Here is a 222,734-nt window from a genome sequence, read left to right as displayed (position 1 = left end):
ACCTCCGCAGCGGCACCCGCTCCACGAAACGCGGTACCGGCAGCATGCCGCGCTCCCCGATCAGCGCGCGGAACTGCAGCGCCGCCGTCAGGAACGCGACCAGATACAGCCCGGCCAGCGCCCGCTGGAAGACCAGCCGGCCCGTCCAGTACTCGGATGCGGTGAACCACTCCACGGCCGTGCTCCCTCCGCCTCGTCCCGCCGGGACCCGTGCGACTCCCCGTATACCACCGGGCGGACCGCGCGACCCGCGGGCGTAAGGCGCCCAGCGGTCGAAGAATCGCGTGAATCCTGGCAAGGTGGGCCCATGGCTGATCGGGGAGCGAGCCCCCTGTCTCTCCCGGACGACTGGCCGGACCACCCGGACCCGATCCTGGCGCTCAACCGCATGGGCGGTTTCGACTGGGACCTGGACGCCGGGGTGATGCAGATGGACGCCCAGGCGCACGAGATCTTCGACGTGCGCCCCGACGAATACGACGACAGGCCCGAGTCCCTGGGGAGCCGGGTCCCGTCCGGCGAGGCCCTGCGCCTGGACACCGTCGTGTCGCAGGCGCTGAAGGACGGCAGCGAGAACTACGGCGCCTACTTCCGCGTCCGCCGCCGCGACGGCTCCCTGCGCTGGACCCACACCCAGGGCTACATCCGCCGGGACGAGAGCGGCCGGCCCCGCCGCATCATCGGCATCGTCCGGGACGCCACCCAGGAGCTCGGCGACAGCGAGGCCAGGCGCGAGCAGGCCGCCCAGGAGGACGACCGCCGCCGGCAGACCAACGTCGTCCAGCTCACCACCGCCGCCCTCGCCCACGCGCGCACCGTGCAGGACGTCATCGACGTCCTCAAGGACACCCACGGCCTCACCCATCTGGGTGCGACCAGCCTCGTGATCGGTCTGCTCGAGGCGGGCAGGATCCGGATCATCGCGGAGGGACCCGAGGGCAGCCTCATACCGGGCACCGAGGTCACCGGGATCGACGAGCCGTACCCGATGAGCGAGGCGGTGCGCACCCTCAGCCCGTGCTTCATCGATTCACCGGAGGATTTCGCCGAGCGCTATCCGCAGCTGTGGCGGGGACTCACCGGCCTGGACATCACCTCGGCGGCCTATCTGCCGCTGATCGTCCAGGCCCGTCCCATCGGCGCGATGGGGCTGCTCTACAGCGACCGGCACGGTTTCTCCGCGGAGGAGCGCAACATCCTCGTCGCCCTGGGCAGCAGCATCTCCCAGAGCATGCAGCGCGCGATGTTCTACGAGCAGGAGAGGGACCTCGCCCAGGGGCTGCAGCAGGCCATGCTGCCGCGCACCATCCCCAGCGTGCCCGGCGCGGACCTCGCCGTGCGCTACCGCGCCGCCACCATCGGCGGCTCCCTCGGCCGCGACATCGGCGGCGACTGGTACGACCTGATCCCGCTGCCGGGAGGCCGGGTGGGCGCCGTCATCGGCGACGTCCAGGGGCACGACACGCACGCCGCCGCCGTCATGGGCCAGCTGCGCATCGTGCTGCGCGCCTACGCGGCCGAGGGCCACCCGCCGGCCACCGTGGTGGCCCGTGCCTCCGTCTTCCTGGACGAGCTCGACACCGACCGCTTCGCGACCTGCCTCTACGCCGAGGCCGACCTGGCCACCGGCGTGCTCCAGGTGGTCCGGGCCGGCCACCTCGACCCGCTGGTGCGCCGCACCGACGGCTCCTGCCGACGCGTTCCCGTCCCCGGCGGGCTGCCGCTCGGCCTGTCCGCGGAGTTCGGGCGGCTCGACTACCCGGTCGGCACGATGGAGCTCGACCCCGGCGACACCCTGCTGCTGTGCACCGACGGCCTGATCGAGCAGCCCGGCGCCGACCTCGACGACGGCATGGAGACCCTCTCGGCGCTGATCGCCGTCGGCCCCGACGACGTGCGCGACCTCGCCGACCGGCTCATCGACGTGGCCGAGGAACGCGGCGGCGGCGACGACGCGGCGCTGCTCCTGCTGCGCCGCCGCGCCCTGGACAGGGCGCGGCCCGGCGGCCGGCTCAAGCAGCGGGTGACGCCCGGCGATCCGGAGGCGCTCGCCGAGACCCGGCGCGTGATCCGCACGGCGGTGGGCGCCTGGGACGCGGGGGACCGGGCCGACGAGATCGAGCTGGTCGCCGACGAGATGATCACCAACGTGCTGATGCACACCGAGGGCTCCGCGGTCGTCACCCTCCGGGTCCTCACCGGCAGCGAGCGGCGCGTGCGGGTGGAGGTCGAGGACTCCTCCAGCGCCCTGCCGCGCCGCCGGGAGGCGGGCGAGTCGGGTGTCTCCGGGCGGGGCCTGCTCCTGATCGAGACGCTCACGGACGTATGGGGCGTGGAGGCGCGCGGTGGCGGCAAGTGCGTGTGGAGCGAGTTCGTGGTGGCGAAGGGCCTCGAGCCGGCCTGAGCGCGCGAGGGGGCCGCACCGTGGGGAGGGCGCGCCGTCCCGGGAGCCGGCCGGGCCCGGGGCGGCGCCGGAGCGGCACGGCCGCGCCGTCCGTGACCCCTCACCGGGGCTTCAGCGTCACCAGGTTCTCGTCCCTCGCCGTGCGCACCTCGTAGCGGGCGATGTCCTCGGGGCGCATGGCGGAGCCGCCGAGGACCGTGTGGGGGCGGGCGTCGAGACGGGGCACGCTCCAGCTGGTCACCGTCTCCTCGGAGCCGTCCCGGCCGATCACCACCAGACGGCAGACGCGAGGGCCGGCACCGTCCTTGACCTCGATCTCCATGGCGCTGCCCCAGGCCTCGTCCTCCGTGGTCACCTGCGCCCACACCCCGGACCGCTCGTCGGTCGCCGCGATGCGCACGGCGCCCCCGCCGTCGGCCCGCGCCATGAGCGCGACCGCCGGCGCGGACACCGCGAGCACCACCGAGGCGGCCAGCGCCAGCAGCAGCCGGCGACGCCCCGCGCGGTTGCGGGCCGCCACCTGCGACAGCAGCCGGCCCAGCATCCTCGGGCCGGGCTCGGCCAGCGGGTGCACCAGCCGCGGGGTGGAACTCCGGTACAGCATCAACTGGCGTGCCGCGGGGCCGAATTCCGTCACCTGGACAGCGCACCGGGGGCATTCCACGAGGTGGTCCTCGAAACGGAACGCGTCCGCCTCGTCCAGCACGCCGAGCGCGTAGGCGCCGACGTCGCGATGCCTCTCCAGGGACCTCATGCCGAATCCTCGTGCCGTTGGGTGCGGGTGGGGTTACTCCTTGCTCCCACCGGTACGCACCAGGCGGCCGAATCACTCAAGCGACGTGCCGAATCGTGACCAAGGGATTCGGAGCCGACCGGCCCGTGGATCGGCCGGATCGACGAGGAGGCTAAAAAAGATGGATGGCGAGGTGACCGAGCGGCAGTCCGAGCTGCCACGCCGGCGTCCACACCTTGGGTCCCTCGTCCTCACCGGTCACCGCACCGCCGCCGGGCACCGCGTTCAGATCGGGCGCCAGCAGCTCCGTCTCCCGCAGCCAGCGCCAGGCCTCCCGGGCCAGCTCCAGGTCCGGGTCCGGCACGTTCCGGGCGGCCGCGGACAGGTCCCGCAGGCGCCCCTGCACCCACTCCTGCCACGGCTGGTCGTACGCGGTCAGCGACAGCCAGGTCTCCAGCTGGGTGACCACCCGGATGCCGGACAGCTCGCCGTCGGTGTCGGACAGGAACACGGTCAGCGCCAGCGCGTCCCGTCCCGCGCGGAACTCGAAGGACGTCGGCGGCATCAGATCGCCGCTGCGCAGCAGTTCGTCGGCGATGTACTCGGCGTACAACCAGGCCATGGGGACGGTCAGTTCACCGTCGCCGGTGCCGTCCGTGCTCTCTCGACCTCTGTGCAGCATCCCTTCCTGCCTTCCTCCGGTGCGTGCGCGTCGCCCGACCCCGGGCCCCCGGTCCGGAACACGGATGAGGACAGCCGATTACCCAACCGGGGTGGTCGGCAAGGCGCTTTACGGAGGTTTGACTCGACGGCCGGTTTCACCGCACGTCGGAGGCGTACCCGGGGAGCACCCGGCGCAAGGCGCGCAGCGCGTAGTACGCGCGGGACTTCACGGTACCGGGTGGGATCCCGAGGGCCGTCGCGGCTTCCGCCACACTCGCCCCCTGGAAGTACACGAGCACCAGGACTTCACGGTGCTCCGGAGTGAGTGTCTTCACAGCCTCGCGGACGTCGAGCGCGGCCGCGGCCCGCTCGGCGTGGTCGGAGATCACCCGGGCGTTCTCCAGCACGGCGTCCCCGACCTCGGCCGGCCGGGCCTGCCGGGCCCGTCGCGCGTCGATGGCGAGCCGCCGCCCCACGGTGAGCAGCCAGGGGCGCACGGAATCGAAGTTCTCGGCGCGCAGGGCCTCGGGGTGCTGCCAGGCGCGCACCAGGGTCTCCTGGACCAGATCCTCCGCACGCTGCCGGTCCCCGTCGCAGAGCCGGAGCAGCAGCGCGAAGAGGGGCCGGCCGTGCTCGCGCTGCAGTGCGGCGAGCTCGTGCTCGGCGGTCGTCCCGTTCATGAGTGTGGTTCCGGCCGTCATGGCCGTATGGCAGCGCACGGCGCGACGCGGGGACAGGGCGCGCACAGGGGCGTGCGGCGGACGGTCGATCGCGTCGACGAACGGTTCGACGAACGGTCGTGACGGCCGTTCGCGCATGCCGGACGGCCTGAAGGGCGTGTCGGAACGGCCTCGGGAGCAATGAGGATTTTTATCTGTCCATCCATAAATGTGACTACAGCGAGGTGCAATGATGATCACGCGAAGCCGGCAGGTGGCCCTGGTCCTGACCGTCGTCCTCGCCGCGGGCGCCGCTTGCCAGGCCCGTGACCACCGGCCGCCCGAACCGGGGCGTCCGGCCCCTTCCGCCGCCGGGCCCCGCGGCTTCACCCTGGTCGCCTCGGGGGACGTGACGACCCACGGCTCGATCATCGAACGCGCCCACTACGACGCGGGCGGCACCGGGTACGACTTCCGGCCGATGCTCTCCGGTGTCCGCTCCGTCGTCGACTCCGCCGATGTGGCGCTGTGCCATATGGGGACCGCGTACGGCACGGGCGGTGACCACACCGGCCACCCCCTCTTCGCCTCCCTGCACGAGGTGGCCCGCGGTCTCGCCGCCACCGGCTACGACAGCTGCTCCACCGCCTCCGGCCACTCCCTGGACGACGGCGCCGAGGGCATCCGCCGCACCCTGGACGCCCTCGACCGGGCCGGCGTGCGCCACACCGGCTCGGCGCGCACCGAGCGGGAGGCCCGCACGGTGACCGTGCTGCGCGCGGGCCCGGCGCGGGTCGCCCACCTCGCCTACACCCACGCCCCCGACGGCCTTCCGCTGCCGCCGGACGAGCCCTGGGCCGTCAACCTCGTCGACGAGGCGCGGATCGTCGACGACGCACGGGCCGCCCGGGAGGCAGGGGCCGATGTCGTCGTGGTCTCGCTGCGCTGGGGCGTCGAAGGGCAGGAGGCCCCCGACGAGCGGCAGACCGCCCTCGCCCGCTCACTCACCGCCTCGACCACCGGGGGCCGCCCCGACGTCGACCTGCTCCTCGGCGCCCACGCCCATGTCCCGCAGGCCTACGAGAAGGTCAACGGCACCTGGGTGGTCTACGGCATGGGCGACCAGATCGCCGACGGGACGACCGGCCGCGAGGGTGTCCGGGACCCGCGCGGCCACCAGTCCACCCTGGGCCGCTTCACCTTCGCCCCGCCGGAGCGTCCCGGCGGGCGCTGGGAGGTGGCCCGGGCCGAGTTCGTCCCGCAGTTCTTCGACGTGGACGCCGGCCGGGTCGTCAACCTCAACCGGGCGCTCGCCCGGGGCGCCGAGGTGCGGTCGGTGCGCGACCGGATCCGGGACGTGGTGCTGAGCCGGGGCGCCGCACAGGACGGGCTCGTGATGGGGGAGTGAGGACCGTCAGCCGAGGTCGACGTGGTCGAGCGCCGTCAGCAGTCCGCCCAGCACCCGCAGACAGGCCGTCACGTCGGCGTCCGTGAGGCCGCCGCCGACCTCCCGCAGGAGCAGGTGTTCACGCTCCAGGACGGCGGAGATCGCCGCGGAGCCCTTCGCGGTCGGACGGATGAGCGACGACCGCCGGTGGGCGGGGTTCGGGACGGCCTCCACCAGGTCCTGGGCCGCGGCGTCGTTCACCATGCGCTGCACGAACTGCCGGCTGAGCGCCTGCGCCCTGCCCATCTGCGGCACGGTCATCGGCCCGTTGCGGTGCAGCAGCGTCAGCACGGCGCGTACGCCCACGGACAGACCGTCGGCGGTCAGGCCCTGCTCCACGCTGCGCTGGGCGCGCCGGTAGAGGGGGCCGACCAGGTCGTACACCTCGGTGAGGCGACGGCCGAGCTCGTCCGGGGGGAGGGGGGCGTCCATGTCCTTCATCCCGCCATCATGACACCCCGGTTGTCAAGCGGGAGTCGATATGACACCTTGGTTGTCATGACTGCTCCTTCGGATCTGCGCTTCTTCCCCTCCGCCGACGGCGATCTCGCCTACCTCGACACCGGAACCGGCGACCCGGTGGTCCTGCTGCACTCCGGCTTCGCCGACCACCGGGTCTTCGACGCCCAGATCCCGGCCCTGGCCGCCGAGTACCGGGTGATCGCACCGGACGTCCGCGGCCACGGCGCCTCGGCCAACGCCACCGGGCCGTTCCGCTGGGCGGACGACCTCGCCGGGCTGCTGCGCCACCTGGACGCCGGTCCGGCCGTGCTCGTCGGTGTGTCGATGGGCGGCGCCATCGCCACCGACACCGTGCTGGAGTACCCGGAACTGGTGCGCGCGGTGGTGGTGTGCGGTGCGGCCACCAGCGACTTCCAGTACACCGACCCCTGGGTCCGCCAGGTGCTCGCCGAGCAGGCCGCGGCCCTGGGCGCGGGCGACGTGGAGGGCTGGCTCACCGCGTTCCTGCGCTACGTGCCCGGCGAGCACCGCACCGCCGCGGACATCGACCCGGACATCCTGGGCCGGCTGCGCGAGGCGGCCCTGAACACCCTCGCCAAGCACACCCCGAACGAGGAGGACCACCACGTGCCCGTGACCGACCCCTGGGCCCGCGTCCCCGGGATCGACGTCCCGGTGCTCGCCGTCAACGGCGCCCTCGACGCCCCCGACCTGATCGCCGAGGCGGAACGGCTCGCCGGCACCGTCCGCGACGGCCGTTCCGTGATCATCGACGGGACCGCGCACTACCCCAACCTGGAGCGGCCCGAGGAGCTGAACAAGATCCTGCTGGACTTCCTCCGTTCCCTGCGGTCCCGCTGACGGCGCGCCGGCTTTGAACGCCGGCAGGAGCACCCGGGGCGGACCGCCGCGCGCCCGCACGTGCGGGCCGGGGCGCGGCGGGGGATCCCCTCGCCCGCCCGGAGCCCGGCCGCGCGCCTCACCTCCTCGCGATCCGCACACGGCTGACGGCCGGTCACGATCGCCTCCGGGCCGTCCGTGCCCCGTTCGAACCGACGGGACCGCTCTTCCGCCACGGCAGCGAGGCTGTCGGAGTCCGGCGCCCCGGCCCCCGGCACGTCCGTCGAGGCCCGTCGTCCGCACTGCGCCGGCCGGGTGAAGTCGTGCCGCCACACCGGTGTCGTCGAGGTGCGTCGGGCCCTTGCCGGGCGACTGATGAGACATGCAGAAGGATCATTTGCTGACCCGGCGCCGGGCGCTGCTCGCCGGCGCCGTCTCCCTGGGCGCCGCCGGTGTGGCCGCGGCGTTCGTGCCGGGCACCGGAAAGCGGACCGCGCCCGCGCCAGCTGCCGGCGCCCGGGCGGCCCGCCGCCCGCTCAGGCCCTCCGAGTACCGTCTGAGGCCCCTGACCGGCTACGGCCCGCCGCACACTTCGCACGGCAGGACGCCGGTGCGGCGCGAACCGCTGCTGCGCGTGCCCGGACACGGCCGCACCATGGTGCTGAGCTTCGACGACGGACCCGACCCCCGCTACACCCCGCACATCCTCGACACCCTGGCCCGGTACGAGGTGCGGGCGATGTTCTTCGTGTGCGGGGAGATGGCGGCCCACCACCAGGACCTGCTGGCCAGGATGGCCGACGAGGGACACGTGGTCGGCAACCACACCTGGACCCACCCCCTGCTCACCCGGCTGCGGCGGGCCCGGATCCGCTCCGAGATGGAACGCACCAGCGACATCGTCGAGAAGGCCTGCGGCGAGCGCCCCGCATGGTTCCGCGCACCCTACGGCGCCTGGAACCGCGCCGCCTTCCAGCTCGGCGCCGAACTGGGCATGGAACCGCTGGCCTGGACGGTGGACACCCTCGACTGGACCGAGCCCGGCACCCGCACCATCGTCGAGAGGGTGGCGGACGGCGCCGCCCCCGGCGTCGTGGTGCTCTCGCACGACGCCGGGGGCGACCGCTCGCAGAGCGTACGGGCCCTGCGCACCTATCTGCCCGGACTGCTGGACTCCGGGTACCACCTCACCGTGCCCCGCCGGCAGTACGTCTGAGCCGGTCCCGCCCGGCCGCGGAACCGCTCAGCGGACCTCGGCCAGGCGGGCGAAGACGACCACGTTCCCGTCGTAGCCGCTCTGCGGGGAGAAACCGCCGCCGCAGGTGATGACCCGCAGTTCCGCGGTCCCCTTGGAGGCGTAGACCCGGTCGCCGGGGAAGTCGTCCTTCGCGAAGACCTCGACGCCGTAGATCTCGAACACGACGGTCCTCCCGTCCTCGCGGGTGATCTCGACGCGGTTTCCCTTCTGCAGCGCCCCGAGCCCGTAGAACACGGCCGGTCCCTGCGCGTTGTCGACATGGCCGACGACGACCGCCGTGCCCTTCTCGCCCGGTGAGACGGCGCCGGTGAACCAGCCCGCCAGATTCGGGTCCTGGGGCGGCGGCGCGTCCACCCAGCCCTCCGCGTCCAGGCCCACCGGAACGACGGGCGCGTCCACCTGGATCGCCGGGATCACGACCCGGTCCGGGACCGCGTAGGGCAGCGGTCGCACCGCGTCGGCCGTGATGCCGCCGGGCGGCCGGCTGCCGGCTGCGGCCGCGGCGGCCGGCTGCGGCGGGCCCTCGTCGAACTCTCCCGAGCCGTTCCGGATGAGCGCGAGGCCGGTGAGCAGGACCAGTGCTATCACTCCCCACGGGGCGCGCCTTTTCCGCCGCACCTCCCATTCGGCTTCGGTCGGCTCGAAAGCAGACATTCGCCTTCCCCTCTCGACACGGCCGTCGCCGTACCACTCGCGCATGACGAAAACGCTAAACGCCGCATGCGCAACCGGCGACGGGTCGGCGGCGAACGGGTGGCCCCGGCGCGGCCGGGTGCGCCATCCGGGGCGGTACCGGACGAAGATTTTCTGACGGTCCGTGACCTGCGGCGATATCCCCTCTCGGGGTTTTCCGCGCGGGGTTCGTCTCACCGGTACGGACCATTCCCGAAATGCGGTCGTGCGCAGGGCAACTGAGGGTCTTTCCGGGAGGCGCTTTCTCGCCGATCGACCGGGAACGGGACCCGGGGCGTCTTCCGCGGAGGATCACATGCGCAATTCACGTGCCCTGGCGGTCGCCGGTGCCGCGGTCGCCGTCCTCGGGGTCGCCGCCCCGGCGGCCGTCGCGGACTCCGGCCGGGTGCCCAACCCGTCCAACATCGTCGCCCTGCCCGGCGTCATCGCCCGCGGCGGCCAGTTGACCATCACGGTCGACGGCTGCCCCAACGGCGGCACGGCGACCTCCAACGCCTTCCCCCGGACGAATCTGACGCCCATCAGCGGCGCCAACGACACCTCGAGGGGCACCGCCACCATCGACGACGACGCCCGTCCCGGTCCTTACGACATCACGGTCCACTGCTCCGGCCGGAGCCTGACCCGGCCGGCCGCCTTCACCGTCATCGGCGGTGTCCGCGGCGGCATCGGCGGCAGCAGCACCAGCGGGGCGACCCCGACGGACGTGGCCATCGGCGGGGCCCTGGTGGCCGCCGCGGTCGTCGGCAGCGGGGTCTTCTGGACGCGCCGCCGCGCCGAGAAGCGGATCTGAACCGCTGTTCCCCCGGTCCGCCGTTTCGCACGAGTTCGCCACGCCGCTCGCCCCGGATCCCGCGGGATCCGGGGCTCCGCTCCCCGCGGGCGGTGTCAGCCCTCGATGTGCGGGAAGAGCCGCAGGAACGGGTCCGCCGACGCGGCGAGGCCCCGGCTGTAGGGGGCGTCGAAGTCCCAGATGAGGAAGAGCAGGAAGGCGATCAGAGCCGAGAACAGCCCGGCGAGGACCATTTCCCGGGTGGTGCGCCGGATCTGCAGCGCGAAGATCATCCCGATGGTGATGACGGCCCCGGAGATCAGCCCGAACCACACCACGCCCGGCATGGTCTCCCCGGTCGACTCGGCCCGTGCGCTGCGCGCCTGGTCGGCGGCGGCCACCTGGTCCACGAGCGGCTGGTAGGCCTGCGCCTCGAAGTCCGTCCGCGGCTGGTAGTCGGTGACGTCCCGGCGGACGCGGTCGAGGAGTTCGGCACCGCGTCCGGTGACCCGTCCGTCGTCGGCCATGGTCCGCCACTCGGTGGTGACGACGTGTCCGACATAGGCGTTGACATCGTCCCGGATGCGGTCACGCACCTCGGTGGGGTAGACCCGGACCCGCTCCGAGATCTCGTGCAGTGCCACCGCCTCCGCCCGTACGTGCTCCTGGGCGGCGCTGCGTCCCTCCCAGACGCCGGCGATGGCGAGACCCAGGACGATGGCGTACACCACGCCGATCCACATCGTCATGTACTCGATGACGTCCGGGGTCTCGCTGGGGTCCTCGTCATCGGCCGCCCTGCGGTGCCGTACGAGGGTGATGACCACCACGACGACACAGGCGGCGAGCATCGCGAGGGTGAGAACAAGCCATTCCGGCAAGAGGTGCCTCCAGAAAGGGTCGGGCGGGTCCGGGCCTCAGCGCGGACGCAGCGCGGCGACGGCGACGACGGCGGGCGTCGTGATGAGCAGGACGAAGGTGAGCGGTGACGTGGCGCCGCCGGAGCGCCGCCGGGCCGGGGCCGTGCGGTAGCGCGGGTAGTGCACGGGCGTCACGGACGGCCGCGGCTTCGGCGTGGCCGACGGCGTCGGGGCCGGTGAGGGCGGTGGTGAGGGGCGCGGGCGCGCCGGGGCGGGAGCCGGCGTCGGACGGGCGACGGGCGGTGCCGGACGGGCGGCCGGCGGGGGCGGCGGTTCGGGGGGCGGGGTCGGACGGGGCTTCGGCGGCGGTGGCGGTGCGGTCGGCGGGGGCTCGGGCGGGGGTGGTGTCGGTGTGGGTGTCGGTGTGGGCGTCGGTGTGGGCGTCGGTGTCGGTGTCGGTGTGGGGGACGGCGGCGGTGAGCAGAACGGGGGGTCGGTCCAGGTGACGTGTCCCGCGACCGCCACCGCCTCCGTGCCGCCCGGCCCCGTCGAGGCGTACGCGCAGGCGTCGGCCGCGGCCGTGCCGGGTGCGCCGACGATCGTCCAGATCAGCGTCGCCACGGCCAACGCGCGCGCGGTGGCGTGGGATTGGGTCGGTACGAGTGCTTGCACGACGGAGATCATGAGTCGTGTGCCGCCGGGCCACGCCCGGGATCCCGGGGATTGCCCCGAAGGAGTTAACGAAAGAAATCCGGGCCACCGTTGAACACGACCCGTGCCTCCGTGCGTACCCATCGTCGAGCGGCGGCACAGCAGGGCGCTGCACGACCCTTGCGATGATGTGGAGTTGACGATGAAGACCTCCTGGCGGACCGCCTCACTGGTGGCGAGCGCCGCGGCGGTGCTGGCCCTGACCACGGCGTGCGGGCAGGAGAGCCCGCCGCCCGCCTCCAGCCAGAACGTCGGCGCCACGGCCGGGGCCGGGGACGTCGGCAGCATCGGCGCGGGCCAGGCGGGAGGCGGCGGCGCACAGGCGCCGGCGAACCCCTCCGACACGGCGGGCGAGCTGAACGTCTCCACCGACGCCGAGCTCGGCAAGGTGGTGACCGACAGCCTCGGTCTGACCCTGTACCGCTTCGACCAGGACACCGCCGAGCCGCCCGCCTCCAACTGCGAGGACGACTGCGCCGAGACCTGGCCGCCGGTGCCCGCCGACGACGCCACGGCCGGCGAGGGGATCGACGAGTCGCTGCTCGGGGAGGTCGCCCGGGCCGACGGCACCAAGCAGCTCACCGTCGCCGGCTGGCCGGCCTACCGCTACGTCAAGGACGTCAACGCCGGTGACGTCAAGGGCCAGGGCCTGGGCGGCAAGTGGTACGCGCTGAACCCCGAGGGCAAGAAGGCGCAGGCGGCCGACCGGCCCGGGCTGTCCACCCGTGAGGACCCGAAGCTGGGCGAGATCGTCGTCGACGGGAACGGCATGACCGTCTACCGCTTCATGAAGGACGAGGCCTGGCCGAAACCCGTCTCGGCCTGCACCGGCGCCTGCCTGGAGAAGTGGCCGGTGGTGTCGCCGGTCGACTTCGACGACACCAAGGGCATCCAGGAGAAGGGCTACATGACCTTCACCCGCCCGGACGGCGCCGAGCAGCAGACGATCAACTGCTGGCCCCTCTACACCTTCGCCGGTGACAAGGCCCCCGGCGACACCAGCGGTCAGGGCGTCGGCGGCACCTGGTACGCCGTGCGGCCCGACGGAAAGCCGGTCGGCGCGCCGGAGAAGTAACGACCTTTCCGGGGTGTCGTCCACTCCGGACGCCGCCGACCCCGTGTCCGCCCCTCCGCACGTCGCGGAGGGGCGGACCGTTTTGCCGTGATTCACCGGCACCCGTGGAATTATCGGCACCCTTCTCCGCGTACTTCTCGGCGTGTCGGAACTCTCCGGAATGCCGTGGACACATGTCGTCACGCTTTCCCGGGGGATGTCGAATAGGCACGTGCCCCTGGCAGTGACCGGGAACGGACGGTCAATTTCCGTTTGGGCTCGCCCCTTTGGCGGGCGATCAGTAGCCTCTGCTCGAACACCGGATCGCCTACGCCTGGAGAGATACATGGAGCGTCCCGCCTGGGCCCCGCGGAGCATCGACATATCGGTGCCCAGCGTCTCCCGGATGTACGACTACTACCTGGGCGGTTCGCACAACTTCGAGGTCGACCGGGAAGCGGCCCGCAGGGCCATGGAGTTCATGCCGGGCCTGCCCAAGATCATGCAGGCGAACCGTGCCTTCATGCGGCGGGCGGTGCGTTTCGCGGCCGGTGAGGGCATCACCCAGTTCCTGGACATCGGTTCCGGCATCCCGACGTTCGGCAACGTCCACGAGGTGGCGCAGGCCGCCGCAGCGGACGCACGGGTGGTGTACGTCGACCACGACCCGGTGGCCGTGGCGCACAGCCAGGCCATTCTGGAGGGCAACGAGGGCGCGGGCGTCGTCGCCGCGGACCTCCGCAAGCCGCGGGAGATCCTCGACAGCCCCGAAGTGCTGCGGATGATCGACCTGAATCGGCCGGTGGCGCTGCTCCTCGTTGCCATACTGCACTTCGTGGAAGACGCGGACGACCCGTACGCGGCGGTGGCCGAACTGCGCCGGGCCCTCGCGCCCGGCAGCATGCTCGTGCTCACCCACGCCTCGTACGAGGGAATCCCGCTGCCGGCGGAGCGGGCCGAGGGGGCGGTGGACGTGTATCAGGACATTCGCAACCCGCTGATCATGCGCACGCGCGACGAGATCGCGCGGTTCTTCGAGGGGTACGACATGGTGGAACCCGGACTGGTGCCGATGCCGCAGTGGCGGCCGGACACCGCACCGGAGGACGAGGATCCCTACGCGTTCTCCGGTTTCGCGGGCGTGGGGCGTACGGCGTGAGCGCGGAGCCGGACGGGCCGGAGGACAGACTGCGCCGGTTCGCGACGATCTGGAGCCGGGCGGTCTTCCCGGTGACCTCGACGTCGGCGACCCGCCCGGAGTTCGAGGAGCGGCTGCTGCCGCTGGCCCGGCTGCTGAGCGAGGCGCTGCGGGCCCGGTCGTTCGACCCGGACGCGGGCCGGACGGCCGGCGCCGCGCTGGTGGAGGCCCACTGCACCGACCCGGAGGCGCTCAGCCGGACCCTGGACTGCGTGGACGCCTATCTCGTCCTGTACTGCGGCGGGGACGGCGACCGGGAGGACCTGCGGGCACGCTCCGGCAGGCTCCAGCACGCCATGGCCGCCGGGTTCGCGCAGGCGCTGCGCGAGCGGACGCTGGCCGAGCAGGAGGCCGTCGCGCAGGCCGCGCTGGAGGCCCAGGGCGTGGTGGCGCAGGCGCTGCACGCCACCGAGGCCCGGTTCCGGGCGGTGTTCGAGGGCGCGGCCATAGGGATCGGCATCGCCGACCTGGAGGGCAACGTCCTCCAGGTCAACGGCGCGCTGCGGCGCATGTTCGGCCTGTCCGAGCAGGGCCTGCGCGTCCGCAACGTCAAGGAGTGGGTCCACCCCGACGACGCCCCGCAGACCTGGCGGCTCTACGAGGAGCTGGTGAGCGGCGAGCGCGAGCACTACCACCTCGAGAAGGCGTTCTACCGCCCTGACGGAACGGTCCTGTGGACCAATCTGACGGTGTCCCTGCTGCGCGACGCCGACGGCGACCCGCAGTACCAGCTCGCCCTCATGGAGGACACCACCGAGCGGCGGCTGCTCAACCTCCGGCTGCGCTACGAGGCCACCCACGACGCGCTCACCGGGCTGCCCAACCGGACGTTCTTCTTCGAGCGGCTGGAGAAGGCGCTGGGCGCCGGCGAGGGCCAGCGGTTCGGACTGTGCTACCTCGACCTGGACGGCTTCAAGACCGTCAACGACAGCCTCGGGCACGCGGCCGGCGACCGGCTGCTCGTCGAGGTCGCCGACCGGCTGCAGGCCTGCGCCACCGCGTCCGGCGAGATGGTGGCCCGGCTCGGCGGCGACGAGTTCGTGGCGCTGACCACCGGCCCCGACACCGAGCGCACCGTCGACGAGCTGGCCGCGCGCATCATGAACGCGCTGCTCGCACCGATCAGCGTGGACGGCCGGGAGCTGACCGTGCGCGGCAGCATCGGCATCGTCGAGGGACCCGCCGGGGAACGCAGCGCGGCGGAGGTGCTGCGCAGCGCCGACATCACCATGTACCGGGCCAAGTCGGCGGGCGGCAACCGGTTCGAGCTCGCCGACCCGGAGGCCGACGCCCGCGCCATCACCCGGCACGGGCTCACCACGGCGCTGCCGACGGCCCTGGACCGGGGGGAGTTCTTCATCGAGTACCAGCCGCTGGTGCACCTCGGCGACGGCAGCGTCCGGGGCGCGGAGGCGCTGGTGCGCTGGCTGCACCCGCAGCACGGGGTGCTGTCCCCGGACCGGTTCATCCCGCTCGCCGAGCACACGGGACTGATCGTCCCGCTGGGCCGCTGGGTGCTGGAGCAGTCGGTGCGGCAGGCCCGTGAGTGGCGGGACCGGCACGGCGGCGAGGCGCTCGGGCCGCTGCGCATCAACGTGAACCTGTCGCCCTGCCAGCTCGCGCATCCCGGGCTGGTCCAGGACACGGTGGAGATCCTGGAGCGCACGGGTGTGGAGCCGGACGCCCTGTGCCTGGAGGTGACGGAGTCGGCGCTGATCGGCGCGGACGACGATCTGCTGAAGCCGCTGCGGCGGCTGGCGGAGATGGGCGTCGACATCGCGCTGGACGACTTCGGCACCGGCTACTCCAACCTGGCCAACCTGCGCCGGCTCCCGGTGAGCGTCCTGAAGCTGGACCGCTCCTTCACCCAGAGCATGCAGCGGTTCCCGGCCGACCCCGTCGATTTGAAGATCGTCGAGGGGATCGTCTCCCTGGCCCACAGCCTCGACCTGGCGGTGACGGTGGAGGGCGTGGAGACGGGAGCCCAGGCCGAGCAGCTCCGCATCCTCGGCTGCGACACGGCCCAGGGCTGGTACTACGCCCGCCCGGGCCCGCCCGACCGCCTGCACGAGCTGGCCCTCGTCGACGCGACGGGCTAGCCGCCCGAGGGGCGGCTCTCACGGACGGAGAGGGACCAGGTGGGGACGGACCGGGACAGGGACGCGGTGAGGGCGGCGATCGAGGGGGAGCTGCGGCTCATGGAACCGGCCGTGCGCTCCTCGCGTGCCGAGGTGGTGCGCCTGCTGGACCCGGAGTTCACCGAGGTGGGCGCCTCGGGCCGGCGCTACACGTACGAGGAGATGCTCGCCGAGCTGCACGACCACCCGGGCGGCTCGGCGGGCGGCCCGGTGTACGAACCGTCGGAGATCACCGGCGTCCTCCTCGCACCCGGCCTGGTGCACCTCACGTACGAGACCCGCTGCGGCGGCCACCGAGCCCGCCGCAGCTCCCTGTGGCGCAAGCACGACGACCGGACGGGCTGGCGCATGTACTACCACCAGGGCACCCCGGTCCCCTGAAGGGACGCGCGGCCGTACCGGCACGCGGCTCCGCCGCGTGGGCGCGAAGGGGGGGCCCGGGGACGGGAAGGGGCGGCGGGGGCGAGGAAACCCCCGCGCCCACCCGCCTCAGCGTTCCAGCAGCATCCGCTGCAGCTCCCGCGCGGCCCGAGGCGGAGCCACGTCACTGCGGTGGGCCAGCGCGATGGTCCGGTACAGCCCCGGCCGCGCCAGCGGAGTCACCCGCAGCCCGTGCCCCGACCGCGCGGCCACCATCCGCGGCACCACCGCCACCCCCAGCCCCGCCCGTACGAAGCCCAGCACCGCGTCCATCTCGCCCCCCTCCACCGCGAATCCGGGCTCGAAGCCCTCCGCCCGGCACGCCGCCACGGTCAGCTCGCGCAGGTCGTAGCCGTGCCGGAACATCACCAGGCGTTCGCCCTCCAGGTCGGCGACGCGCACGGTGCGCCGGCCCCGTCCCGGCCGCGGGGCGTCCGGGGAGGAGACGACCACCAGGTCCTCGCGCAGCAGTTCCACCGTGGTGAGCGCGGGGGAGGGCGTCGGCAGCGGCAGGACCACCAGGGCGAGGTCGAGGGCGCCGCGGGCCAGCTCCCGCACCAGGTCGTGCGAGCCGCCCTCCTCGATCAGCAGCCGGACGCCCGGGTAGCGGTCGTGGAAGGCGCGCAGCACGTCCGGCAGCAGTCCGGTGCACAGGCTCGGCGTCGCGCCCAGCCGCACCCGCCCGCTGCGCAGCTGCGCCACCTCCTGCACCTCGTGCCGGGCGGTGTCCGTGTCGGCGAGGATCCGCCGGGCCAGCGGCAGCAGCGCCTCGCCCGCGTCGGTCAGCGTGATGTTGCCGCGCGCCCGCCGGAACAGATCCGCCCCCAGCTCCCGCTCCAGCGCCTTGATCTGCTGGGACAGCGACGGCTGCGCGACGTGGACCAGCTCCGCGGCCCGGGTGAAGTGCCGGGTCTCGGCGACGGCCACGAAGTACTGGAGCTGCTGGAACTGCATGCACCCAGCATAGGGTTTCCCTATCGAAACGAGCCGGACCATGTCTTGGACCGATGGGGCCTTCCGGCCCTAGCGTCTGATGGCATGGCTCTGGCAACGCGGACGGACCGACGGCCGTCCCTGGCACGCACCGTGTGGGACTCGACCGTCGGCAAGAAGACAGTGATGGCGGTCAGCGGCCTCATCATGCTGCTCTACCTGGTCGCCCACATGATCGGGAACCTGAAGATCTTCTTCGGGGCGGGCGAGTTCAACCACTACGCCCACTGGCTGCGCACGGTCGGCGAGCCGTTCATGCACGAGGAGTGGACGCTGTGGATCGTCCGGTTCGTCCTCGTCGTCGCCGTGGTCGCCCACGCCGTCTCCGCCTACCAGCTCAGCCGCCGCGACATCAGGGCGCGCCCCACCGCGTACGTGCACAAGAAGGCACGGACGAGCTACGCCACGCGCACCATGCGCTGGGGCGGCGTCATCCTCGCCCTGTTCATCGTCTGGCACCTGCTCGACCTGACCACCGGCACCGTGCACTCCGGCGGCTTCGAGACCGGCAAGCCCTACCAGAACGTCGTGGACACCTTCTCCACCTGGTACGGCAACGTCATCTACATCGTCGCGATGCTCGCCGTCGGCCTGCACGTCCGGCACGGCTTCTGGAGCGCGGCCCAGACCCTCGGCGCCGGCAGCCGCACCCGCGACCGCGCCCTCAGGACCATCGCCAATGCCCTCGCGCTGCTGCTCACGGCCGGCTTCCTCGCCGTCCCCGTGGGCGTCATGACCGGAGTGGTGAGCTGACCATGACTTCCTACACCGAGTACACGACCGGCGAGCCGGTCGCCGACACCAAGGCCCCCGCGGGACCGGTCCACGAACGCTGGGACAAGCGCCGTTTCGAGGCCAAGCTGGTCAACCCCGCCAACCGGCGCGGCAAGACCGTCATCGTCGTCGGCACCGGCCTCGCGGGCGGTTCGGCCGGTGCCACGCTCGCCGAACAGGGCTACCGCGTGATCCAGTTCTGCTACCAGGACTCCCCGCGCCGCGCCCACTCCATCGCCGCGCAGGGCGGCATCAACGCGGCGAAGAACTACCGCAACGACGGCGACTCGGTCCACCGCCTGTTCTACGACACCGTCAAGGGCGGCGACTTCCGCTCCCGCGAGTCCAACGTCCACCGCCTCGCGCAGATCTCCGTCGAGATCATCGACCAGTGCGTCGCCCAGGGCGTGCCCTTCGCCCGCGAGTACGGCGGGCTGCTCGACACCCGTTCCTTCGGCGGCGTCCAGGTCTCCCGCACCTTCTACGCCCGCGGCCAGACGGGCCAGCAGCTCCTCCTCGGCGCCTACCAGGCGCTCAGCCGGCAGATCGCGGCCGGCAACGTCGAGATGCACCCGCGCACCGAGATGCTCGACCTGATCGTCGTCGGCGGACGGGCCCGCGGCATCGTCGCCCGGGACCTGATCACCGGGAGGATCGACACGTACTTCGCGGACGCCGTCGTCCTCGCCAGCGGCGGCTACGGCAACGTCTTCTACCTGTCGACGAACGCCATGAACTCCAACGCCACCGCGATCTGGCGGGCGCACCGGCGCGGCGCGTACTTCGCCAACCCCTGCTTCACCCAGATCCACCCCACCTGCATCCCGCGCACCGGCGACCACCAGTCCAAGCTGACGCTGATGAGCGAGTCGCTGCGCAACGACGGCCGGATCTGGGTGCCGAAGGCCAAGGGCGACACCCGCCCGGCCGACCGGATCCCCGAGGACGAGCGCGACTACTACCTGGAGCGCATCTACCCCTCCTTCGGCAACCTGGTGCCCCGCGACATCGCCTCCCGCGCCGCCAAGAACGTCTGCGACGAGGGCCGGGGCGTCGGTCCCGGCGGGCAGGGGGTCTACCTCGACTTCGCGGACGCGATCAGGCGGATGGGCCGCGAGGCGGTCGAGGCGAAGTACGGCAACCTCTTCGACATGTACCAGCGGATCACCGACGAGGACCCGTACCGGGTGCCGATGCGGATCTACCCCGCCGTGCACTACACGATGGGCGGCCTGTGGGTCGACTACGACCTGCAGACGACGATCCCGGGCCTGTTCGCGATCGGCGAGGCCAACTTCTCCGACCACGGGGCGAACCGCCTCGGCGCCTCCGCGCTGATGCAGGGCCTGGCCGACGGCTACTTCGTCCTCCCGGCCACCGTCAACGACTACCTGGCCCGCAACCCGCACCAGGACGAGGTCACCGACGAGCACCCGGTGGTGCAGGAGGTGCTGGTCGAGACCGAGGACCGGCTCAACCTGCTGCTGGCCGTGGACGGCGACCGCACCCCGGACTCCTTCCACCGCGAACTGGGCGAGCTGATGTGGGAGTTCTGCGGCATGGCCCGCACCGACTCCGGGCTGCGCAAGGCCCTGGAGCGGATCCCGCAGATCCGCGAGGAGTTCTGGCGGCGCATCAAGGTCCCGGGCACCGGTGAGGAGTTCAACCAGTCGCTGGAGAAGGCCAACCGCGTCGTCGACTACCTGGAACTCGCCGAGCTGATGTGCCTCGACGCGCTGCACCGGTCCGAGTCCTGCGGCGGCCACTTCCGCGAGGAGTCCCAGACCCCCGACGGCGAGGCCGCGCGCCGGGACGACGCGTTCTCCTACGCCGCCGCCTGGGAGTTCACCGACACCGGCCAGGCTCCCGTTTTGCACAAGGAAGACCTGGTCTTCGAGTACGTCCACCCCACCCAGCGGAGCTACGCATGAAGCTCACCCTGCGCGTCTGGCGGCAGAAGAACGCCGACGCCGACGGCGCCATGTCCACGTACGAGGTGGACGGCGTCTCACCCGACATGTCCTTCCTGGAGATGCTCGACACCCTCAACGAGGAGCTCATCCTCAAGGGCGAGGACCCGGTCGCCTTCGACCACGACTGCCGCGAGGGCATCTGCGGCGCCTGCTCGCTCGTCATCAACGGCGACGCCCACGGGCCCGAGCGCACCACCACCTGTCAGCTGCACATGCGGTCCTTCGAGGACGGCGACACCATCGACGTCGAGCCGTGGCGGGCCTCCGCCTTCCCGGTCGTGAAGGACCTGGTGGTCGACCGGTCCGCCTTCGACCGGATCATCCAGGCCGGCGGCTACATCACGGCGCCGACGGGCTCCGCGCCGGAGGCCCATGCGACGGCGGTGCCGAAGCCGGACGCGGACTTCGCCTTCGAGCACGCGGAGTGCATCGGCTGCGGCGCGTGCGTGGCGGCGTGTCCCAACGGGGCGGCGATGCTGTTCACTTCCGCGAAGGTCAATCACCTCAACGTGCTGCCGCAGGGAGCGCCCGAGCGGGAGACCCGGGTGCTGGACATGGTGGCGCAGATGGACGAGGAGGGGTTCGGGGGGTGCACCCTCGCGGGGGAGTGCGCGACGGCATGCCCCAAGGGCATCCCGCTCACCTCCATCACGGGGATGAACAAGGAGTGGCTGCGGGCGGCGCGGAAGGCCTCCAAGCGGTAGCGCCGTCGCACGGACGGTCGTCGACGGACTGCGGGCGGTCAGCGGCCGGCCGCGCCCGCCCGGCCGCACGACGCCACGCCCCGCGCCCCCTTCGGGGCGCTTCACCGGACGTTCGCCGAAAGGTGCGGACGGACGGGGCCGGGGGAGGTGCTCCTCCCGGCCCCGTCTCGCTTCTCGCTCCTGGCATTCAGCATCTCCACATCCGTGCTCCCGGCCCCGGTCAGGTACACGCCGACCCGGATCGGAAGGACAGGAGCGTCCCCACTCCCGCTCCGGTGCGTGACCAGGAGGGGGCCATGACCGGCGTACTGGCCGTCGACCGCCCTCCGGCGGCCCGCCGCCCGCTGCACCGTCCTCCTCGCCCGCGACGAGCCCGCGACGAGCCCGCGACGAGGAGGACATGTGTGCCGCTCGGCGGCTGCGGTACGAGGTCTTCGCGGGGGAGACGGGCGCTCCGCCGGCCATCCCGCAGCCGGGGCCGGACGTCGGCCCCTTCGTCGCGTACTGCGACCACCTGCTCGTGCGGGAGGAGGCCGGCGGCCAGGTCGTCGGCACCTGCCGCCGACCACGTCTCCCGGCGGGACGTGCCGCTGCCCGCCGCGGTCCGTCCGGCCAGGGTGCCGGCCAGGACGGGGATACGGCGCCGGCCCGTGGCGGGAGCGCCGGCGGCGCGCGGTGACGTGCCGCTCGTCGACCGTGACCGGCTGCGCGCCCTGCCGGGCACGGTCGCCGCGCTCGCCGGGGCGTGCGCGGAACCCCGGCCACCGCACCGGCCTTCGTGGGCGACGGCGCACTCCTCGCCTCGCCGTGGCGCACGGCCCCGGCCCCGTGGAGTGGTCGCCGAGGCCGAGGTGCGGGCTCGCCTCCCGCCGGGGAGCCACCTCGACCGCCGCTCCCCGGCGTGCGCGGCGCAGCCGGAGACGGTGGCGGGGCACCAGGGACACCACGAGTGAGGGCTGCGGAAAATTAAGTACTTTTTATCGCTTTCGTACCGTTTCCGGTGGGTGATCCGGGAGAACCAGTGAGAGGCGACCTTCGGAAGGAGGGTGATGGAAGATGATCACCCGCGAAGAGATCTCGACCCTGCTGGATCATCCCGTCTACGACGGGGACGGGAACAAGGTGGGCGACGCGAAGCACGTATTCCTCGACGACGCCAGCGGACGCCCGGAGTGGGTGACCGTCAAGACGGGCATGTTCGGCTCCAACGAGTCGTTCGTCCCCATGCGTGACGCCGCCCTGGTGGAGGACCACCTCGAGGTCCCCTACCCCAAGGAGAAGATCAAGGGCGCGCCCAACGTCGACATCGACGCGGGAGGCCACCTGTCGGTGGAAGAGGAAAGCCGCCTGTACGACTACTACGGCATCGACTGGGACTCCGTGCTGGCCGAACCCGGCGAACGCGACCGGTCCTCCGGCACGGGCACGGCCGGTACGGCCGGTACGGCGGGAGCCGCCGGAGCCGCCGGTGCGGCGGGCACGGCCGGCCGTCGGGGTGAGGCCTCCCGGACGGCGCCGGACACCACCGGGACCGCGGGTACCGCGGGTCACCGCGGTGAGGCCCGGTCCCGGGGACACGGCGACGACGCCATGACCCGCTCCGAGGAGCACATGCGCGTCGGCGTCGAACGGCACGAGACCGGACGGGCCAGGCTGCGCAAGTACGTGGTCACGGAGGAGGTCCAGCAGACCGTGCCGGTGCGCCACGAGGAGGTCCGCGTGGAGCGCGAGCCGATCACGGACGCCAACCGCGACGAGGCCATGTCGGGTCCGGCCTTCAAGGAGGACGAGCACGACGTCACGCTGTACGAGGAGCGCCCGGTCGTGGAGACCGAGGCGGTGCCGGTCGAGCGGGTCCGGATGACCACGGAGGAGAAGACCGCCGACGAGACCGTCCGCGGCCAGGTCCGCAAGGAACGCATCGAGGCCGAGACGGAGCTGGACGAGGAGTCCGGCCGCCGTGGCCGTGACGTCCCCGGGCGGGGCCGCGAGTAGGACCGCCCCCCAGCGCGCGCCGGTGTCGCCTCACCGGCGCGTCGCCGCGTCGCCGTCCAGCCCGGCGACCGCGGCGAGCCGCCGGTAGGAGTCCAGCAGCGCCTCCCGGTCGTGGGTGCTGGTGGTGACGAGCACCTCCTGCGCGCCGGTCTCCTCCAGCAGCGCCTCCAGCCGCTGCGCCACCTCCTCCTCGGTGCCGGCCAGTTGACCGCTGAGCCCCGACTCGTAGAAGTCGCGCTCCTTGGCGCCCATGGAGAGCGCCTCGACGCGCTCGGCGGGCGGCAGCGGAGGAAAGCTGCCGTAGGTCCGGGAGTACGCCATCGACCAGGCCTCCGGGATCAGCAGCCGCCGGGCCTCCTCGGAGGTGCCGGCCACCGCGACCGTGCCGGAGACGACCACGTACGGCTCGCTCGCCCACTCCGAGGGGCGGAACCGCTCGCGGTAGCGGTCGATGCCGCGCCGCATCCTGTCCCGGTCGCGGAGGTCGCCGATGACCATCGGCAGGCCCGCGCGGGCCGCGATCGTGGCGCCCTCGCCCATGGCGAGCACGAACGGCGGCACGGTCAGCCCTTCGGCGGGCCGGGCGCGCACTCCGGTGGGAGAGGCGCCCCGGAACCAGCCGAGCAGCTCGTCGAGCTGGGCCGCGAAGTCCTCCGCGTCGTCCTTGCCGCGCCCCAGCGCCCTGCGGACCCCGTCGGTGAAGCCGACCGACCGGCCCAGGCCCATGTCGACGCGCCCCGGGAACAGCGACTCCAGCACCCCGAACTGCTCGGCCACCACCAGCGGCCGGTGGTTGGGCAGCATGACCCCGCCGGTGCCGACGCGGATGGTGCGGGTCGCCCCGGCGACGGCGGCGGCCAGTACGGTCGGCGCCGAACCCGCGACCCCCGGCACCCCGTGGTGCTCGGCGACCCAGAAGCGGTGGTACCCGAGCCGCTCCGCCTCCCGCGCCAGGCCGACGGTGTCCCGCAGCGCCTCGGGGCCGGTGTGCCCCTCACGGATGCGGGAACGGTCGAGCACGGAGAAGCGGGCCGAGGAGATCACGGAACTCATACCCGGTTCAACACCCGGCGGCGCTCAGGATTCCGCACGCACCGCGTCTACGCTGGGCGGTGTGACCGACCGCGACGAGCGGCCGCTGGCCGTGTTCGACCTCGACAACACCCTCGCCGACACGGCGCACCGGCAGCGCTTCCTGGAGCGCAGGCCGCGCGACTGGGACGCCTTCTTCGCCGCCGCGCCGCAGGATCCGCCGCTCGCCGAGGGCGTCGCACTGGCCCGCGAGAGCGCGCGGGAGTGCGAGATCGTCTACCTCACCGGGCGGCCCGAGCGCTGCCGGCGCGACACGCTGGACTGGCTCGAAGCCCAGGAGCTGCCCGAGGGGGACCTGTACATGCGCGGCGACGCCGACCGGCGGCCGGCCCGCCACACCAAGCTGGCGGTCCTGCGCCGCCTCGCCCGCACCCGGGACGTCCGCGTGCTCGTGGACGACGACGAACTGGTCTGCCGGGACGCCCGGCGGGCCGGCTTCACCGTCGTCCAGGCCCGCTGGACGGCCCCGTCCGGGGAGCTGGAGGACGCGCAGGAGCGCGAGGGACGGACCTGACCCCGCGCCGGATCAGCCCGACTCCTCCAGCCGGAAGCCGACCTTCAGTCCCACCTGCCAGTGCGCGACCCGCCCCTCCTCGATCTGGCCGCGCACCTGGGTCACCTCGAACCAGTCCAGATTGCGCAGGGTCTGCGAAGCACGTTCGATGCCGTTGCGTACGGCCTGGTCGACGCCGTCGGGCGAGGTGCCGACGATCTCCGTGACCCGGTAGGTGTGATTCGACATGCGGCTGCTCCTCTCACGTCATTCCACCGTGCCCCACACCGCGGCGGAGCGCGAGGCGTCGGCCCTGTTCGCCCGGCGGCCTTGACCTGTGCATTGGTCCATACCAAGATGCTGGGCACCCGCCCGAGCACCGCTCGCCCCCCACGCCGGGCCCCGCCCTGTCCGTCAGACAGAAACAGGACCCCCGTGAAACGCCGTCTGCTCGCCCTCGTCTGTGTGTCCGCCTCCCTGCTCAGCGGCTGTGGGCTGATGCCCGGCGACGCCGAACGGAGCACGGTCACCGTGTGGTTGATGCGGCACAGCGCCTCGCAGGAGTACCTGGACCGCTTCACCGAGGAGTTCGAGCGCGAACACCCCGCACTCGCCCTCGACATCCGCGTCCAGGAATGGACCGGCATCGGCGGGAAGGTGCAGAAGGCGCTGGAGACGGACGAGGAGGACGGCCCCGACGTCATCGAGGTCGGCAACACCCAGGTCGCCACCTACGCGGAGGGCGACGGACTGCTCGATCTCACCCTGGAGTCCATGCGCGACTGGGGCCGCGACGACTGGCTGCCCGGCCTCGCCGAACCCGGCCGGTGGGGATCCCAGCAGTACGGCATCCCCTGGTACGCGGCCAACCGCGTCGTCATCTACCGCAAGGATCTCTTCCGGCGGGCCGGTGTCACCGCCCCGCCGAAGACCCGCGACGAGTGGCTCGCCCTCACCGAGAAGCTCGACACCGGCGGCAACCAGGGCGTCTACCTCGCCGGACAGGACTGGTACACGCTCGCCGGCTTCATCTGGGAGGAGGGCGGAGACCTCGCCGAGGAACGGGACGGGGTCTGGCGGGGCACGCTGGACGGCCCGGCGGCGCTGCGCGGCATGGACTTCTACCGCCGGCTCCAGGCGCTCGGCGACGGACCGGTCGACGCCGACGAGGAACACCCGCCGCAGGCGGACGTGTTCGCGCGGGGCGAGGTCGCGCAGATCGTGGCCGTACCGGGACTGGCGCGCGCCATCGTCCGGCAGAACCCGGGCCTGGCCGACGAGTTGGGCTACTTCCCCGTCCCCGGCAGGACCGCCGGCGAGCCCGGCGCCGTCTTCACCGGCGGATCCGACCTCGTGGTCCCGGCCAAGACGGACACCAGGGAGGGCGCGGTCGAGGTCGTCGCCGCGCTCACCGGCGCCCGGTGGAACACCGACCTGGCCCGCACGATGAACTACGTCCCCAACAAGACCGCACTCGCCGAGTCGGTGGCGGGGGAGGAGGGGGTCGCGGCCATGGCGGCCGGAGCCGCACGGGGCCGGGCGACCCCCGCCACTCCCCGGTGGGCCGAGGTCGAGGCGGACAACCCGATCAAGGAGTACATGACCGAGGTGCTCACCGGGGCCGACCCGGCCCCCGCGGCCGAGCGCGCCGCGCGCCGCATCACCGAGGTCCTGGCCTTCGACTGAGGCGACGCTCCCGTCGGCACGCGGCGCTCCCGTCAGCGTGCGACGCTCAGCGACAGCGCGAACCGCCCTTCCCCGTCCGTCCACCACCGGGCCGGTTCCAGCCCCGCGGCCGTCAGTTCCGCACGCACCCCGTCCCGGCGGAACTTCGCCGACACCTCGGTGCGCAGCTCCTCGCCCGCCGCGAAGTCCACGGCGAGCCCCAGGGAGGGGATCTTCACCGTCTGCGCGGTACGGGAGCGCAGCCGCATCTCGATCCACTCGTGCCCGGCGTCCCACAGCGCCACGTGGTCGAAGGCGTCCGGGTCGAAGTCGGCGCCCAGCTCCCGGTTGACGACGGCCAGGACGTTCCTGTTGAACGCGGCCGTCACCCCGGCCGCGTCGTCGTACGCCCGGACCAGCACCCGTTCGTCCTTCACCAGGTCCGTGCCCAGCAGCAGGGCGTCGCCCGGGGCGAGCAGGGCGCGGACGGAGGCGAGGAACGCGGCGCGCTCGGCCGGCAGCAGGTTGCCGATGGTGCCGCCGAGGAACGCCACCAGCCGCGGCCCCGGCGCGGCGGGCAGGGCCGGCAGGGCGGTGAAGTCGGCGATCAGCGCGTGCACCTCCAGTCCCGGCCGCTCGGCGGCCAGCGCCCGCCCCGCCTGGGTGAGGGCGCTCTCGCTCACGTCGACCGGGACATAGGTGTGCAGCCCGGTCAGGGCGTCGATCAGGTGCCGTGTCTTCTCCGAGGAGCCGGAGCCCAGTTCGACCAGGGTGCGGGCGCCGGACGCCGCGGCGATCTCACCGGCGCGGGTGCGCAGGATCTCGCGTTCGGCGCGGGTCGGGTAGTACTCGGGCAGCGCGGTGATCTCCTCGAACAGCTCGCTGCCCCGGGCGTCGTAGAACCACTTGGGCGGCAGCGTCCTGGGGCTGCCGGTCAGGCCCTCGCGGACGTCGGCGCGCAGGGCGGCGCCGGTGGCGTCCTCGGGCAGGGTGCGGGTGAGACGGAACGGACTCACGTGCGGGGCTCCCTCGAAGGTGCGGGTGCGTCGGCCGGCGTCGGGGCGTCGCCGGGCTCCTTGAGCGGGGTCAGCAGGACGTCGGTGCGGCTCGCGGCGAGCAGGGTGCGGTCGGGGACCTCGCGCCAGTGCGGATCGTCGTCGTAGGGCTCGGAGGCCACGACGGTGCCGCCACCGGTCCGGACGAGGTACCACAGCGTGTCGCCCCAGGCGGTCGCGGTGACGGTGTCGCCGTCGGTGAGCAGCAGGTTGAGCCGGGCCCCGGGGGCCGCCGCGGCGACCTCCAGGACCGTGTCGGCCAGCGCCTGCCCCTCCTCGTCACCGGCCCGCAGCCGGGCGAGCACCAGCGCCCACACGAACGCGGAGTCGTTGCGGGCCTCCAGCGACAGCACGTCCTCGGCGGACAGGGACGCCACCAGCGGCGCGAGCGAGCCCGGCCAGCCCGGCACCGCCCCGTTGTGGCTGAACAGCCAGGTCCCGGCGGCGAACGGCGCCGCCGCGGCCTCCGCGTCGGCCCCCGACAGGGTCGCGTCCCGTACGGCCGCGAGCAGCGCCCGGGTCCGCACGACACGGGCGAGGTCCGCGAACGACAGGTCGGCCCAGACCGGCCCGGCCCGCCGGTACCGGGCCGGCACCGGGTCGCCCCCCGCGTACCAGCCCACCCCGAAGCCGTCGGCGTTGACCGTGCCGTACCGCTGCCACCGGGGCGCCCACGACTGGCGGTACAGGCCGTGCGGCGGCCGCGCGAGCAGCTCGCCCAGCGGCTCCTCGGGCCCCACGTACGCCACGTGACGGCACATCAGGCCTCCTCCGAGCGCGCCGTGCGGAACCCGGAGAAGATCTGCCGCCGGACGGGCAGGTCCCAGTTGCGGAACGTGCCCCGGCAGGCCACCGGGTCCACGGCGAACGAGCCGCCGCGCAGCACCTTGTACTCCGGCCCGAAGAACACCTCCGAGTACTCCTTGTACGGGAACGCCCTGAACCCCGGGTACGGCAGGAAGTCGCTCGCCGTCCACTCCCACACGTCGCCGATCAGCTGCCGCACGCCCAGCGGCGACTCACCGGCCGGACAGCTCCCGGCGGGCGCCGGACGCAGGTGCCGCTGGCCGAGGTTGGCGTGCTCGGGGCCGGGGTCGGCGTCGCCCCACGGGTAGCGCATCGAGCGGTCGCCGGCCGGGTCGTACCGCGCCGCCTTCTCCCACTCGGCCTCGGTGGGCAGCCGGCGCCCGGCCCAGCGGGCGTAGGCGTCGGCCTCGTACCAGCACACGTGCAGCACCGGCTCGTCCGGCGGCACCACCTCGGTGACGCCGAACCGGCGCCGCAGCCACTGCCGGCCGTCCCGGCGCCAGAACAGCGGCGCGGTGAGGGAGTTGCGGCGGACGTGGGCCCAGCCCTCGGCGGTCCACCAGCGGGGCTCGTCGTAGCCGCCGTCCTCGATGAACGCCTGGTACGCGGCGTTCGTCACCGGAGTGGTGTCGATGCGGAAGGGCGGCACCTCGCGCCGGTGCGCGGGGCGTTCGTTGTCCAGTGCCCACGGCTCGTCCGAGGTGCCCATGGTGAACGGGCCGCCCGGGACCAGGACCTCGGACGGGCCCGTGAACAGGGGCACCGGCTCCGGGTCCGGGGCGGTCAGTGCCCGCGGCCCCCTCCGGAGCTGGTGGGTGATCAGCATGGTCTCGTCGTGCTGCTGCTCGTGCTGCGCGATCATCCCGAAGGCGAAGCCCGCCTCGGTCAGCCGGGTCCCGTGGAACGCGACGCCCTCCAGCACGTCCAGGGCCCGGCCGCGCACGTCGGCCGCGTACCGGCGGGCCTCCTCCGGCGGCAGCAGCGGCAGGCTCGGGCGTTCGGCGCGCGGGTGCTCGAAGGCGTCGTACAGGGTGTCGATCTCGGGCCGTATCGCCTCGTGGCCGGCGACGGCCCGCAGCAGCCACTGCTCCTCCTGGTTGCCGATGTGGGCGAGGTCCCACACCAGCGGCGACATCAGCGGCGAGTGCTGGGCGGTCAGCTCGGGACCGTCGACACAGCTGGTGAGCAGGGTGGTGCGGTTCCGCGCGGTGATCAACGAGACGACCGCGCGCTCGCGCAGGGCCTCGGCGTCGAGGGCGGGGTCGGTCATGAGGGGGTGTCCTTCCCGTGCGGGTGCGCGGGGCGGGGGCGTGTGCCGCCGGCCGTCGCGCGCAGCTCGTCGAGCAGGTCGTCGGCCGGGCAGCGGCCGCGGGCGACATAGCGGTCCCGGTACGTCCCGACCGCGTCGACCACCTCGGTGGTGGCGCCGAGCCGGGGCAGGGCGCGCAGCGCCGCCGCGAAACAGCCGGCGGCCACCTCGCGCAGCTCCGGGTCGGCGAATCCGACGCGGGCCGCGTCCCGCCAGAGCGGATTGTGCGGGGCCGGCATGCCGTGGGCCCGCTCGGCCAGCGGCTTCACCGCCCGGTAGGCGGTCTCGGCGGCCTCCGGGTCGTCGAACAGCGCCGCGACCACGGCCAGCGGCACGATCCAGCCGTCCTCACCGGGCTGCGCGTCGATCATGCGCAGCTCCAGGTGGCCGCGCGGCCGCACCGGCGGGAACAGGGTCGTGGTGTGGTAGTCGAGGTCGTCCCGGCTCGGCGGCCCGGGCGTGCCGGACCTGATCCACTCCCGGAAGGTGAGCCCCCGGGGCACGTCCCACGGCCCACCGTCACGCCGTACGCACATCACGGGCGCGTCCAGGACGTGCCGGGCCCAGGCGCCGCGCGGGTCGGCGTCCAGCACGGGGGCGCCCGCCCGGCCGGTGCCGATCTGCGCCCAGCGCAGCTGGCGGGTGGACAGCCAGCCGGTCGGCCGGTCCCCGGCGATCGGGGAGTTGGCGAACACGGCGACCAGGACCGCGCCCAGCTGGTGCGCCAGCCACCAGCGCCGTACCTGGCCGAGCGGACCGGGCTCCTCGTACCCGGCGTCCACGCACACCTGTACGGAGGCGGAGGCGCACATCATGGCCCGGCCGGCGGGCCCGGTGCGGTCGAGGCAGGCCTCCATGGCGTCGTAACGCGGTTCGCGCAGGAACCTGCGGGGGCGCTGCCAGGGGTCGTGGCCGAGGCCGGCGAGGACCAGACCGTCCTCGCGCAGCACCGCGCGGACGGCGTCCAGGTCGGCGGAGACGGTGCCGACGCACTCCGTCAGGGAGGCGGCGGGCGGCGAGCTCAGCTCCAGCTGGCCGCCGGGCTCGACGGTGAGCGCCGATTCCAGGGGCACGGTCCGCAGAGCGGCGTAGGCCGCTTCGAGTCGTTCGGGTGACACGGGGAGCCGCGGGTCCCGCAGCTCGTGGACGAGCCATTCCACCTCGACACCGAGGAGGCGCGGCGGTCCGGTCTTGAAGCAGATGCCCCGGACCAGGGCCTCCGCCTCGGCTTCCGTGACGATGGTGAGCGGCTCGGCACAGCCGCCCGTCGGATCGGACATGCAGGCATCCTCCTGAGATTCCGTCATGTCACCGGCCCGGAGCCTTCGCGGTCCCGGCCGGCACCAACCCGTCCACCCAAAACCCTCGCGTCGGCGGGCACAAGGGCGCCTGATGGGGGACCCGGTTCGGCCGCCCTTTCGTCCGGCCTGTTCCCGGGCGGTCCTCCGCCCGTCTCCCGGGCCTTCCGGGGAGGCGGAAACTCCGTTGCAGCGCGTCACCAGCATCGCTCAGGATGCCTGCATGAGCACGACGAACGAGGCCGCGCAGCGCGTGGTCACGGCGGCTACGGGGGTGGCGCCGTGAGCGCGCGCCTGCGCGGCATCGCCCGCGAGACCGAGCGGATCGTGGCGGCGGGCGCCTACCGCGCACCCGGTGGCCACGAGGTGTCCGTCGCGGCGGCGGTCGAGGCCGCGGCCCGCGGAACGCGGACGTACGGGCCGGAGCCGGTCCCGGTTCCGGCGTTCCGGCCGGCCGGGACCCGGTTCGAGGTCACCGGCGAGAGCAGCCTGGAGGCCGCCCGGCGGCTCGGGGACGGCACGGCCGTGCTGAACTTCGCCTCCGCCCGCAATCCCGGCGGGGGATACCTGAACGGGGCGCAGGCGCAGGAGGAGGCCCTGTGCCGCGCCTCCGCGCTGTACACCTGTCTGCTGCGGGCCGCCGGCTTCTACGACCACCACCGCGCCCACCGCGACCCGTTCTACACCGACCGGGTGATCCACTCACCCGCCGTGCCCGTCTTCCGCGACGACCGCGGACGCCTCCTGGACGAGCCGTTCACGGCCGGTTTCCTCACCTCTCCCGCGCCCAACGCGGGAGTGATCCTGCGGACGGCGCCGGAGCGGGCGGCCGAGGTGCCGCACGCCCTGGCGGTACGGGCCGAGCGCGTCCTGGAGACCGCCGCCGCCCACGGCTACCGACGGCTCGTCCTGGGCGCCTGGGGCTGCGGGGTGTTCCGCAACGACCCCGCCCACGTGGCGGCGGCGTTCCGGTCGCACCTGGAGCCGGGCGGGCGCTTCGCGGGCGCCTTCGCCCACGTGGTGTTCGGCATCCTGGACCGCACCCGCGACAGCGCGGTCCGCACCGCGTTCGAGCGGACCTTCGCGGACCTGCCGGCCGGGCCCGCGGCGATCAGCTCCAGCCGTACCGCTCCCGCAGCCGCTGACGCACGAGGTTGAACCGCATCCGGTCCAGCGCGCACGCCTCCCGGCGCATGCCCTCCTCGTGCAGCCGCAGCACCCGGTCCACGGCCACCCACGAATCGCGGCCCGACCGGTCCCACGGCCCGCTGCCGATCGGCACCCACTCCCGGTGACCGTCGCGCCCCTTGCTGGACAACTGCACGGCGAGGAACGTCCCGCCCGCCTCACGGGCGACGACCAGCACCGGACGGTCCTTGCCCCGGCCGTCGTTCTCCTCGTAGGGCACCCAGGTCCAGACGATCTCCCCGGGATCGGGGTCGCCGTCGTGCGCGGGCGAGTACTCGGTGCGCACCCGGCCCACCTCACGGGGCGCGGCCTCGACGGTGGCGGAAGGGCCGTGGCGGCCCGGGGCGTTCTCAGGGCTGAAGACGGTCACAGGCGTACCGTACGGCACCCCGGAAGGCGCCTCCCACGCGGCCGGTGAGCCCCGACCGACCGTACGCGGGGGCCCCGCGCTCGGCGGGACGTGATTCCCCCCTCCGCGGGCGGAAGGTACCCTCCCCCCCGGCGTGGATGCCGGGGCCTCCTCGCGGGGACACAGCCTCGCCGCCCGCGACCGCTGGCGCGAGGTGGCGGTGCCGGGCGGAACCGCTGAGGCGCTGCTGCCGCCCGCCGGCCTCGCGGGCCTGCCGGCCCGCATGGACCCGGTGCCGGCCGTGGGCGAGCACACGGAGGCGATCCTCGCGGAACTGGGCCGTTCCCCCGGGGAGATCGCGGCACTGCGCGCGGACGGGGTCGTCTGACCGCGGCCAGGGCCCGTCCGGCACGTATCCGCCGGACAGGCCCTACGCCTGCCGCTGGTGCAGCGCGTCCAGCACGTCCTCGTCCGTCAGCTGGCCGAACTCCTCGTACCACTGGCCCACGGCCATGAACGCGGCCGGCTCGTACGGGCAGACCACCTCGTCGGCCTCGGCGCGCATCAGCGTGACGCCCTCCCTCGCGCCGACCGGAACGGCCAGCACGAGGTGTCCGGGGTCCTGCGCCCGCAGGGCGCGCAGCGCGGCGCGGGCGGTGGAGCCGGTCGCCAGTCCGTCGTCGACGACGATCACGGTCCGTCCGCGCAGTTCGGGAGCGGGGCGGCCCCGGCGGTAGCGCTCCTCGCGGCGGCGCAGCTCGGCGCGCTCGCGCTCGACGACGGGCGCCAGGTCGGCCTCATCGAGGCCCAGCCGCGTCAGGGCGTCCTCGTCGAAGAGCGGCACCCCGTCGCCGGCCATCGCGCCGACGCCGAACTCCTCGTGGAAGGGGGCGCCGATCTTCCGTACGACGAGGACGTCGAGCGGGGCGTCCAGCGCCCGGGCGACCTCGACGGCCACGGCCGCGCCGCCGCGGGGCAGCGCCAGCACGACGGGGTCGGGCAGGGCTCCCTCGTCCTGCCTCTCCCGCAGCCGTGCGGCCAGTTCGCGGCCGGCCTGCCGACGATCACGGAACCGCATGGCGGATGCCCTCCCTCCGTACCGGAGACGGCACCTGAAGCACCTGATCCGCACCCGTGTACCCCGCTCTGCGGCACGCGAAGCGCCCGGCGCCCGCATGGGTGCGCGGTCGTCGGGCAGGCGGGTTCCATGGTCGGTGACACGAGCGACTACGGGCAGGCGCGGCGGCCGGAGGAGAGCGGGCACCGGGCGGTGGCGCGGGAGGACGAGTTCCGGATCGAGGTGTGGGCGGCGAGCCGGGAGAACTGTCTGGCGGAGGCGGTGGCGGCGATGGTGGAGTGCTTCGCCGACGTCTCCGGGGTGCGGCCGACGGGCGCGGGGCGCGTCCGGCTGGCCGGGGCCAGTGACGACGATCTGCTGGCGGCGCTGCTGGACGAGGTCCTGTACCGGCTGGAGGAGTACGGCCAGGTACCGGTCGACGTGGAGGCGGACGGGACCGAGGACGGTCTCGACGTACGCCTGGCGGTCGCCGCCCTGACGGACGTACGGGTCACCGGCCGGATGCCGACGGCCGTGGGCCGGGAGGAACTGCGGATCCGCCCGGGCCCGTACGGCTGGACGTGCGCGCTCACGGTCGACGGATGACGGCGGCTCCGCGGCAGCCCCTCCGGGGGACCCCGGGGGACGGGGCCCGGGGGCGGCGCCCCCGGGCACGGACGGACAGGGGCGGCGGGGGCGGGAGACCGGCCCGCAGGCAAGGAGTCCCCCGGCGCCGGAGGGACCCGCGCTCAGTGCGTGGGGGCCGCCGCGCTGATGTCCGCCAGGGCGGAGTGCGGGTCCTCCGCCGCGGCGAGGTCCCCGAGGCTCACCACTCCCACCGGACAGCCGCCGCGTTCCACCACCGGGAGCCGTCGCACGGCGTGCCGCCGCATCAGCTCCACGGCGTACTCGGTGGTGTCCTCGGGGCCGAGTGTCACCAGGGGAGGGCGCGTGCACAGGGAACCGACCGTCGTGGCCTCCGGGTCGCGCCCCTCCGCCACGCCCCTCAGCACGATGTCACGGTCGGTGAGCACACCGAACAGATCACAGTCGTACGCGACGAGGACGTCGCCGACGTCCTGCTCGCGCATCAGGCGCGCCGCCCGCGCCACCGTCGTCATGGGCTCGACGGACGCGGTGTCCGCGGACATCACGTCCCGTATCCGTGTGGTCATGGGCACCTCCCGGTACGTGTCCGGTCCGGACTCCCCGTGTCCGCCGCGTAGCCCGTTGCGGGGGGCGTAAACCGGCCGGGCGGGGGCGGGCGCGGAGCACGCCCGCCCCCGCCCGGCTACACGGCTCCGGGGACCTCCTCGGTGACGCCGTTCAGCGGTGAGGCCGGGTCGGCGCCGTACGGGCGGGTGATGACCTCGAGGCCGTGGCCCGCCGGGTCCCGGAAGTAGACGCCGCGACCGCCGTCGTTGCGGTTGATGCGGCGGGGGTGCCTGCCGTGCGGATCGGCCTGGACGGGGACCCCGGCGTCCACCAGCCGGGTGAGGATCGCGTCGAACTCGTCCTCGGAGACGAGGAACGCGTAGTGCTGCGCCGGGATGTCGATGTCGACGGTCGCGAAGTCCAGGGTGACTCCGTTGGCGGTCGTCACCGGCAGGAACGCTCCGGCCGGCTCCCCGACCCGCAGGCCCAGGATCCGGGCGAGGAAACGGGCGGACTTCTCCCGGTCACGGGTGAGGACGATGGTGTGGTTGAACTCGACTGACACGGTGTCAATGCCTCCACGGGCATCCGCGGCGCCTCCATGCCTCACCCGACCGGTGACCGGCACGCGATGCCGCGCCGGAGAGCCTAGAGGGCGGGGCCGACGGCTGTCGAGCCGGTTTCCGGGCGCACGGCCCGCCCGGAGGCGTCCGTCAGGACAGGGCGCCGTCCCCGCCCTCCGCCTCGACGGCCTCGTCCACACGCCGGGCCGCCCAGGCCAGGAACTCCCGCACCGCCGTTCCGGGCAGCGCCGACGCGGACTCACGGGGGCGTTCGAAGCTGCGCAGCGCGTCCGCGATCAGTGGCCGGAAGCCCGCCTCCGAGGCGGCGACGATCCCGGCCGCCCCGCGCTTGGCGAACCAGCGGCCGGTGCGGCAGTACACCACGGAACGGCAGCCGTTGAGCACCCGGTTGTCGGCCGCGTGCCCCTCGCCCTCGGCGTGTTCCCGCACGGAGGCGCGGAGCGCGCTGAGCACGGCGGCCCGCTCCGGTGCGGCGATCACGTCCCGTACCGGCCCGCCGAACAGCGGGAGGCCCGCCTGGTGGGCGACGGAACGGTCGAGGACGTACCAGAACGAGGGCGCCTCCCCGGGGTCGTGGCTGACCCGCTCGGGCAAGGACGGTCCGGTGTTGAGGTCCATGAGGTACCCGGCCCCGCCGGACGGGCGGCCGGCGAAATCGGCCGGGTACACGACCAGTTCCAGTCCGGCCGCGGGACAGGGCAGGGCGGGGTGGGCCAGCACCCCGGCCAGTTCGGGCAGGGCACGCCGGGGCAGCGAGCGGTCCACCACGACGGTCACGTCGACGTCGCTGCGTCCGTGCCGGTAGTCGCCGAGCGCGAGGGAGCCGACGGCGAGGACGCTCACCAGGTGGGGGCCGCAGACGGCGCGCGTGCGGTGGACCAGTTCGTCGAGGTAGGGGCGGACCTCGCGGGGCGGTACGGGAGTACGGCTCATGGGGCCAGTGTCGGCCCGCGGGCCCGCGTCGCGGTGCGTCAGTTCCAGAGTTCACCGCTGTCGCACACCCGTGCGCCCATGTTGCGTTCCATCATCCGCAGGGCGGCGTCCGCGAGGTCGGCGTGGATGTGGGCGACGGCGTCGCGGGGGACGGTCACGTCGAAGTGGCGGATGTGCGCGTCGAGCGACGAGTAGAGGACGCACTGCTCCGTGACCTGGCCGCACAGCACGAGCCGGTCGATGCCCTGCTGGTTGAGCAGATAGCCCAGGGGGGTCTCGAAGAAGACCGAGTGCCGTGCCTTGACGACGAAGAGCGAGGAGTCGTCCGGCACCAGTGGCTCCACGAGGCGCGCGTACGGTCCCGACAGGGCCTTGTCGAGCAGTTCCCCGTGGTGGGAGCGCCACTCGCCGAAGTTGTCGTTGACGTAGATCACCGGCACGTCCCGGCTCCGCGCCCGCTCCAGCAGGGCGGAGACGACCGGTACGACCGCCTCGGCGGAGGGGATCAGGTGCTCGGCGTCCGGATGGTCGTAGGTGTTGATCATGTCGATGACGATCAGCGCGCTCTTGCCCATGTTCCCCGGGTTCCACCGGCGGAGGCGAGTCAGACATGTCGACTCGCACACAGGTGACCGCGGCGTCCTCCAGGCCAGGACCGTCCGGCCCTGGCCCCGGCGGGATCCGCCGACGACGATGGAGGAATGATCCACAGCGATGGCTTCCGGTCGCTCGACCGCCAGGAGTGCCTGCGCCTGCTGGCCAAGGTGCCGGTCGGTCGCGTCGTCTACACCCGGCAGGCGCTGCCCGCTGTCCTGCCCGTCGACTTCTTCCTGGACACGGACTCCTCCGTGGTGCTGTGCACCGCCGCCGCCTCCGGTCCGGTCCGGGCGGCCGACGGCGTCGTGGTCGCCTTCGAGGCCGACGGCTTCGACGCCGGGAGCCGGTCCGGCTGGAGCGCGGTGGTCACGAGCCGGGCGGCCGTGGTGGCCGACCCGGCCGAGCACGGCCGCCTGCTGCGGAGCGGGCCCCGCTCGTGGATGCCGATGCGCGACGGGGTGTTCGTCCGGATCGAGGCCGAGATGGTCACGGGCCGGGAGCTCACGGGACTGCCCGGGTCCGGCTGAACCGGCGCCCGCTTCGGGGCGGCGTCCCGCCGCCCCGCTGAGGTCACCCGTCCGGCGGGCACGTCGTTTCCGGAGCCGCCCGGACGACGTCGGGCCGTGCCGCGGGCCCGGCGGGGACCGCCGGTGCGTCGGCCGCCGGATACCGGCCGTCGCCGTCGCGGCGGACCGGTGCCGCCGCGCCCGGCGGTGGCCGCCGTCCCGCGGGAACCACGCGAGCCGCCGTGGCGTCGGCGGCCGGCCGGCGCCGTGACGCCCGCGCGGGGGCGGAGTCGACGGGCGGTCCGTCCACCGGCGGGCCGGACGGTGCGCTACCGTTTCGGCGCCCCGGCCCGCAGACCGTCCATGACCAGGTCCAGCAGCCAGGTGGCGCGCGGCTGCCAGTCCTCGGCGGGGTCGAGCTGCCAGAGGCCGCCGATGGCGAGGACGAGGTCGTCCGCGGTCACGCCGGGACGAATGGATCCGGCCTCCTCGCAGCTGCGCAGCAGGAGCTCCGCCGCCTCGGTCACCGGGCTGTGCCCCGGCTTCGCCGGGCTCCCCGGTCCGCTGGTGGCCTGCCGGATGGCGTCGGCCAGTCCGGCCTTGGCCATGGCGAAGCGGGCGAGCCCGTCCATCCACTCGCGCAGCGCGCGGTCGGGCTCCCGCGTGCTCAGCAACTGCGCCGCGCTGTCCGCCACCTGCTGCATCTCGTACCGGTAGATCTCCATGACGAGCGCCTCACGGCTGGGGAAGTTCCGGTAGAGCGTGCCCTGCCCGACGCCCGCCTTCCTGGCGATCACGCTCAGCGGGGTGTCCGCCGCGCGCGTGAGTTCGACGAGGGCCACCTCCAGGATGCGCTCGCGGTTGCGCTGCGCGTCCGAGCGCAGGGGCGGCGCGGTGCTCCGCGGTGCCCGCGCGCACGGGGATGCGTCCTTCTCGTGCCCCACTCGTCCTCCTCCCGGGCCGTGACCGAAACCCGTCCTTGATAACCGGACAGCTGTCCACTACGTTTTCAGGGGTAACGGACAGCTGTCCGCTTCGGGTCCATCGTATCGGCGGACACGGACGGCGCGGGACGCCCGGTGACATGCCCCCGACGACCGGCGCCCCTCCCTCTTCCGCATGGTCCCGAACGCCCCCACGTTCCTCACGGCCCGCCCCCGAGTCATCGACCCGTCCGCCTTCCAGATCCCTGAAAGAAGGCTGCCCATGGCCCCCACGACGTCCAGCAGCGTCACCCTGAACATCAACGGCGAGAAGCACACCCTGTCCGTCGACCACCGCACCACCCTGCTCGACGCCCTGCGTGAGCGCCTCGACCTGACCGGCACCAAGAAGGGCTGCGACCAGGGGCAGTGCGGCGCCTGCACGGTCCTGGTCGACGGCCGTCGCACCGTGTCCTGCCTGCAACTGGCCGTCGCGTCCGACGGGCGCGAGATCACCACCGTGGAGGGCCTGGCCGAAGGGGACCGGCTGCACCCGGTGCAGCAGGCCTTCCTCGACCTGGACGGCTTCCAGTGCGGCTACTGCACCCCCGGCCAGATCTGTTCGGCCGTCGCCGTCATCGAGGAGCACGCGGCGGGCTGGCCCAGCGCCGTCACCGGGGACGTGCGCCCCGAAGCGGGACCGCCGCCCCTGACCCCCGAGGAGATCAGGGAACGCATGAGCGGCAACCTGTGCCGCTGCAGCGCGTACGTGCAGATCGTCGAGGCGGTCGCCCGCGCCGCCGCGGAGCACCGCGGCGCGGCCGAGGGGGCCGCGGCATGAGGGAGTTCGACTACCGGCGCGCCGACGACGTCCCCGGCGCGGTGGCGCTGCTCGACGCCGACCCCGACGCCCGCTACCTCGGCGGCGGCACCAACCTCGTCGACCTGATGAAGAGCGGTGTCGAGCGCCCGGCCCGCCTCGTCGACGTCCGCACCCTCCCGCTGGACCGGATCGAGCCGACCGACGACGGCGGGCTGCGCGTCGGCGCCACCGTCACCAACAGCGACCTCGCCGCACACCCCGGGATCCGCCGGAACTACCCCGCCCTCGCCCAGGCCGTGCTCGCCGGCGCCTCCGGGCAGTTGCGCAACATGGCCACCGTCGGCGGCAATCTGCTCCAGCGCACCCGCTGCGGCTACTTCACCGATGTGACCAAGCCCTGCAACAAGCGTGTCCCCGGCAGCGGTTGCCCCGCCGTCGAGGGCGAGCACCACAACCACGCCGTCCTGGGCGCCTCCGACCACTGCGTGGCCGTCCACCCCTCCGACATGGGGGTGGCGCTGACCGCGTTCGACGCGGTCGTCTCCTACGAGACCGCCGACGGGCCGGGACAGTCGCCGCTGACCGACTTCTACCTCCCGGTGGGCGACACCCCGCACCGGGAGACCGTCCTGCCGCCCGGGGCGCTCATCACCCACGTCACCCTGCCGCCCGCGCCGGCCGCCGCCCGCTCGCGCTACCGCAAGGTCCGCGGACGCGCCTCGTACGCCTTCGCGATCGGCTCGGTCGCCGCCGCCCTCGACGTCAGCGGGGGAGTCGTGCGCGAGTCGCGCCTCGCCTTCGGGGCCGTGGCGTCCCGGCCCTGGCGGGCCCGCGCCGCCGAACGCGTGCTGAACGGCGCCCCGGCCGCCGCGGAGTACTTCGCGGCGGCGGCGGACGCCGAGCTCGCGGCCGCCAGGCCGCTGTCCGACAACGGATACAAGGTGACCCTCATGCGCAACCTCGTGGTGGCCGTGCTGTCCGAACTGGCCGAGGAGGCCGCCCGATGACCACCGCCACGACGACAGGCGCCGTCGGCGCCGCGCACACCCGCGTCGAGGGCCGCGACAAGGTCACCGGAGCCGCCCGGTACGCCGGCGAGATCCCCTTCGCCGGCCTCGCCCACGGCTGGCTGGTGCTGTCCACCGTCGCCCGCGGCCGGATCCTGTCCGTGGAGACCGGGCCGGTGCTCGGCATGCCGGGCGTGCTCACCGTCCTGCACCACGGGAACGCCCCGCGCCTCGACACCGACTACATCGGCATGCTGGGTGTTCCGCCGGACCCGACGGCCGCGGTCTTCCAGAACGACCGGGTCCCGCACGCCGGCTGGCCCGTCGCGCTCGTCGTCGCCGAGACGTCGGAGCAGGCCCGGGAGGCCGCCGAGGCGCTCGTCGTCACCTACGAGCGGGAGCCGCACGACATCGGGCTCTTCGCCGGCCGTCCGGACGCCTACGCGGCGGACGGGCACATGCCCGCGGTGACGGAGAAGGGCGACCTGGAGGCCGAACTCGCCTCCTGCGCCCACGTGGTGGACGTGGAGTACACCACGCCCGAAGAGCACCACGCCATGATGGAGCCGCACGCGGCGACCGCCCTGTGGGACGGCGGCCGGCTCGAGGTCGTCGACTCCAACCAGGGCACCACCTGGGTCGCCGACGAGCTCGCGCGGATGTTCTCACTGGACGCGTCCGCGGTACGGGTGCGCTCCGAGCACATCGGCGGCGGCTTCGGCAGCAAGGGCCTGCGGGCGCACCAGGTGTCCGCGGTGATGGCCGCGACCGTCTTGCGGCGGCCGGTCCGCGTCGTCCTGACGAGGCGTCAGATGTTCTCGCTCACCGGCTACCGCAGCCCCACCGTCCAGCGGGTCCGGCTCGGCGCCGACCCCGACGGCCGGCTGCGCGCCCTCGAGCACCGTTCGCTGAACCAGACGTCGACGGTCTGGGAATTCGTCGAGCCGAGCGCCGGTGCGGCACGCGTGATGTACGACGCCGACGCCCACCGCACCTCGAACGAGGTCGTACGGCTGGACGTGCCGTCCCCGACGTGGATGCGCGGGCCGGGCGAGGCGCCCGGGTCGTTCGCGCTGGAGGCGGCGCTCGACGAACTGGCCGAGCGGTGCGGCATCGACCCGGTCGAGCTGCGGCTGCGCAACGATCCCGAGCGCGGCCCGGTCTCCGGACTGCCGTTCGCCGGCCGCAACCTCGCCGCCTGCTTCCGTGAGGGCGCCCGCCGTTTCGGCTGGGCCGGCCGCGACCCGCGCCCGGGGACGCGCCGCGAAGGGCGCTGGCTGCTGGGCACCGGCACGGCCGCCGCCTCCTTCCCCTCCGGCGCCCTTCCGTCGACGGCCGCGGTGACCGCGGAGGCGGACGGCACCTACACCGTGCGGATCGCCGCGGCCGACATCGGCACCGGGGCGCGTACGGCGCTCACCCTGGTGGCCGCCGACGCGCTCCGGGTGGCGCCCGACCGGGTCCGGGTGCGCATCGGCGACAGCGACTTCGGCCCGGCGGGGATCGCGGGCGGCTCCACGGGCACCCGCTCCTGGGCCTGGGCGGTCACGACCGCCGCCGAGGAACTGCGCGGCCGTCTCGTCCCCGCAGGCGCCGTGCCGCCGGAGGGAATCACCGTACGGTCCGACACCACCGCCGCCCTCGGCGCCCTCGCCCAGAAGGAACGGCACTCCTTCGGGGCGCAGTTCGCCGAGGTGGCCGTGGACGTCGCCACCGGCGAGGTGCGGGTGCGCCGGATGCTCGGCGTCTTCGCCGCGGGCCGCATCGTCAACCCGCTCACCGCGCGCGGTCAGCTGGTGGGCGGCATGATCTGGGGCATCTCGATGGCCCTGCACGAGGAGGCGGTCCGGGACCGCGCCTTCGGCAGTCTTTACGGCGCCGATCTGGCCGGCTACCACGTCGCCACCCACGCCGACGTGCCGAAGGTCGAGGCGGACTGGGTCGACGACCCGGACCCCGACGACCCCGTCGGCATCAAGGGCATCGGCGAGGTCGGCATCGTGGGCGCGGCGGCGGCCGTCGCCAACGCGGTCTGGCACGCGACCGGCGTACGCCACCGGAACCTGCCCATCCGTCCGGACCGGGTGCTGCGGGCGGGAGGAGCGGGTGTTTGACATCGCCGACGAGCTGCACCGCTGGCTGACCGAGGGCCGGGAGTTCGCCGTGGCCACGGTGGTGTCCGTGGGCGGCAGCGCGCCGCGCGGCCCCGGCGCCGCCCTCGCCGTCGACCGCGGGGGCACGGCGGTCGGCTCGGTGTCCGGCGGGTGCGTGGAGGGCGCGGTGTACGACCTGTGCGCCCAGGCGCTCGCGGACGGCGAGACCCGTGTCGAACGGTTCGGCCACAGCGACGAGGACGCCTTCGCCACCGGCCTGACCTGCGGCGGGGTCATCGACGTCATGGTGACCCCGATCGGCGTGCGGGCGCCCGCCCGGCCGGTGCTGGAGGCGGCGCTGTCGACCGTCCTCCGGGGCCGGCCGGGGGCGCTGGCCCGGGTCGTCGGGGGGCCGGCGGAACTCCTCGGCAATGCCCTGTTCGTCCATCCGGACGGGTCGTACGAGGGTGGTCTCGGCGGCGTTCCCGGGCTGGACCGGACGGCGGCCGGGGAGGCCGGGGCGCTGCTGGAGGCCGGCCGTGCCGGCACGGTCGCCGTGGGGGAGGACGGGACGCACTGCCCCGGTGGTCTCACCCTGTTCGTGGAGTCCTCGGTGCCGCCGCCCCGCATGATCGTCTTCGGGGCGGTCGATTTCGCGGCGGCGCTGGTGCGGGTGGGCAAGTTCCTCGGCTACCACGTCACGGTGTGCGACGCGCGGCCCGTGTTCGCGACCGGGGCCCGCTTCCCGGAGGCCGACGAGGTCGTGGCCGACTGGCCGCACCGCTATCTGCGGAGCACCGGGACCGACGCGCGCACGGTGCTGTGCGTCCTCACCCACGACGCGAAGTTCGACGTGCCGCTGCTGAAGGCGGCCCTGGGCCTGCCGGTGGCGTTCGTCGGCGCGATGGGTTCCCGGCGCACCCACGCCGACCGCGAGCGCCGTCTGCGCGAGGCGGGCGTGGGGGAGCGGGAGCTGGCCCGCCTCCGTTCCCCGATCGGCCTCGACCTCGGCGCCCGCACCCCCGAGGAGACGGCCCTGTCGATCGCGGCGGAGATCGTCGCCACCCGCCGGGGCGGCACGGGCGCCCCTCTGACGGGCTCGGACACCCCGATCCACCACGAGGACCGGAGCGCGTCGGCAGCCGCCTGAGTCCGTGCGGAGGGGGGCCGGAGCCGATGCGGACGCTGTTGGCTTAATCCCCGGCTCTGATGCTTCGCCCCGTCGTTATGCGGCGGGGCGAAGTGCTGTCAGGGGGCTGGTCCGGGTGCGGGCGCGGGGCTTGTCGCCGAGCCAGGCGTTGATGCGGATGAGGTTGATCGCGGCGCCGGTGAGTTGATGCTGGAGGCTGGTCTTGGCGAGCCCGCGGTAGCGGGATCTGCGCAGGCCGCAGGCTTGCACTCCCTGGGAGATGGTCCCTTCGACCCCGGCACGGACCTTGTAGCGGTCCTTCCACTCGTCGGTCGTCTGGAGCTGCCGTGCCTGGTGGAGGGCTTCGTATTCGTGGCGGGGCCGCAGGGTGATCTCCCGGCGCTGGGCTTTCGGCGAGCTGACACAGTCCCGGAGCCTGGGGCAGGTGCGGCAGTCGGCCGGTGAGAAGCGGACCCGGATCACGGGCAGCTGTTCTTCCGAGCGGCGGTGGTGCCACTGGGTGCTGGTGATCCCGTTCGGGCAGGTCACGTGCTGGTTGTCCCAGTCGATGGTGAAGGCGTCCTGTCCGTAGGTGCTCTCACCACGGGCTTGGGCGACGGTCACCGGCCGCAGCGGCCCATGCAGGGCGACACCGTGGTCGATGCGGGCGGCGGCCAGGGCGCTGGAGTTGGCATACCCGGCGTCGACCCAGTGTTCGCCCGGGAGCAGGCCCCGTGCAGCGAGGCCGGTGTGGACGACGGAGGCCATCCGGTCGTCGGGGACGGTGGCGACAGTGGTGGTCACGTTCGTCACCAGGTGCACCGTGTCGGCTTCGCACGTCTCGGTGAGGTGGACCTTGTAGCCGTCCCACATCGTGTCGCGTTTGACGCTGCCGCGTGCCTGGACGTCATACGGGGTGACCAGGCGTTTCGCCCCCGGCGGGCGGTCTTTTGGGTCCCGCCGTTCCACCTCGCTTCCCACCAGATGGAACTGCTGGACCCACATCTGCCGCAAGACCTCCACCTGCGGCAGCACCCGCAGTGCGGCAGGCGCGTCGTCCGTCCAGATCATGCGCAGCAGGCGCATCCCGTCCGCTCCGATCCGGCGCCCGACCTCGACCCGCTTGGTGCGGGCTCTGGGGAAGCGGGAGTCCTCGATCCGGGTCGCGTAGTGCGTGAACCATTCCGGTAGGGCACGGGCGCTGAGCCAGTCCGGCTCCGCTTGGGCCACCGCGTTCAGTGCCGTCCGCAAGGTCTCGCCGACCATCTCCAGCCAGTTCAGTTCACGCGCTGAGGAGAGCACATGTGTGGAGTCCGTCCGCGCCTTTCCGCCGGCTGTGACCAGCCCCCGTTTCTTGGCCGCGACCAGGATCGCGTCCAGGACACACCGTCCGGCATCCTCGCCGACCAGACGGTCCCTGAACTCCGAGAGCACTGAGAAGTCGAACCCGGGATCGGTCAGCTCCAGCCCCAGCGCGAACTTCCAGTCGATCCGGGCCCGCACCGCCTCAGCGGCCTGCCGGTCGGTCAGCCCTTCGACGAACTGCAGCACCAGCACCATCGCCAGACGTCCCGGCGACCAAGCAGGCTTCCCCCGTACCGCGAACAGACCCGCGAACTGCTCGTCCGTGAACAGCGCACCCAGCTCATCACGGACCCGGATCGCCAGGCTCCCCCTGGGGAAGGCCGCGCGCGCCACCCGCACGGTCTCCAGCGGAACTTCCCACGCCTCCTGCGGCTGCATCGACACCGACACCCTCCCCAAACACCAACGTCGGCCCTCAAGACCACAACCGGGTCTTGAAGGCCGACGTCACGCCGGAAACCGGATTAGCCAACAGCGTCCGATGCGGCTCCGGCCCCCCTCGCCGTACGTGTCCGGCCGGGGCCAAAGGCGGTGCTCCGGCCTTTCGCGGCGGGGCGGGTCAGGCGGCCGCAGGCTCGTCGACGAGGGCGTGGAGGCGGGTGATGACCTCGGTCAGCTGGCCGACGACCTCGCTGTCGTCGGCCGGGTGGGTCTCGGCGAAGCGGGTCACCGAACCGGGGATCGAGAGCTTGATGTCCTCGATCACCTTGCCGCCGGCGATGCCGACGGCCTTGCGGGCCTCGTCCTGCGCCCAGACGCCGCCGTACTGGCCGAAGGCGGTGCCGATCACGACGACCGGCTTGCCGCCGATGGCGCCGGCGCCGAAGGGGCGGGACAGCCAGTCGATGGCGTTCTTCAGGACGGCGGGGATCGTGCCGTTGTACTCGGGCGTGAAGAGCAGCAGGGCGTCGGCGCCCGCGGCGGCCTCGCGCAGCGCGGCGGCGGCGGCCGGAACGCCGCCCTCGACGTCGATGTCCTCGTTGTAGAAGGGGATCTCCGCGAGCCCTTCGTAGAGCGCCACCTCGGCGCCCGCGGGAGCGAGCTTGACCGCGGCCTCGGCGAGCTGGCGGTTGTGCGAGCCGGCGCGGAGGCTGCCGACCAGGGCGAGGATGCGAACAGACATGGGGGAACTCCAAAGGGGATGCCGAAGTAGTGCCGGAATAATCCGGACCGAGGTCCGTTTCTCTGTTGTAGCATCCCAACCGGACCGCGGTCCAGTTTCTTCCCGATGCTTTACGCTGGCTTCATGTCCGCCGCGCCACCGCCCGCCCCGGTACCCCAGGAGCCCGTGCAGCCGCAGGAGTTGCTGCAACTCGGCACCGGCCTCGACGAGCCCTGCCTGCGCGCCGACGCCGCGCGCAACCGGGCCCGCCTGCTGGAGGCCGCAGCGCTGCTCGTGGCCGAGCGCGGGGCCGACAGCATCACCATGGAGGAGGTCGCGGCGGCGGCCCGCGTGGGCAAGGGGACGGTCTTCCGCCGCTTCGGTGACCGCACCGGTCTGCTCACCGCCCTCCTCGACCACTCCGAGAAGAAGTTCCAGGCCGCCTTCCTCAGCGGACCCCCGCCGCTCGGGCCGGGCGCGCCCCCGGCCGAGCGGCTGCGCGCCTTCGGCCTCGCGATGCTCCGCCGCACGGCCGAGGAGCTGGAACTGCAGCTGGCGGCCGAGCCGGGAGCGGGCCGCCGCTTCACCAGTCCGCCCCGCCGCGTGCTGCGCCACCACGTGACCCTGCTGCTGCGCGAGACGGTCCCTGACGCGGACTGCGAAGTCCTCGCCCACACGCTGATGGCCCAGCTCGATCCCGCCCTGATCCATCATCTGATACGGCAGTGCGGCATGCCGCCGGAGCGGCTGGAGTCCGCGTGGCTGGACCTGGTCGACCGGGTGACGGGCTCGGCTCCCGCCTGCTGACGGGGTATCAACTCCCCCGGATGACCAGCCGGTTGCGGCTTCTGCGAGGATGCCGTACGTCATGGTGCAGATAACGAACACGTCCGCGTCCCCCGCACCGACGCGCTCCGTACCCACGAGCGCCGATGTGGCCCGCCTGGCCGGCGTCTCTCGCGCGACCGTCTCCTACGTCCTGAACAACGCCGGTGCCGTCCGGATCAGCGAACCCACCCGGCGCCGGGTCCGCGAGGCCGCGAAGGAACTCGGGTACGTGCCGCACGCGGCGGCCCGCAGCCTGCGCGCCGGGCACAGCCGCACGGTCCTGATGCCGGCGCCCGCCTTCCCCGTCGGGCCGCTCTACAGCCGGTTCATCAACGATCTCCTGTCCTGCCTCGCCCGCCTCGACTACACGGTCGTGCAGTACGGCACCGTCGGCCCGCACGACGACGAGGCCGCCCGCGCCTGGGCCGAGCTGAGGCCCGTGGCGGTCCTGGTGCCCGGCTCCGGGCTCGGCCCGCGCGGTGTCGAGGTGCTCAAGCGCTCCGGGGCGCGGGCCGTCGTCACCCTCGGCCCCGAGCCCGTCGAGGGCGCGCACGCCCTGCTCCTGGACCACGACGTCGTCGGGCACAGCGCCGGCGCCCACCTCTTCGACCGGGGCCGCCGCCGGATCGGCGTGGTCGTTCCCGGGGAGCCCGGCCTGGAGGCGTTCTCCGCGCCCCGCCTGGCCGGGGTGCGAGCCGCCCTGCGCGGCACCGGCGCCACGGTCACCGAGCTGCCGCTCGCGCACGACGAGGGCGCCGCCGCCCGGCTGGCCGCCCGCTGGCGCGAGCTCGGCCTGGACGCCGTGTTCACCTACAACGACGAGTACGCGATGCTGCTGATGCGCGCGCTCCAGGACGAGGGCGTCCGCATCCCGGAGGAGACGGCGGTGCTGGGCGCCGACGACCTGATGCTGGGCCGGCTGCTGCGGCCCCGGCTGAGCACCGTCCACCTCGAACTGCCGGCCGGCCGCGAGCTGGCCGAACTGGTCGACCGTGCGGTGCGCGACCCGGCCGCGGCGCCCGAGGCCCACAAGGTGCTGGGGGCCTCGGTGATACGACGCGAGTCGAGCTGACCTTCGGGTGCGGGCCCGTCATGGCTGATCGCGCGGTTCCCCACACCCCTGAAGGGGGCGGGGAACCGCGCGAGGGGGTCCGGGGCGCGGTCCCGGGGACGGGACGGGAAGGGGCGGCGGGGGCGACCCCACCCCACCTCAGCCCCCGCGCCGCGGCCGTCTCAGGCGTCCGGCGTCTCGCCCTGCTGCGCCTGCTGTTCGGCGATCTGCTTGCGGACGTCGTCCATGTCCAGCTCGCGGGCCTGCCCGATGACGTCCGTCAGAGCGGCCTCGGGCAGCGCACCCGGCTGGGCGAACACGGCGACCTGGTCGCGCACGATCATCAGCGTCGGGATCGACTGGATGCCGAAGGCCGCGGCCAGCTCCGGCTGCGCCTCGGTGTCCACCTTGCCGAACACCAGGTCGGGGTTCTCCTCCGCCGCCTTCTCGTACACCGGCGCGAACTGGCGGCACGGACCGCACCAGGCCGCCCAGAAGTCGATCAGTACGAACTCGTTGTCCGTGACCGTCCGGTCGAAGTTCTCCTTGGTGAGCTCCACGGTGCTGCTCATCGCGCGTTCCCTCTTCCTGGGGTCGGGTCGGGCCGTCGGCACAACACGGCCGGCCGGTCACGTATTCCGCGCCCCTACCCATGTGGCCCCGGGGCACACCACCCACCAGACTGGCGCCATGACGGAAACGCAATCGACGCAACCGGAATCGACCGCCTACGACGTCGTGGTGCTCGGCGCCGGGCCCGTGGGGGAGAACGTCGCCGACCGCACCCGTGCCGCCGGACTGACCACCGCGGTCGTGGAGAGCGAGCTGGTCGGCGGCGAGTGCTCCTACTGGGCGTGCATGCCCAGCAAGGCCCTGCTGCGTCCGGTCGTGGCCCGGGCCGACGCCCTCCGCGTCCCCGGCCTGAGCCGGTCCGTCCAGGGGCCCCTGGACACCGCGGCCGTACTCGCCCGCCGGAACTCCTTCACCTCCGACTGGAAGGACGACGGCCAGGTCCGGTGGCTGGAGGGCACCGGAGCCGACCTGTACCGCGGTCAGGGCCGGCTCACCGGTCCGCGGACCGTCACCGTCACCGGCGCCGACGGCGGCCGGCGGGTCCTCACCGCCCGGCACGCCGTCGCCGTCTGCACCGGCAGCCGCGCCCGGCTGCCCGACCTGCCCGGACTCGACGGGGTGCGGCCCTGGACCAGCCGCGAGGCCACCGGAGCGCAGTCCGTGCCCGGCCGGCTGGTCGTGGTCGGCGGCGGGGTCGTCGCCACCGAGATGGCCTGCGCCTGGCAGGCTCTCGGCTCGCGGGTCACCGTTCTCGTCCGCGGCGAGAGCCTGCTGAACCGCATGGAGCCGTTCGCCGGCGAGATGGTCGCCGAGGCGCTCACCGAGGCCGGCGCACAGATCCGCACCGGTACCTCCGTGAAGTCGGTGACCAGGGAGGACGGCACCGTCCTGGTCACCACCGACGGCGGTGACCGGATCGAGGCCGACGAGATCCTCTTCGCCACCGGACGCGCCCCGCGCACCGACGACATCGGCCTGGAGACGGTCGGTCTGGAGCCCGGCTCCTGGCTCGCCGTGGACGACAGCCTCCGCGTCACCGGCCACGACTGGCTGTACGCCGTCGGCGACGTCAACCACCGGGCCCTCCTCACCCACCAGGGCAAGTACCAGGCCCGGATCGCGGGCGCCGCCATCGTCGCCCGGGCCGCCGGGGAGCCCGTGCGGGCGGAGGACTGGGGCGCGCACGCCGCCACCGCCGACCACGCCGCCGTCCCCCAGGTCGTCTTCACCGACCCGGAGGCGGCCTCCGTCGGCCTCTCCCTGGCCGAGGCGGAACGGGCGGGCCACCGGGTCCGCGCCGTCGACGTCGACCTGGCCTCGGTCGCGGGCGCCGGTCTGTACGCCGACGGCTACAAGGGCCGGGCCCGCATGGTCGTCGACCTCGAGGAGGAGATCCTGCGCGGCCTCACCCTCGTCGGCCCCGGCGTCGGCGAACTCATCCACTCCGCGACCGTCGCCGTGGCCGCCCGGGTTCCGGTCGCCCGCCTGTGGCACGCGGTCCCGTCCTACCCGACGATCAGCGAGATCTGGCTACGCCTTCTGGAGGCGTACCGGGACGCCTGAGCTCCCTCCGGAGCCCGTCCGGCGTTCGAGGACGAGGCCCGTTCAGGGCCGAAGGGAGGTCCGGGCGCAGCCCCGGGGGCGGGACGGCAAGGGGCGGCGGGGGCGGACCACCCCCGGGGAACGACGGCCGGCGGCCCGGTTCGGCGGTGGACGACGGTCAAGGCGTCCGGCGCCGGACGCCTTGACCGTCGTCCGGCCGCCTCCGCCCGCCGGACGAGGGACCGGGGCGAGGTCACGGCAGCTCGAAGCCCAGTTCCCGGGCCGCCCGCTCCGGTGCCGGCTGCGACCAGCGCTCCGCCACGGCCTGGTGGGACGACAGCGAGCGCGGCTCGGCCCGGTCGAGGTACAGCGTGCCGTCGAGGTGGTCCGTCTCGTGCTGCACGATCCGCGCGGGCCAGCCGCCGAACACCTCGTCCAGCGCCCGCCCGTGCTCGTCCTGCCCGGTCAGCCGCACCTCGACGGGCCGCGCCACCACCGCCTGGTACCCCGGCACGCTCAGGCATCCCTCGAAGAAACCGGCCCGCCGGGCCCCGACCGGCTCGTACGCCGGATTGACCAGCACCCGGAACGGCTGCGGCACCCGTCCGCGCGCCAGGCGCACCTCCTCCGGGACCGGCGCCGGATCCTCGATCACCGCGATCCGCAGCCCCACCCCGACCTGCGGCGCGGCCAGCCCGACACCCGGCGCCGCGCGCATGGTGACCCGCAGCGCCGCCACGAACCGGGCCAGCAGAGCGGGCCCCAACTGCCCGTCGTACGGCTCGGCGCCGCGGCGCAGCACCGGGTCACCGGCCGTGACGAGGGTCAACGGACCTTTCACGGCGAGCAGTTGCTCGACCCGCTCGGCCAAGGGCGCGCGATCGTCCGGAGTTCCCATCCCGCCAGCATCGCACGCCCGTCATATGTGGCGCAGGTCACAGGTGATGTCCGGGAACCGGGCGCCCCGCCGTCCCGACTACTGCACCACCACCCCGCCCGCCAAGACGTCCCCGGGAGAACCCCACCGATGACCACCGCCCCCTCGACCGCCCCGGACGAGGCAACGAAACCCCCCGCCTCCGCCCCCGCGAAGAGCGCCTGGGCCGGCCTGCGCCCCCTCGTCCTGCGCCTGCACTTCTACGCGGGGGTCCTGGTCGCGCCGTTCCTCCTCGTCGCCGCCCTCACCGGCCTGCTGTACGCCGCGTCCTTCCAGGCCGAGAAGATCGTCTACGACCACGAGCTGACCGTCCCCGTCGGCGACCGCAAGCTGCCCGTCTCCGAGCAGGTGGCCGCCGCCCGCGAGGCCCACCCCGAGGGGGCCGTCTCCGCCGTGCGCCCCTCGCCCGGGGCGGACGCCACCACGAGGGTGATGCTGTCCGGCGTACCGGGCGTGGACCCCGATCACACCCTGGCCGTGTTCGTCGACCCGTACACCGCGAAGGTGCGCGGCGCACTGGAACAGTACGGTTCCACCGGCGCGCTGCCCCTGCGCACCTGGATCGACGAGTTCCACCGCGATCTGCACCTGGGCGAACCGGGCCGTCTCTACAGCGAGTTCGCCGCCAGCTGGCTGTGGGTGATCGCGGGCGGGGGACTGGTGCTGTGGTTCTCCCGGCGCCGCGCCCTGCGCAAGCTGCGCGGCACCGGTGGACGGCGCCGCACCCTGGCCCTGCACGGCGGCGTGGGCGTATGGGCCGCGGCCGGCTTCGTCTTCCTCTCGGCTACCGGCCTGACCTGGTCCACCTACGCCGGCGCGAACATCGGCGAACTGCGCGCCTCCCTCGGCCAGGAGACCCCCTCGGTGTCGGCCGAGGCGGCCGGTGAGCACGCGGGCCACGACGCGGCCGGCGGCGCGTCGGGCGACGCGGCGCACGGTGCCGGCCTGGACAAGGTGCTCTCGGCGGCACGGGCCGAGGGTCTGGGCGACCCGGTGGAGATCGTGCCGCCGGCCGACGAGAAGTCCGCGTACGTCGTACGGCAGATCCAGCGCAGCTGGCCCGAGAAACAGGACTCGGTCGCCGTCGACCCCGCCTCCGGCGAGGTCACCGACGTCCTGCGCTTCGACGACTACCCGGTCCTCGCGAAACTCACCCGCTGGGGCATCGACCTGCACACCGGCAACCTGTTCGGCCTGGTGAACCAGATCGCCCTGATGGCCCTGGCCCTCACCCTGATCCTGCTGATCCTGTGGGGTTACCGCATGTGGTGGCAGCGGGGCCGCGGCTCCGCCTTCGGCCGGCCGGTCCCGCGCGGGGCCTGGCAGCAGGTGCCGCCGTACGTGCTCGTCCCCCTGCTGGCGGCGATCGCCGTCCTGGGCTACTTCGTCCCGCTGCTCGGCATCCCCCTGGCGGCGTTCCTCGTCGTCGACGTCGTGCTCGGGGAGGTGGCCCACCGCCGGGGACGGCGGACGTACGCGGGCGACCCGGCGGCGCGATGACGCGCGGCGCCCGGTTCCCCGCCGCGGGGAACCGGGCGCCGGCCCGTCCTCACTTCTCGTCGAAGGAGCCGCCCAGCGCGGCGGCGATCCGCAGGTGCGGCCGGGCCTCGTCGTCCCGACCCTGCCGCTGGAGGGTGCGCCCGAGCATCAGCCGGGCGTAGTGCTCCACCGGGTCGCGTTCCACGATGACCCTCAACTCCTCCTCCGCGCGCCGCAGTTGCGCCGAGTGGTAGTAGGAGCGCGCCAGCAGCAGCCGTGGCCCGGTCTGCTCCGGCACCTCCTCGACCAGCCCGCCGAGGACGCGCGCGGCGGCGGCGTAGTCCTTGGCGTCGAAGAACATCCCGGCGCGCTCCCAGCGTTCGGCCGGCGTTCCGTGGTCGTAGTACGTGGTGTCCACTTCTGACCTCCTCCGAGGCCGACAACGGACCCGGCCGCCGCGGTATTCCGCCCCCTCGCGGTCAGGCCGTCAGGCCCTGGCGGTAGGCGTAGATGACCGCCTGGACGCGGTCGCGCAGGCCGAGTTTGGTGAGGATGCGGGAGACGAAGGTCTTCACGGTCTCCTGGCTGATCAGCAGGGCCGCGGCGATCTCGCGGTTGGTCAGGCCGTCCGCGATGAGGCGGAGGACCTCCAGTTCGCGGGGGGTCAGGGGGAGGTCCCGCGGCGCCCTCTCCTCGGCGGGGCGGATCCGGGCGGCGTACCGCCCCACGAGCTGCCGCGTCACCTCGGGGTCGAGCAGCGCCGCGCCGTTGGCCACCGTCCGGATCCCGTGGAGCAGCCGGTCCGGCGGCGCGTCCTTGAGCAGGAACCCGCTCGCCCCCGCGCGCAGCGCCTCGTAGACGTACTCGTCCAGGTTGAACGTCGTCACCACGAGCACCTTCACCGGATGCGGCGACCCCGGACCGGCCAGCAGACGGGTGGCCTCGATGCCGTCGAGCACCGGCATGCGCACGTCCATCACCACGACGTCCGGACGGAGCCGGCCGGCGAGGTCGACGGCGGCCTGCCCGTCGCCGCACTCGCCGGCCACCTCCAGGTCGGGCTGGGCGTCGATGATGGTCACCAGGCCGGTGCGGACCAGCATCTGGTCGTCGCAGACCAGGACCCGGATCGGTGCGGTCATGCGGTGCTCCCCGACGGTATGCGGGCCCGTACGACGAAGCCGCCGCCCGCCTCCGGGCCCGCGCTGAAGTCGCCGCCCAGGACGTCGACCCGCTCCCGCAGGCCCGCCAGGCCCCGGCCGCTCCCGCCGGGGGAGGCCACCGGTGTGCCGGAACCGTCGGTGCCGACCTCCACGGTGATCTGCCGTTCGCCGTGCCGCACCCGGACCCTGGTGGCGCCGCCGTGGGCGTACTTGAGGGCGTTCGTCAGGGCCTCCTGCACGATCCGGTAGGCGACGAGGTCGGCGCTGCCGGTCGACGGCGCCGGCGTGCCCTCCTCGGTGAACTCCACCGGCTGCCCTGCCCGGCGGGTCTGCTCCACGAGGGTGAGGAGCCGGCCGACGGTCGGTGTCCTGGCGCCGGGGCCGTGGTCGGGGTTGAGCAGGTCGAGCAGGTGCCGCAGATCGGTGATGGCCCGTCGGCCGGTGTCGGTGACGGCGGTCAGTGTCCGGTCCAGCCGGTCGGGCGCGGCGGTCAGATAGCGGGCCGCCTCGGCCTGCACGACCATCGCCGTCACATGATGGGTCACGACGTCGTGCAACTCGCGGGCGATCCGGGCGCGTTCGGCGGCCCGGGAGTCCTCGGCGACGCGGTGCCGACGCTCGGCCTCCGCGACCCGGGTGGAGCGCAGCCACGCCCCGATGCCCCAGGCGAGGCAGATCGCCAGGTAGAACGTCACGAACTCGCTCACCGGCTCGCCCGGCCCGAGCCGGTGGAACGCGACCGTCAGCGCCACGTAGGCGACGGTGCACAGGGCCATGGCGGTGCGCCGGTACCGCTCCAGGTACGCCCCGGCGCTCAGCAGCGCGAGGGGCAGCGCGGCGCCCGCGGGGGAGTGGTAGCCGCGGAGCTGGTCGAGGGCGAACCCGGCCGCCACCAGGGCGAGGCAGACGGCCGGCCACCGCCGGCGCACGGCGAGCGGAAGGGCCTGGAGGGCCACCGCCACGAGGGCGAGCCTGTCGAAGGGCCTCTCGGGCACGCCGCCGACGAGCGTCCCGTGGTTCTGGAAGGCCGGCAGCAGCGACAGGGCGAGGACGAGCAGCCCGAGCAGGAGGTCCCTGACGGTGACGTCCAGTCGGCGCCACAGTTCCCGGAGCCGGTGAGGGGCGATCACCGGGACAGTCTAGCGGTGGCGTCGGCCCGGTCGGCGCGCCGGCGGCGGGGCACCAGACGGCCGCGCCGGTGGGCCAGCCACAGGAACACGATCGTCAGCAGCACACCGAACAGCACCGAGTACACGCTTCCCTCCGGCCCGAAGTCGCCGCCGCTGATCCACTCGTTGCCCGACGTGCTGGCGTCCAGCAGCCCCTGCTCGGTGTCGTTGCCCGAGACCACCGTGCTGAAGATGCCGCCCGCGGCGAAGTTCCAGCCGAAGTGCACGCCGATCGGCACCCACAGGTTGCGGGTGGCGACGTACGCGGCGGCGAGCATGCCGCCGGCCTCGATCGCGATGGCGAAGGCGCCCCACACCGTGGCGTCCGGGTTGGGCAGGTGCGCCAGGCCGAACAGCAGCGCGGTCAGCGCCAGCGCGATCCAGGTGCCCAGGTACTCCTCGACGATCCGGAACAGCACCCCGCGGAACAGCAGTTCCTCCGTGACGGCGGCGGCGGCCATGAAGCCGAACAGCCCGACGGCGCCGCTCGGCGAACCCAGGCCGTGCACCTCGTAGTTCCCGGAGGTGAAGAGGTTCGTGATCACCATGCCGAACATCACGACGCCGATCAGCGTCCCCCGGCCGAGCGCCGGAGTGGCACCGCCCGGGTCCAGCTCCGTGACCGGCCGGCGCTCGGTCCGCCCCACCACCCACCGGTAGACCAGCACCGCGAGCACGGTGGTCAGCGCTCCGATGACGAGCGTGAGCCACGGGCTGTCCCGCACCGCGTTCACGCTCTGTCCGCCTATGGCGGAGATCGCCACCACGGCCAGGATCTGCCAGACCACTCTCATCGAGGACTCCTTCGTCGGATCCGCGGCCGAGCGCCGCGTGTCGCAATGGACGCTACGGATCCGGTGGCCGGAAAACGTCACCGCACGGTGGACACTTGCCCGTAGCTCGCTCGGGGGACAGGACGCGTCCGGAGGCCGACTCCCGTGCGGGCGAAGGGTGTTCAGGATCACATTCCGGGGAATGAGTCGTGGGTGCGGGAGAAGCCGTATCCACGGGCGGCCGGTCGGCCCGGATACGACGACGAGGGGCCATGACTGCTGGACGGGGTGCTCGCACGGGGCGGGCCGCGGTGTTCGCGGTCGTCTGCGTCGTGCTCGCCGCCCTGGGGCACGTCATGATGTCCGGCGACCACGTCCCCCTCCGGACGCTGGCGGCCGGCTGGGCCGTGACCGGCGCCCTGGGCTGGGGCCTCGCGGGGCGCGAGCGCGGACTGCCGCTGATCACCGCCGTCGCCGTCGCCGCCCAGACGGTTCTGCACTCGGCCTTCTCCCTGACGGCCCCCGCCGGCGCCGGTCCCACGGGCACGGGCGCGATGCCGCACGGCACGCACTCCGTGCCCGTGCCCACCCCGACGGGCGCGGACGCGCAGGGGCACATGGCGTCCTCCGGCCACTCCTCGGCCGGCATGCTCGCCGCCCACCTGTCGGCCGCGCTGCTGTGCGGTCTGTGGCTCGGGTACGGCGAGCGGGCGGTGTTCCGGGTGCTGCGGGCCGTCGGCGGATGGCTGGCCGCCCCGGTGCGGCCGCTGTTCCTCGCGCCCGTGCCGCCGCGCAGACCGTCCCTCCGCGTCCGCCGGCGCCGCCGCTCGCGCCGCGTGCCGCGTCTCCTCCTCCTCGTCCACGCGATCACCTCACGCGGTCCGCCCGCCGGGGTCGCTGCCGTCTGACGGCAGCCGGTGACACCCCGGGCCGCCCCCGTGCGCCCCGGGCCCCGGTCGTGTGCCCGTACGCCCCCGCGCGTCGTACCGCCCGCGGCCGTACCCCCCCGCCGACCGGTCCGCGCACGCCCGCGGTTCCCGGTTCCTCCGCGAAGGACCTCAGGTGATCACTTCCACCCTGCCCACTTCCCCCGGGAGACCCACCGACGACGCGGCGACCGCCTGGGCGCTGGCCGCGCGCGGCGGTGACTCCGACGCCGTCGACCGCTTCGTCCGCGCCCTGCACCGTGACGTCATCCGCTACGTCGCCCACCTGTGCGCCGACCCGCAGGCGGTGGACGACCTGGCCCAGGACACGTTCCTGCGGGCACTCGGCAGTCTGCACCGGTTCGAGGGCCGCTCATCGGCCCGCACCTGGCTGCTGGCCATCGCCCGCCGCGCGGTGGCCGACAGCCACCGGTACACGGCCGTACGGCCCCGGACGGCCGATGTGCCCGACTGGCAGCTGACCGTGGAACGGGCGCAGCCGCGCGGGCTGCCCGGATTCGACGACGGGATCGTGCTGCTCGATCTGCTGGACCGGCTGCCGGAGGAGCGGCGCGAGGCGTTCGTCCTCACCCAGCTGCTCGGACTGCCGTACACCGAGGCGGCGGCCCTCGGCGACTGCCCGGTCGGCACGGTCCGCTCCCGCGTCGCCCGCGCGCGGACGGCCCTCGCCGCCCTCGTCACCGAGGCGGAGGAGGCGAGCACGGCCGTACGGGGACCGGTTCCGGACCGAGCACCCGGAGAGGGGGCGTAGGGCCCGGGGAGGCGGGTGAAGCGGGCGGGAGGCGTGCTCATGACGGCCGCACAGGACCGGGACGCGGAGCGGCGCCACCCCGCCCGCCGCACTGCTCACCGGCCGCGCGGGCCCGCTCCCGCCCCGCGTCGGCCTGATCCTGTCCGGCGGCGACATCGGCGCCGGCCGCTTCGCCCGGCTCTGCGGTCCGGACGACTGACGCACCGGCCTCACCCGAAGGGCGGCCCCGAGCGGACGGACGACGGACCGGCGGGGCCCGGCCCCCGCCGGCGCCGTACGGGACGCCCGGAGACCGGACCGGGCCGTCCTGTCACGCGGCCGGCGCGACCGCCCGCACCGCCGGCGTGCGCAGCACCCGCCGGGTCGTGACCAGACTCGTCCCGAGCGTCGCCGCTGCGCCGACCGACGCCACCGCGGCCCAGACGCCGAACAGCTGATCCGGCAGCACCGCGTCACCGCGGACCACGGTGAACGGCACGATCCCGGCCAGCGCCGCCAGTGTGCCGAGCAGCAGCCCGACGATCGTGAGGACCAGTCCTTCGGCCCCCACCACGCCCAGCACCTGTCCGGGCGTCGCCCCGGCGAGACGCTGGCGGCCGAACTCCCCGCTCCGGTAGGTCGTCGCCGCGTACAGCGAGTTGACCAGCATCACGCAGACGAAGACCACGACGATGCCCACCACCGTGAAGTTCAGCGTCTCCAGGTTCTTGGCGTCGACCGACTTCACCAGGCCCGACGCCTCGACGGCGTCGCTCTCCACCGCCTGCATGGTCAGCGTCGCCGTGGACACCGCCGTGAACAGGATCAGCGACATCAGGATCCCGGCGAGTTCCCCGGCCCGCCGCCGGAGGTTCCGCACGGCCAGCCACCCGCTCGCCCCGCCCGGCGACAGCCGGTCCAGCACGCCCTTCAGCAGCCGCGGCGCCATCAGCGCCAGCCCCACCGACAGCAGGATCGCCCCCTGCGCGGGCGGCGCCATCAGCGCGCTGTCCGTCGCCGATAAGGCGAACGTGGAGCACACCGCCACCGCACCGGCCGCCAGCGCCCCGTAGGCGAGGAACGACCGCGCCCTGCCGTGCCGCCTCCGCCCCCGCGTCACCCGGCGCACCGCGAGGAAGGCCGCGCCCGCCGACGCGAGCAGCGTGATGCCGACGCCGGACACCAGTGCGATGACCCCGAAGGAGTGGTCCACGGACCCGGCGACCTGCCCGCTGTCCTGGAACACGTCCAGGAGCAGCCGCCCGGCCGGCACCGCCGGGCCGATCGCCAGTGCCGCGCCCGCCAGGGCCACGACCGCCGCCTCACCCACGACCATCCGCTTGATCTGCGCCGGGGTGGCTCCCGAGCAGCGCAGCAGTTCCAGCTCGGCCGTCCGCTGCCGCACGTTCACCGTCAGCGTCGAGGCGACGGCGAAGAACACCAGCAGCGTGCCGTATGCGCCGACCACCCCGGCCGCCGTTTCCAGGGTCCCGGAGCTCACCGCGTCCACGCCCGGCCGGCCGGCCGTGTCGTGCATCGAGTGGAACGTCATGATGATCGCCGCGCCCAGGAAGGCGGACAGCAGCGTCGCGAGGAACCGTCCGGGGCGTCGCCGGATCGACCGCAGGGCCAGTGCGAACACGGCTCACACCCCCGCCGTCATGTCGTCGCCCAGGTGTGCCAGCCGCTCGGCCACCGCGTCCGCCGTCGGCGCGTCCATCCGGCCGGCGAGACGGCCGTCCGCGAGGAACAGCACGCTGTCGGCGCAGGAGGCGGCGACCGGGTCGTGCGTCACCATCACCACGGTCCGCCCGTGCGCCCGCACCGCCTGCCGGAGCAGCGCCAGCACCTGCCGCGCGCTGCGCGTGTCCAGGGCGCCGGTCGGCTCGTCCGCGAAGATCACCCGGGGCTCGGTGACCAGTGCCCGCGCGATGGCGGCCCGCTGCCGCTGCCCGCCGGACAACTGGTCGGGACGGTGCCCGAGCCGGTCGCCCAGACCGACGGCGGTCAGAATCTCCCGGGCCCGCTTCCGGTCCACGCGCCTGCCGGCCAGCTTCAGCGGCAGCACCGTGTTCTGCGCGACGGTCAGCGTCTCCAGCAGGTTGTACTGCTGGAACACGAACCCGATCCGTCCGCGCCGGAACTTCGTCAGCTCCGTCTCGCTGCCGCCCGTCAGCTCGGTCCCGTCGACCCGCACGATCCCGCCGTCCGGCCGGTCCAGACCCGCCGCACACTGCAGCAGCGTCGACTTGCCCGAGCCGGACGGCCCCATCACGGCGGTGAACGTGCCCCTCGCCAGGCCGAACGTCACCCCGTCCAGGGCGGTCACCGCGCCGGCCGCCGTACCGTACGACTTGCTGACCTTGACCAGGCGCAGTGCCTCGGGGGAGGGCCCCGGGTCGTGGTCGTGTCGTGCCCCGTTGCGCAACATCGTCGTCTCCTCCGTCCGGCACGTCCTGTGCCATGCCGACGACGCTACGGAGGAGACGACCGCGCCGCATTGGGCGCAGAACCCGTATCGGGGGGTGTGGTCAGGGACACCCCGGAAGGGGGCTCACCCGACCAGCACGACCTCCAGCGTGCGCGGGCCGTGCACGCCCTCCACCCGGTCGAGTTCGATGTCGCTGGTCGCCGACGGGCCGGAGATCCAGGTGAGCGGACGGGCCGGGTCGAGGCGCTCGAGGGCCTGCGGGACGGAGGAGACGACCTGGTCCGGGACGCGGACCACGCAGATGTGGTGGTCGGGGACGAGGGTGATCCGGCGCCGGCCCTGGTCGGGGGAGCCGTCCAGCACGATCGTGCCCGTCTCGGCGACGGCGACCGCGCAGGCGGTGACCACGCTGTCGACCCGGTCCAGTTCGTGCGGGGTGCTCTCCGCCCGGTCCGCCACCCGCGTCGCCTCCGACCCGGCGAGCCACTCCTCGTCCAGGCCGGGCGGCACGAGCACCGACGACGCGCCGCGCGCCGCGAGCAGCCCGGCGATCACCCCGGCCAGCCCGGCCGCGTCCGTGCGGTGCACGATCGCCCGGTAGTCGGCCAGGTTCTCCGCGAGGAGGTCCACCGTCTCCTGGACGGTGCGCTCACCGTGCTCGCGCAGGTAGCCGCGGGCGACCGCCCGTTCGTACGGGGCGTCGTCCCCGGGCACGTCGGCCAGGGCGCGCCGCACCCGGCCCAGGATCCGTTCCCTGCTGCTCACTTCGCCGCTCCCTTCCCGCTCCGCGTACGCTGCCACCAGTCCCGGAACGGCTCCGCCGGCACCGGCGGCAGATCCCGGGTGCCGCTCCACGCCCGGCCGGGCCCCGGCAGGGTGCGCGGATGGAGGCGGCGGGTGCGCGAGGCGAGGCGCTGGCCGGTGCGCAGGGCCCCGGGGCGGGCGAACGCCCAGCGGGCGGCGCGCATCGCGGCGCGCTCGGCGGCGTGCCCCTTGGCCGGCTTGAGCACCACCTTGTTGCCGCCCCGGACCACCTCCCCGCCCTGGGCCACCCGCTCCCGCAGGTGCACCAGCACCTCGGGGATGTCGATGGCGACCGGGCACACCTCGTAACAGGCCCCGCACAGGGAGGAGGCGTACGGCAGGGAGGCGTCGATCCCGCTCCCGGTGCCCCGCAGTTGGGGGCTGAGGATGGCGCCGATCGGCCCCGGATAGACCGAGCCGTAGGCATGGCCGCCGGCCCGCTCGTACACCGGGCACACGTTCAGGCAGGCCGAGCAGCGGATGCAGCGCAGCGCCTGCCGGCCCACCTCGTCGGCGAGGGTGTCGGTGCGGCCGTTGTCCAGCAGGACCAGGTGGAAGCTGCGCGGCCCGTCCTCGTCGGTGGTGCCGGTCCAGGTGCTCGTGTACGGGTTCATCCGCTCGGCGGTCGAGGAGCGGGGCAGGGTCTGCAGGAACACCTCCAGGTCCTGCCAGGTCGGCACGATCTTCTCGATGCCGACGACCGAGATCAGCGTCTCGGGCAGGGTCAGGCACATCCGCCCGTTGCCCTCGGACTCCACCACCACCAGCGTGCCGGTCTCGGCGACCATGAAGTTGGCGCCGGAGACGCCGACCTTGGCGCGCAGGAACTTCTCCCGCAGGTGCAGCCGCGCCGCCTCGGCGAGTTCGGCGGGCGTGTCCGTCAGCCCCTCGGGGGCGGGACGGCCCCACTCGCCCATCTCGCGGGCGAAGATCTCCCGGATTTCCCCGCGGTTGCGGTGGATCGCGGGCACCAGGATGTGCGAGGGCCGGTCCTTGCCCAACTGCACGATCAGCTCGGCCAGATCGGTCTCGTAGGCGGCGATGCCCTCCGCCTCCAGGGCCTCGTTGAGCCCGATCTCCTGCGTGGCCATCGACTTGACCTTGACGACCTCCGACTCACCGGTCGCCTTCACCAGTTCGGTGACGATCCGGTTGGCCTCGTCGGCGTCGACGGCCCAGTGCACGGTGCCGCCCGCCGCAGTCACCGACTCCTCCAGCTGTTCGAGGTAGCGGTCGAGGTGACGGAGCGTGTGGTCCTTGATCCGCTTGCCGGCCTCGCGCAGCTCGGCCCAGTCGGATACCTCGGCGACCGCGGCGGCGCGCTTGGCGCGGATGGTGTGCGTGGCGTGCCGCAGATTGCCCCGCAGCGTCGCGTTGCCGACCGCCTCGTGGGCGGCCCTGGGAAACGCCGGCATTCCGACGAACGTCCCGCTCATACGGTCGGCTCCTCCTCGGTGCTCGCCAGGATCTCCGCGATGTGCACCGGCCGCATGCCGGTCCGCAGCCTGGTCATCGTTCCGCCGATGTGCATCAGACAGGAGTTGTCCGCCGCGCACAGCACCTCGGCGCCCGTCGACTCGGCGTTGCGCACCTTGTCGGCGCCCATCGCCGCCGAGACGTCGGAGTTCTTCAGGGCGAAGGTGCCGCCGAAGCCGCAGCACTCCTCGGCGCCCGGCAGCTCGACCAGCTCCAGCCCCTTCACCGCCCGCAGCAGACGCAGCGGCCGCTCACCGAGACCGAGACCGCGCAGTCCGTGACAGGTAGGGTGGTAGGTCACCTTGTGCGGGTAGTACGCCCCGACGTCCGTCACCCCCAGCACGTCCACCAGGAACTCCGTGAGTTCGTACGTCTTCGGTACCACCGGCGCCAGCGTCGCCGCGAGGGTGTCCCCGAGGCCCTCCGCCCTGGCCCGCTCGCCCATCCGCGGATACAGCTCCCGCACCATCGCCCCGCACGACCCGGACGGCGTCACGATCGCCTCGTAGTCCTTGAAAACGTCGGAGAAATGCCGGGCGAGCGGCTCGGCCTCGTGCCGGTAGCCCGTGTTGTAGTGCGCCTGGCCGCAACAGGTCTGTGCCATCGGGAAGTCGACGTCGACGCCCAGCCTGGTCAGGAGTTTCACCACGGCGCGGCCGGTGTCCGGATAGAGCGTGTCGTTGACACAGGTCAGGAACAGTGCGACACGCATCGCGGCTCCTAGTGAATCGATCATCGGGTGAATGCAGGGTAGTGGGGGAGCGGGGGCCCGGGGGAGACCGCGTCAGCCCCGGGCGAGCCGGGCCTGCGCCGCCTGCCACCGCTGCGTACCGCCGCGCGGTTCGTACCGCGTCAGCGGCTGGGTGCGGGTGAGCAGCCGCCGCATCCCGGCCAGGTCGCCGACCAGGCCGTGGGCACGGGCCTGCACCAGCACGTTGCCCAGTGCCGCCGCCTCCGTCGGCCCGGACACCACCGGCAGCCCGCAGGCGTCGGCGGTCAGCTGGCACAGCAGGGCGTTGCGGGTGCCGCCGCCCACGATGTGCACGACGTCGACCGGCTGCCCGGCGAGCCGCTGCGCGTCGGTGACGGCCCTGCGGTGGGCCAGGGCCAGCGAGTCGAGGATGCACCGGGTGATCTCGGCGGGCGTGGCCGGCACGGGCTGTCCCGAGGCCCGGCAGGCCTCGGCGATCCGCTCCGGCATCCGTCCGGGCGCGAGGAACGCCGCGTCCCCGGCGTCCACCACCGACCGCAGCGCCGGCACCTTGCCCGCGTCGAGGAGCAGCGCGCCCAGGTCCGGCTGCCCCCAGGCCCGCAGGCACTCCTGGAGCAGCCACAGGCCCATGATGTTGCGCAGGTAGCGGACCGTGCCGTCCAGCCCCAGCTCGTTGGTGAAGTTGGCGGCCCGGCTCTCCTCGGTGAGCACCGGCGCGTCCAGCTCCAGGCCGGCCAGCGACCAGGTGCCGGTGCAGATGTACGCGAACCGCTCGCCGCCCGCCGGTACGGCGGCCACCGCGGACGCGGTGTCGTGCGAACCGACCGCCGTCACCGGGACCGGCCCGGCCAGCCCGGTCTCCTCCAGCACCTCGGGCCGCAGCACCCCGGCCGCGTCCCCCGGCCGGCGCAGCGGCGCGAACAGCGAGAGGTCGATGCCCAGGCGCTCCGCGAGGCCGTGCGCCCAGTCGCGGGTGCGCGGGTCGATCAGCTGGGTGGTCGAGGCGTTGGTCAGCTCCGTGCCCTGCTCACCGGTCAGCCAGTACGTCAGCAGATCCGGGATGAGCAACAGCCGCCGGGCATGAGCCAGTTGGGCCGAACCGCGGGCTGCCGTCAGCTGGTACAGCGTGTTGAACGGCGCGTACTGCAGACCGGTCGTCGCGTACAGCTCCTCGGCGGGCACGGTCGCCCACACCTTCTCCGCGATCCCGTCGGTACGGCTGTCGCGGTAGTGCACCGGGTTGCCGAGCAGCGCCCCGTCCGCGTCCAGCAGCCCGTAGTCCACGGCCCAGCTGTCGATGCCGACGGAGTCCACCGCGCCGGCCGCCTTCAGCCCGTCCAGCACACCGGCGTACAGCCCCAGGACGTCCCAGCGCAGTCCCTCGGGCACGCGCACCGGCCGGTTGGGGAAGCGGTGGACCTCGGTCAGCTCCAGGCTGTCGGGGCCGACGCGGCCGACCATGACGCGCCCGCTGGACGCGCCGAGGTCGACCGCGGCGTAGGACTTCACGGCGCTCATCGCAGGAACGCGGCGGCGACGCCGGCGTCGACCGGGACGTGCAGTCCGGTGGTGTGGGTGAGGTCGCCGCCGGTCAGCGCGAACACGGCGTTCGCCACGTGCTCGGGCAGCACCTCGCGCTTGAGGATGGTCCGCTGGGCGTAGAACTCGCCGAGCTTCTCCTCCTCGATGCCGTAGGTCGCCGCGCGCTGGGCGCCCCAGCCGCCCGCGAAGATCCCGGAACCGCGCACCACACCGTCCGGGTTGACGCCGTTGACCCGGATGCCGTGCTCACCCAGCTCGGCGGCGAGCAGGCGCACCTGGTGGGCCTGGTCGGCCTTGGTGGCGGAGTAGGCGATGTTGTTGGGGCCGGCGAACACGGCGTTCTTCGACGCGATGTAGACGATGTCCCCGCCCAGCTCCTGCGCGGTCATCACCCGGGCCGCCTCGCGCGAGACGAGGAAGGAACCGCGGGCCATGATGTCGTGCTGGAGGTCCCAGTCCTTCGCGGACGTCTCGAGGAGCGGCTTGGAGATCGAGATGCCGGCGTTGTTCACCACCAGGTCGACCCCGCCGAAGGCGAGCACGGCGGCCTTGAAGGCGTCCGCGATCTGTTCCTCGGACGTCACGTCGACGGTCACGGCGACGGCCTTGTCGGACCCGCCGAGCTCCTCGGCGACCCGCTCGGCGTTCTCCCCGTTGAGGTCGGCCACGACGACACACGCGCCCTCGGCCACCAGCCGCCGGGCGATCGCCCTGCCGATCCCGCTGCCGGCACCGGTGACGAGCGCGACCCGTGTCGCGAGCGGCTTGGGCTTCGGCATCCGCTGGAGCTTGGCCTCCTCCAGCGCCCAGTACTCGATGCGGAACTTCTCCGACTCCTCGATCGGTGCGTACGTGGACACCGCCTCGGCCCCGCGCATCACGTTGATCGCGTTGATGTAGAACTCGCCGGCCACGCGCGCGGTCTGCTTGTCCTTGCCGAAGCTGAACATGCCCACGCCCGGCACCAGCACGATCGCCGGGTCGGCGCCGCGCATCGCGGGGGAGTCGGCCTCCGCGTGCCGCGCGTAGTAGGCGGCGTACTCCTCGCGGTAGGCGGCGTGCAGCTCCTTCAGCCGGGCGACCGCCTCGTCGAGCGGGGCGGACGGCGGCAGGTCGAGGACGAGCGGCCGGACCTTGGTGCGCAGGAAGTGGTCGGGGCAGGAGGTGCCCAGCGCGGCCAGTCGCGGGTGCTCGGCGCGGGCCAGGAAGTCCAGTACGGCGTCGGAGTCGTCGAAGTGCCCGACCTGCGGCCGGTCCTGCGAGGCGACGGCACGGACGTACGGCGCGAGGGCGGCGGCCCGCTCCCGCCGCTCCTCCTCGGACAGCGCCTCGTACCCCTCGATCACCGGGCCGAACGGCTCCGGCCGGCCGCGCTCGGCGAGGAACTCCTCGGCGGTGCGGATGATGTGCAGCGAGTTGCGCTCGCACTCCTCGGAGGTGTCGCCCCACGCGGTGATGCCGTGCCCGCCGAGCACACACCCGATGGCCTGCGGGTTGGCCTCCTTCACGGCGGCGATGTCCAGCCCGAGCTGGAAACCGGGCCGCCGCCAGGGCACCCACACCACGGTGTCGCCGAAGCACTCCGCGGTCAGCTTCTCCCCGTCGGCCGCGCAGGCGAGCGCGATCCCGGAGTCGGGGTGGAGGTGGTCCACGTGCGCGGCGTCGACGAGCCCGTGCATCGCGGTGTCGATCGACGGGGCGGCGCCGCCCTTGCCGTGCAGGCAGTAGTCGAACGCGGCGACCATCTCGTCCTCGCGTTCGACGCCCGGGTAGACGCCCTTCAGCGCCCGCAGCCGGTCCAGCCGCAGCGCGGCCAGCCCCGCCTCGGTCAGCGTCCCGAGGTCGCCCCCGGACCCCTTGACCCACATCAGTTCCACGTCACCCCCGGTGACGGGGTCGGTGTCGGTGCCCTTGGCGGAGGTGTTGCCGCCGGCGTAGTTGGTGTTGCGGGGATCGGCGCCGAGCCGGTGCGAGCGGGCGAGCAGGGCGGCGGCTTCGGGATGGGTTGCCATGAACGTCCAGTCCTTACGTGAGAGAGGGTGAGTGCACGTCCCCGGGGACGCGGGGCCGTGTCGAATCTGCGGCTGTCGCCGCGCGGGCGCGACCGCCCACGAACGGCCGGCGGCCCGCGACGAACAGGACCCGGCGGACGCTCACGCGCCCCAGCCGGCCTGCTCCCCGCCGACCCGCTCGGCGACGATCCGCTCGGCCCACCCGGACCGCCGGTAGGCGGCGACGGGCTCGGGGTCCAGCCCCATCTCCTCCCGCACCTCGCGCAGCAGCCCGCGCACGTCCGTGTTGTACGCGTCCATCAGCACGGCGTTGGCCTCGAGCACGTCCCCCGAGCGCTGGGCGGCGGAGAGCGCGTCCCGGTCGACCAGCAGCGCCTTGGCCGTGGCCTCCTGGACGTTCATGACGGAACGGATGATCGCCGGGATCTTCGCCTCGACGTTGTGGCACTGGTCGAGCATGAACGCCACGTCGGGAGTGAACCCGCCCCCGCGGATCACCTCGTACATGATCCGGAACAGCTGGAACGGGTCGGCGGCGCCGACCATCAGGTCGTCGTCGGCGTAGAACCGCGAGTTGAAGTCGAACCCGCCGAGCTTGTCCTCCCGCAGCAGCGTCGCCACGATGAACTCGATGTTGGTCCCCGGGGCGTGGTGACCGGTGTCGACGACCACCTGCGCCTTCCCGCCCAGCTTCAGGCAGTGCGCGTAGGCGGTGCCCCAGTCCGGCACGTCCGTCGTGTAGAACGCCGGCTCGAAGAACTTGTACTCCAGCAGCATCCGCTGGTCGTCCCCGAGCCGCTCGTACACCTCGGCGAGCCCTTCGGCCAGCCGGTCCTGCCGTGCCCGGATGTCGTCCTGGCCGGGGTAGTTCGTCCCGTCGGCGAACCACAGCTTCAGGTCCTTGGAGCCGGTCGCGTCCATGATGTCGACGCACTCCAGCAGGTGGTCGACGGCCTTCCTGCGCACCGCCGGGTCCGGGGCGCAGATGCTGCCGAGCCGGTAGTCGTCGTCCTGGAAGGTGTTGGAGTTGATCGCCCCGAGCCTCACCCCGCGGTCCTCGGCGTGCTTGGCCAGCGCCGCGTAGTCCTCGACCCTGTCCCACGGGATGTGCAGCGCCACGGTCGGCGCGACGCCCGTGAACGCGTGCACTTGGGCGGCGTCGTCCAGTTTCTCCTGCGGGGTGCGGGGGACGCCCTGTTGCGCGAACACCTTGAACCGGGTCCCCGAGTTCCCGTACGCCCAGGACGGCGTCTCCACGGCCTGTGTCTTGAGAGCGGCTTTCACCGCGGCGAGCTCGGTCACGTCAGGGCTCCTGTGACATCGGGTCGTGACGACCACTGAATGAAACGATTCAGAACGGGAAGCTATGGGGCTCCCGCAGGGGTGTCAACCCCTGCGGCGAAGACCGTCCTCCGTGACCAGGCCGAGACCTGAAGGTGTCGAAAGTTTTTCGACCGGGACCCATTGACGTGACATGCGTCGCGCGCCTAACGTCCCGGCAACCCAGTTGAAACCTTTCACGACGTCGCGAGGGCCTCCCGCCGGCGTCGTCGAGGAGCCCTCATGACCCACCCGTCCGACACGGGTCCGGCCCCGGTTCTCGCGCTGAAGGACATCTCCAAGTCCTTCGGTGCGGTCCGCGCACTGCGGGGCGTCTCCCTGGAGCTGTTCCCCGGGGAGGTGCACGCCCTCGCCGGCGAGAACGGAGCCGGCAAGTCGACCCTCATCAAGACGCTCGCCGGGGTGCACCGCCCGGACACCGGCCAGGTGCTGCTCGACGGCGCCCCCGTCGTCTTCCACGGCCCCGGTGACGCCCGCGACGCCGGCATCGCCGTGATCTACCAGGAGCCCACGCTCTTCCCCGACCTGTCGATCGCCGAGAACATCTTCATGGGCCGGCAGCCCCGGCGGGCGCTCGGCCGGATCGACCACCGGGCCACCCACGGCGCGACCGCCGCCCTGATGAAGCGGCTCGGCGTCGAGCTCGACCCCGACCGCCCGGCCCGCGGCCTGTCCATCGCCGACCAGCAGATCGTCGAGATCGCCAAGGCGCTCTCCTTCGACGCCCGCGTCCTGATCATGGACGAGCCCACCGCCGCCCTCACCGGCAGCGAGGTCGCCCGCCTCTTCGGCGTCGTGCGCACCCTGCGCGACCAGGGCGCCGCGGTGCTGTTCATCTCCCACCGCCTGGAGGAGATCTTCGAGATCTGCCAGAAGGTCACCACGCTGCGCGACGGCGCCTGGGTCGCCGGCGAGCCGCTGGCCGGCATGACCGAGGACGACCTGGTCCGCCGCATGGTCGGCCGCGACCTCGAGGAGCTCTACCCCAAGCAGGACGTGACACCGGGCGAGACCGTCCTGAGCGTGCGCCGGCTGACCCGCGAGGGCGTCTTCACCGACGTCTCCTTCGACGTGCGGCGCGGCGAGATCGTCGGCCTGGCCGGACTCGTCGGCGCCGGACGCACCGAGGTCGCCCGCGCCGTGTTCGGCATCGACCGCTGGGACGCCGGCGAGGTGGAGGTCGACGGGCGCAGGCTCACCAACGGCGCCCCGTCCACCGCCATGGCCGCGGGCCTCGCCCTGGTCCCCGAGGACCGGCGCGCCCAGGGCCTGGTGATGGACATGTCCATCGAGCGCAACATCGGCCTCACCGGGCTCCGTACCACCGTGCGGGCCGGCCTGATGGACCGCGGCGCCGAACGCAGCCGCTCCCTCGACTGGGCCGTCAGGCTCCAGGTCAAGTACGCCCGGATCGCCGACACGGTGAACACCCTGTCCGGCGGCAACCAGCAGAAGGTCGTCCTCGCCAAGTGGCTCGCCACCGGGCCGAAGGTGCTGATCGTCGACGAGCCCACCCGCGGCATCGACGTCGGCACCAAGGCCGAGGTGCACCGGCTGCTGTCCCAGCTCGCCGCCGACGGCGTCGCCGTCCTGATGATCTCCTCCGACCTGCCCGAGATCCTCGGCATGGCCGACCGCGTGCTGGTGATGCACGAGGGCCGGCTCACCGCCGAGATCCCCCGCACCGACGCCACCGAGGAAACCGTGATGGCCGCAGCCACGGGGAGGGCCGCCGCATGACGGTCGCCGCTCCCGGAGAAGCCCCCGTCGCCGAGGCGCCGAAGGCCGGCGCCACCCGGCTGGTGGACCGCGTCTTCAAGATGCGCGAACTCGCCATCCTCGTCGTCTTCCTGGTGATGATCGCCGTCACCCAGGCCGGCAACAGCGAGTTCCTGTCCGAACAGGGCGTCAAGGACCTGCTGCTGAACGCGACCATCCTGGTCCTGGTCGCCACCGGCCAGTCCCTGGTCGTCATCACCCGCAACGTCGACCTGTCCGTCGGCTCCACCCTCGGCATCAGCGCCTTCGCCGCCGGTGTCCACCTCCAGGACGGCGGGAACCCGGTCGTCGCCGTCGCCCTCGCCGTCCTGCTCGGCATCGGCTTCGGACTGCTCAACGGCCTGCTCGTCAGCCTCGGCCAGGTGCCCGCCCTCGTGGTCACCCTCGGCACGCTCTACATCATCCGCGGCATCGACTCCGTCTGGGTCGGCTCCCGCCAGATCACCGCCGCCGATCTCCCCGGCGGATTCGTCGACTTCGGTTCGGGCGGCATCTCGGCCGTGCCGTATCTGGCGCTGATCGCGCTCGCGGTGCTCGTGGCGACGGCGTACTACCTCAAGCACTTCGGCGGCGGACGCGAGCTGTACGCGCTCGGCTCCAACCCGGAGGCCGCCCGGCTCGCCGGCATCCCCGTCCGCAAGCGGATCCTCGCCGCGTACACCTTCTGCGGCGCCCTCGCCGGCCTCGCCGGCGCCCTGTACCTGGCCCGGTTCGGCAACGTCGACTCCGGCACCGGCAACGGCTACGAACTCACCGTCGTCAGCGCGGTCGTGGTCGGCGGCGTGATCTTCACCGGCGGCTCCGGCAGCGTCTACGGCGCCGCGCTCGGCGCGCTGCTGCTCACCTCCGTCAACAGTGTGCTGCCCGCCCTCGGCGTCAGCTCCGTGTGGGTGCTCGCCATCAACGGCCTCCTGCTCATCCTCGCCATCGCGGTCGACCGGGTCGTCGCGCTGCGCGTGGCCTCGGCCCTGAAGAAGAGGAACGCCCGCCATGCCTGAGTCCGCATTCCTGGCGAACCGCGCCGTCCGCTGGGACACGGTCGTCGGCGCCCTGCTCGTCGTGGTCCTGCTGCTGTCCTTCACCACCGTCGACGGCTTCGGCAACGCGCTCAACCTGTCGTTCCTCATCGGCAACACCCTGCCGATCGCGCTGATCGCCCTGCCCATGACCCTGCTCGTGGTCTCCGGCGAGATCGACCTGTCCGTGGCCTCCACGGCCGGCCTGTCCGGCGCGGTGATGGGCGCCCTGTGGAACCAGGGCATGGCCATCGAGACGATCATCCCGATCTGCCTGGTGATCGGCGTCGTCTGCGGCCTGGTCAACGGCCTGCTGGTGACCCGCCTCGGGCTGCCGTCCCTCGCCGTCACCATCGGTACGCTGGCCGCCTACCGGGGCGTCGCCCAGATCGTGCTCGGCTCCGACGCGGTGACCGACTTCCCCGCCCAGTACCTGGACTTCGCCTCCGGACGCATCGGCGACACGTTCGTCCCGTACGCCCTCCCGCCCTTCCTGGCGCTGCTCGCCATCGCCGTCGTCGCCCTGCACGCCACCCCGTTCGGCCGGTCGCTGTTCGCGATCGGCGCGAGCGAGGAGGCGGCCCGGTTCGCCGGCATCCGCGTCAGGCGGCAGAAGCTGGTCCTGTTCACCCTGACCGGTCTGATGGCCTCCCTCACCGGCGTCTTCTGGGCGCTGCACTACGCCAGCGCCCGCTACGACAACGCCACCGGTCTCGAACTCTCCGTCGTGGCGGCCGTACTGCTCGGCGGCATCGACTTCGACGGCGGCAAGGGCACCCTGGGCGGCGCGATCGCCGGTGTGTTCCTGCTCGGCGCGCTGCAGAACGTGATGAGCCTCCAGGACGTCTCCGCGCAGTCGCAGATCGTCGTCACGGGCGTGCTGCTGGTGCTGTCCGTGCTCGGACCGCGTGTCGCCCGGCAGATCGCCGTCGCGAGGGCCGCACGCCGGGCAGCCGCGTCACCACCGGTCCCCGAAACCCCCGCTCCCACGCCCTGAACCCTCCTCGCCCGCTAAGGAACCCACCATGCGCAAGGCATCCGTCCGCCGCACCTGCGCGGCCCTCGCCGCCGTCACCTCCCTCGCCCTGGCCGCCACCGCCTGCGGCGGCACCACCAAGGAGGACGTCAAGAAGGAGGGCGGCGCGGCCGCCTCGGCCGGCAAGGCCGACCCGAACGCGCCCACCAAGAAGGGCCTGACCGTCGGCTTCCTGCCCAAGCAGGTCAACAACCCCTACTTCACCACCGCCGACAAGGGCGGCGAGAAGGCCGTCGAGGAACTGGGCTCCACCTACAAGGAGGTCGGCCCCTCCAGCGCCACCGACACCGCCGGCCAGGTCTCCTACGTCAACACCCTGACCCAGCAGCAGGTCGACGCCATGGCCGTCTCCGCGCAGGACCCCGGCGCCCTGTGCACCGCGCTCAAGCAGGCCATGAAGAACGGCATCAAGGTCGTCACCTACGACTCGGACACCACCGCCGACTGCCGCAACGCCTTCATCTCGCAGGCCAGCGGCGAGGACCTGGGCCGCACGGAGGTGCAGCTGCTCGCCGAGCAGATCGACTACCAGGGCGAGATCGCGATCCTGTCCGCCGCGCAGACCGCGACGAACCAGAACGCCTGGATCGAGTTCATGAAGGACGAGCTCGAGGACCCCAAGTACAAGGACATCAAGCTGGTCGAGGTCGCCTACGGCAACGACGACGCCCAGCAGTCCTTCCAGCAGACCCAGGGTCTGCTCCAGGAGTACCCGAACCTGAAGGGGATCATCTCCCCGACCACCGTCGGCATCAAGGCCGCCGCCCAGTACCTGTCCGGCTCCAAGTACAAGGGCAAGGTCAAGCTGACCGGCCTCGGCACCCCCAACGACATGCGCAAGTACGTCAAGAACGGCACCGTCGAGGCGTTCGAGCTCTGGGACCCGGCCAAGCTCGGCGAGCTGGCCGCCCGCACCGCCATCGCCCTGTCCTCCGGCCAGATCACAGGCAAGGAGGGCGAGACCTTCACGGCCGGCGCGCTGGGCGAGTACACCATCGGCAAGGACGGCGTGATCAACCTCGGCAAGCCCACCGTCTTCAACGCCGAGAACATCGACCAGTTCGACTTCTGATCCCGTTCTGGTCCCGACCACCCCTGGAGGAGCGGTACTTCATGCAACGCGTCTGTTTCCTGCTCAAGGTCCGACAGGACCGGATCGCCGAGTACCGCGAACGCCACGCCGCCGTGTGGCCCGAGATGCGCGAGGCGCTCTCGGCCACCGGCTGGCACAACTACTCCCTCTTCCTGCGCGACGACGGCCTCCTCGTCGGCTACCTGGAGACCGAGGACTTCGAGGCGGCCAAGGCCGGCATGGAGGCCACCGAGGTCAACGCCCGCTGGCAGGCCGAGATGTCCCCCTTCTTCGAGTCCCTCGACGGCTCCCGGCCCGACGAGGCGATGAAACCGCTGACCGAGGTCTTCCACCTCGCCTGACGACGGAGCCCGCGATGAGACGACGCACTCTTCCGGCCGGCGCACTCCTCGGCACCGCGGCGGCCCCCGCCCTGGCCTCCGGCACCGCCCGGGCCGCCGCGCCCGGGCCGTCGGTCACCCGCACCGGCAGCGCCACGCTCGACAGCCGGGCCGTCTTCTTCGTGTCCTACGACGGCCTGGTCGACAACAACGTGTTCCAGAAGAACGGCCTGCTCACCCACAAGAGCCACCAGTACGCGGCCTGGTACACCGCCGACCGGAGCGCGGTCGTCGGCCGCCGCGCCCTCGGCGCGAGCACCTGGCGGACCGTGCAGACCTTCCACGTCCGCCGCACCGCCGCCGGCACCCGGCGGAAGACCGGGATCCCCGTCCCGCTCGGCTCCAGCCAGCGCACCAAGCTGGTCCTGGACCGGTACGACAACGCCTCCGCGGCCTTTGGGCACACCGACTGGAAGCCGCTGCGCGACGGCTCCGGCCTGAACGCCTTCGGCGAGGTGGTGACCGACGAGACCCGCGTCGCCCAGGACGGGGTGCTGTCGGTCATGCACCAGGAGAAGTCCACCGGTACGACACCTTCGCCCCTGCACGTGGTCGACTTCCGCCTGCCCGCCTGACCGTGACCGCTCAGGGGCGGCGCTGCCGGTAGTGTGATGGCCCGCCGCGCCCCCCCTTCTCCCCGGAGGTCCCTGCCCGATGGCCCAGTCGGTGGGTATCAAGGACGTCGCCCGCGTCGCCGGAGTGTCCGTCGGCACGGTCTCCAACGTCATCAACCGCCCGGACACGGTCGCCGCCGAGACCCGGGCGCGGGTGTTGTCCGCCATAGACCGGCTCGGCTACGTCCGCAGCGAGTCCGCCCGTCAGCTGCGGGCCGGCCGCAGCCGCATCATGGGCCTGCTCGTCCTCGACATGGGCAACCCCTTCTTCGTCGACGTCGCACGCGGCGCCGAACGCGCCGCGCGCGAGGCCGGGCTCGGCGTGATGGTCTGCAACAGCGCCCAGAACCCGGCCGAGGAGGCCGAGTACCTCTCCCTCTTCGCCGAGCAGCGGGTACGGGGCGTGCTGCTCACCCCGGCGGACGCCACCGGCCGCAACATCGAGGCGTTCCGCCGGCACGGCATCCCCTTCGTGCTGGTCGACCGGGTCGCCGAGGGCACCACCGAGTGCTCGGTCTCCGTGGACGACGTGGCGGGCGGCGCGCTGGCCGTGCGGCACCTCGTCGACGCCGGACACCGTTCCATCGCGTACGTCTGCGGCCCGCCCGGACTGAACCAGGTCCGGGACCGCCGCACCGGCGCCCTGAACGCCCTTGCCGAGGCCGGACTGGGCCCCGACCGCCTGCGCGAACTGCCCACCGAGCGGCTCGACGTCGCCGCCGGACGCGACGCGGGCGCCCGCCTCCTCGGACTCGCCGACCGGCCCACCGCCGTCTTCTGCGCCAACGACCTGCTCGCCCTCGGCGTGCTCCAGGCGATGTACGCGGCCGGCGTCGGCGTCCCCGACGACCTCGCGATCGTCGGCTACGACGACATCGAGTTCGCCGCCGCGGCGGCCGTGCCGCTCACCTCGGTGCGGCAGCCCGCGGTCACCATGGGCGCCCTGGCGGCCGAACTGCTGCTGGAGGAGACCGGGAGCGGGAACACCGCCGAGCCGCACGAGCACCGCCGGGTCGTCCTGCGCCCGGAACTGGTGGTCCGGCGCTCCAGCCTGGCGGCCCGCTGACGGGCGGTCGGCAAGAATTCCATGATCCCGGGATCGTTGGCCGGACGAGCATGTGCTGAACTGGGTCACGGTCCGACAATCCGTTCGTCCCTGGAGCCCCGTTGTCCGTCAGCTACCGCCAGCCCGGAGTGGTCCTCACCGACCGCCGGTTCACCGTGCCCCTCGATCACGACGACCCCTCGGGGGAGACGATCGAGCTGTACGCGCGTGAGGTCGTCGCCGGGGACAAGGCCGGCCGGGACCTGCCCTGGCTGCTCTACCTCCAGGGCGGCCCCGGGTTCGGGGCGAACCGTTTCGTCGGGAAGCCCGCCTGGCTCGGCCGCGCCCTCGAGGAGTACCGCGTCCTCCTCCTCGACCAGCGCGGCACCGGCCACTCCACCCCCGCCAACCGGCAGACGCTCCCGCTGCGCGGCGGCCCCGCCGCGCAGGCCGACTACCTCACCCGCTTCCGCGCCGACTCGATCGTGCGGGACTGCGAGGCCATCCGCCCCGAGGTGACCGGCGGCGCCCCCTGGACCGTGCTCGGCCAGAGCTTCGGCGGCTTCTGCGCCGTCGCCTACCTGTCCATGGCGCCCGAGGGCCTCGACACCGCGCTGATCACCGGCGGACTGCCCTCCCTCGACGCCCACGCCGACGACGTCTACCGGGCGGCCTACCCGCGCGTCGAACGCAAGGTCGCCGCGCACTACGCCCGCTACCCGCAGGACGTCGAACGCGCCCGCCGCATCGCCGACCACCTCCTGAGCCACGAGGTGGTCCTGCCGAACGGCTACCGGTTCACCGTCGAGGCGTTCCAGTCCCTGGGCCGCATGCTCGGCAGCGGCGACGGCAGCCACCTGCTGCACCACCTCCTGGAGGACGCCTTCGTCCGCACCCCGGACGGCCCCGCGCTCTCCGACGCCTTCCAGGAGCAGGCGCAGGCACTGCTGTCGTTCGCCGGCCACCCGCTGTACGCGCTGATCCACGAGGCGATCTACGGCCAGGACGCCCGGCCCACCGCCTGGTCCGCCGAACGCGTGCGGGCCGAGTTCCCGCGGTTCGACGCGGCCAAGACGCTCGCCGGCGACCAGCCGCTGCTGTTCACCGGGGAGACCATCCACCCCTGGATGTTCGACTGCGACCCGGCGCTGCGTCCCCTGCGCGAGACCGCCGGACTGCTCGCCGCGCGCACCGACTGGACGCCCCTGTACGACCCGGCGCGCCTCGCCGTCAACGAGGTCCCGGTCGCGGCGGCCGTCTACCACGACGACATGTACGTCGACACCGCCCATTCCCTGCGCACGGCCCGGGCGATCCGCGGCCTGCGCACCTGGGTCACCGACGAGTTCGAGCACGACGGCGTCCGGACCGGCGGCCCCCGCGTCCTGGACCGGCTGCTGGCCCTGGCGCGCGACGAGGTGTGAGCCGGGAGTCGGGCGGGACGCCGGTGCGGCGGGTTAGTCTGCGGTCATGACCGAGCCGACGATCAGTCAACTCCCGTCCCTGCCCGACGACTGGCAGCGCGCCCTGGCCGTGGTGGCCCACCCGGACGACCTCGAGTACGGCTGCGCGGCGGCGATCGCGTCCTGGACCGACGCCGGCCGTGAGGTCGCCTACGTCCTGGCGACCCGCGGCGAGGCGGGCATCGACACCCTGGAGCCGGCGGAGTGCGGCCCGCTCAGGGAGCGGGAGCAGCGGGCGAGCGCGGCCGTGGTCGGCGTGTCGGAGGTCCGCTTCCTCGACCACCCGGACGGGGTCGTCGAGTACGGCCCCGCGCTGCGCCGGGACATCGCCGCCGAGATCCGCCGGTACCGGCCCGAGCTGGTGATCACCCTGAACCACCGGGACACCTGGGGCGGCACCTACTGGAACACCCCGGACCACCTGGCCGTCGGGCGGGCCACGCTCGACGCGGCCGGGGACGCCGGCAACCGGTGGATCTTCCCGGAGCTGACCGAGCGGGGACTGGAGCCCTGGGACGGTGTCCGCTGGGTGGCGGTCGCCGGTTCCACCACCCCCACGCACGCCGTGGACGCGACGGCCGGGCTGGAGCGTGCGGTCGCCTCGCTGCTCGAACACCGGACCTACATCGAGGCGTTGACCGACGAGGATCCGGAGGCGTACGCGCGCGGGTTCCTGACGGGTAACGCCGAGGAGGCGGGCAAGCGGTTCGGCGGCCGGCCGGCGGTCTCCTTCGAGGTGTTCCCCCGGTGAGCCCCGTGGTCGACGACGGGGAACTGCTGGCGGAGCGCTTCGAGGAGCACCGCGGGCATCTCAAGGCGGTCGCCTACCGCATGCTCGGCTCGCTGACCGAGGCGGAGGACGCCGTCCAGGAGACCTGGCTGAGGCTGGGCCGCACCGGCACCGACGGCATCGACAACCTCGGCGGCTGGCTGACCACCGTGACCGGCCGGATCTGCCTGGACCTGCTGCGTTCGCGCGCCGCGCGCCGCGAGCAGCCGATGGACGAGACGTTCGTCCCGGACCCGGTGATCAGACCCCTCTCCCGGACGGACCCGGAACAGGAGGCGCTGCACACCGAATCGGTGGGCGTGGCGATGCTGGTGGTGCTGGAGACGCTGGAGCCCGACGAGCGGCTGGCGTTCGTCCTGCACGACATGTTCGCCGTGCCGTTCGACGACATCGCCCCGGTCGTGGAGCGCAGCTCGGCCGCGACCCGCCAGCTCGCCAGCCGGGCCCGGCGCCGGGTACGGGAGGCGACCCCCTCCTCCGAGCCCGACCCCGGCCGGCAGAAGCAGGTGCTCGAAGCGTTCATGGCCGCCGCGCGCGGCGGTGACTTCGAGGCGCTGGTCGCCGTCCTCCACCCGGACGTGGTGCTGCGGGCGGACGCGGGCGCGCTGGTCCGCGGCGTGGCCGGGTCGAGGGCCCTCCGCGGCGCGAGGGCGGTGGCCGAGTCGGCGCTCATGTTCGCGCGGTACACCGCGGTGGCCAGGACGGTCCTGGTCAACGACGCGCTGGGCCTGCTCAGTGTGGTGGACGGCCGCATCAACTCGGTCATGTCGGTCACCATCAGCGACGACCGGATCACCGGCATGTACATCCTGTCCGACCCCGACCGCCTCGAACACCTGGAAGCGTCGGCGTAGTCGCGGGCAGCCGTGCCGCAGGGCGACGGGGGAAGGCACCCCCCGAGCGCCGGGTCGCGCGACCCGGCGCTCGCCCTGCCCGACGTGCCTCAGGCGGACCCGGGCCCCGCCCGGACCCGCGCCGGGGCGCGGCGTTCCGGCCGCAGCCGCAACCCCTCCGGCATCAGCGTCAGCCGCTCGGTCGCCCGCAGGCAGTAGGCCGGGTCGGCGCGCAGCTCGTACCGGCGCAGCAGCAACCCCAGCACCAGCACCGCCTCGTGCAGCGCGAACCGCCGCCCGGTACAGGCCCGGGCCCCGTCCCGAAGGGCTTGAACACGTGTGGCGGACGAGCCCGCACCGCCCCCGCGTCGAATCGGAGAGCCCCTGTGACGACGTGTGGATCGAGCGGGTCGCCGAGATCGCCGGGGTCTCGCGAGGGCTGCTCCACCACTGCTTCCCGACCAAGCGGGACTTCTTCGCGGCGGTGGTGGAGCGCGAGAGCGAGCGGATGCTCCGCATGACGGCGGCGGTCCCCGGCCGCCCGGTGCGCGAACAGCTCACGGTGGGTCTCGACGCGTATCTGGAGTACGTCGAGACCCATACGCACGGTTACCGCGCCTTCCACCGCGCCGAAGCGGCGGGGGACCAGGCGGTGCGCCGGGTCTACCGGCGGGCGCCGGCCGCGCAGGAGCGGCAGATCCTGGCCGTGCTCGCGGAGGATCCCGAGTTCGGCCCCGTCCTCGAGGCGCGGCCGGCCGCCCGGCTCGCCGTGCGCGGCCGGCCGGCCTTCACCACGGCGGTCTGCCCGGAGTGGCTGCGCGGCTGGGAGCCGGCCCGCGAGCGGGTGCGCGATCCGTGCGTACGTGCCCTGCTGGGCGTCCTCGCGCCCTGAACGGTTTCGCAAGGATCACGCCACCCGGTTGGCGCGCACCCCGATCTTCGATAGGTTAGGCAAGGCTTACCTAAGAGGAGGTTCGGCGATGGCTGACGACACACACGGCTGGACGGCCGCGCCCGGAGCGGCGGAGCGGGCCCGTTCGGTGCTCGCCGCCGCATGGTCCTGCGCGGTGACCGCGGAGGGCACCCGGGAGGAGCTCGTCGGCGCGCACGAGGTGACCGACGACGGACGGGTGCTGCTGCACGTGCCCGAGGACAGCGCCCTGCTCGCCGCCGCGATCTGCGCGCCCCGCGGCGAGCCGTCCGCCGTGCTGGAATTCGCCGACGTGGCGCCCGTCCCCGTACGCAATCGCATCCGTGCCCGGCTGTGGCTGGCCGGCTGGTTCGCCGCGCAAGGCGGGCGCCTCGTCCTGCGGCCCACGCGCGTGGTGCTCCGGCAGCCGTCCGGCGCCCTGGTCGTCGACGTCGACGAGTTCGCCGCCGCCGCGCCCGACCCGCTCGCCGCCGCCGAGGCCCGGCTGCTCACCCACCTCGCCGACTGCCACGCCGACGCGGTCGAACGGCTGACCCGACTGGTCGACCACGGCAGCCTGCACGGGGCGGTCCGCGTCCAGCCGCTCGCCGTCGACCGGCACGGACTGACCCTGCGCGTCGAACGCCTCCGCACGAACGGTGACGTACGCCTGCCGTTCCACGCGCCCGCCGACGACGTCTCCCAGCTCACCGAGCGCATGCACGTGCTGCTCGCCCAGGCGAGCGCCGCCCCCTGCCCCCGTGCGCTGCAGCGGCAGCACACGGACGGCGAGGGCTGACGCGGGAGGACCCGGTCGCCTCCGGCCGAGCGCGTCACTGGGGGCGGGGGGAGGCGCCACGACGGTTCCGGCGCAGCCGCTCCTGCAACCGGGTGAGCCGCGGCAGTCGCTCGCGCTGCGCCTGCGAGTGCCGGTCCAGCTCCTCGAACAGCCGGCGTGTGCGGTGTTCGGTGTCCATCTCGTCGAGGATGCGGTTGACCTCGGTCAGCACGGCGCCCAGCAACTGCCACTGGCGCGCGTCGCGCCGGGCCTCCTCGAAGAGCAGCCGGGCCAGCTTGTCGCGGGTGGCGGCCGCCTGCCGCAACTGGGAGGCGAGCCGTTCCTCCGCGGACTCGGCGTTCGCGCTCACGCTCGTGGTCACCAGCACCGCGAAGCTGACCACGGCGTCCGCGATCTCGGACAGCAGCTCCTCGAAGACGGCGCCCGTCTCCGGCTCGAACAGCCGTTCCGGATCGCGCTCCTTGGCCAGGTCGGCCAGTGTGCGCGCCAGCACCCGCAGCACCACCGTGCAGATCTCCAGCGTGTCGAGGCCGGTGCGCAGCACCACCCGGTGCAGCAGGCCCTCGCGCACCCGCGGATTGAGCCGCAGGCTGTCCTCCGCCTGCCGGAGATCCGCGTCGACCTCGGTGATGTCGTGGTCCAGTCGGCGGGCCTCGTGCAGCCGGGCCTCCGCGTGGTGCGGGGGTGTGCGGTCCGCCGCCTCCTCGCCGATCCGCAGCATCAGCTGCCGCACCCGGCGCGCCAGCTCCTCGATCGACTTCCCGGCCTCCTCCACCCACACGGGCGGGGCGAGCAGGAGGTTGAACCCCATCCCGACGAACGCCCCGATCAGTGTCTCCACGATCCGGGCCCAGGCGGTGTCCCCGTGCGTGGTCACGCCGAGCACCAGCATCGCGCTGATCGCCACCTCGGGCACGAACTCGTCCACCCGCACCAGATGGCCGATGATCAGCGACGCCAGGATGAGCAGGCCCAGACTCCACCAGGTCAGGCCCACCAGGAGGCTGAAGAGGATCGCCACGACGACGCCGGTCACCACGGAGTTCACCCGGCGCATCCCGGTGGTGAGCGTGGAGTACAGGGTGACCTGGACGACGAGCAGCGCGGTGAGCGGCGCGGTGAGCGGCGCGGCCTCCGGACTCAGCCGCACCGCGATGACGTAGGCGACCGTCGCCGCGGCGGTCGACCTCACCATCTGCACGGTCACCGGGTCCCGGTGCCGCTTGACGAACTCGACGGCCGGTGCAGTCATCTCACGTACCACTTGCATCCTCGGACGGTTCCCCTTCCCCGGACGCATCGAACGTGTTCATCTGCGACGGCAGTCCCCCGGCGGACAGACGGGCCGCCTCTACAGCTTGTCGAGGAAGGCGAACAGGTTCTCCCTGGTGCGGGCGATCTGTTCCTCCAGGGTGAGGCTCTCCTCGAAGCGGGCGCCGGTCTCCGGTACCTTCCTGCCGCGCAGGTAGAGGGAGCAGGCGAGATCGGTGCACATGTAGGCGCCGACCGAGTTGCCCTCACGGCCGGCCGGGCCCGCCTTGCGCGCCGTCATCAGGGCGACGCCGCCGCGCGGGTGGGTCGTCAGGCACAGGGAGCACATGCTGCGGTGCAGGAAGCCGCGCCGGGCGGGCTGGAAGCGCATGGCCACCCCGACGAGGCGGTCCTCCCGCTCGGTGACGAGATAGCTGCGGTCGGGTGCGCCGGGGTCGCGCCAGCCGAGGAAGTCGAGGTCGTCCCAGGGGCGTTCGCCCAGGTCGCGCGGTACGGCCAGCCGCTTGGCCTCGCCCTTCGAGCAGTTGATGAACGAACCGCGGATGTCCTGCTCGGTGAGCGTTCTCATGAGGGCTTCTCCTGGCGTGCTCTTTCGAAACCTGGGGGGTCTAGGTTTCTGGGTCAGGGTAGATATCCGGCCTGGGGCGGGGCCAGCGGTTTTTCCGGGGGCGCGCCCGCCGGGTGCTCGCGCTGATCATGATCACCGAGGCGGTTCCGCGGGTGGTCGGGGCGGGCGCGAGCGCCGGGTGCGGGGCGCCGTCGTGCACGGCCGGACCATCGGCTGGGACGCCGTCCCCCTGGAGTCCCTGCTCCGCGCCGGGTCCCCGCTGCCCGAAACGGTGCCGTACTTCATCGACAACGGCGCCAGGATCCTGGGCCAGGCCGAGATGTGGTTCGGCGCCGGGCGCGGCGCCCGCAACGCCGTCGTCGTCCTCTTCGGCTCAGGCGTCGGCGCCTGCCTGGTCACGCCCGAGGTGGAACACGGCCGGGCGGCCGCATGGGGACATCTGACCGTACGGGTCAGGGGGCGCCGCTGCCGCTGCGGCGCGCTCGGCTGCCTGGAGGCGTGCGCGGGCGCCGAGTCGCTGCTCGCCCGGTGGCGCGAGGAGGGCGGCCGGGCGCCCGGGCGCCCGGGAACCTCGAGGACACGGACGAGGAGACCGCGCTGACGACGATGCTCGCCGCCGCCTACCCGGCCGACGACGGAGCCGCCGACCCCGTCGCGCTCGCCGTGCTGGAGGAGACCGCCGAGTACCCGGGCGCGGGTCTGTCCGACCTGATCAACCTCTTCCAGCCCGAGCGCATCCTCATGGGCGGCTGGGCCGGCCTCCGGCTCGGCTCCCGCTTCCTGCCGTCCGTGCGCCGGTACGCCCTGTCGTACGCGCTGCGCCACCCGGCCGGGAAGGTGACGATCGAACCGGGCCGGCTCGGCCCCGACGCGGTCACCGTCGGCGCCGCGATCCTGCCGCTCGCCGACTTCTTCGCCCGCGGCGGACGCCGTCCCGCCCCGGACCCGCAGTCCCCGCCGCCCGCCCGGCACACGGCCCTCCGGGAACGCGCCCGCGCTGGGAACGCCCGTGCGAGCCGGCCCGGTCCGGACCGGCGGCGCCCGTCCCCCGTCCCGTACCGGGCCCCGGGGGAAGCGCCCCGTGTCAGGGGCGTCTCCCGCCCGGATGAGCAGGGAGGCGCCGCCGACCGGAGCCGGCCCGAGCCGGAGGACGGGCCCTGACCCGTCCGTGCGGCCCGGTCAGGCGGAGGACTCGTCCGGCACCGGCTGCTGCGGGTTGCCGGATCCCGAGTGCGGGGCGCCCTTGCGGCCCGTGCCGGCCTCGTCCGTGTCGGGGACGTCGGACTCCGGCTCCTCCGGTTCGCCGGACTCGTCCTCGCTCTTCCGCTCCGCGGCGCCCGGCGCGACCTCCCAGGGGTCCTCGCCGGCGCCGGCCTGCTGGTCCGGCAGGTCACGGGGAACACCCGCGCCGTTCTCGCCGGGCCCTTCGAGGCGGTGGTCGGTCACGGCACTCTCCCTTCGTTCGTGTGCTGACCCTCGCGGACACCTCCGCGAGGAACGGTGGAACCCGCTGCTCAGCCGACCTTGCGGCCCCGCATCGGTTCGGTGTCCTCCCCGGCCCCCTGCTCCATGCCCAGCAGGAACTCCTCCACCACCTGCGTCGCCGTGTGCTCCGGCCGCCAGCCGAGTTCCACGCGCGCACGCGTGCAGTCCATCAGCGGCAGCCTCAGCACGGCGTCGAACAGATGCGGCGAGGCGGGCAGCAGACGCAGCCCCCAGGCGGCGGCGACCGCCGAGCGGACGGCGGTGCGCGGCAGCCGTACCCGGCGCGTCCCGAGCATCTCCCCGAGCAGTTCCGCGTCGACCGTCGGCTCCGCGGCGAGATTGAAGGCCCCCCGCGCCCCGGCGGACAGCACGGCCAGACGGTAGGCGTGGGCCGCGTCGTCGGTGTGCAGCGCCTGCACCCGCAGCCCCGGAACGTCCGGGAGGACGGGCAGCAGATCGGGCCGCGCCAGCGGCCCCGGCAGGAAGCGGCCGCCGAAGATGCGGCGCTGCTCGCTCCCCGACTCCCGCTTGAAGAGGAACGCGGGCCGCATCCGCACCACCCGCGTCCCCGGATGGTCGCGCTCGAACGTGTCCAGGGCCCGCTCCAGGTACGCCTTCTCCCGGCAGTACGCGGCGTCCGGCCAGCCGTGCGTCGGCCACGACTCGTCCACCGCGCGGTCCTTCGGGCCCGGCGAGTACGCCCCGACCGACGAGGCGTGCACCAGCGCCGGCACCCCCGCCTCGGCCACCGCGTCGAACACCCGCATGCTGCCCAGCACATTGGTGCGCCAGGTGCTCGCCGGATCATGCGTCGGCTGGAACGCCCACGCCAGATGGACCACCGCGTCCGCACCGGTGAACTCGCCGACCAGATCGGACCGGTCCGAGGCCACGTCCACCGCCGACCACTCGGTCCTCGGGGGCGACAGGCCGGGGATCCGGCGCGCCAGACCCCGTACGGAGCCGACCTCCGGCTCCTGCGAGAGGACCCGCACCACGCTGGTCCCGACATTGCCGGTGGCACCCGTGACGACGACCCTCATGCCCGCTGCGCTGCTCACCTTCCCGCTCCTCTCGGCCGCCCGTTCCGCGGAACGGGCCGAGTACCCCTGCGGCGGAGGCGTGCACGCCCGCCGGACGTCCCGAAGCGGAGCCGCACCGGGGGAAGACAGGGGAAAGCCCCGACCGCGACGGGGGAATCACGGCCGGGGCGGCTCGGTGGTGGGCACGGACGGCGGTCGCCTCTCGGCGAAAGGCTCCACAGGGCTTCAGCCGAACGATCGTCCCTGTGGGCGGATGACGAGGCCCGGGGACACTGTCGCGTCCGCACCCACGGTCGGTTCAACGGAGAACCGCCCCCGGGTGTTCCGCGCCGGGCCGCTCGTGGGCGTGATGTGTGTCACCGGCCCCGGGCGCCGCCGTCGAGCTCGGCCCAGAGGTTCTCGGCCTGGAGCACCAGCGTGCCCAGGACGGCCGTCCGCGCGGCGCCCTGCCCGGCCTGTTCGAGCAGCCGGTCCTGGAGTTTCCCGTGCAGGTCCCGCATCACCGCCTCGGTCCGTTCGTCCAGGAGGGCGTCCGCGCGCGTGCCGTCGTCCAGCAGCCGGTCGGCCTCCGCGTGGCAGGCGTCACCGATCAGCTCCAGCAGTTCCGCGTAGCAGCCCAGCACCGCGGCGTCCGGCGCGGCGGGCGTCCGGTCCTCGTCGGCGGCCACCGCGAGCGTGCGGGTCAGCGCCGTGACATGCCCGGTGACGCGGCTGAACCGCTCGTCCTCGTACTCCGGCGGCAGCGCCTCCGTCGGCGCCCGGTGCAGGGCGCGCAGCACGCCCGAGGTCAGCCGCAGGCTCTCCCTGCTCCAGCCGCGGGCCGAGCGCAGCGCCTCCCGGCGGTCCTGCAGCCGCGTCGCGGAGCCGAGCCGGCCCGCGGCGGTCCGCGCGTCCCACTCGCCCCCGCGCAGGTCCCCGGCGACGGCGTGCAGCACGTCACCCGACTCGCGGGCGAGCGCCGCCAGGTTCTCCCGCACGTCCCGCAGATGGACCGGCGGCAGGATCAGCGCGTTGACGGCGATGCCGATGACCGCGCCGAGCGCCGCCTGCCCCAGCCGGTGCCCGACGGCGACCGCGCTCACCGTTCCCGTGGCGATCGTGAAGACGGCCGTGGTGGCGGCGTAGATGCCCTGGTCGCCGAAGCGCGGCCAGTTCGACAACAGCACCAGCACCGGCACCGACAGCGCCAGGGCGCCCGTGGTGTCGTCGGTGACCGCCTGCGCCCCCGAGGCCACGAGGGCTCCCACGCAGATCGCCGTGAACTGCCGCGCCCCCTGCACCAGCGAGCTGTAGACGGTGGCCTGCACCAGGACCAGCGCCACCCAGGGCGCCATCAGCGCCATCGGGTCGCCGAGCCACACCTGCGCCAGCAGCCAGGCCAGCAGCGCGGCCCCGGCGGCCTTCAGCGACTGGACGAGCAGGTCCCTCTCCCGCCCGGGCCCCCGCCACGCGGCCCGCACCGCCCGGCCGACGGACCGCGCGTCCCACCGCACGGCCTCCCGCACCCGCGCCACCGGAGCCAACCGCCCCGCGGCCTCACCCTGCCCGCTCTCTTCCCGCACACATGACATGCCCCGCGGGTATCCCGGGCCCCGGGGATCTCATGCCAGGGGACCGTCCGACAGCGACGCCAGGAGGTGCGCCGGGTCGTCGTAGACCGCGTCCGCGCCGGCCTCCTCCAGGTCGGCGCGCGGAATGCCGCCGCACAGCACGCCCACGCAGCGCACACCGGCCCGGCTGCCCGCCCGCATGTCCCACACCGTGTCACCGACGAGCACCGCCCGCTCCGCGGGCACCCCGGCCAGCTCCAGGGCGTGCTCGATGGGCTCCGGCGCGGGCTTGCCCTCCGCCACGTCGTCGGCGCTCGCCGTCGCGGCGATCGCCTCGTCCGCGTCGATCGCCCGGCGCAGCGCACCCAGCTCGGCGCCGCCCGCCGAGGTGGCGAGCACCACCGTCCAGCCGTCCCGGTGCAGCCGCTTCAGCAGCCGGCCGGCGTCCGGCAGCGCGGGCAGCCGGTCGAAGTACTGCCCGTACAGCGCCTTGTGCGCCGCGCTCAGCTCCTCGTCGCGGCCGGTGTCCCGGTCCTCGCCCAGCAGGTGGGCGACCAGGTCGGAGGAGGCCAGCCCCACGGCCCGGTGGACGGCGTGCATCGGCACCCGATGGCCCGCCTGCCGGAAGGCCTCCCACCAGGCGGTCACATGCAGGTGGTTGGTGTCGACCAGAGTGCCGTCGACGTCGAACACGGCCGCCCGTTCCATACGCGGTCCCTCCTCGTCCCCTCGCGTGCGGTACGGGTACCACCTCGGCCGCCCGCCACTCCGGAGGAGCGCGGGCCGCGATGCGGCGGACAAGGGGGATTGGTTCCCGCGTGTGCGGGTACTGCGATGCCTCGCACCCGACCGTCGGCGACCAGGAGGCCCGCATGTCCGTCCCCGCCACTCCGAGCAGCAGGGTCGCCGTGATCACCGGCGCGGACTCCGGGATCGGCCGGGCCACCGCCGTACGCCTGGCCTCCGCGGGCATGGACGTGGGCATCACCTGGCACAGCGACCGCGAGGGCGCCGAGGAGACGGCGCGGGAGTGCCGGGCGCACGGGCGGCGGGCCGAGGTGGCGCCGCTGGACCTCACCCGGCTGCCCGCCGCCGCGGACACCGTCGACGAGCTGTGCGAGCGCCTGGGCCGCGTCGACGTCCTGGTCAACAACGCCGGTACGGGCACGATGACGCCCTTCCTCGACCTGGAGCTGTCGAAGGTGCGCGAGGTCCTCGACGTCGATCTGATCGGCCCGTTCCTGTGCGGGCAGAAGGCGGCACGGCACATGATCCGGCAGGGCGACGGGGGCCGCATCGTCAACGTGACGTCCGTGCACGAGCACCAGCCCCGGGTGGGCGCCGCGCCGTACTGCGCCGCCAAGGGCGGTCTCGGGCTGCTCACCCAGGTGATGGCGCTGGAGCTCGCCGAGCACGGCATCACCGTCAACGCGGTCGCCCCCGGTGAGATCGCCACGCCCATGACAGGACAGGAGGACACCGACCCGCGCACCGAGGACCGCCCCGGCGTCCCCCTGGGACGGCCCGGCGACGCCCGTGAGGTCGCCGCGGTCATCGCCTTCCTCGCCGGGCCCGAGGCCTCGTACGTCACCGGCGCCTCCTGGAGCGTGGACGGCGGAATGCTCCGGATGGGTCCGCAGGCCGGGTCGCACCTGACGGACGACGGCTGGCGGCGGCCCTGAACGGCGGCGCGCCCGCACACCGCGTTCGCGCCGCTCGCGCTCTACCCTCGGGTACATGACCGAAAGCGCGAGCCCGTACATGTCGCATCCGCGGATCATGGTGCTCGGGGTACAGCCCGGGACCCCGCCGTTCCGGATCGTGGAGATCGACGGACAGGTGGTGGGCGAGGCGAAGACCGTCACCGACGTGCTGCACGCCGCCGCCGCGTTCGGGATCACCGTCCACGACCTGGACGACCCGGACGTGGTCCACTGGGTGGGCGGCGACAAGTTCACCTGGACCCTGCGCGGGGTCCCACGCGCGAGCGAACGGCCCTGACCCCCGGCGCCGCGTCCCCCGGGGCTCAGGCCTTCGGGCGGCGCGCGTGCACGGCCCGGCTCAGACGGCGGCCCAGGAGCAGGTAACCGAGCAGCGCCCCGCCGGTGTTCAGGATGACGTCGTCGATGTCGAAGGCGCGTCCGGTCACCAGGGCGCCCTGCGCGCACTCCACCAGCAGCATCACGACGGCCGTCAGCACCAGCACCCGCAGGAATCCGCGCGTGCGCGGTGCGACGACCGGGACGAGCACGCCGAAGGGGACGCCGAGCAGGATGTTCCCGCCGATCTGACGCACGGCGTCCCGCAGCGCGGGCTGGTCCAGATAGGCCCTCAGCGAGCGGCCCGGATGCAGATTGGTGTGGGTCAGCGCCTCCGAGGCGGGGGAGGGGTACAGGGTGAGCCGGGCCAGGACCGCGGCGAAGGCGACCATGAACACGAAGGCGCACAGCACCGCCAGCAGCCGCGGGAGCAACGGCAGCGGGCGCCGCTCCGGAGCACCCTCCGCGGTGCCGCGCGCGGACGGCCGCGGACGCCGTCGGAGCAGGGAGCGCGGACGCGGGACGGCGCGGGCCATTCTGTCCTCCAGTCGTCAGCTTCCGTGTGTGGTACGCCGGTTACCCCAGGTCGTGCGGGTCAGTCGCCGTAGCTGACCCGCACCTCCTCGAAGCCCAGGGAGCGCAGCAGCCCTTCGAGCATCTCCGTCGTGTTGGTCTCGGCCCGGGCGGTGAGTCCGCTCTCCTTCGCCGCGTCGCCGATGTGCCGCACGGCGAGCTTCTGCACGGCCTGTTCGCTGTTCGGGTTGTCCGAGAAGAGGTCGCCGAGCCGGTCGAACAGCCCGCGCTGCTTGGACACGGCGTAGGAGCGCTCGGGGTCCAGGGCGGGCTTGCCCAGACGGGCGTGGGGCAGCCGCAGCGAGGCGGACGTACGGTCCTCGTCGACCCGTACGTCGTCCTCGTCCAGCTTCCCGAGGTCGACGTAGGCGTCGACGGTGCCCGCGCCCACGTACAGCGTGCGGCTGCCGCGGACGGCGTCCGGCAGGAACTTCGCGTCCTTCTCCAGGTCCACCACCACCTGGAAGTTGCCCGAGGCGGCGTCGTAACGGCTGAGGTCCTGGATGGACTCCAGCAGCGCGGGCCCGGAGCGGTCCTTCGTCTCCGTGCCGAACAGGTCCTTCAGGCCCGGCAGCAGGCTCAGCCGGATCCCGGCGAACAGCACGACGAGCAGCAGCACCACCGCGCCGAGCGCCTTCACCCATCCGGGTAAACGCGTGATCGGTCCCTTCACGGGAGTCGTCATGGCGACGGCCCTCCTTCCTGCTGACCGGATTCCCCCCGGTTCCCCGGACAGGCCAGGGAAGTCGGGGGACGGGCGACCGCACCGGGAGCACGGAGGGGCGCACGGCGGGCGCCGGGCCGCGGAGCGGGTGGTCAGAGCGGGCCGGAAGTGGCCTCGGGCTGCTCCAGGGCCGCGTCCAGGGTCGGCCACGGAGGCAGCAGACGGGACGTGCCGGTGATCCGCAGCATGCGCAGGGTCAGCGGGTGGGCGCACACGAGGCGCAGCCGGCCGGAGCCGTCCGCGATCCGCTGCCGGGCCCGGTACAGCAGACGCAGCCCGGAGAGGTCGAAGAACTCGACGTGGGTCAGGTCGATCACGATCCGGGCGTCCGGTTCGGCGGTCGCCATGTCGAGGTGCGGGACGATCTCCGCGGCCGCGGCGATGTCGATCTCGCCGCGGAGCTCCAGCACCGTGTGTCCCCGGTCGTGGCGGACGCGCAGATACCGGGTCAGCGGTGCAGGTTCGTACCGCACGACGCCATCGCCTCCAGCCTGCTCCGTGCAACGGGGGAGCGGATCGGTTCCAACACCGGTCCGCATCCTGCGAGTTACTTTCGATCGAGTGCATTTGAGCATGTTCGATTGACATATGTCTTCGCATTGCGACCGAGTTTTTTCGAACCGGTCGATCGGTCCCGGAAGGTGTCGTCGGAGCGTGACGGAACCCTCACCCCGGGCATCGGACGAAATTGATCCACAGGGGTGCCGACCCGATAAGCTCCTCACCCGCGCCGCGAGTTGACCGACATCGCGACGGGTTGCCTCGTGGTGCGCACGCGTGAGTGCGGTCCTCGTCGCACGCTCCCCCGCACACCCCCATGTTGCTTCGAAGGATGCAGATGGAACTCGCCACTCCGCCACCGGCGGCGCGGGCCCCCGTCACCTGGCACGGCTGGTGGCTGATGCCGCTCGGCCTCGGCGGCGGGACGGTCGCCGCCACGTCGATGGGCTCGGACCGGATCACCACGGCCGTCCTCGGCGCCGCCGCGACGGCCGCCTGCTCCGTGTGCGTACGGCTCATGCTCCGGTACCGGGTCCGGCTCCTGCGGGCGGAGGACGCCCACCGCACCTCGCAGGCCGAGCACACCCGGCGGTGGCAGCAGCACATGGCGGACCAGGAGCGGAGGTTCACCGACGAACGCGCCGAGCGGGAGCAGGAGTTCGAGGAGCGGCTGGCCGAGCGGACCAGGGCCTGCGAGGCGCGGCTCGCCGAAGAGGCCGAGACCAGGCGGGAGCAGCTGGCCCATCAGCTGTCCGCGGTCGCCCGTCTCGCCGACGAACAGCTCCCGGAGGCGATCGGACGGCTGCGCGCCGGCGACGCCATCGACGACCTGCTGCCGAGCGTCAACCAGTGCGCGAAGGTCGGCGCCGACCTCCAGACCGAACTGCGCAAGCTGCTGCGCACCGCGCTGATCGGCCTGGAGGAGGAGTTCGACCGCTCCACCTCCGCCGAACAGGCCGTCATCAGCATCGGCAACCGCATCCACGTGCTGACCAGCAAGCTCCGCGGCCGGCTGCACGAGATGCAGGGCGAACACGGCCGGCTGCCCGCCGTCGCCCGGGGGCTGATGGAACTCGACCAGGAGATCGGCCCCGCCGATTGTCTGGCCGCCAGCATCGGCGTCCTCGGCGGTTCCGACCGGCCCGGCAGACAGTGGCAGGAGCCGCAGCGGCTGCTGAGCGTGGTGCGCGGCGGCATCGGCCGGATCAAGGACTTCCACCGCGTCCAGCTGAGCCGGCTTCCCGAACTCGGCGTGGACGGCGGGCTGGTGGACCACCTCACGCTGATCTTCGCCCATCTGCTCGACAACGCGGCCCGCTACTCGCCGCCCTCCGAACCCGTGGTGGTCTCCGGCCGCGAGGTCCCCAACGGCGTCGGCATCGAGATCCAGGACTCCGGCAAGGGCCTGAGCGAGGAGAAGAAGCGCGCGGCCGAACACGCCCTCGCGGGCACCGCACCCGGGGCGGGCATCGGCGGCATCACCGAGGACGCCAACATCGGCCTGCGGGTCGTCGGCGTCCTCGCCCGCCGCTACGGCATCCGCGTCACCTTCGCGGACTCCCCCTGGCTCGGCACCTCCGTGGTGGTCGTCGTACCGCACAAGTACTTCAGCCCGCTGCCCGCGGCCGCCGTGGTGGAGCCCCCCGCCGTCGAGACCGGCCCGGCGTCGCCGGCCGCCGTCGCCGGACCGGCCCCGGACGAATCCGCCGGGCCCGCCGGCACCACCCCCGGCGGACTGCCCCGCCGCCGCAAGCGGACCGACCCGGACGACCCGCGGCCCGCCGCGCCCGCCGGACCCGTGACGGCCGGCGCGGTGGCCGCCGTACCGCCGGACGCCTCCTTCGCCGGCCTCGCCGCCTTCGCCACCGCCGGACGCGCCGGCGACCCGGCGCCCCGGACACCCGGCGACCGTGACACCACCCCCACCGGACGCGAGTCCACCGAGCACCGCACCGAAGAGAGCGACCAGACCACATGACGCAGCAGGGAACCGACGTGAGCTGGGCGCTCCGCGACCTCGTCGAGAGCATCCAGGAGATCCGCTTCGCCCTCGTGGCCTCCAGCGACGGCAAGGCCATCACCTCCTACGGGGCGGACGACCCCGACGACGTCGACCGCTTCGCGGCGGTGGTGGCCGGCCTCCAGGCACTGGCCCAGCCGGTCGCCGAACAGTTCCCCGCCTACGCGGGACAGCTGCGGCTGGCGATGATCGAGGTCGACGGCGGTCACCTCTTCGTGGTCCGCGCCGGTGTGGAGACCTACCTCGGCGTCCTCGCCCGGGAGGGGCTGGACCAGGGTCTGCTCGGACACCAGATGAGGGACCTCGCCCGCAGAATGGGCGAACTCCTCGGGACCACTCCGCGCCTGGAGGAGCACTCTGGATGAGTGCTCCCCGCCAGCCCGCGGACCCGTCCGGTCTCGAGCGCTACTACGTCCTCACCCGGGGGCGCAGCGGACCGGGCGGTGCGGCGGCCGGCCTCGACGTCGCGACCCTCGTCGTCTCCCGTCCGGGCCCCGTCCCGGGCCTGCAGCACGAGCACGAGGAGATCGTCCGGCGCTGTCGTGAGCCGCTCTCGGTCGCCGAACTCGGCGCCCACCTCGGGCTGCCGTTCAACATTCTCGCGGTGCTGCTGTCGGACCTGCTGGAAGCGGGCCGGATCGAAGCCCGCGACCCCATCCCGGCACACGTCGCCGGTCGCGGGCCCGACCTCGCGCTCCTTGAGGAGGTACTCAGTGGACTTGAAAGGCTTTGACCGGCCCGGCCGGCGGGGCGGCGGGGACATCCGCTCGGTGAAGGTGATGATCGCCGGCGGCTTCGGCACCGGGAAGACCACCATGGTCCGCTCGGTCAGCGACATCAGGCCGCTCACCACCGAGGAGACGCTCACCCAGGCCAGCGCCGGTGTCGACGACCTCATCGGGGTCGCCGACAAGTCGCGGACCACCGTCAGCCTGGACTTCGGCAAGATCGGCCTCAACGACAGCCTGACGCTGTACCTGTTCGGCACGCCGGGCCAGGAGCGGTTCTGGTTCCTGTGGAACGGGCTGTTCAAGGGGGCGCTCGGCGCGGTCGTCCTGGTGGACACCCGGCGGCTGGCCTCCAGCTTCCGGGCGATCGAGGAGATGGAGCGGCAGCAGGTGCCGTTCGTCATCGCCCTCAACGTCTTCCCCGACTCCAAGGACTTCCCGGCCGAGGAGATACGGGACGCCCTGGACATCCCCGCGCACATCCCGGTGGTGTCCTTCGACGCCCGTGACCGTGCCTCCAGCCGTGACGTGCTGGTCGCCCTGATCCAGCACCTGAAGGAACGCTCGGCCGTCGCCGTGGAGTCCCGATGAACGACCCCGAACCCCCCCGCGGCTGCCCCGTCGCCCACCACGGCACCGGGCTCACCCGGCTGTACGGGCCGGAGGCGGCCACCGACCCGGCCGGCATCTACGAACGGCTGCGCAAGGAGCACGGCCCGGTGGCGCCCGTGCTCCTGGAGGGCGAGGTGCCGGCCTGGCTGGTGCTCGGCTACCGGGACGCCCGTCGGGTCCTGGACAACCCCCGCCAGTTCACCCGGGACGCCCGCATCTGGCGGGACCGGGCCGAGGGCCGCGTCGACGAGAACTCACCGCTGGTCCCGATGCTCGGCTGGCGTCCCGACTGCGTCTCCCAGGACGGCGAACCGCACCGCAGGCTCCGCGCGGCCGTCACCGACGCCCTCCAGGCGGCGGCCGGCCGCGGCATCCGCCGGCACGCCACGCACTACGCCAACAAGCAGATCGACGCGTTCGCGGACGCCGGGCGCGCCGACCTGGTGCACGACTACGCCGAGTACCTGCCGATGCTGGTGCTCAGCCGTCTGCTGGGGCTGCCCGAGACGGAGGGCCGCGACCTGGTCGAGTCCTGTGCCCAGGTCCTCAGGGGCGGCGGGAGCGCCGTCGCCCACGACGCGCGCATCCAGGAGATCCTCGGCGAACTCGTCGTGCGCAAGCGCTCCGAGCCCGGCAGCGACCTCGCCACCGCCCTGCTGGGGCACCGCGCCGGGCTCGACGAGGACGAGGTCGTCAGCCACCTGCGTCTGGTGCTGATCGCCGCGCACACCACCACCAGCAATCTGCTGGCCCGGGTGCTGCAACTGGTCCTCACCGACGCCTCGCGGCTCTCCGGGCTGATCAGCGGCCGGCTGAACGTCTCCGAGGTGGTGGAGGAGGTCATGTGGGACAACCCGCCGCTGGCCGTCCTGCCGGGCCGCTTCGCCGCGAGCGACCTGGAGCTCGGCGGTCACCGCCTCCAGGAGGGCGATCTGCTGGTGCTCGGGCTCGCCGCGGGCAACCGGGACCCGGAGATCCGTCCGGACGCCGGAGTGTCCGTCCAGGGCAACCAGGCGCACCTGGCGTTCAGTTCGGGCCCGCACGAGTGCCCAGGACAGAACATCGGCCAGTCCCTCATCGAGATCGCCGTCGACGTCCTGCTGCACCGGCTGCCCGGACTGCGGCTGGCGGTGGAACCGGAGGAGCTCAGTTCGACCGCCTCCACCTGGGAATCCAGGCTGGACGCCCTGCCCGTCGAGTTCGGCGGGTGACGTCGCCGCCCGGCCCGGGCGGCCGGGCGGCACGGCCGTCTCACACGGTCAGCAGATCGTCCACGGAGCCCCGCCCGGCCTGTTCCGCGGTGGCCACGGGGCCCTCCTTCACCGCCGCGTACCGGCCGGTGGTCAGCGCCCACTCGTAGTTGCCGTTGATCCAGTGCCGGATGGCCTCCACGCCCCGGTGCACCCGGTCGCGCTCGTTCACGTCCAGCCCGAGTTCGTCGCACATCCGCGGCACCCGCTCCTCCAGTTCGAGGTACTCCGCCAGACGGGCGGTCGTCATGCCGTACGCCTCGGCGGCGGCCTCCTCCCAGGAGCAGCCCCGCTCCCGGTGCAGGACGGCGATGAGGTTGTGCCCGTCGCCGCGGCGGCGCTCCCGCTCGAAGGAGTGGATGTCGTTCATGAACCCGATGGTGTCCGCGGCCAGGTCGCGCAGCCGCTCCATCAGCGGATGCGCCATCGCCTGCGCCGGGACCTCGAAGCCGCGGCTGCGCTCGCCCGCGTCGATGCTGTGGTGGATGCCGACGGTACGGCGCCGGAAGGCCGCGTACTCGTCCAGGCCGAGCGTCCCGGCCAGCCCCCGGGCGGCCAGGTCGACCTCCTCGCAGTGCGCCACCAGGAACCGCCCCCAGGAGGCCGCGAACCGGGTCTGCCAGGTCAGGGACATGCCGTCGGAGAGGAGGGCCCAGACCTGGGTCCAGGCCAGTGTGATGGGGCAGACGACCCTGGGCGTGCTCCCCGCCGGCCGCAACGGGGTCACGATCAGCTCCCGGGCCACCTCGGCTATGCGCTCGGCGCGGTCGGGCCGCCCGACGTCGAACTGGTCGTCGAAGAGGAACGCGAGGGAGAACCAGTTCATCAGGACGACCAGGTCCTCCGCCGAGGCGTACGGATACGTACGGGCGGCGGCCTGGGGCAGGTCCCAGGACCGGTACTCCTCGAAGCCGGCCCGGCTGCGGACCAGCCCCGTCTCCCGCACCCAGCGCAGATGACGCGCCCGTGCGTACTCCAGGTGGTCGCTGACGGGGGTGTCGAAGGGGAGGTCGAACCGGACGTCCTGGGACATGTGTTTCCTTTCGGGGCGCGGAACGCGGAGTCCCCCGCCCTGCGAACGGGCGGCCGTGAGGGCGACCGCCCGTGCACTCGAACCAGGCTTCAAGATACGTAGGTCGAATCAGGAAGCGCTACGAGAATGCCCCAAGATCGAGAAATCCACACCTGACGGTCGGTCATATCTGTTACCACGCAGACACGTTGAAGTGCGTACGCTCGCATTCCCCGGAAGTCGCTTGCATCGGGCCCCGGTTGAATCCGGCGAGCGGGGATAGGCGTCACGTACAGGGCGGGGCAGGAGCGCCCCGTGCCCCGGACTCCCGCGGAGGAGACATGACCCTGGTGACGGCCGGCGTGGTGGTGCTCGACTGTGCCGAACCCGAGAAACTGGCCGATTTCTACAAGGAGTTGCTGGGCGCGGAGGACGTCGACGCCCACGTCAACCGGGTGGAGATCCGGGCCCGCGACGGTTTCCGCCTGGCGCTGCGCCGCGACGTGAACGCGACCGCCCCGAGCTGGCCCCGCCCGGAGAACTCCCTTCAGGCGCACCTGGAGTTCGTGGTGGACGACCTGGACGCGGTGGAACGCCTGATCGTGAGCCTCGGCGGACGTCCGGTGGAGAAGGGCGACGCCTCGGGCCCCACCGGGGAGCGCGGCTACGCCGACCCGGCGGGCCACTCCTTCATCGTCCGCAGGGGCACCCCGACGGCGCCCAAACAGGGCTGACCCGCCGTCGGGGGACGGCGGGCCGGCCGTGCGGACGCATCAGTCGCGGCCGCCCTTGTCCGGGACCGGCCAGGTGCCCGTGGAGCGTTCGATGGCCTTGGCGCCGGCCCGGTCCACGGCACTGCGCACCACCGCGAAGATGGCGCCCTGGATCGCCGCGGCCAGCAGGATCTCTCCCCAGCGGCGGTCGCGGTCCAGCGCGTCCGGCGCGTCGTCCTCGTGCCGGATCATCTTCCAGGTCTTCTGGAACGCCATCCCCGCCACGGTGCCGCTGGTCCAGCCCAGCACGAAGCCGATCGGCTTGTACGCCATGGGCAGTTTCCTCTTGACCTTCTTGCTCTTCGCCACGTGGGTCTCCTTGAGTCGGCTGCGTGGTCTCGTCGTTGGATGGATCGTCGATGAACGGGTCGCCGGGCCGGTCCGGTCAGGGACGGCCCGGCGCCGGCACCTCCTCGCCGGCCCGCACCGGACCGGGCGGAGTACCGTCCCCGAACGGCCGGCCGCCCAGCTCCGCACGGTGGTGGGGCGCCGTCCAGCCGGACAGGTCGGGACCGAGGGGCACGATGCCGGACGGGTTGATTCCGGTGTGCACCTGGTAGTAGTGCCGCTTGATGTGGTCGAAGTCCACGGTGTCGCCGAATCCGGGCGTCTGGTACAGGTCGCGGACGTACGCCCACAGCACCCGGTTCTCCGTCAGCTTCCACCGGTTGCACTTGAAGTGGCCGTGGTACACCGCGTCGAACCGCACCAGTGTGGTGAACAGCCTGATGTCCGCCTCGGTGATGGTGTCGCCCACCAGGTACCGCTGCCGCTCCAGCCGCCCCGCCAGCAGCTCCAGCCGCCGGAACAGGGCCGTGCACGCGGCCTCGTACTCCTCCTGGTCCGTGGCGAAGCCCGCCCGGTACACGCCGTTGTTGACGTCCTGGAAGACGTCCTCCGCCAACGCGTCGATCTCGTCGCGCCGTGCCCGCGGGTACAGGTCGGGCGCCCCCTCGCGGTGCAGGGCCGTCCACTCGGTGGCGAGGTCCAGGGTGATCTGCTGGTAGTCGTTGGTGACCAGCTTCCCGCTGGGCACGTCCACGACCGCCGGCACGCTCACCCCGCCCGGGTACTCCGTCTCCCGCCGGTCGTACGCCTCGCTCAGGTACCGGATGCCCAGGACCGGGTCGCGGCCGTCCGGATCCAGGGTGAAGCGCCAGCTCCGGTCGTCCTGCAGCGGGTCCGTGACGGCCAGGGACAGCGCGTCCTCGAGACCGAGCAGCCGCCGGGACACCAGTGCCCGGCTCGCCCACGGGCAGGCCCGGCTCACGACGAGCCGGTAGCGCCCGGCCTCCACCGGCCAGCCGTCCCGGCCGTCCGCGGTGATCCGGTCCGTGAAGTGGGCCCTCGACCTCTTGAACTTCTTCCTGCCGTACGCACTGTTGCCGCCGCCCCCGTCGTCGCGGCCCATGGTGCCCTCCTCGTCGCCGTTCGGATGTCCCGGTGACCGCGTTCCCCGTTTTCCGCCGACGGCACGGTGTGGTGTGGGCCGACCGGGGCAATCGGCCGAACGTGAGTACTCGATCGGATCGCAGAACCCGGATCACGGTGCTGGTGGCGCTCGCCGCCAATCTGGTGATCGCCGTCGCCAAGGCCGTCGGCGGACTGGCCGCGTCCTCCCCCGCGTTGCTGTCGGAAGCGGCGCACTCGGTCGCCGACAGCCTGAACGAAGTGTTCCTGCTGGCCGCGCTGCGGCGCAGCCGGCGCCCGGCCGACCGCCGTCACCCGTTCGGCTACGGCAAGGAGCGGTTCTTCTGGTCTCTGCTGGCGGCCGTCGGGATCTTCGTGATGGGCGGCTGCTTCTCGTTCTACCAGGGCGTGGAGGCGCTCAGGAGCGGGGGCGAGGAGGACCTGGACGGCTATGTCGCCGGACTGGTCGTGCTCGGCGTCGCCCTGCTCGCCGAGGGCGGCTCCCTGCTGCGCGCCCTGTACCAGGTGCGCAGGCAGGGCGGCCTGGACAGCGGACTGCGTGATCCGGCGCTGCGCACGGTGGTCGCCGAGGACGGCACCGCGGTGGTGGGCGTCACCCTGGCCATCGTGGGCATGGCGCTGCACATGATCACCGGGCAGGTGGTGTGGGAGGCCTCCGCCTCGCTCGCCATCGGCGCGTTGCTGGTCTACGTCGCCTTCCGGCTCGGGCGCGACGCCCGCGACCAGCTGATCGGCGAGGCCGCCGACCCGCGGGCGAGCGACCGGATCCGGGAACTGCTGTGTCAGCAGCCCGAGATCGACAGTGTGGAGGCGCTCTTCACCATGAAGACGGGCCTGGACACCGCCCTGGTGGCCGCCCGCGTCGACCTGGTGCCCGGCATGGACAGCGAGCGGGTGGAGGAGGTCGCCGTACGCATCAAGCGGGCCGTCGCCCGTGAGGTGCCCGAGGCGGACCAGATCTTCCTCGACGTCACCGAACGGGGGTCTCCGGAGGCACGGGAGGCGTGGGAAAGCCCCGCCGCGACGGGGGAACGCGGCGGGGCCTGACGCACGGATGCCCGGCGGCCGGTGCTTCATGCGCACCGGGGCGGAGATTTTTCCCTCCGCCCGCCGGACCCGCACCCGTCAGCCCTGTTCCCGCCGCTCCAGCACGAAGACGGGGATCTCACGGTCCGTCTTCTCCTGGTAGTCGGCGTACGGCGGAAAGGCCGCGACGGCGCGCTTCCACCACTCGGCCTTCTCCTCCCCGGTGACCTCACGGGCCGTCATGTCGAACTTGGCCGGCCCGTCCTGGAGCTCGACGTGCGGGTCGGCCTTGACGTTGTGGTACCAGACCGGGTGCCGGGGAGCGCCGCCCAGCGAGGCGACCGCCGCGTACCGCCCCTCGTGCTCGACCCGCATCAACGGGGTCTTGCGCAGCTTGCCGCTCCTCGCGCCCCGGCTGGTCAGCACGATGACCGGCCTGCCCTGCAGGGTCGTCCCCTCCGTGCCGCCGGAGCTCTCGTACAGCTCCACCTGTTCGCGCACCCACTGCGTCGGACTCGGGTCGTACTCGCCTTGAAGAGGCATGGCATCCATCCCGTCGTTCTCGGGTACTGCGGTCGAGTCGATCACTTCCGCAACACCACCGCACGCCGGATTCATCCGACCGGGCCCCGCGGGCCGTCAGGCGGGCGCCACCGCCATGTGGACGCGAGGGCCGTCATCACCCCGGACGCCACCAGCGCGGTCACCAGCCGGCCCCGGCGACCGGCCGGCGCCCGGCCCAGCAGGGCGCCGCCGCCGGCGAGCAGCACCTGCCAGCTCGCGGACGCGGCGAAGGCCGCCGTCACGAACACGGTCCGCTCCAGGGGCCCGGCCGCCTCCACGCTGCGGGAGCCGAGCACGAGCGCCGCGAAGTAGATCACGGTGGTGGGGTTCAGCAGGGTGATCCCGAGCAGCGACAGATACGCGCGGGCGGCGCCCGGGGGAGCGGCCCGGGGACGGGTGGCGAGCAGCCGCCCGCGGTAGCGGCGTACGGCCCCGGCCGCGCCCCACGCCGCCAGTGCGAGCAGCACCAGCACACAGACCCACCGCATCGGCCCCAGGACCGGCCGCAGCGCCGACGCGAGGGCCGAACCGCCGAGCGCGGCCGCGAGGGCGTACAGCCCGTCGGCCGTGGCGACGCCGAGGGCCGCGCAGACGCCGGTGCGCAGGGTGGTGCGGGCGGTGAGGGAGACCAGGTAGGCCCCGACGGCGCCCACGGGGACGGCGATGCCGTAACCGGCGAGCAGCCCCGCGAGCAGGGCGGCCGTCATGAGCGCGGCGGTGTCGGTCCTCCCCGCCGGCCGGACCGCTGCTGTCGGCCCGCCGCGGTGGCGGTGGCGGACGGCGGCAGCGGGAGGGAGCTCGTGGGCATGGCGGGATCCTGGGGCCTCCCGGCCGGGGCGGGCAACCGGTTTTCTGCTTCGGAGGGCGGTGCGCCGCGTCCGGCGCCCGGCTTCGCGCGGGCGCCGGCACGTACGCTCCCTCTGGCAACCACCCTTCCCGACAAGCAGGAGCGGCGACGATGCAGTACGTGAAGCTCGGTTCGACGGGTCTGGACGTGTCGCGGATCTGTCTGGGCTGCATGACCTACGGCGTGCCCGACCGCGGCACGCACGAGTGGACCCTCGACGAGGAGGCCTCCCGTCCGCTGATCCGGCAGGCGCTGGAGGCGGGCATCACCTTCTTCGACACCGCGAACGTCTACTCGGACGGCACCAGCGAGGAGATCGTCGGCCGGGCGCTGCGCGACTTCGCCCGCCGGGACGACATCGTGCTCGCCACGAAGGTGCACGGCCGGATGCGGCCCGGGCCCAACGGCGGCGGACTGTCCCGCAAGGCGATCATGACCGAGCTGGACCACAGCCTCACCCGCCTCGGCACCGACTACGTCGACCTCTACCAGATCCACCGCTGGGATTCCGACACCCCCGTCGAGGAGACGATGGAGGCGCTGCACGACGTCGTCAAGGCCGGCAAGGTGCGCTACATCGGCGCCAGTTCGATGTACGCCTGGCAGTTCTCCAAGGCGCAGTACACGGCGGAACTGCACGGCTGGACCCGGTTCGTGTCCATGCAGAACCACTACAACCTCCTCTACCGCGAGGAGGAGCGCGAGATGCTGCCGCTCTGCGCGGACCAGGGCGTGGGCGTCCTGCCCTGGAGCCCGCTCGCCCGGGGCCGGCTCACCCGGGACTGGGACGCCACCACCGGGCGCAGCGCCACCGACGTGTTCGGCGGCACCTTGTACCAGGAGGGGGACCGTGCCGTCGTCGAGGCGGTCACCCGCATCGCCGAACGGCGCGGCGTCCCGCGCGCCCGGGTCGCCCTCGCCTGGCTGCTCCACCAGGACACGGTCACCGCACCGGTCGTCGGGGCGTCCAAGGCCCGTCACATCGAGGACGCCGTGGCCGCCGTCGAACTCGAGCTGACCGACGAGGAGCTCGGGGAACTCCGGCAGCCGTACGTCCCGCACCCGGTCGCCGGTCACTGAGGGCTTCGGGGTTCAGGGACCGGTGCCCGGCTCCAGCACGGTGAGGAACACCGAGGAGGCGTTGCCGGACACCGGGACCGCACCGGCCGTCCAGGGCACCTTCAGGGGGTCCCGTTCGTCCGGTGGGGTGACGAGGAGCGCCGCCGGAGCGGCCGCGCGGGCGCCGCTCACTCCGGGGCTCGCGTAGCTCAGCCCCGCCCAGGCACTGGCGCCGGGCCTCAGGGTGACGGTCGCCGGGTCACCGGGGGTGCGCTTCGGATCCCGGCCCAGCTGCCCGCCGGCCGCGTCCACGAAGGCGGCGCCCGGATGGCCGTGCAGGGTGCAGGTGCGGGAGGAGACGTTCGTCAGCACGAGAGGGAAGTTGCGCTGCCCCGCACCCGGGTCCATCCGGCCGACGGCGGCGCTCAGTTCGGCGGTGCGGCACCGGGACGCCGAGCGGTCCGCGGGCCCGGCGGCGGTCGGGGACCGGTCGTTCGTGGAACCGGCGGCGTCGCTCGGGACGGCGCCGCGCGGGGAGTCCCCGGTGGTCCGTGCGGCGGACGCGGAGGGCTGCGGGGAAGGGCCCGCGGTCCCGCTCCCGGTGCCGCAGGAGGCCAGCGCGCCCAGCAGGACCAGCGCGCCCGCCACCACCGCCGTCGTGTGCCGTGCCGCGTCCGCCATGGTTCACCTCGTGTCACATCTCGTCCGCCAGGGCCAGTTCCGACCAGATGGTCTTGCCGTCGGCCGTGTGTCTGCTGCCCCAGCGCCGGGTGAGCTGGGCGACCAGCAGCAGACCCCGGCCGCCCTCGTCCCAGGTCTTGGCCCGGCGCAGGTGCGGCGCCGTGTGGCTGGTGTCGGACACCTCGCAGATCAGCGTCGCGTCGTCGTGGATCAGCCGCAGCCGGATGGGCGGGGCGCCGTACCGGATGGCATTGGTGACCAGCTCGCTCACCACCAGCTCCGCGGTGAACGACGCCTCGGTCAGCTCCCAGGTGGCCAGTTGGTCGAGGACCTGCTTGCGGACGGGGGCGACCAGCGCCGGATCGGCGGGGACGTCCCAGGCGGCGACCTGCGCGGACGGCAGACCGCGGGTACGGGCCAGCAGCAGGGCCACGTCGTCCGTCGTGCCGCCCGGCGCGAGCATGGTGTGCAGGACCCGGTCGCAGGTCTCGTCGAGCGGGCCGGCGGCGTTGGACAGCGCCTCACGGAGCAGGACGTGACCGGCTTCGGTGTCCCGCCCGCGGGACTCGACCAGCCCGTCGGTGTAGAACGCCAGCACCGCGTCGTCGGGCAGCTCCAGCTCGACCGACTCGAAGGGCAGCCCGCCCAGGCCCAGCGGCGGTCCGGAGGGCAGTTCGAGGTGCCGGGCCGGGCCGCCCGGCGGGACCAGGACCGGTGAGGGGTGCCCCGCCCGGGACAGGGTGCAGCGCCGTGACACCGGGTCGTACACCGCGTACAGACAGGTCGCGCCGACCTCGCCCGCCCCGGGGTCGCCGCCCGACTCGTGCGAGAGGTGGAGCACCAGATCGTCGAGATGGGTGAGCAGTTCGTCCGGCGCCAGGTCGATGTCGGCGAGGGTGCGCACCGCGGTGCGCAGCCGGCCCATGGTCGCGGACGCCTGGATGCCGTGCCCGACGACGTCCCCGACCACCATGGCCACCCGCATCCCGGACAGCGGGATCACGTCGAACCAGTCGCCGCCCACCCCGGAGCGCGCGGCCGGCAGGTAGCGGGTGGCCGCCTCCACGGCGGCCGTGCGCGGCAGGGCGCGGGGGAGCAGGCTGCGCTGGAGCGCGAGGGTGGTCTCGCGTTCCCGGGAGTAGCGGCGGGCGTTGTCGATGCAGACGGCGGCGCGCGCGGTGACCTCCTCGGCCAGCAGCACGTCGTCGTGGGTGAACGCCTCGGGGCGGGAGAAACGGGTGAAGGCGGCCACCCCGAGGGTCGTGCCGCGCGCCTGGAGCGGGACGGACAGCATGGAGTGGACGCCGAACTCCCGGACCTGCCGGGCGCGTGCCTCGTCCACCGCGAGCCACGGGTCGAGATCGCCGGACGGCACCGAGGCCACGATGCCGTGGCCCGCGATCAACGAGTCCGCCTGCGGCGCGGCGGCCGGATAGACGACCACCTCGCCCACGCGGGCGACCGCCTCGGGGCTGCCCGGTGTGAGGGACTGGTGGGCGACCCGGCGCAGCGAGACCGGCGTGGTCAGCGGGCCGGTGGGCTCGCCCCCGGGCTCCTCGGGCTCCAGCAGGTCCACGCTGACGAAGTCGGCGAGGGCGGGCACGCACACCTCGGCCAGCTCCTGCGCCGTCCGGGTGACGTCCAGGGTGGTGCCGATGCGGATGCTGGCCTCGTTGACCAGCTGCAGCCGCTCCCGTGCCAGGTACTGCTCGGAGAAGTCGTGGGCGGTCACGCACACGCCCCGCACCCGGCCGGACGGGTCGGTGAGCGGGGCGAGCCGGGCCAGCCAGGCGTGCGCGCGGTTCTCGGTGGTGGCCTTCATGTACGTCTGCATGTCGTGCGGCCGTCCGGCGCGCAGCACCTGACGCAGCTGCCGTTCGAGTTCGGAGTGCTGCGGCCGGCCGCCGATGTCCGTAGGCCTCAGTCCCCGCAGGTGGGAGGCCGGCAATCCGAGGAGGTGGGCCATGGCGTCGTTGACCCCGCGCAGGCGCAGCCCTTCGTCGAAGACCATCGTGGCGCAGGGCGACTGGAACACGGCCGTCCTGACCAGCGGATCGTCGGGCAGTTCCCCGTCCGCGGCCTCCAGCGGGGTGACGGCGAGCCATTCCCCCGGACCGTCGTCCGCCGGCTGTCTGTGGTGGGCGAGCACCCACACCGTGACGGTCGTGCCGTCGCGGTGCCGCAGGGCGAGGGTGCCGCTCCAGCGGGCGGCCGGGAGCCGGGGCGGGCCCGAGCCCTCGGCCAGCAGCACGGCGGCCGGGCGGCCGACGACCTCCTCGGCCGTGTGTCCCAGCAGCAGGCGGGCACCCTCGCTCCACCGCGCGAGCGTGCCGTCGGCGGCGATGACGGCCCGGGCCGTCACGGCATCGTCGAACGGGTCGTCCGGCCTCATCCTCGCCACTCCATCGCGCACACTCACCGTGAACCGGTGCATCGCCTGAGTTCCAGCCTAGTGGGTCACGGCCCGACGCGGACTGCGAACCTCCGCTCCGGGTGACCCTCACCAGTCCGGTCCCAACCGTTGACGGAGTGTCACACCTGCCACAACCATGGTCCGCGTACGGAAATGGGAGCGCTCCCAAATGTGCTTTCCCGCCCCCGCACCTCCCCACGAGGAGCTCAGACGTGAACAGACGCAGAACCGCCCTGCTGTCCCTGACCGGACTGCTGGCGACCGCGCTCACCGCGCTGCCCGCCGCCCCGGCCGGGGCCGACGAGGTGGAGCAGGTCCGCAACGGCGCCTTCGACAACGGCACCGACTCCTGGTGGGCCTCCGCCGACGTCGCCGCGAGCCCGTCCGAGGGCCGCCTGTGCGCCGACGTCCCCGGCGGCACCGCCAACCGCTGGGACGCGGCCGTCGGCCAGAACGACATCACCCTGGTGAAGGGGGAGTCGTACCGCTTCTCCTTCAGCGCCACCGGCTCGCCCGCCGGCCATGTGGTGCGGGCGATCGTCGGCCTGCAGGCGTCGCCGTACGACACCTACTACGAGGTGTCCCCGCAACTCAGCGTCTCGGGGGACACCTACTCGTACACCTTCACCTCACCCGTCGACACCGCGCAGGGCCAGGTCGGCTTCCAGCTCGGCGGCAGCGCGGACCCCTGGCGGTTCTGCGTGGACGACGTGTCCCTGCTGGGCGGGGTCGCCCCCGAGCCGTACGAGCCCGACACCGGCCCCCGCGTCCGGGTCAACCAGGTCGCCTACCTGCCCTCCGGGCCGAAGAACGCGACCCTGGTCACCGACGCCGGCGAGCGGCTGCCCTGGCGGCTGAAGGACGGCGCCGGCCGGGTGGTCCGCACGGGCTGGACGGTGCCGCGCGGCACCGACGCCTCCTCCGGGCAGAACGTCCACTCCCTCGACTTCGGCTCCTACCGGGGGCGCGGCACCGGCTACACCCTGACCGTGGACGGCGAGACCAGCCGGCCCTTCGACATCGACGCGAGCGCCTACGAGCGGCTGCGGCTGGACGCGGCGAAGTACTACTACACCCAGCGCAGCGGCACGGAGATCCGCGACGACCTGCGCCCCGGCTACGGCCGCCCGGCCGGGCACGTGGGCACGGCCCCCAACCAGGGCGACAGCCAGGTGCCCTGCCAGCCCGGAGTCTGCGACTACACCCTCGACGTCACCGGCGGCTGGTACGACGCCGGCGACCACGGCAAGTACGTCGTCAACGGCGGCATCAGCACCTGGGAGGTGCTCAGCACCTACGAACGCGCCAAGCACGCCCGCACCGGCGAGGCGGACAAGCTCGGCGACGGCACGCTGAACATCCCGGAGAGCGGCAACAAGGTCCCGGACATCCTCGACGAGGCCCGCTGGGAACTGGAGTTCCTGCTGAAGATGCAGGTCCCCGAGGGTGAGCCGCTGGCCGGCATGGCCCACCACAAGATCCACGACGAGCAGTGGACCGGGCTGCCGCTGCTGCCGAGCGACGACCCGCAGAAGCGGGAACTGCACCCGCCGACCACCGCCGCCACCCTGAACCTCGCGGCCACGGCCGCCCAGGCGGCACGGCTCTACCGCTCCTACGACAAGGAGTTCGCGGCCACCACCCTCGCGGCGGCCCGCAAGGCCTGGACGGCGGCCCTCGCCCACCCGGACCTGCTCGCCGACCCGGACGACGGCGTCGGCGGCGGCGCCTACCCCGACGACACCGTGGCCGACGAGTTCTACTGGGCGGCCGCGGAGCTGTACCTCACCACGGGGGAGAGGCAGTTCAGGGAGTACGTGCTGAACTCCCCGGTGCACACCGCCGACATCTTCGGGCCGACCGGCTTCGACTGGTCGCGCACCGCCGCGGCCGGCCGGCTCGACCTCGCGACCGTGCCCAGCCGACTGCCCGGCAAGGACAAGGTCCGCCACTCCGTGATCAAGGGCGCCGACCGCTATCTGGCCACGCTGAAGGCCCACCCGTACGGCATGCCGTACGCGCCGGCCGACAACGTCTACGACTGGGGCTCCAGCCACCAGGTGCTCAACAACGCGGTCGTCCTCGCCACCGCCTACGACCTCACCGGCGCCTCGAAGTACCGGGACGGCGCGCTGCAGAGCATGGACTACATCCTGGGCCGCAACGCCCTCAACATGTCGTACGTCACCGGTTACGGCGAGGTCAACGCGCACAACCAGCACAGCCGCTGGTACGCCCGGCAGCTCGACCCGAACCTGCCGAACCCGCCCGCCGGCACGCTCTCCGGGGGACCCAACTCCAGTATCCAGGACCCCATCGCCCAGTCGAAACTCCAGGGCTGCGTCGGCCAGTTCTGCTTCATCGACGACATCCAGTCCTGGTCCACCAACGAACACACCATCAACTGGAACGCGGCCCTGACCCGCATGGCCTCCTTCGTGGCCGATCAGGGCTGACACCCGCTACCGGCAGGGGCGGCGGCCGCTCGGCCGCCGCCCCTGCCGGTACCCCTTTCTGTATGGTCTGACCTGCGCTTATTTACGATTCAGTACCCGAGCGGTACCGTGAAGGCATGCCAGCTCTCAACGTGGAGTTCAGCGACCGCGAGCTCGAGGACCTGCGGCAGATCGCCAAGGAACGCGGTACGTCCATGAAGGCGCTCGTGCGGGAGGCGGCCGCGGCGGACATAGCCCGCCACCGCGCCCTGCAGGAGGGCGCGGAAGCCTTCCGCCGGTTCTTCGCCTCCCACGCCGACGAGTTCGCCGCCGCCTTCCCGGACGACGAACCCTCCGCCAGGGGCGCGGGACGGGCCGCCTGACCGATGGCTTCCGTGCTCCACATCGACGTGCCCTGGCTGCTCCAGCGGCACGAGGAGGTCCTCCCGGACCAGCCCACCGTCAACGACTTCTCCGCCCTCGTCGCGGCCGTCGCCCGCCACCGGGTGGACCCGCCCCGGCTGGGCGTCGACTCCGATCCGGCCTGGCGGGCGGCGGCCCTGCTGCACACCCTCGCCGTGCTCCGGCCGCTGCCCTCGGCCAACGCCCGTTTCGCCTGTGCCACGGCGGTCGCCTACATGTTCGTCAGCGGGGTCGGCATCGACCCGCCCTACGGCGCCCTGGTCGATCTGGCGCGCGACCTGATCTCCGGCGAGGCGGACGTCTACGGCGCGGCCGACCGGCTGCGCTCCTGGCAGATCTGAACCGCGCCGGACGGGCCGCGCGGGACGCAGGGAGCTTCTCGGGGCCGTCGGCCGGGGCGGAGGACCGGGGTCGCCGTCTTCGCGCGCAGGAGAGCCGCCGGCTCCGCGCGTGTCCTTCCGGGAGTCGGCCGTGACCAGGCGACTGCGCTCCGGCGTGCGCCGGGAGCGTGCGCGGGGCGCCGTCATGGGAGCGGAGTTCACCCGGGGCGCGGCGGGGATCCGGGCGCCCTCCGGAGCGCCCGGGCTGTGAACGGCGTGAAAACCCGGGGCGAAAGACACGGGCCGCGTTCCCTCTCTGACTTTCTGTCAACGCGCGGATGTTCCCCGAGCGCCTTGTTGGCCGAGCGCGGGTTGTGCGAGAGTGAGCCACCCGTGCGGGGGGTAAGGCCGGGGTCGCACGCGAGTCGATGAACCGGGTCCGATTCGCCGTCGGTGAATTCGCGCCCCCCGTGCCCCGCCAAAGAGGTACGCACCCGTCGGTCTTCCTTTTCGGCGTCGGAAACCCTCGAATACACATGCGCTGTGGGAAGGAACCATCTCAGTGCACACCCCCCACCCCCCTCGGCCCCCGTATCCCCCGCCCGGCGGGGATCCGGAGGAGTCCGACGAGTTCCTCGCCGCCCGGCTGCGGAACCGTCCGGAGGGCGAGGCCGCCCACTCCGTCGCGCTGCTGACGGCGCGGCACTGGCCGTCGATGCACGACTACGCGGCCGTCTGCCTCGCGTCGTCGGGGCCGCTCGCCGCCATGGTCACCGCGGCCGCCCTGCACCGGGCACTGGACCGGGTCGCCATCGGCGAATCGGCCGTCGCGCTCCGGCCCGTGCTGCTGGTGGCCGTGCGGGACACGGTCCGCGAGTGGGCCGCGGACGACCGAATAACCGGGGTTGTGCCGGAGCTTCGGAAACCGGCCGGCGGGCGCGGCATGCGCGCGGCGAACACCATGACTCCGGAAAATCGCTCACTCGCCCAACGGGCATTCCGGTCGTTGCCCGCACGCGCGCGCTGTTTGCTCTGGCACGTCGAGGTCGAGGCCGAGCCGATTTCCGTACCGGCCGGTCTGCTCGGCATGGACCCCGCCGTCGCATCGGACGCACTCGAACAAGCACGTGAAAAATTCCGTCAAGGTTGTGTCCACGCCCATCAGGAACTGGCACCGACGAAGGACTGCCGCTTCTACAACCGCCTCCTCGACGTCCCCATCCGGCGGGGCGGGGCCCTGCTGCCGGACGTCCGGCAGCATCTGGCGGAGTGCCGCCACTGCCGGAACGCGGCCGAGCAACTGAGCCACTTCGAGGGCGGGCTGGGCACGCTGCTCGCCGAGGCGGTGCTCGGGTGGGGGGCCCGGCGCTACCTCGACTCGCGCCCGGGGCGCGCGACGGCCGGCCCCCGCGGCGGACGCGCCGCCCGCCGACGGCGCGGGGGCGGGCGGCCCGGCAGCGGCCGGTACCGCGTGCTGTCCCGCATCCCCGTCCCCGGACGGCTGACGGGCCTCGCGCTCCCGGACCCGGTGCGCTCCACCAGGACCCTGCTCACCGGCCTCGGGGCGGTGTCCGCCGGGGTGCTGGTGAGCGTGCTCATCGCCGGGTCCTCCACCCCGGACGGAGGCGCCGCCGACCCGACGGGCTCCACCGGAGCGGTGGGCGACCGTGCGGCCGTGCCCTCCGCGTCCCCGCCCGGCGCCGCCGGCCTGCCCACCGCACCGGAACGGACGCGGCTGCGCAACGTCGCCTCCGGCCTGTGCCTCGACACCCGGGGCGAGCCCCGGGACGGCTCCGGGACCCGGCTGGCGGACTGCTCCTCGGTGTGGACCCAGCAGTGGACGTACGAGGACGACGGGCTGCTGCGCAGCGTGGCCGACCCCGGCCTGTGCCTGGACTCGCACAAGGACGCCGGTGTCGTCGTCCTCGGCACCTGCGGCGGCCCCGGCGGCCGGCGGGGCGCCGACGTGCGGTACGACCTCACCGCGCAGGGCGAGCTGGTGCCCCGCTGGGACGTCCAACTGGCCCTTGCTCCGGCGACCCCTGACGCGAACGCCGACATCGTCGTCAAGGTGCGCGACCGGAGCGTGGACCAGCGCTGGAGTCCCGAACCGGTACGGACGGACACGGGCTCCCTGTCCGTCAGCGGCGCGGACACCCCGGCGGCCCGGCGCGCGGAACCGGCCGAGCCGGGGATGTGACCCCCGGGGCGGGGACCCGGCCCGGAGGGCCGCCCCGCCCCGGCTCCGCACGTGTCGTGGCGGGTCAGCCCGTCGTCTCCGTGAGGGACTCGGGACCGATCGTGGACGGGGTGGCGTGGCCCGACAGGGCCATGGTGAGGTCGAGTTCGGCGAGCAGGCAGCGGATCACGTGCTCGACCCCCGCCTGTCCGTCGAGGCCGAGCCCGTAGGCGTACGGACGGCCCAGCAGGACCGCCCGTGCGCCGAGGGCGAGGGCCTTGAAGACGTCGTCGCCGGTGCGCACCCCGCTGTCGAACAGCACGGTGAGCCGGTCGCCGACGGCCTCCACCACGCCGGGCAGCGCGTCCGCCGCGGCGATCGCCCCGGCCACCTGGCGCCCGCCGTGGTTGGACACCACCACGCCGTCCATCCCGGCGTCGGCGGCGAGCCGCGCGTCGTCGGGGTGGAGCACGCCCTTGAGGACGATCGGGCCGTCCCAGTTCTCCCGCAGGAACGCCAGGTCCGGCCAGGACTTGGCGGGATCGGCGAACATGCCGACGAAGTGCATCACCGCCGCGTCGGGATCCTCGTGCACCGGCTTGGCCAGCCCCGCCCGGAACGCCGGGTCCGAGAAGTAGTTGGCGGTGCCCACACCGTGCAGGAACGGCAGGTACGCCTGGTCCAGGTCGCGCGGGCGCCACGACAGCAGGGGGGTGTCGAGCGTGACGACGAGCGCCGTGAACCCGGCGGCCCTCGCCCGGCCCAGGAAGCTCCGGGCCACCTCCACGTCCTTCGGCCAGTACAACTGGAACCAGCGGTCCGCCTCGCCCATCGCCTCCGCGACCTGCTCCATCGGCGTACTGGACGCGGACGACAGCACGAACGGCACGCCCTGCGCGGCCGCCGCCCGGGCGGCGGCGGACTCGGCGTCCGGATGCATGATCGACAGCACCCCGACCGGCGCCAGCGCGAGCGGCGCCGGCAGCGTGCGGCCCAGCACCTCGACCGACAGGTCACGCTCGTGCACGTCCCGCAGCATGCGCGGCACGATCCGGCGGCGTTCGAGCGCGGCCCGGTTGGCGCGGGCGGTGCTGCCGTCGCCCGCGGAGCCCGCGACGTACCCGACCGGCCCCGGGCCCAGCCGCTGCCCGGTCAGCTCCTCCAGCCGGGTCAGATCGGTCGGCAGCCGGGGCACGGCCCCCGTCATCCCGTTCAGGTAGATCTCGTACTGGAAGTCGGCCCAGTGCTTCGCCATCCGTCCCGCCTCGTCTCCCGGAGCCACGCCGCCTTGGTGCATGCTGGCCGCTGGGTGCGGGGCGCGTCCAGCGCCGGACGGGAGGGGATCAGCGGACCGCGGCCGCCTCCCGCAGGATCCGGGCCAGTTCGCGCGGCCGGGAGAACATCGGCCAGTGCCCGGTGTCCATGGTCACCAGCTCCCACGTCCCGCTCCTCAGCGGCTCCGCCACGGCCGGGAGGGGCTCCTCGCCGTCCAGCAGACACTTCACGTACGTCGCCGGCAGCTCGCCGAGCGGCCGCTCCAGCACGGCCGGTTCGGTGAGCGTGGCGCCCGGGTGCGGGGTCGATCCGGCGATGATGCGGGCTGTCTGTTCGTCGGTCAGGCCCTGGCCCGCGTAGCCGTCGGCCCCCATGGGCGGCCAGAACCCGCCGTTGGCGTCGATCTCCCGCCGGACGTCGTCGCTCGGCCAGCCGAACAGGAACGACTCCCCGTCGACCGGCACGTTCGCGTCGACGAACACCACGCGCCGCAGCCGCTCGCCGATCCGCTCGGCCGCCTGCCCGACCGGCACGCCGGAGTAGCTGTGCCCCACGAGGACGACGTCCCGCAGGTCGAGCCGCTCCACCTCGTCCACGATGTCCCGGACATGGGTCTGCTGTCCCGCCGGCACCCCCTGTTTCTCGGCGAGCCCGGACAGCGTCAGGGGATGCACCTCGTGCCCGCCCGCGCGCAGTTCGTCCGCCACCTCGTCCCACGCCCAGGCTCCGAGCCGGGCACCGGCCACCAGTACGAATCCAGTCATGCCCGCACCGTAATGGACGCCGCCGACAACACCGTTCACCCGTCGACGGCGCCGGGCTCCGCCTCCTCCGCATCGTTGTCCGGCCCCCGGTCCCGCACCCGCTGGACGTGCTCCAGCGACTCGCGCAGCTCGGTGAGCCAGTCGTCGGTGTGCCGCTGGACCAGGCGTACGCACCAGGCCAGGGCCTCGCTGCGGCTGCGGGCCACCCCGCTCGCGATGAGGGTGTCGAGGACCTGCCGCTCCGGCTGGCGCAGCCGGGTCATGACGGGCGCCGCCACATGTGTGAACAACACGCGGTGCCCGTCGCACTCCACACCCCAGGAGACCTTCCGGCCGAAGCGGCGCTCGGCGTCCCGGGCGACCGCGATCCGCTCGTCCCGGGTGCGTTCCCGGAACTCCTGGACGCGGCCCTCGACCGCCGCCTCCCGCTCGGCCGGCGAGGCGCCCTCCGCCGGCCGGGGGCCGGGAACGCGGCCGATGACGGTGATCTCCTCGCGGTCGACCGTGACCTCGGCCAGCTCCTCGAAGAGACCCTCGGGGAGCCGGCCGGTGAACCAGCCCCGCAGTTGTTCCCGCTGCTCCTTCGTCATCATGTAATGACGATTACTCGCCCGGTTCATGAACACAAGGCGTCATCGAACGGTCCGCCGAGAGCGGAACCGGAATGTTTCAGGCCTATTGCCGAGCGACCGCATTCCGGCCATCTGGCCACTTCGCGCACTCGGTTTCCGTGCGGTTACAGGGCCGTGCCCCGTGCGTTCCGTGACTTCACGCCACTGATTCAATACGCAAGGTTACCGAAATCCGCATGCCCGATGTGAAGTTCCGGCGCGGACTCGGCAGACTCCGGCACGCCGGTTCGGCACCGACCGAGCACGGGCCGGCGACTCGTCGACACGAGCGGAAGGATGCACACAATGCGGAACACCGCGCGCTGGGCCACCACCCTCGGCCTCACGGCCGCCGCCGTCTGCGCACCCCTGACCGGGGCGGCGCTGGCCGCCCCGGAGACCGCCCCGTCCGCGCTCTACGCCCCCTCGGCCCTGGTGCTCACCGTGGGCCACGGCGACAGCGCGGCGACCGTCACGCCGGAGCGCGCGGTCACTTTGACCTGCGCCCCGGTTCCCTCGGGCACCCACCCGGCCCCGGGGGCGGCCTGTGCGGAGATGAACCGCCTCGGCGGCGACCTCGACGCCCTGACGATGCGGGAGGGCGTCTTCTGCACCAAGCAGTACGACCCGGTGCTCGTCACCGTCGACGGGGTGTGGCAGGGACAGCGCGTCTCCTACCAGCGGACCTTTTCCAACACGTGCGTGATGAACGCTCACGGCTCGAGCGTCTTCGCGTTCTGAGACCGGGATCGCACGGTTTCCCGTGACCGCGTGGTGGCCGGTGGACTGGGGAGTCCGGACCTCCCGCGGAGCGTGCGATCCCGCGCAAGGAGGCCGGCGGGCGGAGTGGGGCCGCCCGCCGGTCTCCGGGCCCTCACGGAGCCCGACGGCTCAGGCCCGGTCCCGGTGGCTGGTGTCGCACCACGGATACCGTCGGCTGCGGCGGCAGGTGCACAGGGCCACCCGGAAGCGGTCGGAGGCGACGACCGTGCCGTCCTCCAGCTCGACCTCCACCGGCCCCTCCACCAGCAGGGGGCCCTTGCGCCGGACGGTGACGCGGCGCGGGGCGTCAGACGGGGAGTTCGGCACGGATCACCACCAGCTCTTCCTTGTCGTCGCCCGCGGACAGCAGCCCCCGCTCCCGCAGCCAGCGCTCCCTGCCCCGTACCACCGGGCCGAAGGAGATGCGCCGGCGCCGGATCACCGCGGCTTTCGTCCCGGCCGCCCGCAGCCCGCCGACCGTCAGCTCGGGGTCGCTGAGCGCCGACTGCACCAGCAGCAGGACGCCGCCCGGCCGCAGCAGCGCGGGCGCCTCCCGGCAGATGCGGTCCAGGACGAGGCGTCCGTCGCCGCCCGCGTCCCAGGCCCGGGCCGCGCCCCGCGGCGGCGAGCCGCCGCCGGGCGCCGGAACGTACGGCGGATTGGCGAGGATCAGGTCGAACGACTCGCCCCGCACCGGCGCGAACAGGTTGCCGCGCCGGACCCGGACCGGCACGCCGGCCCGCAGCGCGTTCAGCCGCGCCGCGCACACCGCCCGCCGCGAGACGTCGACCGCGGTCACCCGGCAGCCGCGCCGGGCGGCCTCGACCGCCAGCGCGCCGGATCCCGTTCCCACGTCGAGAACGTCCGCGTCCGAAGGGACGGGTTCGTCGGACAGGGCACCGGCCAGCAGCTCGGTGTCCTCTTGAGGGGCGTACACGCCCGGTGGCGCCAGTGGAGTCACGGATCGCCGGGTACCCCCGCCGTCAAGAAGCATGGGTGAACTCCTGAGGCAGGGGAGTGCGCAGCGACGACCGGCCGGCGCTCCAGTCCGCGAGCAGCCTCTCGCCCAGGCGGTCCTCGGCGAACACGGTGGCGTCCACGCCGAAGGCGATGTCCGCCGCGAGGTGCGGCTCCACCTCCAGCAGACCGGCGATGACCTCGTGGCGCACCACCTGCTCGTGCACCGCGTCCGCCTCCACGTGCTCGTCGTAGAAGTGCTCGGCGGCGGGCCCCGCGCCCGTGCGGCGCATCGCCTCGGCGAGCCGCCGCGAGCCGGGCGACGAGGTGATCTCGACCGCCGCGAAGTGGCCCACCAGGGCGCCCCTGAGCGAGCGGTGGAGTCCGAAGAGGGACATCAGGTTCACCGTCACGAGCAGTTCGGCGCGGGCCGCGTCCAGATAGCGGCCGTACGTCGTGTCCAGGCCCAGGTCCGTCATCAGGTCCGCGAAGAGGCGGGCGTGCACCCGGTCGGCGCGACCGCCGCCGTACTCGTCGAACTCGACCGCCGCCATCGCCGCCTTGGCCCGGCCCCACAGCCGGGGCAGCACCCACGCGTGCGGGTCGGCCTCCTTCAGGTGGTACAGGGACCGCTGGGCGGCGTACTCGCGGATGTGCCACAGCTCGCCCTTGTCGCGCAGGAAGTGGCTGACGCCCGTGCCGTCCACCGGTTCCACCAGGATTTCGGCGAGCGCCTCGTCGACGTCGTCGTGCCGCCGGGCGTCCGCGCGGAGCGCGGTGAGGAAGCGGTCCTCCAGGGCGGCGCGGACGCGCAGCAGCTCCGGGTCCCACTCACGCTCCGCCGCCACGCCCGCGAACCCGCGGTAGTGCAGCTCATAGCACAGGTACAGGGCGAGCTGGAAGTCGTCGCCGTACACGGGGGCGGCGGTGATCTCCTCGTCGGGAGGCAGCGGGCCGGTGGCCCGCAGATGGTCCTCGACGGCGCTGCTCAGGGGGCCGCGCGGTGCGGGCAGCCGGGGTTCTTCACAGGTGTGCTCCATGAGCCCCGGGTACCCGGACGGCCCACGGACACCCCCGTTCGCGTGGCGACCGCCCGCCCGCGGGGTACCCCATGGCCACATGAAGGCACTTGTGATCAACTGCACCCTCAAGAAGTCACCGGAGACCTCCAACACCGAGGCGCTGTACGGGACCGTCGTCGAGCAGCTGCGGAGGGACGGCGTGGAGGTCGACGTCGTCCGCGCGGTGGACCTGGACATCGCCCCGGGCGTGGTCAGCGAGGCCGTGCACGAGGGCGACGCCTGGCCGGGCGTCCACGAGAGGATCCTCGCGTCCGAGATCCTCGTCATCGCCTCCCCGACCTGGCTCGGGCAGCCGTCGTCGGTGGCCAAACGGGTCCTGGAGCGGATGGACGCGATGCTGTCCGAGACGGACGACGACGGCCGGCCGGTCGCCTACAACCGGGTCGCGGGAGTCGTCGTCACCGGGAACGAGGACGGCGCGCACCATGTGATCAGCGAGATCACCGGCGGTCTGCAGGACATCGGCTACACCATCCCCGGCCAGGCGTGGACCTACTGGAACCAGGGTCCAGGGCCCGGACCGAGCTTCCTGGAGGGCGGAAGCGGCCACGACTGGTCCCGCAGGACCGCCCGCGCCATGGCAGCCAACCTGCTGGGCGTCGCCCGGGCCCTGGCGGCGCGCCCCCTCGGCCCGCCGCCGCAGTAGCGCCCGCTAGTCGCCCCGGGACTCCTCCTGCGCCTCGGTGTTCGGGGTGGTGGCGTCCCCGGCCTCGCCCCGGCGGCGGCGCCGCCCGGCGGGGTCCTCGGTGCGCCGCTCGGCGTCCTCGACCTCGCGCAGCACCTCCTCGAGGGCGGTCTCGGGCGTCTCGCGGTCGTCCCGCTCGGACACGGGTCTCTCCTTTCGTCGTACGTCCGGGTCAGCCGTGCGCGGTGGCGATGCGCAGCGGTACGGGGTCGGCGGCCGCCGCCTCCTTCTCGTTGAGGCGGGTGATCTCCGCCCACCAGGAGGGGCCGTCCTCGATATGGCGCAACAGCACCCCCTCGCGCAGCGCCCAGGGGCAGATCGTCACCGTGTCCAGACCGGTCAGCTTCATCGCCGTGTGCCCCACCACCGCGCCCGCCAGGCTCTGCGCGGACCGCGGGGCGGAGATCCCGGGCAGCCGGGCGCGTTCGGCGGCGGGCAGGGCGGCCAGCCGGTCGATCGCCACCCGCAGGTCGGCGCAGGACAGCTCCCGCTCCACGAAGGGGCCGTGCCGTCCGGGCGCGGCCCCGCACAGCCGCCCCAGCTGCTGGAAGGTGCGGGAGGTGGCCACCGCCGTGCGGGGCCCCTCCCAGCGGATCCGGGCCGCCACGTCCCGCAACTGGTGGCGCACCCGCCGGCGCAGCGCCCGCACCTGCTCCGGGGACGGAGGGTCCGCGTCCGCGAAGTACTCGTGGGTGAGCCGGCCCGCCCCCAGCGGCAGCGAGGCGACGAAGTCGGGCAGCCGGCCGCGTCCGAAGGCGACCTCCAGCGAACCCCCGCCGATGTCCAGCAGCGCCAGCGGCCCGCAGCGCCAGCCCATCCAGCGCCGCGCCCCGAGGAACGTGAGCTCGGCCTCCACCTCGCCGGGCAGCGTGCACAGGTCGACGCCGGTCCGGGCCCGGACCGTGCCCAGCACCTCCTGCCGGTTCGGGGCACCGCGCACCACGGCGGTCGCGAACGCCAGGGGACCCGACGCGCCCCATCGCGCGGCGGTCCTGTCCGCCGCGGCGACGGCGTCCACGAGGCGTTCCACGGCCTCCTCCGGCACCGGCTCCCCGGGCGTGACCTGCTCGGACAGCCTGAGCGGCCACTTCGCCGTGTGCACCGGCAGCGGCGCCCCGCCCGCCGTGTCCGCCACGACGAGTCTGACGGTCTTCGATCCGACATCCATCACGCTGGTCCGCATGACCCGTGGGTACCCAATTACCGCGCGGAGCAACGGACGGGCCCCGCGTACGGCGAAGACGCGCCACGGACGTGACCGGACGGCGACCGTCCGTCGGTGCGCGCGCCGTGGACGCCCGGTACCTCACGCCAGCTGCCGCCGCACCAGTTCGTGCAGCCGCCCGCCGGTGTCGGCCAGGAGCTGCTCCGGCGGGCCCTGCTGGACCACCTTGCCGCCCTCCATCACCACCACCCGGTCCGCGTCGAGGACCGTCGACAACCGGTGCGCGATGACGATCCGGGTCGCCTCCAGGGCCTTGGTGCTCTCGATGACCGTGCGCTGCGTCCCGTTGTCCAGGGCGCTGGTCGCCTCGTCGAAGAAGAGGATCCGCGGCCGCCGGATCAGCGCCTGGGCGATCATCAGCCGCTGCCGCTGGCCGCCGGAGACCGCGCCGCTGCCCGAGACGATGGTGTGCAGCCCCATCGGCATCCGCCGGATGTCCTCGGCCAGCCCCGCCATCTCCGCCGCCGCCATCGCCTCCTGAGGCGTGTACGGCTCGCTCCCGCAGATGACGTCCAGGACGGACCCGGTGAACGGCTGCGCGTGCTGGAGCACCACGCCGCACTGCCGGCGCACCGCCGACCGGTCGAGCGCGGCCAGGTCCTGACCGTCGTACAGCACGCTGCCGGACACCGGCCGGTCGAAGCCGATCAGCAGCCGCAGCAGGGTGGACTTGCCGCAGCCGCTGGGGCCGACGACCGCCACGAACTCGCCCGGCCGCGCCTCGAAGGACACGTCGTCCAGGACCAGCGGACCGTCGTCGGAGTAGCGGAAGGACAGCCGCCGCGCCTCGATCGCCCCGGACAGCGGGCCCGGCCGGGTGCTGGCCGCGCGCACCTCGGGCGTGGCGTCCAGCACCGGCTTGATCTGCTCGAACAGCGGCAGCGCGGCGACCGCCGAGACGAACGCGCCGGTCAGCTGGGTGACCGAGGTCAGCACCATGGTCACCGACGTGTTGAAGGTGAGGAACTCCGCCGCCGTCATCGAGCCGCGCGCGGGACCGGCCAGCAGCATGAACATCGCCAGCGTGACCAGCGGCAGGTAGACCGCGCCCAGCACCGCCGTCAGGTTCTTGATCCGGCCGGCCTTCTGCTGGAGCTCACGGCTGCGGGCGAACCGGGACGCCCACGCGGCGTACGCGTAGTTCTCCGCCGCCGCCACCCGCAGCTTCGGCAGCCCGCGCAAGGTCTGGAAAGCCTGGTTGTTCAGCTTGTTGGTGAGCACCACCAGCCGCCGCTGCCAGCGCACCTGCCACAGCCCGAGCCCCAGGAACACCCCCGCGACGACCACCAGCATCCCGAACGCGGCCAGCGCCATCGGCACGCTGAACCACAGCAGCAGCCCCAGGTTCACCGCGCCCACGGTGACCGACTGGGCCACCGTCGGACCCACCCCGGCCAGCATGCGGCGGATCGCTCCGACGCCCATCGCCGCGCTCGCCAGCTCGCCCGTCGAACGCTCGGTGAAGAACGTGGTCGGCAGCCGCAGCAGCCTGTCCCACACGGCCGGCTGGAGCGTGGCCTCCACCCGGCCCTCCAGGCGCAGCAGGGTGAGGTTCTGCAGCAGCATGAAGGCGGCGGCCACCACACTGCTCAGGATCACCGCGAGACACGTCTGCACGATCAGCCCGGTCCGCGCCTGCGGCACGAACTCGCCGAGCACCTTGCCGGTCGCCAGCGGCACCAGAGCCCCGATCGCCACCGTCACCAGACCGCTCAGCAGCAGACCCGTCAGATCGCCCCGCGTCCCCGACATGCAGAACCGCAGCAGCCGCAACGGGCTCAGCCGCCGCTCGGGCAGCGGACGGCAGAACATCACCGCGCGGGGCTCGAACTGCTCGGCGTTGGCCTTCCCGACCGGCGTCTCCCGGCCGGTCGCGGGATGCACCGCCACATAGCCGCCCCGCCGCCACAGCAGGGCCACCGGCGCCCCCGACAGGGCCCGGTGGCCCACCAGCGGCCCCACGTCCTCCCGCCACCAGCGGCCCTCCAGCCGTACGGCACGGGTCCGCACCCGGGAGGCCAGGGCGACCCGCTCGACCGGATCGGTCCGGTCGCCGCCGGCGCCGGTCCGCGCGGGCGCGGCGAGCGTGATCCCGGCCGCCCGGGCGACCAGCTCGCAGGCCGCGTACGTGGCGTCCGCGTCGGCCGTCGTCGTGCGCCGCCCCGACCGCTCGCCGATGGCCGCGAGCAGCGTCCGGTCGGCCCGGGCGCGGACCGCCTCGCCGGCCGCGATGCCCTCGGCGGTCCGCGTCTCGTGCGTGTGCTCCAGCTGCTCGATCCACCGCTCCAGCGTGGTCATCAGCCGGTACTGCTGGTCGACCATGCTCTGCCACAGCGCCGGGTCCACCAGCAGATCGGCCGCCGCCTCCGCCCCGTACAGCGAGCCGTACCGCACGCTGCCCGGCGGCACCTGCATCCAGAACACGTCGTCGTCGCCGGGCGCGCCGGCCCGCTCCGCGGCCATCGGCGCCTGGAACAGCACCGCCAGACCACGCCCCGCACCGAGTGCGAGGGCGTACTCCAGCGGGCTCGTCGTCGGCGGCACGTACCGCGGGTTGCCGTCACTGTCGTACGACCAGGTCCGGGCCTCCGCCTGCCGGTACAGCTCGCGCAGGGCGATGCGGCGCACCACGCAGTCCCGCAGCGGGCGCGCCACCAGCGTGTGCGCAGGACCGGCCACCGGGCCCAACACCAGCGAGCCCGCCTCCAGCCGGCCCAGATGGTGCCAGTGGCCCTGCTGCCCGGCGTCCACCGCGAACAGGTCCACGGCGCCGGACGCGATCAGCCACAGCGTCTGCGGCCCCTCCAGGTCCAGCCGGCCGAACCCGGAGCAGTCGACCGGCGTGCCCAGCGACCCGAGCGCGCCCAGGACGAGGTCGCCGCCCCGGTCCTCGTGCACGGCTGTCATCTCACCGCTCCCTGACCAGAGCCGCGTACGCGCCGCCGCGCGCCACCAGCTCCTCGTGCCGTCCGCGCTCCACGACCGTGCCGTGGTCCAGGACGACGATCTCGTCGCTGTCGCGCACCGTGCTCAGCCGGTGCGCGATCACCACACAGGCACAGCCGCGCCGGCGCAGGTTGTCCATCACCACCAGCTCGGTCTCCGCGTCCAGCGCGCTGGTCACCTCGTCGAGCACCAGGATGCTCGGCCGGCGCACCAGCGCCCGCGCGATCTCCAGGCGCTGGCGCTGGCCGCCGGAGAAGTTCCGGCCGTCCTGTTCGACCGGGCTGTGGATGCCGCCGGGCCGGCGCGCGATCACGTCGTACAGCGCCGCGTCCCTCAGCGCCTCCACCACCGCCTCGTCCGGGATCGACGGGTCCCACAGCGCCACGTTGTCGCGGACGGTGCCCTCGAAGAGGAACACCTCCTGGTCGACGAAGGAGACGGACGCGGCCAGCGCCCCGCGCGGGATGTCCTCGATGCGCCGCCCGTCGATCCGGATCACGCCCTCCCACGGCGCGTACAGCCCCGAGATCAGCCGGGACACCGTGGACTTGCCGCTGCCGGAGCCGCCCACCAGCGCCACCTGCTGCCCGGGGCCCACGGTCAGGTCGAAGCCGGTCAGCAGCGGCTCGTCCAGCGGGTTGTAGCCGAAGGCGAGGTTCTGCAGCTCGACGTGGCCGCGCAGGCGGCGGGTCGACTCGCCGGCGCCCGGGCGGCCGTGGAGCGGGTCCGCCCGGAAGTCCTCCACGTCCTTCAGCCGGGCCACGTCCGCCGCGAAGTCCTGGATCCGGCCCGCGACGCCGTTGAGCCGGGTCAGCGGGGCGGTGAAGCGGGCGACCAGCGCCTGGAAGGCGACCAGCAGACCGACCGAGATGTGCCCCTCGACCGCCCGCATGCCGCCGATCCACAGGATCAGCGCGCTGTTGAGGGTGGCGAGCGTCGGCGCGACGACGCCGAGCCAGGCGCCCGGCACCCCGAGCCGCTGCTGCTCCTCCAGGGTGACGGCGTGCTGCCCGGCCCACTTGCGGAAGTAGCCGTCCTCCCCGCCGGTGGCCTTCAGCGTCTCGATCAGCTGCAGACCGGTGTACGCCGTGTTGGTGAGCCGTGCGCTGTCCGCCCGCAGCTTCGCCGTACGGGTGGCGCGCAGCCGGACGACGATCCGCATCGCCACGATGTTCAGCAGCGCCACGCCGATGCCCACGAAGGTGAGCTGCGGGTCGTACGTGTACAGCAGCACCGCGTACAGCACGACCACCACCGCGTCCACGCCCGCCGCCGACAGGTCGCGGGCCAGGGTCTCGGCCACCGCGTCGTTGGACTGCAGTCGCTGCACCAGGTCGGCCGGGCTGCGCTGGGCGAAGAAGGTCACCGGCAGCCGCAGCAGATGGCGCAGGAAGCGGGCGCTGGACAGGGTGGAGGAGATCAGCCGACCGCGCAGCAGGTTGGCCTGCTGGAGCCAGGTCAACACCAGTGTGAGCAGCACGCACGCGCCCATCGACGTGAACAGCACGTCCAGCGCCGAGGTCCGGCCGCCGATCAGGAACTCGTCGATGAAGGTGCGGCTGAGCCCCGGCACCGCCGCGCCGACCGCCACCAGCAGCAGGCTCGACAGCACCACCGCGGGCATGGTGCCCGCCGTGCCGCGCAGCCGGGCCGGCATCGCGCCGAGCACGCCCGGCCTGCGGCCGCCCCGGGTGAAGTCCTCGCCGGGCTCCATCACCAGCACGACCCCGGTGAAGCTGCCGTCGAACTCCTCCAGCGGGACGAACCGCCGTCCCTTGCCGGGGTCGTTGACGTACACCCCGCGGCGGCCGAAGCGGCGGCCCATGCCGTCGTAGACGACGTAGTGGTTGAACTCCCAGAACAGGATGGCCGGCGCCGCCACCCCGGCGAGCGCGGCCAGGTCCATCTGCATGCCCTTGGCGGTCAGCCCGTAGCTGCGGGCCGCCTTCAGCAGGTTGCCGGCGCGCGAGCCGTCCCGGGAGACGCCGCAGGCGATCCGCAGCTCCTCCAGCGGGACATGGCGGCCGTAGTGGCCGAGCACCATCGCCAGCGAGGCGGCGCCGCACTCCACGGCCTCCATCTGGAGCACGGTGGGGGTGCGGACGGTCTTCGCCCGGGACTTGGGCACCTTGCGCTTCGGCGGGGCGGCACGGCGTCTGCCGCGGGTCTCCCGGGCGGTGGTCACGGCAGCAGCCAATCGACGGGACGCCGGTCGGCCAGCCGGATCGAACCCGTGGCCAGGGTCATCGAGGTCAGCTCGAACGGCGGCCCCTGCGCGGAGGACCACTCGTACCCGCTCTTGGTGCCCGACGACTTCTCCAGCTCGACCGTGACCGCCACCGGCCTGCCCTCCTCGGTGAACTGCTCGCCCAGTCGGCCGTCCCCGAGGAACGCGGCGATCTGCCGGGGGGACTGCGCCGAACGGCCCACCGACTTCACCTCGCCGCGCAGCACGCCGTACTCCTGGCTCGGCACCGACTGCACCGTCAGGTCGACGGGGGCGTGCGCGGGGATGCCGGCGGCGCTCCCGGCGGGGACGTACACCGTCGCGTACAACGGGGACCCGGCGCGGGTGACCTTCTCCACGGCGGCGACGTCCGCCCCGGTGGCGACGATCTGCCCGACGCCGGCCGCGAGCGCGGTGACACGGCCCGCGTCGAGGGTGCGGACGACCTCGTCGCCCCGCTCGGTGCCGACCTTCAGGACGGGGGCGCCGGCGGGCAGCAGCTCGCCCTCCTTCGCGAGGACGGCGGTGACCTGGCCGGCGACGGGGCTCTGCAGGACGTAACTGCCCTGCCCGTACGTGAGGACGGCGGGCGCGCTGACCGTGGAGGAGACCGAGCCGGTCACCGCCCACACCGAAGCGGCCGCCATCGCGACCACCGTCACCGACAGCACCAGCCGGCCCTGCGGGCGCGCGAAACGCACCGGGAGGTCGAGCTCCTCCGGTGACTGGAGCCTGGCGAGGGCCTGTCGGCGGAACTGCACGGGTCTTTCCCCACCTGCGTGAACTGTGCGACGTGACGCGTTGGACCGTGGAGGCACCGCGAAGTCCCGGAGCCGGGGGCGGCTACGGGACTTCGCGGCACGAGGGCGCGATCAGAGACCTGCGACCAGGTTCGTGACCGGCGCGGTGTTCAGGCCGGTGACACCCTCGACGGTGCCGACGGCCGTGTCGACCAGGCCGGAGACCGGGGCGATGCCGTCCACCGCGCCCGTGAGGGTGTTCACGGCGTTCACGGACAGGCCGCCGGAGACGTTGTCGAGGTCGGCGTCGGAGATCTCGGCGGTCTCGACCTGGGGGGTGGAGTTCATGGTGGAACTTCCCTTCGTATGGATGTTTCACAAGGGGGAGCGGCCGCCTCCGGTGACGGACGGAGGCCGCGACCGCGGGCGCCGGACGCCCGTCCCCGGGAGCCCGAAGCGGCCTTGCGGTGCGATGGATCAAAGCACGCGGCGAGCGCGGGCTTCCACTCGACCAAACCTCTCACCAGGCAACTTGCGCCCCACGGGGGCACAGGCGTGCAGACGCGGGCACGGCTCGGCGGCGACTTCTTCACATGCCCCACGGCATCGCCCCGTCCGGCCGCTTGCGCCCGGGCGACCGGAATCCGGCACACCTGCCCCAAAGGCGTGCCCCGGTCCGCCGGCCCGTGGACGAACCCCGGCTCCGGTGACCGGGTTGGGCATGCGATGTGCAGATTCACCGGAGCCGGGATTCCGTCGCGTGATCGCGACCGAGCGCTCACGAGCGGCTGCCGAGCGTGACCGGGCGGACGGGATTGAACGCCCCTCGCGGCCCGTGCGTACCAACAGCCGTCCAGGCGCCCCGCAGCCGCCGAGCACCGGCGCGACTCCGGTCCCCCCCAGGAGGTCGAGAAGTTTGAGTCACAAGCGAATCCCGAAGCGCAAGGCCGCGATGGCGGTGGGCGGTGCGGTGGCGCTCGGCGCCGCCGCGATCCTGCTCCCCCGGGCGAACGCGTCCCAGGACGGCGCGTCGGACGCCGCGGATGCGGTTCGCCGAGGGCCTGTCGGACCGGCGGGCCGCGGACGCGGTGCGCGGGCGGCTGGACCGGAAGCACTCGCCGGGGCCGGAGCCGGCCGACCCGGGCTTCGACCACTCAGCGCTCACCGGGTTCAGGGACCGGCTGATCGCGGGAGACGCCGGGGCCGAGCTCTTGGACCGTGTCCTCGAGGCCGCCGCGGAGCACGGCTCGGCCGAGGCCGGCGGCCGTGCGCGCACGGACTCCACGAGCGTGTCGTCCGCCGCGCGGCCGGGCACGCCCCATGACACCGGCGCGCGGGGCAGCGTGAAGCGCGACGTCTTCCGGGACGGCCCCAAGGCCCACCGCACCGAGACCTGCCCGTCCCGTGCCCCGGAGGGACACCCGTGCTGCTCTGCCGACGGCAGAACACCGGCCGGACCGGGCTCGACGATCACTACAGTCCGGTCCCATGACGACGATGACGACGCGTACGGTCGAGTACCCGGCCGACGGTCTGACGATGATCGGGCACCTCGCGCTCCCGGCCGGTGCCGACCGCCGGCCCGCGGTGCTGCTCGGACCGGAGGGCATGGGGCTCAGCGACGTCGAGCGCCGCCGGGCCGATGCTCTCGCCGAGCTGGGATACGTGGCGCTGGCCTTCGACCTTCACGGCGGGCGCTATCTGGGTGACCCCGAGGAGATGCTGGCCCGTTGCCTGCCACTGCTCGCCGACCCCGACCGGATGCGGCGCATCGGCCACGCGGCACTCGACGAGTTGCGCACCGAGCCCCGGACCGACCCCGACCGGATCGCCGCCATCGGCTACGGCACCGGGGGCGCCATCGCGCTGGAACTCGGGCGGGGCGGCGTCGACCTGCGCGCGATCGGGACGGTCAACGCGACCACCACGGGCCGACCGGGCGAGGCGGCGCACATCCGCTGCCCGGTGTGGGCCGGGGTCGGATCGGAGGACCCGATCATGCCGCCCGCGCGACGGAACGCGTTCACCGCCGAGATGCGGGCCGCGGGCGTCGACTGGCGCCTCACGGTCTATGGCGGCGCCTTGCACGCCTTCCACCACCCGCCGGTCGACCACCCCACGGTCCCCGGTGTCGGCCACCACCCACAGCACGCGCGGCGAGCCTGGCGCGACGTCGTCGACCTGCTCGCCGAGTGCCTGCCCGTGACGGAGGGCCCGGGGGCATGACCCGGGCGGGCATGGATCCGCAACGAGACATCGACGCCGAAGAGCTCCTCGCCGGAGCCGGACGGGCGCCGCCCGTCTGCCGCGTCGGCTCGAAGCCGACACCGCCGGGCGACGACCGGGGCCGGCGTCGCTTGATACGGCACCAGTGATCACCAACCCCCGTCGGCACGGGAAACCCGCCAACGGTGTCCCCGCGGGCGGCGGGGGCCGGGCCGCGTCAGGCGCGCGGCAGCGCTCGCAGGAGGAGCAGGGCGATGTCGTCCAGGCGGTTCTCCGCGTCCGCTCCGTGCCGGACCAGGACGTCGGCGAGGTCGTCCGGAGGAAGGCCGCCGAGGCCGGTGAGGCGACGACACAGGCCGGCGACGGCTTCCTCGAAGTCGGTGCCGGGGGATTCCACCAGGCCGTCGGTGTAGAGGACGAGCAGTGAACCGGGGGAGAGGCCGACCTCCGTCGACGGATACGCCGCCGAGCCGTCGACGCCCAGCAGCGGGCCGCCGGCCAGGTCCGGCACCCGCACCCGCCCGTCCGGCCTGCGCAGCAGCGGCGGCGGGTGGCCCGCGCGGGACATCACGGCCCGGCCGTGCGCGGGATCGAGGCGCATGCACAGACAGCTGGCGAACAGGTCGGACCCCAGGTCGAGCAGCAGCCGGTTGGTGCTGCGCATCACCTCCTCGGGCGCCTGCCCGACCGCCGTGTACGCGCGCACCGCGGTACGGACCTGCCCCATCGGCCCGGCCGCCGTCACGTTGTGCCCCTGCACGTCCCCGATCACCGCCGCCGCCATCCCCTGGACCGGCACCAGGTCGTAGAAGTCACCCCCGATCTCCATCCCCTGGGTGGCCGGCAGACAGCGGCGGGCCATCTCCTCCTCGCCGCCCACCCAGACCAGCCGCCGCTCGCGCGCCGCGTCGGCGACCGGGACCGGTGCGCTCAGTCCCACCCGCTCCCACGGGGCCGCGAAGGCGCGGGGCAGCCCCGCCATCACCGCCATCTCCAGCACCGGCCGGTCCGGCGAGAGCAGGTACACGGCCCCGGAGTGGGCGTGCACCTCGTCCATCACCGAGGCCAGCGTCAGCGACAGCAGCGGACGGCCGACCGGCGCCCGTGCGGACGACTGCCCCTCGGACACGCCGACCACCTCCTCGCACGGCCGCGCCACCTGTCCCGGGACCCAATCCCCTCCCTGCCGGGCCGTCGCGCACGACGAGCACCGGGGAAGGGGCCGTACGCCCCGCCGTCAGGACCGGCGCACCGGTGACCGTCGGGCCGCACACCTTCGTCGCGGAGGCCGCCCGCCTCATGCGCGACCGCGACCTCGGGTCCGTCCTGGTGACCGTGGCACCGGACGACGACCTGGGCCACGCGGTGCGGCTGATGCGCGAACACGCCGTGCGCCGCGTCCCGGTCGTCGAGGACGGACGCCCCGTCGGCGTCGTCTCGCTGGGCGACGTCGCCATGGAGCGCGACCCGGAGTCCGTCCTGGGCGACATCAGCGTGGCCCGGCCCGCCACCTGACGAGGACCCTTGCCCGGACGGGAACTCCCCGCCCGGGCAAGGGAGCGAGGAAACGTAAGCCTGTGCGGCGGTCGGGTGTCCGTCCGGTGCGGCGCCGGGGACCCGGAGGGCGGCCGACCGGAAGGAAGATGATCGGCCGTGACCCCGCCGGGCGGAGACCGGCTGGGCGCGAGCCCGGCGACTGCGCGGCGAGGGCCCGCTGCGGACCTGCCTGCCCGCCGTGGACCGCGGTACCGCCTCCACCACCCCGAACGCGAGTGCGGAGGAGGCGTCGTCAGGGGTGAGGACCAGCCCGGGGCCGGGCTGCTCGCCGGCCCTCCAGGGGATTTCGTGACGCACCGGTGGAGCATGTGACGCCCCGCCCGCCGGAGCGCGGCTATGGTGAGCCGGATGAAGGCTCTCGTGCTGCCCGGCGGCGCCGGAACCCGGCTGAGGCCGAACACCCGCACCCCGGCGAAACGGCCGGCGCCCGCGGCCGACGGGTCCGCGCTCCGCCACGGGCGGGAGCCCCCGGCGGAAGCGGGTGGCGCCGGGGGCGGAACGGTCCTGGGCGGGACGGCCGCGGGGACCGGGGGCGCGGTCGACGGTGTCGTGGGCCTCGGCGAGGAGTCCGGCGGGCGTCTGCCCGACGCACGGTTCCCGCTCGCCCGTGTCGCCGGCCCGCGCGCCCCGGGGGCGGCCCGGCTCGCCCCGTCCGGCCGGGTGATCGGCCCGCGGAGGAGACCGGACCGCGTCCGGGCGCGCCCTCGCCCTCGTCGCGGCACATCCGCTCACGCCCGCTCCTCGGCACCTGCTCGACTCCCGCGCCGACGTGCGCCGCACCGTGACCCGGAGCCGCGGGAAGGACACCGGCGGCGGCGTCGGCACGAGCCGCACGGCGCGAGCACGATCGCGCGGGCCGCTCGGCTCCACGAGGTCCGCGGCGTCGACGTCACGCGGACGACGGCCGGTCCGGAAGAAGCCCGCCGCCCCACTGTCGCCGGCGAGGCCGCCCGGTGCACGGCCCGGTCCGCCACGACGGCCTTCCCACGCCCCCGTACGGCGCCCTCGCGCACGACCGCGGACGGGGGCATCGGCCCGCCCGCGCCGCGTGACCGGCGCAGCCCTGCACGAAGCACCGTCCCGTATCCGCAAGGAGAGCCCCCTTCGTGAAACGCCATGAGTTCCTTCGGGAGCTGCACAAGGTCAGCGCCAACCGCAACTACCTGGAGATCGGCGTCAACGACGGCCGCAGCCTGCGCCTGTCACGCGTCCCCAGCATCGCGGTCGACCCCGCCTTCAAGGTGGTCTCGGAGCTGAAGTGCGACGTCCACCTGGTGAAGGCCACCAGTGACGACTTCTTCGCCCGCGACAACCCGCTGGCCCATCTCAAGGGCGGCCGGCACCCGCTGCGCAACCTGCGCCGGGGCCGCAGCCCGATCGGCCACTGGCGCCGCACCACGCTCGACCTGTCGTTCATCGACGGCATGCACCTGTTCGAGTACGCCCTGCGCGACCTCATGAACGTCGAGAAGCACTCCGACTGGGCCAGTGTGATCGTCCTCGACGACATGCTGCCGCGCAGCGCGGACGAGGCCGCCCGCGACCGGCACACCAACGCCTGGACCGGTGACGTCTACAAGATCACCGAAGTGCTGGCGCGCTGCCGTCCCGATCTGGTGACCGTCCTGGTCGACACCGAGCCCACCGGCCAGCTCGTGGTCTTCGGCGCCGACCCCGACAGCACGGTGCTGCACGACAAGTACGACGAGATCATGGCCGAGTACAAGGTGCCCGACCCGCAGAAGGTGCCCGAGGCGATCCTGGAACGGGCCGGGGCGGTGCCCCCGGAGGCGCTGCTGCGGGCCGGATTCTGGCGTCCCCTCGTCCAGGCCCGCAACCGCGGCCTGCCGCGGCGCGTGGGCTGGGAGCCTCTGCGCCGCGCCCTGGAACAGGTCGGCGTCAGCCGCTGAGCCCTCTGCCGCGCGGCCCTTCGCGGCCTGCGCGGCAGACCACGTACGGGGACACCGGGCGTTCGGCCCGCGCTCACCGCCTCCTGCGGATCAGGGGGGAGACCTTCGCGCGGACCGTGCCGAGCGCCCACCGTGCGGCCCGCACCAGTTTCCGTGCCGCGCCGGGACGCGGGACGGTCACCACCAGCACGCCGCCGCCGGTGGCGCGCAGCGCGAACGGCAGCCCGCTCCAGGCGGGTCGCGCGGCATCGGGGTCCGGGCTCAGGGCGACCCGCCAGATCCCCCGGGGCAGCCGGTCGGGCAGCCTGGCCTCCAGCAGGGAGCCCGGCCCGTCCGCCGCGCCGGTGAGCGTGCCGGAGGCGTGCAGGGCCCTGCCGGAAGCGGTGAACCTGAGCCCCACCCGGGCGCCCCCGGCCGTGTGCAGCGGGACCCGGACGCGCAGCCGGGCTCCGGAGACGGTGACGTCCGCCCGCCGCACACCGTCCAGGCCGAGCCGCTTGCCCCTGACCCCTGTGTCCAGCGAGAGATTCCCGTGCGGCTCGGTCCAGTACGGCAGGACCGCACGACCGCCGGCCACACCCGCACAGGGCTCGGGACGTGTGGCGCGCGGGGCGGGGCCGAGCCGGCACTCCTTGGTCCAGCCGCCGAGCTTCACCCGTACGACCGCGTCCCAGACCCCGTCCCCCGGCAGTTCGGCGGGATCGACGGCGGCGGTCGCCCGCAGCACCAGCCGCACCCGCTCACCGCCGTCGACGGGAACCGTCTCCCGGGTGAGCTCCACGGGCTGGAAGTACTGGGCGGAGCTGGACCGCTCACGCAGCAGCAGATCCGCGGTGGCCTGTCCGAACCGGGCCGCGGTCTCCGCGCAGACCCACGCCACCGCCTCCTCCACGCTCTTCGGAGGGTCGGCCGACGGGGTGCGGGCGGCGTCCGCGGGGAAGGTCATCGGCTCGCGGGCGGAGGCGTACTCGGCGGTGAAACCGATGCGCAGCGAGCCGCCGCGCCACTCCACGCCCGTGGGCTCCGCGGTCGGCGCGACACCGGCCTCCCACGCGGCGAAGGCCACCACGTCGTCGTACCGGTCGGCCTCGGCCAGCGCGGCGACGACCTGCTGCGTCGGCTGCAACCCGGCGGGGACGCCCGGGCCGAACCGTTCGACGACGACCTTGTGGATCTCCGCGAACAGGGCCCTGCGGTAGTCGTCCGGCAGCCCCAGCAGCCGCCGGGCCCGCAGCCGCTCCACCATCTCCACCCGCAGCCAGCGGCGGAACAGCCGGTCCCGCACCGCACCCGGCTCGGTGTACCGCTCGACGACGTCGAGCGCCTCCCGCAGGTTGCCGAAGTACCCCACGGGGTCGAAGCGCTGGAAGCCGGCGTTCGAGGCGTCGTCGCGCCCGATGTGGTAGTAGCAGACGTAGTCGCTGAGCACGGACACGTTGTCCGCGCGCAGATACGCCTCGGTGACGAAGACGTGGTCCTCCAGGCGCCGCCGCCCCTCCGGGAAGCGCAGCCCGATACGGTCGAGGAACTCCCGGCGGAACATCTTGTGCGGGGTGAGGCTGTCGATCAGCGGGGCGTTCTCGACCGTCGCCCGCGGATGGTTGCGGCGGAACAACTCCACCGGCACCCCGCGGTTCCTGCCGGCCATCTTCCCCACGACGACATCGGCGCCGTGGGCCACGCCGTACGCGTACATCCGCTCCAGGGCCTCGTCGCCGAGATAGTCGTCGTTGTCGACGAACATCACGAACTCGCCCCGCGCGGCGGCGATCCCCACGTTGCGGGGCTTGCCCGGCCAGCCGGAGTTCTCCTGATGGATCACCCGCATCCGGGGGTCCTCGGCGGCGAGCCGGTCGAGCCGGGCCGGTGTCCCGTCGGTCGAGCCGTCGTCGACGAAGATCGCCTCGTACTCGTCGGGGGGCAGCGACTGCCGCTGCAGCGAGGCGATGCAGTCCTCGATGTGGACCCCCGGGTTGTACACGGGAACGATGACGCTGACCTTGACCGGCATCTGGATCTGGGCCCTTCGGATCTCTCGCCGCCGAACGTGCGGGCTCGGCGTGCGTCGCCCGATCGTAGTGCCACGGCGGCGGTATGCCCCGGTTCGCCCCGCCGCCGGAACGATCGCGAACACCCACCGGCCGACGGGCCCGCCGGGTCGCTCGAGGTGTGGCGCCGCACCGGGGGAGCGGCACCGCCTAGTCTGCCGTTCGTGAGACTGCTCCTGACCTCCGACACCCATCTGCCGAAGCGCGCCAAACGGCTGCCCGCGCCACTGCTGGACGAACTCCCGCGCGTGGACGTCGTGTTCCACGCGGGGGACTGGGTGGACACCGCCACCCTCGATCTCCTGGAGAGCCGCAGCCGCAGACTCGTCGGCGTGTACGGCAACAACGACGGACCCGAGCTGCGGGCCCGGCTGCCGGAGACCGCGTACGCGGATCTCGGCGGAGTGCGCTTCGGCGTGGTCCACGAGACGGGCCCGGCGCGGGGGCGGGAGAACCGGTGCGCCGCCCGCTTCCCCGGGATCGACGTGCTGGTGTTCGGACACAGTCACATCCCGTGGGACACCACCGCTCCCACGGGACTGCGTCTGCTCAACCCGGGATCGCCGACGGACCGCCGCCGGCAGCCCCACTGCACCTATATGACCGCCACGGTCACCGGGGGCCGGCTCACGGAGGTGGAACTCCACCGGCTGCTCCGGCACTGACGGGCCGGGCCGCTTCGTGTCGGTGGAAGCGGCCCGGTCACTGCGAGTAGGTGCGCTCTCACGGACCTCCTTCCAACGATCGGAGGTGATATCGGCCGACTACCCCCTTCCGGGGGACTCACACACGTGTTTCCGGTTTTCCGCCGGGCCGTCGCCCCGCCGTGACCGGCGGGGACCGGGGGAGCCGGGTGAGGCAGGTGGCCGGAGGGGCCGGCCGTGCCGGAGCCGGCCGCGCCCTCCGGCACGGCCGACGGGGGTGTCGGTACTGGTTGCGATGTCCGGTTAGGTGCAGTATGTGGCGAGTTGTCCGGCGGTGTGCTGTCGCACATCCCCCTTCGGCGTGCCGCACGCCACGACCGTCCACCACGCACGCGCGAGCATGTCGCGCCGGGAGTGCCCCCATGCCTGAGCAGCCGGTCCCCCGCGGGCCGAACACCGACCCGCACGGCACCGAGCCCCCTCGCGACCCTCTCCGGGGCGCCGTGCCCGGCACGGGGTTGACGCGCCGCAGGCTCCTCGGACTCGGCGCCGCGCTGGGGCTGGTCGCGGCGGGCGGCACGGACGCCGCCGCCGCGCCGGCGCGCCGCCCGGGCGTCACCGGCAAGCAGCTGCGCAGCGCCGTACCGCTGCCCGAGCCGTACACCGTGCCCCTGCCGATCCCGCCCGTCCTGGCGCCGACCCGGACCTCCGAGGGGGCCGACCGGTACGAGATCACCCAGCGCCAGGTGACCGCCCGCATCCTGCCGGGGGTGACGACGGCGCTGTGGACCTACAACGGCACCTACCCCGGCCCCACGATCGAGTCCCGTCGCGGCCGGCCGGTCACCGTGCTGCACCGCAACGAGCTTCCCGTACCGACCGTGGTGCACCTGCACGGCGGACTCACCCCGGCCCGGTCCGACGGTTACCCCACCGACCTCGTCCTCCCGGACGGCTGGCCCGGCCCCGCGTCCCGCGGTCACGGCGAGGCGCACATGCCGCACGACCCGCGCGCGGTGACGAGCCGGGTGACACGGGAGTACACGTACCCGCTCGACCAGCGTGCCGCACTGCTCTGGTACCACGACCACCGGATGGACTTCACCGCCCCGGCGATCTGGCGGGGCCTGACCGGCATGCACATCGTCCGGGACGCGGTCGAGGACGCCCTGGACCTGCCCTGCGGCGAGCGGGAACTGGCGCTGATGATCGCCGACCGGGCGTTCGCCGCCGACGGGTCCCTGGCCTACCCGGCCCTCGACCCGGAGCTGCGCGACCGGCCCGGGGTGACCGAGCCCTACGCGGCCGGCGTCCTGGGCGACGTGATCGTGGTCAACGGGGCGCCGTGGCCCGTCCACGAGGTCGACGCCGTACGCCACCGGCTGCGGCTGGTCAACGCGTCCAACGCCCGCCACTACCGGCTGGAGGCCGTCACGGACGACGGGCGCCGGCTCGACCTGGTGCAGATCGGCTCCGACCAGGGGCTGCTCGCCGGCCCCGTCACCCTCACCGCCCTGCCCCTCGCACCGGCGGAGAGGTACGACGTGGTCGTCGACTTCGCGGGCCTGCCGGCCGGCAGCCGGGTGCGCCTGCGCAACCGGCTCGGCAGCGGACGCACCCGCGACGTCATGGCGTTCCGCATCGCACGCGCGGCGTCCGACCCCAGCACGATCCCCAGGGTGCTCTGCGACGACCTGCCCACCTGGCGGCGCTCGCAGGCGACCGCGGTCCGCCGGTTCGCCTTCCACGCCGGACACACGGAACAGGGGCGCGGCTGGTTCATCGACGGCAAGCCGTTCGACCCGTCGCGCATCGACGTCCGCACCCGGCGCGGCGCCGTCGAGGTGTGGCGCCTCACCGCCGACGTCCACCATCCGGTCCACCTCCACCAGGCGGGGTTCCGGGTGCTCTCCCGCGGTGGGGGCGCGCCGCTGCCGCACGACGCCGGGCTGAAGGACACGGTGTCACTGCGGCCCGGTGAGACGGCGGAGATCATCACTCGCTTCGGCGGCCACCGGGGCCGCTACCTCTTCCACTGCCACAACGCCGAACACGAGGACATGGGCATGATGGCCAACCTCGAGATCGTCTGACGCCGCAGGACGTCCGGACTCCGTCGCCGGCTTCCGGAACGAGTCACCGCCGCCCGCCCCGCGCGCCCGGCCAGCCGGCCTCCACATGGCCGAGGCGCACCCGCTGCGGGTGGTCGCCGACGGGCACGGACGCGGTCTTCTCGCCGGTCGCGAAGTCGATGGCGGTGACCCGGTCGGCGCCGCTCTCGGAGACCACGCAGGACCTGCCGTCACCGCTGACGGTCGCCCAGTAGGGCTTGGACACGGTGACGAGCGGTCCCTGCCGGAGGGTCGCGCGGTCGACGACGGTCGCGTAGTCGTCCATGGTGCCCGCCACGCACAGCTTGGTGCCGTCGGGGCTCATGGTGATGCCGTGGTGGCGCGAGTCGTTGACCCAGGTGGTGCGGTCCTCGCTGGTGGCCGGGTTCTTCGGCAGGGTCTTGGTGCGGGTGATGCGGTCGGTGGCGACGTCGTACTCGAAGAAGCCGTTGAAGAAGGAGACCTGGAAGTACAGCTTCGACTCGTCCGGGGAGAACGCGGCCGGACGCACCGCGTCCGAGTGGTCCTTCAAGCCGGCGGCGTCGAGCCGGCTCCGCATGTCGACCACCTTGACCTGCTGGAACGTGGTCGAGTCGACGACCGTGATCCGGCGGTCGCCCTTCGTCCAGTCCAGCCAGGGGGCGTCGAGCGCGGTGTTCACCTCGCCGATGGACATGTTCCAGATGTGCTTGCCGTCCCTGCTGAAGACGTTCTCGTGCGGCTTGTCGCCGGTCCTGAAGGAGCCGAGTTCCTCACCGGTCCCGATGTCCAGGACGTGCACCGTGTTGGAGGTCGAGGCCGAGACGGCGACCCGCTTGCCGTCGGGGGAGACCGCCATGTGGTCGGAGCGGTAACCCGACACCGGGAAGCGCCAGTTGATCCGCCCGGTGGCGAGGTCGAGGGAGACCACGTCGGCGAAGCTCGGCCGGGAGACCACCACCGAGGCGCCGTCCGGGGTGGAGTACATGTCGTCGACGAACTGGTCGTGGCCCTCGCCGACGCCGCTTCGGATCGCCATGAAGTAGATCCAGCGGATCGGGTCGGCGTTGATCTCGGCCATCCGCTCGGCCTTGTCCGGGATGACGTCGATCCGGCCGATCCGTGCGAAGTCACCGGCGGACTCGATGACATCGGCGGTGCCGTCCCAGTTGTTGCCCACGAACAGCACTTCGCGCAGGCCCGCGGAGGGGTCGGCGGCGGTGGCGGCCGTGGCGGGGGCTGCGACGGTCAGGGCGAGGGCGGCGGCGACGGCGTACAGGTGCCTGGTTCTGCGGACCGGCATGACGGCTCTCTCCAGTGTCTGGAAGCACGTGCTCCGACAATCGACTTACTGAAAAGTAAGGAAAGGGGCCGCCCGCGACAAGGTCGCGTACACGACAAAATTGAGCGCCGCCGGCCGTCCGGCCGGTGTCACGCGGTACAGCGCCCGGACGCGCCGGTCACCTCCGTACCGCCGTTCCTACTCGTCCCAGGCCTGGATCATCACCTGTCCGGTGATCCTGCCGTCCCGCAGCGTGAGCATCGACTCCGACAGCACCCGCACCCCGTCCGGATACCGACAGCTCTCGCAGTAGGCGGCGTGATCGCCCTGGACGACGCACGCCTCGAGGGAATGCGTCATCTCGCGGCTGTAGACGTCGTCGAGCATGGCGGCGATCTCGTCCCGGCCGCGCAGGACCCTGGGGTGGCTGGGCTGGGTGTCGCGGTCCACGATGCGCAGTTCCGCGTCGTCCGCGTAGAGCGACACCAGGTTCGCCGACGTGTCCGCCTCGACGCCCCGGCGCAGTGCGTCGGCGCCGAAGACGGGGTGTGCCGCGGCCGTCATGACGACCACCTCCTCCGAGGGGCCGCTGGCCGGACCCCCGGCGGGCCGGGACGGCCTCTCCTGCGAGCCTGCTCCGGCCCGCCGGGCACGGCAAGCCGGGTCCCGCGCCGCCCGGTGCCGCTCATTCGGCCGTCGCCAGGAACTGCGTGGCGGCCAGCTCCGCGTACAGCGGATCGGCGGTCACCAGCTCCCGGTGCGTGCCGACGGCCCGTACCCGGCCCGCGTCCATCACCACGATCCGGTCGGCCGCCGTCACCGTGGACAGCCGGTGCGCGACGACCAGCACCGTCGTCGTGCGCGCCACGTCGGCGACGGTGTCCCGCAGCGCCGCCTCGTTCACCGCGTCGAGCTGCGAGGTCGCCTCGTCGAGCAGCAGCAGCCGGGGGCGGCGCAGCAGGGCGCGGGCTATGGCGACCCGCTGCCGCTCACCGCCCGACAGCTTGGCGCCGCGGTGCCCGACGGGGGTGTCGAGCCCCTCCGGCAGCCGGGACACCAGCCCGTCGAGCCGGGTCGTCCTCAGCACCCGTGTCAGGGCGCCGTCGTCCGTCTCGGCGCCGCCCAGCAGCAGGTTGTCCCGCAGGGAGCCCGACAGCACCGGCGCGTCCTGCTCGACGTACCCGATCGAGGCCCGCAGCCGCGGCAGCTCCCAGTCGGCCAGATCCCGGCCGTCCAGCGTGATCACGCCGGAGTCGGGGTCGTGGAACCGCTCGATGAGGGAGAAGACGGTGGTCTTGCCCGCTCCGGACGGACCGACGAACGCCGTCATGCCCCGCGCGGGCACGGCGAACGTCACCCCGTGGTGGACGTACGGCAGGTCGTCGGCGTACCGGAAGCGGACGTCCTCGAAGACGAGCGCGGCGGGCTCGGCGCCGGACGCGGGCGACGGCGCGGGCCCGGCCGCCGGCTCGGCGGGCAGCCGCAGCGCCTCCTGGATCCGGGCGAGGGCGGCGCTGCCCGTCTGGTACTGCGTGAGCGCGCCGACGACCTGCTGGATCGGCGCCATCAGATAGAACACGAACAGCAGGAACGCCACCAGAGTCCCGATGTCGACGGCGTCGGTCGCCACCCGCGCGCCGCCCACCGCGAGCACCGTGATGAACGCGATCTGCATCGCGAGCCCGGCCGTGTTGCCCGCCGCGGCCGACCACTTGGCGGCGCGCACGCTCTGCCGCCACGACTCCTGCGCGGCCTCGTGCAGCGTGCGCTCCTCCCGCGGCTCGGCACCGGACGCCTTGACCGTGCGCAGCGCGCCGAGCACCCGCTCCAGCGCGGCGCCCATCACGCCGACCGCGTCCTGCGCCTGCCGGGAGGCCCGGTTGACGTGCGGCACGATCACGCCCAGCACCGTGCCGGCGAGCGCGATCACACCCAGGGTGACCCCGAGCAGCACCGGGTCCACGAAACCCATCAGCGCCACGGTCGCGACCAGTGTCAGCCCGCCCGTGCCGAGGCCCACCAGCGAGTCCGTGGTCACCTCGCGCAGCAGGGTGGTGTCGGAGGTGATGCGGGCCATCAGATCGCCCGGCTCACTGCGGTCGACGGCGGTGACGCGCAGCCGCAGCAGATGCGACGACAGCGAGCGCCGCGCCCCGAGCACCACCGACTCGGCGGTCCGCCGCAGCACGTACGAACCCAGCGCCCCCAGCACGGCGTTGGCGACCACGAGTGCCGACATCAGCAGCAGCGCGCCGGTGATCGCCCGGTCCTCCGAGAGGTCGTCGATCAGGTCCCGGGCCACCAGCGGCAGCATCAGCCCCGTCGCCCCGGTCATCAGGGACAGCGCGGCGCCGCCCAGCAGGGCCCACCGGTGCGGCCGTACATATCCCAGAAGCAGCCGCCAGGCGGGCGGACCGGACCCCTCTGCTGCGATGTTCACGTCGCCCCCCTCGGCGTCGGACGGAGGCTCAGGCTACGTCGCGGGGGTGGCCCCGCCGTACGGCGGGCGGCGGAAGCGATCATTCCCGCGTAGGGTCGGGGGGACGGACACGGCGGACGAAGGAGTCAGCAGGATGGCGCAGGAAGTACGCGGCGTGATCGCACCCGGCAAGGACGAGCCGGTACGGATCGAGACGATCGTCGTGCCCGATCCCGGCCCCGGTGAGGCGGTCGTCCGGGTCCAGGCCTGCGGGGTGTGCCACACCGATCTGCACTACAAGCAGGGCGGGATCGGCGACGACTTCCCGTTCCTGCTCGGTCACGAGGCCGCGGGCGTGGTCGAGTCGGTCGGCGACGGCGTCACCGACGTCGAGCCCGGTGACTTCGTGATCCTCAACTGGCGCGCGGTGTGCGGGAAGTGCCGGGCCTGTCTGCGCGGACGCCCCTGGTACTGCTTCGACACCCACAACGCGAAGCAGAGGATGACCCTCACCGACGGCACCGAGCTCTCCCCGGCCCTGGGCATCGGCGCCTTCGCCGAGAAGACCCTGGTCGCCGCCGGACAGTGCACCAAGGTCGACCCGGCCGCCGCCCCGGAGGTCGCCGGGCTGCTCGGCTGCGGGGTGATGGCCGGGATCGGCGCCGCGATCAACACCGGGAACGTCGGCCGGGGCGACTCGGTCGCCGTCATCGGCTGCGGCGGTGTCGGGGACGCGGCGGTCGCCGGATCCCGGCTGGCCGGAGCGGCGAAGATCATCGCCGTCGACATCGACGACCGCAAGCTCGAGACCGCCCGCTCCATGGGCGCCACCCACACCGTCAACTCGCGCGAGACCGACCCCGTCGAGGCGATCCGCGAACTCACCGGCGGCTTCGGCGCCGACGTGGTCATCGAGGCCGTCGGCCGCCCCGAGACCTACCGGCAGGCCTTCTACGCCCGTGACCTGGCCGGCACGGTCGTCCTGGTCGGCGTGCCCACCCCGGAGATGAAGATCGAACTGCCGCTCCTCGACGTCTTCGGCCGCGGCGGCTCCCTGAAGTCCTCCTGGTACGGCGACTGCCTGCCCTCCCGGGACTTCCCGATGCTGATCGACCTCCATCTCCAGGGCCGCCTGGACCTGGGCGCGTTCGTCACCGAGACCATCCGGCTGGACGAGGTGGAGAAGGCCTTCGAGCGGATGCACCGCGGCGACGTGCTGCGTTCGGTGGTGGTGCTGTGATGGCCGCCCGCATCGAACGGCTCGTCACCTCGGGGCAGTTCAGTCTCGACGGCGGCACCTGGGACGTCGACAACAACGTGTGGATCGTCGGCGACGACCACGAGGTGATCGTGATCGACGCCGCCCACGACGCCGACGCCATCGCCGAGGCGGTCGGGGACCGGCGCCTGACGGCCATCGTGTGCACCCACGCCCACAACGACCACATCGACGCCGCCCCCGCCCTCGCCGACCGCACCGGCGCCACCATCTGGCTGCACCCCGACGACCTGCCGCTGTGGAAGCAGACCCACCCCGACCGCGATCCCGACTCCTGGCTGGCCGACGGCCAGGTGATCGAGGCCGCCGGCGCCGACCTCACCGTGCTGCACACCCCCGGGCACGCGCCGGGCGCGGTCTGCCTTCACGACCCCGGGCTGGCGACGGTGTTCACCGGCGACACCCTCTTCCAGGGCGGCCCCGGCGCCACCGGCCGCTCCTTCAGCCACTTCCCGACGATCATCGACTCGATCCGGGACCGGCTGCTCACCCTCCCGCCCGGGACGAAGGTCCTCACCGGTCACGGCGACACCACCACCATCGGCGCGGAGGCCCCGCACCTGGAGGAATGGATCGCGCGGGGCCACTGAGCGGGCCCGCCGGACGACCGGCGCGAAAAGGCGACAGAAGATGTCCGGGTTGCCCGTCACCCTCGAAGCGACAGCAGAGAACCGGTGACGGGAGGCCGCACATGTCGGAACAGCTCGGGGGCAGGGTCGCGCTGGTGGCCGGGGCGACCCGGGGCGCCGGGCGGGGCATCGCCGTGGAACTGGGGGCCGCGGGCGCGACCGTCTACGTCACGGGCCGCACCACCCGCGCCCGCCGCTCCGAGTACGACCGCCCCGAGACCATCGAGGACACCGCCGACCTGGTCACCGAGGCGGGCGGCCGGGGGATCGCGGTGCCGACCGACCACCTGGAGCCGGGACAGGTGAAGGCACTGGTCGACCGCATCGCCGGCGAACAGGGCCGCCTGGACGTCCTCGTCAACGACGTCTGGGGCGGCGAGACGCTCTTCGAGTGGGACGCGCCCCTCTGGGAGCACGACCTGGACAACGGCCTGCGCCTGCTCCGCCTCGCGGTGGAGACCCACGCCGTCACCAGCCACCACGCCCTGCCGCTGCTGCTGCGCAACCCGGGCGGGCTGGTGGTCGAGGTCACGGACGGCACCGCCGACTACAACCGCGACCACTACCGCGTCTCCTTCTTCTACGACCTCGCCAAGTCCTCCGTCCTGCGCATGGCCTTCTCCCTGGGCCATGAACTCGGACCACGCGGCGCCACCGCCCTCGCCCTGACCCCGGGCTGGCTGCGCTCGGAGATGATGCTCGACCACTTCGGGGTGCGGGAGGACAACTGGCGCGACGCCCTGGAGAGGGTCCCGCACTTCGCCATCTCGGAGGCCCCGCGCTACGTCGGGCGGGCCGTCGTCGCCCTCGCCACCGATCCGGAGGTGGCCCGCTTCAACGGCACCTCCCTCTCCAGCGGCGGCCTCGCCCGGGAGTACGGCTTCACCGACCTCGACGGCAGCCGCCCGGACGCCTGGCGCTACCTCGTCGAGGTCCAGGACGCGGGCAGGCCGGCGGACGTGACCGGCTACCGCTGATTCCGTCCGGACCCTGCCGCCGCGGTCGTCCCGGCGGCTGCCTTCGCCCCATGACGACGGACACGAGGCGTTTCGCGGGGTACGGGGTGCTCGTCACCGGGGCGGCGCGCGGCACCGGAGCCGCCGCCGCGCGGTTCGCCGAGGAGGGAGCGCGCGTCCTGGTGGCCGACATGGACCGGGACGCGGCGGGGACGACGGCGTCGGCGCTGCGGGAACAGGGGCCCGGCGCCGACGCCTTCGGCTGTGACGCGACCGACCGGGCCTCGGTCGGGGCGGCCGTCGCCCACGCCGTGCACACCTCCGGGTCGCTCGACGTGCTGGCCGACGACGCCGCCCACCGCACGCCGGACGCGCCCCGCTTCGAGGACGGGCCGGACGACGCGTGGGCCACGGACCTCGACACCACCCTCACCGGCGCGTACCGCTGCTGCCGCGCTTCCGCACCCCGCCGCCTGCGGCCGGGGAGCGGTCGTGGACGTCGGCTCCGTCAACGGTCTCCAGGACTTCGGCAACCACGCCTGCGGCGCGGCCGAGGCGGGCCTGCTCTCCCTCACCCGCACCCTCGCCGGACACGCGGGCCCCGCGGGGTCCGGGTCGACCTCGTCGCGCCGGGGACCGTGCGCACCCGTGCCTGGGCGGGCCGGGACGCGGAGCCCGAAGCGGCCCGGCGCCTCTGCCCGTCGGGCCGGGTCGGCGAGCCCGAGGACATCGCGGCCGCCGTCGCCTTCCCCGCCTCCCGGGACGCGGCACGGATCACCGGCACCGTCCTCGCCGTCGGCGGCGGCATCACGGCGGTCAACTCGGGATTCCGGCAGGCGCTGGGCGGGCCCCCGCCGCGGTAGCCGACCGTTGCGGCCCCGTCCACCGGATGCCGCCGTTCGGCCGTACAACCGATTTCTCCGCCGGATCGTCTATCTGGCAGAGTGCGCAGGCCATGCGCTCACTTCTGCGGAAAGGCGAACAGGACATGGGGGACATGCGTAGACGGAGTGCCGTCTTCCTCGGGGTCACCTCACTGGTGGCGCCGCTCACACTGACGCTCGGCGCGACACCGGCACAGGCCGCGAGCTGCACCACCTCGGCGGGCCCCTACCAGAAGAAGGTGGAGAAGTTCCTCGGCCGCCCGGTCGACGGGAAGCAGTCCTCCACCGACTGCAAGGCCATCCGTTCCTTCCAGACCAAGCACGGCATCACGCCGAACATCGGGTACGCCGGTCCCGTGACCTGGGGCGTGATGGACCTGATGAACAAGCAGAAGGCCGTCGGGAAGAAACCGAACAAGTCGGGCAAGTGCCCTACGAACAAGGGTCGTATCGCCTGCGTGGACCTCACGCTCCAGCTCAGCTGGATCCAGGACGGCAAGAAGCTCGTCCACGGCCCCGTCCCGGTCCGTACGGGACGCAACGGGTACGAGACCCGCACCGGCCTGAAGAAGGTCTACTGGCGCAACATCGACCACGTCTCGACCATCTACGACGTGCCGATGCCCTACAGCCAGTTCTTCGACGGCGGCCAGGCCTTCCACTCGGCCGGCGTCAGCATGTGGAACCCGCCCGGCTCCCACGGCTGCGTCAACATGACGAAGACCGACGCCAAGAAGTACTGGTCGCTGCTGAGGAACGGCGACGACGTCTACGTGTACGGCCGCAAGCCGGGCACCTGACCGCCGCGGGCGCCCGGACCGCCGGGCGCCCCGCACCCGCACGCGTCCCCGAGGGCCCGGATGTGAACTCGCCCACGTTCCTTGGCAGATGGACGTGATCAGCGACACTGCCCGGAATGCCCGACGTGCGTGCGATTACTCACAGCGTCTTCACGTCCGGGCCCGTATGCTTCACGGCATGTCCACCACTGTTGAACCCTCCCCCGAGCGATCGGCTGACGAGGTCAACGAGGAGATCCGGGCCCTGTGGCTCCGGTCGGGCGGGACACTCAGCGTCGAACAGCGCGAGGAGTACCAGCGCCTGGTCCAGGAGTGGGCCTCGGCCCTCCCGCAGCCGGCCCGGGCCGCCTGACCGGCTGCCGCCGGTCCGGCATCGTCATCTCGTCGACGGGGCACCCGTGAGCGAATGGGTGCCCTTCTCGCACTGACCTCGGCCCTCTGCTACGGCGTCGTCGACTTCGTCGGCGGACTGTTGTCCCGCCGCGTCCCGCACGCCGCCGTCACCTTCCTCGGCCAGCTCGGCGGCCTGTTGCTCGCCGCGGGGGCCGCCCTCCTCCTGCCCGCCGACGCCCTCGCCGGCTCCGACCTCCTCTGGGGCGCCCTGTCCGGCGTCGGCAGCGCCACCGCCATGCGCTTCCTCAACCGTGGCCTGAGTCACGGCGCGATGAGCGTGGTCGTGCCGGTGAGCGCCGTCACGGGCGTCGCGCTGTCCGTGCTGTGCGGCGTCCTCCTCCTCGGCGACCGCCCGGGCGCCCTGGCCTGGACCGGGATCGCCGTCACCGGACCCGCCCTGTGGTGGGTGTCCGGCGGCGGCACCCGGATGGGCCGGGAGGCGTCGGACGGGCTTCTGGCCAGCGCCGGCGTCGCCGTGCAGTACGTCGCCCTGGGCCAGGCCGATCCCGCGAGCGGGCTGTGGCCGGTCGTCGCGGGGCGGGTCGCCGCCGTCCTCGTCCTGCTGCCCGGCGCCGTCCGGCGCCCCGGACTCCTGCGGCTGCCCGCGCGGTCGTGTGCCCAGGCCCTGCTGATCGGGGCGGGCGCCGCCCTCGGCCTCATCCTCTACCTGCTGGCCGCCCAACGGCAGATGCTCGCCGTCGCGGTGGTCCTCGCCTCCCTCTATCCCGCGCTCCCGGTCGTCCTCGGCCTCGCCGTCCTGCACGAACGCATCACCCGGCGGCAGGCCGCCGGACTGCTGGGAGCCGCCCTGGCGACCGTGCTGCTCACCCTCGGCTGACGGTCCGCGCCCGCCGTCCGCTCAGCCCCACGTCGCCGAGTAGTGACTCCGGTACGCTTTGCGGTCCTGCTCCGCCCGTATCCAGCGCGACGCCACCAGGGCGGCCAGACTGCCCGCGATCACCAGCAGCCCGGGGCCGACGTTGCGGGGGTCGGCCAGTCGGGACAGCAGTGTCGACGGGTCCGGGACGATGCCCCGCACCGGAGCCGAGGACCCCGGCGAGGCGGCGTCCGGAGCCGCCGCGCCCCGCTCGTCCGACGGAGCGGGGGAGGGGGCCGCCGCGCCGCCGTCGGCCCCGGGCGCCACGACGAGCCGCACGCCGAGCTGCGCCAGCGCCTTCGTCACGGGCTGGAAGTACGTCGTACCGCCCGTCCGGCAGTCACCGCTGCCGCCCGACGTGACACCGAGCGCGATGCCCTCGGAGAACATCGGGCCACCACTGTCCCCGGGTTCGGCGCACACGTCCGACTCGATGAGACCGCTGACCGTGCCCTCGGGATAGTTCACCGTCGCGTCGAGCGCGGTCACCTCACCGTCCCGCAGCCCGCTGGTGCTGCCGCTGCGGAACACCCGCTGGCCCACCGCCGGATCCGCCACCCCCGTGATCCGTACGCCCTTGCCGTCACCGACGGCCACCACGCCGGCGCCCTCGCCCGCCCGGCCGCCGGCGTACTCGACCAGCGAGTAGTCGTCTCCGGGGAAGCTGCCGCCGACCGTCGTCCCGACCTCCTGCCTGCCCCGGCTGTCGGCGAACCACACCGACCCGTCGGGCCCGCAGTGCCCGGCCGTGAGGATGAAGTCCCGTTTCCCGTCGGTCACGTTGAAGCCCGCCGAACAACGGCCGGCCGCGGACAGGATGGGCTGCGCCCCGTTGAGCCGGGTGGTGAAGGCACCCTCGCTCCGCTCCATGCGGACGAAACCGCCGATGCCGTCCGCCACTTCGGTCAGCTCGGACCAGTCCTTCGCCGATACCGTGCTGTCGCCCCGGACCACCACCTCGTTGGCCCGGTAGTCCATGGCCCACGCCGTCCCGGGCACGCGCGGCGCCGAACCCAGCGCCTCGGCCGCGGACTTGAAGTCGTCCATGCTGCGCCGCACCATCCTCGGCTCGGCGCCGGCCTCGCGCACCTCGGCCGCCGCCTCCTCGTCGGTGACCGCGACCACCGTCCGGCCGTCGTCGGCGATCCAGCTGCCCGCCGTCCGGGACGTGCCGAGCCTCTCCACCAGACCGGCGCCCGGTCCGGCGCCCACCGTCCCCTCGGCGGTGGCGAACGGAACCGCGTCGGGCGAGCGGGGCTCACCGGCGACGGCGTGGGTGACCATCGTGGCTCCCAGGAGGAGTCCGCCGACGGCCGCCAGCCGTGTCACTCGCCGGACGACCCGTCGTCGTGCGTGCCTCATGCCTGGCTCCCGAACCTCGGGCGGCGCGGTGCGCGCACCGCGAGGGCCTGCCCCGAGTCGGAGGCCCCCATCCCATACGGGTCCGCGGACCGGTGCGTTCAGCCGGGGCGTGATCCCGCCCGCCCCGTCGTCCCGGTGCCCGTGAGCGCCGGGGCCCCTATCGTGTGCCCATGACCAGGATCCCGCACGAGACGTCCGGTGAACCGAATCCGCCGCACGCCCTCGGCCTGGACCGCCTGCGCCGCCGCACCGGCATGAAAGGGCGCACCTGCCCCGAGGACGTACTGCCCCCGTGGGTGGCCGAGACGGACGTGCCCCTGACCGAACCGGTCGTCCGCGCCGGCCTCGGCGACGACCCCGCCCAGGTCTTCCTCCGTTACGGCCGGGCGGCCCTCGGCTCCGGCCCGCCCTCCGGCACGGGAGGAGCCGGCCACGCCCGGCTGAACCTCGCCGCCTCGCCCGAGGTGCTCGGGGAGGCGGTGCGGCGGATGGCGGACGCCGTGGAGCGCGCGGGCGGTGCCCGTGGCTGACGAGTGCTACGGACACCCGCGGCTCGCCGCGCTCTACGACCCGCTCGACCCCGACCGGGGCGATCTCGACGCGTACCTCGGCACGGCGGAGGAGTTCGGCGCCCGGCGGGTGCTGGACGTCGGCTGCGGGACAGGGGTGTTCGCCCTGCTCCTGGCCGACCGGGGGATCGAGGTCGTCGGCGTCGACCCCGCCGGGGCCTGCCTCGACGTGGCGCGGGGCAAGCCGGGCGGCGCACGGGTCCGCTGGATCGAGGGCGACGCGACGGCGTTGCCGCCGCTGCGGGCCGATCTGGCGACCATGACGGCGAACGTCGCCCAGTCCATCGCGGCTCCCGGCGCCTGGCACGGGACCCTGCGGGCCGTCCACGCGGCGCTGCGGCCCGGGGGACGCCTGGTGTTCGAGACCCGCGATCCGGCCCGGCGGGCCTGGGAGGGGTGGACCCGCGAGGAGTCGTACCGCAGGACGGACGTACCCGGCGTCGGCACGGTCGAGCACTGGCACCGGGTGACCGGCGTGGACGGCCCGCTGGTGACGTTCCGCACCACCTACGTGTTCGCCGCGGACGGGACGGTGCTGACGTCGGACTCGACGCTGCGCTTCCGCGAGCGGGAGGAGGTCGAGTCGGACCTCGCCGGGCACGGCTTCGCCGTGGAGGAGGTGCGGGGCGCCCCCGACCGCCCGGGCCGGGAGTTCGTCTTCGTCGCACGGCGCCCGGACGCCTAGACTTCCCCGCATGGACGACGCGTTGAGGGACCGGCTCGGGGCGGGGAAGTACCTGTTGGTCACCAGCTACCGCAAGAACGGCACGCCCGTCGCCACGCCGGTGTGGGTGGTGCGGGACGGTGACGCGCTCGGGGTGTGGACCGTCGCCGACTCGTGGAAGGTGAAGCGGATCCGCGCCCGCGCCGACGTCCTCGTCGGCCCCTGCGACGTGCGCGGCAACCCGACCGGTGACCAGGTCCCCGCCACCGCGGAGGTCTGCGACCCGGCGACCACGGCCCGTTACCGCAAGCTGCTCGCCCGCAAGTACGGCCTCCTGGGACGGCTGACCCTCCTGGGCAGCCGGCTGCGCCGGGGGACGGACGGCACGGTCGGGATCCGCATCACCCTCTGAGCCGCGTGCCGGCCCGCCCGGCGGCCCGTCAGGTCCAGGCCCGGAACGGCTCGTCCACCAGCTGGAAGACCGGCTCGCCCCGCACCGGGTCCTCGGCCGTCGACAGCCGTACCCGGTCGCCGCCGTGGATGCCGATGGGCGGCCCCATGACCCGGCCGCGCACCACGAAGCCCTCGGCCATCTCGATCAGGGACACATTGCGGGCCGCCGGGGTGTTGCGGTGCAGCACCGTGGAGTGGCGGACCGTCCCGAGGCCCTCGCTGCGCTCCGTGCGCAGGTCGCTGCCCTGGCAGACCGGACAGAGCAGCCGGTGGTACATGGCGGTGCCGCACCAGGTGCAGCGCTGGAAGAGCATGGCCTCCGCATGGTCCTTGCCCCGGGGGTCGAGGACGCCCGTCGCGGAGCCGGCTGCCTGCTGAGCGACGCTTCCTGGGTGGTGGTACACGCTGGTCAACTCCCTGCACTCGGCCGGAATCCCGCGTGCGCGGTCACCCGGCACGCACGTGCCGGTGCGCCCTGCCACCGTGCACGGCCACAGGTTATGGCACTCAGTGCCACTAGTAAAGGCACTCCGTACCCTCATGTGCGGGTGGACGTCCGCGCCGGGTCACCCGTGTCCGAGCGCGGTCTCCGGCTCCCGCACCACCCGCCACAGCGGCGCCCCGCGCCGCGAGACGACCACCACCTCCTCGGGCCCTTCGCCCGCCGCGGCGAGGGGTCCGGCGCCGGACGCGGCCCGCACACGAGGGGGCACTCGGCGCACGCCGCCCACGGCACTCGGTACCGCCGCGTCCCCTTTCCGCAGGTCGTTCCTATGATCGAGCCACCGCCGTCCCGAGGAGCCCGTATGCCGCCCGCCCGCCCCCGCGTCCTGTACGTCACCGATCTGGCCTACCCGGCCCGCGGACGCCGCTACGGCGACGAGGACGTCTTCCTCGCCTCCCGGCTGCGCGAGCACGTCGACCTCGCCCTGTGCCACCCGCGGGACGCCGTCGCCCTGATGGACGGCTTCGACGCCGTCGTGGTCCGCAACAGCGGTCCCGTACTGGAGTACCTGGACGCCTACGAGGCCTTCCGTGAGCGTGCCGCCGAGACCGGCACGCCGGTCTACAACCCGCTCACCGGCCGGGGCGACATGGCCGGCAAGCAGTACCTGCTCGACCTGACCGCCGCCGGCCGTCCGGTGATCCCCACCGTCGACCGGCCGGAGGACCTGCACCGGCTGCCCGCGACGGAACGGTACGTGGTCAAGCCCAGACTCGGCGCCGACTCCATCGGCCTGCGCGTCGTTCCGGCGGGCGAGGTGCGCGGCCTCGTCGACGGGGACGTCCTGGTGCAGCCGCACATCGACTTCGTCTACGAGGTCTCCTTCTACTTCGTCGACCACGACTTCCAGTACGCCCTGTACGCCCCGCACACCGGGCGGCGCTGGCAGCTGGAGCCGTACGAACCCGACCGGGACGACCTGGACTTCGCCCGGGGCTTCGTCGACTGGAACACCCTCGACCACGGCATCCAGCGCGTCGACGCCTGCCGTGCGCCGGACGGCGGACTGCTGCTGGTCGAACTGGAGGACCTCAACCCCTATCTGTCCCTCGACGCCCTCGACGACACCGGCCGGGAGGCGTTCGTGTCCGCCCTGACGGCGTCCCTGCGCCGTTTCCTCCACGACGCCTGAACCCGCGGCCCCTTCGTCACGTATCCCTCTGCGCGGACGGACCGGCTCCCTCGCGCGGCACGGAAGGAGAACGACGTGACGACACCGCCCGGACCGGGACGGCCGCACGACGGACCGCCCCTCGAACCCGTTCACGTCCTGCGCCCGCGCCGCACCGACGCACTCGCGGAGCTGTTCCGGGAGTGCGAGCGGGAGAAGCGGGGCGGGCACGAGCCGGTGCCGTCGCCCCGGCCGCCGCACGGGTCCGGGGAGCGGACACAGGAACTTCCGCCCGTCCCCGCCGTCCGCCGCACCTCCGGGATCCGCCGCACCGCCCTCACGCTCGCCGTGGCCGTCGCCGCGGTGGCCGGCTTCGGCGGCGCGCTGCTGCTCACGGGACGCGCCGCCGACGACCGCGCGGCACCCGCCCCGCGCCCGTCCACGACCGCCCCCTCCGCCCCGGTCCCGCCCGCCGCCCCCGCCGGGCAGGGGTCCCTGCGGAAGGGCGACTCGGGCCCCGAGGTGACCGAACTCCAGGAGCGGCTGCTGCGCGTCCCGGACGTCCACCGGTCCGGCACCACCGACGGCCGCTACGACGCCGGCCTCTCCGCCGCCGTCGCCCGTTTCCAGCTCTGGTACGGCATCCGGGGCGACGAGACCGGCGTCCACGGCGCGGACACCCGCCTCGCGCCGGAGGCCCGCACCGGTTGACCCGGCGACCGGCCCGGCGGCTACCGCTCCTTCGGCACCCGGATGTCCAGCACGCACACGTCGTCGCGGCGCTCGTCCTCCAGCATCGCCTCCAGCAGCGTCCCCAGGGACCCGGCCGCGTCACCGGGGTGTGCCGCGACGGCCCCGGCGAGACGCGCGAAGCCCACGTCGATGTTCTCCGGTGGCCGCTCCACCAGGCCGTCGGTGTACAGCAGCACCCGGTCGCCCGGTTCGAGACGGCACTCGGCCTCCTCGAAACGCGGTGCGGCGGCTCCGCCGAGCAGCATGCCGCCGGGCCGGCGCAGATACGTCACCTCGCCGTCGCGCAGCAGCAGGGGCGGGGTGTGCCCCGCCTGCGCCCAGACCAGGCGCCGGTCCGCCGGCCGGTAGCGGGCGAGCACCATGGTCGCGGTGGCGTGGCTGTCGCGGGAGTGCAGCAGCAGGGTGTTGAGCCGGGCGAGCGCGCCGGTCAGCGAGGAGCCCGTGATGACCATGCCCTTGGCGGTGAACCGCAGCTGGGCCATGGTGGCCACGGCGCCGATCCCGTGCCCGGCGACGTCGCCGACGACGAACAGGGCGTCGCCGTCGGGCAGCTCGATGGCGCTGAACCAGTCGCCGCCGACGTGTATGCCGGCCTGGGCGGGGAGGTAGGCGACCTCGACCCGCAGTCCGGCCAGGTCGACCACCCGCTCGGGCAGCGGCAGCAGGGCGTTCTGCAGCCGGGCGACCAGGGACCGTTCGGCCTGGAGCACGTCGTGCTGGGTGAGGATGGCCCGCTCGGTCTCCACCAGGGCGAGCTCGGCCCGCCGCCGCGCGGTCAGGTCCTGCAGGAAGCCGTGCACCTCGACGGGCGTGCCGCGCAGGTCGGCCACCGCTTCGGCGGCGAGCCGCAGATGCCGGACGCCGCGCGTGCCGCGCACCCGGAACGGGGCGTCCAGCGGCAGCGCCTCGTGGATCAGGGCGTCGACGGCGCGGCTCAGCGCGGACCGGTCCTCGGGCACCGCCAGTCCGGGGAGGTCGGCCAGCCGGACCGGCCCGGCCGCCGGGTCGCGGCCGAGGATCGCGAAGACCTGCGACGACCAGGAGGCCTCGGACGTGGTCAGGTTCCAGTTGGCCCAGCCGAGGTTGCCCAGTCGCTGCAGGTCGGCGAGCCGCTGCTCCTGCCGGTCGGAGGAGGCGCGCCGGACCCAGGTGACGACCAGAGCGTCCTCCAGCCGGGTCACCCGTACGGAGTACGTCGCCGGCTCGGTGACGCCGTCCACGACCTCCTGGTGGGCGAACGGCTGACTCTCGTACGTCTCCCCGCCGGCCAGGGTGTCCAGGAAGCCCTGCCACACCGGTGTGCCCGCCAGGTCGGGCCGTACCTCCCGCAGCCGCCGTCCGGCCGGATCACCCCCGGCGCCGCCCAGGACGGCGGTCGCCTGCGCGGTCACGGCGTCGACCCGGAAGTCCTCGGTCCCGCCGGACGGGCCGCGCAGCGGGGTCAGCAGCATCGCCGCGACGGGCAGCGCCGCGAAGAGCGCCCGTACGGCGTCCGGGAGCGGGTCGGACGCGGGCCCGGACGGGGCCGTGAACGCGCCCAGCCGGCCGGCACAGAGCCGGACCGCCCCGCGCAGATGGGCTCGGTCGCGCGGGGTGAAGGGACCGGCGCGCTCGCGCAGCACACCGACGCAGCCCTCGGGGGCGCTTCCGCCGGGCACCGGCAGCCAGGCGCGGGACCGCCACCGGCCGGGCGGGTCGGCGATCGGCAGGCACCGCGCGCCGTCCCCGGCGAAGTCCTCCAGCCACAGAGGCTCACCGGCCTCGAACGCGTCCGGCGCGGCGGCTCCGCCGAAGGGGGGCACCTGGCGCCACCGGGCGGCCAGCCGCTCGTCGACGCCGGCGTGCCCGACCAGTTCGAGGCCGCCGGCGCGGCGGGCGTAGATCACGACCGAGTCCGCGGCCAGGTCGGGTCCGAGGTGTTCCAGCAGGCACCGGGCCAGCTCCTGGGGGGTGCCGGTGCGCACCAGGACACGGGCGAGGCGGCTCAGGGCGTCGGCGACGTCGTCGGGGGCCGAGGGCGTCACCGGCGGGCCGGCCTCGGAGAGGCCAGCCACCGCGTCCCCGACGGCCTCGGCCGGCTCACCGGGCCGGGCGGGCGCCGGTTCCCCCAAGGTGATCCAGCACTCCTCCAGCAGGGTGCGGCGGGCCGCCCCGGCACGCCGGAGCAGGGTCTCGCCGGCGGCGCCGGCGGAGCACCCGCTCAGCGCCATCACGACGCCCTTGGCCCGCTCCACGACGGCCGAGGTCGCGGCCTGCTCGCGCAGCCGGTCCATCTCGGCACGCTGCCGGGCGACGACCCCGGCCAGTTCCATCAGATCCGGCGCGGCTCCGGACCCCACCGGGACAATGGGCTCCCTCATCACGCCATGAGCATCGCACACGTCCCCCGGTTCGTCGGCCGGCCCGGTCACCCGGAATCCGCGCACGGCCCGGATCACGGGGATCGTGACGTGCGCGGCCGGTGGGGACCGGGGTCAGCGGCCGGACTCGGCCAGGGCCCGGGTGACCGCCCGTACGCTGCGGGCGATGTGCTGGAGCTGCGTGACCTCGGCCGCGTAGAGCTTGATCGTGTGCTCGATGACCCCTTCGTGCAGTCCGGCCCGGGGCAGGTCGGCCCGGGCGGTCTGCAGGGCGGTGCGGGCCACCCGGATCTCGTGCTCGACCTGGATCCTGGCGTGCCGGGCCAGCAGGACGGGGTGGCGGACGAACGCCGGGTAGCTCGCGTAGCGCGCGGGCACCAGATCGCGCAGCCACTTGGCCGCCGAGCGCTCCCAGTCGTAGCTGCCGGGGGTCTTGACCTGGCAGGGCCAGTCGGGACCGAGCCGCGTGGTCGTCAAGGGCATGATCATCGCTTCCGGGTGTACGGCGTCACGAGCCGCACGTCCGGGTGGACACGGCGGGCGGCGTAGGCGAAGTACTCGGCCAGGGAGACGGAGATGCGCAGGCCGAGGACGGTGAGCGGGGCCGACGCGGACAGCCGGCGGCCGACCTCGATGAACCGGTCGGCGTCGGCGAAGTCCCGTCGCGGGTTCTCCAGGTTCTCGATCTCGGCGTCCACCGCCGCCTGCAGTTCGGTGCCCCGGATCTCCTCGGCGGGACCTCCGAAGCGGGTGCCGAGCGTGATCGACTGGAGCCTCTCCCGCAGCGCGGGGCAACCGCTGAAGCCGACCGCCGAGGCGAACCGGGTCACCGAGGGCTGGCTCACCCCGGCCCGGTCCGCGAGATCCGTGATCGACAGGAACGCCGCCTCCGCGAGGCGCTCGATCAGGTACCGGGCGATGCGCCGCTGGCCGGGGGAGAGCCGGGGCCGGTCGAACAGCGTGCGGAGCTGGGCCGTCGGGGACACCTCCGGGTCCTGGCCCGTCCTCCCCGAGATGATCGCGGACGCCCGTGCGCGTGCCTGCTGCGGCGATCGCACCGGTGCGCCTCCTTCGTCTCCCACGAGGGTTCGACACAGCCCACCGGCCGTGGCGGCCGGGCCGCTCGCCGGAGCACACCGGACCGCTCCACCGGGGATATCCGCGCCCGTGGTGGGCACCCGACGGCACAGCGAAGCAGAAACCCCCTGAGACACCAGGAGCCACCGGACATGACCGTCCCCGAGGAGAACCGGCCGAAGACCCGGGACACCGACGACATCGTCGAGCAGCAGCAGGACAGGGAGACGCGCGATCAGGGCGGCACCGGCCGCACGATGCGCGAGGCACTGGAGGAGGCGGAGATCAAGCCCGACGACTTCCAGGAACGCTAGACCACCCACCGCCCCTCCCGCCCCGACCACATTTCGAGCAGGTGACAGCATGAGCGCCCTGAGCGCGCTGGAAGACGCCCTGGAGAACCGGTGGGAAGCGCTGTGGACGCGCTTGTCCGGCCGGGAGCCGGTCGAGCTCGTCGACGCCCTGCGGCGCGAGTGCGACAGCCACGCCGTGGTGTGCCGGGCGGGCCGGGTGATGGTCCCCAACGCCTACGACGTGGAGCTCGCCACACCCGTGCACGAGGAGCTGACCCGCCGCGGCAGCCGCGTGGGCCAGGCGCTCACCGACCGGCTGGCCAGGCACGCCGCGCGCCACGGTTACGAATGGGCGGGCCCGCTCGCCGTGCACGTCCGTCGGTCCGCCGAGGTCCCCAACGGCCGCTTCCGGGTGGCGAGCAGCGTGATGCCGCACGTGAGCGCGGACGCCTTCCAGCGCGTGGGGCGGTCGGGGGCGGTCTGAGGCCCCGGCCGCGGGTGAGGGCGCCGGTCCGGGGCCGGGCCCGCCCTCGTCCCACCGGGCCCCGGGCCGGAGCCGGTCCGGGGCCGTCCGGGTGTTCCGCTGCTTCGCCCGCGACGCCGACGGGAGCGCGGCGGTCGGCGTGGCGGGACGGGACGGGACCGCCCGTCCCAGGGCACAGTCGGCGCCGAGGACGACGGCGGCCCGCCCCTTCGAGCCGCGCACCCCCGCGGCACGTCGCTCGGCCCCCGGCCCGGGCCCGGATCGGCCGGTCCGGCGTCAGGGCGCCCGGTGCGCGACGGCCGGCGCCCGCGCGGCGAGTTCCTCCAGCGGGCCGCCGGTCAGGCGGCACACCCTCCACTCCTCCACCAGTTTTGCGCCGAGCGACTCGTAGAACCCGATGGCCGGCTCGTTCCAGTCCAGCACCATCCATTCGAAGCGCTCGAAGCCGTTCTCCCGGCAGATCGCCGCGAGGGCGGCGAGCAGCGCCTTGCCGTGTCCGGAACCCCGGGTGTGCGGACGGACGTAGAGGTCCTCCAGATGGAGGCCGCGCGTGCCGGTCCAGGTCGAGAAGCGCGGGAACCACAGCGCGAACCCGGCGATCCCGCCGGTGCCCTCGTCCTCCGCGATCAGGACGGACGCGGCGGGGTGCTCCCCGAACAGCGCCCGCCGCAGCTGTTCCTCGGTGGCGCGGGCCTGCTCGGCGGCCTTCTCGTAGGTGGCGAGCTCGCGGATCATCGCGTGGATCTCGGGGACGTCGTGCACGGTGGCTGCTCTGATCATGCGCCAGAGCCTGCGGCACCGCGACGGACCGCGTCCAGCCGGTTTCGAGGGCCGGGACGGTGCCGGACGCCCGCCCACCGGCCGCCCTACGTCCCGGTGTCCGCGCCCGGCAGGGCGGACTCCGGCACCACGAGGTCGGCCCGGTCCCGTGTCGCGGCCACCAAAGCGGCGTTGCGCTCGTCCGTGCGCAGCACCCACGCCACCGCCTCCTCGTGACTCTTGCCGAACTCCTCGTGCCGGGCCACCAGCCGCCGCACCCGCTCCTCCTCGTCCAGGACGCAGAACCACACCTCGTCGAGCTGCGGCCGGACCCGCGCCCAGGCGCCGGTGTCCAGCAGCAGGTAGTTGCCCTCCGTCACCACCAGCCGGACCGCCGGCGGTACCGGGAGCGCACCCGCGACCGGCTGCTCCAGCACCCGCTCGAAACCGGGCGCGTACACGATGTCGTCGTACGTCTCCTCGCGCAGCCGCCGCAGCAGCGCCGCGTACCCGGCCGCGTCGAAGGTGTCCGGGGCGCCCTTGCGGTCGCGGCGGCCGAGGCGGTCCAGTTCGGCGTCGGCGAGATGGAAGCCGTCCATCGGCACCCACGCGGCCCACGGCTCCCCGGCGCCGTTCAGCTCCCGCACCAACTCCCCGGCGAGCGTGGACTTTCCCGCGCCCGGGCTGCCCGCGATGCCGAGGATCGCGCGCCGTTCGCCCCGCGGGAGGGCACGGGCACGGCGGAGGAGGTCGTCGAAGGTCGGTGCCACACGGAAGAGTGTGACACCCGGCCGCCGGAGTCCTGCCGCCGTGTGGCCCGCTCCACTCACTGTCCGGCGCCGTACGGGGAACGGTGTCGGGTATGACGGATCTGGGTCTGCCCGATGACATCCGCGCCTGCCTCTTCGACCTCGACGGGGTCGTCACGAAGACGGCCGTCGTCCACGCGGCCGCCTGGAAGGAGACGTTCGACGCCTTCCTGCGCGAACGGGACGGCGAGGCCTTCCGGCCCTTCAGCGACGCCGACTACGACGAGTACGTCGACGGCCGCCCGCGCGCCGACGGCGTCCGCACCTTCCTCGCCTCCCGCGCCGTCGGACTGCCCGAGGGCGGACCCGGCGACCCGCCCGACGCCAGCACCGTGCACGGCCTCGGCAACCGCAAGAACGAGCTGCTGCTGGCGAAGATCCGCACCGACGGCGTGGAGGCCTACGACGGCACCCTGCGCTACCTCGCCGCGGTCCGCGCCCGCGGACTGCGCACCGCGATCGTCTCCTCCAGCGCCAACTGCCGTGACGTACTGCGGTCGATCGGAGCCGAGGACCTCTTCGACGTCCGGATCGACGGTGTGGTCGCCGCCGAGCGCGGGCTGCCCGGGAAGCCGGAGCCCGACACCTTCCTCGCCGCCGCGGCGGACCTCGGCGTCGAGCCGTCCCGGGCCGCCGTGTTCGAGGACGCGCTGGCCGGCATGGACGCGGGCCGCGCCGGGCGGTTCGGATACGTCGTCGGGGTGGACCGCGCGGGCCAGGCCGACGCCCTGTACGCGCACGGCGCCGACCGGGTCGTGACGGACCTGGCCGAACTCGGGAGCGGCGAGTGATCGCACAGCGGGCGTACGACGTCGAACCGTGGACGGTGCGCGAACGGAGCCTGGACCTGGACCTGCCGGCACAGAGCGAGTCGGTGTTCGCGCTGTCCAACGGCCACGTCGGCTGGCGCGGCAACCTCGACGGGGGCGAACCGCACGGCCTGCCCGGCTCCTACCTCAACGGCGTCCACGAACTCCACCCGCTGCCCTACGCCGAGGCCGGCTACGGCTACCCGGAGTCGGGCCAGACGGTCATCGACGTCACCAACGGCAAGGTGATCCGGCTGCTGGTCGACGACGAACCGTTCGACCTGCGCTACGGGCGGCTCGTCAGCCACGAGCGGACCCTGGACCTGCGCCGGGGCGTCCTCGAGCGGACCTGCGAATGGACCTCCCCGGCCGGGTCCACGGTCCGGGTGCGCTCCACCCGGATGGTCTCCCTCACCCAGCGGGCCGTCGCCGCCGTCGCCTACGAGGTCGAGCCCGTCGACAGCCGCACCCGTGTGGTCGTGCAGTCCGAACTGGTCGCCAACGAGAGCCTGCCCGGACCGGACGGCGACCCGCGCGCCGCCCGCGCCCTGAAGTCCCCGCTGGAACCCGAGGAGGACGTCGCCGCGGGCCACCGGCTGCGCCTGGTGCACCGCACCCGGCGCAGCGGCCTGCGGGTCGCCGTGCGCCGGGGTCCGCACCCGCGCTGAGCGGCGGCGGACCCCGGTGCGGGGACCGCATCCCGTCCTGCGGACCCCTCGCACGCGGGTTAAGTTGTCGAAGACCTCCGGAACGCCGGTTTCCCGGAACCCGTCCTCCAGAGCGCAGGGCCCCCGGGACCCGGGTCCCGGGACCCGACGACACGCGGGAATGAGGGACGGACGATGACCGACGGCACCGGTGCCCTGCTCACCGGCATACGCAAGCGCGAGCGGTGGGCCGAGCCGGGCCCGTCACCGCGCGGCGCCACCCTCCCCCTCGCGGTGCTCGCCGCCGTCTTCACCCTCGCCCAGCTCGTCCTGGTCCGCCCGGTGCTGGGCCTCGGCTGGGACGAGATCGTCTACACCAGCCAGGTCACCTCCCACCACCCGGCCGCCTTCTTCAGCGCCCCCCGCTCCCGCGGGGTGTCCCTGCTGGTGGCGCCCGTCGCGTCCTGGTCCGGGTCCACCGCCCTGCTGCGCGTCTACCTCGCCCTCCTCTCCGGCCTCGCCCTCCACCTGGCCCTGCGCTCCTGGCGCGGCCTGTTCCCCACCCGCGTCCTGGTCACCGCCGGCGCCTTCTTCGCCTCCCTGTGGGTGACGCTCTTCTACGGCCCCCAGGCCATGCCCAACTACTGGGTCGCCGTCGGCGCGCTGACCGCGGTCGGCTGCTTTCTGCGCCACCGCGCGGACCCCTCGTCCGGCGGCCCCCTGTGGGGGGTCGTGGCGGGGGCCGCGCTCATGGCCTGGATGCGGCCCACCGACGCCGTCTGGGTGGCGGTCCCGCTCCTCGTCCTCGCCCTGGCCGGCCGGCACGGGCGGTCGCTGCTCGCCCTCGCCGGCGGTCTGCTGGCGGGAGGGCTCCCCTGGGTGGTCGAGGCGTACACCGCGTTCGGCGGCCTGCGGGAGCGGCTCGCCGAGGCCTCCCGCATCCAGGGCGGGCTCGGCCTGAACATCGCCGTCGACGACCAGCTGCGCAGCCTGGGCGGGCGTGCCCTGTGCCGTCCCTGCACGGGACCGATGCCCCACCCGGTGATCACCCTGTGGTGGTTCGTCCTGCCGCTGCTCGCCGTCCTCGGGCTGATCGTCGCCGTGCGGGCCCGCCGCACCCTGCGCACGGTGGTGCCGCTGGCCTGTGCCGCGACCGCCGCCCTGCCCTACCTGTTCATGATCGAGTACGCGGCGCCCCGCTTCCTCCAGCCGGCCTACGCCCTGCTCGCGATCCCGGTCGCCGACGCACTGTGGCACCTGGTCACGGCACCGCGGGGGAAGTGGCGACCGGCCGCCGGGATCCTGGTCGCGCTCGGGCTGGCCGGTCACCTCACGGTGCAGCTGGCCGTCCTCGTGCACACGGTGGACCGCAACACCGACAGCCGCCGGGACTGGGCCCGCACGGCCGGCGACCTGCACCGGCTCGGTGTCCGCCCGCCCTGTCTGATCACCGGCCACGAGGCGATCCCCATCGGCTACTACACCGGCTGCTCCTCCGGCGCGACCGCGGGGAACAACGAGAACACCACGGCCGGGGAGATCCTGCGGACCGCGGACCGCATCCCGGTCGCCGTCCTCACCGGGCCCGGCGGCACACCGCCCGGGTACGCCGGCGCCTGGCCCGTCCACCGGCTCGGCGACCTCCAGGTCCGTATCGCCCCGGCGCCCGGGTCCGACGGTCCGACGGGTGCGCCGCGCACCCGGTGACGGGGGTCCGCCGCGCTCCAGGGCCCCGCCCGCCGGGACACCTTCCCGCACCCGACGCCACGAGGTTAGAGATCGCCTGACGGGAAACGCGGACCTGACACCGGGCCGAACGGAGCCGACGCAGCGGAACAGGGAGGAAGCCATGGGCACCGAGCCGATGGGGGACGACGCGTACCAGCCCACCGGGAGCAACGAGGAGCAGGAGGACGCCGCGCCGCTCGACATGCAGGACGCCGTCGACGAACGGACCTACGACGACACCCTCGACGAGGGCTACTCCCCGCCGGAGAAACCGCTCGGCGTGACCAAGTACGGCACCACGGCCTCGGAGCAGCACGAGGGGGAGACCCTCGACCAGCGGCTGGCCCAGGAGGTGCCGGACGCGCCCGGGCCCGCCGGGGACGGGGTGGGCGACCTCCCCGGCGGCGAGGGCGAGCCGGTCGACCCGGAGGCGGGCGCCGGCCGCGCCGGACGCCTGGTCGCCCCGGACGAGGGCGCCCACCCCGACACCACCAGGGAGGCCGTCGCCGAGGACGTCGGCGTCGACGCCGGGGCGGCCGGCGCGGAGGAGGCCGCGATGCACGTCGTGGAGGACGGGACGGCGCTCCCGGAGGACCGGGACGGAACCTGACCCCGGCACGGCGTCGCCGGCCCGGTGCGCTCGCGCACCGGGCCGGCGACGTGTTGTTCCGCGAACAGGCGTACGCGGTTCAGGGCAGTATCTTGTCCAGGGCGGAGGGCCCCTCCTCGTCCAGCTTCCGCCTGGCCCACTCGAGGTTGTGCTGGGTGAGGTCCCTGCCCGAGGCAAGAACGAGGTCTTCCGGCGACACGTCGGTGCCGGTGCGGGCGTGGAGCAGGCTGTCCGGGGTGGCGCTGTCCTCGGGCTGCCGGGACGCGTCGGGCTGGGACGTCGACATCTTCTGGCTCCTCGGGTCCGGGCCGCCGGGGCGGCCCCGGTGCTGTCATCGGGTCCGATACTCAACCATTCAACGCGGGAGCCCGCCGTGCATCCGCAACGCCCGCGGCACCGCGGTGAAGGGCCGCTCCTCCTGGAGGCCGGGGTACCTCTCCCGGCCCGCGGGAAACCTGCTCCACGGGTCGCCTAGAAGGCCGTGAGCGTCAGTCGCAGGCCCGTGGGCGCCGTGTCCTGGATGTAGGAGGCGAAGTCGGCCACGTCGTCGAAGGCGAAGCCGTACGCCCTGCCGTCCTCGGTGGCCGTGTGGACGGCCCTGGAGTAGTGGTTGGTGAGTTCGGTCCGGTAGAAGACCGAGGCGTCGGCCGTCGGCTGGTCCGGGTGGCTGAGCAGCGTCGAGCGGTTGAAGCCGGCGCCCAGCACGGCGGCCACCGGGCCGGTCGTGCCGTCGTTGGGGGCGGCGAGGGCGCCGTCGCAGAACAGCACGTCCCGCGTGGAGGGCTTGCCGAAGGAGACCTGGGCGGGTCCGTCGAAGGTGAACCGCTCGCCGCGCACCCGGCCGGTGAAGGCACCGGCGTTGGTGGTGACCTTGAGGTCCCGGCCGGTGTAGGTGCTCCACACCTCGTCGATGTACGGGGCGAGGTAGTCCTCGGCGAACAGGCCGGCGTCCAGACCGTGCCCGGGGGCGATGATCCGGGTGTCGTCCACGACGAGCCGGGAGAACGCCTCCACCTGCCTGACGGCGGCGAACGCGGCCGCACGGCCGCCCTCGCGCACGGTGCCGGTCGTCTGGTCCCTGGCGCCGGTGAGCCGGATGCTCAGCGGCACGCTGAACATGTCGACCATGGTCGTGTTGCAGAACATGCCCGAGGAGTTGTACGTGAACTCGGCGCAGTCGTGGAGCACGCCGTAGTTGGGGTCGGAGGCGACCCAGCCGGCCGGGTACTGCAGCGCCGCGTTGCCGTCGCCGTCCGTGACGACCTTGAACTTGAGCTTCGCGCCGAGGGAGACGTAGATCCGGCCGGACATGTACGGCAGGGAGAGCTTGGTCTCGCCGCTGCCGGCCAGGCCGATCGCGTAGTCGGTGAAGCCGTCCGGGCCGTTGTCGGAGGCGGCGACCGGGACGACGGCGCCTTCCGGGGTGACCCGGACCTGACGGCCGTCCGCATTGCCCACGATGTAGAGGTGCACGCTCGCGTTGCCGAAGGAGCCGCTGTCGTTGACGACCGTCAGCGGCAGGGCCCCCGCCGCCGCGCCGGCCTTCTGTCCGCCGGACTGGTCCGCGAGGGCGTGCGGGGCGATCGCCGCCGCCGCGGGAACGGCCACGGCGGCTCCGCCGAGGGCGAAGAGGACCTTGCGGCGGCCGAGGTTGCGCTGATGACGGGGAGTCATGTGGGGGATCTCCAGGGATGCTCGTGCGGGTCGCTGACCGCACCGGCCCGCCGACGCGGGGAAGGAACCTGGAGAGAGCGCTCTCAGGCGGTGCGTCGGTACCGGTGCGCGGCATTGATGGTAGGGACGGCCGCGCCCCCGGCCAACGGTCCGACTTGTCCGCGACACCGCCCTGACCTGCGATTGTCTCGAGAATCAGCGACTGTCCAACGATCACTTAACCGGCCTTTAAGGGCTGCTTAAGCCGGTCGGGACCCAAAGCCGCGGAGCGCGTCCGGAGCGCTCCGTTCCGCAGTCGGACGGGGCGCGGTCAGCGGGCCCCGTCGCCCAGCCGTGTCTCCGCCGCGGCCAGGATCTCCGTCACCCGGAGCGCGAACGCCGCGTCGCAGGGATGGGGGACACCGGTACCGGCCGAGGCGAGGAGGGCGTCCGCGGCCCGGGCGAGCGCCGGGACCGCTCCCTCGGAGGCCGCCGGGAGGCAGGTGATGCCCGCCGTGCCGCGGAGCTCGACCATGGCGCCGGCCGCGGCCGGGGGAGCGGTCAGGCTCAGGGTGAGGCTGCTCGACGCGCCGCCCGCGTGGTCGAGGACGAGATGGACGGTGTCGCCGGGGCCGTACGCCGCCGCCGTCACCCGCCGCGGTTCGCCGAGCACCGGAAGCAGTACGGACAGGGCGTGCGGGCCGACGTCCCACAGGGCGCCCTTCTCCCGCCGCCACTCGGAGGCGGCGAAGGGATCGCCGTCGGAGGTGAACACCGCCCCGAGCCACTGCGCGCGCCCGGTGAACCAGCCGCCCGCGCGCGCCTGTTCGGTGATCCACGCCTCCGGTTCCGGCTGGAAGCGGGTGGTGAAGAAGACCACGGACGCGACCCCCGCCTCCCGGACCGCCCCGACCACCGCACGCCCCTGCGCGACGGTCGGCGCGAGCGGCTTGTCGAGCAGCAGGTGACACCCCGCCCGCGCCGCGCGCACCGCCAGCTCCGCCTGCACCGCCGGCGGCAGCGCGACGGCGACGGCGTCCACGTCGGCGAAGAGCGCCTCGACGTCGTCGTAGGCCCGGGCGCCGTGCGGACCGGCCAGTTCCTCGGCGGCGTCGGGCCTGCGGCCCCACACGCCGACGAGGTCGAGGCCGGGGTGCCCGCTCAGCGCGGGGGCGTGGACCGCCCGCGCCCAGGGTCCGGTGCCGAGCAGTCCGATCCGCATGCCGCCGCCTCTCCCGGTGCGACCGCCGCCGGACCGGTGTCCCGTCGCGCTCCGCCGGCGCGCTCCGGTCAGTACGGTGATCCCCGCCGGGACGCCGTGTCAACGGCCGCCCGCCGGGAGACCGCCGGGGGCTCAGCCCCGGGGCTGGTTGATGTTGACCATCCAGGGGACGCCGAAGCGGTCCGTGCACATCCCGAACACGTCCCCCCACATCTGCTTCTCCAGCGGTACGGCCACCGAGCCGCCGCCGGACAGCTTCTCCCAGTAGCCGCGCAGCGCGGATTCGTCCTCGCCGCTGAGGCACACGGCGAAGTTGTTCCCCGGGGCGTACTCCATGCCCGGCGGCATGTCGGCGCCCATGAAGGTGAATCCGGCCGTGCTCGCCAGCATGCCGTGCATGATCTTGTCGGTGTTGTCGGCTCCGGACCGGCCGAAGTCGCCGTACGTGTTGAGCCGCAGCTCGCCGCCGAAGACCTCCTTGTAGAACTCCAGCGCCTGCCGCGCGTTCCCGTCGAAGCTGAGGTACGGATTGAGGAGCGAGGCCATGATTACCTCCTGGAATGTCCACAAAGTGCCGGCTGCGCGCAGCGTAACGCCGGACACCGGCGTCCACATGTCGGACCGGTGCGCACCACGGGCCGCGGACAGCGCGGGGATCACTGTGCGGCGCCGGAGTCGCCGGGGTCCGTCACCAGCTCCGCCAGCCTCAGGAAGGCGTTCGTGGTGGCCGCCCGCAGCTGGCCCAGCTTCCAGCCGGAGGACCGCAGCGCGGCGTCGAAGGGGACGTGCACCACCTGTGCCGGATCGACGTCCAGATCCCGCACGGAAGCCGTCGGCAGGGGCCGCCCCGAGGGACCGCCCAGTTCGGCGGCGACCACGATCGCGTCCCGCGCCAAGCGCTCACGTCCGTCCCGCCGCAGCTCGCCGAGGATGCGTGCCGCCGCCTCCAGGAACCAGTGCGACGTACCGCAGCACAGGATCAGCCGGTCCGTGCGGTCGAGGACGGCGTGGGCCGTCCCGTCCAGCCGCAGGGGGGCCCAGTCGGTGAGGACGAACGGGTAATGGGGGGCGGTATGGCGCAGCACGCGTGCGTATTCGCGCGCGTGCGCCGGGTTGGGGCTGTAATGGCCCCTGCGGTGGGCGACCACCTCCAGGCCGGACGGCAGAGCGGTGGTGAGGGCGCGGATCTCCTCGTACGACGGGCCGTCCGGCAGGGCCACCAGATCCCGGACCACCGCCTGGTTGCGCCGGGTGAGGAAGGCGTCCAGCGCTCCCTCGGAAGCCGCGCCGTCGAGGGCGAGGACGGGTTCACCGCGCACGGAGGCGAGCAGCGAACCGAGCACCATCGTCGTGGTGGCCCGTCCGCTGTAGTGGTAGGCGCCGATCAGGGTCAGCCGCCTGCTGTGCGCCAGCGGCGCGCGCACCCGCCGAAGGCGCCCCTCCATCTCCCGGCGGACGGTCCCGAAGCGTGGCAGGCGCGGTCCGTTCCGGCCGGCGGCGGGGGACCCGGCGGCCGGCGGTGGAGCGAGCGCTACGGGCGTCAGGGGCTGCGGGGCGGCCGGTGCGGGCGGCGGCGCGGCCCCGGTCTGGTGGAGGCGGGTCCGGGCGACGTAGCGGGCGAGGAGCTCGGCGACCTCGCTCGCCGGGGGACGCCGCGCCGGGTCCGCGTCGAGGCAGCGCAGCACGAGCTGCCGCAACGGCCCCCAGGTGTCGCCCTGCCACAGATGCATCCCCTCCGGCATGCTCGGCATGTCCCAGCCCGCCTTGCTGCTGATGAGCTGGAGCAGCTCGCCGAGGGAGCGCATGTTGTCCTCGCGGGTGGGCACCGGTCCCGAACCGGCGTACTCCCCGTCCACGGCGCAGTCCGACAGATCGCCGAGGACCACGGTGCGCCGCAGGACGTAGACGCTGTCGGCGCTGAGATCGGCGGGCACGAGTCCGTTGACGTGGCAGAGGGCGAGGGCGTTCGCGAGGTAGCAGCCGACCAGGAGCCCCCTGAGCAGGTCGAAGGGCGCGGTCCCCGTGTGCAGGGCGCCGGTGTAGATCTTGCCGAGCCGCGGCGGCTGGGCGTCCGGGGCGTTCGTGTCCGCGATCGGGGTCATCGCCAGCCAGGGCGGGGAGTCCTCGAGCCCGGTGCCGAGCAGCCGGGGGGCGTACTGCCCCTGGAGGCGGGCGAGCGCTTCGGCCTCCACCTCGATCAGCCTGGCGTCGCCGGCGGAACGGCCGAGGCGGGGGACCCGCAGAACGGCGGTACCTCCTCGCGCGTCGACGCCCCGGTAGACCGTCGTCCGGTGCCCGCGACGGCGGCCCCGCAGGACGAAGCCGCCGAGTCTGACCGGGTCGTCGTCGGTGAGGGGTTCCCAGTCGTCCGTGCGGGAGGGGTCCCAGGGGTACGGTTCGCTCGGCGGCGGTGCGGTGCCGCGGGTGAGGGAGACGCCGAAACGGGTCAGCAGCCGGCGTTCGACGCTGGTGAACGCCCGGCGTGAGTCCGGGACGTCGGCGGGACCGTCGGGGTGGGCCAGCCAGGCGGGGAAGTCCGGTGAGTTGCCGGCGAGTTCCTCGAGGCGGCGGCCGATCCGGCGGCTGGTGTGCAGCAGTTCGGCCTGGGGAACGGCGTCGAGCAGCACCGTCTTGGACTCGTCGGTGAAGTCGAAGACCCGGTGCTTGGCGGGCAGCGGTCCCGGCACCGGGGCGGGGGAGGGCCGTACCAGGCCACCGAGGAAGACCTCGGCGAGGTGGGACGTGGTGGCGGACCACGGCACCGCCCGCTGCACCAGGCGCATGACCGGGACGGACAGCGGGGAGACCGCCGCCAGATGGGCGGCGAGACGGTACGCCTCCGGGGTCGCCGCGTCCCGGAAGTGCTGGGTGCTGCTGGAATCGCGCAGGGGTGCCGCGGTCCCGTACCGGCCGGGATACGCCAGGAGCGGCAGTTCCACGGTGGTTCCGGGCGAGGCGAGCAGACGTGCCCAGCCGCGCAGCGAGGCCGGTGACGGCTCCAGCACCGGCACCGGCACCCCGTCGAAGCCGGCGACCCCCGGCGGCAGCACCGGGTCGGTGATCTCCCACGAGGTGTTGGCGCCGCCGGCCCGCCGGGTGGTGGCCTGCCAGCGTTCGGCGAAGACGCCGGAGGCCTCCCACATGTCGGGCGGCAGGGTGTGCAGGACGGCGACGGGTCCGCGGGCCGCCTGCTGGGCCAGCAGGCCGTGCATGGTGCCGGCCCGCCACGCCGCTCCCATGCCGTCGCTGACGACCAGCAGGAGGGTGCGGCCGGACGGATCGTTGACGGTGCTCAGCGGCAGTTTCGCGCCGTCGGGCCGGAACGGGCGCGCGTGCAGGGCCGGGCGGCGCGCGTCGCGAGTGTCCAGACCGAGGACACGGCTGGTGGCGAAGGCCCCCAGACGTTCCAGCAGCGTGCGCAGTTCGGCGCCGAGGCGATGCCACAGCAGCATGGACAGGCCGTCGTCGATGACCAGCGCCAGATTCAGCCAGCGCTCGCGCACGGGCCGCTCCACCACGTCCGCCAGCCCGGTTTCGGCGAGCGCGGTGGCCGTGTGCTCCTCGTCGATCTCCGTGCGGTGGCGGCTCTCGTGGCGGCGGCGCAGCGGCCGCAGCACCCGGCCGAGCTCGAGTTCCCGGGTGAGGGCCTTGTCCTCGGGAACGCGCACCGGCATGGCCCGGCGGGATTCCCGTCCCGCCGCGGCGTGGGAGGCGCCGGGGGACGGGTCCGGGTCCTGGCGGGCCGCCGCGTACAGCTCGGGTGAGGTGAGGTCGGGCAGACCGGGCTCGTCCGCTTCCGGCGGGGAGGACGGGGACTCGGTCGCATCCGGGCCGGGTGGCGGAGGCGTCCCGGGGCGCGCGGCGGCCGGCGGATCCCGGCGGAGCGGTGCGAGGGGGCCGGCCGGGAACCGGCGGGCCAGCCAGAGCACGTCGAGCACCTGGTCCGCGTCCAGGTCGACACCGCAGGCCGACAGCACCCGCAGGGCCTCGGCGAACCGCGCGCCACCGCCCGCCATGGTCACATCGCCCCGGTGAGCTGGTGCAGCACCGCGTCCAGCAGGCCCTCGGCGTCCAGGTCGACGCCGCAGACGCGCAGGAACACGGCGTTGAGCAACTGGTCGGTGGCGAGTTCGCCCGGTGCGCGCCGGCGCAGGAACGCCTCGATCAGGTCGTCGGCCTCCCGCAGCGCCTCCTCGCCGAGGTGCGCGGCGACGATGTCACGCAGTCGGTCCTCGTCGGGGACCGGCAGGTCGAGACGGACGCAACGGCGCAGGAAAGCGGGCGGGAAGTCGCGCTCCCCGTTGCTGGTGATGACGACGACGGGAAACTCGACGCACTGGACGAGCCCCTGCCGGACGACGACGGTTCCCCTGTGGTCGTGGGTCTGGACCGCCACCTCGGACATCTCCTCCGGCAGCCGGGTCAGCTCCGGGATGTCGAACACGCCCTCCTCGAAGACGGTCAGCAGGTCGTTGGGCAGGTCGACGTCGCCCTTGTCCATCTCGTCGATGAGCAGCACGCGGGGCACGGCGGACGGCACCAGGGCCGTACCGAGCGGGCCGAGCCGGATGAACGTACCGATGGACGGCTCGCGTTCGCCCCGGTCCCGGCTGAGGGTGGTCTCGCGCAGCCTGCCGATCGCGTCGTACTGGTAGAGGGCGTCCTTGACGGTGGAGCGGCTGTTGACAGGCCAGCGCAGCAGCTCGCCCAGGCGTAGCTCGTGCGCGACCGCGCGGGCGAGGGACGATTTGCCGGTGCCGGCGGGGCCGGTCACCAGCAGGGGCCGGCGCAGGTGCAGCGCGGCGTTGACGACGTCGGCGTGCTGTCGCCCGATCAGGTAGGGCAGCTCGGGGCGCATCGACCGGATGGCCGTGAAGCGCCGCCAGGGCGGGGCCTGCGGGAGCGTGACGGCGCGGGGCGTGCCGTCACCGCGGAACAGACGCCACTCGGCTTCGGGAGTGGTTGTCATGCGTTCTCCTGCGGTTCGGTCAGGTGCAGTCGGGGGACGGCACGGTCGGCGTCGGCCCAGGCGAGAACCGGACGGCCGGGGAACTCGGGAGGACTGGCCTTGGCGTTCGCGCGGTAGGCGCGTACTCCGTCGGGCAGTTCGGGGGTGGCGACCTCCGCCATGCAGGTGACGACGTCGGACCTGGTGTCCCGGACCCGGTCCCAGACCACGACCGGTATGCCCAGAGCCAGACAGACCTGCACGGTGTGGTCCCGCGGGCCGGGTGGTACGTCCACGGAGACGCGGACCGTGTCGAGCTGGTTGACGAGCCGGGCGTAAAGGGTCTCCCGGTCCATCGGCTCGGAGACGACGAAGGTCTTTCCCGACTCCAGCCGACTCCACCGGCTGCGCCAGTGGGACTGGAAACGCCGGTTCCGGCGCAGGAGTTCCGGACAGTGCACGACCAGGGGGAATTCCACGCCGAGCGTGCCGGGCAGGATCTCGTCCGGGCCGCCCGCCTCCCATTCGTCGACCGGCAGATCGAGGTTGGCGCGGTCCACGAGCACCTCGACCAGCGGCGGTCGCTCCTCCCCGTCCGCCGGGGTCAGGGAGTCGAGGACGCGCAGCACCTCACGGGCGGCGGCCGACGCCGAGTACGACGTGAGGCTGTCCGCCGACACCTGCCGCGGGCCCGCCCCCTCGTCGCACCAGGTGCGCAGCCGGTAACGGCCCTGCTCGGCCTGCGTCACCTGCACCAGGACACGGACGCGCGCGGAGCGGGCGCGCACCGTGCGGGACCATTCCTGTGCGTCGGACCGGCGCTCGGCGAGCGCCTCCCGCGCGATGCCGAGCCGCTGGGCCACTCCGTCCGCCCACAGGCGCAGTTCCGCCCGCCGGGGCGCCGGAAGGAGCGTCCCGGCGTACTCCATGACGCGCAGCAGCGCCGGAACCCTCGGCTCTCCCCGGGCGGAGCCGCCGTCCCCGGGCAGCGACTCCAGCTGATCGAGGAGCGCCTCCAGGGTGTCCGCCCCGGGGAGGACGGCGCGGCGCGGCAGGGCGGCGCGCACCACTTCGGGAAACCTGCCGAGCACACCGCGGTCCATGGCCTCCAGGTGCTTGCGCAGCCCGGTGTACTCCTGGGGCGACAGCAGCCTGGGGACGGGGGAGAGGGAACCGGCGGCCAGGACGCGGTCGGCGCCGGACGGATCGTCCCGGCGCAGGATCCCGGAGAGCGCTGCGACGGCGCGCGGGTGGGTGAGGAGGAAGGCCGCGAACTCCTCGGCGGTGGGCGGGACGACGTCACTGCCGTGGCCGGCACCGCACAGGCGGGCCAGTCGGCGGGCGTGCAGAACGCGTCCGTGCGGGGAGGGCAGGATGTCGTCGATCGCCTCGGCCAGCAACAGGAAGGCGGGGTTCTCGGTGTCCACGGGGGCGGGGGACGCCGCGTCCAGGACGCCCAAGGGCCGCAGTTCGGCTTCGACGCGCTGCCAGGGGACGGCCCAGCTGCGCCGGATCAGGTGCTGGGGGCTGTGCGGCAGTACGGCTCCGGTGGCGTCCCGCGGAGGCATGAAGTGCGCGACGACGAGACCGACCACGGCCTGCTCCTGCCGGCACCACACCGGGCCGCCGCTGTAGCCGGGGCCGACTGCCATGCCGGTGGCCTCGCCGTCCAGGTAGGCCAGGGAATCGTGCAGGGAGGCCACCACGAGGCGGGCGAAGGTGGACGCGTGACCGCCGCCGTGCCAGGCCTCCACCCTCTGGCCGACCGCCATGGAGGCCTTGCCGGGAGCCGTGGGCAGCGCCCCGGACCGTCCCCCGAGGCGCAGTACCGCCAGATCCCCGAACCATGCGCCGTCCCCTTCGCGGACCGGACCGCCGTCCCTGCCCCGGGGCGGGATCCAGTGCGAGACGCGCACGAGATGGCGTTCCGGTTCGTGGCCGTGGCCGTGCAGTTCGACGTGGATCTGGTTCACTCCGGGGGAGCGGGCGTCGAACATGCCGCGCCCCAGAGCGTCGTTGATGACGTGCGCGCAGGTCAGCGCGGTCTCGGGACCGAGGACGACGCCCCCTCCCGCGATCCTTCCGTCGTCGGTCCGCCGGACCGACACCACTCCCGGGGACGAGCCGCCGTCCGGGACGTCGGCGGCCGTGAACCACCCCACGCGTCACTCCGCGGCGGGCGTCGTCGCGGCGTCGGCGGGTTTCCAGCAGGCGGTGACGGTCAGGTGCGCCTGGCCCGTGCTGCCCACGATCCCGAACTTGAGGTCCTGGCCGATCTGGACGCCGAAGCTGACGCTGATCTCCGCAGGCGGGTCGGGTACGGCGGTGACGGCGTCGTGCACCTCCTGCAACAGCGGGCCGAGGGGCTTGAGCGTGCCGCGCAGGGCTCCGGCGGCGAAGCCCGCGACGGTTCGCCCGCCGGCGGCCACCGGGACCGCCGTTCCCATGCCCTCCGGGAGGTCCTCGCCACCGGCGGGGGCCGGCGCCAGCAGGAACCGGACGGGGGTGCCGTCGTCGAGCTCGACGTCAGGTGAAGGTGAAGTGGACACGGTGGGGATTGTCCCCGGATGGCGGCGCCTCACATGCGCACTCGCACAACTCGGTTACCGGATCGATGCATTGGCCATCCTGGGGGCGGGCGGGCCCCGATTCAGAGCCCCGTCTGCTGAATGCGTTCGCTTTCTTCTATTGGATTTCGGGCCGTGCGGGGACCAGGCTGGGACGCGCTTTCCGAGACCGTGGGACGACAGCCGGAGTCGGTCACCGACTCGGCGGGCGCCGCCGGTCTCGTCCTGACGGCCGAGGACATCGCGGAGCTGGACGCCGTCTGATCCCGCCCCCCCGTCTCAGGCGCCGGACGCCGCGGGCGGACGCCTCGTGCGCCTGGTGTACTCCTGGCGCACGAGGTGGAGAAAGCGCTTGCTGAAGAAAGTCACAGGAGGACCACCGCCCATGGCGTCGTCGCTGGAAAGACCGCTCGACCACCGCTACCGCGGCGAGCACCCGATCCGCACCCTCGCCTATCTGTTCCGCGCCGACCGCGGTCGGCTCGCCGCCGCGGTCGGCGTCTTCACGGTCAAGCACAGCCCGGTCTGGCTGCTGCCGCTGATCACCGCGTCCATCATCGACACCGTCGTGCAGCACCAGCCGATCTCCCGGCTGTGGACCAGCGCCGGCGTCATCATGTTCATCCTGCTGGTCAACTATCCGCTGCACGTGCTGTACGTCCGCCTGCTGTACGGCAGCGTCCGCCGCATGGGCACCGCCCTGCGCTCCGCGCTGTGCACCCGCATGCAGCAGCTCTCCATCGGCTACCACTCCCGGGTCAGTGCCGGAGTGCTCCAGGCCAAGGTCGTGCGGGACGTGGAGACCGTCGAGCAGATGGTGCAGCAGACCGCGGAGAACGGGCTCGGCGCGCTCACCGTCCTCACCGGCGGACTCGTCATCATCGCCGTCCGGACCCCCGAGTTCCTCCCCGTCTTCCTGATCGTCGTGCCCGCCGCGGCCCTGCTCGTCGCCCGGCTCCGGTCCCGGCTGCGCACGCACAACGAGCACTTCCGCCACGAGGTGGAGACGCTCTCCTCCCGGGTGACGGAGATGACCCGGCTCATCCCCGTCACCCGCGCCCACGGCCTGGAGGGCAAGGCGCTGCGCCGGATGAACGGCACCCTGGACCGGCTGCTCACCTCCGGGATGCGTCTGGACCTGGTCAACGGCCGGTTCGGCTCGCTGGCCTGGGTCGTCCTCAACGTCGTCGGCGTGTGCGTGCTGACCGGCGCGGCCCTCATCTCGTACTACGACGTCTGGGGCGTCACCGCCGGCGACGTCGTGATGCTCAGCGCCTTCCTGACCACGCTCACCAACTCCACGACCACGCTGGCGGGACTGGCCCCGGTCATCACCAAGGGACTGGAGTCCGTCCGCTCGGTCGGCGAGGTCCTCCAGGCCCCCGAACTGGAGGACAACGAGGGCAAGACGGAGGTCGACACAGTGCGCGGCGCGATCACCTTCGAGGGCGTCGGCCACGCGTACGAGACCGACGGGCGCCCCGCCGTGCGCGACTTCACCCTCGACGTCGCCCCGGGCGAGACCATCGCGCTCGTCGGCGCCTCCGGGGCGGGCAAGTCCACCGTGCTCAACCTGGTCATCGGCTTCATCCGCCCGACCTCCGGCCGGCTGCTGCTCGACGGCGCCGACATGAGCAGCCTCGATCTGCGCACCTACCGGCGCTTCCTGTCCGTGGTGCCCCAGGAGTCGATCCTGTTCGACGGCACCGTCCGGGAGAACGTCGCCTACGGCATGGACGACGCCGACGAGGAGGCGGTACGGGCCGCGCTGCGCGACGCCAACGCGCTGGAGTTCGTCGACCGGCTGCCCCAGGGCCTCGACACCCTCGTCGGGGAGCGCGGCGCACGGCTGTCCGGCGGGCAGCGCCAGCGGCTGGCCATCGCCCGCGCGCTGATCCGGGATCCGAAGGTGCTGGTCCTGGACGAGGCGACCTCGGCCCTCGACACCCGCTCGGAGGCGCTGGTGCAGGAGGCCCTCGCCCGGCTGCTGCGCGGACGCACCACGTTCGTGGTGGCCCACCGGCTCTCCACCGTGCGCGGCGCCGACCGGATCGTGGTGATGGCGGACGGCCGGATCCAGGAGATAGGCACCCACGAGGACCTGCTGCGCCGGGGAGGCGCGTACACGGCGCTGCACAGCGGTCAGGTGGCCTGATCACCCGGTCATGGTGCGACGGTTTTCGGTCAATTGTGGTCGGTCGGGTAAGTGATGTGAGTGCTTCCGCCTTCTCCGGGCATACGCAGCGAAAACCAGAGAGGGGCGTTTCGTGCTCGCACCGGATCCCAAGGTCGTCAGACGGCTGCTCACGCGGTACGCGACGCTGCGGATAGCTCAGGCGGAACGGTACTCGTCGGCGGCGGCGCGCGAACTGGACGACGTCAGCGAGACGCTCTGCGTGATGACGGGGGCTTCCCGCGTCCAGGACGCCATCGCCCTGGCCGACGCCCTGCTCGAGGAGGCACGCCACGCCGCCGGCCGGGCGGCCCCGCGGGCGGGCGGCGAGAGCAGCCTGCCCCTGGCCGTCTGAGCCACCGGGCCGCTCGTCCGTTCACCCGCCGCCCGCGACAGCGGTGCGCCGTCCGTCGAACGCCGAGCGGTAGGCGTGCGGTGTGGTGCCCACGACCTTGCGGAACCGCTCGCGGAACGCCGTGGGCGAACCGAACCCGGCCTGCTGGGCGATCCGCTCGACCGTGTGGTCGCTGTTCTCCAGCAGGTACTGGGCGCGCCGCACCCGCGCCCGCAGCAGCCACTGCAGCGGCGTGGTGCCCGTCTGCTCACGGAAGCGGCGGCTGAAGGTGCGCTCGCTCATGCCGGCCCGCGCCGCCATCGCCTTGAGGGTGACCTCGTGCGCCAGGTTGTCCTCGATCCACTCCAGCAGCGGTTCCAGGTCCGACCCTCGGGGCACGGGCGGGTGCTCGTGCACGATGAACTGGGCCTGGCCGCCCTCCCGCTCCAGCGGCATCACCGACATCCGGGCGGCGTTCGCGGCCACGGCCGAGCCCAGGTCCCGGCGGATCATGTGCAGGCACATGTCCAGCGCGGCGGCGGCGCCGGCCGAGGTGAGGATCTGCCCGTTGTCGACGTAGAGCACGTCCGGCTGCACGTCGACGCGGGGGAAGGCCCGGGCGAGCTTCCCGGCGGCCACCCAGTGCGTGGTGGCGCGCAGGCCGTCCAGCAGCCCGGCCTCCGCCAGCACGAACGCGCCCACGCACACCGAGGCGATCCGGGTGCCCGCCCCGGCCGCGTCCCGCAGGGCCGCGAGCACGGCGGGCGAGAGCGGGGACGCATCCTCGGCGCGGCCAGGGACGATGATCGTGTCGGCGTCCGCCAGCGCCCGGAGCCCGCGCTCGACGCGCAGGGTGAAACCGCCGTCCGCGACCACCTCCGGCCGCTCGGCGCACAGCCGGACCCGGTAGGGGCGTCGGCCGTCGGGCAGCCGCGTCCAGTCGAAGACCTGCATGGGCGCCGCCATGTCGAACGGCACGACCCCATCGAGAACCAGAATCGCCACGGAGTGCATGACCGCCACGATAGGCGGATTCCCGCCACTCCCGGGACCAGGGGCACAGGGGCGATGACGCGGATGAGACGTGGTCGACGGTGTTGGCGAGAACCCGTTGGAACCTGTCGTTCCAGCCCCTGGGTGATCACCCGGCGGACCCCTAACGTGAGCCCGGCACCGCCGATCACACCACGGAAAGAGTCCCGGTGACCAAGCTCCTGCTCTCCCTCCACGTCCTGGCCGCCATCGTCGCCGTCGGTCCCGTCACCGTCGCGGCCAGCATGTTCCCGCCGGCCGTGCGCCGGGCCCTCCCGGCGGAGGGCGGCGAACCCGCCGCGGCGGCCATGACCACCGTCGCGCTGCTCCACCGCATCTGCCGGGCCTACGCCCGCGTGGGGATCGCGGTGCCCGTCCTCGGTCTCGCCACCGCCCTGGCGATGGGCGTCCTGGACGACGGCTGGCTCGTCACCTCGATCGGCCTCACCGCGGCCGCCGCCGGGGTCCTGCTCGCCTTCGTGCTGCCCCGGCAGGACGAACTCGTCGGACAGCTGGGCGGGAGCCGGACCGTCGACCGCCGGAGTACGGTGCGACTCGCCATGTTCACCGGGGTGTTCAACCTGCTGTGGGCGACCGTGACCGTCCTGATGATCGTCCGACCCGGCTCGACGACAGGCGCCTGACCGTCCGGCCCGCCCGATCTGCGCGGAATTTCCGGATCATCCGTTTCGTGTTCCGTTGTGCCGGGGAATTCCTCCTCCGGGAGGGTCGGCCGCCTAGACTCTGCAGTCGCGTCCCGCATCGGGGCCGACGAGCAGAAAGGCACGTTGACGGGTGTTCCAGGATTCCCCCATCTACGACCGACTCATCGCGGAGTGCGGCGACGTGCCCGCACAGGTGCGACGCGAGGCCGAACGCGTGAGCAGGGAGCTGGAGCTGGTCATGCGGCCCCTGCGGTCCCCCGGCCACGCCCCCGGGCTCGACCGGCCGCACTCCCCGGGCAACGGCTGGCAGCGCACCGCCCTGCTGCCGGGGCCGCGGTCGCACTGAGCCCGGTGCGGTGACGGCCCCCTCACCGCACCGTGCTGCCCGCCTCGGCCGGCTCGGCGGGCTCGTCGGGAAGGGGGCGGGACAGCCACTCGGCGATGGTCCGGGCGATCGGCTGCCCCGTCTCCACCTCCACGAACCCGAACTGCCCCGACTGGTTGCATTCCAGGAACCACCAGGTCCCGTCGGCGTCCTCGGCGAAGTCGAAGGCGCCGTACGCCAGTTCGGAGCGGCGCAGATACGCGCGTACGGCGTCGGCGGTGCGCGCCGGGACCTCGACCGGCTCCCAGGGCGAACCGGGAGCGGCGAAACGCACGTCCACCTCCTCCGGATCCGCGTCCGGCCGCGTCGCCTTGCGGGCCGCCAGCAGCCGCTCGCCCACCGCGGTGAGCCGGATGTCGGCCCGCTTGGCGATCCGCCGCTGCAGCAGCGTCGGCCCGAACGCGACCGCGGAGAAGTCCGTGTCCGGCGCCACCCTGCTGGTCGGCACCGCCCTCGGCGGGTCCTGCGGATGGGCCCCCGACACCGGCTTGACCACCAGGTCCGGAAAACGCTCCGCGAACTCCCGCGCGGCACGCGGGAACGTGGTGATCACCGTGGCCGGCACGGGCAGGCCGCAGCGCTGGGCCAGCCGCAGCTGCCACGGCTTGTGGCGGGCCTGCCGGGCCGCGTCCGGATGGTTCATCCACCGTGCGTCGCAACCGCGCAGCATGCCGTAGAGCGCCTGCGAGGCCTCCTCGGTCAGCCATGCGGACGGCTGCGCCGCACGCCCGGCCGGCGCGCCGGGCCGGCGCACCCACACGGACCGCAGCCCGCCGATGCTCACCAGCCTCCCGTCGACGGACAGATGGCCGCGGAAGCGGCCGTGGACGTACTCGCCGGACAGCGAGACGCCGTCCGTCAGATCGGCGGGATCGAGGCGCACCACCGGTACACCGGAGCCGTTCAGATGGACGACCACCATGTCGGCGGTCACGTCCTCCTCACAGGTGAGGATCAGCACGGTCATGGTTCACGGTCCGCGTTCAGTCGTCGAAGTGGGTCTTGGAGCCCGCGGTGGACGTCGTCGTCCCCACCTCGCGCAACAGTGCGTGGTCGCAGGCCGCGATCCGCCCGTCGCCGAGTACGTTCAACTGCAGTCCGGAGTCATACGCGTACGGAGTGGCAACGGCCAACTCCACCGCCGGACGTGCGTAGTTGAGCGCGAACGGTTGCATCGTCTCTCCCTCGTCGGTGCTGCGCCGAGCAGGCAACGGCCCACGGTGCGCCGCTGCTTGGTCCGCCGACTTCTTTTGGCTTCCAGAGACTTATACGAATCGAACGAGTGGTTGGTTTCCTCACGGGGTGTAATCATCGGCGGGGCGTCGGCCGCTCCGCCGGAGGGCTCCTCCGGGAGCCCGGGCGCCGGAGGAGCCCCGCATGGTGCGCAGAGCGAGCAGGAGTACGCCCACGTCGTCCAGGTAGACGGGATCGGGCAGCAGGTCGGCCGGCAGCACCAGATAGAGAACCGCGCCCCAGAACACCCAGCGGGGCCCCGTGGGCAGCCCCGCGTGACGCAACTCACGTCGCATGCGCACCAGTCGGACCAGGACGGCGACGGCGCCGGCCAGCGCCACGGTCATGAGGACCGCGGTGACGACGAGCACCACGGTGGTCGTCTCCAACGGACCGCCCTCCTCCCGTGACCCGTGCCGCGGCCTCGCCGCGGCACGGCCTGCACTGAGCGGATTCCCGCTCGCGGCGCCGGTATGGCGGCCGGGACCGGCCATGCGCGCACGCGCCCGATGCCCCGTGAAACCCGCGCGAAACGCCGGATCGCCGCAGGTCGTCCCGGTGGCTCAACCGGGTGGCGGCGCGTGGTGGGGGCGCTTAGAAATGGTCACCAGCCTTCTCATGGAGCCGATCATGACCACCCGCTCTTCGCCGCCCTCCCCGAACGAACCGGTCATACCCGCCGAGACGGCCCCGGCCTCCGCCACGACGGCCACGGCGACCGGCCGGTCAGCCGCCGGGCCGGTCGAGCCGACCGACCGCCCGGCCGCCCGCCGGCCGGTGACGGCCGGGCCCCGTCCCGGGGGCGAGGGCGACCGCCGGCCCGGCAGCCGCACGCCCGAGCCGGTCGACGGGCCCGTGGCCCGGTCGGGCCGGTTCGCCGTGGTGGCCCTCGCGGTGTGCGCGATGGCCCACTTCCCGCTGCGGCACGACGGCGCCGCCCTGGGCCCGCACGCCCTCGCCGTCGGCCTGTCGGTGTGCTGCGCGGCGCTCGCGCTGGCCCTGGTGGTGCGCCCCGGCGTAGTGGTCCTCGCGGGAGCGGTCGTGGTCGCGGCGGTCCTGGCCGCGGCGCACGTCCACGGCGGCTCCCACCCGTCGGCCGTCCTGCCCCGGGCCGTGGACCTCGTCCTCGCGCCCCCGTGGTTCGCCGCCCCGGTCGCCGCCGCGGCCGCCGTGCTGGCCCTGGCGGCTCTGGCCGTACGCGTGGTGTCCGCGCTCCCCACCCCCCGCCGGACCCCGTCGCCACCCCCGAGGGTCCGCCGCGCGGCGGACTGACGTCCCGGCCGGCCTCCGAGCCGACGGCGGGATCCGTCACCACGGTCGCCCGCACCGCCCCGCGGCCGGGGCGGTCACGCTTCCGTCCCGCCCGCGCGCCGAGGGCCGGGAAGCGTCCCGTCGGCGCCGGGCCGCGCCCCCTGTCCGGGGCCCGCGCCCACGCCGGCGCGCCCAGGCGGCCGTCCTCCCCGCACACCGCGTCCGGACCGCGCCGGAGGCGACTAGTGGTCCGACACGGCCGGGTCCTCGGGGGCGGGGCGACGGGTCCTGGCGCCCACCTTGAGGCGCTCCAGGGTGCGCGTCAGGGGGGACGGGGCCCTGGGCGCGGGGGGCTGCCCCGGACTCGGTGACCCGGCGGACTCCCGGTACGCGGCCAGCGCCTCGTGCGCGCGTTCCGCGGCCTCCCGGTACAGGTCCCGGGACTTCGTCATCGCCTCCAGCGCCTCGGCGTACATCGCCACCAGCGCCCGCTCGCGGACGAGTTCCTCCTCCGTCGTCAACAGGCGCCATTCCTCACGCAGTGCCGTCAGCGCGTCCCGCGCCCCGTCCGGCAGCGCCCTCGGCAGCGCGTCGTACCGGACCACCGCCTCCACGAGGTCGACCGGTTGCGTGCCGTCGAGGAAGACCGCGCGCACGGCGAAGGCGCCGGCGTCGTAACCCTCCGGAGCGGTACCGCCGGGCAGTACCACCGCGCCTCCGCGCGGAACCTCCACGCCGAACTCCCGCAGCGCCCAGTTCGCCACCCGCAACTGCTGGGGCGTGGCCCGGTGCTCCACCACCCGGTCCCGCAGCCCCGGCGGCAGCCAGCGCGCGAGCGGTACCCGGCCGCGCTCGTCCGTGGTCATGGCCTCGTGGACGAGGACATGGACGTGCCACGGGTCGCGCGCGCAGTCGCGCAGCAGCCGTCGTACGGCCTTGTCGTCCTCGGGGAGCGGATTGATCACGCCCGGCCGCAGTCCCGTCACCGGGTCGGTGTTCCACTCCGCGTCCGGCTCCGGCGGCCAGAACATGGCGGCCGGGGACGGCCAGGAAGGATCCCAGGGCTGCTCCGCCTCGGCGACCAGGACCCAGTCCCGGCCCGCGTCCGCGCCGGGCGCGAGGCTCAGCCGGGCGCGCACGGTGACCCCGCCGGCGACTCGCGTCCGGGACTCGAACACCAGGTCGGGAGAGGTCTCCGCCGCGGGGAGTTCCAGGAAGTCGTCGATGTCCTGGCCGGCCTTGAGCCAGTGCAGGGTGTGCCGGAGCGCCGTGTCGGGCGTGGCGCCGGTGTGGCGGCCGCGGGCCAGCCAGACGGTGGGAGGGACGAGGGGGCGGGCTGAGGGGGAGGTCGGCATGGGTCCAGTCGTGAGCGGGGGCACGTGCTTCTGTCAGTATCGTCGGGGCCGGCCGGAGGGTTGAGCCGGGGCTCCGCCGATCGGCGTGTCGCGCACAGGGTGTGCGCGGCGCACACGCGGTGACGACGGTTCACCCCCGGCCCCGGCGGGCCCGTCACCACAATGGGCCCCGCGGGCGGGCGGCCGCCCTCGCTCCGGCGGCAAAAGCCCGGACCCTACCAGTGGCGCACCCCCCTTGTCGCATATTCCCCCGGAAAACGCCAAAGCCCTCACCTGGATCGAGCACTCACCGTAGCGTCGACGTCACGTTCGCGGTACAGCCGTGCGAGAAGGGGGATCCGGCGTGCCCGGAATCGACGAGAGCCTGCTGGAAGCCATGCGACTGCCGGGGGCGCGCGGTGCCCTGGTGGTCGACTGGATCAGCGGGCTCGCCCTGGGGGCGGTGGGCGAGGCGCCCGGCGAGGACGCGGAGGCCACGGCCGCGGAGACCGCCGAACTCGCCCGCCTGGCCATGGAGAGCGGCACGCTCGCGCCCGCCGACGGCGGAGCCCGGACGGGCAAGGAACCACCCGTCGACGACCTGATCCTCACCACCGCCGACGCGTACCACCTCCTGCGCTTCGTCATCACGACCTTCGACAGCACGGTGTTCCTGTACCTCTGGCTCGACCGCGCCGACGGCAACCTCGCCCTGGCCCGGATTCGGCTTGCCCAGATGGCGGAACGGCTGGTGCTCGGATGACCACGGCGTGCACCGACGGAACCGCGTCGGAACTGCTCGGCACCCTCGCGGCCGACCACGCCACCGGGGCGCTCTCCACGGAGTCCGGCGTCTTCTACCTCTCGGCCGGAAGCGTCGTCCACGTCGAGTCCGCGTCCAGCCCGGACCTCGGCGACCTGCTCACCCGCAGCGGCGCCGTCGCCCCGGCCGGCTGGTGGGACGCCGTCGAACGGGCGGGGGCGGTGCACCGCGTCGGCCGCCAGCTGGTCGACAGCGGGCGGCTCACCACCGGGGCGCTGGAACTGTGCCATCTGGGCGCCCTGTTCGACGCGGCGTACTTCGCGCTCGCCCACGACGGCGCCACGCTCCGCTTCCGTCCCGGAGCCGCCCACTGGCTCGGCGCGGTCCGCCCCGTGCCCGTGGCGACCGTGCTCGGCGAGTCCCGGCGCCGCCGCGACCTGCTGCACCGCATCTGGCCCGACCCGGCCGTCGACACCGCGCCGCTCACCCGCGTGCCCGGCGCCCTCCCCGCCGAGCTGCCGCCCCGCCGCGCCCGGACCCTCGCCCAGGTCGACGGCGCCCGCACCGCCGCACAGATCGCCGCGGCCCTCGCCCACCGCACCTTCCACACCCTCGTCGAACTGCGCCGCCTGGCCGCCGGCGGACTGGTCGCTCCCGCGCCACCCCCGCCCGCCACGCCCGTCCCCGACGCGGGCGGCGCGGCGTGGGACGAGCCCGACACAGCGCTGCTGAGACGGCTCCTGGACGCCTTGGAGGCACTGTGATCCGCGCGCGCCGACAGCGTGCCGAAAGGAGACTGCTCATGGCCGTCGAGACCGACGTGCTGGACGAACTGCGTCGGCTCCGCACCCGGATCCCCAGACTGGCGGGCTCCCTGGCGGCCACCGTCGACGGACTCGTCCTCGCCCACGACGTACCGGGCACCGAACCGGAAGGGCTGGCCGCGCTCACCGCCGCCGCGCTCGGCGTCGCGTACCGCATGGCGGACGCCGCCTCCCGCGGCGAGTTCCGCGAACTGCTGGTGCGGGGCAGCCAGGGCTACATCGCCACCTACGCGGCCGGCACCACCGCGGTCCTCACCCTCCTCGCCGACGACCGGGTCAACGTGGGCCGGCTGCACCTGGAGGGCCGGCGCAGCGGCGCCCGGATCGCGGAACTGGTCGACACCCGCATCGGTCCGGGCGGAGGGCGGCACGCCGACCGGCTCGCGGCCCGGGATCCCCTCGCGCCGGCCCAGGACCTCGCGCGGCCCATCGGCACCCTCCCGGTGCGGACCCCGCAGCGGCCCGCACACCGGCCCCGGCCCCAGCCCGGCGGCTGACCCCCGGCTCCTCCCCCCGGCCGGACGCCTCCGTACGACCCGGCGGCCGGCCCGAATCACCCGTCACGACCGAAAGGACACGTCCCATGGCCAACACCGAGACCGCGCTCAAGGAATGCCTCAGCTCCATCGACGGCGCGACGGCCGCCGCGCTCGTCGACTACACCAGCGGCATGGCCCTCGGAACGCTGGGCGGAGGCAAGGACTTCAACCTGGAGGTCGCCGCCGCCGGCAACACCGACGTGGTGCGGTCCAAACTGCGCACCATGGAGCACCTGGGCCTGAACGAGGAGATCGAGGACATCCTGATCACCCTGAGCAGCCAGTACCACCTCATCCGCCTGCTCAAGGGGCGCGGCGGGAACGGCCTCTTCCTGTACCTGGTGCTCGACGCCGGCCGGGCCAACCTGGCCATGGCACGGCACCAGTTGCGCCGTATCGAGGCCGAGCTCGAGGTCTGATCCGGCGCCCGGGCCCCTCGCGCCGCCGTGGGCGCGAAGGGCCCGGGGCGGTCAGGCCGTCGGCAGCCACAGGTCGGGACCGAAGACCTCGTAGTGGACGGAGCGGGCGGGCACCCCGGCGTCGAGCAGCCCGCCGCGCACGGCACGCATGAACGGCAGCGGGCCGCACAGGTACACCGTCGCGTCCACCGGGACGTCGATCCCCGTGAGGTCCATCAGCCCGACGCGGGCGTCGGGCTCCTTCGGCCCGGGACGCTCGTACCAGAAGACCGCCTCCGCGTCGGGCAGCGAGTCCACCGTCTCGCGGGTCTCGGCGCGCAGGGCGTGCTCGTCGGGCGAGCCGTCCGCGTGCAGGACGAGCACCCGCCGGGTGGAGCCGGTGGCGGCCAGCCGGGCGAGCATCCCCAGCATCGGGGTGCAGCCGATGCCGGCCGACACCAGGACCAGCGGGGCGCCGGACTCGTCGAGCGCCACGTCGCCGGCGGGCACGGACAGCATCAGCCGGTCGCCGGCGCCGGTCCGTTCGTGCAGCAGGGCGGAGACCTCGCCGTCCGGTGCGCCGTTTGCTCCCGCGACCCGTTTGACGGTGATGCGGCGCAGATCGCCCCCGGGGTCCGAGGACAGGCTGTACTGGCGCAGCTGGTGCGCCCCGTCGGGCATGAGCAGCTTCACGCTGACGTACTGGCCCGCCCGGGCCGGCGGGGCGGCCCCGCCGTCGGAGGGGCGCAGCAAAAACGACACCACGTCCTCCGTCTCCTCGTGGCGTTCCACGACCGTCCACGGGCGCCAGATGCCACCCGGTTCGACACCGGCGTCGTGGTACAGGCGCGCCTCCCGCGCGATGAGGGCGCCGGCCATCAGCCAGTACACCTCGTCCCAGGCGGCGGCCACCTCGGGCGTCACCGCCTCGCCCAGCACCTCGGCGATCGCGCCGAACAGGTACTTGTGCACGATCGTGTACTGGCCGTCGGTGATCCCGACGGCCACGTGCTTGTGGGCGATCCGGGACAGCAGGGCGTCCGGCCGGGTGTCCGGGGCGGCGAGCAGCGCCCGGGCGAAACCGGCTATGGATCCGGCGAGCGCCCGGCGCTGGGCGCCACTGGCCTGGTTGCCCCGGTTGAACAGGCCGTCCAGCAGTTCGGGCCGGTCGCGGAACATCGAGCCGTAGAAACGCGTGGTGATCTCGTCGAGCGCCCCGGCCACGGCGGGCAGGGTGGCCCGCAGCACTGCGGCGGACTCTTCGGACAGCATGAGGTCTCCCAAAGACGGGGCGGGGGAAGCGGATCGGACCGCGGATCCGGACCGGCGGCAGCACCTGTATAGCAACCCGACATGCCTGTTTCCGGGGGGAACGGGGTGTCGGAGGCGATGCGGGACCGTCGTCCCGCCGGAAGGGGACCTCCGGCCCCGGAGGGCGGCCGCGGGACAGGGCCGTCCGGCCCGTCCGGCACGGTGGACCGGCCGGCCGTGGTCCCCGCAGGTCCGGCCGCCCGTCCCATGCCGTACCGTCGCCTTTGCCGGACCGTCACCGGGGCGCCGACCGGGGGGCCCGCCGGGCGACGGCGGCGGACGAGGGGACGGAGGCACACGGGTGGCAGGCCCCGAGCGGGACGAGGACGCCCGCGTACGGCTACCGCAGCTGAGGCTCGACGAGCTGCTGGAGGAGCTCCAGGCGCGGATCGACGCGGCCCGTGGCACCCGCGACCGGGTGCGCAGTCTGCTGCAGGCCGTCCTCTCGGTCGGCCGGGAACTCGACCTGGAGCAGGTGCTGCACAGCATCGTGGAGGCCGCGGCGGCGCTGGTGGACGCGGAGTACGCCGCACTGGGCGTGATCGGCCCGGACGGCAAGCGGCTGTCCGCCTTCCACACCGTCGGGGTCGGCGAGGAGAAGATCGCCCGCATCGGCCACTACCCCGAGGGCCACGGCATCCTCGGCGAGCTGATCCGCCACCCGCAGCCGCTGCGGGTGCCGAAGCTCTCCGACCACCCCGCCTCGTACGGATTCCCGCCCCACCACCCGCCGATGAACACCTTCCTCGGGGTCCCCATCCGGGTCCGCGACCAGGTCTTCGGCAACCTGTACCTGACCGAGAAGCGGGGCGGGGCGCACTTCGACGAGGAGGACGAGTCGGTCCTGTCCACCCTCGCGGTCGCCGCCGGCGTCGCCATCGACAACGCCCGCCTGTACGAGGAGTCCCGGCTGCGCGAGCGGTGGTTGCGGGCCAACGCCGAGATCACCCACGGACTGATGTCCGGCAGCGAACGCGGCACGGCCCTCCTGCTCATCGCGGAACGCGCCCGCGAGATCACCGGGGCCGCCCTCGCCGTGGTCGCGGTGCCCATGGCCGACACCGACTCACTGACCGTGGAACTGGCCATCGGGCAGGGCGCGGACACCCACCGGGGGCTCGTCGTGCCCGTCGACGACAGCCTGCTGGGCCGCGCCTTCACCAGTGCCGCCCCCGTCATCAGCGCGGACATCACCTGCGACGACCGGGCCTTCCCGGGCCCCCAGAAGTACACGGACCTCGGTCCGGCGGTCGCCGTGCCCATCGGGTCGGGCGAGGTCGTGCGCGGCATCGTCCTGCTGGTGCGGGCCGCGGGCCGCAACGCGTTCACGGACAAGGAGATCGAACCGCTGCGGGGGTTCGCCGCCCAGGCGGCCGTGGCGATGGAGCTGGCGGAACGCCGCCAGGACGCCGAGCAGATCGCCGTGTTCGAGGACCGGGACCGGATCGCCCGCGATCTGCACGATCTGGCGATCCAGCGGTTGTTCGCCACCGGCATGACGCTGCAGAGCGCCGGCCGGTTCATCGAGCACAAGGAGGCCTCGGAGCGGGTGCTGCGGGCCGTGGACGACCTGGACGAGACCATCAAGATCATCCGGTCGACCATCCTCGGTCTGCGCTCGCCCGCCGACGAGGGCGCCGGCGGAACCGGCCTGCGGGCCCGCGCCGTACGGGTGGTCGGCGAGGCCGCGTCCGTGCTGGGCTTCCCCCCGAGCGTGCGGATGGAGGGTTTGATCGACACCCACGTCTCCAAGGAGGCCGCCGACCACCTGGTGGCCGTGCTCTCCGAGGCGCTGACCAACATCGCCCGGCACGCCCGCGCCGACCGCGCCGAGGTGGTCCTCGGGACCGACGGGCGCGAGGTGCGGCTGACGGTCGCGGACGACGGCGTGGGCATTCCGGACGGGGGCCGCCGCAGCGGGCTGCGCAACATGGCCGAACGCGCGGAACAGCTGGGCGGCGCGTTCGAGGTCACCGGCTCCGCCGGCCGGGGCACCACCCTGCTGTGGCGCGTGCCGGTGGGGGAGCGGTAGGCGGCTCCCCGCGGGCCGTGTGTGCCGGGCACCCGCCACGGGTACTCCGGTGATCGGCCGTCGGCCGTCGGCCATGGCGGCCGTCCGTCCGTCACCGGCGGAGGCCTCACCGCCGGTGACGGTTCCGGCACGGACCGCCGCGGCGCGCGGCCGCGCGGCAGCCGTCGGCGGGAGGAGCGTCGCAGTGACGGGCTGGACCTGGGAGCACGAGGGGTACGACGCCGCCGACGCACGCCTGCGGGAGTCGCTGTGCACCCTCGGCAACGGGTACTTCGCCACCCGGGGCGCGCTGCCGGAGTGTTCCGCGGACGAGGTGCACTACCCGGGTACGTACGCGGCCGGCGTCTACAACCGGCTCGTCTCCGAGGTCGTCGGACGGCACGTCGAGAACGAGGACATGGTCAACCTGCCCAACTGGCTGCCGCTGCGCTTCCGGCTCCCCGGCGAGCCCTGGCTCACCCCCGACACCGCACACGTGCTCGACCACGGTGAGACCCTGCACCTGTCCTCGGGCCTCCTGGAGCGCAGGACGCGCTACGGCCTCGGAGCCGGACGGACGCTCCTGGTGCGCCAGCACCGCTTCGTGCACATGGCCGATCCCCATCTGGCGGGCCTGCGCACCGAGTTCACCGCCGAGGGCTTCTCCGGCGCCCTGGAGACCGAGGCGGCGCTCGACGGCGACGTCACCAACGCAGGGGTGCCGCGCTACCGGGATCTGGACGGCCGTCACCTGACCCATGTGCTCACCGGCACGACCGCCGCGGACACCGTGTGGCTGCGCTGCCGCACCCGCACCTCGGACATCCGGATCGCGCTCGCCGCCCGGCTGACGGCGCCCGCGCCCGTCACGAACCGGCACGACCGCCCGCGCGCCCTGCAGAGCACCCGTCTGGACCTGGCCGCCGGGGACACCGTCACCGTCGACAAGATCGTCGCCCTGCACACCTCCCGCGATCCCGCGATCAGCGACCCGCTGCACGCCGCCGTCGACCGGGTGGTCCGGGCGGGCGGCTTCGACGAGCTGCTCCCGCCGCACCTGACGGCCTGGGACCAGCTGTGGCGCAGGGCCGAGCTGGAGGTGCCCGGCGAGGCGGGCCGCATCCTGCGGCTGCACCTCTTCCACGTCCTGCAGACCCTCTCCCCGCACACCGAGGACCTGGACGTGGGGGTCCCGGCCAGGGGACTGCACGGCGAAGCGTACCGGGGGCACGTCTTCTGGGACGAGCTGTTCGTCCTGCCGTACCTCAACCTGCACTTCCCCGAGGTCTCCCGCGCGCTGCTGCACCACCGCCACCGGCGTCTGGAGCGCGCCCGCACCGCCGCCCGGGACGCCGGGCGCCACGGCGCGATGTACCCCTGGCAGAGCGGCAGCGACGGCCGGGAGGAGACCCAGCAGCTGCACCTCAACCCCCGCTCCGGCCGCTGGCTGCCCGACCACTCCCACCTCCAGCACCACGTCGGATCGGCGGTCGCGTACAACGTCTGGCAGTACTGCGAGGCCAGCGGCGACCAGGAGTTCCTGCACACCAAGGGCGCCGAGATGCTGCTGAACGTCTCCCGCTTCTGGGCGGACTCCGCCGCCTTCGACGACCGTCTGGGCCGCTACCGCATCAAGGGCGTGGTCGGCCCCGACGAGTACCACGACGCCTACCCGGACGCCGCCGAACCGGGCCTCGACGACAACGCGTACACCAACGTCACGGCCGCCTGGGTGCTCGCCCGCACCCTGGACGTGCTGCGTGGTCTGCCCGAGCCGCGCCGCCGTGAACTCGCGGAGCGGACCGGACTGGACGCGAGGGAGCTGGAGAAGTGGGAGGAGGTCTCCCGCACCCTCCACGTCCCCCTCCACCACGGCGTCATCAGCCAGTTCGAGGGCTACGGCGAGCTCGCCGAACTCGACTGGCGGGGCTACCGGCGCCGCTACGGCGACATCCGGCGCCTGGACCGGCTGCTGGAGGCCGAGGGCGACACCGTCAACCGGTACCAGGCCTCCAAGCAGGCGGACGTCCTGATGCTCGGTTACCTCTTCTCGCCCGCCGAACTCCAGGGGATCTTCCGCAGGCTGGGGACGAGCCTGGACGAACGGACCTGGCGGCGCACGGTCGATTACTACCTGCACCGCACCAGCCACGGCTCCACCCTCAGCGGACTGGTCCACGGCTGGGTGCTGGCCCGCGCCCGTCGCGCGGACGCCTGGAAGTTCTGCCAGGAGGCCCTGCGGGCGGACATCGCCGACATCCAGGGCGGCACCACCGGGGAGGGCATCCACCTCGGCGCCATGGCCGGCACCCTCGACCTCGTCCAGCGCGGACTGACGGGTCTCGAGACCCGGGGCGGAGCCCTGTGGCTCGACCCGGTGCCCCTGCCCGAACTCTCCTCCTACGGCTTCACCCTGCGCTACCACGGCCACTGGGGCGTCCGGCTGCGGCTGGAACACGGCCTGCTGGAGATCACCGTGCCCTCCTCCGGCCGCTCCGCGATCGAGGTCCACCTCCCGGACCGCACGGTCCGTCTCCAGCCCGGTGAGACGGACCGCCTGGCCCTCCCGGAGTGACGCGCGCGGGCGCCCGCCCGGTCCAGGAGGCGGACCGGGCGGGCGCTCGGCGGCGATCCCTCGCGGGGCCGGGGGTCAGGCGCCGCTCTCCCGCAGCATGTCCTCGCGCTCCACGATCTTCACGCGCTCGCGGCCCTGCGGCTCGCCCAGCGCCTTCTCCGCGGCGTCCAGGCGGTACCAGCCCTCCCAGGTGGTGAAGCGGATGCCGCGCTCGGCGAGGAAGGCGTCCACGGCCTCCGGGGCCGGCGACGCGGGCGTCTGGAGCCGGCCGTCCGCGTAGTCCTTCAGCAGGTTCCCCACCGTTTCGTTGGCGTCGCCCTTGGTGTGGCCGATCAGGCCCACCGGGCCGCGCCGGATCCAGCCGGTGACGTACGTGGAGTCCAGGTGCTCGCCGGTCTCCTGGAGGACGCGCCCGCCCTCGTCCGGGACCGTGCCGGAGGCGATGTCCCAGGGCAGCTTGGGGAGCTTGTCGGAGAGGTAGCCCACGGCCCGGTAGACCGCGGTGACGTCCCAGTCCTTGAACTCGCCGGTCCCCTTCACGTTGCCGGTGCCGTCGAGCGCGGTGCGCTCGGTGCGCAGGCCGACGACCTTGCCGTCCTCACCGAGGATCTCGGTGGGGGACTCGAAGAAGTGCAGGAACAGCTTGTGCGGACGGTCGCCGACATCGCGGATCGCCCAGTTCTCCAGGGTCTTGGCGACCATGTCGGCCTGCTTGTTGCCGCGCCGGGTGGCGATCGAACCGTCGTCGTAGTCGATGTCCTCGGGGTCGACGATCACCTCGATGGTGGGGGAGTGGTCCAGCTCCCGCAGCTCCATCGGGCTGAACTTCGCCTGTGCCGGGCCGCGGCGGCCGAAGACGTGGATCTCCATCGCCTTGTTGGCCTTCAGGCCCTCGTAGACGTTCGGCGGGATCTCGGTGGGCAGCAGCTCGTCGGCCGTCTTGGCCAGGATGCGGGCCACGTCGAGGGCGACGTTGCCGACGCCCAGCACGGCGACCTTCTCGGCCTCCAGGGGCCAGGTGCGCGGCACGTCCGGGTGGCCGTCGTACCAGGAGACGAAGTCCGCGGCGCCGTAGGAACCGTCGAGGTCGATACCCGGCACGTCCAGCGCGCGGTCGGCTGTGGCGCCGGTGGCGAAGATCACGCCGTCGTAGAACGCGCGCAGGTCGTCGAGGTGGACGTCGGTGCCGTAGTCCACGTTGCCGAACAGCCGGATCTGCGGCTTGTCGAGCACCTGGTGCAGGGCGGTGATGATGCCCTTGATCCGCGGGTGGTCGGGGGCGACGCCGTAACGGATCAGTCCGAACGGTGCCGGCATGCGCTCGAAGATGTCGATGGACACGCCCGGTTCGGCGGCCACGTCGGACTTGAGCAGGGCGTCGGCGGCGTAGATCCCGGCGGGGCCGGATCCGACGATGGCTACCCGCAGGGGGCGGGGCATGGTCAGGTTCCCTTCGAGTGATGACAGGCGACTCGGTTGAAAGCCTAAACTGAGGCATGCCTTACCTGGTACGCGGGTCCGGTCTATGGACCCATAAGTTTCTCTTATGAGATCCCCCCGTGCGGGCTTATGCCTCACGGGACGGGCTGTTCCGCCCAGATGACCTTGCCGGCGGGCAGATAGCGGGTGCCCCAGCGCTCGGCGAGCTGGGCGACCAGGAACAGGCCGCGGCCGCCCTCGTCCGTCATGGTGGCGTACCGCAGATGGGGTGAGGTGCTGCTGCCGTCGTACACCTCGCAGATCAGGTTGCGGTCGTACAGCACCCGTACCTGGATGGGGGCGCCGCCGTAACGGAGCGCGTTGGTGACCAGCTCGCTCAGGATCAGCTCCGTGCCGAACGTCAGCTCGTCCAGCCCCCACTCGGCCAGCTTCCTGGTGACCGCCGCCCGCACCTCGCCGACGGCCGCCGGGTCCGGCGGCACCGGCCACTGGGCGATCCGGCCGGCGGCCAGCGCCCGTGTCCGCGCCACGAGCAGCGCGACGTCGTCACCGGCCCGTACCGGACGCCGGGACTCCAGTACGACTCTGCAGGTGTCCTCGGGGGAGTCGCCGGCCCGGGACAGCGCCTCGCGCAGCCGTTCCAGGCCGACGTCGATGTCGTGCCCGCGGTCCTCGACCAGTCCGTCGGTGTAGAGGACGAGCCGGCTGCCCTCCGGCAGTTCCAGATCGGCCGACTCGAACGGCAGACCGCCGAGCCCCAGCGGAGGGCCGGCGGGCACGTTCCAGAACTCCGCCCCGCCGTCCGGGCGGACCACGGCCGGCGGAGGATGGCCCGCACGGGCCACGGTGCAGTGCCGGGAGACCGGGTCGTAGACCGCGTACAGACAGGTCGCCCCCGTCACCGGTGCGCTCTGCTCGTCCTGCGCCTCGTCCTGGTCGATGCGCCCGACCAGTTCGTCGAGCAGGGTCAGGAGCTCGTCGGGCGGAAGGTCCAGCGCGGAGAAGTTGTGCACCGCCGTGCGCAGCCGGCCCATCGTGGCCGCCGCGTGCAGGCCGTGGCCGACGACGTCGCCGACCACGAGCGCGACCCGGGCCCCGGACAGCGGCAGCACGTCGAACCAGTCCCCGCCCACCCCGGCCTGCGCGGGAAGGTAGCGGTAGGCGATCTCCAGGGCGCTCTGTTCGGGCAGGGTGCGCGGCAGCAGGCTCCGCTGGAGGGTCACAGCCATGCTGTGCTCACGCGTGTAACGGCGGGCGTTGTCGATGGAGACCGCGGCCCGGGCGACCAGCTCCTCCGCGAGGGCCAGCTCCTCGACGTCGAACGGCTCCGCCTTCCGCGAACGCCAGAAGCTGACCACTCCGAGCACCAGCGCCCCGGCCCGCAGCGGCACGGTGATCAGCGAATGGATGCCGTACTCCATGACCTGCCCGGAGCGCTCCACGTCCTGGGCGTGCCAGCCCGGCGCCTCGCCGAGCCGGGGCTCCAGGACCGGCCGGCCGGCGGCGAGGCTGACGCCCTGCGGGGACGACGCGACGAAGCGGATCTGCTCGTCCCTGGGGTAGAGCGGGGCGTCCGCGTCGATCCCCGCCGACGCCGCGCGGCGCAGTACGCCGGCCGCGTCGGGGTGGCCGCCGGCCAGCACCGACTCGAACAGGTCCACCGTGACGAAGTCGGCGAACCGCGGCACGGCGAGCTCGGCGAGTTCCTCGGCCGTGCGGGTGACGTCCAGGCTCGTCCCGATGCCCACCCCCGCGTCGTACAGCATGTTGAGCCGCTCGCGTGACTCCTCCGCCCGGCCGGAGAGGGCGCGCAGCTCGGTGGAGTCGCGGACCGTGGCCACGCTGCCGGGCGGGCCGCCCGCCCGGTCGGTGGGCCGCTGGTTGACCGCCAGCAGCCGGTCGGCCACCAGATGCACCTCGTCCGTGGCGGTACGGCCCGAGGACAGCAGTTCGGCGGTGCCGGGGTCCAGGCCGAGGGACGGCACGGGCCGGCCCTCGGCGTCCTCGGGCAGGCCGAGCAGCCGGCGCGCCTCGTCGTTGGCGAGCATGAGCGTCCCGTCCCCGTCGACGATGATCACCCCTTCGCGCACCGCGTGCAGCACCGCGTCGTGGTGTTCGTACATCCGGGTCATCTCGTGCGGGCCCAGGCCGTGGGTCTGGCGCAGCAGCCGTCTGCTCACCAGGGCCGCGCCGCCGGTCGCCAGGGCGAGCGCGGCGAGCGCCGCGCCCAGGACGAGGGGCAGCTGGTCCTCCGCCGCCCCGCCGACGCGCTCGGTCGTGATGCCGGCCGACACCAGGCCCACCACCTCGCCGTCGGCGTCCTTCACCGGCACCACCGCCTGCACCAGTCGCCCGATGGTGCCCTCGACCTCCTCCACCACCGGCTCGCCGGCCAGCGCGGGCCCGACGGTGCCGACGAACCGCTTGCCGATGCGGTCCGGCCGGGGATGGGTGAAGCGGATGCCGTCGGTGTTCATGACGACGACGAAGTCGACCCGCGCCCGCTCGCGCGCCGCCTCGGCACGCGGCTGGAGCACGGCCGTGGGGTCGGGGGACTCCAGCGCCTCGCCGGTGCCCGGCGCGTTCGCGAAGGTCTCCGCGACGGCGAGCGAACGGTTGCGGGCCTCCCGCGTGCTGTCCCGCTGCACCTGGAGCACCAGCGCCACGACGGCCGCCACGACCAGCAGCAGCACGATCATCAGGTGCAGTACGAACACCTGTCCGGCGACGCTGCGCCCGCTCAGCACCGACCGCAGTCCCGCCGCCGGATGCCACCGGGAGCGGCCGTCCGCGTCCCGCCGGCGTACGGACGCCGCGGCACCGGGCCGCAGGGACGACCGGGGCCGGGAGCGACCCATGAGTCGGACCATGTGCCATGTCTACACCGCCGCGTCACGCGAGGCGAGGGACTGCAGCCACCCGACCGGCGGGTCACCGCTATGGCACCGGGCCCCCGGGTCGCGCGCGGCCGTCCCCCGTTGACCGCGCGCGACCCTCCCCCCAGCGCGCGGCCGTCCCCCGAGGGCCGCGCGCGTTCTTCGACCGGGCCACCCCGGCACGCCGTGCTCCGCGGCCTCAGTCGGCCAGGGCGCGGGCCAGTTCCGTGGTGGCACGGGCGATCTCGGTGTCCGGTTCGGCCAGCAGCCGGTTCAGGTCGCCGCGCCGGGCGCGCACCGCCTGCCGGGCGGCCCGCTCCCACACCACCGGGTTCTCCCGGCGGTTGAGCAGCTTGGGATACGCGGCGGCGGTGCTCTCCCACTGCCGGGCGTCGGCGATGGCCCTGAGCAGCTGGATGATCCCGGCCCGGCAGGTGACGTGCGGCAGCTGGGCCAGCTCCCACAGGAAGGGGACCGTGGCGGCGGTCGCCTGCTCCGTGACGAAGCCGTACTGGCAGATCCGTTTCCGTAGGTCCTCCAAGGCGGCGCGGGCGGTGCCGGCGTCCCCCCAGGCGATGCCGTTCAGCAGCAGGGGGATGGCAGCCGCCGAGCCGGTGGAGTCCTGCATGTCGGCCCACGGCACGCGGGACAGTGCCGTGAGGGGCGTGGTCCGTGCCACTCCGGTGGGGGGCGTGTGGCGCACGGGGCGCTCGCTGCTCGGCTGTTCCGTGGAAGCGCTGCGCATGGCGTGGGTGCCTTTCCGCGGCAGTCGTGTCGGACGGGGGGACGTGGCGACGACCGGGACCGCACCGTCCTGTCCCCCGGAGGGGCGGGAGGCGGGCCCCGCCCCTTTGGACGGGGCGTCGGCGATGTGCGGCCCCCGGCCGCGCGCCTCGGGGCCGGACCCGCGGACGGGCGGGCGGTCGTCGGGGCGGGACCCGGGCCGGAGGTCCGGCGCGCCCGCGCACCGCGGTGCTCCGTGCGCCACGGCGTCGGCGGCGAGTTCGGTGATCACGAGGGCGGCCTCGTCGCGGTCGCGGCCGAGCGGCCGGTCGCGCGGGGTGTCCCGGGTGAAGGGCTGCGCCCGTGCGAGGCGCGGCGTGACCGGGACGGTCGCGGGGCGGGGCGCCTCCGGCACCGGGTTCCGCCGGCGCGGTTCCGCCGTCGCCGTGCCGCGGCCGCTCGTCCGTACGACGGCGGCCGGTGGCCGGAATAACGGATGCGCAGGTGATGACACGGCATCTCCCCGGTGCGACGTCAGGACGGGGCGCCAGCACGGGGGTTGACGCCGCAGCTATTATCCACGCTGACAGTGCTCGCGTGCAATTGCACGAGAAATTGCGTGAGATTTTTTCCCGTTGCGCGGCCGGACACCGGGGCCGCGCGCAGCGGGAGACACGGGAACAGCGAGGAGACAACGGTGCCAGGAGTGCCAGGAGTGCCAGGAGTGCGGAACGGAGTGCGGGCCAGCCAGTTGGACGCCCGCTGGATCAAGAGCCGGCACAGCAATGCCGAGGGCAACTGCGTCGAGCTGGCCCCGCTGACCGACGGGGGCGTCGCGATGCGCAACTCCCGTGACCCCGACGGCCCCGCCCTCGTCTACACGGCCGCGGAGCTGGCGGCGTTCCTGGCCGGCGCGAAGGACGGGGAGTTCGACCACCTGGTCTGAACCCCCGCGACGAAGCGGCGCCGGCCGTCCGGGCCGGGGCCGGTGAAGCGGAGCTCGACGCGCCACTTCCCCGGGGCTTTCGCACGCGGATGCGGTGAGGGACAGTCAAGTGCGATAGTGTTAACTGCCCTTGTGCCGGTCCGCTGGGAGTCAGGATGTCCGCCGCGCCGCATCGAATCTCCCGTCTGGAACCCTATCTGGACAGGCCCGAGCCCGCTCCGACCCTGCTGAAGATGCTGGTCGGCGTGCAGCTGGCGGGCTTCCGCGACGATGCCGGACTGTCCCAGGACCAGGCGGCGCGCTCCGTCGGCTTCAGCCCGGCGAAGCTGTCCCGCATCGAGTCGGGCAAGGGCCGCCGCCCGCCGACCGAGGGCGATGTCCGGGCCCTGCTGACGCTGTACGGCACCGACGAGTACGAGGCCTCGGTACTGCTCAAGCTGCTCCGGCGGGCCGGGGAGCCGGGCTGGTGGCAGCGGTACGATAAGCGGCTGATGCCCGAGTGGTTCGACCGTCTGGTCGGGCTCCAGGAGGCCGCCGCCACCATTCGCACCTTCGAGATCCAGTACGTCCCCGGACTGCTGCAGACCGCCGCCTACACCCGCGCGGTGGTCGAGCGGGGACTGCCGAACGCCCCGGCCGGCGAGGTGCAGCGCCGGGTCGAACTGCGCATGCGCCGCGCCGAGCTGCTGCTGCGCGAGGCCGCGCCGCAGCTCTGGGCCGTCATCGACGAGTCGGTCCTGCTGCGCGTCCTGGGCAGCCCCGCGGTGATGCGCGAGCAGCTCGAGCACCTGGTGACGATGGCCGAGCGGACCAATGTGACGGTGCAGATCGTGCCGCTGGACGTGACGAACGCGTCGGCTCCCGCCATCCCCGTGACCTATCTGCGCTTCGGCGGGCTCGACCTGCCCGACGTGGTCTATCTGGAGCACATCAGGAGCGCCAACTTCCTCGAGGACCGCGACGAGACGGAGGAGTACCGGATCGCGCTGGACCGCCTCGCCGACGAGGCGCTCAAGCCGCGCGACTCGGTGGAGCTGCTCCGCAGGACGATCGAGGAGCGCTACGCCACGGCGTAGCGGAAGGCGCGCGGACACGCCGACGCCCCCGTGGGACCCGAGAGGTCCGGCGGGGGCGTCGCGGCGTCAGGGGTCACAGCGGGATCCGGCCCACACCGCCGAACTCGATCCACTCGTCGGTGAGCTGGCGGGGCGCCACCTCGGTGTCCGGGCGCCAGGTGGACACCTCCACCAGGCCCGGCTCCAGGATCTCCAGGCCCTCGAAGTACGACTCGACGTCCTTCGGCTCGCGCACCCGGCCCCAGTTCCCGTGGGTCGCCCGGTCCATGAAGTCGGTGACGAACGCGCGGACCTCGGCGTCGTCGCTGACGAGCTGGCACATCACCATGAAGCTGCCGGGAGCCAGTCGCTCGCGCACCCGGCGGACCAGGGCGAGCGGACCGTCGGCGTCGTCGTCCGGGATGCAGTGGAAGACCGAGTTGAACAGCACGCACACCGGCTCCGAGAAATCGATCAGCCGCCGGGTCTCCGGGTGGCCGAATATCCCCTCGGTGTCGCGCATGTCGGCCTGGATGACCACGGTGCGCTCGTCCTGTTCCAGCAGGGCGCGGCCGTGCACCAGGACCATCGGATCGTTGTCGGTGTACACCACGTGGGTGGTCGGGTCGATGCGCTGCGCGACCTGGTGGACGTTCTCCTGGGTGGGCAGGCCGGAACCGTGGTCGACGTACTGCCGTATCCCGTGCTCCTGCGTGAGGGTGCGGACCACCCGCTGGAGGAAACGCCGGTTGTTCAGCGCCAGGCGGCGGGTGCTGGGCACCACCTTGTCGAGTTCCTCGGTCGCGGCGCGGTCCGCCGCGTAGTTGTCCTTGCCGCCCAAGTAGTAGTCGTACATGCGCGCTGCCGTCGGCACGGTCGCGTCGATCTCGGTGGACAGCTGCTTACGGGTGTGCATCGTTCCCCCTGCGGGCCGCGCCAACTGGACTGGCTGGACAGGGAGTACATCCTAGGGAGCCCCGGAGGGGCCGTGCCAGCCCGTCGGTGAAGGTCACCCGGAAGGAACGCCGCGCCGGCCGCCCGTGATGACCGAGAGTGCCGTGAAGGGTGCGCGGGGTGAGCGCTCGCGCTCCGGAGAGGGGTGCGCCCGGGACGACGCCGTCTCCCCGGGGGAGGCCGGACCCCGGGCAGCTCGACGGACCGGACCGCGAACCCCTGAAGCCCGCGCACCCCTCACGCGCCCGAGATGCCCGCCCGGCGGCACGGGCCACCGGGCCGGGAGCCGCTCTCCCCCTGCCGTCCGCGGACCCTCCGCCGACGCGCCGGACCAACACGATGATCAAGGTGCTGTCGCCGCGGGTCCCCGTCGGCGTGTGACCGGTCCGGGCGGCGGATCCCCGCCGACGCCTGCGGCAGCGCTTGTGCCCCGCTATCGTCGGTTTCGTCCCTACGGGACCTCCGTCGCCGGCGACACCGGCGGCCGGCCATCCGCTGCCCCGGGAGGCACGCATGGACGACTACTACGACCTCGGCGACCACCGCAGGCCCGTGACGACATCCTCCGCCGACGCCCAACTCTGGTTCGACCGGGGACTGATGTGGACGTACGCGTTCAACCACGAGGAGGCGGTCTCCTGCTTCGGGAGGGCGGCCGAGGCCGACCCGGACTGTGCCATGGCCCACTGGGGCATCGCCTACGCCCTGGGCCCCAACTACAACAAACCCTGGGAGGCCTTCGACGGCGACGAACTCGCCGGCACCGTCGCACGTACCCACCGGGCGGTGGAGCGGGCGCACGAGAAGGCCGCGCACGCCACCCCCGTCGAGCGGGGCCTCATCGAGGCCCTGCGCGCCCGCTACCCGCAGGCGGAGGCCGTACAGGACTGCTCGGTGTGGAACGAGCCCTACGCGGACCGGATGCTCGCCGTGTACGAGAACGCCCCCGGCGACCCGGACGTGGCCACGCTCTGCGCCGACGCCCTGATGAACCTCACCCCCTGGCAGCTGTGGGACCTGCGCACCGGCCGTCCGGCCGACGGCGCCCGCACCCTGGAGGCCAAGGCCGTGCTCGACGGCGCGCTCGCCACCGACGCGGGCGCCCGGCACCCCGGCATCCTCCACCTGTACATCCACCTGATGGAGATGTCCCCCGCTCCGGAAGCCGCCCTCACCGTCGCCGACCGGCTGCGCGGCGCCGTGCCCGACGCCGGGCACCTGAACCACATGCCCTCGCACCTGGAAGTGCTGTGCGGCGACTACCGCCGGGTCGTCTCCGACAACACCGCCGCCGTCGCCGCCGACGAGAAGTACCTCGAGCGGGCCGGCGCCATGAACTTCTACACGCTCTACCGCGCCCACAACCACCACTTCAGGATCTACGGCGCCATGTTCGCCGGCCAGTCGGAGGTCGCCCTGGACGCCGCCGCGCGGCTCGAGGCCGCCGTCCCCGAGGAACTCCTCCGGGTGCAGAGCCCGCCCATGGCCGACTGGCTCGAGGGGTTCCTGGCGATGCGCGTCCACGTCCTGATCCGCTTCGGCCGCTGGGAGGACATCCTGGCGCTGCCGTACCCCGCCGACCCGGAGCTGTACTGCGTGACCACCGCCATGCTCCACTACGCCCGGGGCGTCGCCCTCTCCGCGACCGGCGCCACCGACGGGGCCGAGGCCGAGCGGGACGGCTTCCGCGCGGCCGTACGCCGCGTCCCCGGGACCCGGATGCTGTTCAACAACACCTGCCAGGACGTCCTCGCCATCGCGTCGGCGATGCTGGACGGCGAACTCGCCTACCGCAAGGGCGAGTACGACACCGCCTTCGCCGCGTTGGAGCGGTCCGTCGAGCTGGACGACAACCTGCCCTACGACGAGCCCTGGGGCTGGATGCAGCCCACCCGGCACGCCTACGGGGCGCTGCTGCTGGAACAGGGCCGTGTCGAAGAGGCCGAAGCCGTGTACCGGGCCGACCTCGGCCTCGACGGCACGCTGCCCCGGCCCCTGCAGCATCCGGGCAACGTCTGGGCGCTGCACGGGTTCCACGAGTGCCTGCTGCGCACCGGCAGGGCGGGGGAGGCCGCGATCATCGCCCAGCAGCTCAAGCGGGCGACCGCGCTGGCGGACGTACCCGTCGAGTCGTCCTGTTTCTGCCGGCTGGAGCCCCACCGCCCGGTGACCTCCGGTGCGGGCCGTCCCTGCCACTGAACCGGCCCGGGCGGGCCGGTCCAGCGGGCCGGGGGATGCTCCCTCAGCTCGCCTCGACGACGTCCTGGAACGTCTTCATGCAGGAGAAGCAGTGCCGGTCCGTCACATGCCGACGAGTCGACTCGTCCTGCTTCTCCACTCCGCAGAGCGTGGATGACTTGTCCGACGTGAGGACATGCCACACCAGCTCCCCCGAAGTGTCTGCACCGCACCACATCTCGTGCATTTCCAGCTCCCTCCGGGTAGGCATGGAGGCCGCTTCCATACCAGCACGGCCCGGGTCCGGACGGCTCGTCCGGCGAGCCGGTCGGGTGATGTGCGGGCCCGGGACGCATACCGGCGGTACCGGCCGGATCCCGGAAGGACCACGGGTGAGCGGGCACGGGGGGACCACCGGCCCCGCGCACTCCGGCCGGGACGCGCAGGCTCCCGGAGGACGGAGGGCCGCCGGACGGTCCCGCCCCGGCCGGGCGGACCGGCGGCCGGGCCCGCGTCCACGGCGCAAGGGGGCTCCGCGCAGCCGCCGCGGGGACGGTCCCCGCCCACCGCGACCGCCGTCGGCGCCGACCCCGACGGCGACCGCGCGTGCCCGGGCACCCCCGTTCCGCCCCGGCATGCCGTGCGGACGGGCCCGGTCGTCCCCGGACGTCCCGGGCCCGGCGCGAGGCCGCGCGAACCGGTCCCGGGACGCCCGGCACGGCGCACGAGACCGGTGAGATTGCCGGTCCGCGCCGGCCCTCTCCTCTCCGACAGTGGCACCCCAGTCAACCGGCGGCGCCCCCGGCCGGGGCACGTCCCCCACCACGCACGGCTCCCCGTGCACCGGCCGGGCGGGCCGCCCGCCGCGACAGAGAGGACCACTCGTCGTGCAGCAGCACCCCCACACCAGCGGGCGCAGGACCGGCAGGCTCGCCGCGCTGGCCGCGGCCGTCGCCGCCGTCGTCGGTCTCACCACCCTCGGCGGCCCCAGTGCCCGGGCGGCCGACAACCCCTACGAGCGCGGCCCGGCGCCGACCGAATCGAGCATCGAGGCGCTGCGCGGCCCGTACGCCGTGTCGGACGTCTCCGTCTCCTCGCTGGCCGTCACCGGCTTCGGCGGAGGCACCATCTACTACCCGACCAGCACCGCCGACGGCACCTTCGGGGCGATCGCCGTCTCGCCCGGCTTCACCGCCTACCAGTCCTCCATCGCCTGGCTGGGGCCGCGTCTGGCCTCCCAGGGTTTCGTGGTGTTCACCATCGACACCAACACCACCCTCGACCAGCCGGCCTCCCGCGGTGACCAGCTGCTCGCCGCACTGGACTACCTCACCCAGCGCAGCGCGGTCCGCGGCCGGATCGACAGCAGCCGGCTCGGGGTCATGGGCCACTCGATGGGCGGCGGCGGAAGCCTCGAGGCCGCCAAGGACCGGCCCTCGCTCCAGGCGGCCATCCCGCTGACGCCCTGGAACCTCGACAAGACCTGGCCCGAGGTCCGGACCCCCACCCTCCTCTTCGGCGCCGACGGCGACACCGTCGCCCCCGTCTCCAGCCACGCCGAGCCCCTCTACACCGGCCTGCCGTCCTCCCTGGACCGGGCCTACATCGAGCTGAACGGCGCCACCCACTTCACGCCCAACTCGTCGAACACGACGATCGCGAAGTACAGCGTCTCCTGGCTGAAGCGGTTCATCGACAACGACACCCGCTACGAGCGGTTCCTGTGCCCGCTGCCGCGGCCGGGCCTGACCGTCGAGGAGTCCCGGGGCAACTGCCCGCACACCTCCTGAGCTCCCGCCGAACGACCACCCGGCGGCGGTCCGCGCACGACGCGGGCCGCCGCCGGCGTCTGTGCGCGCGCACTGCCGGGCGCCGGGCGCCCTGTGCCCCGGCACACTCGTGGACGGGCCCCCTCCACTTCACCTTACGCGTGAGTAAGGTCGAGTGAATGACCGGACAGACGACCCCGGGGCGGCAGGCGGTCCACCGGCTGCTGGACGGGCTGAGCACCGACGGCGGCGCCCGCGTCGTGACCGGTGAACCCGGTTGCGGCCGTACGGCGTTCCTCGAGTACGCCGCCGGCTCCTTCCACGCCGGACCGGTGTGGCACGTACGCGCCGACCCCGGCCGTGCCGCACCGCCGCTGAGCGGCCTGCGCACCCTGCTGCGCGCCGCCGGCCGCACCGCGCGGGTCGCGGGGGACGGCACGGCGGGGGAGGCGCTGTTCGACGTCCTGCGCGCGGCGGCCGGCGGGGCGCCGCTCCTGGTGTGCGTGGACGACGCGCACCTGTGGGACGCCGCGTCGCGCGCCGCGCTGGGACACGCCGCCGCGCGGGTGCGCGCGGCGGGGGTCCGGGCGGGGCTGCTCCTCACGGTTCCCGGACACCGGCCCGTCGACCGGGAGCTGGCGGCACTGCCCGTGCTGCGGCTGGGTCCGCTGGCGCCCGGGGAGGCGGCCCGTGCGGTCGACGACGTGACCGGCGGCGCCGTCGACCCCGGTGTGCGCGAGGAACTGGTGACGGCGGCCGAGGGCAACCCCGCGCTGCTGCTCGCGCTGATCCACCGGCTGTCGCCCGCCCAGCTCGCCGGGCGCCGGGCGCTGCCCCGGCCGCTGGCCGACGGGGAGGCCCTCACCGGGGTGGCCGGCGGGTGCCTGACCGGCGTACCGCCGGAGCGGGCCGGCCTGCTGCTGACGGCGGCGGCCGCCGTGCGGGCGACGGGGGAGCCGGACGCCGACGCGGACCTCGTACGGCGGGCGGCCGGGGCCGGTGCGGCGCCTCCGCTGCCCGAGGTGCTGGTCCTGGCGGAGGGCCGCCTGCGGTTCCGCAGCGCGCTGCTGGGGCGGGCGGTGTACGCCGGTGCGCCGCCCGAACGACGCCGTGCCGTGCACCGCGCACTGGCCGCGTGCCTGCCGGGCACGGACGCGGGCGGTGTCCTCGCGCTGCTGCACCGCTCCTGGACCGTCACGGGCCCCGCACCCGCCCTCGCCGCCGAACTCGCGGCGGCAGCGGCCTCTGCGCCGCCGGGGCTGCGCTGCCGGGTGCTCGTCCGCGCCGCCGAACTGACGGCGGACGAGGCGCAGCGGGCGCGCCGCCGCATCGCCGCCGCGGAACAGGCCCTGCTCGCCGGGCGCCCTCCCGAGGCCCTGCGCCTGCTCGACGCCGCCCGGAGCCGTCCGGCCCCCGCCTCCGTACGCGCCGGCGCGGAACTCCTGCGGGGTGCGGTGCTCCTCGCCGACGGGCCGGTGGACGACGCCCGCGAGTCCTTCCTGCTGGCCGCGGGGCTGCTCGCCGGGGCCGGCCACGAGGCCGCCGGCGCGGCGACCCTGGGAGCGGCGGACGCCGCCTGGGCGGCAGGCGACCCGGCCTCCTGCCTCCGCGTCCTCACGCCCCCCACGAGGCACACGCCGACCGCCGGGTCTCCGGCCGCCGGGGTCCCCGTCGCGGGCGGTGCCGGACGGGCGGCCGTCGACGGGGTCCCCGGTGGGGCGGCGGCCGGCCGGGGCGTCTTCGGCGGGGGGACGCCGGGTGCGGGATCCGCGGGCGGCGAAGGAGCCGCCGTCGGGGACGGCGCGCAGGGCGCCGCCCCGTCTTCCGGGCTGCTCAGGGACCACCGAGACGGGATGCGGGCCGTCCTCCTGGGCCGGTTCGACCGTGCCGCCGACCCGCTGCGGCGGGTGGTCGAGCGGGGGCTGTCCGGCGACGGACCCGAGCCGCTCCTGCGGTCCGCCTCCGCCGCGCTCATGCTCGGTGACCTGACCGCCGCCCGCCGGGCCGGCGCACGGGCGCTCGCCGCGGCCCGCACCCTCGGCTGCGCCGCTCTCGAACCGAGGGCGCTGGAGTACCTGGCCTACGCCGAACTGCGGGCCGGCCACCACCAGCTCGCCCGGACCCACGCCGAGGAAGGGCTGCGCACCGCGTCGCGGACCGGACAGCGGAACACGGCCGCCCACCACCACGCGGTGCTGGCGCTCGCGGCGTCCATCGAGGGGGAGCGGGAGATCGTCGCCGAGCACGTCGCCGCGGCCCTGCGCACCGCCCGCCGGCACGGACTCGCGCAGGCCGCGACGCTCGCCCAGTGGGCCGCGGCCCGCGCCGACCTCGGCGCCGGCCGCCCCCGCGAGGCCGCGGACCGGCTGGGGCCCCTGGTCCGCCCCGGCGCGCGCCGCGGCCACTTCGCGGTGTGGATGCTCGCCGTCCCCTGTTTCGTGGAGGCCACCGCGCTCGCCGGCCGTCCCGAGGACGCGGCCGCGGTCGTCGAGGACTTCGCCCTGTGGGCCGGCTGCGGAGCCGACCCACAGGCCCCCGCCCAACTCCTGCGCTGCCGCGCCCTCCTGGCCGCCCCGGACGCGGCCGGCCCCCTGTACCTGCGCGCCCTGGAGCGCCATGAGGAGACGGCCGGGGACTTCGAGCGGGCACGCACCGAACTGCTCTACGGGAAGTGGCTGCGGCGCAGACGCCGGCTGCGCGAGGCGCGGAACCGTCTCGGGGAGGCGCTGATGGGCTTCGAGCGCTGCGGCGCGCACCTGTGGGCGCAGCAGGCCGCCGCCGAGTCGCGGGCGGGCGGCGCGGCCCCCGCCCGGCCGGGGGCCGGGGAGCTGTCCCGGCTGACCCCGCAGCAGCTGCGCATCGCACGGCGCGTCGCCGAGGGCGCCACCAACCGGGAGGTGGCCCTGAGCCTGTCCGTCAGCACCCGCACCGTCGACTACCACCTGCGGAACATCTTCGCCACGCTGGGGGTGCGGTCCCGGGTCGAGCTGGTCCGCCTCGTCGAACAGCCGGAAAAGACCGCTGCACGACCCTAGGGACCGACCGGACGGTATGTCATCCTTCGGGCAGGACGAGTCCGACGGCGGCCGGCCCACGGGCTCCCCGTACCGGCCGGGCGCCGATACGGGGACGACCGCCGCACGGGCACCGCCGGGAAGCCGACCCTGGGGGAGATGCGCGATGCAACACGCCGTACGGCCACGTACCCTGCTGCGCCCTGGACCCGCGCCCGCTGCGCGGCCCCGGACACCGCGCGTGCGGTCGCTGATCGACGCCGACGCGCTGCGCGTGCTGCACCGGGCCGCCCGCGTCCTGCTGGACGACCTGCCCCAGCTCACCGACGGGCTGGTCGCCGCGCTGCAGGAGCAGGAGCCCGCCTACCGGGCCGCGGTGGAGGACGACGCCACCGGGACCTGGCAGGAGGTGCACCGCTCGCTGCGGCACAGCATCTCCTCCCTGCTCGATCCGCGCGGCGCCCGTGACGCGGCGCGGCGCTGCTCCTGGAAGATCGGCTCCACGCGCGCCGAGCAGGGGCTGCCGCTGGACGCCCTGCTGCACGCCTTCCGGCTGGGCGGCTCGCTGGTGTGGCAGGGCCTGGTCGACGAGACGTCCCGGACGGCGCCCGAGGACGTACGGCTGCTGGTGCACGTGGCGTCCGACGTGTGGGACTTCGTCGACGAGCACTGCACCCTCGTCGCGGACGCCTACCGGCAGACCGAGCGGCAGCTGGCGTGGCGGAGGGAGAACAGGGTGCGTCTGCTGGCCGCGGCCCTGCTGGACGGCACGAGCAGGATCGCAGACCTGCCCGAGGCCGCGCAGGCACTCGGCATGCCCGAGCACGGCCGGTACGTGGTGGTCGCGGTCGCCGGCGGCCGGCCCGCCGGCTGTCCCGGTGCCCAGGCGGAACTCGCCCCGGGTGTGCGCGTGCACTGGCACACGGGCGTGGACGCCGATCACGGCATCGTCCTGGTCGAGGACGGTACGGAGTCGGTCGTGCCGAAGGAGCCGCCGGCCGGTGCGCGGGTGGGCGTCAGCAGCGAGGTCGACGGGCTGTCCGCCGTGGGGGAGGCGCGGCGGCTGGCGGACACCGCGCTGAGCCTGTGCCCCCAGGCTGGCGGCACGGTCCACCTGACCGAGCACCTGCCGGCGGCGCTGGTGGCGTCGAGTCCCGAACTCGGCGCCGCGCTGGCCGAGCGGCTGCTGGGCCCGCTGGCCCGTCTCGAACCCGCCGACGCGGAGACCCTGCTGGACACCCTGGCCACCTGGCTGGCCTGCGACGGCTCGGCCCAACGGGCCGGCCGGCGCCTGTACTGCCACCGCAACACCGTCCTCAACCGCCTCCGCCGCTACGAACAACTCACCGGCCGCTCCCTCTCCCGCCCCGCCGACCTCGTGGAGGTCAGCCTCGCCCTGAGCGCCCGCACCCTCCTCACCTGACACCGGGCAACCGCACCACTCCCGCGCAGCCGTGCCGCTGGGACGGCACGGCTGGGCGCTGGGGGCACCCCTTTGGGGGGGGAGGCGCCCAGCCGGGGGCGGCCACCGCCGCCCCGCCCCGCCACCCCGGCACCGGCGTCTGGGCACCCGCACAACCCCCGCCCGCCCCCATTGGTACGCCGCAGCGTACGGGTGCCGAAGCCTGTACCGGCCGCCCGCCACCGTGCTGTCGTGAGGCCCCCTTCCCCCGAAGCCGTGACCGCCCCGCGCGGCCCGGCCCCGAGGAGTCGTGATGCCCGAAGCACCACCGGACGGCCCGCCCGCGCTGCACGTCGAGAACGTCGACGTGACGTACGGGCGCGCGCTGTCCGCTCTCCGCTCCGTGTCCCTGACCGTGCCGCACGGCGCCGTCGTCGCCCTGCTCGGCGCCAACGGCGCCGGCAAGACGACCCTGCTGCGGGCCGTGTCCGGCACGCTGCGCCTGCACCGCGGCGCGATCACGGCCGGCCGTATCCGCTACGGCGGGACGGTGCTCGACGGCAAGGACCCCGTCGCGGCGGTACGCGCCGGAGTCGTCCAGGTCCCCGAGGGACGACGGGTGTTCGCCGGACTCTCGGTCGACGAGAACCTGCGCTCCGGCGGCCTCGGCCCCGGCCGGCGCGGACGCGCCCAGGCCCAGGAGGCCCGCGACCGGGTCTTCACGCTCTTCCCCCGCCTCGCCGAACGCACCCACCAGGCCGCCGGTCTGCTCTCCGGCGGCGAGCAGCAGATGCTCGCCATCGGCCGCGCCCTGATGGCCGCCCCGCGCCTGCTGCTCCTCGACGAGCCCTCCCTCGGCCTCGCCCCGCAGATGGTGTACCGCATCGCCGAGGTGATCCGCGAGATCAACGCCCAGGGCACCGCCGTGCTCCTCGTCGAGCAGAACGCCGGCATGGCGCTCTCCCTCGCCGGCCACGCGCACGTCCTGGAGGTCGGCGAGACCCGCCTGTCCGGTCCCGCCGACGAACTCGCGCGCACCGACGCCGTACGCCGCCTCTACCTGGGCGAGCCGGCCGAGGACCAGGGGGCGGCGTGACCGACCGCACCACCACCGCACCGCCCGTGCTCGACGTACGGGACGTCACCGTGCGCTTCGCCGGACTCACCGCCCTCGACGGCGTCTCCTTCACCGTCGCCCCGGGCTCGGTGCACGCGCTCATCGGACCCAACGGCGCCGGCAAGTCCACCTGCTTCAACGTGCTGTCCGGCCTGTGCCGCCCGGCCGCCGGCAGGGTGACGCTCGGCGGCACCGAGCTGACCCGGCTCGCGCCGCACCGCATCGCCGCGCTCGGCGTCGCCCGCACCTTCCAGAACATCGTCACCACCCACGGCACCGTCGCCGACAACCTGATGCTCGGGCGCCACGCCCTGTCCCGCGCCGGGTTCGCCGCGAGCGCGCTGCGCCTGCCGAGCGCCGTGCGGGAGCAGCGCGAACACCTCGGCAGAGCGCGTGAGATCGCCGGACTCACCGGTCTCGACCGGCACTTCGACAGTCCCGTCGCGCTGCTGTCGTACGGCGACCGCAAGCGCGTCGAACTCGCCCGCGCCCTCTGCCTGGAGCCCCGCGTGCTGCTCCTCGACGAACCCGTGGCCGGCATGAACGCCGCCGAACGCGCCCGCACCGCCGAGGTGGTGGGCGAACTCCGCGCCGAACTCGGCCTGTCCGTCGTCCTCGTCGAGCACGACATGGGCCTCGTCATGCGCCTCGCCGACGACGTCACCGTGCTCGACTTCGGCAAGCCCATCGCCCACGGCACCCCCGAGGAGGTCCGCCGGGACCCCGAGGTGCTGCGCGCCTACCTCGGCACCGACGCGACCGGGGAGGACGCGGCATGACGGCACTCCTCGACAACGTCCTCGGCGGACTGGCGCTCGGCGCGGTCTACGCGCTGGTCGCCCTCGGCTTCGTCGTCATCTTCAAGGCCTCCGGCGTGCTCAACTTCGCCCACGGCTCCCTGCTCCTGCTCGGCGGTTACCTCACCGCCGTCCTCCACGACGACCTCGGCTTCGCCGGGGCGCTCGCCCTGGCGGTCCTCACCACGGCCGCCCTCGCCGGCGCGCTCGACCGGTTCCTGCTGCAACGCGGCGGCCAGGACGCCCACTCCGCCCATGTGCAGACCATCGTCACCATCGGCATCGACATCGTCCTGCTCACCGACCTGGCCCGGCGCATCGGCGGCGACCTGCTGTCCCTGGGGGACCCGTGGGGCGACGCGGTGACCGCACTGGGCCCGGTGACCGTCGCCGACAGCCGGCTCGCCGCGATCGTGGTGTCGGCCGTGGTCATCGGCGGCGTGTTCGCGCTCTTCCGGTTCACCTCCTGGGGGCTGTCCCTGCGGGCGGCGGCCGAGGACCTGGAGGCCGCCGCGCTCATGGGCGTACGGCTCGGCCGGGTCCGCGCGGGCGCCTGGTGCCTGGCGGGCGCGCTCGCCGCGCTGGCCGCCGTGTTCCTCGCCGCGTTCCCCGCGCCCGGACTGGAACGCACCACCGGACAGATCGCCCTCAACGCCTTCCCGGCCGCGATCCTCGGCGGCCTCGCCTCCCCGGCCGGCGCCCTCGCGGGCAGCCTGATCATCGGCCTGACCGAGGCGCTCGTCGTCGGCTACCAGTCCGAACTGCACGTCCTCGGCGAGGGCTTCGGCGACGTCGCCCCGTACGCCGTGATGCTGCTCGTCCTCCTCGTGCGGCCCACCGGGCTGTTCGGCGCGAAGGGGGCGGCCCGTGTCTGACCGGCTCCCCGTCGCCCTCACGCGCCGCCGGGTCTCGCTCCCGCTGCTCGCCGTGGCGCTGTGCCTGCCGCCGTTCTACCTGGACGCCTTCTGGCTGCGCATCGGACTGTTCTCCATGGCGGCCGCCATCGGCGCCGTCGGCCTCGCCCTGCTCAGCGGCACCGCCGGACAGCTCTCGCTCGGCCACGCCTTCTTCCTCGCCGTCGGCGCCTACGGCTACGCCTGGCTGGCCGGCGAACCCGGACCGGGACTGCCGCCGGCCCTCGCCGCGCTCCTCGCGGTCCTGCTCGCGGGAGCGGCCGGCGGGCTGTTCAGTCCCGTGGCCGCCCGGGTGAAGGGCATCTACCTGGGCATCGCCACCCTCGCGCTGGTCTTCCTCGGCCACCACGTCCTGCTGACCGCCGACTCCGTCACCGGCGGCTTCAACGGCCGCTCCGTGCCCCCGCTGACCCTCGGCGGGTTCGCCTTCGCTCGGAGCGACCCCGAACTGACCGTCCTCGGCGTGCCGTTCGGCGCGGAGGAACGGCTGTGGTTCCTGGGCCTGGCCCTGTTCGCGTGTACCTGGTTCACCGCCCGCGGCCTGCTGCGCTCACGCCCCGGCCGGGCACTGGCGGCCCTGCGCGACAGCGAGACCGCGGCTTCCGTGATGGGCGTCGACGTCGCCCGGCACCGCTCGGCGGCCTTCGTGGTGTCGTCGATGTACGCGGGCCTCGCGGGGGTGCTCCTGGCGCTCGCCTTCCGCCGCGTCGTCCCGGACTACTTCTCCCTCGCCCTCTCCGTCGACTACCTCGCGATGATCGTCATCGGCGGCCTGGGCTCCGTCGCCGGAGCCACCGCCGGCGCCGTCTTCGTCACCGCGCTGCCGCTGCTGATGACCCGCTACGCCGACCAGCTCCCGCTGGTGACCGCCCCGGGCTCCGCCGAGGGCGCCGTGGGCCCCACCGAGGCGGCCCGCTACCTCTACGGCGCGGCGATCGTCCTGGTCCTGCTGTACGCCCCCGACGGCCTGCACGGCCTGGCGCGCCGGGCGCGGGACCGCGTACGGCGCCGCCGGACCCGTACCCCGACCCCGGACGCCGTCGTCCCCCCGCCTCCACGACCGACCGCCGCACGATCCAAGGAGCACACCCCGTGAACACCACGCACCGCACCCGCCGCACCCGGCACCGCACCGCTGGGACCGTCCTCGCCGGCGCCCTCGCCCTGCTGCTCGCGGCCACCGGATGCAGCTCCAAGGCGGACGACGGCGACAAGGGCGGCGGGGCCGCCGACGGCGTCCGCACCGGACCCGGCGTCGACGCCGGCACCATCAGGCTGGGCGCCCTCACCGACCTGACCGGCCCCTACGCCACCCTCGGCAAGAGCATCGTGCAGGCCCAGCAGATGTGGGCCGACGAGACCAACGCCGAGGGCGGCATCTGCGACCGCAAGGTGGAGATCGTCGTCAAGGACCACGGCTACGACGTGCAGAAGGCGGTCACCGCCTACGCCGACATCGCCCCGGACGTCGTGGCGATGCCCCAGGTCATCGGCTCCCCGGTGGTCGCCGCGCTGCTCGACGACATCGAGCGGGACAAGGTGCTCACCTTCCCGCAGGCCTGGGCGGCCTCCCTGCTCGGCAAGGACGCCATCCAGGTGCTCGGCACCACCTACGACGTCGACATGATCGCCGCCGTCGAGTTCCTCACCCGGACCAAGGGCCTGAAGAAGGGCGACACGGTCGGCCACGTCTACTTCGAGGGCGACTACGGCGCCAACGCGCTGGAAGGATCCACCTGGGCGGCCCGGAAGGCCGGACTGAAGGTGGCCGGGCAGAAGATCAAGGCCACGGACACCGACCTGTCCGCCCAGGTATCGGCCCTGCGCAAGGAGGGCGTGAAGGCCGTCCTGATCAGCGCCGGACCCGCGCAGACGGCCTCCCTCGTCGGCGTCGCGGCCTCCCGCGGTCTGAAGGTCCCCGTCGTCAGCAGCGCCCCCGGCTTCGCGCCCCAGCTGATGAAGACCCCCGCCGCGCCGGCGCTGGCGGCCATGCTCAGCGTCGTGAGCGCGGCGCCCGCGGTCAGCTCCGATCTGCCGGGCGTGAAGAACATGGTGGCGTCGTACCGGAAGAAGTACCCGGACTCGCCGGTCGACTCCGGGGTGCTGTCCGGGTACAACGCCGCACAGCTCATGGGCACCGACCTGGAGAAGGCCTGCGAGGCGGGCGGGCTCACCCGCGAGGACGTCGTCAAGGCGCACCGTGCGCAGACGAACGCCGACACCGGCCTCGGCACCCCGCAGAACTTCTCCGACGTCGACCGCCCCGCGAGCGTCGAGACCTATGTGCTCAGGCCCGACGCCGAGGCGGTCGGCGGCGTGGTGAACGCGGAGGACGCGCACGCGGCGCCGGGGGTGGAGGACTACCTGTCCGCGCGGTGACGGCCGGCCGGGCACCCCGGCCGGCCCCGGGGATGGGGCGCCGGGGTCAGCCGCCGGCCGCCTCGGGATCGCGGTCGGACGACGGCCAGACGTACGGCAGGTCGTCCGGTTCCCCGGGGAAGAACTCCGTGTAGACGTCCGGTTCCTTTCGGAGCAGCGCCGAGCGGTGGCTGCGGTGGACGGCGTCGTCCCCCAGCCAGGGCGGCAGCTCCCCGGCCTCGGCCAGCTCCCGCTGGCCGCGCACCGGCGCTCCGGGCCGTACCCGGGCGAGGTCGGCGACGAGGGTGGCGGCACAGCTGTCCTGGTGGCCCCGGTCCCGCCAGACCCGGCAGATCTCCAGGCCGTACCGCACCAGCGCCTCCTCGTAGCCGGTCCACATGCGGACCGCGGGATGGCGGCGCCACCCGTAGCCCGGCACGGTCAGACCGCGCAGCACCTGGATCGTCTCCACCCGCTGCTTGCCCAGCCGGCGCCGGTCGAGCACCAGCGCCGACTCGCAGAAGTCGGGGTACGGCAGGAAGGTCTGCATACGGCCGTCCGAACTGTGTGGGGGGCCAAGCGGCTCACCGCACCGCAGTTCCCCCTTACGCGGCGGTGCACACCTCGCACCGCCCCCGAAGGCTCGGCCCGGCGCGCCCGGCCGGGCCCCGCGCCACAGGCCGCCGCCGCCCTCGGCGGCGTGCGCGTCGAGCCCGGCCGGCGCCTCGCCGCTGGAGCCGGGGTTCTCCGGCGCTGCGGCGTTCCGCTCCGGCCGCTCGGTGCGGGAGGCGCCGATGACCAGCGAGGTGACCCGCGGGCCGCGGTGGCCGTTCGCCGGGTCGTGGTGGGTGAGGCCCAGGTCGAAGGCGCGCAGGGCGATCTCGCGCTGCGTCTCGGACGGCTTGTCGTCGCCGAAGTCGTGCCCGTACCCGAGGGACAGCGGGGGGAGGCCGAGTCCCGAGCGGCCGGTGCGCCGGTGGCGCATGGTGCCGTCGTGACGCTCGGGGCGGGCGATGTGGTTCATCGGCGGCTCTCCGGTGGTGCGGGCGGGGGCGTCCCGTGGGATGGTGTGGACCTCTGCCCACGGTGCCCCCGAGCGATCAGGAAGTCCGGCCGGTCCCTTCCACGGCATGCGGCGCTGCCGCTTCCCGCCCGGCCGGAATGAGGGATTGGCGGCCGTGCCGGTGGGGCAGGAACGCCAAGTGTGTCATGTGCACGACTACCTTCCCCCACATGGAGGTCGACCATGCACGTTCGCAGGATGACCGGCGGCCTGGCCGCGGTCGCCACGATGTCCCTGGCTCTGCTGGGCGGCCAGGCCGTGGCCGCGCCGCCCGAGGAGACCGCGCCACCGGTCGCCGTCCGGGTGCTCACCTACGACGCGAGCGGCTCCGCGGAGTTCCGGGCCGCGGTCGACCGGGGCGCGGCGATCTGGAACGGGAGCGTCGACGCCGTGGAACTGCGCCCGGTGGCGTCCGGGCAGCGCGCCAACATCCGGGTCCTGGCGGACAACGGCTGGCCGCGCGCGCTGCCGGGCTCCCTGGGCAACGGCACCGTCTACATCGGCCGCCAGGCCGTGAACCAGGGGTACAACACGGTCCGGATCTCGTCCCACGAGCTCGGTCACATCCTGGGCCTGCCCGACCGCAAGCCCGGGCCCTGCTCCAGTCTGATGTCCGGTTCCTCCGCGGGCGTGGCGTGCACGAACCCGTACCCGAACGCGGCGGAGAGGGCGGAGGTCGAGGAGAACTTCGCCCGGGCGGCCGCCGGACAGCCGGTACCGGCGCCGCGAGCGGTTCCGGCCGGGGACTGACGGACCGCCCGACGCCTGCTCGGAATGCTTCCCGCTCCGGCGCTCATGTGACCGATGTGACTACTGAGGCGATCACCGCTATGGTTGTCCCAGGTCATGGCGACGGAAGCCTCCGGAGCCCGACCGTGCGTTGGTGGTCCAAGGAAAGACGCCCCGCTTCCTGCGGGGAGATGCAGGTGCAAGGCCTGCCCGGCGCTCCGTCACGAGCCCCGTACCGGAATTCCGGTACGGGGCTCGTCGCTTGGCCGGCGGCTCAGGGCTGGACCGGCATGGTCCAGCAGTTGGAGGCCGTCGGCTCGCCCTCGAGCCGGTCGGTCAGCCACTTCACCGCGGCACCCTGGTCGGTGAGCAGCGGCGCGAGGTGGTTGGTGAGGATCTTGTCGCCGAGGTCGGGCAGCACGACGGCCTTGTAGGTGACGTCGGCACCCTTGCGGCACCAGTCCAGGGCCAGCCGGCGGGACTGCGCGTGCGGCACGATGTCGTCCTGGACGCCACTGGCCAGGCGGACCGGGCCGGTGGGCTCGAGCCCGCCGATGCGCTGCTCGTCGAGGACGGCCCGGGCGTCCGGCTCGTCGGCGATGACGTCGGCGAGCGAACTGCCGTCCTTGGTCCACTTGCCGCTCTTGGTGAAGCCGTGGCTGAGGATCGCGTCCCCGACGCAGCTGGTGCCGATGCTGTCGAGGGCGGCCCGGCCGGTGGTGTTGACGTGCTGGTCGACGACCTCCCGCAACGCGGGTTCCGCCTGGGCGAAACCGTTGATCGACCAGCCCAGCGCGGCCGCCAGGGCGCTGCCGTCGATGCCCTTCATGACCGCCGTCAGGTCGGCGGGCGGCGCGCCGGCGTAGGTGCCGACCAGCTTCACCTCCGGCGCGTAGGCGGAGTGCAGTTCGGCGGCGGACGCGCTGGCCCCGCCGCCCTGGCTGTAGCCGTACATGCCCACGCGCGAGTCGGCGGTGACCGACGCGCCCGGCACGGAGCGGGCCGCGCGGGCCGCGTCCAGCATGGCGTGTCCCTGGTCGAGCCGGTTGACGTAGGTGTGCAGCCGGTCGGTCGTCCCGAGCCCGACGTAGTCGGTCACCACGACGGCGGCGCCGGTGGCGAGGAGCCGGTGGACGGCCAGGTTCTCGTACCCGACCGACAACGTCTCCCCGGTCAGGATCAGCGGGTTCTGCAGGGCCAGCGAGGGCGCGCACTGGTCGCCCTGCCCCATGGTTCCCGAGCCGACGACCACCAGGGGGCGGGGCCCGCCGCCCTTCCAGCCGGCGGACGGCTCGATGTAGGCGCCGGTGACGGCGACCCGCCGCCCGTTGGAGTCGGTGGAGGTGTACATCAGCCGGGTCGCCGTTCCGGGCAGGGTGCGGCCGTCCAGACCGGGCAGACTCGGTCCGAGGCGCAGCGGCTCGTGGCGGACCAGGACGCCGTCGCCCGCGGGCAGTTCGGCGGGCGGGGTGTAGAAGGCGGGGATGGTGACGCCCCGTGACACCACGGGGTCGCTCGCGGCGGCGGGCGGCACGGACACGCAGACGCAGGCGGTCGTGGCGACCACGGTGGTCAGCACGCTGCTGATACGGCTCACGGCTCACTCCTCGCTCTGCTCCAGGAAGATGAACCGGAAACTAGCAGCGCTTACTTACCATCGGTAACCCGCGGGTAAGTTACGGCACGGTAACTTTTGCGGGGAGGGGCTTACGGCTGCGCGTAGGAACGGGCCCCGCCGGTCGCCCGGCGGGGCCCGCTCCCGGTCGTGGCCGGTCAGGTCGTGTGCAGCGTCAGCCCGTAGCGGTTGAGGATCTCGTTGACCGGCTGGAACCAGGTCTCACCCCCGCCGGAGCAGTTGCCCCAGCCGCCGGAGGTGACGCCCTGCGCCTGGTCGCCGCTGATGAACGAGCCGCCCGAGTCGCCCGGTTCGGCGCAGACGCTGGTCTTCGTCATCTGGTGCACCGCGCCCTGGCTGTAGTTGACCGTCTCGTTCTTGGCCAGCACGGTGCCGCAGTGCCAACGGGTCGTGGAGCCGGAGCGGCAGACCGAGGCGCCGACCGGCGCCTCCGCCGAGCCGCGCACCAGCCGGTCCGGCACGGTGCCCCAGCCGAGCACCACCGGCACCGTCCACCAGCCGCTGCCCACGTTCACCCAGGCGTAGTCGTTGCCCGGGAACGAGGAGCCCTGGAAGTTGCCGATGTACGAGCCGTCCCAGCCCCTGACCTGGCCGCCGACGCCGCCGCAGTGCCCGGCGGTGACGAAGCCGCCGTGCACCGAGAAGCCTATGGAGCAGCGGACGCTGCCGGTGTAGTACGGGTCACCGCCCACCGTTCCGGCGGCGAAGGTCTCCGCCGCGGCCTTCACGGTCCGCACGGTGACCGGTCCGGCCTCGAGGGCCTCGTCCACGAAGGAGCGGACATCGTTGTCGGCGCGCTTGTCGGCGACGACGTTCACGACGACCGTGTTGGCGGCCGGGTCGACGGCCCAGCTGCTGACGCCCGAGGGCGCGTCGAGGCGGTCGATGCGGGACTTGGCGGCGTCGAGCTGCCGCGCGCTGTGCTCGACGGTGCGGACGGTCGCGCCGGACGCGCGCAGGGACCGTACCGTCGAGGCGTCGGCGTCCGCGGTGACGGCCACGGTCAGCTTCTCGCTCCCGGCGTCGAACCAGGCGCCGCCGTAGGCGGGCCCGGCGGCCCTGCGGGCCTCGGGCGCGAGATCGGTGGCCTTCCGCTCGGCGGCCAGCCGGTTCTCCGCCTCGGCGCGGGTCAGTCCGAAGTCCCGCTGCATCGCCTCCAGCAGGCCGGCGGAGGCGGGGGCGGAGCCGGCGGTGCGGGTGGGGGAGTCGGGGGCGTTCTGTGCCGCGGCCGGCAGGGTGCCGGCCGCGGTCCAGCTGCCGATCAGGAGCAGGGCGGCCACTCCGGCACGCGTGAGTCCGGTGCGTCTCATGGGAGGTGTCCTTCGTCGTTCCAGCAAGGTGGGGGTGGAACAACCGCAGTGTGAGAGCGCTCTCAGCCTGAGTTGAGCAGAGCTTAGCGAGTTGATGGGTGTCAGGTCTATGCCAATGCGGGGGTCGATCCCCGTGTGACTCGGGCATCCTGTCCCGATCCGGTCGGCGCCGAGGGCGCGGGACCTCCGGAGGGCTGCTCCGGGAGGTCCCACGCGGGGAGCTCCCTTTCGTCGGGGAGCGGAACGGTCAGAGCCGTTCGCCCGCCACCTCGGCCTCGTTCGGACCCGGTCCCTCACCGCCCGCCCGGGCCCGGTGGGTCCGCAGTCGGTCGAGGCGCGAGATGACGGGGGTGGCGCTCACCCCGTGCAGCACGACGGACGCCAGCACGGTGAAGGTCACCACCGCCCACAACTGCCCGGCCGGGACGCCGAAACCGGCGGAGCCGAGCGCGTGGGCCAGGTAGAACAGCGAGCCGATGCCGCGGACCCCGAAGAAGGCGGTCACCACACGTTCGCGGGAGCCGGCGGAGGTACCCGACTGGGCGGCCCACGCGGTCAGCGGCCGGACCACCGACAGCAGCAGCAGACCCACGGCCGCCCCCTGCCAGGTCAGCGACGCCAGCCCGCCCTGTGCGACGAACACACCGAGCAGGAACAGCAGCACGGCGGTCAGCAGCCGCTCCACCTGCTCCACGAAGTCGTGCAGCACCATGTGGTAGCCGTGGGCGCGCTCCGCCCGGCGGATCCGGCAGGCGGTGACGAACACGGCCAGGAAGCCGTAGCCGTGCAGCAGTTCCGTCACCCCGTAGGCGAGGAACGTGGCGCCGAGGGCGACGAACCCCTCCCGGTGTTCGGACAGCCGCATCGCCTGTCGGCCCGCCCGGAAGAACAGCCACCCGAGCAGCGCGCCGACGGCGAGCCCCGCGGACACGCCCATCGCGCACTTGTACAGCACGTCGACCAGCACCCAGTGGGCGATCCCGTCGCCGGTGGGGCGCCCGCCCGCGGCGGCGAGCGCGACGGCCGCCATGACGAAGGGGAAGGCGAGACCGTCGTTCAGCCCGGCCTCACTGGTCAGCGTGAAGCGCACCTCGTCCTCGTCGTGCTCGGAGTCGGTGGGCGCGCCCACCCGCACCTCCGAGGCGAGCACCGGATCGGTCGGCGCCAGCACGGCCGCCAGCAGCAGCGCGGCGACCGGCGGCCAGTCGAGCAGGCCCCAGGCCAGGAGGCCCACGGCCGCGATGGTCAACGGCATGGTGACGCCCAGTTGCCGCCAGGTGCCCTGCCAGTGCCGACGGCCGAACGGCCGGTTCAGGGCGAGGCCGGCGCCCATGAGGGAGACGATCACACAGACCTCGGTGACGTGCTCCACCCAGGTGCGGTCCGACACCGGGTCGATGCCGGGCATGGGCAGGGGGGACAACTGGAGGGCGACCCCGCAGACGAGGAACACCAGCGGCAGCGACAACGGTCTGCGGGCCACCAGCCGGGGCAGTACGGCCGCGCCGAGGGCGCCGGCTCCGAGCAGGGTGAAGAGGTAGTCAGGAGAGCTCACCGGTCACAGGTGCCCGGAGTCGGCCGGGGCACGCCGCGGCCTCGGCCGGGACATCATCACGGTGGCGGGAGCCCGGACGGGTGGGTGCGGTCTCGCCGCCCGCCGGGAAGTGCGCTCCGGCGCGAAGGACGGGGCCGGCGGGGAGCGCCGCGGCCGACGCGCACCGGGTCCTCCGCCGCACGACGCGGAGGACTTGACGGAGCGGAGGCGTTCGGCGCTACTGGAAGACGTGCCGGGCGCACATGCGTGGGGGCCCGCCCGGCGCCGACCCGGTGTACCCACCCCCGCCGGACGCATGCCGAAGGGGTGACCGGTGCGGTCTCGATGGGCGGCGGCAGTCGTACTGCCGGCCTCGGCGTTGCTCCTGACCCTGTGCCCCGGCGGCGGACCGGCCCGCCCCGGTGCTCCCCGTGGCACAGGTGGAAGCCCGGCACGACGAGCCGGCCCGGGCGGTGCCGGAGACCGCCGGAGCGCGGGACCACCGCGGCGCCGGAGGCGGCCGGAACGCCCGAGGCCGTCGGCGAGCCCTTCCCCGGTGAACGCGACGCCTCGCCCACCGGCCGGTGGCCCGCCCGCCGAGGGCTCGGGGACGACCGGGGCGGCCGGCACCGCCTCGACGGTCACCGCACGGCGACGGACCGCCTCCCCGGCCGTACCCGGCGGTACCACCCGAGGCCCGCGCCGTGCGGCCGGGCGGTGCCCGTCGGGCGCCCCCGAACCCGCCCACGGTGACGAGCAGGCCTTCTCGTGACCCGGAGACCGTGACGACACAGGAGGCACATATGCGGGGAAAGCGCGTTCTCGTGGTGCGGCCCGACGAACTCGGGCCGGGCGAGCACACGACGTGGAGGCAGCTGCGCGCGGAGTCCGGCGCGCCGGAGAACCCGTTCCTCGATCCGGCGTTCACCACCGCCGTCGGACGGGTCAGGCCCGGCGCCAGGGTGGCCGTCCTGCAGGACGACGGGAGCCCGGCCGGCTTCCTCCCCTACGAGAGGGGGCCGTTGGGCCGGGGCCGGGCCATCGGCCTCGGGGTGTCGGACAGCCAGGGCGCCGTCCTGCGCCCGGGCCTCGGGCTCGACCCGCGCGGCCTGCTCGCGGCCTGCGCGCTCTCCTCGTGGGAGTTCGACAACCTGGAGGCCGGCCAGCACCTCTTCACGCCGTACGCCGTCGAGGAGCTCGCGAGCCCGGTCGTCGACCTCGACCGGGGGTACGAGCACTACACCGACGGGCTGCGCGCCCGTTCCCCCGGCTTCCTCAAGCAGACCCTGGCCAAGGAGCGCAGGCTCGCCCGGCAGGTCGGCGAGGTGCGGTTCGTGTACGACGCCCACGACCCGGAGGCGCTACGGGCGCTGATGCGCTGGAAATCCGCCCAGTACCGGCGGACGGGCCGCCGGGACCGGTTCGCCCAGCCGTGGATCACCCGGCTGGTGGACCTGCTGGCGCACGGCGACGATCCCGGGTGCCGCGGAGTGCTCTCCGTGCTGTACGCGGGCGGCCGCCCCGTGGCCGCCCACTTCGGCCTGCGCTCGGCCACGGTGCTGTCCTGGTGGTTCCCCGCGTACGACCGCGACCACGGCCGGTACTCGCCCGGACTGGTGCTGCACCTGCGGATGCTCCAGGCGGCCGCCGCCGACGGCATCCGCGTGGTCGACCTGGGCAGCGGTCCCGCCCGCTACAAGGACTCCCTCAAGACCCGCGAACTGACGGTCTACGAGGGCGCCGTGGTGCGTCCGGGGCCGGGCGGGGCCGCGTACCGGCTGGGCCGGGGGCCGGTGAGGGCCGCACGCCGCTTCGTGCGCGACCGCCCCCGGCTGGCCGAGGCGGCCCGGCGCGCCCTGACGGGGGCGGGCCGGCTGCGCGGGCGCTGACCGCGTACGCCGACGTCCGTACGCGCGGTCACTCCCGCTGCCGGACGCCCGTGCCGCCCGGCCCGGCACCGTGGGCCGTGTGAAACCCGGCCGCCCCGCACGCCGGGCCCACCTCGTCGTCCGCGTCCTCGCCTCCGCCCGGCCGGTCCGGACTCACCGCCGGACTGCTCGTGCTCGGCGTCACCGCGAACACCAGCGGGACCGCGGCCGTGGTGGAGGCGTCCGTCCGGGCCATGAAGCTCTTCGCGGACCGGCTCCTGCTGCCCCTCGCGCTCCTGTACGCTCCCCAGCGGTCTCGTCCTGCCTCCGGGCACGCCCTGGGGGCTGGCGGGGCACCGCTGGGTCCGGACCGGGTTCTGGTTCACCCTGGCCACGACCACCGCCACGGTCCTCGTGCTGCGGCCGGGCGTGAACACGGCGGGGCCGTGGCCGCCGGGCATCCGCTGCCCGACGGCGGCGACGTCCTGACGGGGCCGGTCGCCTCCCCGACCGCCTACGCCTTCATGACGGTGATCCCGGTCCTCGAGCCGTGGGGCCCGACCCGCCGCGGCCGGCGCCTCCGGGCGGCCGCCCGGAGGCCGGGGCCGGCCGGACCGGCACACCTGTGATCACGGGCACGTCACAGGGTGCGCTCCAGCCGGTCCGCCATCAGCCGTACGAAGCGCGCCGGGTCCTTCGGCCGGCCGCCCTCCGCCAACACGGCCAAGGAGTACAGCAGTTCGGTGGTGTCGATGAGGTCCGAGCGGTCCTCGCGCTGCCCGTACGCCTCGTTCAGGCCCTTCACCAGCGCGTGATCGGGGTTGAGTTCGAGGATGCGCTTGGCGCGCGGCACCTCCTGGCCCATGGCCCGGTACATGTTCTCCAGCGCCGGCGTGAGATCGTCCGCGTCGGCGACGAGGCAGGCCGGGGACACCGTCAGACGCGTCGACAGCCGCACCTCCTTGACGTCCTCGTCCAGCCGCTCCCGCATCCAGTCGAGCAGACCCGCGTACTCCTCGGCCTGCTGCTCCCGCTCGCCCTCGCTCCTGTCGTCCTCCCGCGCGCCGAGGTCGACCTCGCCCTTGGCGATCGACCGCAGCCGCTTGCCCTCGTACTCGCCCACGGCGTCGACCCACACCTCGTCGACGGGATCGGTGAGCAGCAGCACCTCGATGCCGCGCTCCCGGAACGCCTCCATGTGAGGGGAGTTGTCGATGCTCTCCCGGGACTCGCCGGTGATGAACCAGATGTCGTCCTGCCCGTCCGGCATCCGCTCCACGTACTGCTTCAGCGTGACCGTGCCGCCGTCCCCGTGCGTGGTCGCGAAGGAGGCCACCGCGAGGAGGGCGTCACGGTTGTCGGGATCGGTGACCAGGCCCTCCTTCAGCACGGCGCCGAACTCCCGCCAGAACGTGGCGTACCGCTCGGCGTCACCGGTCATCATGCTCTTGACCGACGCCAGCACCTTCTTCGTGAGCCGGCGCTGCATCATCCGGATGTGCCGGTCCTGCTGGAGGATCTCGCGGGACACGTTCAGCGAGAGGTCCTGGGCGTCGACCACGCCCTTGACGAACCGCAGGTACGGCGGCAGCAGCGCCTCGCAGTCGTCCATGATGAAGACGCGCTTCACGTACAGCTGCAGCCCGTGCCTGAAGTTCTGGGTGAACAGGTCGTGCGGGGCGTGCGACGGGACGAACAGCAGGGCCTGGTACTCGAAGGTGCCCTCGGCCTGCAGCTGGATGGTCTCCAGCGGTTCGCGCCAGTCGTGGCCGATGTGCTTGTACAGCTCGTGGTACTCCTCCTCGGACACCTCCTCGCGCGAACGCGCCCACAGCGCCTTCATCGAGTTCAGCGTCTCGGGCCCGGCCGCCCCGCCGTCCTCGCCCGCCTCCCCGACGAGCCTGATCGGCCAGGTGATGAAGTCCGAGTAGCGCTTGACGATCTCCTTGATCTTCCACACCGAGGTGTAGTCGTGCAGCTGGTTGTCGGGGTCGGCCGGCTTGAGGTGCAGGGTGACCGAGGTGCCCTGCGGCGCGTCGTCGACCCGCTCCAGGGTGTACGTGCCCTCGCCGCGCGACGTCCACCGGGTGCCCTGCCCCTCGCCCGCGCGCCGGGTGAGCAGGGTGACCTCGTCCGCGACCATGAAGCCCGAGTAGAAGCCGACGCCGAACTGGCCGATCAGCCCTTCCGTCCCGGCCCCGTCCTGCGCCTCCCGCAGCTCCCGCAGGAACTGGGCGGTGCCGGAGTTGGCGATCGTGCCGATGAGCTGTCCGACCTCGTCGTACGACATGCCGATGCCGTTGTCCCGCACGGTGAGGGTGCGGGCGTCCTCGTCGGTCTCGAGCTCGATGTGCAGGTCGGAGACGTCGGCGTCGAGCGAGTCGTCCCGCAGCTTGGCCAGACGCAGCTTGTCGAGCGCGTCGGAGGCGTTGGAGACGAGTTCGCGGAGGAAGACGTCCTTGTTCGAGTAGACCGAGTGGATCATCAGCTGGAGCAGCTGACGGGCCTCTACCTGGAACTCAAACGTTTCGGTCGGCATGATGCGCGATTACCTCACTGATCCACGGATCACCGGATACTGGCGGGATCACTGTAGTAAAAGACGGCGTCAGCCGGGCGCGCCCATGGCCGGCGCCGTCTCCCGGACGAAGGCGCCCGAGCTGCTCGTCCGTGACGTCGCGGTCCGGGCGGACACCGCGCCCTCTTCGACGGGGCCGCGGCCGGCGGCCACGGGGGCGAGGACATGGTGGCCGTACTGCGCGAGCCGGAGGCGAGGACCGGCGCCGCGCCCCCGGGCGCCCCGACGGACGACGACCGTCCCCGAGGCTCGCCGACGGCCTTCCCCGTCCGGCGTGCGAGCATGGGCGGATGAGCATCCACCGCAGGAACAACATCCGTGTGACCGGACGCGCCTCCGGCCGCACGGTGGTCTTGGTGCACGGCTTCGGCTGCGACCAGAACATGTGGCGCCTCGTCGAGCCCGCACTGGCCCGGGACTTCCGAGTGGTCCTCTTCGACTACGTGGGCGCGGGCCGCTCCGACCTGTCGGCCTGGCGGGAGGAGCGCTACTCCTCCCTCGACGGCTACGCCCGTGACGTGGTGGAGGTCTGCGAGGAGCTCGACCTCCGCGACGCGGTCGTGGTCGGCCACTCCGTGAGCGCGATGACCGGCGTGCTGGCCCAGGCCGCGGCCCCGGACCGGATCGGCTCGTTGGTCATGGTGTGCCCGTCGCCGTACTACATCGACGAGGACGGCTACCGCGGCGGCTTCAGCGCGGAGGACATCGACGAGCTCCTGGAGTCGCTGGAGTCCAACTACCTGGGCTGGTCGGCGGCCATGGCTCCGGTGATCATGGGCAACCCGGACCGGCCCGAACTGGGCGAGGAGCTCACCAACAGCTTCTGCGCCACCGACCCGGACATCGCCCGGGTCTTCGCGCGCACGACGTTCCTGTCCGACAGCCGCAAGGACCTCGCGGGCGTGACCGTGCCCACGCTGATCCTGGAGTGCGAGCAGGACGTCATCGCACCCCCGGAGGTCGGCGCGTACGTCCACGCCGCGATACCCGGCAGCGAGCTGGTCACTCTGAACGCCACCGGTCACTGCCCCCAGCTGAGCGCCCCGGAGGTCACCGCCGCGGCGATCCGCGCCTTCGTGTCGGCCCTGGGCCGATGAACCGGGGGACAGGTGGTCCGGAGGAGCCGGGCACAGGCGTGCCCGGCACGCGCGCGGCGTTCAGCGCGCTGCTGGAGGACTCGGCCGAGGAACTGTACGAGTCGGCGCCGTGCGGCTACCTGTCCACCCTGATGGACGGCACCATCGCCAAGATCAACGCGACCCTGCTGGGCTGGCTCGGTCTGTCCCGCGACGAGGTGGTGGGCCGGATGCGCTTCAGCGACCTGCTCACCGTCGGCGGCAAGCTCTACCACGAGACGCACTTCGCGCCCCTGCTGCGCATGCAGGGGCACCTCGGCGGCATCGCCCTGGAGATGAGGACCGCCTCCGGTCCCCGGCTGCCGGTGCTGATCACCTCGACCGTCAAGAAGAGCGACGACGGCGAGCCGCTGCTGATCCGGACCACCGTCTTCGACGCCACGGACCGGCGCGCCTACGAGAAGGAACTGCTGCGCGCCCGCCGCGCGGCCGAGGAGGCCCGCCGGCAGGCCGAGGCCGACCGCGAGGCGCTGCGCGAGGCGCTGGCCGTGCTCCAGCGGAGCCTGCTGCCCGCGGCCCTGCCCGACATACCCGGTGTGGAGGCCGCCTGCCACTACCACACGGCCTCCCCGATGGAGGTGGGCGGCGACTTCTACGACCTGTTCGCGCTGGACGGCGACCGGTCGGCGTTCTTCCTCGGCGACGTGTGCGGCAAGGGGCCCCAGGCCGCCGCGCTGACCTCGCTGATCCGCTACACCCTGCGCGCCGCCGCGCTCCACGACTCCGACCCCGTCGCCAACCTGCGCGTACTCGACACGGTCCTGCGGGACCGGTACACCGGGGACGATCCGCGGTACTGCACCGTGGTGTCCGGCGTCCTGGAACGCGCGGGGGACACGGTGGAGGTCTGCCTGGCCTCCGGCGGCCATCCCCCCGCGCTGGCCCTGCGCGCGGACGGCCGGGTGGAGTACCTGTCGACGCGGGGCGGCATGCTCGTCGGAGCCCTTCCCGGGGCGGAGTTCGTCTCGGTCGGCACCACCCTGCACCCGGGCGACACGCTGCTGCTGTACACCGACGGTCTCACCGAGGCGCGGACCGGCCCCGGCCGGGAGCTGTACGGTTACGAGGCCCTGGAGTCCTTCGCCGCCGGCCTCGCCCCCTCGGGCCCCCACCGCGTGGTCCACGCCCTGACAGACCTGCTGAAAGGTTTCGGCGAAGGTCTGGACGACGACACCGCCCTGCTCGCCATCGGCCCGCCCGCCCGTACCGACACCGGATCCCGGACCTCGTGATGACACCTCTGACGATCACCGCGTCACCCACGCCCGACGCTCTCGTCCTCGAGGTCGCCGGCGACCTCGACCACACCAACGCACAGCGGCTGCGCCGCGCCGCGCGGGAGGCCGCCCTGCCGGCCGGGCGGCTCCTGGCGGTGGACCTGGGCAAGCTGTCGTTCTGCGACTCGAGCGGCATCACCGCGTTGATCGCCATCCGCAACCACGTCGTCTCGGTCGGCGCCCGGGTCGTCCTCGTGGCCGTGTCGGTCAACATGATGCGTCTGCTGAACATGACCGGCCTCGATCAAGTGTTCGACATCCGCGACGCCGCCTAGCTGGGCCGAGGGCTTCCCGCTCCCCCGGAAGTCCGGCCGCTCGTTCGAGCGCGAGGGCCGTGAGCCGATTGCGCTCACCGCATCCGGGGCACCCGGGACGTGCCGAATTCACCGCCGGCGCCCCCGGGAGCCGTGCGGAGACGGCGCGGAACGAGGGCAAGGGGATCAGTGGTGACGGTGCGCATCGGAGCAGAGGAAGAGTTTCACGTCCTGGACGTGGAGAGCGGCCGGCTCGTGCCACGCGCCGACGAGCTGCTCGGCCGGCTCGGCGGATCCGGGTTCGGCAGTGAGCTGCAGCGGTCGGCCGTGGAGAGCAACAGCCGGGTCCACGACACGCTGGACGCCCTCTTCACGGACCTGTCCGACAGCCGGCGCCGGCTGGACGCGGCGGCCTCCTCCTCGGGTCTGGCCGTCGTGGCCGCGGGCACCGTTCCGCTGGCCGGCGCCGTCTTCCACGACGTCACCGCGGACCCCCGCTACCGGCGCATGGCCGACGACTACCGCCGGGTCGCCGACGAGCAGCTCATCTGCAGCGCCCAGGTGCACGTCGACGTGCCGGACCGGGACACCGCGGTGCGCGTCATGTGCCTGGTGTCGCCCTGGCTGCCGCCGCTGCTGGCCCTGTCGGCCAGTTCGCCGTTCTGGTTCGGTTCCGACACCGGATACGCCAGCTGGCGCACCATGCTGTGGCAGCGGTGGCCGACCGCGGGCCCCGTGGGGTGCTACGGGAGCGCCGCCGACTACGACGCCGCGGTGACGGAGCTGATCGGCTCGGGCGTCATCAGCGACCCCGGGATGCTCTACCACGACGTACGTCCGTCGGCCCACCAGCGCACCCTGGAGCTGAGGATCTGCGACGCCTGCCCGCGCGCCGAGACCGTGGTGCTGGTCGCCGGACTGTTCCGTGCGCTGGTGCGCGACGCCTGCGACCGTCTGGAGCGCGGGTCGGACCACGGGTGCGACGGACACCACGAGTGGCTGCGCGCCGCCACCTGGCGAGCCGCGCGCTCCGGACTGGAGGGCCGGCTCGTCGATCCGGAGACCCGCCGCGCGACTCCGGCCCCCATGGTCCTGCGCAGGATGCTGCACCGGCTGCGCCCGGCGCTGGAGGCGTCCGGCGACTTCGCCACCGTGCGCACACTGCTCGAAGAGGCCCTCGCGACGGGCGGGGCGGCGCACCGGCTGCGGCGGGCGGCCCAGGAGGAGGACCTGCTCGCCGGCATCGACATGCTGGTCGCCGAGACCCGCGGCGACCGCCTCGCGCCCAGCGCCTCCGTCCGCCGTCACCGGCGTCCGGACGCCCCGCGCGGCGCCGGCCGGACCCCGGCCCGCGCCCACCCGGCGACGACACCGGGCGCACCCGGCTGATCCGGACGGGCCGCCGGCCCCTCGGCCGCCCTCACACGCATCAGCGATCCCTGACCAAGGAGAGTGTCACACCACCATGTCCAGCAGTACGCACGTCCCTTCACACCCGTCCCAGGACCGACACCCGAGGGAAAGGAGGGACCACTGATGTGCGGCCTCTGCGGGGAGATCCGGTTCGACGGCGGGCAGCCGGACATCGCGGCGCTGGAACGCATGACCGACCGCCTGGCGCCGCGCGGCCCCGACGGACGCGGCCTGTGGTCCCAGGGGCCCGTGGCCCTCGGACACCGCCGACTGAAGATCATCGACCTGTCGGACAGCGGCGCCCAGCCCATGACCGACCCGTGCGCCCGCCTCGCCGGGGTCTTCAACGGCTGCGTGTACAACTACCGTGAGCTGCGGGACGAACTGCACGCGCTCGGCCACCGCTTCTTCTCGCAGTCCGACACCGAGGTGGTGCTCAAGGCCTACCAGGAGTGGGGCACCGGGTGCGTCGAGCGCTTCCACGGCATGTTCGCCTTCGTGATCGTCGAGCAGGACACCGGGCGCGTCGTCCTGGCCCGCGACCGGCTGGGCGTCAAACCCCTCTACCTGTCCGGCACGGCCGAACGCCTGCGGTTCGCCTCCTCCCTGCCCGCGCTGCTCGCGGCCGGCGGCGTCGACACCTCGCTGGATCCCGTCGCACTGCACCAGTACCTCAGCTGGCACGCCACCGTCGCCGCGCCCCACACCGTCCTCAAGGGCGTGCGCAAGCTGCCCCCGGCCACGGTGCGGGTCGTCGAGCCCGACGGCACCCACCGTGATCACCGCTACTGGCATCCCGTCCACGCCCGCCGCCCCGAGTACGCCGGCCTCGACGCCGACGACTGGACCGACGCCGTACTGGACGCGCTGCGCACCGCCGTACGCCGTCGCATGGTCGCCGACGTGCCGGTCGGAGTGCTGCTCTCGGGCGGTCTGGACTCCAGCCTGATCGTGGCCCTGCTGGCCGGCGAGGGCCAGCAGGACCTCGCGACCTTCAGCGTCGGCTTCGAGTCCGAGGGGGACGAGGAGGGCGACGAGTTCCACTACTCCGACCTCGTGGCCCGGCACTTCGACACCCGTCACCACCAGCTGATGGTCCCCTCCGACCGGGTCGCCGGAGCCCTGGACGGGGCGGTCCGCGCCATGAGCGAGCCCATGATGAGCCACGACGTGGTGGCCTTCCACCTGCTGTCCGAGCAGGTGGCCAAGGAGGTCAAGGTCGTGCAGAGCGGCCAGGGCGCCGACGAGGTGTTCGCCGGGTACGACTGGTACGCGCGGATGGCGGACGTGCCGCGGTCGCGCGCCGCCGAGGCGTACATCGACACCTACTTCGACCGCTCGCACGCCGATCTCGCCGCCATGGTCCACCCCGACCTGCTGCCCGGCCGCGACGTCTCCGCCGAGTTCGTGCGCGCGCACATGGCGGCCCAGGGCGCCGAGACGGCGCTCGACGCCGATCTCCGCCTCGACACGCTCGTGATGATGGTCGACGACCCGGTCAAGCGGGTCGACAACATGACGATGGACTGGGGACTGGAGGCCAGGGTGCCGTTCCTCGACCACGAACTGGTCGAGCTGGCCGCGGCCTGTCCGCCCGAGCTGAAGCTCGCGGACGGCGGCAAGGGCGTCCTGAAGGCCGTCGGCCGCAAGGTCCTGCCGCGCCGGGTCGTCGACCGGCCCAAGGGCTACTTCCCCGTCCCGGCGATCAAGCACATGGCCGGGCCCGTCCTCCAGCGGGTCCGCGAGACCCTCACCGCTCCCGAGGCCAGGGCCCGCGGCGTCTTCCGCGAGGAGTACGTCGCCGAGCTGCTCGCCGCACCCAACGCGCACCGGACCAGGCGAGGGGCGAACACGCTGTGGCAGGTAGCGCTGCTGGAGACGTGGCTGCAGACGCACGGGATCCGCTGACGCCGATGGAGACGCGCACCGACGCCACCACGCGGGCGCTTCCCGCACCCGAGCCCGCCGCGCTCGCCGACACCTCGACGCCGTACGACGTACCGCCCCCGGCCGTCCACGGCTGCTGGTACCCCTCGGCAGACCCCGGCGGCCGGCACGTCGCCTTCATCTGCGACCGGGCCGGGGTGCCGCAGCTGTGGACCGCCCCCGTAGCCGGCGAGGAGGTGCGCCGGCTCGACGCCGACCCGAACCCGGTCACGGAGGTGTCCTGGTCCCCGGACGGGCGCTGGATCGCCTACACCGTGGCGCCGGACGGCGGCGAGCTCACCAGCGTCCTGTGCGTACGCCCCGACGGCACCGGACGGCGCCTGCTGGCCGGCGGCGAACCGGGCACCTCCGCACGCCTGGGCTGCTGGCAGCACGACGGCTCCGCGATCGCGGTGACCGTCACCGATTCCGCCCCGCCCGGGCGGCCCTTCGCCGCCCACCCCGGGGCGGACGGCGTCTCCCGCCCCGCCCGGGCGGGCCGCGACGGCCGGGCCGTGCTGCTGGAGCCCGGCGCACCACGGCCCGGGCCCCTCGCGGGGGCCGTCGACGGCGACCGGACGACGTCCGTCGGGGAGCCGGAACCGAGGGCCCTCTCCGCCTATCTCGTCGACCCCGAGGGCATGAGCGCCCCCGTGCTGCTGGCGAGCGAACGCGGCGCGGCCAACCAGCGCGTGTGCGACCTCAGCAGGGACGGCAGGTTCGCCCTGGTGTACCGGGGCCCCCGCGGACGCCGCGAGGCCCTCGTCGTCCGCACCGGCGACCGCGTGGTGACCTGCGCTCTGCCGGTCGCCGACGGCGACCCGTGGATCGGCGGCTTCTCACCGGACGCCGGCACCGTGTGGCTGCGCAGCGACGGCGACCGCGAACACGCCGCCCTCGTCGCCGCGCAC

General features: G+C 73.7%; 209 protein-coding genes and 9 pseudogenes (2 of these 218 cut by a window edge). 115 read left to right on the top strand and 103 right to left on the bottom strand.

Going from position 1 to position 222,734, the window contains the following annotated elements; all coding sequences use genetic code 11:
• A protein-coding gene (locus ACZ8ZB_RS03140) for a lipase maturation factor family protein (RefSeq protein ID WP_470736186.1) crosses the window boundary here: on the bottom strand, positions 1 to 175 show its start. Its footprint begins 1,247 nt before the window's first position; 175 of the gene's 1,422 nt are visible here — the first part of the coding sequence; it begins with the start codon at positions 173 to 175; its stop codon lies beyond the left edge, outside the window.
• 132 nt (positions 176 to 307) lie between these two features.
• On the opposite strand from ACZ8ZB_RS03140, the gene ACZ8ZB_RS03135 reads away from it, so the two are divergent.
• Positions 308 to 2,404: a SpoIIE family protein phosphatase gene (locus ACZ8ZB_RS03135; protein WP_470736185.1), complete on the top strand. Its 2,097-nt coding sequence runs from the start codon at positions 308 to 310 to the stop codon at positions 2,402 to 2,404.
• 100 nt (positions 2,405 to 2,504) lie between these two features.
• On the opposite strand, the gene ACZ8ZB_RS03130 is transcribed toward ACZ8ZB_RS03135, so the two are convergent.
• The 3 genes from ACZ8ZB_RS03130 to ACZ8ZB_RS03120 form a co-directional block, all read right to left on the bottom strand.
• Positions 2,505 to 3,158 carry a zf-HC2 domain-containing protein gene (locus ACZ8ZB_RS03130; RefSeq protein ID WP_470736184.1) on the bottom strand — a complete coding sequence of 218 codons (654 nt, stop codon included), beginning with the start codon at positions 3,156 to 3,158 and terminating at the stop codon, positions 2,505 to 2,507.
• A 151-nt stretch (positions 3,159 to 3,309) separates the two neighbouring features.
• Positions 3,310 to 3,819 (bottom strand): hypothetical protein, encoded by a 510-nt coding sequence (locus ACZ8ZB_RS03125; protein WP_470736183.1) that lies wholly within the window; start codon positions 3,817 to 3,819, stop codon positions 3,310 to 3,312.
• A 136-nt stretch (positions 3,820 to 3,955) separates the two neighbouring features.
• The gene (locus ACZ8ZB_RS03120) at positions 3,956 to 4,501 is read right to left on the bottom strand and encodes a sigma-70 family RNA polymerase sigma factor (protein ID WP_381226779.1); all 546 of its coding nucleotides are present in this window, start codon (positions 4,499 to 4,501) and stop codon (positions 3,956 to 3,958) included.
• 211 nt (positions 4,502 to 4,712) lie between these two features.
• Between ACZ8ZB_RS03120 and ACZ8ZB_RS03115 the strand changes: the two genes are divergently transcribed.
• Complete coding sequence (locus tag ACZ8ZB_RS03115) at positions 4,713 to 5,867, top strand: CapA family protein (protein WP_470736182.1); 1,155 nt, start codon at positions 4,713 to 4,715, stop codon at positions 5,865 to 5,867.
• A gap of 6 nt (positions 5,868 to 5,873) precedes the next feature.
• On the opposite strand, the gene ACZ8ZB_RS03110 is transcribed toward ACZ8ZB_RS03115, so the two are convergent.
• Positions 5,874 to 6,347, bottom strand: a complete 474-nt coding sequence (locus ACZ8ZB_RS03110; protein WP_470736181.1) for a MarR family winged helix-turn-helix transcriptional regulator — start codon at positions 6,345 to 6,347, stop codon at positions 5,874 to 5,876.
• Positions 6,348 to 6,404: 57 nt separating this feature from the next.
• On the opposite strand from ACZ8ZB_RS03110, the gene ACZ8ZB_RS03105 reads away from it, so the two are divergent.
• Together ACZ8ZB_RS03105 and ACZ8ZB_RS03100 are read left to right on the top strand one after the other, a co-directional pair.
• Positions 6,405 to 7,229: an alpha/beta fold hydrolase gene (locus tag ACZ8ZB_RS03105; protein ID WP_470736180.1), complete on the top strand. Its 825-nt coding sequence runs from the start codon at positions 6,405 to 6,407 to the stop codon at positions 7,227 to 7,229.
• A 361-nt stretch (positions 7,230 to 7,590) separates the two neighbouring features.
• Positions 7,591 to 8,424: a polysaccharide deacetylase family protein gene (locus tag ACZ8ZB_RS03100; RefSeq protein ID WP_470736179.1), complete on the top strand. Its 834-nt coding sequence runs from the start codon at positions 7,591 to 7,593 to the stop codon at positions 8,422 to 8,424.
• 27 nt (positions 8,425 to 8,451) lie between these two features.
• Here the strand turns inward: ACZ8ZB_RS03100 and ACZ8ZB_RS03095 are convergent, their stop codons facing one another.
• A complete protein-coding gene (locus tag ACZ8ZB_RS03095; RefSeq protein WP_470741409.1) occupies positions 8,452 to 9,120 on the bottom strand; it encodes a class F sortase in 669 nt (222 codons plus the stop codon).
• 334 nt (positions 9,121 to 9,454) lie between these two features.
• Between ACZ8ZB_RS03095 and ACZ8ZB_RS03090 the strand changes: the two genes are divergently transcribed.
• Positions 9,455 to 9,952: a hypothetical protein gene (locus ACZ8ZB_RS03090; RefSeq protein ID WP_470736178.1), complete on the top strand. Its 498-nt coding sequence runs from the start codon at positions 9,455 to 9,457 to the stop codon at positions 9,950 to 9,952.
• A gap of 95 nt (positions 9,953 to 10,047) precedes the next feature.
• On the opposite strand, the gene ACZ8ZB_RS03085 is transcribed toward ACZ8ZB_RS03090, so the two are convergent.
• The gene (locus ACZ8ZB_RS03085) at positions 10,048 to 10,812 is read right to left on the bottom strand and encodes a bestrophin-like domain (protein WP_470736177.1); all 765 of its coding nucleotides are present in this window, start codon (positions 10,810 to 10,812) and stop codon (positions 10,048 to 10,050) included.
• Positions 10,813 to 10,848: 36 nt separating this feature from the next.
• The gene (locus tag ACZ8ZB_RS03080; RefSeq protein WP_470736176.1) at positions 10,849 to 10,977 is read right to left on the bottom strand and encodes a hypothetical protein; all 129 of its coding nucleotides are present in this window, start codon (positions 10,975 to 10,977) and stop codon (positions 10,849 to 10,851) included.
• A 667-nt stretch (positions 10,978 to 11,644) separates the two neighbouring features.
• On the opposite strand from ACZ8ZB_RS03080, the gene ACZ8ZB_RS03075 reads away from it, so the two are divergent.
• The 4 genes from ACZ8ZB_RS03075 (at position 11,645) to ACZ8ZB_RS03060 (ending at position 16,273) form a co-directional block, all read left to right on the top strand.
• Positions 11,645 to 12,577, top strand: a complete 933-nt coding sequence (locus tag ACZ8ZB_RS03075; RefSeq protein WP_470736175.1) for an SCO0930 family lipoprotein — start codon at positions 11,645 to 11,647, stop codon at positions 12,575 to 12,577.
• 325 nt (positions 12,578 to 12,902) lie between these two features.
• Complete coding sequence (locus ACZ8ZB_RS03070) at positions 12,903 to 13,715, top strand: SAM-dependent methyltransferase (protein WP_470736174.1); 813 nt, start codon at positions 12,903 to 12,905, stop codon at positions 13,713 to 13,715.
• A complete protein-coding gene (locus tag ACZ8ZB_RS03065; protein ID WP_470736173.1) occupies positions 13,712 to 15,853 on the top strand; it encodes a putative bifunctional diguanylate cyclase/phosphodiesterase in 2,142 nt (713 codons plus the stop codon). The genes ACZ8ZB_RS03070 and ACZ8ZB_RS03065 overlap by 4 nt, the downstream gene beginning before the upstream one ends.
• A 99-nt stretch (positions 15,854 to 15,952) precedes the next feature.
• Positions 15,953 to 16,273: a nuclear transport factor 2 family protein gene (locus ACZ8ZB_RS03060; protein WP_470741408.1), complete on the top strand. Its 321-nt coding sequence runs from the start codon at positions 15,953 to 15,955 to the stop codon at positions 16,271 to 16,273.
• Between the two features lie 108 nt (positions 16,274 to 16,381).
• On the opposite strand, the gene ACZ8ZB_RS03055 is transcribed toward ACZ8ZB_RS03060, so the two are convergent.
• On the bottom strand, positions 16,382 to 17,266 hold the full coding sequence (locus tag ACZ8ZB_RS03055; protein ID WP_470736172.1) for a LysR family transcriptional regulator: 885 nt from the start codon (positions 17,264 to 17,266) through the stop codon (positions 16,382 to 16,384).
• A gap of 120 nt (positions 17,267 to 17,386) precedes the next feature.
• On the opposite strand from ACZ8ZB_RS03055, the gene ACZ8ZB_RS03050 reads away from it, so the two are divergent.
• From ACZ8ZB_RS03050 to ACZ8ZB_RS03025, 6 genes are all read left to right on the top strand, one after another.
• On the top strand, positions 17,387 to 18,058 hold the full coding sequence (locus ACZ8ZB_RS03050) for a succinate dehydrogenase (protein ID WP_470741407.1): 672 nt from the start codon (positions 17,387 to 17,389) through the stop codon (positions 18,056 to 18,058).
• Positions 18,059 to 18,060: 2 nt separating this feature from the next.
• Entirely contained in the window at positions 18,061 to 20,010 is a 1,950-nt protein-coding gene (locus ACZ8ZB_RS03045) for a fumarate reductase/succinate dehydrogenase flavoprotein subunit (protein WP_470736171.1), read from the top strand.
• Complete coding sequence (locus ACZ8ZB_RS03040) at positions 20,007 to 20,756, top strand: succinate dehydrogenase/fumarate reductase iron-sulfur subunit (protein WP_470736170.1); 750 nt, start codon at positions 20,007 to 20,009, stop codon at positions 20,754 to 20,756. The genes ACZ8ZB_RS03045 and ACZ8ZB_RS03040 overlap by 4 nt, the downstream gene beginning before the upstream one ends.
• 400 nt (positions 20,757 to 21,156) lie before the next feature.
• A complete protein-coding gene (locus ACZ8ZB_RS03035) occupies positions 21,157 to 21,435 on the top strand; it encodes a GNAT family N-acetyltransferase (RefSeq protein WP_470736169.1) in 279 nt (92 codons plus the stop codon).
• A complete protein-coding gene (locus ACZ8ZB_RS03030; RefSeq protein ID WP_470736168.1) occupies positions 21,407 to 21,709 on the top strand; it encodes a hypothetical protein in 303 nt (100 codons plus the stop codon). Before ACZ8ZB_RS03035 ends, ACZ8ZB_RS03030 begins: the two co-directional genes overlap by 29 nt.
• A 103-nt stretch (positions 21,710 to 21,812) precedes the next feature.
• The gene (locus ACZ8ZB_RS03025) at positions 21,813 to 22,751 is read left to right on the top strand and encodes a DUF2382 domain-containing protein (protein ID WP_470736167.1); all 939 of its coding nucleotides are present in this window, start codon (positions 21,813 to 21,815) and stop codon (positions 22,749 to 22,751) included.
• A gap of 30 nt (positions 22,752 to 22,781) precedes the next feature.
• On the opposite strand, the gene ACZ8ZB_RS03020 is transcribed toward ACZ8ZB_RS03025, so the two are convergent.
• Positions 22,782 to 23,804: an LLM class flavin-dependent oxidoreductase gene (locus ACZ8ZB_RS03020; RefSeq protein WP_470736166.1), complete on the bottom strand. Its 1,023-nt coding sequence runs from the start codon at positions 23,802 to 23,804 to the stop codon at positions 22,782 to 22,784.
• A gap of 61 nt (positions 23,805 to 23,865) precedes the next feature.
• Between ACZ8ZB_RS03020 and ACZ8ZB_RS03015 the strand changes: the two genes are divergently transcribed.
• Positions 23,866 to 24,357, top strand: coding sequence for a phosphatase domain-containing protein (locus tag ACZ8ZB_RS03015; RefSeq protein ID WP_470736165.1), 492 nt, complete (start codon positions 23,866 to 23,868; stop codon positions 24,355 to 24,357).
• Between the two features lie 12 nt (positions 24,358 to 24,369).
• Here ACZ8ZB_RS03015 and ACZ8ZB_RS03010 read toward each other — a convergent pair whose 3' ends face one another.
• Positions 24,370 to 24,585 (bottom strand): dodecin, encoded by a 216-nt coding sequence (locus tag ACZ8ZB_RS03010; RefSeq protein WP_470736164.1) that lies wholly within the window; start codon positions 24,583 to 24,585, stop codon positions 24,370 to 24,372.
• Positions 24,586 to 24,771: 186 nt separating this feature from the next.
• On the opposite strand from ACZ8ZB_RS03010, the gene ACZ8ZB_RS03005 reads away from it, so the two are divergent.
• Positions 24,772 to 26,022: an extracellular solute-binding protein gene (locus ACZ8ZB_RS03005; RefSeq protein ID WP_470736163.1), complete on the top strand. Its 1,251-nt coding sequence runs from the start codon at positions 24,772 to 24,774 to the stop codon at positions 26,020 to 26,022.
• Between the two features lie 32 nt (positions 26,023 to 26,054).
• On the opposite strand, the gene egtD is transcribed toward ACZ8ZB_RS03005, so the two are convergent.
• The 4 genes from egtD to egtA are packed head-to-tail and all read right to left on the bottom strand — an operon-like array spanning position 26,055 to position 30,452.
• On the bottom strand, positions 26,055 to 27,017 hold the full coding sequence (gene egtD, locus ACZ8ZB_RS03000) for an L-histidine N(alpha)-methyltransferase (RefSeq protein ID WP_470736162.1): 963 nt from the start codon (positions 27,015 to 27,017) through the stop codon (positions 26,055 to 26,057).
• Complete coding sequence (egtC, locus tag ACZ8ZB_RS02995; protein WP_470736161.1) at positions 27,014 to 27,817, bottom strand: ergothioneine biosynthesis protein EgtC; 804 nt, start codon at positions 27,815 to 27,817, stop codon at positions 27,014 to 27,016. The genes egtD and egtC overlap by 4 nt, the downstream gene beginning before the upstream one ends.
• Entirely contained in the window at positions 27,817 to 29,133 is a 1,317-nt protein-coding gene (gene egtB, locus ACZ8ZB_RS02990) for an ergothioneine biosynthesis protein EgtB (protein ID WP_470736160.1), read from the bottom strand. The genes egtC and egtB overlap by 1 nt, the downstream gene beginning before the upstream one ends.
• On the bottom strand, positions 29,130 to 30,452 hold the full coding sequence (egtA, locus tag ACZ8ZB_RS02985; protein ID WP_470736159.1) for an ergothioneine biosynthesis glutamate--cysteine ligase EgtA: 1,323 nt from the start codon (positions 30,450 to 30,452) through the stop codon (positions 29,130 to 29,132). Before egtA ends, egtB begins: the two co-directional genes overlap by 4 nt.
• A 300-nt stretch (positions 30,453 to 30,752) precedes the next feature.
• Here egtA and ACZ8ZB_RS02980 point away from each other — a divergent pair, with 300 nt between their 5' ends.
• On the top strand, positions 30,753 to 31,628 hold the full coding sequence (locus ACZ8ZB_RS02980; protein ID WP_470736158.1) for a TIGR02452 family protein: 876 nt from the start codon (positions 30,753 to 30,755) through the stop codon (positions 31,626 to 31,628).
• Here ACZ8ZB_RS02980 and ACZ8ZB_RS02975 read toward each other — a convergent pair.
• Positions 31,582 to 32,028 carry a type II toxin-antitoxin system PemK/MazF family toxin gene (locus ACZ8ZB_RS02975; RefSeq protein ID WP_470736157.1) on the bottom strand — a complete coding sequence of 149 codons (447 nt, stop codon included), beginning with the start codon at positions 32,026 to 32,028 and terminating at the stop codon, positions 31,582 to 31,584. The two genes, ACZ8ZB_RS02980 and ACZ8ZB_RS02975, sit on opposite strands and share 47 nt — an antisense overlap.
• Positions 32,029 to 32,188: 160 nt before the next feature.
• Here ACZ8ZB_RS02975 and ACZ8ZB_RS02970 point away from each other — a divergent pair.
• Positions 32,189 to 32,395: pseudogene (locus ACZ8ZB_RS02970) on the top strand (CoA transferase); the annotation flags it as partial.
• Positions 32,396 to 32,437: 42 nt separating this feature from the next.
• On the opposite strand, the gene ACZ8ZB_RS02965 reads toward ACZ8ZB_RS02970, so the two are convergent.
• Positions 32,438 to 33,085 carry a phosphoribosyltransferase gene (locus ACZ8ZB_RS02965; RefSeq protein ID WP_470736156.1) on the bottom strand — a complete coding sequence of 216 codons (648 nt, stop codon included), beginning with the start codon at positions 33,083 to 33,085 and terminating at the stop codon, positions 32,438 to 32,440.
• A 129-nt stretch (positions 33,086 to 33,214) separates the two neighbouring features.
• Between ACZ8ZB_RS02965 and ACZ8ZB_RS02960 the strand changes: the two genes are divergently transcribed.
• The gene (locus ACZ8ZB_RS02960) at positions 33,215 to 33,670 is read left to right on the top strand and encodes an archease (protein WP_470736155.1); all 456 of its coding nucleotides are present in this window, start codon (positions 33,215 to 33,217) and stop codon (positions 33,668 to 33,670) included.
• 143 nt (positions 33,671 to 33,813) lie between these two features.
• Here ACZ8ZB_RS02960 and ACZ8ZB_RS02955 read toward each other — a convergent pair whose 3' ends face one another.
• The 4 genes from ACZ8ZB_RS02955 to ACZ8ZB_RS02940 form a co-directional block, all read right to left on the bottom strand.
• Complete coding sequence (locus ACZ8ZB_RS02955) at positions 33,814 to 34,239, bottom strand: CBS domain-containing protein (protein ID WP_470736154.1); 426 nt, start codon at positions 34,237 to 34,239, stop codon at positions 33,814 to 33,816.
• A 116-nt stretch (positions 34,240 to 34,355) separates the two neighbouring features.
• Positions 34,356 to 34,784, bottom strand: coding sequence for a VOC family protein (locus ACZ8ZB_RS02950; RefSeq protein ID WP_470736153.1), 429 nt, complete (start codon positions 34,782 to 34,784; stop codon positions 34,356 to 34,358).
• 148 nt (positions 34,785 to 34,932) lie between these two features.
• Positions 34,933 to 35,736 carry a nucleotidyltransferase domain-containing protein gene (locus tag ACZ8ZB_RS02945; RefSeq protein ID WP_470736152.1) on the bottom strand — a complete coding sequence of 268 codons (804 nt, stop codon included), beginning with the start codon at positions 35,734 to 35,736 and terminating at the stop codon, positions 34,933 to 34,935.
• A gap of 38 nt (positions 35,737 to 35,774) precedes the next feature.
• Positions 35,775 to 36,311, bottom strand: a complete 537-nt coding sequence (locus tag ACZ8ZB_RS02940; protein ID WP_470736151.1) for a cysteine hydrolase family protein — start codon at positions 36,309 to 36,311, stop codon at positions 35,775 to 35,777.
• A gap of 126 nt (positions 36,312 to 36,437) precedes the next feature.
• Here ACZ8ZB_RS02940 and ACZ8ZB_RS02935 point away from each other — a divergent pair, with 126 nt between their 5' ends.
• Positions 36,438 to 36,860: a pyridoxamine 5'-phosphate oxidase family protein gene (locus tag ACZ8ZB_RS02935; protein WP_470736150.1), complete on the top strand. Its 423-nt coding sequence runs from the start codon at positions 36,438 to 36,440 to the stop codon at positions 36,858 to 36,860.
• Between the two features lie 308 nt (positions 36,861 to 37,168).
• On the opposite strand, the gene ACZ8ZB_RS02930 is transcribed toward ACZ8ZB_RS02935, so the two are convergent.
• Positions 37,169 to 37,783 (bottom strand): TetR/AcrR family transcriptional regulator, encoded by a 615-nt coding sequence (locus ACZ8ZB_RS02930; protein WP_470736149.1) that lies wholly within the window; start codon positions 37,781 to 37,783, stop codon positions 37,169 to 37,171.
• Between the two features lie 262 nt (positions 37,784 to 38,045).
• Between ACZ8ZB_RS02930 and ACZ8ZB_RS02925 the strand changes: the two genes are divergently transcribed.
• The 4 genes from ACZ8ZB_RS02925 to ACZ8ZB_RS02910 are packed head-to-tail and all read left to right on the top strand — an operon-like array spanning position 38,046 to position 42,835.
• Entirely contained in the window at positions 38,046 to 38,603 is a 558-nt protein-coding gene (locus ACZ8ZB_RS02925) for a 2Fe-2S iron-sulfur cluster-binding protein (protein ID WP_470736148.1), read from the top strand.
• Positions 38,600 to 39,592: an FAD binding domain-containing protein gene (locus ACZ8ZB_RS02920; RefSeq protein WP_470736147.1), complete on the top strand. Its 993-nt coding sequence runs from the start codon at positions 38,600 to 38,602 to the stop codon at positions 39,590 to 39,592. The genes ACZ8ZB_RS02925 and ACZ8ZB_RS02920 overlap by 4 nt, the downstream gene beginning before the upstream one ends.
• Positions 39,589 to 41,706 carry a xanthine dehydrogenase family protein molybdopterin-binding subunit gene (locus ACZ8ZB_RS02915; protein WP_470736146.1) on the top strand — a complete coding sequence of 706 codons (2,118 nt, stop codon included), beginning with the start codon at positions 39,589 to 39,591 and terminating at the stop codon, positions 41,704 to 41,706. The genes ACZ8ZB_RS02920 and ACZ8ZB_RS02915 overlap by 4 nt, the downstream gene beginning before the upstream one ends.
• A complete protein-coding gene (locus tag ACZ8ZB_RS02910) occupies positions 41,699 to 42,835 on the top strand; it encodes an XdhC family protein (RefSeq protein WP_470736145.1) in 1,137 nt (378 codons plus the stop codon). Before ACZ8ZB_RS02915 ends, ACZ8ZB_RS02910 begins: the two co-directional genes overlap by 8 nt.
• Before the next feature lie 75 nt (positions 42,836 to 42,910).
• Here ACZ8ZB_RS02910 and ACZ8ZB_RS02905 read toward each other — a convergent pair whose 3' ends face one another.
• Positions 42,911 to 44,563 carry an IS1182 family transposase gene (locus tag ACZ8ZB_RS02905; protein ID WP_470736144.1) on the bottom strand — a complete coding sequence of 551 codons (1,653 nt, stop codon included), beginning with the start codon at positions 44,561 to 44,563 and terminating at the stop codon, positions 42,911 to 42,913.
• A 175-nt stretch (positions 44,564 to 44,738) separates the two neighbouring features.
• On the bottom strand, positions 44,739 to 45,302 hold the full coding sequence (locus tag ACZ8ZB_RS02900) for an NAD(P)H-dependent oxidoreductase (RefSeq protein ID WP_470736143.1): 564 nt from the start codon (positions 45,300 to 45,302) through the stop codon (positions 44,739 to 44,741).
• Positions 45,303 to 45,425: 123 nt separating this feature from the next.
• On the opposite strand from ACZ8ZB_RS02900, the gene ACZ8ZB_RS02895 reads away from it, so the two are divergent.
• Positions 45,426 to 46,088, top strand: a complete 663-nt coding sequence (locus tag ACZ8ZB_RS02895) for a TetR/AcrR family transcriptional regulator (protein WP_470736142.1) — start codon at positions 45,426 to 45,428, stop codon at positions 46,086 to 46,088.
• A 61-nt stretch (positions 46,089 to 46,149) separates the two neighbouring features.
• Positions 46,150 to 47,181, top strand: a complete 1,032-nt coding sequence (locus tag ACZ8ZB_RS02890) for a LacI family DNA-binding transcriptional regulator (RefSeq protein WP_470736141.1) — start codon at positions 46,150 to 46,152, stop codon at positions 47,179 to 47,181.
• 161 nt (positions 47,182 to 47,342) lie between these two features.
• On the opposite strand, the gene trxA is transcribed toward ACZ8ZB_RS02890, so the two are convergent.
• Positions 47,343 to 47,732, bottom strand: coding sequence for a thioredoxin (gene trxA / locus ACZ8ZB_RS02885; RefSeq protein ID WP_371236095.1), 390 nt, complete (start codon positions 47,730 to 47,732; stop codon positions 47,343 to 47,345).
• Between the two features lie 118 nt (positions 47,733 to 47,850).
• Between trxA and ACZ8ZB_RS02880 the strand changes: the two genes are divergently transcribed.
• Complete coding sequence (locus ACZ8ZB_RS02880) at positions 47,851 to 49,296, top strand: dihydrolipoyl dehydrogenase family protein (RefSeq protein WP_470736140.1); 1,446 nt, start codon at positions 47,851 to 47,853, stop codon at positions 49,294 to 49,296.
• A 232-nt stretch (positions 49,297 to 49,528) separates the two neighbouring features.
• Here ACZ8ZB_RS02880 and ACZ8ZB_RS02875 read toward each other — a convergent pair whose 3' ends face one another.
• Entirely contained in the window at positions 49,529 to 50,173 is a 645-nt protein-coding gene (locus ACZ8ZB_RS02875; RefSeq protein ID WP_470736139.1) for a peptide deformylase, read from the bottom strand.
• Between the two features lie 129 nt (positions 50,174 to 50,302).
• On the opposite strand from ACZ8ZB_RS02875, the gene ACZ8ZB_RS02870 reads away from it, so the two are divergent.
• Positions 50,303 to 51,712 (top strand): PepSY-associated TM helix domain-containing protein, encoded by a 1,410-nt coding sequence (locus ACZ8ZB_RS02870; RefSeq protein WP_470736138.1) that lies wholly within the window; start codon positions 50,303 to 50,305, stop codon positions 51,710 to 51,712.
• Positions 51,713 to 51,761: 49 nt separating this feature from the next.
• On the opposite strand, the gene ACZ8ZB_RS02865 is transcribed toward ACZ8ZB_RS02870, so the two are convergent.
• The 4 genes from ACZ8ZB_RS02865 to ACZ8ZB_RS02850 all read right to left on the bottom strand — a co-directional run bounded on the left by ACZ8ZB_RS02865 (position 51,762) and on the right by ACZ8ZB_RS02850 (position 54,817).
• The gene (locus ACZ8ZB_RS02865; protein ID WP_470736137.1) at positions 51,762 to 52,109 is read right to left on the bottom strand and encodes a tetratricopeptide repeat protein; all 348 of its coding nucleotides are present in this window, start codon (positions 52,107 to 52,109) and stop codon (positions 51,762 to 51,764) included.
• A gap of 61 nt (positions 52,110 to 52,170) precedes the next feature.
• On the bottom strand, positions 52,171 to 52,833 hold the full coding sequence (locus ACZ8ZB_RS02860; protein ID WP_470736136.1) for a response regulator: 663 nt from the start codon (positions 52,831 to 52,833) through the stop codon (positions 52,171 to 52,173).
• Positions 52,830 to 53,984: a sensor histidine kinase gene (locus ACZ8ZB_RS02855; RefSeq protein WP_470736135.1), complete on the bottom strand. Its 1,155-nt coding sequence runs from the start codon at positions 53,982 to 53,984 to the stop codon at positions 52,830 to 52,832. The genes ACZ8ZB_RS02860 and ACZ8ZB_RS02855 overlap by 4 nt, the downstream gene beginning before the upstream one ends.
• Positions 53,981 to 54,817: a lysostaphin resistance A-like protein gene (locus ACZ8ZB_RS02850; RefSeq protein WP_470736134.1), complete on the bottom strand. Its 837-nt coding sequence runs from the start codon at positions 54,815 to 54,817 to the stop codon at positions 53,981 to 53,983. Before ACZ8ZB_RS02850 ends, ACZ8ZB_RS02855 begins: the two co-directional genes overlap by 4 nt.
• 251 nt (positions 54,818 to 55,068) lie before the next feature.
• Here ACZ8ZB_RS02850 and ACZ8ZB_RS02845 point away from each other — a divergent pair, with 251 nt between their 5' ends.
• From ACZ8ZB_RS02845 to ACZ8ZB_RS02835, 3 genes and pseudogenes are all read left to right on the top strand, one after another.
• A complete protein-coding gene (locus tag ACZ8ZB_RS02845) occupies positions 55,069 to 55,704 on the top strand; it encodes a hypothetical protein (RefSeq protein ID WP_470736133.1) in 636 nt (211 codons plus the stop codon).
• 154 nt (positions 55,705 to 55,858) lie between these two features.
• On the top strand, positions 55,859 to 56,494 hold the full coding sequence (locus ACZ8ZB_RS02840; RefSeq protein ID WP_470736132.1) for a sigma-70 family RNA polymerase sigma factor: 636 nt from the start codon (positions 55,859 to 55,861) through the stop codon (positions 56,492 to 56,494).
• 67 nt (positions 56,495 to 56,561) lie between these two features.
• Positions 56,562 to 56,693: pseudogene (locus tag ACZ8ZB_RS02835) on the top strand (pyridoxal-5'-phosphate-dependent protein); the annotation flags it as partial.
• Between the two features lie 111 nt (positions 56,694 to 56,804).
• Here ACZ8ZB_RS02835 and ACZ8ZB_RS02830 read toward each other — a convergent pair.
• The 8 genes from ACZ8ZB_RS02830 to rhaI form a co-directional block, all read right to left on the bottom strand.
• A complete protein-coding gene (locus ACZ8ZB_RS02830) occupies positions 56,805 to 58,115 on the bottom strand; it encodes an FtsX-like permease family protein (protein ID WP_470736131.1) in 1,311 nt (436 codons plus the stop codon).
• Positions 58,116 to 58,118: 3 nt separating this feature from the next.
• Complete coding sequence (locus ACZ8ZB_RS02825; RefSeq protein WP_470736130.1) at positions 58,119 to 58,904, bottom strand: ABC transporter ATP-binding protein; 786 nt, start codon at positions 58,902 to 58,904, stop codon at positions 58,119 to 58,121.
• Between the two features lie 123 nt (positions 58,905 to 59,027).
• Positions 59,028 to 59,669, bottom strand: coding sequence for a LutC/YkgG family protein (locus ACZ8ZB_RS02820; RefSeq protein WP_470736129.1), 642 nt, complete (start codon positions 59,667 to 59,669; stop codon positions 59,028 to 59,030).
• A complete protein-coding gene (locus ACZ8ZB_RS02815; protein ID WP_470736128.1) occupies positions 59,666 to 61,144 on the bottom strand; it encodes a LutB/LldF family L-lactate oxidation iron-sulfur protein in 1,479 nt (492 codons plus the stop codon). The genes ACZ8ZB_RS02820 and ACZ8ZB_RS02815 overlap by 4 nt, the downstream gene beginning before the upstream one ends.
• On the bottom strand, positions 61,141 to 61,896 hold the full coding sequence (locus ACZ8ZB_RS02810; protein WP_470736127.1) for a (Fe-S)-binding protein: 756 nt from the start codon (positions 61,894 to 61,896) through the stop codon (positions 61,141 to 61,143). Before ACZ8ZB_RS02810 ends, ACZ8ZB_RS02815 begins: the two co-directional genes overlap by 4 nt.
• A 72-nt stretch (positions 61,897 to 61,968) precedes the next feature.
• A complete protein-coding gene (locus ACZ8ZB_RS02805) occupies positions 61,969 to 63,414 on the bottom strand; it encodes a rhamnulokinase (protein WP_470736126.1) in 1,446 nt (481 codons plus the stop codon).
• Entirely contained in the window at positions 63,411 to 65,450 is a 2,040-nt protein-coding gene (locus tag ACZ8ZB_RS02800; RefSeq protein WP_470736125.1) for a bifunctional aldolase/short-chain dehydrogenase, read from the bottom strand. Before ACZ8ZB_RS02800 ends, ACZ8ZB_RS02805 begins: the two co-directional genes overlap by 4 nt.
• A gap of 141 nt (positions 65,451 to 65,591) precedes the next feature.
• Positions 65,592 to 66,752: an L-rhamnose isomerase gene (rhaI, locus tag ACZ8ZB_RS02795; RefSeq protein ID WP_470736124.1), complete on the bottom strand. Its 1,161-nt coding sequence runs from the start codon at positions 66,750 to 66,752 to the stop codon at positions 65,592 to 65,594.
• Positions 66,753 to 67,013: 261 nt separating this feature from the next.
• On the opposite strand from rhaI, the gene ACZ8ZB_RS02790 reads away from it, so the two are divergent.
• The 10 genes and pseudogenes from ACZ8ZB_RS02790 (at position 67,014) to sigJ (ending at position 76,861) form a co-directional block, all read left to right on the top strand.
• Complete coding sequence (locus ACZ8ZB_RS02790; protein WP_470736123.1) at positions 67,014 to 68,531, top strand: sugar ABC transporter ATP-binding protein; 1,518 nt, start codon at positions 67,014 to 67,016, stop codon at positions 68,529 to 68,531.
• A complete protein-coding gene (locus tag ACZ8ZB_RS02785) occupies positions 68,528 to 69,568 on the top strand; it encodes an ABC transporter permease (RefSeq protein ID WP_470736122.1) in 1,041 nt (346 codons plus the stop codon). Before ACZ8ZB_RS02790 ends, ACZ8ZB_RS02785 begins: the two co-directional genes overlap by 4 nt.
• A complete protein-coding gene (locus ACZ8ZB_RS02780) occupies positions 69,561 to 70,583 on the top strand; it encodes an ABC transporter permease (RefSeq protein WP_470736121.1) in 1,023 nt (340 codons plus the stop codon). Before ACZ8ZB_RS02785 ends, ACZ8ZB_RS02780 begins: the two co-directional genes overlap by 8 nt.
• 28 nt (positions 70,584 to 70,611) lie before the next feature.
• The gene (gene rhaS / locus ACZ8ZB_RS02775) at positions 70,612 to 71,694 is read left to right on the top strand and encodes a rhamnose ABC transporter substrate-binding protein (protein ID WP_470736120.1); all 1,083 of its coding nucleotides are present in this window, start codon (positions 70,612 to 70,614) and stop codon (positions 71,692 to 71,694) included.
• A gap of 41 nt (positions 71,695 to 71,735) precedes the next feature.
• Positions 71,736 to 72,056, top strand: a complete 321-nt coding sequence (locus tag ACZ8ZB_RS02770) for an L-rhamnose mutarotase (RefSeq protein WP_344557127.1) — start codon at positions 71,736 to 71,738, stop codon at positions 72,054 to 72,056.
• A gap of 14 nt (positions 72,057 to 72,070) precedes the next feature.
• Positions 72,071 to 72,379: pseudogene (locus tag ACZ8ZB_RS02765) on the top strand (Tat pathway signal sequence domain protein); the annotation flags it as partial.
• Positions 72,380 to 72,749: 370 nt separating this feature from the next.
• Complete coding sequence (locus ACZ8ZB_RS02760; RefSeq protein ID WP_470736119.1) at positions 72,750 to 73,775, top strand: LacI family DNA-binding transcriptional regulator; 1,026 nt, start codon at positions 72,750 to 72,752, stop codon at positions 73,773 to 73,775.
• 101 nt (positions 73,776 to 73,876) lie between these two features.
• Positions 73,877 to 75,178 (top strand): alpha/beta fold hydrolase, encoded by a 1,302-nt coding sequence (locus ACZ8ZB_RS02755; RefSeq protein WP_470736118.1) that lies wholly within the window; start codon positions 73,877 to 73,879, stop codon positions 75,176 to 75,178.
• A 46-nt stretch (positions 75,179 to 75,224) separates the two neighbouring features.
• Positions 75,225 to 75,968 (top strand): PIG-L deacetylase family protein, encoded by a 744-nt coding sequence (locus tag ACZ8ZB_RS02750; RefSeq protein WP_470736117.1) that lies wholly within the window; start codon positions 75,225 to 75,227, stop codon positions 75,966 to 75,968.
• On the top strand, positions 75,965 to 76,861 hold the full coding sequence (sigJ, locus tag ACZ8ZB_RS02745) for an RNA polymerase sigma factor SigJ (protein ID WP_470736116.1): 897 nt from the start codon (positions 75,965 to 75,967) through the stop codon (positions 76,859 to 76,861). Before ACZ8ZB_RS02750 ends, sigJ begins: the two co-directional genes overlap by 4 nt.
• An 89-nt stretch (positions 76,862 to 76,950) precedes the next feature.
• Here the strand turns inward: sigJ and ACZ8ZB_RS02740 are convergent.
• Positions 76,951 to 77,216, bottom strand: a pseudogene (locus ACZ8ZB_RS02740) (cytochrome P450); the annotation flags it as partial.
• Here ACZ8ZB_RS02740 and ACZ8ZB_RS02735 point away from each other — a divergent pair.
• Positions 77,178 to 77,732 (top strand): TetR/AcrR family transcriptional regulator, encoded by a 555-nt coding sequence (locus ACZ8ZB_RS02735; protein ID WP_470736115.1) that lies wholly within the window; start codon positions 77,178 to 77,180, stop codon positions 77,730 to 77,732. The pseudogene ACZ8ZB_RS02740 and the gene ACZ8ZB_RS02735 overlap by 39 nt on opposite strands.
• Before the next feature lie 88 nt (positions 77,733 to 77,820).
• A complete protein-coding gene (locus ACZ8ZB_RS02730; protein ID WP_470736114.1) occupies positions 77,821 to 78,549 on the top strand; it encodes a DUF2470 domain-containing protein in 729 nt (242 codons plus the stop codon).
• Between the two features lie 34 nt (positions 78,550 to 78,583).
• On the opposite strand, the gene ACZ8ZB_RS02725 is transcribed toward ACZ8ZB_RS02730, so the two are convergent.
• Positions 78,584 to 79,819 carry an FUSC family protein gene (locus tag ACZ8ZB_RS02725; protein ID WP_470736113.1) on the bottom strand — a complete coding sequence of 412 codons (1,236 nt, stop codon included), beginning with the start codon at positions 79,817 to 79,819 and terminating at the stop codon, positions 78,584 to 78,586.
• An 81-nt stretch (positions 79,820 to 79,900) separates the two neighbouring features.
• Positions 79,901 to 80,389 (bottom strand): FBP domain-containing protein, encoded by a 489-nt coding sequence (locus ACZ8ZB_RS02720; protein ID WP_470736112.1) that lies wholly within the window; start codon positions 80,387 to 80,389, stop codon positions 79,901 to 79,903.
• A gap of 181 nt (positions 80,390 to 80,570) precedes the next feature.
• Here ACZ8ZB_RS02720 and ACZ8ZB_RS02715 point away from each other — a divergent pair.
• Positions 80,571 to 81,382: pseudogene (locus ACZ8ZB_RS02715) on the top strand (ROK family protein); the annotation flags it as partial.
• Between the two features lie 186 nt (positions 81,383 to 81,568).
• On the opposite strand, the gene ACZ8ZB_RS02710 reads toward ACZ8ZB_RS02715, so the two are convergent.
• From ACZ8ZB_RS02710 to ACZ8ZB_RS02695, 4 genes are all read right to left on the bottom strand, one after another.
• Positions 81,569 to 81,835, bottom strand: a complete 267-nt coding sequence (locus ACZ8ZB_RS02710; protein WP_470736111.1) for a hypothetical protein — start codon at positions 81,833 to 81,835, stop codon at positions 81,569 to 81,571.
• A 68-nt stretch (positions 81,836 to 81,903) separates the two neighbouring features.
• Positions 81,904 to 82,935, bottom strand: a complete 1,032-nt coding sequence (locus ACZ8ZB_RS02705; protein ID WP_470736110.1) for an SDR family oxidoreductase — start codon at positions 82,933 to 82,935, stop codon at positions 81,904 to 81,906.
• Between the two features lie 338 nt (positions 82,936 to 83,273).
• Positions 83,274 to 84,488 carry an FUSC family protein gene (locus tag ACZ8ZB_RS02700; RefSeq protein WP_470736109.1) on the bottom strand — a complete coding sequence of 405 codons (1,215 nt, stop codon included), beginning with the start codon at positions 84,486 to 84,488 and terminating at the stop codon, positions 83,274 to 83,276.
• A 30-nt stretch (positions 84,489 to 84,518) separates the two neighbouring features.
• Positions 84,519 to 85,175, bottom strand: a complete 657-nt coding sequence (locus ACZ8ZB_RS02695; RefSeq protein WP_470736108.1) for an HAD family hydrolase — start codon at positions 85,173 to 85,175, stop codon at positions 84,519 to 84,521.
• A 164-nt stretch (positions 85,176 to 85,339) separates the two neighbouring features.
• On the opposite strand from ACZ8ZB_RS02695, the gene ACZ8ZB_RS02690 reads away from it, so the two are divergent.
• Both ACZ8ZB_RS02690 and ACZ8ZB_RS02685 read left to right on the top strand, forming a co-directional pair.
• On the top strand, positions 85,340 to 86,149 hold the full coding sequence (locus tag ACZ8ZB_RS02690) for an SDR family oxidoreductase (RefSeq protein WP_470736107.1): 810 nt from the start codon (positions 85,340 to 85,342) through the stop codon (positions 86,147 to 86,149).
• A 55-nt stretch (positions 86,150 to 86,204) separates the two neighbouring features.
• A complete protein-coding gene (locus ACZ8ZB_RS02685; RefSeq protein WP_470736106.1) occupies positions 86,205 to 86,468 on the top strand; it encodes a hypothetical protein in 264 nt (87 codons plus the stop codon).
• A gap of 25 nt (positions 86,469 to 86,493) precedes the next feature.
• On the opposite strand, the gene ACZ8ZB_RS02680 is transcribed toward ACZ8ZB_RS02685, so the two are convergent.
• The 3 genes from ACZ8ZB_RS02680 to ACZ8ZB_RS02670 form a co-directional block, all read right to left on the bottom strand.
• Positions 86,494 to 87,042, bottom strand: a complete 549-nt coding sequence (locus ACZ8ZB_RS02680; protein WP_470736105.1) for a VanZ family protein — start codon at positions 87,040 to 87,042, stop codon at positions 86,494 to 86,496.
• 59 nt (positions 87,043 to 87,101) lie between these two features.
• Positions 87,102 to 87,764 (bottom strand): DUF4230 domain-containing protein, encoded by a 663-nt coding sequence (locus ACZ8ZB_RS02675; protein ID WP_470736104.1) that lies wholly within the window; start codon positions 87,762 to 87,764, stop codon positions 87,102 to 87,104.
• A gap of 131 nt (positions 87,765 to 87,895) precedes the next feature.
• Entirely contained in the window at positions 87,896 to 88,276 is a 381-nt protein-coding gene (locus ACZ8ZB_RS02670; protein ID WP_470736103.1) for an anti-sigma factor antagonist, read from the bottom strand.
• 365 nt (positions 88,277 to 88,641) lie between these two features.
• Here ACZ8ZB_RS02670 and ACZ8ZB_RS02665 point away from each other — a divergent pair, with 365 nt between their 5' ends.
• Genes ACZ8ZB_RS02665 through ACZ8ZB_RS02645 form a run of 5 tightly spaced genes read left to right on the top strand, consistent with a single transcriptional unit; the run spans position 88,642 to position 92,875 of the window.
• A complete protein-coding gene (locus ACZ8ZB_RS02665; RefSeq protein ID WP_470736102.1) occupies positions 88,642 to 90,282 on the top strand; it encodes an ATP-binding protein in 1,641 nt (546 codons plus the stop codon).
• Positions 90,279 to 90,689, top strand: coding sequence for a roadblock/LC7 domain-containing protein (locus ACZ8ZB_RS02660; RefSeq protein WP_030821389.1), 411 nt, complete (start codon positions 90,279 to 90,281; stop codon positions 90,687 to 90,689). Before ACZ8ZB_RS02665 ends, ACZ8ZB_RS02660 begins: the two co-directional genes overlap by 4 nt.
• Positions 90,686 to 91,057: a DUF742 domain-containing protein gene (locus ACZ8ZB_RS02655; protein WP_470736101.1), complete on the top strand. Its 372-nt coding sequence runs from the start codon at positions 90,686 to 90,688 to the stop codon at positions 91,055 to 91,057. The genes ACZ8ZB_RS02660 and ACZ8ZB_RS02655 overlap by 4 nt, the downstream gene beginning before the upstream one ends.
• Positions 91,038 to 91,643, top strand: coding sequence for a GTP-binding protein (locus ACZ8ZB_RS02650; RefSeq protein ID WP_470736100.1), 606 nt, complete (start codon positions 91,038 to 91,040; stop codon positions 91,641 to 91,643). The genes ACZ8ZB_RS02655 and ACZ8ZB_RS02650 overlap by 20 nt, the downstream gene beginning before the upstream one ends.
• Positions 91,640 to 92,875: a cytochrome P450 gene (locus tag ACZ8ZB_RS02645; protein ID WP_470736099.1), complete on the top strand. Its 1,236-nt coding sequence runs from the start codon at positions 91,640 to 91,642 to the stop codon at positions 92,873 to 92,875. Before ACZ8ZB_RS02650 ends, ACZ8ZB_RS02645 begins: the two co-directional genes overlap by 4 nt.
• Before the next feature lie 40 nt (positions 92,876 to 92,915).
• Here the strand turns inward: ACZ8ZB_RS02645 and ACZ8ZB_RS02640 are convergent, their stop codons facing one another.
• Positions 92,916 to 93,947 carry a 7-epi-alpha-eudesmol synthase gene (locus ACZ8ZB_RS02640; protein WP_470736098.1) on the bottom strand — a complete coding sequence of 344 codons (1,032 nt, stop codon included), beginning with the start codon at positions 93,945 to 93,947 and terminating at the stop codon, positions 92,916 to 92,918.
• A gap of 320 nt (positions 93,948 to 94,267) precedes the next feature.
• Between ACZ8ZB_RS02640 and ACZ8ZB_RS02635 the strand changes: the two genes are divergently transcribed.
• Positions 94,268 to 94,660, top strand: a complete 393-nt coding sequence (locus tag ACZ8ZB_RS02635; RefSeq protein ID WP_470736097.1) for a VOC family protein — start codon at positions 94,268 to 94,270, stop codon at positions 94,658 to 94,660.
• 39 nt (positions 94,661 to 94,699) lie between these two features.
• Here ACZ8ZB_RS02635 and ACZ8ZB_RS02630 read toward each other — a convergent pair whose 3' ends face one another.
• Both ACZ8ZB_RS02630 and ACZ8ZB_RS02625 read right to left on the bottom strand, forming a co-directional pair.
• The gene (locus ACZ8ZB_RS02630) at positions 94,700 to 94,972 is read right to left on the bottom strand and encodes a DUF4235 domain-containing protein (protein ID WP_470741406.1); all 273 of its coding nucleotides are present in this window, start codon (positions 94,970 to 94,972) and stop codon (positions 94,700 to 94,702) included.
• Between the two features lie 112 nt (positions 94,973 to 95,084).
• A complete protein-coding gene (locus ACZ8ZB_RS02625) occupies positions 95,085 to 96,110 on the bottom strand; it encodes a glutathione S-transferase family protein (RefSeq protein ID WP_470736096.1) in 1,026 nt (341 codons plus the stop codon).
• A 137-nt stretch (positions 96,111 to 96,247) separates the two neighbouring features.
• Between ACZ8ZB_RS02625 and ACZ8ZB_RS02620 the strand changes: the two genes are divergently transcribed.
• A complete protein-coding gene (locus tag ACZ8ZB_RS02620; protein WP_470741405.1) occupies positions 96,248 to 97,177 on the top strand; it encodes a cation diffusion facilitator family transporter in 930 nt (309 codons plus the stop codon).
• 78 nt (positions 97,178 to 97,255) lie between these two features.
• On the opposite strand, the gene ACZ8ZB_RS02615 is transcribed toward ACZ8ZB_RS02620, so the two are convergent.
• Positions 97,256 to 97,699, bottom strand: coding sequence for a nitroreductase family deazaflavin-dependent oxidoreductase (locus tag ACZ8ZB_RS02615; RefSeq protein ID WP_470736095.1), 444 nt, complete (start codon positions 97,697 to 97,699; stop codon positions 97,256 to 97,258).
• 71 nt (positions 97,700 to 97,770) lie between these two features.
• A complete protein-coding gene (locus ACZ8ZB_RS02610; RefSeq protein ID WP_470736094.1) occupies positions 97,771 to 98,427 on the bottom strand; it encodes a LysE family transporter in 657 nt (218 codons plus the stop codon).
• Between the two features lie 251 nt (positions 98,428 to 98,678).
• Here ACZ8ZB_RS02610 and ACZ8ZB_RS02605 point away from each other — a divergent pair, with 251 nt between their 5' ends.
• On the top strand, positions 98,679 to 99,647 hold the full coding sequence (locus ACZ8ZB_RS02605; RefSeq protein WP_470736093.1) for an aldo/keto reductase: 969 nt from the start codon (positions 98,679 to 98,681) through the stop codon (positions 99,645 to 99,647).
• Between the two features lie 12 nt (positions 99,648 to 99,659).
• Here the strand turns inward: ACZ8ZB_RS02605 and ACZ8ZB_RS02600 are convergent, their stop codons facing one another.
• On the bottom strand, positions 99,660 to 100,307 hold the full coding sequence (locus ACZ8ZB_RS02600) for a DUF4232 domain-containing protein (protein ID WP_470736092.1): 648 nt from the start codon (positions 100,305 to 100,307) through the stop codon (positions 99,660 to 99,662).
• Positions 100,308 to 100,320: 13 nt separating this feature from the next.
• Positions 100,321 to 102,699, bottom strand: coding sequence for a SpoIIE family protein phosphatase (locus ACZ8ZB_RS02595; protein WP_470736091.1), 2,379 nt, complete (start codon positions 102,697 to 102,699; stop codon positions 100,321 to 100,323).
• A 233-nt stretch (positions 102,700 to 102,932) separates the two neighbouring features.
• Between ACZ8ZB_RS02595 and ACZ8ZB_RS02590 the strand changes: the two genes are divergently transcribed.
• The 4 genes from ACZ8ZB_RS02590 (at position 102,933) to ACZ8ZB_RS02575 (ending at position 108,098) form a co-directional block, all read left to right on the top strand.
• A complete protein-coding gene (locus ACZ8ZB_RS02590) occupies positions 102,933 to 105,176 on the top strand; it encodes a glycoside hydrolase family 9 protein (RefSeq protein ID WP_470736090.1) in 2,244 nt (747 codons plus the stop codon).
• Positions 105,177 to 105,292: 116 nt separating this feature from the next.
• Entirely contained in the window at positions 105,293 to 105,538 is a 246-nt protein-coding gene (locus ACZ8ZB_RS02585; RefSeq protein ID WP_030863804.1) for a hypothetical protein, read from the top strand.
• Between the two features lie 3 nt (positions 105,539 to 105,541).
• Positions 105,542 to 105,919 carry a hypothetical protein gene (locus tag ACZ8ZB_RS02580; RefSeq protein ID WP_030821359.1) on the top strand — a complete coding sequence of 126 codons (378 nt, stop codon included), beginning with the start codon at positions 105,542 to 105,544 and terminating at the stop codon, positions 105,917 to 105,919.
• Between the two features lie 541 nt (positions 105,920 to 106,460).
• Positions 106,461 to 108,098, top strand: a complete 1,638-nt coding sequence (locus ACZ8ZB_RS02575; protein WP_470736089.1) for an RICIN domain-containing protein — start codon at positions 106,461 to 106,463, stop codon at positions 108,096 to 108,098.
• 64 nt (positions 108,099 to 108,162) lie between these two features.
• Here the strand turns inward: ACZ8ZB_RS02575 and ACZ8ZB_RS02570 are convergent, their stop codons facing one another.
• The 3 genes from ACZ8ZB_RS02570 to ACZ8ZB_RS02560 all read right to left on the bottom strand — a co-directional run bounded on the left by ACZ8ZB_RS02570 (position 108,163) and on the right by ACZ8ZB_RS02560 (position 110,709).
• Positions 108,163 to 109,332, bottom strand: coding sequence for a lactate 2-monooxygenase (locus tag ACZ8ZB_RS02570; RefSeq protein ID WP_470736088.1), 1,170 nt, complete (start codon positions 109,330 to 109,332; stop codon positions 108,163 to 108,165).
• A gap of 88 nt (positions 109,333 to 109,420) precedes the next feature.
• Positions 109,421 to 110,116: an alpha/beta fold hydrolase gene (locus ACZ8ZB_RS02565; protein WP_470736087.1), complete on the bottom strand. Its 696-nt coding sequence runs from the start codon at positions 110,114 to 110,116 to the stop codon at positions 109,421 to 109,423.
• 35 nt (positions 110,117 to 110,151) lie between these two features.
• The gene (locus ACZ8ZB_RS02560) at positions 110,152 to 110,709 is read right to left on the bottom strand and encodes a hypothetical protein (protein WP_470736086.1); all 558 of its coding nucleotides are present in this window, start codon (positions 110,707 to 110,709) and stop codon (positions 110,152 to 110,154) included.
• Between the two features lie 324 nt (positions 110,710 to 111,033).
• Here ACZ8ZB_RS02560 and ACZ8ZB_RS02555 point away from each other — a divergent pair, with 324 nt between their 5' ends.
• Entirely contained in the window at positions 111,034 to 111,468 is a 435-nt protein-coding gene (locus tag ACZ8ZB_RS02555) for a protease inhibitor (protein WP_470736085.1), read from the top strand.
• Positions 111,469 to 111,618: 150 nt separating this feature from the next.
• Here ACZ8ZB_RS02555 and ACZ8ZB_RS02550 read toward each other — a convergent pair whose 3' ends face one another.
• From ACZ8ZB_RS02550 to ACZ8ZB_RS02540, 3 genes are read right to left on the bottom strand one after another with little or no spacing between them, the layout of a single operon-like run.
• Complete coding sequence (locus ACZ8ZB_RS02550) at positions 111,619 to 111,816, bottom strand: CDGSH iron-sulfur domain-containing protein (RefSeq protein ID WP_351997790.1); 198 nt, start codon at positions 111,814 to 111,816, stop codon at positions 111,619 to 111,621.
• Positions 111,797 to 112,483, bottom strand: a complete 687-nt coding sequence (locus ACZ8ZB_RS02545; protein WP_470736084.1) for a HemK2/MTQ2 family protein methyltransferase — start codon at positions 112,481 to 112,483, stop codon at positions 111,797 to 111,799. Before ACZ8ZB_RS02545 ends, ACZ8ZB_RS02550 begins: the two co-directional genes overlap by 20 nt.
• Entirely contained in the window at positions 112,473 to 113,486 is a 1,014-nt protein-coding gene (locus ACZ8ZB_RS02540) for an iron-containing redox enzyme family protein (RefSeq protein WP_470736083.1), read from the bottom strand. The genes ACZ8ZB_RS02545 and ACZ8ZB_RS02540 overlap by 11 nt, the downstream gene beginning before the upstream one ends.
• Positions 113,487 to 113,565: 79 nt before the next feature.
• Here ACZ8ZB_RS02540 and ACZ8ZB_RS02535 point away from each other — a divergent pair, with 79 nt between their 5' ends.
• A complete protein-coding gene (locus tag ACZ8ZB_RS02535) occupies positions 113,566 to 114,174 on the top strand; it encodes a flavodoxin family protein (protein ID WP_470736082.1) in 609 nt (202 codons plus the stop codon).
• A 6-nt stretch (positions 114,175 to 114,180) separates the two neighbouring features.
• Here the strand turns inward: ACZ8ZB_RS02535 and ACZ8ZB_RS02530 are convergent, their stop codons facing one another.
• The 6 genes from ACZ8ZB_RS02530 to ACZ8ZB_RS02505 form a co-directional block, all read right to left on the bottom strand.
• The gene (locus ACZ8ZB_RS02530; RefSeq protein ID WP_470736081.1) at positions 114,181 to 114,357 is read right to left on the bottom strand and encodes a hypothetical protein; all 177 of its coding nucleotides are present in this window, start codon (positions 114,355 to 114,357) and stop codon (positions 114,181 to 114,183) included.
• 28 nt (positions 114,358 to 114,385) lie between these two features.
• Complete coding sequence (locus ACZ8ZB_RS02525; protein WP_470736080.1) at positions 114,386 to 115,396, bottom strand: Ppx/GppA family phosphatase; 1,011 nt, start codon at positions 115,394 to 115,396, stop codon at positions 114,386 to 114,388.
• A gap of 123 nt (positions 115,397 to 115,519) precedes the next feature.
• Positions 115,520 to 118,345 (bottom strand): NHLP bacteriocin export ABC transporter permease/ATPase subunit, encoded by a 2,826-nt coding sequence (locus ACZ8ZB_RS02520; RefSeq protein WP_470736079.1) that lies wholly within the window; start codon positions 118,343 to 118,345, stop codon positions 115,520 to 115,522.
• A 1-nt stretch (position 118,346) separates the two neighbouring features.
• Positions 118,347 to 120,569, bottom strand: coding sequence for an NHLP family bacteriocin export ABC transporter peptidase/permease/ATPase subunit (locus tag ACZ8ZB_RS02515; RefSeq protein WP_470736078.1), 2,223 nt, complete (start codon positions 120,567 to 120,569; stop codon positions 118,347 to 118,349).
• The gene (locus ACZ8ZB_RS02510; RefSeq protein ID WP_470736077.1) at positions 120,566 to 121,372 is read right to left on the bottom strand and encodes a hypothetical protein; all 807 of its coding nucleotides are present in this window, start codon (positions 121,370 to 121,372) and stop codon (positions 120,566 to 120,568) included. The genes ACZ8ZB_RS02515 and ACZ8ZB_RS02510 overlap by 4 nt, the downstream gene beginning before the upstream one ends.
• 111 nt (positions 121,373 to 121,483) lie before the next feature.
• Positions 121,484 to 121,699, bottom strand: coding sequence for a type A2 lantipeptide (locus ACZ8ZB_RS02505; protein WP_085572576.1), 216 nt, complete (start codon positions 121,697 to 121,699; stop codon positions 121,484 to 121,486).
• 1,140 nt (positions 121,700 to 122,839) lie between these two features.
• On the opposite strand from ACZ8ZB_RS02505, the gene ACZ8ZB_RS02500 reads away from it, so the two are divergent.
• Entirely contained in the window at positions 122,840 to 123,577 is a 738-nt protein-coding gene (locus ACZ8ZB_RS02500; RefSeq protein ID WP_470736076.1) for a dienelactone hydrolase family protein, read from the top strand.
• A gap of 217 nt (positions 123,578 to 123,794) precedes the next feature.
• Here the strand turns inward: ACZ8ZB_RS02500 and ACZ8ZB_RS02495 are convergent.
• Positions 123,795 to 124,442: pseudogene (locus ACZ8ZB_RS02495) on the bottom strand (PP2C family protein-serine/threonine phosphatase); the annotation flags it as partial.
• Between the two features lie 389 nt (positions 124,443 to 124,831).
• On the opposite strand from ACZ8ZB_RS02495, the gene ACZ8ZB_RS02490 reads away from it, so the two are divergent.
• Together ACZ8ZB_RS02490 and ACZ8ZB_RS02485 are read left to right on the top strand one after the other, a co-directional pair.
• On the top strand, positions 124,832 to 125,092 hold the full coding sequence (locus ACZ8ZB_RS02490) for a CBS domain-containing protein (protein WP_470736075.1): 261 nt from the start codon (positions 124,832 to 124,834) through the stop codon (positions 125,090 to 125,092).
• 1,148 nt (positions 125,093 to 126,240) lie between these two features.
• Positions 126,241 to 127,044 carry a class I SAM-dependent methyltransferase gene (locus tag ACZ8ZB_RS02485; protein ID WP_470736074.1) on the top strand — a complete coding sequence of 268 codons (804 nt, stop codon included), beginning with the start codon at positions 126,241 to 126,243 and terminating at the stop codon, positions 127,042 to 127,044.
• 73 nt (positions 127,045 to 127,117) lie between these two features.
• Here the strand turns inward: ACZ8ZB_RS02485 and ACZ8ZB_RS02480 are convergent, their stop codons facing one another.
• Positions 127,118 to 129,055, bottom strand: coding sequence for a glycosyltransferase family 2 protein (locus tag ACZ8ZB_RS02480; protein WP_470736073.1), 1,938 nt, complete (start codon positions 129,053 to 129,055; stop codon positions 127,118 to 127,120).
• 201 nt (positions 129,056 to 129,256) lie between these two features.
• Here ACZ8ZB_RS02480 and ACZ8ZB_RS02475 point away from each other — a divergent pair, with 201 nt between their 5' ends.
• Together ACZ8ZB_RS02475 and ACZ8ZB_RS02470 are read left to right on the top strand one after the other, a co-directional pair.
• A complete protein-coding gene (locus ACZ8ZB_RS02475) occupies positions 129,257 to 129,757 on the top strand; it encodes a metallophosphoesterase family protein (protein ID WP_470736072.1) in 501 nt (166 codons plus the stop codon).
• 401 nt (positions 129,758 to 130,158) lie between these two features.
• Entirely contained in the window at positions 130,159 to 131,829 is a 1,671-nt protein-coding gene (locus ACZ8ZB_RS02470; RefSeq protein WP_470736071.1) for a multicopper oxidase family protein, read from the top strand.
• 43 nt (positions 131,830 to 131,872) lie between these two features.
• Here ACZ8ZB_RS02470 and ACZ8ZB_RS02465 read toward each other — a convergent pair whose 3' ends face one another.
• The 3 genes from ACZ8ZB_RS02465 to ACZ8ZB_RS02455 form a co-directional block, all read right to left on the bottom strand.
• Positions 131,873 to 133,129 (bottom strand): YncE family protein, encoded by a 1,257-nt coding sequence (locus tag ACZ8ZB_RS02465; RefSeq protein WP_470736070.1) that lies wholly within the window; start codon positions 133,127 to 133,129, stop codon positions 131,873 to 131,875.
• Positions 133,130 to 133,306: 177 nt separating this feature from the next.
• Positions 133,307 to 133,672 (bottom strand): nuclear transport factor 2 family protein, encoded by a 366-nt coding sequence (locus ACZ8ZB_RS02460; protein ID WP_470736069.1) that lies wholly within the window; start codon positions 133,670 to 133,672, stop codon positions 133,307 to 133,309.
• Positions 133,673 to 133,793: 121 nt separating this feature from the next.
• A complete protein-coding gene (locus ACZ8ZB_RS02455) occupies positions 133,794 to 135,548 on the bottom strand; it encodes an ABC transporter ATP-binding protein (protein ID WP_470736068.1) in 1,755 nt (584 codons plus the stop codon).
• 133 nt (positions 135,549 to 135,681) lie between these two features.
• On the opposite strand from ACZ8ZB_RS02455, the gene ACZ8ZB_RS02450 reads away from it, so the two are divergent.
• The 7 genes from ACZ8ZB_RS02450 to ACZ8ZB_RS02420 all read left to right on the top strand — a co-directional run bounded on the left by ACZ8ZB_RS02450 (position 135,682) and on the right by ACZ8ZB_RS02420 (position 141,306).
• The gene (locus ACZ8ZB_RS02450) at positions 135,682 to 136,767 is read left to right on the top strand and encodes an S-(hydroxymethyl)mycothiol dehydrogenase (RefSeq protein ID WP_470736067.1); all 1,086 of its coding nucleotides are present in this window, start codon (positions 135,682 to 135,684) and stop codon (positions 136,765 to 136,767) included.
• Positions 136,767 to 137,396 (top strand): MBL fold metallo-hydrolase, encoded by a 630-nt coding sequence (locus ACZ8ZB_RS02445; protein ID WP_470736066.1) that lies wholly within the window; start codon positions 136,767 to 136,769, stop codon positions 137,394 to 137,396. Before ACZ8ZB_RS02450 ends, ACZ8ZB_RS02445 begins: the two co-directional genes overlap by 1 nt.
• A gap of 101 nt (positions 137,397 to 137,497) precedes the next feature.
• Positions 137,498 to 138,412, top strand: a complete 915-nt coding sequence (locus ACZ8ZB_RS02440) for an SDR family oxidoreductase (protein WP_470736065.1) — start codon at positions 137,498 to 137,500, stop codon at positions 138,410 to 138,412.
• A 50-nt stretch (positions 138,413 to 138,462) separates the two neighbouring features.
• Positions 138,463 to 139,254, top strand: coding sequence for an SDR family NAD(P)-dependent oxidoreductase (locus tag ACZ8ZB_RS02435; protein WP_470736064.1), 792 nt, complete (start codon positions 138,463 to 138,465; stop codon positions 139,252 to 139,254).
• A gap of 125 nt (positions 139,255 to 139,379) precedes the next feature.
• Positions 139,380 to 140,075 carry a L,D-transpeptidase family protein gene (locus ACZ8ZB_RS02430; RefSeq protein WP_470736063.1) on the top strand — a complete coding sequence of 232 codons (696 nt, stop codon included), beginning with the start codon at positions 139,380 to 139,382 and terminating at the stop codon, positions 140,073 to 140,075.
• Between the two features lie 166 nt (positions 140,076 to 140,241).
• A complete protein-coding gene (locus tag ACZ8ZB_RS02425; protein WP_470736062.1) occupies positions 140,242 to 140,427 on the top strand; it encodes a hypothetical protein in 186 nt (61 codons plus the stop codon).
• Positions 140,428 to 140,481: 54 nt separating this feature from the next.
• A complete protein-coding gene (locus ACZ8ZB_RS02420; RefSeq protein ID WP_470736061.1) occupies positions 140,482 to 141,306 on the top strand; it encodes an EamA family transporter in 825 nt (274 codons plus the stop codon).
• 21 nt (positions 141,307 to 141,327) lie between these two features.
• Here ACZ8ZB_RS02420 and ACZ8ZB_RS02415 read toward each other — a convergent pair whose 3' ends face one another.
• Entirely contained in the window at positions 141,328 to 142,707 is a 1,380-nt protein-coding gene (locus ACZ8ZB_RS02415; protein WP_470736060.1) for a S1 family peptidase, read from the bottom strand.
• Between the two features lie 170 nt (positions 142,708 to 142,877).
• On the opposite strand from ACZ8ZB_RS02415, the gene ACZ8ZB_RS02410 reads away from it, so the two are divergent.
• Genes ACZ8ZB_RS02410 through ACZ8ZB_RS02400 form a run of 3 tightly spaced genes read left to right on the top strand, consistent with a single transcriptional unit; the run spans position 142,878 to position 144,352 of the window.
• Positions 142,878 to 143,237 carry a hypothetical protein gene (locus ACZ8ZB_RS02410; protein ID WP_470736059.1) on the top strand — a complete coding sequence of 120 codons (360 nt, stop codon included), beginning with the start codon at positions 142,878 to 142,880 and terminating at the stop codon, positions 143,235 to 143,237.
• Positions 143,230 to 143,961: a class I SAM-dependent methyltransferase gene (locus ACZ8ZB_RS02405; RefSeq protein WP_470741404.1), complete on the top strand. Its 732-nt coding sequence runs from the start codon at positions 143,230 to 143,232 to the stop codon at positions 143,959 to 143,961. The genes ACZ8ZB_RS02410 and ACZ8ZB_RS02405 overlap by 8 nt, the downstream gene beginning before the upstream one ends.
• Positions 143,962 to 143,971: 10 nt before the next feature.
• A complete protein-coding gene (locus tag ACZ8ZB_RS02400) occupies positions 143,972 to 144,352 on the top strand; it encodes a PPOX class F420-dependent oxidoreductase (RefSeq protein ID WP_470736058.1) in 381 nt (126 codons plus the stop codon).
• A gap of 28 nt (positions 144,353 to 144,380) precedes the next feature.
• Here ACZ8ZB_RS02400 and ACZ8ZB_RS02395 read toward each other — a convergent pair whose 3' ends face one another.
• Both ACZ8ZB_RS02395 and ACZ8ZB_RS02390 read right to left on the bottom strand, forming a co-directional pair.
• The gene (locus tag ACZ8ZB_RS02395; RefSeq protein ID WP_470736057.1) at positions 144,381 to 144,797 is read right to left on the bottom strand and encodes a Zn-ribbon domain-containing OB-fold protein; all 417 of its coding nucleotides are present in this window, start codon (positions 144,795 to 144,797) and stop codon (positions 144,381 to 144,383) included.
• 162 nt (positions 144,798 to 144,959) lie between these two features.
• Complete coding sequence (locus ACZ8ZB_RS02390) at positions 144,960 to 145,115, bottom strand: hypothetical protein (RefSeq protein WP_470736056.1); 156 nt, start codon at positions 145,113 to 145,115, stop codon at positions 144,960 to 144,962.
• 84 nt (positions 145,116 to 145,199) lie between these two features.
• Here ACZ8ZB_RS02390 and ACZ8ZB_RS02385 point away from each other — a divergent pair, with 84 nt between their 5' ends.
• On the top strand, positions 145,200 to 146,030 hold the full coding sequence (locus ACZ8ZB_RS02385) for an ATP-grasp domain-containing protein (protein ID WP_470736055.1): 831 nt from the start codon (positions 145,200 to 145,202) through the stop codon (positions 146,028 to 146,030).
• Between the two features lie 75 nt (positions 146,031 to 146,105).
• Positions 146,106 to 146,720 (top strand): peptidoglycan-binding protein, encoded by a 615-nt coding sequence (locus tag ACZ8ZB_RS02380; RefSeq protein WP_470736054.1) that lies wholly within the window; start codon positions 146,106 to 146,108, stop codon positions 146,718 to 146,720.
• Positions 146,721 to 146,740: 20 nt separating this feature from the next.
• Here the strand turns inward: ACZ8ZB_RS02380 and ACZ8ZB_RS02375 are convergent, their stop codons facing one another.
• The 3 genes and pseudogenes from ACZ8ZB_RS02375 to ACZ8ZB_RS02365 form a co-directional block, all read right to left on the bottom strand.
• Positions 146,741 to 149,122 carry a SpoIIE family protein phosphatase gene (locus ACZ8ZB_RS02375; protein WP_470736053.1) on the bottom strand — a complete coding sequence of 794 codons (2,382 nt, stop codon included), beginning with the start codon at positions 149,120 to 149,122 and terminating at the stop codon, positions 146,741 to 146,743.
• A gap of 114 nt (positions 149,123 to 149,236) precedes the next feature.
• Positions 149,237 to 149,611, bottom strand: a complete 375-nt coding sequence (locus ACZ8ZB_RS02370; protein ID WP_470736052.1) for a hypothetical protein — start codon at positions 149,609 to 149,611, stop codon at positions 149,237 to 149,239.
• 17 nt (positions 149,612 to 149,628) lie between these two features.
• A pseudogene (locus tag ACZ8ZB_RS02365) lies at positions 149,629 to 150,204 on the bottom strand (MurR/RpiR family transcriptional regulator); the annotation flags it as partial.
• Positions 150,205 to 150,351: 147 nt separating this feature from the next.
• On the opposite strand from ACZ8ZB_RS02365, the gene ACZ8ZB_RS02360 reads away from it, so the two are divergent.
• On the top strand, positions 150,352 to 150,513 hold the full coding sequence (locus ACZ8ZB_RS02360; protein ID WP_470736051.1) for a hypothetical protein: 162 nt from the start codon (positions 150,352 to 150,354) through the stop codon (positions 150,511 to 150,513).
• Between the two features lie 49 nt (positions 150,514 to 150,562).
• Positions 150,563 to 150,976 carry a DUF3662 domain-containing protein gene (locus tag ACZ8ZB_RS02355; RefSeq protein WP_470736050.1) on the top strand — a complete coding sequence of 138 codons (414 nt, stop codon included), beginning with the start codon at positions 150,563 to 150,565 and terminating at the stop codon, positions 150,974 to 150,976.
• A gap of 276 nt (positions 150,977 to 151,252) precedes the next feature.
• Here the strand turns inward: ACZ8ZB_RS02355 and ACZ8ZB_RS02350 are convergent, their stop codons facing one another.
• A complete protein-coding gene (locus ACZ8ZB_RS02350) occupies positions 151,253 to 151,756 on the bottom strand; it encodes a GNAT family N-acetyltransferase (RefSeq protein ID WP_470736049.1) in 504 nt (167 codons plus the stop codon).
• A gap of 86 nt (positions 151,757 to 151,842) precedes the next feature.
• A complete protein-coding gene (locus ACZ8ZB_RS02345) occupies positions 151,843 to 152,505 on the bottom strand; it encodes a nucleoside/nucleotide kinase family protein (RefSeq protein WP_470736048.1) in 663 nt (220 codons plus the stop codon).
• Positions 152,506 to 152,597: 92 nt separating this feature from the next.
• On the opposite strand from ACZ8ZB_RS02345, the gene ACZ8ZB_RS02340 reads away from it, so the two are divergent.
• The 4 genes and pseudogenes from ACZ8ZB_RS02340 to ACZ8ZB_RS02325 all read left to right on the top strand — a co-directional run bounded on the left by ACZ8ZB_RS02340 (position 152,598) and on the right by ACZ8ZB_RS02325 (position 156,338).
• Entirely contained in the window at positions 152,598 to 153,335 is a 738-nt protein-coding gene (locus ACZ8ZB_RS02340; RefSeq protein WP_470736047.1) for a beta-phosphoglucomutase family hydrolase, read from the top strand.
• Positions 153,332 to 153,997: pseudogene (locus tag ACZ8ZB_RS02335) on the top strand (family 65 glycosyl hydrolase); the annotation flags it as partial. The gene ACZ8ZB_RS02340 and the pseudogene ACZ8ZB_RS02335, both read left to right, overlap by 4 nt.
• Before the next feature lie 198 nt (positions 153,998 to 154,195).
• Positions 154,196 to 155,707 (top strand): hypothetical protein, encoded by a 1,512-nt coding sequence (locus ACZ8ZB_RS02330; protein ID WP_470736046.1) that lies wholly within the window; start codon positions 154,196 to 154,198, stop codon positions 155,705 to 155,707.
• A 142-nt stretch (positions 155,708 to 155,849) separates the two neighbouring features.
• Entirely contained in the window at positions 155,850 to 156,338 is a 489-nt protein-coding gene (locus ACZ8ZB_RS02325; protein WP_470736045.1) for a DUF5709 domain-containing protein, read from the top strand.
• A gap of 79 nt (positions 156,339 to 156,417) precedes the next feature.
• Here the strand turns inward: ACZ8ZB_RS02325 and ACZ8ZB_RS02320 are convergent, their stop codons facing one another.
• From ACZ8ZB_RS02320 to ACZ8ZB_RS02285, 8 genes are all read right to left on the bottom strand, one after another.
• Positions 156,418 to 156,624, bottom strand: coding sequence for a hypothetical protein (locus ACZ8ZB_RS02320; RefSeq protein ID WP_470736044.1), 207 nt, complete (start codon positions 156,622 to 156,624; stop codon positions 156,418 to 156,420).
• 185 nt (positions 156,625 to 156,809) lie between these two features.
• Positions 156,810 to 158,012 carry a glycoside hydrolase family 64 protein gene (locus ACZ8ZB_RS02315; RefSeq protein ID WP_470736043.1) on the bottom strand — a complete coding sequence of 401 codons (1,203 nt, stop codon included), beginning with the start codon at positions 158,010 to 158,012 and terminating at the stop codon, positions 156,810 to 156,812.
• A gap of 310 nt (positions 158,013 to 158,322) precedes the next feature.
• On the bottom strand, positions 158,323 to 159,213 hold the full coding sequence (locus ACZ8ZB_RS02310) for a Gfo/Idh/MocA family protein (protein ID WP_470736042.1): 891 nt from the start codon (positions 159,211 to 159,213) through the stop codon (positions 158,323 to 158,325).
• A gap of 132 nt (positions 159,214 to 159,345) precedes the next feature.
• Positions 159,346 to 159,759, bottom strand: coding sequence for a VOC family protein (locus ACZ8ZB_RS02305; RefSeq protein ID WP_470736041.1), 414 nt, complete (start codon positions 159,757 to 159,759; stop codon positions 159,346 to 159,348).
• A gap of 110 nt (positions 159,760 to 159,869) precedes the next feature.
• A complete protein-coding gene (locus ACZ8ZB_RS02300) occupies positions 159,870 to 163,229 on the bottom strand; it encodes an SAV_2336 N-terminal domain-related protein (RefSeq protein WP_470736040.1) in 3,360 nt (1,119 codons plus the stop codon).
• A gap of 2 nt (positions 163,230 to 163,231) precedes the next feature.
• The gene (locus tag ACZ8ZB_RS02295; RefSeq protein WP_470736039.1) at positions 163,232 to 164,182 is read right to left on the bottom strand and encodes an AAA family ATPase; all 951 of its coding nucleotides are present in this window, start codon (positions 164,180 to 164,182) and stop codon (positions 163,232 to 163,234) included.
• Positions 164,179 to 166,323, bottom strand: coding sequence for a VMAP-C domain-containing protein (locus tag ACZ8ZB_RS02290; protein WP_470736038.1), 2,145 nt, complete (start codon positions 166,321 to 166,323; stop codon positions 164,179 to 164,181). The genes ACZ8ZB_RS02295 and ACZ8ZB_RS02290 overlap by 4 nt, the downstream gene beginning before the upstream one ends.
• Before the next feature lie 3 nt (positions 166,324 to 166,326).
• Positions 166,327 to 166,710: a CU044_2847 family protein gene (locus ACZ8ZB_RS02285; protein WP_470736037.1), complete on the bottom strand. Its 384-nt coding sequence runs from the start codon at positions 166,708 to 166,710 to the stop codon at positions 166,327 to 166,329.
• Between the two features lie 403 nt (positions 166,711 to 167,113).
• On the opposite strand from ACZ8ZB_RS02285, the gene ACZ8ZB_RS02280 reads away from it, so the two are divergent.
• Both ACZ8ZB_RS02280 and ACZ8ZB_RS02275 read left to right on the top strand, forming a co-directional pair.
• A complete protein-coding gene (locus ACZ8ZB_RS02280; RefSeq protein WP_470736036.1) occupies positions 167,114 to 168,883 on the top strand; it encodes an ABC transporter ATP-binding protein in 1,770 nt (589 codons plus the stop codon).
• Between the two features lie 112 nt (positions 168,884 to 168,995).
• Entirely contained in the window at positions 168,996 to 169,256 is a 261-nt protein-coding gene (locus ACZ8ZB_RS02275; RefSeq protein ID WP_470736035.1) for a DUF5133 domain-containing protein, read from the top strand.
• Between the two features lie 21 nt (positions 169,257 to 169,277).
• On the opposite strand, the gene ACZ8ZB_RS02270 is transcribed toward ACZ8ZB_RS02275, so the two are convergent.
• On the bottom strand, positions 169,278 to 170,249 hold the full coding sequence (locus ACZ8ZB_RS02270; protein ID WP_470736034.1) for a GlxA family transcriptional regulator: 972 nt from the start codon (positions 170,247 to 170,249) through the stop codon (positions 169,278 to 169,280).
• A gap of 188 nt (positions 170,250 to 170,437) precedes the next feature.
• Between ACZ8ZB_RS02270 and ACZ8ZB_RS02265 the strand changes: the two genes are divergently transcribed.
• Together ACZ8ZB_RS02265 and ACZ8ZB_RS02260 are read left to right on the top strand one after the other, a co-directional pair.
• Entirely contained in the window at positions 170,438 to 170,911 is a 474-nt protein-coding gene (locus ACZ8ZB_RS02265; RefSeq protein WP_470736033.1) for a hypothetical protein, read from the top strand.
• Between the two features lie 151 nt (positions 170,912 to 171,062).
• Positions 171,063 to 171,278: a hypothetical protein gene (locus tag ACZ8ZB_RS02260; protein ID WP_470736032.1), complete on the top strand. Its 216-nt coding sequence runs from the start codon at positions 171,063 to 171,065 to the stop codon at positions 171,276 to 171,278.
• A 22-nt stretch (positions 171,279 to 171,300) separates the two neighbouring features.
• Here the strand turns inward: ACZ8ZB_RS02260 and tgmB are convergent, their stop codons facing one another.
• The 3 genes from tgmB to ACZ8ZB_RS02245 all read right to left on the bottom strand — a co-directional run bounded on the left by tgmB (position 171,301) and on the right by ACZ8ZB_RS02245 (position 172,939).
• Positions 171,301 to 172,284 carry an ATP-grasp ribosomal peptide maturase gene (gene tgmB / locus ACZ8ZB_RS02255; RefSeq protein ID WP_470736031.1) on the bottom strand — a complete coding sequence of 328 codons (984 nt, stop codon included), beginning with the start codon at positions 172,282 to 172,284 and terminating at the stop codon, positions 171,301 to 171,303.
• A 16-nt stretch (positions 172,285 to 172,300) separates the two neighbouring features.
• Positions 172,301 to 172,492 (bottom strand): putative ATP-grasp-modified RiPP, encoded by a 192-nt coding sequence (gene tgmA / locus ACZ8ZB_RS02250; RefSeq protein ID WP_004935783.1) that lies wholly within the window; start codon positions 172,490 to 172,492, stop codon positions 172,301 to 172,303.
• Positions 172,493 to 172,612: 120 nt separating this feature from the next.
• On the bottom strand, positions 172,613 to 172,939 hold the full coding sequence (locus tag ACZ8ZB_RS02245; RefSeq protein ID WP_470736030.1) for a YkvA family protein: 327 nt from the start codon (positions 172,937 to 172,939) through the stop codon (positions 172,613 to 172,615).
• Between the two features lie 241 nt (positions 172,940 to 173,180).
• On the opposite strand from ACZ8ZB_RS02245, the gene ACZ8ZB_RS02240 reads away from it, so the two are divergent.
• Positions 173,181 to 173,822, top strand: a complete 642-nt coding sequence (locus tag ACZ8ZB_RS02240) for a hypothetical protein (protein ID WP_470736029.1) — start codon at positions 173,181 to 173,183, stop codon at positions 173,820 to 173,822.
• Positions 173,823 to 174,043: 221 nt separating this feature from the next.
• Here the strand turns inward: ACZ8ZB_RS02240 and ACZ8ZB_RS02235 are convergent, their stop codons facing one another.
• Entirely contained in the window at positions 174,044 to 175,156 is a 1,113-nt protein-coding gene (locus ACZ8ZB_RS02235) for a hypothetical protein (protein ID WP_470736028.1), read from the bottom strand.
• Between the two features lie 343 nt (positions 175,157 to 175,499).
• Here ACZ8ZB_RS02235 and ACZ8ZB_RS02230 point away from each other — a divergent pair, with 343 nt between their 5' ends.
• From ACZ8ZB_RS02230 to ACZ8ZB_RS02215, 4 genes are all read left to right on the top strand, one after another.
• Positions 175,500 to 175,898, top strand: a complete 399-nt coding sequence (locus ACZ8ZB_RS02230; protein WP_470736027.1) for a hypothetical protein — start codon at positions 175,500 to 175,502, stop codon at positions 175,896 to 175,898.
• A complete protein-coding gene (locus ACZ8ZB_RS02225; RefSeq protein ID WP_470736026.1) occupies positions 175,895 to 176,662 on the top strand; it encodes a hypothetical protein in 768 nt (255 codons plus the stop codon). The genes ACZ8ZB_RS02230 and ACZ8ZB_RS02225 overlap by 4 nt, the downstream gene beginning before the upstream one ends.
• 38 nt (positions 176,663 to 176,700) lie before the next feature.
• A complete protein-coding gene (locus tag ACZ8ZB_RS02220) occupies positions 176,701 to 177,219 on the top strand; it encodes a roadblock/LC7 domain-containing protein (RefSeq protein WP_470736025.1) in 519 nt (172 codons plus the stop codon).
• Between the two features lie 86 nt (positions 177,220 to 177,305).
• A complete protein-coding gene (locus ACZ8ZB_RS02215; protein WP_470736024.1) occupies positions 177,306 to 177,680 on the top strand; it encodes a roadblock/LC7 domain-containing protein in 375 nt (124 codons plus the stop codon).
• 51 nt (positions 177,681 to 177,731) lie between these two features.
• Here ACZ8ZB_RS02215 and ACZ8ZB_RS02210 read toward each other — a convergent pair whose 3' ends face one another.
• Complete coding sequence (locus ACZ8ZB_RS02210) at positions 177,732 to 178,931, bottom strand: globin domain-containing protein (protein WP_470736023.1); 1,200 nt, start codon at positions 178,929 to 178,931, stop codon at positions 177,732 to 177,734.
• Between the two features lie 340 nt (positions 178,932 to 179,271).
• Between ACZ8ZB_RS02210 and ACZ8ZB_RS02205 the strand changes: the two genes are divergently transcribed.
• On the top strand, positions 179,272 to 181,002 hold the full coding sequence (locus ACZ8ZB_RS02205) for a sensor histidine kinase (protein ID WP_470736022.1): 1,731 nt from the start codon (positions 179,272 to 179,274) through the stop codon (positions 181,000 to 181,002).
• Positions 181,003 to 181,186: 184 nt separating this feature from the next.
• The gene (locus ACZ8ZB_RS02200; protein ID WP_470736021.1) at positions 181,187 to 183,556 is read left to right on the top strand and encodes a glycoside hydrolase family 65 protein; all 2,370 of its coding nucleotides are present in this window, start codon (positions 181,187 to 181,189) and stop codon (positions 183,554 to 183,556) included.
• Positions 183,557 to 183,631: 75 nt separating this feature from the next.
• On the opposite strand, the gene ACZ8ZB_RS02195 is transcribed toward ACZ8ZB_RS02200, so the two are convergent.
• The 3 genes from ACZ8ZB_RS02195 to ACZ8ZB_RS02185 all read right to left on the bottom strand — a co-directional run bounded on the left by ACZ8ZB_RS02195 (position 183,632) and on the right by ACZ8ZB_RS02185 (position 188,617).
• Positions 183,632 to 184,996, bottom strand: coding sequence for an FAD-dependent oxidoreductase (locus ACZ8ZB_RS02195; RefSeq protein WP_470736020.1), 1,365 nt, complete (start codon positions 184,994 to 184,996; stop codon positions 183,632 to 183,634).
• A 134-nt stretch (positions 184,997 to 185,130) separates the two neighbouring features.
• Positions 185,131 to 187,866 carry a SpoIIE family protein phosphatase gene (locus ACZ8ZB_RS02190; protein ID WP_470736019.1) on the bottom strand — a complete coding sequence of 912 codons (2,736 nt, stop codon included), beginning with the start codon at positions 187,864 to 187,866 and terminating at the stop codon, positions 185,131 to 185,133.
• A 205-nt stretch (positions 187,867 to 188,071) separates the two neighbouring features.
• A complete protein-coding gene (locus ACZ8ZB_RS02185; RefSeq protein WP_470741403.1) occupies positions 188,072 to 188,617 on the bottom strand; it encodes a hypothetical protein in 546 nt (181 codons plus the stop codon).
• 693 nt (positions 188,618 to 189,310) lie between these two features.
• Between ACZ8ZB_RS02185 and ACZ8ZB_RS02180 the strand changes: the two genes are divergently transcribed.
• Complete coding sequence (locus tag ACZ8ZB_RS02180; RefSeq protein WP_470736018.1) at positions 189,311 to 189,541, top strand: DUF397 domain-containing protein; 231 nt, start codon at positions 189,311 to 189,313, stop codon at positions 189,539 to 189,541.
• Between the two features lie 155 nt (positions 189,542 to 189,696).
• Entirely contained in the window at positions 189,697 to 190,617 is a 921-nt protein-coding gene (locus ACZ8ZB_RS02175) for a helix-turn-helix domain-containing protein (protein WP_470736017.1), read from the top strand.
• Positions 190,618 to 190,690: 73 nt separating this feature from the next.
• Here the strand turns inward: ACZ8ZB_RS02175 and ACZ8ZB_RS02170 are convergent, their stop codons facing one another.
• Positions 190,691 to 191,512: an SAM-dependent methyltransferase gene (locus ACZ8ZB_RS02170; RefSeq protein WP_470736016.1), complete on the bottom strand. Its 822-nt coding sequence runs from the start codon at positions 191,510 to 191,512 to the stop codon at positions 190,691 to 190,693.
• 551 nt (positions 191,513 to 192,063) lie between these two features.
• Between ACZ8ZB_RS02170 and ACZ8ZB_RS02165 the strand changes: the two genes are divergently transcribed.
• The 9 genes from ACZ8ZB_RS02165 to ACZ8ZB_RS02125 all read left to right on the top strand — a co-directional run bounded on the left by ACZ8ZB_RS02165 (position 192,064) and on the right by ACZ8ZB_RS02125 (position 205,120).
• On the top strand, positions 192,064 to 193,749 hold the full coding sequence (locus tag ACZ8ZB_RS02165; protein WP_470736015.1) for a tetratricopeptide repeat protein: 1,686 nt from the start codon (positions 192,064 to 192,066) through the stop codon (positions 193,747 to 193,749).
• 866 nt (positions 193,750 to 194,615) lie between these two features.
• Positions 194,616 to 195,518: a bis(hydroxyethyl) terephthalate hydrolase gene (bdeA, locus tag ACZ8ZB_RS02160; RefSeq protein ID WP_470736014.1), complete on the top strand. Its 903-nt coding sequence runs from the start codon at positions 194,616 to 194,618 to the stop codon at positions 195,516 to 195,518.
• A gap of 158 nt (positions 195,519 to 195,676) precedes the next feature.
• Entirely contained in the window at positions 195,677 to 198,532 is a 2,856-nt protein-coding gene (locus tag ACZ8ZB_RS02155) for a helix-turn-helix transcriptional regulator (RefSeq protein WP_470736013.1), read from the top strand.
• A gap of 145 nt (positions 198,533 to 198,677) precedes the next feature.
• Positions 198,678 to 199,934 (top strand): RsbRD N-terminal domain-containing protein, encoded by a 1,257-nt coding sequence (locus tag ACZ8ZB_RS02150; protein WP_470736012.1) that lies wholly within the window; start codon positions 198,678 to 198,680, stop codon positions 199,932 to 199,934.
• Positions 199,935 to 200,226: 292 nt separating this feature from the next.
• Complete coding sequence (locus ACZ8ZB_RS02145; RefSeq protein WP_470736011.1) at positions 200,227 to 201,009, top strand: ABC transporter ATP-binding protein; 783 nt, start codon at positions 200,227 to 200,229, stop codon at positions 201,007 to 201,009.
• On the top strand, positions 201,006 to 201,809 hold the full coding sequence (locus ACZ8ZB_RS02140; RefSeq protein WP_470736010.1) for an ABC transporter ATP-binding protein: 804 nt from the start codon (positions 201,006 to 201,008) through the stop codon (positions 201,807 to 201,809). Before ACZ8ZB_RS02145 ends, ACZ8ZB_RS02140 begins: the two co-directional genes overlap by 4 nt.
• Positions 201,806 to 202,702: a branched-chain amino acid ABC transporter permease gene (locus tag ACZ8ZB_RS02135; protein ID WP_470736009.1), complete on the top strand. Its 897-nt coding sequence runs from the start codon at positions 201,806 to 201,808 to the stop codon at positions 202,700 to 202,702. The genes ACZ8ZB_RS02140 and ACZ8ZB_RS02135 overlap by 4 nt, the downstream gene beginning before the upstream one ends.
• A complete protein-coding gene (locus ACZ8ZB_RS02130) occupies positions 202,695 to 203,837 on the top strand; it encodes a branched-chain amino acid ABC transporter permease (RefSeq protein ID WP_470736008.1) in 1,143 nt (380 codons plus the stop codon). Before ACZ8ZB_RS02135 ends, ACZ8ZB_RS02130 begins: the two co-directional genes overlap by 8 nt.
• The gene (locus ACZ8ZB_RS02125) at positions 203,834 to 205,120 is read left to right on the top strand and encodes an ABC transporter substrate-binding protein (RefSeq protein WP_470736007.1); all 1,287 of its coding nucleotides are present in this window, start codon (positions 203,834 to 203,836) and stop codon (positions 205,118 to 205,120) included. Before ACZ8ZB_RS02130 ends, ACZ8ZB_RS02125 begins: the two co-directional genes overlap by 4 nt.
• A 46-nt stretch (positions 205,121 to 205,166) precedes the next feature.
• On the opposite strand, the gene ACZ8ZB_RS02120 is transcribed toward ACZ8ZB_RS02125, so the two are convergent.
• Positions 205,167 to 205,649: an MSMEG_6728 family protein gene (locus tag ACZ8ZB_RS02120; protein ID WP_470741402.1), complete on the bottom strand. Its 483-nt coding sequence runs from the start codon at positions 205,647 to 205,649 to the stop codon at positions 205,167 to 205,169.
• A gap of 696 nt (positions 205,650 to 206,345) precedes the next feature.
• Between ACZ8ZB_RS02120 and ACZ8ZB_RS02115 the strand changes: the two genes are divergently transcribed.
• Positions 206,346 to 206,912, top strand: a complete 567-nt coding sequence (locus tag ACZ8ZB_RS02115) for a snapalysin family zinc-dependent metalloprotease (protein WP_470736006.1) — start codon at positions 206,346 to 206,348, stop codon at positions 206,910 to 206,912.
• Positions 206,913 to 207,165: 253 nt separating this feature from the next.
• Here ACZ8ZB_RS02115 and ACZ8ZB_RS02110 read toward each other — a convergent pair whose 3' ends face one another.
• The 3 genes from ACZ8ZB_RS02110 to ACZ8ZB_RS02100 form a co-directional block, all read right to left on the bottom strand.
• Positions 207,166 to 208,488 (bottom strand): lipase family protein, encoded by a 1,323-nt coding sequence (locus ACZ8ZB_RS02110; protein ID WP_470736005.1) that lies wholly within the window; start codon positions 208,486 to 208,488, stop codon positions 207,166 to 207,168.
• A 176-nt stretch (positions 208,489 to 208,664) separates the two neighbouring features.
• Positions 208,665 to 209,837: a S1 family peptidase gene (locus ACZ8ZB_RS02105; protein ID WP_470736004.1), complete on the bottom strand. Its 1,173-nt coding sequence runs from the start codon at positions 209,835 to 209,837 to the stop codon at positions 208,665 to 208,667.
• Positions 209,838 to 210,084: 247 nt separating this feature from the next.
• Complete coding sequence (locus ACZ8ZB_RS02100; RefSeq protein WP_470736003.1) at positions 210,085 to 211,392, bottom strand: cation:proton antiporter; 1,308 nt, start codon at positions 211,390 to 211,392, stop codon at positions 210,085 to 210,087.
• A 782-nt stretch (positions 211,393 to 212,174) separates the two neighbouring features.
• Here ACZ8ZB_RS02100 and ACZ8ZB_RS02095 point away from each other — a divergent pair.
• Together ACZ8ZB_RS02095 and ACZ8ZB_RS02090 are read left to right on the top strand one after the other, a co-directional pair.
• The gene (locus ACZ8ZB_RS02095) at positions 212,175 to 213,260 is read left to right on the top strand and encodes a GNAT family N-acetyltransferase (protein WP_470736002.1); all 1,086 of its coding nucleotides are present in this window, start codon (positions 212,175 to 212,177) and stop codon (positions 213,258 to 213,260) included.
• Between the two features lie 79 nt (positions 213,261 to 213,339).
• Positions 213,340 to 213,868 (top strand): annotated as a pseudogene (locus ACZ8ZB_RS02090) (DUF2269 domain-containing protein).
• An 11-nt stretch (positions 213,869 to 213,879) separates the two neighbouring features.
• Here ACZ8ZB_RS02090 and htpG read toward each other — a convergent pair.
• A complete protein-coding gene (htpG, locus tag ACZ8ZB_RS02085; protein ID WP_470736001.1) occupies positions 213,880 to 215,778 on the bottom strand; it encodes a molecular chaperone HtpG in 1,899 nt (632 codons plus the stop codon).
• A 329-nt stretch (positions 215,779 to 216,107) separates the two neighbouring features.
• Here htpG and ACZ8ZB_RS02080 point away from each other — a divergent pair, with 329 nt between their 5' ends.
• From ACZ8ZB_RS02080 to ACZ8ZB_RS02055, 6 genes are all read left to right on the top strand, one after another.
• Positions 216,108 to 216,914: an alpha/beta fold hydrolase gene (locus ACZ8ZB_RS02080; RefSeq protein ID WP_470736000.1), complete on the top strand. Its 807-nt coding sequence runs from the start codon at positions 216,108 to 216,110 to the stop codon at positions 216,912 to 216,914.
• Positions 216,911 to 218,185 carry a PP2C family protein-serine/threonine phosphatase gene (locus tag ACZ8ZB_RS02075; protein WP_470735999.1) on the top strand — a complete coding sequence of 425 codons (1,275 nt, stop codon included), beginning with the start codon at positions 216,911 to 216,913 and terminating at the stop codon, positions 218,183 to 218,185. Before ACZ8ZB_RS02080 ends, ACZ8ZB_RS02075 begins: the two co-directional genes overlap by 4 nt.
• Positions 218,185 to 218,505: an STAS domain-containing protein gene (locus ACZ8ZB_RS02070; protein ID WP_470741401.1), complete on the top strand. Its 321-nt coding sequence runs from the start codon at positions 218,185 to 218,187 to the stop codon at positions 218,503 to 218,505. Before ACZ8ZB_RS02075 ends, ACZ8ZB_RS02070 begins: the two co-directional genes overlap by 1 nt.
• A 171-nt stretch (positions 218,506 to 218,676) precedes the next feature.
• Positions 218,677 to 219,873, top strand: a complete 1,197-nt coding sequence (locus ACZ8ZB_RS02065) for a carboxylate-amine ligase (RefSeq protein WP_470735998.1) — start codon at positions 218,677 to 218,679, stop codon at positions 219,871 to 219,873.
• Between the two features lie 147 nt (positions 219,874 to 220,020).
• On the top strand, positions 220,021 to 221,805 hold the full coding sequence (locus tag ACZ8ZB_RS02060; protein ID WP_470735997.1) for an N-acetylglutaminylglutamine amidotransferase: 1,785 nt from the start codon (positions 220,021 to 220,023) through the stop codon (positions 221,803 to 221,805).
• A protein-coding gene (locus ACZ8ZB_RS02055; RefSeq protein ID WP_470735996.1) for a S9 family peptidase crosses the window boundary here: on the top strand, positions 221,778 to 222,734 show its 5' portion. Its footprint extends 1,182 nt past the window's final position; 957 of the gene's 2,139 nt are visible here — the first part of the coding sequence; it begins with the start codon at positions 221,778 to 221,780; its stop codon lies beyond the right edge, outside the window. The genes ACZ8ZB_RS02060 and ACZ8ZB_RS02055 overlap by 28 nt, the downstream gene beginning before the upstream one ends.

The sequence above is a fragment of the Streptomyces sp. 12E genome, assembly GCF_055633275.1.
The sequence above is the reverse complement of the archived record's forward strand: the minus strand, read 5'-3'. Positions and strand labels throughout refer to the sequence as shown.

Coding starts and splice junctions, on each gene's coding strand:
- ACZ8ZB_RS03135 (WP_470736185.1), top strand. CDS start 308: ATGGCTGATCGGGGAGCGAGCCCCCTGTCTCTCCCGGACGACTGGCCG.
- ACZ8ZB_RS03130 (WP_470736184.1), bottom strand. CDS start 3,158: ATGAGGTCCCTGGAGAGGCATCGCGACGTCGGCGCCTACGCGCTCGGC.
- ACZ8ZB_RS03125 (WP_470736183.1), bottom strand. CDS start 3,819: ATGCTGCACAGAGGTCGAGAGAGCACGGACGGCACCGGCGACGGTGAA.
- ACZ8ZB_RS03120 (WP_381226779.1), bottom strand. CDS start 4,501: ATGACGGCCGGAACCACACTCATGAACGGGACGACCGCCGAGCACGAG.
- ACZ8ZB_RS03115 (WP_470736182.1), top strand. CDS start 4,713: ATGATCACGCGAAGCCGGCAGGTGGCCCTGGTCCTGACCGTCGTCCTC.
- ACZ8ZB_RS03110 (WP_470736181.1), bottom strand. CDS start 6,347: ATGAAGGACATGGACGCCCCCCTCCCCCCGGACGAGCTCGGCCGTCGC.
- ACZ8ZB_RS03105 (WP_470736180.1), top strand. CDS start 6,405: ATGACTGCTCCTTCGGATCTGCGCTTCTTCCCCTCCGCCGACGGCGAT.
- ACZ8ZB_RS03100 (WP_470736179.1), top strand. CDS start 7,591: ATGCAGAAGGATCATTTGCTGACCCGGCGCCGGGCGCTGCTCGCCGGC.
- ACZ8ZB_RS03095 (WP_470741409.1), bottom strand. CDS start 9,120: ATGTCTGCTTTCGAGCCGACCGAAGCCGAATGGGAGGTGCGGCGGAAA.
- ACZ8ZB_RS03090 (WP_470736178.1), top strand. CDS start 9,455: ATGCGCAATTCACGTGCCCTGGCGGTCGCCGGTGCCGCGGTCGCCGTC.
- ACZ8ZB_RS03075 (WP_470736175.1), top strand. CDS start 11,645: ATGAAGACCTCCTGGCGGACCGCCTCACTGGTGGCGAGCGCCGCGGCG.
- ACZ8ZB_RS03070 (WP_470736174.1), top strand. CDS start 12,903: ATGGAGCGTCCCGCCTGGGCCCCGCGGAGCATCGACATATCGGTGCCC.
- ACZ8ZB_RS03060 (WP_470741408.1), top strand. CDS start 15,953: ATGGAACCGGCCGTGCGCTCCTCGCGTGCCGAGGTGGTGCGCCTGCTG.
- ACZ8ZB_RS03055 (WP_470736172.1), bottom strand. CDS start 17,266: ATGCAGTTCCAGCAGCTCCAGTACTTCGTGGCCGTCGCCGAGACCCGG.
- ACZ8ZB_RS03045 (WP_470736171.1), top strand. CDS start 18,061: ATGACTTCCTACACCGAGTACACGACCGGCGAGCCGGTCGCCGACACC.
- ACZ8ZB_RS03040 (WP_470736170.1), top strand. CDS start 20,007: ATGAAGCTCACCCTGCGCGTCTGGCGGCAGAAGAACGCCGACGCCGAC.
- ACZ8ZB_RS03035 (WP_470736169.1), top strand. CDS start 21,157: ATGTGTGCCGCTCGGCGGCTGCGGTACGAGGTCTTCGCGGGGGAGACG.
- ACZ8ZB_RS03025 (WP_470736167.1), top strand. CDS start 21,813: ATGATCACCCGCGAAGAGATCTCGACCCTGCTGGATCATCCCGTCTAC.
- ACZ8ZB_RS03020 (WP_470736166.1), bottom strand. CDS start 23,804: ATGAGTTCCGTGATCTCCTCGGCCCGCTTCTCCGTGCTCGACCGTTCC.
- ACZ8ZB_RS03010 (WP_470736164.1), bottom strand. CDS start 24,585: ATGTCGAATCACACCTACCGGGTCACGGAGATCGTCGGCACCTCGCCC.
- egtC (WP_470736161.1), bottom strand. CDS start 27,817: ATGTGCCGTCACGTGGCGTACGTGGGGCCCGAGGAGCCGCTGGGCGAG.
- egtB (WP_470736160.1), bottom strand. CDS start 29,133: ATGACCGACCCCGCCCTCGACGCCGAGGCCCTGCGCGAGCGCGCGGTC.
- egtA (WP_470736159.1), bottom strand. CDS start 30,452: ATGTCCGATCCGACGGGCGGCTGTGCCGAGCCGCTCACCATCGTCACG.
- ACZ8ZB_RS02965 (WP_470736156.1), bottom strand. CDS start 33,085: ATGCGGTTCCGTGATCGTCGGCAGGCCGGCCGCGAACTGGCCGCACGG.
- ACZ8ZB_RS02960 (WP_470736155.1), top strand. CDS start 33,215: ATGGTCGGTGACACGAGCGACTACGGGCAGGCGCGGCGGCCGGAGGAG.
- ACZ8ZB_RS02955 (WP_470736154.1), bottom strand. CDS start 34,239: ATGACCACACGGATACGGGACGTGATGTCCGCGGACACCGCGTCCGTC.
- ACZ8ZB_RS02945 (WP_470736152.1), bottom strand. CDS start 35,736: ATGAGCCGTACTCCCGTACCGCCCCGCGAGGTCCGCCCCTACCTCGAC.
- ACZ8ZB_RS02940 (WP_470736151.1), bottom strand. CDS start 36,311: ATGGGCAAGAGCGCGCTGATCGTCATCGACATGATCAACACCTACGAC.
- ACZ8ZB_RS02935 (WP_470736150.1), top strand. CDS start 36,438: ATGATCCACAGCGATGGCTTCCGGTCGCTCGACCGCCAGGAGTGCCTG.
- ACZ8ZB_RS02925 (WP_470736148.1), top strand. CDS start 38,046: ATGGCCCCCACGACGTCCAGCAGCGTCACCCTGAACATCAACGGCGAG.
- ACZ8ZB_RS02920 (WP_470736147.1), top strand. CDS start 38,600: ATGAGGGAGTTCGACTACCGGCGCGCCGACGACGTCCCCGGCGCGGTG.
- ACZ8ZB_RS02915 (WP_470736146.1), top strand. CDS start 39,589: ATGACCACCGCCACGACGACAGGCGCCGTCGGCGCCGCGCACACCCGC.
- ACZ8ZB_RS02900 (WP_470736143.1), bottom strand. CDS start 45,302: ATGTCTGTTCGCATCCTCGCCCTGGTCGGCAGCCTCCGCGCCGGCTCG.
- ACZ8ZB_RS02895 (WP_470736142.1), top strand. CDS start 45,426: ATGTCCGCCGCGCCACCGCCCGCCCCGGTACCCCAGGAGCCCGTGCAG.
- ACZ8ZB_RS02890 (WP_470736141.1), top strand. CDS start 46,150: ATGGTGCAGATAACGAACACGTCCGCGTCCCCCGCACCGACGCGCTCC.
- trxA (WP_371236095.1), bottom strand. CDS start 47,732: ATGAGCAGCACCGTGGAGCTCACCAAGGAGAACTTCGACCGGACGGTC.
- ACZ8ZB_RS02880 (WP_470736140.1), top strand. CDS start 47,851: ATGACGGAAACGCAATCGACGCAACCGGAATCGACCGCCTACGACGTC.
- ACZ8ZB_RS02875 (WP_470736139.1), bottom strand. CDS start 50,173: ATGGGAACTCCGGACGATCGCGCGCCCTTGGCCGAGCGGGTCGAGCAA.
- ACZ8ZB_RS02870 (WP_470736138.1), top strand. CDS start 50,303: ATGACCACCGCCCCCTCGACCGCCCCGGACGAGGCAACGAAACCCCCC.
- ACZ8ZB_RS02860 (WP_470736136.1), bottom strand. CDS start 52,833: ATGACCGCACCGATCCGGGTCCTGGTCTGCGACGACCAGATGCTGGTC.
- ACZ8ZB_RS02850 (WP_470736134.1), bottom strand. CDS start 54,817: ATGAGAGTGGTCTGGCAGATCCTGGCCGTGGTGGCGATCTCCGCCATA.
- ACZ8ZB_RS02845 (WP_470736133.1), top strand. CDS start 55,069: ATGACTGCTGGACGGGGTGCTCGCACGGGGCGGGCCGCGGTGTTCGCG.
- ACZ8ZB_RS02825 (WP_470736130.1), bottom strand. CDS start 58,904: ATGTTGCGCAACGGGGCACGACACGACCACGACCCGGGGCCCTCCCCC.
- ACZ8ZB_RS02815 (WP_470736128.1), bottom strand. CDS start 61,144: ATGAGCGGGACGTTCGTCGGAATGCCGGCGTTTCCCAGGGCCGCCCAC.
- ACZ8ZB_RS02810 (WP_470736127.1), bottom strand. CDS start 61,896: ATGCGTGTCGCACTGTTCCTGACCTGTGTCAACGACACGCTCTATCCG.
- ACZ8ZB_RS02805 (WP_470736126.1), bottom strand. CDS start 63,414: ATGAGCGCCGTGAAGTCCTACGCCGCGGTCGACCTCGGCGCGTCCAGC.
- ACZ8ZB_RS02800 (WP_470736125.1), bottom strand. CDS start 65,450: ATGGCAACCCATCCCGAAGCCGCCGCCCTGCTCGCCCGCTCGCACCGG.
- ACZ8ZB_RS02790 (WP_470736123.1), top strand. CDS start 67,014: ATGACCCACCCGTCCGACACGGGTCCGGCCCCGGTTCTCGCGCTGAAG.
- ACZ8ZB_RS02785 (WP_470736122.1), top strand. CDS start 68,528: ATGACGGTCGCCGCTCCCGGAGAAGCCCCCGTCGCCGAGGCGCCGAAG.
- ACZ8ZB_RS02780 (WP_470736121.1), top strand. CDS start 69,561: ATGCCTGAGTCCGCATTCCTGGCGAACCGCGCCGTCCGCTGGGACACG.
- rhaS (WP_470736120.1), top strand. CDS start 70,612: ATGCGCAAGGCATCCGTCCGCCGCACCTGCGCGGCCCTCGCCGCCGTC.
- ACZ8ZB_RS02770 (WP_344557127.1), top strand. CDS start 71,736: ATGCAACGCGTCTGTTTCCTGCTCAAGGTCCGACAGGACCGGATCGCC.
- ACZ8ZB_RS02760 (WP_470736119.1), top strand. CDS start 72,750: ATGGCCCAGTCGGTGGGTATCAAGGACGTCGCCCGCGTCGCCGGAGTG.
- ACZ8ZB_RS02750 (WP_470736117.1), top strand. CDS start 75,225: ATGACCGAGCCGACGATCAGTCAACTCCCGTCCCTGCCCGACGACTGG.
- ACZ8ZB_RS02730 (WP_470736114.1), top strand. CDS start 77,821: ATGGCTGACGACACACACGGCTGGACGGCCGCGCCCGGAGCGGCGGAG.
- ACZ8ZB_RS02725 (WP_470736113.1), bottom strand. CDS start 79,819: ATGCAAGTGGTACGTGAGATGACTGCACCGGCCGTCGAGTTCGTCAAG.
- ACZ8ZB_RS02720 (WP_470736112.1), bottom strand. CDS start 80,389: ATGAGAACGCTCACCGAGCAGGACATCCGCGGTTCGTTCATCAACTGC.
- ACZ8ZB_RS02700 (WP_470736109.1), bottom strand. CDS start 84,488: ATGTCATGTGTGCGGGAAGAGAGCGGGCAGGGTGAGGCCGCGGGGCGG.
- ACZ8ZB_RS02695 (WP_470736108.1), bottom strand. CDS start 85,175: ATGGAACGGGCGGCCGTGTTCGACGTCGACGGCACTCTGGTCGACACC.
- ACZ8ZB_RS02690 (WP_470736107.1), top strand. CDS start 85,340: ATGTCCGTCCCCGCCACTCCGAGCAGCAGGGTCGCCGTGATCACCGGC.
- ACZ8ZB_RS02685 (WP_470736106.1), top strand. CDS start 86,205: ATGACCGAAAGCGCGAGCCCGTACATGTCGCATCCGCGGATCATGGTG.
- ACZ8ZB_RS02680 (WP_470736105.1), bottom strand. CDS start 87,042: ATGGCCCGCGCCGTCCCGCGTCCGCGCTCCCTGCTCCGACGGCGTCCG.
- ACZ8ZB_RS02675 (WP_470736104.1), bottom strand. CDS start 87,764: ATGACGACTCCCGTGAAGGGACCGATCACGCGTTTACCCGGATGGGTG.
- ACZ8ZB_RS02665 (WP_470736102.1), top strand. CDS start 88,642: ATGGAACTCGCCACTCCGCCACCGGCGGCGCGGGCCCCCGTCACCTGG.
- ACZ8ZB_RS02660 (WP_030821389.1), top strand. CDS start 90,279: ATGACGCAGCAGGGAACCGACGTGAGCTGGGCGCTCCGCGACCTCGTC.
- ACZ8ZB_RS02655 (WP_470736101.1), top strand. CDS start 90,686: ATGAGTGCTCCCCGCCAGCCCGCGGACCCGTCCGGTCTCGAGCGCTAC.
- ACZ8ZB_RS02645 (WP_470736099.1), top strand. CDS start 91,640: ATGAACGACCCCGAACCCCCCCGCGGCTGCCCCGTCGCCCACCACGGC.
- ACZ8ZB_RS02640 (WP_470736098.1), bottom strand. CDS start 93,947: ATGTCCCAGGACGTCCGGTTCGACCTCCCCTTCGACACCCCCGTCAGC.
- ACZ8ZB_RS02635 (WP_470736097.1), top strand. CDS start 94,268: ATGACCCTGGTGACGGCCGGCGTGGTGGTGCTCGACTGTGCCGAACCC.
- ACZ8ZB_RS02630 (WP_470741406.1), bottom strand. CDS start 94,972: ATGGCGTACAAGCCGATCGGCTTCGTGCTGGGCTGGACCAGCGGCACC.
- ACZ8ZB_RS02625 (WP_470736096.1), bottom strand. CDS start 96,110: ATGGGCCGCGACGACGGGGGCGGCGGCAACAGTGCGTACGGCAGGAAG.
- ACZ8ZB_RS02615 (WP_470736095.1), bottom strand. CDS start 97,699: ATGCCTCTTCAAGGCGAGTACGACCCGAGTCCGACGCAGTGGGTGCGC.
- ACZ8ZB_RS02610 (WP_470736094.1), bottom strand. CDS start 98,427: ATGACGGCCGCCCTGCTCGCGGGGCTGCTCGCCGGTTACGGCATCGCC.
- ACZ8ZB_RS02605 (WP_470736093.1), top strand. CDS start 98,679: ATGCAGTACGTGAAGCTCGGTTCGACGGGTCTGGACGTGTCGCGGATC.
- ACZ8ZB_RS02600 (WP_470736092.1), bottom strand. CDS start 100,307: ATGGCGGACGCGGCACGGCACACGACGGCGGTGGTGGCGGGCGCGCTG.
- ACZ8ZB_RS02595 (WP_470736091.1), bottom strand. CDS start 102,699: ATGAGGCCGGACGACCCGTTCGACGATGCCGTGACGGCCCGGGCCGTC.
- ACZ8ZB_RS02585 (WP_030863804.1), top strand. CDS start 105,293: ATGCCAGCTCTCAACGTGGAGTTCAGCGACCGCGAGCTCGAGGACCTG.
- ACZ8ZB_RS02580 (WP_030821359.1), top strand. CDS start 105,542: ATGGCTTCCGTGCTCCACATCGACGTGCCCTGGCTGCTCCAGCGGCAC.
- ACZ8ZB_RS02570 (WP_470736088.1), bottom strand. CDS start 109,332: ATGGCGAAGCACTGGGCCGACTTCCAGTACGAGATCTACCTGAACGGG.
- ACZ8ZB_RS02565 (WP_470736087.1), bottom strand. CDS start 110,116: ATGACTGGATTCGTACTGGTGGCCGGTGCCCGGCTCGGAGCCTGGGCG.
- ACZ8ZB_RS02560 (WP_470736086.1), bottom strand. CDS start 110,709: ATGATGACGAAGGAGCAGCGGGAACAACTGCGGGGCTGGTTCACCGGC.
- ACZ8ZB_RS02555 (WP_470736085.1), top strand. CDS start 111,034: ATGCGGAACACCGCGCGCTGGGCCACCACCCTCGGCCTCACGGCCGCC.
- ACZ8ZB_RS02545 (WP_470736084.1), bottom strand. CDS start 112,483: ATGCTTCTTGACGGCGGGGGTACCCGGCGATCCGTGACTCCACTGGCG.
- ACZ8ZB_RS02540 (WP_470736083.1), bottom strand. CDS start 113,486: ATGGAGCACACCTGTGAAGAACCCCGGCTGCCCGCACCGCGCGGCCCC.
- ACZ8ZB_RS02535 (WP_470736082.1), top strand. CDS start 113,566: ATGAAGGCACTTGTGATCAACTGCACCCTCAAGAAGTCACCGGAGACC.
- ACZ8ZB_RS02525 (WP_470736080.1), bottom strand. CDS start 115,396: ATGCGGACCAGCGTGATGGATGTCGGATCGAAGACCGTCAGACTCGTC.
- ACZ8ZB_RS02520 (WP_470736079.1), bottom strand. CDS start 118,345: ATGACAGCCGTGCACGAGGACCGGGGCGGCGACCTCGTCCTGGGCGCG.
- ACZ8ZB_RS02505 (WP_085572576.1), bottom strand. CDS start 121,699: ATGAACTCCACCCCCCAGGTCGAGACCGCCGAGATCTCCGACGCCGAC.
- ACZ8ZB_RS02500 (WP_470736076.1), top strand. CDS start 122,840: ATGACGACGATGACGACGCGTACGGTCGAGTACCCGGCCGACGGTCTG.
- ACZ8ZB_RS02480 (WP_470736073.1), bottom strand. CDS start 129,055: ATGCCGGTCAAGGTCAGCGTCATCGTTCCCGTGTACAACCCGGGGGTC.
- ACZ8ZB_RS02470 (WP_470736071.1), top strand. CDS start 130,159: ATGCCTGAGCAGCCGGTCCCCCGCGGGCCGAACACCGACCCGCACGGC.
- ACZ8ZB_RS02465 (WP_470736070.1), bottom strand. CDS start 133,129: ATGCCGGTCCGCAGAACCAGGCACCTGTACGCCGTCGCCGCCGCCCTC.
- ACZ8ZB_RS02460 (WP_470736069.1), bottom strand. CDS start 133,672: ATGACGGCCGCGGCACACCCCGTCTTCGGCGCCGACGCACTGCGCCGG.
- ACZ8ZB_RS02450 (WP_470736067.1), top strand. CDS start 135,682: ATGGCGCAGGAAGTACGCGGCGTGATCGCACCCGGCAAGGACGAGCCG.
- ACZ8ZB_RS02445 (WP_470736066.1), top strand. CDS start 136,767: ATGGCCGCCCGCATCGAACGGCTCGTCACCTCGGGGCAGTTCAGTCTC.
- ACZ8ZB_RS02440 (WP_470736065.1), top strand. CDS start 137,498: ATGTCGGAACAGCTCGGGGGCAGGGTCGCGCTGGTGGCCGGGGCGACC.
- ACZ8ZB_RS02435 (WP_470736064.1), top strand. CDS start 138,463: ATGACGACGGACACGAGGCGTTTCGCGGGGTACGGGGTGCTCGTCACC.
- ACZ8ZB_RS02430 (WP_470736063.1), top strand. CDS start 139,380: ATGGGGGACATGCGTAGACGGAGTGCCGTCTTCCTCGGGGTCACCTCA.
- ACZ8ZB_RS02425 (WP_470736062.1), top strand. CDS start 140,242: ATGCTTCACGGCATGTCCACCACTGTTGAACCCTCCCCCGAGCGATCG.
- ACZ8ZB_RS02420 (WP_470736061.1), top strand. CDS start 140,482: ATGGGTGCCCTTCTCGCACTGACCTCGGCCCTCTGCTACGGCGTCGTC.
- ACZ8ZB_RS02415 (WP_470736060.1), bottom strand. CDS start 142,707: ATGAGGCACGCACGACGACGGGTCGTCCGGCGAGTGACACGGCTGGCG.
- ACZ8ZB_RS02410 (WP_470736059.1), top strand. CDS start 142,878: ATGACCAGGATCCCGCACGAGACGTCCGGTGAACCGAATCCGCCGCAC.
- ACZ8ZB_RS02400 (WP_470736058.1), top strand. CDS start 143,972: ATGGACGACGCGTTGAGGGACCGGCTCGGGGCGGGGAAGTACCTGTTG.
- ACZ8ZB_RS02385 (WP_470736055.1), top strand. CDS start 145,200: ATGCCGCCCGCCCGCCCCCGCGTCCTGTACGTCACCGATCTGGCCTAC.
- ACZ8ZB_RS02375 (WP_470736053.1), bottom strand. CDS start 149,122: ATGAGGGAGCCCATTGTCCCGGTGGGGTCCGGAGCCGCGCCGGATCTG.
- ACZ8ZB_RS02370 (WP_470736052.1), bottom strand. CDS start 149,611: ATGATCATGCCCTTGACGACCACGCGGCTCGGTCCCGACTGGCCCTGC.
- ACZ8ZB_RS02360 (WP_470736051.1), top strand. CDS start 150,352: ATGACCGTCCCCGAGGAGAACCGGCCGAAGACCCGGGACACCGACGAC.
- ACZ8ZB_RS02355 (WP_470736050.1), top strand. CDS start 150,563: ATGAGCGCCCTGAGCGCGCTGGAAGACGCCCTGGAGAACCGGTGGGAA.
- ACZ8ZB_RS02350 (WP_470736049.1), bottom strand. CDS start 151,756: ATGATCAGAGCAGCCACCGTGCACGACGTCCCCGAGATCCACGCGATG.
- ACZ8ZB_RS02340 (WP_470736047.1), top strand. CDS start 152,598: ATGACGGATCTGGGTCTGCCCGATGACATCCGCGCCTGCCTCTTCGAC.
- ACZ8ZB_RS02330 (WP_470736046.1), top strand. CDS start 154,196: ATGACCGACGGCACCGGTGCCCTGCTCACCGGCATACGCAAGCGCGAG.
- ACZ8ZB_RS02325 (WP_470736045.1), top strand. CDS start 155,850: ATGGGCACCGAGCCGATGGGGGACGACGCGTACCAGCCCACCGGGAGC.
- ACZ8ZB_RS02320 (WP_470736044.1), bottom strand. CDS start 156,624: ATGTCGACGTCCCAGCCCGACGCGTCCCGGCAGCCCGAGGACAGCGCC.
- ACZ8ZB_RS02315 (WP_470736043.1), bottom strand. CDS start 158,012: ATGACTCCCCGTCATCAGCGCAACCTCGGCCGCCGCAAGGTCCTCTTC.
- ACZ8ZB_RS02310 (WP_470736042.1), bottom strand. CDS start 159,213: ATGCGGATCGGACTGCTCGGCACCGGACCCTGGGCGCGGGCGGTCCAC.
- ACZ8ZB_RS02305 (WP_470736041.1), bottom strand. CDS start 159,759: ATGGCCTCGCTCCTCAATCCGTACCTCAGCTTCGACGGGAACGCGCGG.
- ACZ8ZB_RS02300 (WP_470736040.1), bottom strand. CDS start 163,229: ATGGCGGGCGGTGGCGCGCGGTTCGCCGAGGCCCTGCGGGTGCTGTCG.
- ACZ8ZB_RS02295 (WP_470736039.1), bottom strand. CDS start 164,182: ATGACAACCACTCCCGAAGCCGAGTGGCGTCTGTTCCGCGGTGACGGC.
- ACZ8ZB_RS02280 (WP_470736036.1), top strand. CDS start 167,114: ATGGCGTCGTCGCTGGAAAGACCGCTCGACCACCGCTACCGCGGCGAG.
- ACZ8ZB_RS02270 (WP_470736034.1), bottom strand. CDS start 170,249: ATGCACTCCGTGGCGATTCTGGTTCTCGATGGGGTCGTGCCGTTCGAC.
- tgmB (WP_470736031.1), bottom strand. CDS start 172,284: ATGACCGTGCTGATCCTCACCTGTGAGGAGGACGTGACCGCCGACATG.
- tgmA (WP_004935783.1), bottom strand. CDS start 172,492: ATGCAACCGTTCGCGCTCAACTACGCACGTCCGGCGGTGGAGTTGGCC.
- ACZ8ZB_RS02240 (WP_470736029.1), top strand. CDS start 173,181: ATGACCACCCGCTCTTCGCCGCCCTCCCCGAACGAACCGGTCATACCC.
- ACZ8ZB_RS02235 (WP_470736028.1), bottom strand. CDS start 175,156: ATGCCGACCTCCCCCTCAGCCCGCCCCCTCGTCCCTCCCACCGTCTGG.
- ACZ8ZB_RS02225 (WP_470736026.1), top strand. CDS start 175,895: ATGACCACGGCGTGCACCGACGGAACCGCGTCGGAACTGCTCGGCACC.
- ACZ8ZB_RS02220 (WP_470736025.1), top strand. CDS start 176,701: ATGGCCGTCGAGACCGACGTGCTGGACGAACTGCGTCGGCTCCGCACC.
- ACZ8ZB_RS02215 (WP_470736024.1), top strand. CDS start 177,306: ATGGCCAACACCGAGACCGCGCTCAAGGAATGCCTCAGCTCCATCGAC.
- ACZ8ZB_RS02210 (WP_470736023.1), bottom strand. CDS start 178,931: ATGCTGTCCGAAGAGTCCGCCGCAGTGCTGCGGGCCACCCTGCCCGCC.
- ACZ8ZB_RS02195 (WP_470736020.1), bottom strand. CDS start 184,996: ATGCCCCGCCCCCTGCGGGTAGCCATCGTCGGATCCGGCCCCGCCGGG.
- ACZ8ZB_RS02190 (WP_470736019.1), bottom strand. CDS start 187,866: ATGGTCCGACTCATGGGTCGCTCCCGGCCCCGGTCGTCCCTGCGGCCC.
- ACZ8ZB_RS02185 (WP_470741403.1), bottom strand. CDS start 188,617: ATGCGCAGCGCTTCCACGGAACAGCCGAGCAGCGAGCGCCCCGTGCGC.
- ACZ8ZB_RS02175 (WP_470736017.1), top strand. CDS start 189,697: ATGTCCGCCGCGCCGCATCGAATCTCCCGTCTGGAACCCTATCTGGAC.
- ACZ8ZB_RS02170 (WP_470736016.1), bottom strand. CDS start 191,512: ATGCACACCCGTAAGCAGCTGTCCACCGAGATCGACGCGACCGTGCCG.
- ACZ8ZB_RS02165 (WP_470736015.1), top strand. CDS start 192,064: ATGGACGACTACTACGACCTCGGCGACCACCGCAGGCCCGTGACGACA.
- ACZ8ZB_RS02155 (WP_470736013.1), top strand. CDS start 195,677: ATGACCGGACAGACGACCCCGGGGCGGCAGGCGGTCCACCGGCTGCTG.
- ACZ8ZB_RS02150 (WP_470736012.1), top strand. CDS start 198,678: ATGCAACACGCCGTACGGCCACGTACCCTGCTGCGCCCTGGACCCGCG.
- ACZ8ZB_RS02145 (WP_470736011.1), top strand. CDS start 200,227: ATGCCCGAAGCACCACCGGACGGCCCGCCCGCGCTGCACGTCGAGAAC.
- ACZ8ZB_RS02135 (WP_470736009.1), top strand. CDS start 201,806: ATGACGGCACTCCTCGACAACGTCCTCGGCGGACTGGCGCTCGGCGCG.
- ACZ8ZB_RS02120 (WP_470741402.1), bottom strand. CDS start 205,649: ATGCAGACCTTCCTGCCGTACCCCGACTTCTGCGAGTCGGCGCTGGTG.
- ACZ8ZB_RS02115 (WP_470736006.1), top strand. CDS start 206,346: ATGCACGTTCGCAGGATGACCGGCGGCCTGGCCGCGGTCGCCACGATG.
- ACZ8ZB_RS02105 (WP_470736004.1), bottom strand. CDS start 209,837: ATGAGACGCACCGGACTCACGCGTGCCGGAGTGGCCGCCCTGCTCCTG.
- ACZ8ZB_RS02095 (WP_470736002.1), top strand. CDS start 212,175: ATGCGGGGAAAGCGCGTTCTCGTGGTGCGGCCCGACGAACTCGGGCCG.
- htpG (WP_470736001.1), bottom strand. CDS start 215,778: ATGCCGACCGAAACGTTTGAGTTCCAGGTAGAGGCCCGTCAGCTGCTC.
- ACZ8ZB_RS02080 (WP_470736000.1), top strand. CDS start 216,108: ATGAGCATCCACCGCAGGAACAACATCCGTGTGACCGGACGCGCCTCC.
- ACZ8ZB_RS02075 (WP_470735999.1), top strand. CDS start 216,911: ATGAACCGGGGGACAGGTGGTCCGGAGGAGCCGGGCACAGGCGTGCCC.
- ACZ8ZB_RS02070 (WP_470741401.1), top strand. CDS start 218,185: ATGACACCTCTGACGATCACCGCGTCACCCACGCCCGACGCTCTCGTC.
- ACZ8ZB_RS02060 (WP_470735997.1), top strand. CDS start 220,021: ATGTGCGGCCTCTGCGGGGAGATCCGGTTCGACGGCGGGCAGCCGGAC.